Annotated in this window: 217 protein-coding genes, 5 tRNA genes, 2 pseudogenes and 2 other annotated features (2 of these 226 cut by a window edge); of the genes and pseudogenes, 165 read left to right on the top strand and 59 right to left on the bottom strand. The window is 44.9% G+C overall.

Annotated features, from left to right (window positions below):
• A protein-coding gene (gene dnaA, locus V5G21_RS09195; protein ID WP_035205670.1) for a chromosomal replication initiator protein DnaA crosses the window boundary here: on the bottom strand, window positions 1-984 show its 5' portion. Its footprint begins 372 nt before the window's first position; only the first 984 of its 1,356 coding nucleotides appear in the window; it begins with the start codon at window positions 982-984; its stop codon lies off the left edge, out of view.
• 530 nt (window positions 985-1,514) lie between these two features.
• Between dnaA and rpmH the strand changes: the two genes are divergently transcribed.
• From rpmH to V5G21_RS09140, 11 genes are all read left to right on the top strand, one after another.
• Window positions 1,515-1,652, top strand: coding sequence for a 50S ribosomal protein L34 (gene rpmH, locus V5G21_RS09190; RefSeq protein WP_011248954.1), 138 nt, complete (start codon window positions 1,515-1,517; stop codon window positions 1,650-1,652).
• Between the two features lie 64 nt (window positions 1,653-1,716).
• Window positions 1,717-2,085, top strand: a complete 369-nt coding sequence (gene rnpA, locus V5G21_RS09185; RefSeq protein WP_011248953.1) for a ribonuclease P protein component — start codon at window positions 1,717-1,719, stop codon at window positions 2,083-2,085.
• Window positions 2,086-2,109: 24 nt separating this feature from the next.
• Window positions 2,110-2,964, top strand: a complete 855-nt coding sequence (yidC, locus tag V5G21_RS09180) for a membrane protein insertase YidC (protein ID WP_011248952.1) — start codon at window positions 2,110-2,112, stop codon at window positions 2,962-2,964.
• Window positions 2,965-2,979: 15 nt separating this feature from the next.
• Window positions 2,980-3,615 (top strand): RNA-binding cell elongation regulator Jag/EloR, encoded by a 636-nt coding sequence (gene jag, locus V5G21_RS09175; protein ID WP_035205672.1) that lies wholly within the window; start codon window positions 2,980-2,982, stop codon window positions 3,613-3,615.
• Window positions 3,616-3,849: 234 nt separating this feature from the next.
• Window positions 3,850-5,226, top strand: a complete 1,377-nt coding sequence (gene mnmE, locus V5G21_RS09170; protein ID WP_011248950.1) for a tRNA uridine-5-carboxymethylaminomethyl(34) synthesis GTPase MnmE — start codon at window positions 3,850-3,852, stop codon at window positions 5,224-5,226.
• 61 nt (window positions 5,227-5,287) lie between these two features.
• Complete coding sequence (gene mnmG, locus V5G21_RS09165) at window positions 5,288-7,177, top strand: tRNA uridine-5-carboxymethylaminomethyl(34) synthesis enzyme MnmG (protein ID WP_035205674.1); 1,890 nt, start codon at window positions 5,288-5,290, stop codon at window positions 7,175-7,177.
• 10 nt (window positions 7,178-7,187) lie between these two features.
• Window positions 7,188-7,901, top strand: a complete 714-nt coding sequence (gene rsmG, locus V5G21_RS09160) for a 16S rRNA (guanine(527)-N(7))-methyltransferase RsmG (RefSeq protein ID WP_035205676.1) — start codon at window positions 7,188-7,190, stop codon at window positions 7,899-7,901.
• Between the two features lie 105 nt (window positions 7,902-8,006).
• On the top strand, window positions 8,007-8,858 hold the full coding sequence (noc, locus tag V5G21_RS09155) for a nucleoid occlusion protein (RefSeq protein WP_035205678.1): 852 nt from the start codon (window positions 8,007-8,009) through the stop codon (window positions 8,856-8,858).
• 184 nt (window positions 8,859-9,042) lie between these two features.
• The gene (locus tag V5G21_RS09150; protein WP_011248946.1) at window positions 9,043-9,804 is read left to right on the top strand and encodes a ParA family protein; all 762 of its coding nucleotides are present in this window, start codon (window positions 9,043-9,045) and stop codon (window positions 9,802-9,804) included.
• Window positions 9,797-10,666, top strand: coding sequence for a ParB/RepB/Spo0J family partition protein (locus V5G21_RS09145; protein WP_011248945.1), 870 nt, complete (start codon window positions 9,797-9,799; stop codon window positions 10,664-10,666). The genes V5G21_RS09150 and V5G21_RS09145 overlap by 8 nt, the downstream gene beginning before the upstream one ends.
• 42 nt (window positions 10,667-10,708) lie before the next feature.
• Entirely contained in the window at window positions 10,709-11,860 is a 1,152-nt protein-coding gene (locus V5G21_RS09140) for an aminotransferase class V-fold PLP-dependent enzyme (protein ID WP_095254688.1), read from the top strand.
• A 45-nt stretch (window positions 11,861-11,905) separates the two neighbouring features.
• Here the strand turns inward: V5G21_RS09140 and yyaC are convergent, their stop codons facing one another.
• Complete coding sequence (gene yyaC / locus V5G21_RS09135) at window positions 11,906-12,538, bottom strand: spore protease YyaC (RefSeq protein ID WP_095254687.1); 633 nt, start codon at window positions 12,536-12,538, stop codon at window positions 11,906-11,908.
• A gap of 85 nt (window positions 12,539-12,623) precedes the next feature.
• On the opposite strand from yyaC, the gene V5G21_RS09130 reads away from it, so the two are divergent.
• The 26 genes from V5G21_RS09130 (at window position 12,624) to V5G21_RS09005 (ending at window position 34,447) form a co-directional block, all read left to right on the top strand.
• Window positions 12,624-13,652 (top strand): membrane protein, encoded by a 1,029-nt coding sequence (locus V5G21_RS09130; protein ID WP_011248942.1) that lies wholly within the window; start codon window positions 12,624-12,626, stop codon window positions 13,650-13,652.
• A 105-nt stretch (window positions 13,653-13,757) separates the two neighbouring features.
• Entirely contained in the window at window positions 13,758-13,910 is a 153-nt protein-coding gene (locus V5G21_RS09125) for a DUF951 domain-containing protein (protein ID WP_249413801.1), read from the top strand.
• A 68-nt stretch (window positions 13,911-13,978) separates the two neighbouring features.
• The gene (gene ychF, locus V5G21_RS09120; protein ID WP_338465476.1) at window positions 13,979-15,085 is read left to right on the top strand and encodes a redox-regulated ATPase YchF; all 1,107 of its coding nucleotides are present in this window, start codon (window positions 13,979-13,981) and stop codon (window positions 15,083-15,085) included.
• 314 nt (window positions 15,086-15,399) lie between these two features.
• Window positions 15,400-15,687: a 30S ribosomal protein S6 gene (rpsF, locus tag V5G21_RS09115; RefSeq protein ID WP_011248940.1), complete on the top strand. Its 288-nt coding sequence runs from the start codon at window positions 15,400-15,402 to the stop codon at window positions 15,685-15,687.
• A 70-nt stretch (window positions 15,688-15,757) separates the two neighbouring features.
• Window positions 15,758-16,243: a single-stranded DNA-binding protein gene (ssb, locus tag V5G21_RS09110; protein WP_011248939.1), complete on the top strand. Its 486-nt coding sequence runs from the start codon at window positions 15,758-15,760 to the stop codon at window positions 16,241-16,243.
• A 38-nt stretch (window positions 16,244-16,281) separates the two neighbouring features.
• Entirely contained in the window at window positions 16,282-16,515 is a 234-nt protein-coding gene (gene rpsR, locus V5G21_RS09105) for a 30S ribosomal protein S18 (protein ID WP_011248938.1), read from the top strand.
• 204 nt (window positions 16,516-16,719) lie between these two features.
• The gene (locus V5G21_RS09100; protein ID WP_011248937.1) at window positions 16,720-17,622 is read left to right on the top strand and encodes a YybS family protein; all 903 of its coding nucleotides are present in this window, start codon (window positions 16,720-16,722) and stop codon (window positions 17,620-17,622) included.
• A gap of 29 nt (window positions 17,623-17,651) precedes the next feature.
• A complete protein-coding gene (locus V5G21_RS09095) occupies window positions 17,652-19,622 on the top strand; it encodes a DHH family phosphoesterase (protein ID WP_095317044.1) in 1,971 nt (656 codons plus the stop codon).
• On the top strand, window positions 19,619-20,062 hold the full coding sequence (gene rplI / locus V5G21_RS09090; RefSeq protein WP_063608865.1) for a 50S ribosomal protein L9: 444 nt from the start codon (window positions 19,619-19,621) through the stop codon (window positions 20,060-20,062). The genes V5G21_RS09095 and rplI overlap by 4 nt, the downstream gene beginning before the upstream one ends.
• Before the next feature lie 70 nt (window positions 20,063-20,132).
• Window positions 20,133-21,494, top strand: coding sequence for a replicative DNA helicase (gene dnaB / locus V5G21_RS09085; RefSeq protein ID WP_011248934.1), 1,362 nt, complete (start codon window positions 20,133-20,135; stop codon window positions 21,492-21,494).
• A gap of 147 nt (window positions 21,495-21,641) precedes the next feature.
• Window positions 21,642-22,928: an adenylosuccinate synthase gene (locus V5G21_RS09080; protein ID WP_011248933.1), complete on the top strand. Its 1,287-nt coding sequence runs from the start codon at window positions 21,642-21,644 to the stop codon at window positions 22,926-22,928.
• A gap of 189 nt (window positions 22,929-23,117) precedes the next feature.
• A tRNA-Lys gene (locus V5G21_RS09075) sits at window positions 23,118-23,193 on the top strand.
• A gap of 10 nt (window positions 23,194-23,203) precedes the next feature.
• Window positions 23,204-23,275 (top strand) — tRNA-Glu (locus V5G21_RS09070).
• 23 nt (window positions 23,276-23,298) lie between these two features.
• Window positions 23,299-23,375: transfer RNA gene (locus tag V5G21_RS09065), tRNA-Asp, on the top strand.
• A gap of 36 nt (window positions 23,376-23,411) precedes the next feature.
• Window positions 23,412-23,487 (top strand) — tRNA-Phe (locus V5G21_RS09060).
• 3 nt (window positions 23,488-23,490) lie between these two features.
• Window positions 23,491-23,563: transfer RNA gene (locus tag V5G21_RS09055), tRNA-Thr, on the top strand.
• 169 nt (window positions 23,564-23,732) lie between these two features.
• The gene (gene yycF, locus V5G21_RS09050) at window positions 23,733-24,443 is read left to right on the top strand and encodes a response regulator YycF (protein WP_011248932.1); all 711 of its coding nucleotides are present in this window, start codon (window positions 23,733-23,735) and stop codon (window positions 24,441-24,443) included.
• Entirely contained in the window at window positions 24,444-26,282 is a 1,839-nt protein-coding gene (gene walK, locus V5G21_RS09045) for a cell wall metabolism sensor histidine kinase WalK (protein ID WP_095254685.1), read from the top strand.
• Window positions 26,279-27,610, top strand: a complete 1,332-nt coding sequence (locus V5G21_RS09040) for a YycH family regulatory protein (RefSeq protein ID WP_063608866.1) — start codon at window positions 26,279-26,281, stop codon at window positions 27,608-27,610. Before walK ends, V5G21_RS09040 begins: the two co-directional genes overlap by 4 nt.
• Entirely contained in the window at window positions 27,607-28,503 is an 897-nt protein-coding gene (locus V5G21_RS09035) for a two-component system regulatory protein YycI (protein WP_011248929.1), read from the top strand. The genes V5G21_RS09040 and V5G21_RS09035 overlap by 4 nt, the downstream gene beginning before the upstream one ends.
• A 25-nt stretch (window positions 28,504-28,528) precedes the next feature.
• Complete coding sequence (locus V5G21_RS09030) at window positions 28,529-29,323, top strand: MBL fold metallo-hydrolase (RefSeq protein ID WP_063608867.1); 795 nt, start codon at window positions 28,529-28,531, stop codon at window positions 29,321-29,323.
• Between the two features lie 200 nt (window positions 29,324-29,523).
• Complete coding sequence (locus V5G21_RS09025) at window positions 29,524-30,744, top strand: S1C family serine protease (RefSeq protein WP_063608868.1); 1,221 nt, start codon at window positions 29,524-29,526, stop codon at window positions 30,742-30,744.
• Window positions 30,745-30,801: 57 nt separating this feature from the next.
• The gene (locus tag V5G21_RS09020; protein ID WP_338465520.1) at window positions 30,802-31,029 is read left to right on the top strand and encodes a CxxH/CxxC protein; all 228 of its coding nucleotides are present in this window, start codon (window positions 30,802-30,804) and stop codon (window positions 31,027-31,029) included.
• A gap of 77 nt (window positions 31,030-31,106) precedes the next feature.
• On the top strand, window positions 31,107-31,586 hold the full coding sequence (gene rlmH, locus V5G21_RS09015; RefSeq protein WP_063608869.1) for a 23S rRNA (pseudouridine(1915)-N(3))-methyltransferase RlmH: 480 nt from the start codon (window positions 31,107-31,109) through the stop codon (window positions 31,584-31,586).
• 109 nt (window positions 31,587-31,695) lie between these two features.
• Window positions 31,696-33,042, top strand: a complete 1,347-nt coding sequence (locus tag V5G21_RS09010; protein WP_251225755.1) for an SIR2 family protein — start codon at window positions 31,696-31,698, stop codon at window positions 33,040-33,042.
• Window positions 33,043-33,070: 28 nt separating this feature from the next.
• Complete coding sequence (locus V5G21_RS09005) at window positions 33,071-34,447, top strand: SIR2 family NAD-dependent protein deacylase (RefSeq protein ID WP_251225754.1); 1,377 nt, start codon at window positions 33,071-33,073, stop codon at window positions 34,445-34,447.
• Between the two features lie 881 nt (window positions 34,448-35,328).
• On the opposite strand, the gene V5G21_RS09000 is transcribed toward V5G21_RS09005, so the two are convergent.
• Window positions 35,329-36,036: a class I SAM-dependent methyltransferase gene (locus V5G21_RS09000; RefSeq protein ID WP_251225753.1), complete on the bottom strand. Its 708-nt coding sequence runs from the start codon at window positions 36,034-36,036 to the stop codon at window positions 35,329-35,331.
• Window positions 36,037-36,595: 559 nt separating this feature from the next.
• On the opposite strand from V5G21_RS09000, the gene V5G21_RS08995 reads away from it, so the two are divergent.
• From V5G21_RS08995 to V5G21_RS08945, 11 genes are all read left to right on the top strand, one after another.
• The gene (locus V5G21_RS08995; protein ID WP_251225752.1) at window positions 36,596-37,936 is read left to right on the top strand and encodes a four-carbon acid sugar kinase family protein; all 1,341 of its coding nucleotides are present in this window, start codon (window positions 36,596-36,598) and stop codon (window positions 37,934-37,936) included.
• A 21-nt stretch (window positions 37,937-37,957) separates the two neighbouring features.
• Window positions 37,958-38,578 (top strand): GntR family transcriptional regulator, encoded by a 621-nt coding sequence (locus tag V5G21_RS08990; protein ID WP_094424437.1) that lies wholly within the window; start codon window positions 37,958-37,960, stop codon window positions 38,576-38,578.
• Window positions 38,579-38,608: 30 nt separating this feature from the next.
• Window positions 38,609-39,643: a zinc-dependent alcohol dehydrogenase gene (locus V5G21_RS08985; RefSeq protein WP_095254676.1), complete on the top strand. Its 1,035-nt coding sequence runs from the start codon at window positions 38,609-38,611 to the stop codon at window positions 39,641-39,643.
• A gap of 3 nt (window positions 39,644-39,646) precedes the next feature.
• The gene (locus V5G21_RS08980) at window positions 39,647-40,636 is read left to right on the top strand and encodes a TRAP transporter substrate-binding protein (protein WP_095254675.1); all 990 of its coding nucleotides are present in this window, start codon (window positions 39,647-39,649) and stop codon (window positions 40,634-40,636) included.
• A gap of 4 nt (window positions 40,637-40,640) precedes the next feature.
• Window positions 40,641-41,147: a TRAP transporter small permease gene (locus V5G21_RS08975; RefSeq protein ID WP_011248912.1), complete on the top strand. Its 507-nt coding sequence runs from the start codon at window positions 40,641-40,643 to the stop codon at window positions 41,145-41,147.
• Window positions 41,144-42,418, top strand: a complete 1,275-nt coding sequence (locus V5G21_RS08970) for a TRAP transporter large permease (protein ID WP_073304360.1) — start codon at window positions 41,144-41,146, stop codon at window positions 42,416-42,418. The genes V5G21_RS08975 and V5G21_RS08970 overlap by 4 nt, the downstream gene beginning before the upstream one ends.
• Window positions 42,419-42,443: 25 nt before the next feature.
• On the top strand, window positions 42,444-43,100 hold the full coding sequence (locus V5G21_RS08965; RefSeq protein ID WP_095304206.1) for a class II aldolase/adducin family protein: 657 nt from the start codon (window positions 42,444-42,446) through the stop codon (window positions 43,098-43,100).
• A 176-nt stretch (window positions 43,101-43,276) separates the two neighbouring features.
• The gene (locus V5G21_RS08960; protein WP_073304362.1) at window positions 43,277-43,540 is read left to right on the top strand and encodes a YfzA family protein; all 264 of its coding nucleotides are present in this window, start codon (window positions 43,277-43,279) and stop codon (window positions 43,538-43,540) included.
• A gap of 122 nt (window positions 43,541-43,662) precedes the next feature.
• Window positions 43,663-44,511 carry an ABC transporter ATP-binding protein gene (locus V5G21_RS08955; protein ID WP_095254672.1) on the top strand — a complete coding sequence of 283 codons (849 nt, stop codon included), beginning with the start codon at window positions 43,663-43,665 and terminating at the stop codon, window positions 44,509-44,511.
• Window positions 44,508-45,167 carry an ABC-2 transporter permease gene (locus V5G21_RS08950; protein WP_011248902.1) on the top strand — a complete coding sequence of 220 codons (660 nt, stop codon included), beginning with the start codon at window positions 44,508-44,510 and terminating at the stop codon, window positions 45,165-45,167. The genes V5G21_RS08955 and V5G21_RS08950 overlap by 4 nt, the downstream gene beginning before the upstream one ends.
• A gap of 717 nt (window positions 45,168-45,884) precedes the next feature.
• Window positions 45,885-46,688, top strand: a complete 804-nt coding sequence (locus V5G21_RS08945; RefSeq protein WP_035205727.1) for a sulfite exporter TauE/SafE family protein — start codon at window positions 45,885-45,887, stop codon at window positions 46,686-46,688.
• 134 nt (window positions 46,689-46,822) lie between these two features.
• Here V5G21_RS08945 and V5G21_RS08940 read toward each other — a convergent pair whose 3' ends face one another.
• Complete coding sequence (locus tag V5G21_RS08940; RefSeq protein ID WP_035205729.1) at window positions 46,823-47,008, bottom strand: hypothetical protein; 186 nt, start codon at window positions 47,006-47,008, stop codon at window positions 46,823-46,825.
• A 520-nt stretch (window positions 47,009-47,528) separates the two neighbouring features.
• On the opposite strand from V5G21_RS08940, the gene V5G21_RS08935 reads away from it, so the two are divergent.
• The 5 genes from V5G21_RS08935 to V5G21_RS08915 are packed head-to-tail and all read left to right on the top strand — an operon-like array spanning window position 47,529 to window position 53,098.
• Entirely contained in the window at window positions 47,529-49,190 is a 1,662-nt protein-coding gene (locus V5G21_RS08935) for an ABC transporter substrate-binding protein (protein WP_011248900.1), read from the top strand.
• Between the two features lie 54 nt (window positions 49,191-49,244).
• Window positions 49,245-50,201, top strand: coding sequence for an ABC transporter permease (locus V5G21_RS08930; protein ID WP_011248899.1), 957 nt, complete (start codon window positions 49,245-49,247; stop codon window positions 50,199-50,201).
• 13 nt (window positions 50,202-50,214) lie between these two features.
• Entirely contained in the window at window positions 50,215-51,144 is a 930-nt protein-coding gene (gene opp4C / locus V5G21_RS08925) for an oligopeptide ABC transporter permease (protein ID WP_011248898.1), read from the top strand.
• Window positions 51,145-51,149: 5 nt separating this feature from the next.
• Window positions 51,150-52,130, top strand: a complete 981-nt coding sequence (locus V5G21_RS08920; RefSeq protein WP_011248897.1) for an ABC transporter ATP-binding protein — start codon at window positions 51,150-51,152, stop codon at window positions 52,128-52,130.
• Window positions 52,127-53,098 (top strand): ABC transporter ATP-binding protein, encoded by a 972-nt coding sequence (locus tag V5G21_RS08915; RefSeq protein WP_011248896.1) that lies wholly within the window; start codon window positions 52,127-52,129, stop codon window positions 53,096-53,098. Before V5G21_RS08920 ends, V5G21_RS08915 begins: the two co-directional genes overlap by 4 nt.
• 64 nt (window positions 53,099-53,162) lie before the next feature.
• Here V5G21_RS08915 and V5G21_RS08910 read toward each other — a convergent pair whose 3' ends face one another.
• The gene (locus tag V5G21_RS08910) at window positions 53,163-54,974 is read right to left on the bottom strand and encodes a hypothetical protein (RefSeq protein ID WP_011248895.1); all 1,812 of its coding nucleotides are present in this window, start codon (window positions 54,972-54,974) and stop codon (window positions 53,163-53,165) included.
• A complete protein-coding gene (locus V5G21_RS08905; RefSeq protein WP_050749008.1) occupies window positions 54,971-57,076 on the bottom strand; it encodes an efflux RND transporter permease subunit in 2,106 nt (701 codons plus the stop codon). The genes V5G21_RS08910 and V5G21_RS08905 overlap by 4 nt, the downstream gene beginning before the upstream one ends.
• A 108-nt stretch (window positions 57,077-57,184) precedes the next feature.
• Between V5G21_RS08905 and V5G21_RS08900 the strand changes: the two genes are divergently transcribed.
• The 4 genes from V5G21_RS08900 to V5G21_RS08885 all read left to right on the top strand — a co-directional run bounded on the left by V5G21_RS08900 (window position 57,185) and on the right by V5G21_RS08885 (window position 62,025).
• The gene (locus V5G21_RS08900; RefSeq protein ID WP_011248893.1) at window positions 57,185-57,766 is read left to right on the top strand and encodes a TetR/AcrR family transcriptional regulator; all 582 of its coding nucleotides are present in this window, start codon (window positions 57,185-57,187) and stop codon (window positions 57,764-57,766) included.
• Between the two features lie 161 nt (window positions 57,767-57,927).
• Window positions 57,928-59,721, top strand: a complete 1,794-nt coding sequence (locus tag V5G21_RS08895) for a sensor histidine kinase (RefSeq protein ID WP_011248892.1) — start codon at window positions 57,928-57,930, stop codon at window positions 59,719-59,721.
• Window positions 59,687-60,421 carry a LytR/AlgR family response regulator transcription factor gene (locus V5G21_RS08890; RefSeq protein WP_338465474.1) on the top strand — a complete coding sequence of 245 codons (735 nt, stop codon included), beginning with the start codon at window positions 59,687-59,689 and terminating at the stop codon, window positions 60,419-60,421. Before V5G21_RS08895 ends, V5G21_RS08890 begins: the two co-directional genes overlap by 35 nt.
• 146 nt (window positions 60,422-60,567) lie before the next feature.
• Entirely contained in the window at window positions 60,568-62,025 is a 1,458-nt protein-coding gene (locus tag V5G21_RS08885; RefSeq protein WP_095236954.1) for a carbon starvation CstA family protein, read from the top strand.
• A 76-nt stretch (window positions 62,026-62,101) separates the two neighbouring features.
• Here the strand turns inward: V5G21_RS08885 and V5G21_RS08880 are convergent, their stop codons facing one another.
• A complete protein-coding gene (locus tag V5G21_RS08880) occupies window positions 62,102-62,563 on the bottom strand; it encodes a hypothetical protein (RefSeq protein ID WP_251225751.1) in 462 nt (153 codons plus the stop codon).
• 283 nt (window positions 62,564-62,846) lie between these two features.
• Here V5G21_RS08880 and V5G21_RS08875 point away from each other — a divergent pair, with 283 nt between their 5' ends.
• Together V5G21_RS08875 and V5G21_RS08870 are read left to right on the top strand one after the other, a co-directional pair.
• Window positions 62,847-63,470, top strand: coding sequence for a CGNR zinc finger domain-containing protein (locus V5G21_RS08875; protein WP_251225750.1), 624 nt, complete (start codon window positions 62,847-62,849; stop codon window positions 63,468-63,470).
• Window positions 63,471-63,557: 87 nt separating this feature from the next.
• Window positions 63,558-63,986 carry a DUF1801 domain-containing protein gene (locus V5G21_RS08870; protein WP_011248887.1) on the top strand — a complete coding sequence of 143 codons (429 nt, stop codon included), beginning with the start codon at window positions 63,558-63,560 and terminating at the stop codon, window positions 63,984-63,986.
• A 105-nt stretch (window positions 63,987-64,091) separates the two neighbouring features.
• On the opposite strand, the gene V5G21_RS08865 is transcribed toward V5G21_RS08870, so the two are convergent.
• The 5 genes from V5G21_RS08865 to allD form a co-directional block, all read right to left on the bottom strand.
• Window positions 64,092-65,120, bottom strand: a complete 1,029-nt coding sequence (locus tag V5G21_RS08865) for a DUF4179 domain-containing protein (RefSeq protein WP_011248886.1) — start codon at window positions 65,118-65,120, stop codon at window positions 64,092-64,094.
• Window positions 65,104-65,643, bottom strand: coding sequence for a sigma-70 family RNA polymerase sigma factor (locus V5G21_RS08860; RefSeq protein ID WP_011248885.1), 540 nt, complete (start codon window positions 65,641-65,643; stop codon window positions 65,104-65,106). Before V5G21_RS08860 ends, V5G21_RS08865 begins: the two co-directional genes overlap by 17 nt.
• A 164-nt stretch (window positions 65,644-65,807) precedes the next feature.
• Window positions 65,808-66,308: a GNAT family N-acetyltransferase gene (locus tag V5G21_RS08855; RefSeq protein ID WP_011248884.1), complete on the bottom strand. Its 501-nt coding sequence runs from the start codon at window positions 66,306-66,308 to the stop codon at window positions 65,808-65,810.
• Between the two features lie 129 nt (window positions 66,309-66,437).
• Window positions 66,438-68,447, bottom strand: a complete 2,010-nt coding sequence (locus V5G21_RS08850; protein WP_011248883.1) for a methyl-accepting chemotaxis protein — start codon at window positions 68,445-68,447, stop codon at window positions 66,438-66,440.
• Between the two features lie 349 nt (window positions 68,448-68,796).
• Complete coding sequence (allD, locus tag V5G21_RS08845) at window positions 68,797-69,834, bottom strand: ureidoglycolate dehydrogenase (RefSeq protein ID WP_011248882.1); 1,038 nt, start codon at window positions 69,832-69,834, stop codon at window positions 68,797-68,799.
• Between the two features lie 109 nt (window positions 69,835-69,943).
• Here allD and V5G21_RS08840 point away from each other — a divergent pair, with 109 nt between their 5' ends.
• From V5G21_RS08840 to V5G21_RS08825, 4 genes are all read left to right on the top strand, one after another.
• Window positions 69,944-70,624, top strand: coding sequence for a GntR family transcriptional regulator (locus tag V5G21_RS08840; RefSeq protein WP_011248881.1), 681 nt, complete (start codon window positions 69,944-69,946; stop codon window positions 70,622-70,624).
• 124 nt (window positions 70,625-70,748) lie between these two features.
• Complete coding sequence (locus V5G21_RS08835) at window positions 70,749-71,759, top strand: TRAP transporter substrate-binding protein (RefSeq protein ID WP_011248880.1); 1,011 nt, start codon at window positions 70,749-70,751, stop codon at window positions 71,757-71,759.
• Complete coding sequence (locus tag V5G21_RS08830) at window positions 71,756-72,235, top strand: TRAP transporter small permease (RefSeq protein ID WP_011248879.1); 480 nt, start codon at window positions 71,756-71,758, stop codon at window positions 72,233-72,235. Before V5G21_RS08835 ends, V5G21_RS08830 begins: the two co-directional genes overlap by 4 nt.
• A complete protein-coding gene (locus tag V5G21_RS08825; RefSeq protein WP_035205744.1) occupies window positions 72,232-73,506 on the top strand; it encodes a TRAP transporter large permease in 1,275 nt (424 codons plus the stop codon). Before V5G21_RS08830 ends, V5G21_RS08825 begins: the two co-directional genes overlap by 4 nt.
• 79 nt (window positions 73,507-73,585) lie before the next feature.
• On the opposite strand, the gene V5G21_RS08820 is transcribed toward V5G21_RS08825, so the two are convergent.
• Window positions 73,586-74,677, bottom strand: coding sequence for a citrate synthase/methylcitrate synthase (locus V5G21_RS08820; RefSeq protein WP_011248877.1), 1,092 nt, complete (start codon window positions 74,675-74,677; stop codon window positions 73,586-73,588).
• Window positions 74,678-74,788: 111 nt separating this feature from the next.
• On the opposite strand from V5G21_RS08820, the gene V5G21_RS08815 reads away from it, so the two are divergent.
• The 8 genes from V5G21_RS08815 to lhgO all read left to right on the top strand — a co-directional run bounded on the left by V5G21_RS08815 (window position 74,789) and on the right by lhgO (window position 84,444).
• Window positions 74,789-75,664, top strand: a complete 876-nt coding sequence (locus V5G21_RS08815) for a LysR family transcriptional regulator (protein WP_011248876.1) — start codon at window positions 74,789-74,791, stop codon at window positions 75,662-75,664.
• A 164-nt stretch (window positions 75,665-75,828) separates the two neighbouring features.
• The gene (locus V5G21_RS08810; RefSeq protein ID WP_011248875.1) at window positions 75,829-76,818 is read left to right on the top strand and encodes a TAXI family TRAP transporter solute-binding subunit; all 990 of its coding nucleotides are present in this window, start codon (window positions 75,829-75,831) and stop codon (window positions 76,816-76,818) included.
• 50 nt (window positions 76,819-76,868) lie between these two features.
• Window positions 76,869-78,848 (top strand): TRAP transporter permease, encoded by a 1,980-nt coding sequence (locus V5G21_RS08805; RefSeq protein WP_011248874.1) that lies wholly within the window; start codon window positions 76,869-76,871, stop codon window positions 78,846-78,848.
• Between the two features lie 188 nt (window positions 78,849-79,036).
• Complete coding sequence (locus V5G21_RS08800) at window positions 79,037-79,747, top strand: FadR/GntR family transcriptional regulator (RefSeq protein ID WP_011248873.1); 711 nt, start codon at window positions 79,037-79,039, stop codon at window positions 79,745-79,747.
• An 86-nt stretch (window positions 79,748-79,833) separates the two neighbouring features.
• A complete protein-coding gene (locus tag V5G21_RS08795; RefSeq protein ID WP_011248872.1) occupies window positions 79,834-80,559 on the top strand; it encodes a FadR/GntR family transcriptional regulator in 726 nt (241 codons plus the stop codon).
• On the top strand, window positions 80,549-81,961 hold the full coding sequence (locus tag V5G21_RS08790; RefSeq protein ID WP_011248871.1) for an FAD-binding oxidoreductase: 1,413 nt from the start codon (window positions 80,549-80,551) through the stop codon (window positions 81,959-81,961). Before V5G21_RS08795 ends, V5G21_RS08790 begins: the two co-directional genes overlap by 11 nt.
• Window positions 81,954-83,261, top strand: coding sequence for a (Fe-S)-binding protein (locus V5G21_RS08785; protein ID WP_011248870.1), 1,308 nt, complete (start codon window positions 81,954-81,956; stop codon window positions 83,259-83,261). The genes V5G21_RS08790 and V5G21_RS08785 overlap by 8 nt, the downstream gene beginning before the upstream one ends.
• Entirely contained in the window at window positions 83,254-84,444 is a 1,191-nt protein-coding gene (gene lhgO / locus V5G21_RS08780) for an L-2-hydroxyglutarate oxidase (protein ID WP_011248869.1), read from the top strand. The genes V5G21_RS08785 and lhgO overlap by 8 nt, the downstream gene beginning before the upstream one ends.
• Window positions 84,445-84,501: 57 nt before the next feature.
• Here lhgO and V5G21_RS08775 read toward each other — a convergent pair whose 3' ends face one another.
• Entirely contained in the window at window positions 84,502-86,118 is a 1,617-nt protein-coding gene (locus tag V5G21_RS08775) for a PucR family transcriptional regulator (protein ID WP_338465473.1), read from the bottom strand.
• A gap of 397 nt (window positions 86,119-86,515) precedes the next feature.
• Here V5G21_RS08775 and codB point away from each other — a divergent pair, with 397 nt between their 5' ends.
• The 3 genes from codB to V5G21_RS08760 all read left to right on the top strand — a co-directional run bounded on the left by codB (window position 86,516) and on the right by V5G21_RS08760 (window position 89,553).
• Window positions 86,516-87,772, top strand: coding sequence for a cytosine permease (codB, locus tag V5G21_RS08770; protein WP_095254690.1), 1,257 nt, complete (start codon window positions 86,516-86,518; stop codon window positions 87,770-87,772).
• Window positions 87,772-89,034, top strand: a complete 1,263-nt coding sequence (locus V5G21_RS08765; protein ID WP_095254653.1) for a cytosine deaminase — start codon at window positions 87,772-87,774, stop codon at window positions 89,032-89,034. The genes codB and V5G21_RS08765 overlap by 1 nt, the downstream gene beginning before the upstream one ends.
• A 384-nt stretch (window positions 89,035-89,418) precedes the next feature.
• Complete coding sequence (locus V5G21_RS08760; RefSeq protein WP_257006649.1) at window positions 89,419-89,553, top strand: hypothetical protein; 135 nt, start codon at window positions 89,419-89,421, stop codon at window positions 89,551-89,553.
• 128 nt (window positions 89,554-89,681) lie between these two features.
• Here V5G21_RS08760 and V5G21_RS08755 read toward each other — a convergent pair whose 3' ends face one another.
• Window positions 89,682-91,451: a glycoside hydrolase family 13 protein gene (locus V5G21_RS08755; protein WP_073304396.1), complete on the bottom strand. Its 1,770-nt coding sequence runs from the start codon at window positions 91,449-91,451 to the stop codon at window positions 89,682-89,684.
• 293 nt (window positions 91,452-91,744) lie between these two features.
• Here V5G21_RS08755 and V5G21_RS08750 point away from each other — a divergent pair, with 293 nt between their 5' ends.
• From V5G21_RS08750 to V5G21_RS08685, 14 genes are all read left to right on the top strand, one after another.
• Window positions 91,745-93,034 (top strand): sugar ABC transporter substrate-binding protein, encoded by a 1,290-nt coding sequence (locus V5G21_RS08750; RefSeq protein WP_073304398.1) that lies wholly within the window; start codon window positions 91,745-91,747, stop codon window positions 93,032-93,034.
• A 59-nt stretch (window positions 93,035-93,093) separates the two neighbouring features.
• On the top strand, window positions 93,094-94,386 hold the full coding sequence (locus V5G21_RS08745; protein WP_011248863.1) for a carbohydrate ABC transporter permease: 1,293 nt from the start codon (window positions 93,094-93,096) through the stop codon (window positions 94,384-94,386).
• Window positions 94,386-95,228: a sugar ABC transporter permease gene (locus V5G21_RS08740; protein ID WP_011248862.1), complete on the top strand. Its 843-nt coding sequence runs from the start codon at window positions 94,386-94,388 to the stop codon at window positions 95,226-95,228. Before V5G21_RS08745 ends, V5G21_RS08740 begins: the two co-directional genes overlap by 1 nt.
• A gap of 143 nt (window positions 95,229-95,371) precedes the next feature.
• Window positions 95,372-96,409 carry a LacI family DNA-binding transcriptional regulator gene (locus tag V5G21_RS08735; RefSeq protein WP_035205769.1) on the top strand — a complete coding sequence of 346 codons (1,038 nt, stop codon included), beginning with the start codon at window positions 95,372-95,374 and terminating at the stop codon, window positions 96,407-96,409.
• Window positions 96,410-96,580: 171 nt separating this feature from the next.
• Entirely contained in the window at window positions 96,581-97,900 is a 1,320-nt protein-coding gene (locus V5G21_RS08730; RefSeq protein ID WP_011248860.1) for a short-chain fatty acid transporter, read from the top strand.
• Between the two features lie 41 nt (window positions 97,901-97,941).
• Entirely contained in the window at window positions 97,942-98,655 is a 714-nt protein-coding gene (locus V5G21_RS08725; RefSeq protein WP_011248859.1) for a CoA transferase subunit A, read from the top strand.
• Window positions 98,652-99,293, top strand: a complete 642-nt coding sequence (locus V5G21_RS08720; protein ID WP_011248858.1) for a 3-oxoacid CoA-transferase subunit B — start codon at window positions 98,652-98,654, stop codon at window positions 99,291-99,293. Before V5G21_RS08725 ends, V5G21_RS08720 begins: the two co-directional genes overlap by 4 nt.
• A gap of 137 nt (window positions 99,294-99,430) precedes the next feature.
• On the top strand, window positions 99,431-101,257 hold the full coding sequence (locus V5G21_RS08715) for a UbiD family decarboxylase (protein ID WP_011248857.1): 1,827 nt from the start codon (window positions 99,431-99,433) through the stop codon (window positions 101,255-101,257).
• Between the two features lie 154 nt (window positions 101,258-101,411).
• Complete coding sequence (locus V5G21_RS08710; protein WP_011248856.1) at window positions 101,412-102,389, top strand: ring-cleaving dioxygenase; 978 nt, start codon at window positions 101,412-101,414, stop codon at window positions 102,387-102,389.
• A 155-nt stretch (window positions 102,390-102,544) separates the two neighbouring features.
• Complete coding sequence (deoD, locus tag V5G21_RS08705; RefSeq protein WP_011248855.1) at window positions 102,545-103,255, top strand: purine-nucleoside phosphorylase; 711 nt, start codon at window positions 102,545-102,547, stop codon at window positions 103,253-103,255.
• A 147-nt stretch (window positions 103,256-103,402) separates the two neighbouring features.
• The gene (locus tag V5G21_RS08700) at window positions 103,403-104,590 is read left to right on the top strand and encodes a GTP-binding protein (RefSeq protein WP_011248854.1); all 1,188 of its coding nucleotides are present in this window, start codon (window positions 103,403-103,405) and stop codon (window positions 104,588-104,590) included.
• 42 nt (window positions 104,591-104,632) lie between these two features.
• Window positions 104,633-104,902, top strand: coding sequence for a 30S ribosomal protein S14 (gene rpsN, locus V5G21_RS08695; RefSeq protein ID WP_011248853.1), 270 nt, complete (start codon window positions 104,633-104,635; stop codon window positions 104,900-104,902).
• A 459-nt stretch (window positions 104,903-105,361) separates the two neighbouring features.
• Entirely contained in the window at window positions 105,362-107,299 is a 1,938-nt protein-coding gene (locus V5G21_RS08690) for an endonuclease MutS2 (protein ID WP_011248852.1), read from the top strand.
• A 102-nt stretch (window positions 107,300-107,401) separates the two neighbouring features.
• On the top strand, window positions 107,402-108,250 hold the full coding sequence (locus tag V5G21_RS08685; RefSeq protein WP_011248851.1) for a DegV family protein: 849 nt from the start codon (window positions 107,402-107,404) through the stop codon (window positions 108,248-108,250).
• Between the two features lie 46 nt (window positions 108,251-108,296).
• Here the strand turns inward: V5G21_RS08685 and V5G21_RS08680 are convergent, their stop codons facing one another.
• Window positions 108,297-108,902 (bottom strand): YdcF family protein, encoded by a 606-nt coding sequence (locus V5G21_RS08680; protein WP_011248850.1) that lies wholly within the window; start codon window positions 108,900-108,902, stop codon window positions 108,297-108,299.
• A gap of 341 nt (window positions 108,903-109,243) precedes the next feature.
• On the opposite strand from V5G21_RS08680, the gene V5G21_RS08675 reads away from it, so the two are divergent.
• The 4 genes from V5G21_RS08675 to V5G21_RS21430 are packed head-to-tail and all read left to right on the top strand — an operon-like array spanning window position 109,244 to window position 110,808.
• The gene (locus V5G21_RS08675) at window positions 109,244-109,477 is read left to right on the top strand and encodes a hypothetical protein (RefSeq protein ID WP_035205773.1); all 234 of its coding nucleotides are present in this window, start codon (window positions 109,244-109,246) and stop codon (window positions 109,475-109,477) included.
• Complete coding sequence (locus V5G21_RS08670; protein ID WP_011248849.1) at window positions 109,452-109,790, top strand: PadR family transcriptional regulator; 339 nt, start codon at window positions 109,452-109,454, stop codon at window positions 109,788-109,790. The genes V5G21_RS08675 and V5G21_RS08670 overlap by 26 nt, the downstream gene beginning before the upstream one ends.
• On the top strand, window positions 109,783-110,466 hold the full coding sequence (locus V5G21_RS08665; RefSeq protein ID WP_035205776.1) for a DUF1129 family protein: 684 nt from the start codon (window positions 109,783-109,785) through the stop codon (window positions 110,464-110,466). The genes V5G21_RS08670 and V5G21_RS08665 overlap by 8 nt, the downstream gene beginning before the upstream one ends.
• Before the next feature lie 36 nt (window positions 110,467-110,502).
• On the top strand, window positions 110,503-110,808 hold the full coding sequence (locus tag V5G21_RS21430; RefSeq protein WP_156323116.1) for a hypothetical protein: 306 nt from the start codon (window positions 110,503-110,505) through the stop codon (window positions 110,806-110,808).
• A gap of 70 nt (window positions 110,809-110,878) precedes the next feature.
• Here the strand turns inward: V5G21_RS21430 and V5G21_RS08655 are convergent, their stop codons facing one another.
• Entirely contained in the window at window positions 110,879-111,097 is a 219-nt protein-coding gene (locus V5G21_RS08655) for a hypothetical protein (protein WP_011248847.1), read from the bottom strand.
• Window positions 111,098-111,354: 257 nt separating this feature from the next.
• Window positions 111,355-111,513 (bottom strand): hypothetical protein, encoded by a 159-nt coding sequence (locus V5G21_RS08650; protein ID WP_167369564.1) that lies wholly within the window; start codon window positions 111,511-111,513, stop codon window positions 111,355-111,357.
• 351 nt (window positions 111,514-111,864) lie between these two features.
• Between V5G21_RS08650 and V5G21_RS08645 the strand changes: the two genes are divergently transcribed.
• From V5G21_RS08645 to V5G21_RS08620, 6 genes are all read left to right on the top strand, one after another.
• Window positions 111,865-113,010, top strand: a complete 1,146-nt coding sequence (locus tag V5G21_RS08645; RefSeq protein WP_011248846.1) for a CynX/NimT family MFS transporter — start codon at window positions 111,865-111,867, stop codon at window positions 113,008-113,010.
• Window positions 113,011-113,244: 234 nt separating this feature from the next.
• The gene (locus V5G21_RS08640) at window positions 113,245-114,234 is read left to right on the top strand and encodes a YncE family protein (protein ID WP_035205779.1); all 990 of its coding nucleotides are present in this window, start codon (window positions 113,245-113,247) and stop codon (window positions 114,232-114,234) included.
• Window positions 114,224-114,904: a response regulator transcription factor gene (locus V5G21_RS08635; protein ID WP_011248844.1), complete on the top strand. Its 681-nt coding sequence runs from the start codon at window positions 114,224-114,226 to the stop codon at window positions 114,902-114,904. The genes V5G21_RS08640 and V5G21_RS08635 overlap by 11 nt, the downstream gene beginning before the upstream one ends.
• On the top strand, window positions 114,901-116,319 hold the full coding sequence (locus tag V5G21_RS08630; protein ID WP_035205780.1) for a sensor histidine kinase: 1,419 nt from the start codon (window positions 114,901-114,903) through the stop codon (window positions 116,317-116,319). Before V5G21_RS08635 ends, V5G21_RS08630 begins: the two co-directional genes overlap by 4 nt.
• Complete coding sequence (locus V5G21_RS08625; protein ID WP_011248842.1) at window positions 116,316-116,744, top strand: FixH family protein; 429 nt, start codon at window positions 116,316-116,318, stop codon at window positions 116,742-116,744. The genes V5G21_RS08630 and V5G21_RS08625 overlap by 4 nt, the downstream gene beginning before the upstream one ends.
• A 96-nt stretch (window positions 116,745-116,840) precedes the next feature.
• Window positions 116,841-117,233, top strand: coding sequence for a DUF1259 domain-containing protein (locus V5G21_RS08620; RefSeq protein WP_011248841.1), 393 nt, complete (start codon window positions 116,841-116,843; stop codon window positions 117,231-117,233).
• Window positions 117,234-117,253: 20 nt separating this feature from the next.
• Here the strand turns inward: V5G21_RS08620 and V5G21_RS08615 are convergent, their stop codons facing one another.
• The 3 genes from V5G21_RS08615 to V5G21_RS08605 form a co-directional block, all read right to left on the bottom strand.
• Window positions 117,254-117,523, bottom strand: coding sequence for a 4a-hydroxytetrahydrobiopterin dehydratase (locus V5G21_RS08615; RefSeq protein WP_011248840.1), 270 nt, complete (start codon window positions 117,521-117,523; stop codon window positions 117,254-117,256).
• A gap of 63 nt (window positions 117,524-117,586) precedes the next feature.
• Entirely contained in the window at window positions 117,587-118,918 is a 1,332-nt protein-coding gene (locus tag V5G21_RS08610; RefSeq protein WP_011248839.1) for a sodium-dependent transporter, read from the bottom strand.
• A gap of 223 nt (window positions 118,919-119,141) precedes the next feature.
• Entirely contained in the window at window positions 119,142-119,924 is a 783-nt protein-coding gene (locus V5G21_RS08605; protein ID WP_011248838.1) for a class I SAM-dependent methyltransferase, read from the bottom strand.
• 253 nt (window positions 119,925-120,177) lie between these two features.
• Here V5G21_RS08605 and V5G21_RS08600 point away from each other — a divergent pair, with 253 nt between their 5' ends.
• The 6 genes from V5G21_RS08600 (at window position 120,178) to V5G21_RS08575 (ending at window position 125,807) form a co-directional block, all read left to right on the top strand.
• The gene (locus tag V5G21_RS08600) at window positions 120,178-120,741 is read left to right on the top strand and encodes a nucleotidyltransferase family protein (RefSeq protein WP_011248837.1); all 564 of its coding nucleotides are present in this window, start codon (window positions 120,178-120,180) and stop codon (window positions 120,739-120,741) included.
• Window positions 120,742-120,937: 196 nt separating this feature from the next.
• Entirely contained in the window at window positions 120,938-122,185 is a 1,248-nt protein-coding gene (locus V5G21_RS08595) for an MFS transporter (protein WP_035205925.1), read from the top strand.
• 111 nt (window positions 122,186-122,296) lie between these two features.
• Complete coding sequence (locus tag V5G21_RS08590) at window positions 122,297-122,761, top strand: SdpI family protein (protein ID WP_160162526.1); 465 nt, start codon at window positions 122,297-122,299, stop codon at window positions 122,759-122,761.
• A 254-nt stretch (window positions 122,762-123,015) separates the two neighbouring features.
• Complete coding sequence (gene brnQ, locus V5G21_RS08585) at window positions 123,016-124,323, top strand: branched-chain amino acid transport system II carrier protein (RefSeq protein WP_011248834.1); 1,308 nt, start codon at window positions 123,016-123,018, stop codon at window positions 124,321-124,323.
• Between the two features lie 96 nt (window positions 124,324-124,419).
• Window positions 124,420-124,734 carry a CHY zinc finger protein gene (locus V5G21_RS08580; RefSeq protein ID WP_011248833.1) on the top strand — a complete coding sequence of 105 codons (315 nt, stop codon included), beginning with the start codon at window positions 124,420-124,422 and terminating at the stop codon, window positions 124,732-124,734.
• A 140-nt stretch (window positions 124,735-124,874) separates the two neighbouring features.
• The gene (locus V5G21_RS08575; RefSeq protein WP_011248832.1) at window positions 124,875-125,807 is read left to right on the top strand and encodes a nucleoside hydrolase; all 933 of its coding nucleotides are present in this window, start codon (window positions 124,875-124,877) and stop codon (window positions 125,805-125,807) included.
• 156 nt (window positions 125,808-125,963) lie between these two features.
• Here the strand turns inward: V5G21_RS08575 and V5G21_RS08570 are convergent, their stop codons facing one another.
• Window positions 125,964-126,599 carry an NUDIX hydrolase gene (locus V5G21_RS08570; protein ID WP_035205785.1) on the bottom strand — a complete coding sequence of 212 codons (636 nt, stop codon included), beginning with the start codon at window positions 126,597-126,599 and terminating at the stop codon, window positions 125,964-125,966.
• A gap of 120 nt (window positions 126,600-126,719) precedes the next feature.
• On the opposite strand from V5G21_RS08570, the gene V5G21_RS08565 reads away from it, so the two are divergent.
• From V5G21_RS08565 to V5G21_RS08540, 6 genes are all read left to right on the top strand, one after another.
• On the top strand, window positions 126,720-128,330 hold the full coding sequence (locus V5G21_RS08565) for an ATP-binding protein (protein WP_011248830.1): 1,611 nt from the start codon (window positions 126,720-126,722) through the stop codon (window positions 128,328-128,330).
• Window positions 128,323-129,021, top strand: a complete 699-nt coding sequence (locus tag V5G21_RS08560) for a response regulator (RefSeq protein ID WP_035205788.1) — start codon at window positions 128,323-128,325, stop codon at window positions 129,019-129,021. The genes V5G21_RS08565 and V5G21_RS08560 overlap by 8 nt, the downstream gene beginning before the upstream one ends.
• 72 nt (window positions 129,022-129,093) lie before the next feature.
• Window positions 129,094-130,764 (top strand): SLC13 family permease, encoded by a 1,671-nt coding sequence (locus V5G21_RS08555; protein WP_011248828.1) that lies wholly within the window; start codon window positions 129,094-129,096, stop codon window positions 130,762-130,764.
• Between the two features lie 176 nt (window positions 130,765-130,940).
• The gene (locus tag V5G21_RS08550) at window positions 130,941-131,603 is read left to right on the top strand and encodes an ATP-binding cassette domain-containing protein (protein ID WP_035205792.1); all 663 of its coding nucleotides are present in this window, start codon (window positions 130,941-130,943) and stop codon (window positions 131,601-131,603) included.
• Entirely contained in the window at window positions 131,597-133,723 is a 2,127-nt protein-coding gene (locus tag V5G21_RS08545) for a hypothetical protein (protein ID WP_011248826.1), read from the top strand. The genes V5G21_RS08550 and V5G21_RS08545 overlap by 7 nt, the downstream gene beginning before the upstream one ends.
• Window positions 133,724-133,812: 89 nt before the next feature.
• Entirely contained in the window at window positions 133,813-134,418 is a 606-nt protein-coding gene (locus V5G21_RS08540; RefSeq protein WP_035205794.1) for a hypothetical protein, read from the top strand.
• 133 nt (window positions 134,419-134,551) lie between these two features.
• Here the strand turns inward: V5G21_RS08540 and V5G21_RS21425 are convergent.
• Window positions 134,552-136,638 (bottom strand): annotated as a pseudogene (locus V5G21_RS21425) (ATP-binding protein); the annotation flags it as partial.
• 765 nt (window positions 136,639-137,403) lie between these two features.
• On the opposite strand from V5G21_RS21425, the pseudogene V5G21_RS08520 reads away from it, so the two are divergent.
• Window positions 137,404-137,499: pseudogene (locus V5G21_RS08520) on the top strand (peptidoglycan-binding domain-containing protein); the annotation flags it as partial.
• Window positions 137,500-137,520: 21 nt separating this feature from the next.
• Window positions 137,521-137,877 carry a hypothetical protein gene (locus V5G21_RS08515; RefSeq protein ID WP_338465470.1) on the top strand — a complete coding sequence of 119 codons (357 nt, stop codon included), beginning with the start codon at window positions 137,521-137,523 and terminating at the stop codon, window positions 137,875-137,877.
• A gap of 201 nt (window positions 137,878-138,078) precedes the next feature.
• Here the strand turns inward: V5G21_RS08515 and ribD are convergent, their stop codons facing one another.
• The 8 genes from ribD to V5G21_RS08475 form a co-directional block, all read right to left on the bottom strand.
• A complete protein-coding gene (gene ribD, locus V5G21_RS08510; protein ID WP_422397419.1) occupies window positions 138,079-139,182 on the bottom strand; it encodes a bifunctional diaminohydroxyphosphoribosylaminopyrimidine deaminase/5-amino-6-(5-phosphoribosylamino)uracil reductase RibD in 1,104 nt (367 codons plus the stop codon).
• 114 nt (window positions 139,183-139,296) lie between these two features.
• Complete coding sequence (locus V5G21_RS08505; protein ID WP_338465468.1) at window positions 139,297-140,031, bottom strand: GNAT family N-acetyltransferase; 735 nt, start codon at window positions 140,029-140,031, stop codon at window positions 139,297-139,299.
• Window positions 140,032-140,133: 102 nt separating this feature from the next.
• Window positions 140,134-140,538: a hypothetical protein gene (locus V5G21_RS08500; protein ID WP_011248819.1), complete on the bottom strand. Its 405-nt coding sequence runs from the start codon at window positions 140,536-140,538 to the stop codon at window positions 140,134-140,136.
• Window positions 140,539-140,849: 311 nt separating this feature from the next.
• A complete protein-coding gene (locus tag V5G21_RS08495; protein WP_338465467.1) occupies window positions 140,850-141,236 on the bottom strand; it encodes a hypothetical protein in 387 nt (128 codons plus the stop codon).
• 12 nt (window positions 141,237-141,248) lie between these two features.
• The gene (locus tag V5G21_RS08490; protein WP_338465466.1) at window positions 141,249-142,892 is read right to left on the bottom strand and encodes a DUF6792 domain-containing protein; all 1,644 of its coding nucleotides are present in this window, start codon (window positions 142,890-142,892) and stop codon (window positions 141,249-141,251) included.
• A gap of 10 nt (window positions 142,893-142,902) precedes the next feature.
• Entirely contained in the window at window positions 142,903-143,565 is a 663-nt protein-coding gene (locus tag V5G21_RS08485; protein WP_035205797.1) for a hypothetical protein, read from the bottom strand.
• A 252-nt stretch (window positions 143,566-143,817) separates the two neighbouring features.
• On the bottom strand, window positions 143,818-144,489 hold the full coding sequence (locus tag V5G21_RS08480; protein WP_257008474.1) for a hypothetical protein: 672 nt from the start codon (window positions 144,487-144,489) through the stop codon (window positions 143,818-143,820).
• 250 nt (window positions 144,490-144,739) lie between these two features.
• Entirely contained in the window at window positions 144,740-145,408 is a 669-nt protein-coding gene (locus V5G21_RS08475; protein ID WP_338465465.1) for a hypothetical protein, read from the bottom strand.
• Window positions 145,409-145,897: 489 nt separating this feature from the next.
• Here V5G21_RS08475 and V5G21_RS08470 point away from each other — a divergent pair, with 489 nt between their 5' ends.
• Together V5G21_RS08470 and thrS are read left to right on the top strand one after the other, a co-directional pair.
• Window positions 145,898-146,311: an AraC family transcriptional regulator gene (locus V5G21_RS08470; RefSeq protein WP_338465518.1), complete on the top strand. Its 414-nt coding sequence runs from the start codon at window positions 145,898-145,900 to the stop codon at window positions 146,309-146,311.
• A gap of 249 nt (window positions 146,312-146,560) precedes the next feature.
• Window positions 146,561-146,784, top strand: a binding site (T-box leader).
• A 39-nt stretch (window positions 146,785-146,823) separates the two neighbouring features.
• Window positions 146,824-147,049: a binding site (T-box leader), on the top strand.
• Window positions 147,050-147,102: 53 nt separating this feature from the next.
• On the top strand, window positions 147,103-149,016 hold the full coding sequence (gene thrS / locus V5G21_RS08465) for a threonine--tRNA ligase (protein ID WP_011248812.1): 1,914 nt from the start codon (window positions 147,103-147,105) through the stop codon (window positions 149,014-149,016).
• A 160-nt stretch (window positions 149,017-149,176) separates the two neighbouring features.
• Here the strand turns inward: thrS and V5G21_RS08460 are convergent, their stop codons facing one another.
• On the bottom strand, window positions 149,177-149,758 hold the full coding sequence (locus tag V5G21_RS08460) for a GrpB family protein (RefSeq protein ID WP_041824210.1): 582 nt from the start codon (window positions 149,756-149,758) through the stop codon (window positions 149,177-149,179).
• Between the two features lie 299 nt (window positions 149,759-150,057).
• Here V5G21_RS08460 and V5G21_RS08455 point away from each other — a divergent pair, with 299 nt between their 5' ends.
• Window positions 150,058-150,984, top strand: coding sequence for a DUF2268 domain-containing protein (locus tag V5G21_RS08455; RefSeq protein WP_011248810.1), 927 nt, complete (start codon window positions 150,058-150,060; stop codon window positions 150,982-150,984).
• The gene (locus V5G21_RS08450) at window positions 150,959-151,732 is read left to right on the top strand and encodes a MerR family transcriptional regulator (RefSeq protein WP_011248809.1); all 774 of its coding nucleotides are present in this window, start codon (window positions 150,959-150,961) and stop codon (window positions 151,730-151,732) included. Before V5G21_RS08455 ends, V5G21_RS08450 begins: the two co-directional genes overlap by 26 nt.
• 902 nt (window positions 151,733-152,634) lie before the next feature.
• On the opposite strand, the gene V5G21_RS08445 is transcribed toward V5G21_RS08450, so the two are convergent.
• Together V5G21_RS08445 and V5G21_RS08440 are read right to left on the bottom strand one after the other, a co-directional pair.
• Window positions 152,635-153,546 (bottom strand): diacylglycerol/lipid kinase family protein, encoded by a 912-nt coding sequence (locus V5G21_RS08445; protein WP_011248808.1) that lies wholly within the window; start codon window positions 153,544-153,546, stop codon window positions 152,635-152,637.
• Window positions 153,547-153,642: 96 nt separating this feature from the next.
• Window positions 153,643-154,293, bottom strand: coding sequence for a DUF421 domain-containing protein (locus tag V5G21_RS08440; protein WP_011248807.1), 651 nt, complete (start codon window positions 154,291-154,293; stop codon window positions 153,643-153,645).
• A 119-nt stretch (window positions 154,294-154,412) separates the two neighbouring features.
• Between V5G21_RS08440 and V5G21_RS08435 the strand changes: the two genes are divergently transcribed.
• From V5G21_RS08435 to V5G21_RS08420, 4 genes are all read left to right on the top strand, one after another.
• On the top strand, window positions 154,413-155,033 hold the full coding sequence (locus V5G21_RS08435) for a flavin reductase family protein (protein WP_011248806.1): 621 nt from the start codon (window positions 154,413-154,415) through the stop codon (window positions 155,031-155,033).
• Between the two features lie 216 nt (window positions 155,034-155,249).
• Window positions 155,250-156,185 carry a UDP-N-acetylmuramate dehydrogenase gene (gene murB, locus V5G21_RS08430; protein WP_011248805.1) on the top strand — a complete coding sequence of 312 codons (936 nt, stop codon included), beginning with the start codon at window positions 155,250-155,252 and terminating at the stop codon, window positions 156,183-156,185.
• A gap of 165 nt (window positions 156,186-156,350) precedes the next feature.
• Complete coding sequence (locus tag V5G21_RS08425; protein ID WP_011248804.1) at window positions 156,351-158,069, top strand: ABC transporter ATP-binding protein; 1,719 nt, start codon at window positions 156,351-156,353, stop codon at window positions 158,067-158,069.
• An 89-nt stretch (window positions 158,070-158,158) separates the two neighbouring features.
• Window positions 158,159-159,781, top strand: a complete 1,623-nt coding sequence (locus V5G21_RS08420) for a catalase (RefSeq protein WP_338465463.1) — start codon at window positions 158,159-158,161, stop codon at window positions 159,779-159,781.
• A 58-nt stretch (window positions 159,782-159,839) separates the two neighbouring features.
• On the opposite strand, the gene V5G21_RS08415 is transcribed toward V5G21_RS08420, so the two are convergent.
• Window positions 159,840-160,388 carry a DinB family protein gene (locus tag V5G21_RS08415; RefSeq protein ID WP_011248802.1) on the bottom strand — a complete coding sequence of 183 codons (549 nt, stop codon included), beginning with the start codon at window positions 160,386-160,388 and terminating at the stop codon, window positions 159,840-159,842.
• 107 nt (window positions 160,389-160,495) lie between these two features.
• Window positions 160,496-161,704 carry an MFS transporter gene (locus tag V5G21_RS08410; RefSeq protein ID WP_257006643.1) on the bottom strand — a complete coding sequence of 403 codons (1,209 nt, stop codon included), beginning with the start codon at window positions 161,702-161,704 and terminating at the stop codon, window positions 160,496-160,498.
• Between the two features lie 156 nt (window positions 161,705-161,860).
• On the opposite strand from V5G21_RS08410, the gene V5G21_RS08405 reads away from it, so the two are divergent.
• Complete coding sequence (locus V5G21_RS08405; protein WP_011248800.1) at window positions 161,861-163,534, top strand: nicotinate phosphoribosyltransferase; 1,674 nt, start codon at window positions 161,861-161,863, stop codon at window positions 163,532-163,534.
• Window positions 163,535-163,735: 201 nt separating this feature from the next.
• A complete protein-coding gene (locus tag V5G21_RS08400; RefSeq protein ID WP_011248799.1) occupies window positions 163,736-165,709 on the top strand; it encodes a methyl-accepting chemotaxis protein in 1,974 nt (657 codons plus the stop codon).
• A 66-nt stretch (window positions 165,710-165,775) separates the two neighbouring features.
• Here the strand turns inward: V5G21_RS08400 and V5G21_RS08395 are convergent, their stop codons facing one another.
• Window positions 165,776-166,936, bottom strand: a complete 1,161-nt coding sequence (locus tag V5G21_RS08395; protein WP_011248798.1) for a GNAT family N-acetyltransferase — start codon at window positions 166,934-166,936, stop codon at window positions 165,776-165,778.
• A 122-nt stretch (window positions 166,937-167,058) separates the two neighbouring features.
• Between V5G21_RS08395 and V5G21_RS08390 the strand changes: the two genes are divergently transcribed.
• From V5G21_RS08390 to V5G21_RS08365, 6 genes are all read left to right on the top strand, one after another.
• Window positions 167,059-168,432: a dipeptidase gene (locus V5G21_RS08390; protein WP_011248797.1), complete on the top strand. Its 1,374-nt coding sequence runs from the start codon at window positions 167,059-167,061 to the stop codon at window positions 168,430-168,432.
• Between the two features lie 210 nt (window positions 168,433-168,642).
• Entirely contained in the window at window positions 168,643-169,440 is a 798-nt protein-coding gene (locus V5G21_RS08385) for a Cof-type HAD-IIB family hydrolase (RefSeq protein WP_011248796.1), read from the top strand.
• Between the two features lie 545 nt (window positions 169,441-169,985).
• Window positions 169,986-170,948 (top strand): metal ABC transporter solute-binding protein, Zn/Mn family, encoded by a 963-nt coding sequence (locus V5G21_RS08380; protein WP_035205826.1) that lies wholly within the window; start codon window positions 169,986-169,988, stop codon window positions 170,946-170,948.
• Window positions 170,949-171,000: 52 nt separating this feature from the next.
• Window positions 171,001-171,756 (top strand): metal ABC transporter ATP-binding protein, encoded by a 756-nt coding sequence (locus V5G21_RS08375; RefSeq protein ID WP_011248794.1) that lies wholly within the window; start codon window positions 171,001-171,003, stop codon window positions 171,754-171,756.
• Entirely contained in the window at window positions 171,734-172,666 is a 933-nt protein-coding gene (locus tag V5G21_RS08370; protein WP_011248793.1) for a metal ABC transporter permease, read from the top strand. Before V5G21_RS08375 ends, V5G21_RS08370 begins: the two co-directional genes overlap by 23 nt.
• Window positions 172,666-173,544, top strand: coding sequence for a metal ABC transporter permease (locus V5G21_RS08365; RefSeq protein WP_035205940.1), 879 nt, complete (start codon window positions 172,666-172,668; stop codon window positions 173,542-173,544). The genes V5G21_RS08370 and V5G21_RS08365 overlap by 1 nt, the downstream gene beginning before the upstream one ends.
• A 69-nt stretch (window positions 173,545-173,613) precedes the next feature.
• Here the strand turns inward: V5G21_RS08365 and V5G21_RS08360 are convergent, their stop codons facing one another.
• The 3 genes from V5G21_RS08360 to V5G21_RS08350 form a co-directional block, all read right to left on the bottom strand.
• Window positions 173,614-174,165 carry a YpiB family protein gene (locus V5G21_RS08360; RefSeq protein ID WP_011248791.1) on the bottom strand — a complete coding sequence of 184 codons (552 nt, stop codon included), beginning with the start codon at window positions 174,163-174,165 and terminating at the stop codon, window positions 173,614-173,616.
• Window positions 174,166-174,244: 79 nt separating this feature from the next.
• Entirely contained in the window at window positions 174,245-174,589 is a 345-nt protein-coding gene (locus tag V5G21_RS08355; protein ID WP_011248790.1) for a general stress protein, read from the bottom strand.
• A 67-nt stretch (window positions 174,590-174,656) separates the two neighbouring features.
• Window positions 174,657-174,941, bottom strand: a complete 285-nt coding sequence (locus V5G21_RS08350) for a DUF3817 domain-containing protein (protein WP_035205829.1) — start codon at window positions 174,939-174,941, stop codon at window positions 174,657-174,659.
• A gap of 270 nt (window positions 174,942-175,211) precedes the next feature.
• Here V5G21_RS08350 and V5G21_RS08345 point away from each other — a divergent pair, with 270 nt between their 5' ends.
• From V5G21_RS08345 to map, 5 genes are all read left to right on the top strand, one after another.
• A complete protein-coding gene (locus V5G21_RS08345; RefSeq protein ID WP_035205831.1) occupies window positions 175,212-176,414 on the top strand; it encodes a class I SAM-dependent rRNA methyltransferase in 1,203 nt (400 codons plus the stop codon).
• 4 nt (window positions 176,415-176,418) lie between these two features.
• Window positions 176,419-178,608, top strand: coding sequence for a DNA topoisomerase III (locus V5G21_RS08340; RefSeq protein WP_338465461.1), 2,190 nt, complete (start codon window positions 176,419-176,421; stop codon window positions 178,606-178,608).
• A 201-nt stretch (window positions 178,609-178,809) separates the two neighbouring features.
• A complete protein-coding gene (locus V5G21_RS08335; RefSeq protein ID WP_338465460.1) occupies window positions 178,810-180,150 on the top strand; it encodes an alkaline phosphatase in 1,341 nt (446 codons plus the stop codon).
• 385 nt (window positions 180,151-180,535) lie between these two features.
• The gene (locus tag V5G21_RS08330) at window positions 180,536-181,162 is read left to right on the top strand and encodes a YdbC family protein (protein ID WP_011248785.1); all 627 of its coding nucleotides are present in this window, start codon (window positions 180,536-180,538) and stop codon (window positions 181,160-181,162) included.
• Window positions 181,163-181,322: 160 nt separating this feature from the next.
• Window positions 181,323-182,066, top strand: coding sequence for a type I methionyl aminopeptidase (map, locus tag V5G21_RS08325; protein ID WP_011248784.1), 744 nt, complete (start codon window positions 181,323-181,325; stop codon window positions 182,064-182,066).
• Window positions 182,067-182,253: 187 nt separating this feature from the next.
• On the opposite strand, the gene V5G21_RS08320 is transcribed toward map, so the two are convergent.
• Both V5G21_RS08320 and V5G21_RS08315 read right to left on the bottom strand, forming a co-directional pair.
• A complete protein-coding gene (locus tag V5G21_RS08320; RefSeq protein WP_011248783.1) occupies window positions 182,254-183,711 on the bottom strand; it encodes a flotillin family protein in 1,458 nt (485 codons plus the stop codon).
• Between the two features lie 13 nt (window positions 183,712-183,724).
• The gene (locus V5G21_RS08315; RefSeq protein ID WP_011248782.1) at window positions 183,725-184,243 is read right to left on the bottom strand and encodes a hypothetical protein; all 519 of its coding nucleotides are present in this window, start codon (window positions 184,241-184,243) and stop codon (window positions 183,725-183,727) included.
• A 172-nt stretch (window positions 184,244-184,415) separates the two neighbouring features.
• Here V5G21_RS08315 and V5G21_RS08310 point away from each other — a divergent pair, with 172 nt between their 5' ends.
• On the top strand, window positions 184,416-184,784 hold the full coding sequence (locus V5G21_RS08310) for a hypothetical protein (protein ID WP_011248781.1): 369 nt from the start codon (window positions 184,416-184,418) through the stop codon (window positions 184,782-184,784).
• A gap of 51 nt (window positions 184,785-184,835) precedes the next feature.
• Here V5G21_RS08310 and V5G21_RS08305 read toward each other — a convergent pair whose 3' ends face one another.
• Complete coding sequence (locus V5G21_RS08305) at window positions 184,836-186,353, bottom strand: FAD-dependent oxidoreductase (protein WP_011248780.1); 1,518 nt, start codon at window positions 186,351-186,353, stop codon at window positions 184,836-184,838.
• 169 nt (window positions 186,354-186,522) lie between these two features.
• Here V5G21_RS08305 and V5G21_RS08300 point away from each other — a divergent pair, with 169 nt between their 5' ends.
• The 3 genes from V5G21_RS08300 to V5G21_RS08290 all read left to right on the top strand — a co-directional run bounded on the left by V5G21_RS08300 (window position 186,523) and on the right by V5G21_RS08290 (window position 189,189).
• A complete protein-coding gene (locus V5G21_RS08300; RefSeq protein ID WP_011248779.1) occupies window positions 186,523-186,936 on the top strand; it encodes a disulfide oxidoreductase in 414 nt (137 codons plus the stop codon).
• Window positions 186,937-186,951: 15 nt separating this feature from the next.
• The gene (locus V5G21_RS08295) at window positions 186,952-187,419 is read left to right on the top strand and encodes a thioredoxin family protein (protein ID WP_011248778.1); all 468 of its coding nucleotides are present in this window, start codon (window positions 186,952-186,954) and stop codon (window positions 187,417-187,419) included.
• Between the two features lie 288 nt (window positions 187,420-187,707).
• Window positions 187,708-189,189 (top strand): DEAD/DEAH box helicase, encoded by a 1,482-nt coding sequence (locus V5G21_RS08290; RefSeq protein WP_011248777.1) that lies wholly within the window; start codon window positions 187,708-187,710, stop codon window positions 189,187-189,189.
• A gap of 90 nt (window positions 189,190-189,279) precedes the next feature.
• Here the strand turns inward: V5G21_RS08290 and V5G21_RS08285 are convergent, their stop codons facing one another.
• Window positions 189,280-189,756 carry a GNAT family N-acetyltransferase gene (locus tag V5G21_RS08285; protein ID WP_011248776.1) on the bottom strand — a complete coding sequence of 159 codons (477 nt, stop codon included), beginning with the start codon at window positions 189,754-189,756 and terminating at the stop codon, window positions 189,280-189,282.
• 200 nt (window positions 189,757-189,956) lie between these two features.
• On the opposite strand from V5G21_RS08285, the gene V5G21_RS08280 reads away from it, so the two are divergent.
• Both V5G21_RS08280 and glnA read left to right on the top strand, forming a co-directional pair.
• The gene (locus tag V5G21_RS08280; protein ID WP_011248775.1) at window positions 189,957-190,430 is read left to right on the top strand and encodes a DUF4064 domain-containing protein; all 474 of its coding nucleotides are present in this window, start codon (window positions 189,957-189,959) and stop codon (window positions 190,428-190,430) included.
• A 149-nt stretch (window positions 190,431-190,579) separates the two neighbouring features.
• Window positions 190,580-191,938 (top strand): type I glutamate--ammonia ligase, encoded by a 1,359-nt coding sequence (gene glnA, locus V5G21_RS08275; RefSeq protein ID WP_011248774.1) that lies wholly within the window; start codon window positions 190,580-190,582, stop codon window positions 191,936-191,938.
• A gap of 175 nt (window positions 191,939-192,113) precedes the next feature.
• On the opposite strand, the gene V5G21_RS08270 is transcribed toward glnA, so the two are convergent.
• From V5G21_RS08270 to V5G21_RS08255, 4 genes are all read right to left on the bottom strand, one after another.
• Window positions 192,114-193,100: a fatty acid desaturase family protein gene (locus V5G21_RS08270; RefSeq protein WP_011248773.1), complete on the bottom strand. Its 987-nt coding sequence runs from the start codon at window positions 193,098-193,100 to the stop codon at window positions 192,114-192,116.
• A gap of 49 nt (window positions 193,101-193,149) precedes the next feature.
• Window positions 193,150-194,358 carry a trans-sulfuration enzyme family protein gene (locus tag V5G21_RS08265; RefSeq protein WP_011248772.1) on the bottom strand — a complete coding sequence of 403 codons (1,209 nt, stop codon included), beginning with the start codon at window positions 194,356-194,358 and terminating at the stop codon, window positions 193,150-193,152.
• Window positions 194,359-194,417: 59 nt separating this feature from the next.
• Complete coding sequence (locus V5G21_RS08260; RefSeq protein WP_011248771.1) at window positions 194,418-195,125, bottom strand: B3/B4 domain-containing protein; 708 nt, start codon at window positions 195,123-195,125, stop codon at window positions 194,418-194,420.
• A gap of 221 nt (window positions 195,126-195,346) precedes the next feature.
• Complete coding sequence (locus V5G21_RS08255) at window positions 195,347-196,822, bottom strand: PLP-dependent aminotransferase family protein (RefSeq protein WP_011248770.1); 1,476 nt, start codon at window positions 196,820-196,822, stop codon at window positions 195,347-195,349.
• A gap of 118 nt (window positions 196,823-196,940) precedes the next feature.
• Here V5G21_RS08255 and V5G21_RS08250 point away from each other — a divergent pair, with 118 nt between their 5' ends.
• The 3 genes from V5G21_RS08250 (at window position 196,941) to hutH (ending at window position 199,757) form a co-directional block, all read left to right on the top strand.
• The gene (locus tag V5G21_RS08250) at window positions 196,941-197,672 is read left to right on the top strand and encodes an AzlC family ABC transporter permease (RefSeq protein WP_011248769.1); all 732 of its coding nucleotides are present in this window, start codon (window positions 196,941-196,943) and stop codon (window positions 197,670-197,672) included.
• On the top strand, window positions 197,663-197,992 hold the full coding sequence (locus V5G21_RS08245) for an AzlD domain-containing protein (protein WP_011248768.1): 330 nt from the start codon (window positions 197,663-197,665) through the stop codon (window positions 197,990-197,992). Before V5G21_RS08250 ends, V5G21_RS08245 begins: the two co-directional genes overlap by 10 nt.
• Window positions 197,993-198,254: 262 nt before the next feature.
• Complete coding sequence (gene hutH / locus V5G21_RS08240; protein WP_011248767.1) at window positions 198,255-199,757, top strand: histidine ammonia-lyase; 1,503 nt, start codon at window positions 198,255-198,257, stop codon at window positions 199,755-199,757.
• Between the two features lie 217 nt (window positions 199,758-199,974).
• Here hutH and pdxK read toward each other — a convergent pair whose 3' ends face one another.
• A complete protein-coding gene (gene pdxK / locus V5G21_RS08235; RefSeq protein ID WP_011248766.1) occupies window positions 199,975-200,787 on the bottom strand; it encodes a pyridoxine/pyridoxal/pyridoxamine kinase in 813 nt (270 codons plus the stop codon).
• A gap of 192 nt (window positions 200,788-200,979) precedes the next feature.
• Here pdxK and V5G21_RS08230 point away from each other — a divergent pair, with 192 nt between their 5' ends.
• The 8 genes from V5G21_RS08230 to putP all read left to right on the top strand — a co-directional run bounded on the left by V5G21_RS08230 (window position 200,980) and on the right by putP (window position 209,415).
• A complete protein-coding gene (locus V5G21_RS08230) occupies window positions 200,980-202,335 on the top strand; it encodes a YjiH family protein (protein WP_041824203.1) in 1,356 nt (451 codons plus the stop codon).
• 121 nt (window positions 202,336-202,456) lie between these two features.
• Complete coding sequence (locus tag V5G21_RS08225) at window positions 202,457-203,155, top strand: uracil-DNA glycosylase (RefSeq protein ID WP_011248764.1); 699 nt, start codon at window positions 202,457-202,459, stop codon at window positions 203,153-203,155.
• Complete coding sequence (locus V5G21_RS08220) at window positions 203,145-204,185, top strand: AbrB family transcriptional regulator (protein ID WP_011248763.1); 1,041 nt, start codon at window positions 203,145-203,147, stop codon at window positions 204,183-204,185. The genes V5G21_RS08225 and V5G21_RS08220 overlap by 11 nt, the downstream gene beginning before the upstream one ends.
• A 239-nt stretch (window positions 204,186-204,424) precedes the next feature.
• On the top strand, window positions 204,425-205,675 hold the full coding sequence (locus tag V5G21_RS08215; RefSeq protein WP_041824893.1) for an ammonium transporter: 1,251 nt from the start codon (window positions 204,425-204,427) through the stop codon (window positions 205,673-205,675).
• A 1-nt stretch (window position 205,676) separates the two neighbouring features.
• Window positions 205,677-206,591 carry a DUF294 nucleotidyltransferase-like domain-containing protein gene (locus V5G21_RS08210; protein WP_095316432.1) on the top strand — a complete coding sequence of 305 codons (915 nt, stop codon included), beginning with the start codon at window positions 205,677-205,679 and terminating at the stop codon, window positions 206,589-206,591.
• Window positions 206,588-207,307: a 3'-5' exonuclease gene (locus V5G21_RS08205; RefSeq protein ID WP_050749004.1), complete on the top strand. Its 720-nt coding sequence runs from the start codon at window positions 206,588-206,590 to the stop codon at window positions 207,305-207,307. Before V5G21_RS08210 ends, V5G21_RS08205 begins: the two co-directional genes overlap by 4 nt.
• Window positions 207,308-207,567: 260 nt before the next feature.
• Complete coding sequence (locus V5G21_RS08200; RefSeq protein WP_011248759.1) at window positions 207,568-207,864, top strand: YwdI family protein; 297 nt, start codon at window positions 207,568-207,570, stop codon at window positions 207,862-207,864.
• A gap of 48 nt (window positions 207,865-207,912) precedes the next feature.
• The gene (gene putP, locus V5G21_RS08195) at window positions 207,913-209,415 is read left to right on the top strand and encodes a sodium/proline symporter PutP (protein ID WP_011248758.1); all 1,503 of its coding nucleotides are present in this window, start codon (window positions 207,913-207,915) and stop codon (window positions 209,413-209,415) included.
• Window positions 209,416-209,497: 82 nt separating this feature from the next.
• Here the strand turns inward: putP and V5G21_RS08190 are convergent, their stop codons facing one another.
• A complete protein-coding gene (locus V5G21_RS08190) occupies window positions 209,498-210,112 on the bottom strand; it encodes a GNAT family N-acetyltransferase (protein WP_212929897.1) in 615 nt (204 codons plus the stop codon).
• Window positions 210,113-210,238: 126 nt separating this feature from the next.
• Between V5G21_RS08190 and V5G21_RS08185 the strand changes: the two genes are divergently transcribed.
• Window positions 210,239-210,613, top strand: a complete 375-nt coding sequence (locus V5G21_RS08185; RefSeq protein ID WP_011248756.1) for a DUF423 domain-containing protein — start codon at window positions 210,239-210,241, stop codon at window positions 210,611-210,613.
• Between the two features lie 36 nt (window positions 210,614-210,649).
• Here V5G21_RS08185 and gerQ read toward each other — a convergent pair whose 3' ends face one another.
• Window positions 210,650-211,111, bottom strand: coding sequence for a spore coat protein GerQ (gene gerQ / locus V5G21_RS08180; protein ID WP_035205848.1), 462 nt, complete (start codon window positions 211,109-211,111; stop codon window positions 210,650-210,652).
• Between the two features lie 20 nt (window positions 211,112-211,131).
• Window positions 211,132-211,563, bottom strand: coding sequence for a cell wall hydrolase (locus V5G21_RS08175; RefSeq protein ID WP_011248754.1), 432 nt, complete (start codon window positions 211,561-211,563; stop codon window positions 211,132-211,134).
• 283 nt (window positions 211,564-211,846) lie between these two features.
• On the opposite strand from V5G21_RS08175, the gene V5G21_RS08170 reads away from it, so the two are divergent.
• The 7 genes from V5G21_RS08170 (at window position 211,847) to yidC (V5G21_RS08140) (ending at window position 217,168) form a co-directional block, all read left to right on the top strand.
• Complete coding sequence (locus V5G21_RS08170) at window positions 211,847-212,578, top strand: hypothetical protein (protein ID WP_011248753.1); 732 nt, start codon at window positions 211,847-211,849, stop codon at window positions 212,576-212,578.
• Complete coding sequence (locus tag V5G21_RS08165) at window positions 212,571-212,966, top strand: GntR family transcriptional regulator (protein WP_011248752.1); 396 nt, start codon at window positions 212,571-212,573, stop codon at window positions 212,964-212,966. The genes V5G21_RS08170 and V5G21_RS08165 overlap by 8 nt, the downstream gene beginning before the upstream one ends.
• Window positions 212,963-213,841, top strand: a complete 879-nt coding sequence (locus tag V5G21_RS08160) for an ABC transporter ATP-binding protein (protein WP_011248751.1) — start codon at window positions 212,963-212,965, stop codon at window positions 213,839-213,841. The genes V5G21_RS08165 and V5G21_RS08160 overlap by 4 nt, the downstream gene beginning before the upstream one ends.
• Window positions 213,831-214,733 (top strand): ABC transporter ATP-binding protein, encoded by a 903-nt coding sequence (locus tag V5G21_RS08155; RefSeq protein WP_011248750.1) that lies wholly within the window; start codon window positions 213,831-213,833, stop codon window positions 214,731-214,733. The genes V5G21_RS08160 and V5G21_RS08155 overlap by 11 nt, the downstream gene beginning before the upstream one ends.
• Entirely contained in the window at window positions 214,726-215,982 is a 1,257-nt protein-coding gene (locus tag V5G21_RS08150) for an ABC transporter permease (protein ID WP_011248749.1), read from the top strand. The genes V5G21_RS08155 and V5G21_RS08150 overlap by 8 nt, the downstream gene beginning before the upstream one ends.
• An 81-nt stretch (window positions 215,983-216,063) precedes the next feature.
• A complete protein-coding gene (locus tag V5G21_RS08145; protein WP_011248748.1) occupies window positions 216,064-216,345 on the top strand; it encodes a hypothetical protein in 282 nt (93 codons plus the stop codon).
• Between the two features lie 25 nt (window positions 216,346-216,370).
• Complete coding sequence (yidC, locus tag V5G21_RS08140) at window positions 216,371-217,168, top strand: membrane protein insertase YidC (RefSeq protein WP_011248747.1); 798 nt, start codon at window positions 216,371-216,373, stop codon at window positions 217,166-217,168.
• 71 nt (window positions 217,169-217,239) lie between these two features.
• Here yidC (V5G21_RS08140) and hemQ read toward each other — a convergent pair whose 3' ends face one another.
• Window positions 217,240-217,989: a hydrogen peroxide-dependent heme synthase gene (gene hemQ / locus V5G21_RS08135; RefSeq protein ID WP_011248746.1), complete on the bottom strand. Its 750-nt coding sequence runs from the start codon at window positions 217,987-217,989 to the stop codon at window positions 217,240-217,242.
• 173 nt (window positions 217,990-218,162) lie between these two features.
• Window positions 218,163-218,951 (bottom strand): enoyl-CoA hydratase/isomerase family protein, encoded by a 789-nt coding sequence (locus V5G21_RS08130; protein ID WP_257204953.1) that lies wholly within the window; start codon window positions 218,949-218,951, stop codon window positions 218,163-218,165.
• 182 nt (window positions 218,952-219,133) lie between these two features.
• Here V5G21_RS08130 and pta point away from each other — a divergent pair, with 182 nt between their 5' ends.
• Window positions 219,134-220,129 carry a phosphate acetyltransferase gene (gene pta / locus V5G21_RS08125; RefSeq protein ID WP_011248744.1) on the top strand — a complete coding sequence of 332 codons (996 nt, stop codon included), beginning with the start codon at window positions 219,134-219,136 and terminating at the stop codon, window positions 220,127-220,129.
• A 70-nt stretch (window positions 220,130-220,199) separates the two neighbouring features.
• On the opposite strand, the gene V5G21_RS08120 is transcribed toward pta, so the two are convergent.
• Window positions 220,200-221,024: a lipoate--protein ligase family protein gene (locus tag V5G21_RS08120; protein WP_011248743.1), complete on the bottom strand. Its 825-nt coding sequence runs from the start codon at window positions 221,022-221,024 to the stop codon at window positions 220,200-220,202.
• A gap of 311 nt (window positions 221,025-221,335) precedes the next feature.
• Between V5G21_RS08120 and V5G21_RS08115 the strand changes: the two genes are divergently transcribed.
• From V5G21_RS08115 to V5G21_RS08100, 4 genes are all read left to right on the top strand, one after another.
• Window positions 221,336-222,583, top strand: coding sequence for a dicarboxylate/amino acid:cation symporter (locus tag V5G21_RS08115; RefSeq protein ID WP_011248742.1), 1,248 nt, complete (start codon window positions 221,336-221,338; stop codon window positions 222,581-222,583).
• Window positions 222,584-222,699: 116 nt separating this feature from the next.
• Window positions 222,700-223,986 carry an HD domain-containing protein gene (locus tag V5G21_RS08110; protein ID WP_095254587.1) on the top strand — a complete coding sequence of 429 codons (1,287 nt, stop codon included), beginning with the start codon at window positions 222,700-222,702 and terminating at the stop codon, window positions 223,984-223,986.
• A gap of 15 nt (window positions 223,987-224,001) precedes the next feature.
• A complete protein-coding gene (locus tag V5G21_RS08105) occupies window positions 224,002-224,511 on the top strand; it encodes a YwgA family protein (protein WP_011248740.1) in 510 nt (169 codons plus the stop codon).
• Window positions 224,512-224,628: 117 nt separating this feature from the next.
• Window positions 224,629-224,820 (top strand): hypothetical protein, encoded by a 192-nt coding sequence (locus tag V5G21_RS08100; RefSeq protein WP_041824195.1) that lies wholly within the window; start codon window positions 224,629-224,631, stop codon window positions 224,818-224,820.
• A 155-nt stretch (window positions 224,821-224,975) separates the two neighbouring features.
• On the opposite strand, the gene V5G21_RS08095 is transcribed toward V5G21_RS08100, so the two are convergent.
• From V5G21_RS08095 to V5G21_RS08085, 3 genes are all read right to left on the bottom strand, one after another.
• Complete coding sequence (locus tag V5G21_RS08095; protein WP_011248739.1) at window positions 224,976-225,170, bottom strand: 2-hydroxymuconate tautomerase; 195 nt, start codon at window positions 225,168-225,170, stop codon at window positions 224,976-224,978.
• A gap of 61 nt (window positions 225,171-225,231) precedes the next feature.
• The gene (locus tag V5G21_RS08090; RefSeq protein WP_011248738.1) at window positions 225,232-225,915 is read right to left on the bottom strand and encodes a class D sortase; all 684 of its coding nucleotides are present in this window, start codon (window positions 225,913-225,915) and stop codon (window positions 225,232-225,234) included.
• Between the two features lie 2 nt (window positions 225,916-225,917).
• Entirely contained in the window at window positions 225,918-227,051 is a 1,134-nt protein-coding gene (locus tag V5G21_RS08085) for a processed acidic surface protein (protein WP_338465456.1), read from the bottom strand.
• Between the two features lie 275 nt (window positions 227,052-227,326).
• Between V5G21_RS08085 and V5G21_RS08080 the strand changes: the two genes are divergently transcribed.
• Window positions 227,327-227,884, top strand: a complete 558-nt coding sequence (locus V5G21_RS08080) for a YwhD family protein (RefSeq protein ID WP_035205874.1) — start codon at window positions 227,327-227,329, stop codon at window positions 227,882-227,884.
• 126 nt (window positions 227,885-228,010) lie between these two features.
• Here V5G21_RS08080 and pepF read toward each other — a convergent pair whose 3' ends face one another.
• A complete protein-coding gene (gene pepF, locus V5G21_RS08075; RefSeq protein WP_095236336.1) occupies window positions 228,011-229,798 on the bottom strand; it encodes an oligoendopeptidase F in 1,788 nt (595 codons plus the stop codon).
• A gap of 170 nt (window positions 229,799-229,968) precedes the next feature.
• On the opposite strand from pepF, the gene V5G21_RS08070 reads away from it, so the two are divergent.
• Window positions 229,969-230,686: the 5' portion of a GNAT family N-acetyltransferase gene (locus V5G21_RS08070; RefSeq protein WP_011248734.1), read on the top strand. The gene runs 107 nt beyond the window's last position; only the first 718 of its 825 coding nucleotides appear in the window; its start codon is at window positions 229,969-229,971; its stop codon lies beyond the right edge, outside the window.

The following is a 230,686-nucleotide window of genomic DNA, read 5'->3' as shown; positions in this document are numbered from 1 at the left end:
GGCAACAACACGGATGAGCGCACCTTCTAGCTCACGAATGTTTGTATCAATCTGATTGGCAATGTAAAGCATCACTTCATTAGGGATATCCAAGTTTTCTGCCTTCGCTTTTTTGCGCAAAATGGCAATGCGCGTTTCCAAATCAGGCGGCGTAATGTCGGTAATCAAGCCCCATTCAAAACGGGAGCGTAATCGGTCTTCCAAAGTCGGTATCTCTTTTGGAGGGCGGTCACTTGAAATGACGATCTGCTTTGATTCCTCATGCAATGCATTGAATGTATGAAAAAATTCTTCCTGTGTTTGGATTTTGCCGGCAATAAATTGGATGTCGTCAATGAGCAGTACATCGACATTGCGGTATTTGTTACGAAAATGGACAGCTTTGTTGTCTCGAATCGCGTTAATAAATTCATTTGTAAATTTTTCAGATGACAAATACACAACTTTCGCATTTGGGTTATGTTCCATTACATAATGGCCAATCGCATGCATTAAATGGGTTTTTCCTAGGCCGACTCCTCCATAGATAAACAGAGGGTTATAGGCTCTCGCAGGAGCTTCCGCAACGGCTAATGAAGCTGCATGGGCAAAGCGATTTCCAGAGCCAATGACAAATGTGTTAAACGTGTATTTATCGTTAAGCATCGTTTGCGACAGTGTCGTTTGGCCAGCTACATCTTTTTCTGGCGGGGTCTGAGGTGTTTGTTCAGGTAATGCTTCCTCTTCTTGGTTATGTTGAGGAATAACAAACTTTGGCGTCAATCGCGCACCTGTAAGCTGTTCAATAATGTCGGACGTCAGCCCTGAATAGTGGTCTTCAAGCCAGTCACGTGCAAACTCATTTGGCGCAGTGACAATGATTGTGTCGTTATTTTGGAGCGCATTCGCTTTTGTTGCTCTTAGCCACGTTTCATAGCTAGGTTTGCTTACTTTCTTTTTCATTTCTTCAAGCACTTTGTTCCACAGATCATCAATATTTTCCAAAAAAACCCCTCCCTTATTGCGACATAAATAAGCTGTACAACATTTGTACAACATCTAAAATCAACACGAATAATTATGCGTGCACTGCATAGTTGTGTATAATAATTATTATAGTAGAAAAGCGGAAATCCCCCTTATACAGTGCGTTGTGGATAAGAACGCCAACAGAAATAAAAAACCTGTCCACAACCTTACCCACAGGCTGTGGACAGGTTTTTTGATTAAGTCAATGTCCACGAAGGAAAACAACTTAATCATAGCAAAAATAACTAGATACCGCAATGGTTCTATGTACTTATCCACAAAACCCTGTATCTAGTGTTTTGTAGTTGTCCACAACACTAGATATGTGTAAAGGGTTGTCGATAACTTGTAGACAAGAAAAAATGGAGCTCGGATTTTATCCACAATTGTCGAAAAGAGGGAGAAGCAGTAGCCGATTGAACTATCTCTTGACAGAGGTAGTCTATTGTCTATATAATTTTTTAGAGTGTCTTACAGAGATACAATCCTCGAAGGAGGTGGAATAAATGGGAAAACCAACGTTCCAACCAAATAATCGCAAACGCAAAAAGAATCATGGCTTCCGTGCCCGCATGGCGACAAAAAACGGGCGTAAAGTGCTTGCGCGCCGCCGTCAAAAAGGAAGAAAAGTATTGTCTGCATAGACCACTGGCGCCAGTGGTCTTTTTCAAGTATGAGGAGCATTGCAGGCGAGAGGTCGTGGTCAGATTGAAAAAAGAGCAACGAATTAAAAAGAACCGAGAGTTTTCAGCGGTTTTTAAAAAAGGGAGTTCAATGGCGAATCGCCAGTTTGTTTTATACGTGTTGCCAAAAGAGGGACAAGACCGTTTACGGCTCGGCCTGTCCGTTTCAAAACGTGTCGGGAATGCCGTTTGTCGAAATCGGATCAAGCGCCTTGTCCGCGCCGCTTTTCATGAACTTGAAGGACAGCTTCGGCCAGACTGTGACTATGTAGTGATCGCGCGAAATCCAGCACGCGACCTTTCCTTTAAAGAAGTACGGAGCAGTTTGGAGCACGTTATGAAAAAAGCGAAAGTATTGGCTCCTTTATATGGAAATAGAAAGAAAGATAGCTGATTGGTGGGAGGATGTCCGAGTTTGATGAAAAAAACAGGCTGGCTACTTGTACTGGCGAGCATGCTGTTGTTTTTATCCGGCTGCTTTAGCGTCAATGAGCCCGTTACGGCTGAGAGCGAAGGGATATGGAATTCGTTTTTTGTGTATCCGTTATCACGGCTCATTATCCTAATTGCCGGCTGGGTCAGTAGTTATGGCTGGGCGATTATTGTTGTAACTGTTCTGTTTCGGATCGTGCTTTTGCCGTTAATGGTCAAGCAGACGAAGAGCATGAAAGCAATGCAGCAACTACAGCCCGAAATGCAAAAGCTCCGTCAAAAGTACAGTGCAAAAGATAAGAACACGCAAATGCAGCTAAATACAGAAATGCAGAAGTTGTTTTCTGAACATAAAGTGAACCCATTTGCCGGCTGTTTGCCTTTGCTTGTGCAAATGCCGATTTTCTTGGCGATTTACCACGCAATTATGCGGACGCCTAATTTTCAAGGGGAATCGTTTGCTTGGTTTGTACTAAACAATCCAGATCCTTATTTTATTTTACCTGTTTTGGCATGTATTTTAACGTTTATCCAGCAAAAAATGATGATGGTGCAAGACAATCCACAAATGAAAATTTTGTTGTATGCGATGCCGATTATGATTTTGGTGGTAGGTATTTTCCTTCCTGCAGCCGTCATTTTATACTGGGTTGTCGGAAATATTTTCATGATCATGCAAACATACTTTATTACCGGGCCAAATGCTGGCAAACGGGGCCTCGAAGCAACAGTGGAAACAGCCGCTGCTTCAAAAGCAAAAGGAAACCAAGGCAGCCAACGGAAAAATAACAAGAACAAGCCAAACAAGAAAAAGAAAAAGCCGAAGAAAAAACGCAAATAAGAAAGGGGATTAAAAGTGGCGCATACGTTCAAAGGTCGGACGGTGGAAGAAGCAGTTGCCAATGCAGTGCAGCATTTGGGTACTACGGAAGAACAGTTAGTCTATGAAGTCATCGAACAACCACAAAAAGGGTTTTTCGGTTTGTTTGGCGGAAAGCCAGCTGTGATTAAAGCTCATGTGCCGCCAAGATCTACAGACGTTGCCCGCTCCTTTCTTGAAGAAACCATTTCTTTAATGGGGTTAAAAGCTGAACTTTCGGTCGAGCAAGTAGGCAAAGAAGCGTTTTTTTCGTTGCATACAGAAGAAGAAAAAGACCAAGGTCGTTTGATTGGACGCAAAGGGCAGACGCTCGATTCATTAGAGTATTTAACGAATCTGGCGGCTTCCCATTCGCCTAGTACGGATTTCGTCAAAGTCCGGCTCGATGCCGGAGGCTACCGGCACAAACGGGAAGAAACGCTCAAGCAGCTCGCATTGCGGATCAGCCATAAGGCAAAAACGACAAAGGAACCGATTGTCCTTGAGCCAATGCCAGCTCGTGAACGTAAAGTCATTCATACGACGTTGGCAAACGATGCCGGCGTGCAGACCCATTCGCAAGGCGAAGGAGCAAAACGGCATGTTGTCGTTGAGCCGACGCAATTCGACTGAAACACGTTGTCAGACGAGGCGTGCAGGTGAAGGAAGAGGCGAATAGAACGGGTGTTCATGACATATGGCTGAGGCAAACGACGACGTATGCAAGCGATTGTCTACAGTTTGAAAGGGAAGCGCATGCTTCCTTTTTCTTGTTCCTAAAAATGCAGTCAACTTCAGGCGATAGCTTTTCGCGTTTTCCTGTGCTATTCTTATATGTTGAAGATATGCCTTAAGGAGGTGAAAACGATGGAAATGGATACAATTGCAGCAATATCGACGGCACTTGGAGAAGGGGCGATTGGGATTGTCCGGCTGAGCGGAGATCAAGCAATTGCGATTGGCGATAAGTTGTTTAAAGGGACAAAGCGTTTAGAAGATACGCCGAGTCACACAATTGTGTATGGCCATTTAATGGATGATGCTAGCGAGGAAGCGATTGAAGAAGCGATGGTCACGGTTATGAGAGCGCCGAGGACCTATACACGTGAAGACATTGTGGAAATCAATTGCCACGGCGGGCTTGTGTCTGTGAACCGTGTGCTTCAAGCTGTGCTGGCAAAGGGAGCTCGATTGGCTGAGCCGGGAGAATTCACAAAGCGCGCTTTTTTGAATGGCCGTATTGATTTGTCGCAAGCAGAAGGCGTCATCGACTTAATCCGTTCAAAAACGGATCGGGCCATGAATGTCGCATTGCGCCAAGTGGAAGGGCGTTTGTCCAAAAAAATTGGCAAGTTGCGTCAAGCCCTTTTAGAAACAATTGCTTCGATCGAGGTTAACATTGATTATCCAGAGTATGATGCGGAGACAATGACAGCTAAGCTTATAAACGAAAAAATGACCATTGTTTTAGCGGAAATTGAAGCGTTACTCGCGACTGCCAAACAAGGGAAAGTGTTACGGGAAGGGCTCGCCACTGCCATCATTGGCAGGCCAAATGTTGGCAAGTCCAGTTTGATGAACAGCCTCGTCCATGAAGCAAAAGCGATTGTGACCGATATACCTGGAACAACGAGAGATACGCTTGAAGAGTATGTCAATGTCCGCGGCGTTCCTCTTCGCCTTATTGATACAGCCGGTATTCGTGAAACGGAAGACATTGTCGAGCGAATTGGCGTTGAACGGTCTCGCCAAGCGCTCAAAGAAGCCGACTTAATTTTGCTTGTTTTAAACTATGCAGAAAAACTTTCAAAAGAGGATGAAGCTTTGTTCGAAGCGGTTAAAGGACTGGATGTGGTCGTGATCGTCAATAAAATCGACCAAACAGGGCGGATTGATATGGAGCGTGTCCGCCAACTAGCAGGAGAGAATCCAGTCGTGGCGACTTCCTTCCTCCAGGAAGAAGGAGTCGACCAATTAGAAGAAGCAATTAGTCGTTTGTTTTTTGCTGGTGGAGTGGAAGGCGCTGATTTGACGTATGTGTCAAACGCCCGTCATATTGGTTTACTAAACCAAGCAAAAGCCCATGCTGAAGAAGCGATTGCTGCAAGTTTAACCGATGTTCCTGTTGATTTGATTCAAATTGATGTGACACGGACGTGGGAATTATTAGGCGAAATTATTGGAGAAGATGTCCAAGATAGTTTAATTGACCAGTTGTTCTCGCAATTTTGTTTAGGAAAATAAACACATTTTTTTGTGTAGAAAGGAAGGTAGGCTGCTAGGCAATTTAGCAGCCGCAGCCGATATGAGTTACCAAGGTGGAACGTTTGACGTTATTGTCATCGGCGCAGGGCATGCGGGAGTAGAAGCTGGCCTTGCTGCTGCCAGAATGGGCGCCAACACGCTCATGTTGACATTGAATCTAGATGCAGTGGCTTTTATGCCGTGCAACCCTTCTGTTGGAGGGCCGGCTAAAGGCATTGTTGTCCGTGAAATTGATGCCCTTGGCGGAGAAATGGGGCGGAATATTGATAAAACCCATATTCAAATGAGAATGCTTAACACGGGGAAAGGCCCTGCTGTTCGAGCACTGCGGGCGCAAGCGGATAAATTCCGTTACCAACAAGAGATGAAACGGACGATTGAAGAGCAAGAAAATCTGCTTCTTCGCCAAGGAATGGTGGATCGTTTAATTATCGAAGACGGAGAGTGCCGCGGCGTTATTACGAATACAGGGGCACAATACCGAGCGAAAGCGGTTGTTGTTACCACAGGCACGTATTTGCGTGGGAAAATTATATTAGGAGAACTTTCTTACGAGTCTGGCCCGAACAATATGCAACCAAGCATTAAGTTGTCAGACCACTTGAAAGAGCTCGGTTTCGACCTGGTTCGTTTTAAAACAGGAACGCCTCCCCGTGTCCACGGGAATACGATTGATTACAAGAAAACAGAAATCCAGCCTGGCGATGACAAACCTCGCGCCTTTTCGTACGAGACGACCAAATTCATTACAGACCAGCTGCCGTGCTGGTTAACGTATACGAGCGAAAATACACATCAAATTATTTCTGCTAACCTTGGACGTTCCCCTATGTATTCCGGTATGATAGAAGGGACAGGACCAAGGTACTGCCCTTCGATTGAGGATAAAATTGTTCGTTTTAGCGATAAGCCAAGACATCAGATTTTCTTGGAGCCAGAAGGGCGCGATACAAGTGAAGTCTATGTACAAGGGTTGTCGACAAGTCTGCCAGAAGATGTCCAATTGTCGATGCTTAAAACGATTCCTGGCTTAGAAGAAGTCCGAATGATGCGGCCTGGCTATGCGATTGAATATGACGCGATCGTGCCAACACAACTATGGCCAACATTAGAAACGAAAAAAATTAGCGGTTTGTTTACGGCAGGGCAAATCAATGGAACATCTGGCTATGAAGAAGCAGCCGGGCAAGGGATTATGGCTGGCATTAATGCGGCCCAAAAGGCATTTGGCAAAGAAGGCGTGATCTTAGACCGTTCAGAGGCGTACATTGGCGTATTGATTGATGATCTTGTCACCAAAGGGACGAATGAACCGTACCGCTTGCTGACATCGCGGGCAGAGTTTCGCTTAATTCTTCGCCATGACAATGCTGATTTGCGTTTAACGGAAAAAGGCTACGAGTTGGGATTAATTTCTGAAGAACGCTATTCTCGCTTTAAAGCAAAACAAGAAGCGATTGAACAGGAAAAACAACGAATTTCTGCACTGGTTGTAAAACCGTCAGACGAAGTCAACCAACTACTTGAACGTTTAGGTTCAAGGCCGATGACGGAAGCGTTAAAAGCAACAGCAGTGTTAAAACGACCAGAAATGACTTACGACCATTTCCTGAAAATCATTCCGCGGCCAGACGTGGAGCTTGATGATGAGGTATATGAACAAGTTGAAATTCAAGTCAAATACGAAGGTTATATTGAGAAACAGTGGCAACAAATTGAACGTTTGAAAAAGATGGAACAAAAACGAATTCCTGAGGATCTTGATTATGATGCGATCCAAGGTATTGCGACAGAAGCGCGGCAAAAACTAAAACAAGTACGGCCTCTTTCAGTAGGCCAGGCTTCCCGTGTTTCTGGTGTAAATCCAGCGGATATTTCCATTTTGCTTGTATATCTCGAACAAGGGCGGCTGGCAAAAACATCATCGTAAGGAGGAGCAGATGGGCGAAGAATTTTTCTCCTCGTTATTAGCGGAACAAAAAATCGTCTTATCGTCCACTCAGCACGAGCAGTTCAAGCGCTATTTTGAACTGCTCGTTGAGTGGAACGAAAAGATGAATCTGACTGCTATTACCGAAAAAAAGGATGTATACTTAAAACATTTTTATGATTCAATCACGCCGAGTTTTTACTACCCGTTTACTGACCAAAAAATTGTTGATATCGGCGCTGGGGCTGGATTTCCAAGCTTGCCGCTTAAAATCCTTTATCCCGACTTGCAAATTTCGATTATTGATTCTTTAAATAAGCGGATTGGTTTTTTAACCCATTTGGCTAATGAGCTTGAATTAACAGGTGTTTCCTTTTACCATGACCGGGCGGAATTGGCCGGAAAAAGCAAGCATCACCGCGAAATTTATGATGTTGCAATTGCCAGGGCAGTCGCACGTATGTCCGTTTTAAGTGAACTATGTTTGCCTTTTGTGAAAGTAGGCGGCGATTTTATCGCCTTAAAAGGGGCTGGCAGCAATGAAGAAGTGGCTGAAGGGAAAAAAGCAATTGCTGTTCTAGGCGGAGAACTTTCTGCAAGCCATTCATTCCAATTGCCAATTGAACATAGCGAAAGGCAAATTGTGCAAATAAAAAAGGCGAAAGCAACGCCAAACAAGTATCCTCGTAAGCCTGGGGTGCCCAATAAGCAGCCAATCACGTGAATGTTCCACGTGAAACATATGTGAATTTCCAATGAGAAAAGGAATGCTGCGAATATATGTCGAATCAATTCAAATGGTTAAAAACAAAAGGTGGTGTCCGAGGCGATGAAGCAATCGTTTTCACGCCTATTTGGCTTAAATGATAAAAACGACGATGCTGAATTAACTGCAAACGAAGAGGTACAGCAGCTTGCTATTAAAGATATCGTGCCGAATCGCTTCCAGCCTAGAACTCTATTTGATGAAGACCGGATTGCCGAATTAGCGCAAACGATCAGGACGCATGGAGTCATACAGCCCATTGTCGTCCGTGTTCGCGATGATAAATACGAAATCATTGCAGGAGAGCGTAGGTGGCGTGCTGTTACTTCGTTGCAATGGGAAAAGATCCCTGCTATTGTCAAAGAATTTAATGATTCGCAAACAGCTTCGATTGCACTAATTGAAAATTTGCAGCGTGAAGGCTTAACTGCCATTGAAGAAGCTACCGCTTATGCAAAATTAATCGAAATCCATAACTTGACGCAGGAAAGTTTGGCGCAACGCCTTGGCAAAGGCCAATCAACGATTGCAAACAAACTTCGATTGCTTCATTTGCCACAAGCAGTCCAAGACGCTATTTTAAATAGAGACATTTCAGAGCGGCATGCTCGCGCGTTAATTGCTTTAAAAGATGCTGAAGCCCAAGAAGCCGTTTTAAAACAAATCATTGAAGAGCAGTTGAATGTGAAGCAGACGGAAGAACGAGTGAAAGCGTATTTTAAAACAGCGGAAGAAGAAGCGCCAAAAAAGAAAAAGCCGAAACGAAAATCTTATCCAAAAGACATGCGCATTGCCATGAATACGATTCGTCAATCAGTTGATATGGTGATGAAAAGCGGCTTAAAAGTCGATACCGATGAAGAAGACAATGAAGAATTTTACCAATTTACGATCCGCATTCCTAAGAAAAAATGATCTATCAGCTTTGATAGGTCTTTTTTTGTTGTTTTTTCCCTAAAATGGGTCTAATTCAGTTTCACAAACTACAAGAAAAAATGTATAGTAGAGTTAGACTATTAAAATCGCTCATTAAACACGTAAATTGTTTAGCAATAGGATTGTTTGATGTTTTGCAGGAAAGCAGGAAAGAGGTGCCCATGTGTCAAAAATCATCGCTATCGCAAATCAAAAAGGCGGTGTAGGGAAAACGACAACATCAGTCAATTTGGCTGCTTGTTTGGCTCACTTAGGAAAACGTGTGCTGCTCGTAGACATTGACCCGCAAGGCAATGCTACAAGTGGCGTTGGCATTGAAAAAGGCGACGTCGATGAATGTGTCTATGATTTGCTAATAGAGGATTTAGATGCACGCAAAGTTGTTAGGTCAACAGAAGTGAACAATCTTGACGTTATACCGGCTACAATTCAGTTGTCAGGGGCTGAAATCGAACTCGTACCGACCATTTCAAGGGAAGTACGTTTGAAAAAAGCATTGACGCCTTTGAAATCCCATTATGATTACATTTTTATTGATTGCCCTCCTTCACTTGGATTGTTAACCATTAATGCGTTAACGGCTTCAGATTCAGTGGTGATCCCTGTCCAATGTGAATATTATGCACTGGAAGGGCTTAGTCAACTGCTTAATACCGTTCGCCTCGTACAAAAACATTTAAATACGGACTTAGCGATCGAAGGCGTATTGTTGACGATGTTAGATGCGCGAACCAATTTAGGCATTCAAGTGATTGAAGAAGTGAAAAAATATTTTCGTGATAAAGTATTTGATACCATTATTCCGAGAACCATCCGGTTAGGAGAAGCGCCGAGCTATGGAAAACCAATTATCGTGTATGATGCCAAGTCGCGTGGTGCCGAAGTATACATAGACTTAGCGAAGGAAGTGGTTGCGAATGGCTAGAACGGCAGGAAAAAAGGGGTTGGGAAAAGGGCTACAAGCGTTCTTTCCAGAACAAGAAGACAAACAGGAAGAGCAAATTGTACAAGTTGATCTTGCAGACGTTAGGCCAAATCCGTACCAACCTAGAAAAACGTTTTCTGAAGAAGCATTAAAGGAATTGAGTAACTCGATTCGTGAACACGGAATTTTGCAGCCTGTTACTGTACGCAAAGCGATTAAAGGGTATGAAATTGTAATGGGCGAGCGGCGCGTAAAAGCGGCAAAACAAGCAGGATTAACACAAATTCCTGTCATTGTCCAGGAACTGGATGAAAATAAAATGATGGAAATTGCGTTAATCGAAAACTTGCAGCGTGAAGATTTGAATCCAATCGAGGAAGCCATTGCTTACGAGAAATTAATGGAACATACGAATAGCACGCAAGAGCAGTTAGCAAAGCGCCTTGGAAAAAGTAGGCCGCATATTGCCAACCATATGCGTTTGTTGCAATTGCCAAAAGTTGTTCAAGAGTTCATTTCCGTTGGCAAACTGACAATGGGCCATGGACGCGCGCTTTTAGGGCTGCAAGATAAGCAAAAACTTTCACAGCTGTTAGAAAAAGTGCTGCAAGACAAGCTTAGCGTGCGGGAAGTCGAACAACTCGTCCAGAGATTAAATGAACATGTTCCACGTGAAACAAAGCAAGTAAAAGTGAAGCTACCTCCGATTATTAAAGAACAGCAAGAGCGTTTAAGGGACACGCTTGGTACATCTGTACTCATTAAACCTGGAAAGAAAAAAGGCAAAATTGAAATTGACTATTTTTCCGAGGACGACTTGGAACGGATTTTATCGTTATTGGTTCATACAGAAAAGGAATGAAGCTGTCGGCTGCGATAGCTTCTTTTTTAAAGGAGTGGAATAATGCGGTATTTTGATCAAGCGGCAACGTCTTTTCCAATGGCAAAAGCAGTTGCTGACGCTGTTAGCGAAGCGATTCTAGCCTACGGTGCAAATCCAGGAAGAGGAGGCCATAAGTTAGCGAGGCAAGCTGCAGACACGCTTTTTCAAGCAAGAAAACGGTTGGCGGCTTTTTTTTGCGCGCCAGGCCCTGAGCATATTTGGTTTTATCCGAACGCCACATACGCGTTAAATCAAGCCATTCTTGGCTTCCCTTTACAGCAAGGGGATCGGGTAGTTAGCACCGCTTTTGAGCATAATTCGGTTTTGCGGCCGTTGCATATACTTGAAAAAGAGAAGCAGGCGACGATCGTTTATGCAAGCGGAAAAACAGGGGACGAGACAGCAGCAGCAGTCGTGGAAGCAATGACGCCAGGTACGCGCCTTGTTGTGATCAATCATGCGTCAAATGTCACAGGAGAAATCGTGCCTTTAAAACCCATTGCCACAAAAGCAAAAGAAATCGGCGCCGTCCTGCTTGTGGATGCCTCACAAACAGCTGGCAAAATTGCGATTGATATGGAACAAGACGGAATTGATTTGCTGGCATGTCCAGGACATAAAGGCTTATTAGGGCCACAAGGAACAGGCTTATTAGCAGCAGCAAGAGATGTTGGCTTGAAACCGCTCGTACACGGCGGCACGGGGCATTATTCCGAGCATCCAGAGCAGCCGGACAAATGGCCTGAGCGCTATGAAGCTGGCACGGCCAATACACCAGGAATTGCAGGTTTGCTTGCAGGTTTGCAAGAGCTTGAACGTCTAGGAGGAGTGGAAGCTGTTCATGCCCATGAAATGGAAGCAACACGGATCTTTTTAGAGGGAATTAGCAACCATGAGCATGTACATGTAGTCGGCTCTTTATCGCCGCAAGGAAGAGTAGCGGTTGTTTCGTTTGCAATTGACGGTGTGAGCAGCCAAGAAACGGCCATGATTTTAGATGAACATTATGATATGGCTGTACGAGCAGGCCTTCATTGCGCGCCGAAGCTGCACAACTGGTACAAGACTGCTGAAGATGGGCTCGTACGTGCCAGTTTTGGACCTTATACGAAGCAAGAGGATGTTTCTGCTCTTGTGGATGCGATTACAGACATTGCCGATGCGTTCCGCTAGGATGTTAGGCAATTGGCTATTCCGTATGGGCGCTTAACGATGGCGTTAAAGAGGCTCGGTTTTTGTTGGCAAAAAAGAATAGGCTTTTTTCGTTTTGGCAGTTTGCAGTGCGGTTAATTGTTGGTCAGCCGCAGCAACTGCCTTGCTTATTTTTTGAGCCATGCTCATGACCACATGCAGCCTTGTGCTTTGCAGCATATAAAAATCCATCAGCCCTCCGACATTGACAATGCCTGTTAAGCAAATATCGCCAATTTCAGGTAAGTTTTTGCCCATGGCTGCTCCAGGTTTGAGTGGTTCTGCGGACAATGTAATATAGCCAACGTTTGCAGTTTTGCCAAGGCATGCATCTAAGGCGACAACAAACGCATTAGGATGTGTTTTATAAATGGAGGCAAGCCGTTTTTCCATGTTGGCGGCATGGATCGGTTCTGCTAACGTCCCATGCACGTGGAATTGGTTTAAGTTTTGCCCTTCTAGTAAGTTTCCAACTAAAGGCCCTAACGAATCGCCAGTCGAACGGTCTGTGCCGATGCAAATAAGCAACAGGTCGCGATTGCCGCGGTGTTTGCAAAATTCAACAAGAGCGTGTGCGAGATCTTCCGTTAATGATGCTTCCTCGGCATGGCAGCGAAAGGTTGTTGGTCTTTTTTTAAAGGGCCATAGGTTTGTACTCATAAATGAAGCTCACCTCCCATAGTAGTAACAGTATAGTAGATTCTGCAAGAATCTATACATGACGGGGAAATTGAAGGTGACGAAAATGTGGGGAAACGGACTAAAATGGATGTTTTTAATTGTCGGGACGGTGATTGGCGCTGGCTATGCTTCTGGACGGGAACTGTGGGAATTTTTCGGGGCAGAAAGCGGACTGGCTATCGTATTGTTTGCGATTCTATTCACCATCAGCTGTGCGGTCATATTAACCATTGCCCAAAAAGAAAAGACAACCCATTATTTGCCGATACTTGAGAAGTTGCTTGGGCGGCGCTTAGCAAAAGCGTATGATTGGATGATTATTCTTTACTTGTTTTCAGTGACTGTTATTATGCTTGCAGGCGCAGGGGCAACACTCGAAGTATATAACATTCCTTTTTGGCTCGGCGTTGTCCTTAATGCGGCATTGGTGGTGTTCATGTTTGTAAAGGATATGACAGGAATGACTAAAATCAATGCATGTCTCATTCCAGTGCTCATTATTTGCTTAGTAGCGGTCTTACTAGTCTACCAATCATCAATCGGCTTTTCGTTCACATTTGACATCCATATGCAACATAATTGGCCAGCGGCCATGACCTTTACGTCGCTTAATATTTTGCCGATTGTCGCTGTTTTAAGTGCGGTAGGCAACCAAATCAAACATAAGGGTGAAATTTACATTGCCAGCATTGGCAGCGGGCTCTTGCTTGGGACGATTTCCTATTTGTACAATGAGTCATTGCTTTCGGTGGCTCAAGAGATCATTTTTTACGAGATTCCGCTGTTTGTGATCTTAAAACATTATCCGTCGATTATGGTTCTTGCCATTTCCTTATTATTGTGGCTAGCCATCTATACAACGGCAGCTTCAGGGGTTTTTGGGCTGATAGCGAGATTACGAACAAACGTACAAGGTGAGGCTTGGCTGATTGCATTGTTGCTTGTGGCTTGCATGGCGCCTATGACGATGTTTGGCTTCTCGACACTAATTTCGATATTGTACCCATTGTACGGCATTTTAAATTTGTTTATTCTTGCTTCACTCGTTCTTTACCCAATTGTCAAACATCCAGCAACGAAAAGCAAACAGTGACACTACAAACTCCTGCTTGGTTCATGTATAATACAAGCAGACGAGCTTGAGGAGGACGAAACGGTGGCAGCAGAAAAGGAATTTGCGTTAGGCGATGTGGTGGAAATGAAGAAACCACATCCTTGTGGGGAAAATCGATGGAAAATTATCCGCATGGGCATGGATGTCCGGATAAAATGCCTGGGTTGCCAACACAGCGTGATGCTACCACGCCGGGACTTTTCAAAAAAACTAAAAAAAGTATTAGGTTCCGAATAACAAGGGAGGGTTTGTACTCTACCTTGTTTTTGTGCGGGCCTGTACAAATAAAAAGGACGTGACAGGAAGTGGCTTTAACAACTGGAATAGTAGGGTTGCCAAACGTGGGAAAATCAACGCTGTTCAATGCGATTACCCAAGCGGGTGCAGAATCGGCCAATTACCCGTTTTGCACAATTGACCCAAATGTAGGGATTGTCGAAGTGCCTGACGTACGGTTGGAAAAATTAACCGAACTGGTCAAACCGAAAAAAACGGTGCCGACTGCGTTTGAATTTACAGATATAGCCGGAATTGTCGAAGGCGCCAGCAAAGGCGAGGGGCTTGGCAACCAGTTTTTGTCTCATATTCGTCAAGTAGATGCGATTTCCCATGTTGTCCGCTGCTTTGCTGATGAAAACATTACCCATGTTTCCGGTGGCGTCAATCCGTTGCGTGACATTGAAGTGATTAACTTGGAGTTGATTTTGGCGGATTTGGAATCAGTTGACAAACGGATTGGCCGTGTCGCGAAGCTGGCGAAAGCAAAAGACAAAGCGGCTGTTGCAGAATTGCCTGTGCTAGAAGCATTAAAAGAGGCGTTTGAAAATGAAAAGCCAGCACGAAGCATCGATTTTGATGACGACCAACTGAAAATTGTCAAACAGCTACATTTGCTGACAAGCAAACCTGTCCTGTATGTAGCCAATGTCGCTGAAGACGATTTGCTTGCTGGCGAAGACAATGACAATGACTACGTCAAACAAGTGAAAGCATTTGCGGAAGCGGAAAACAGCAATGTGATTGTCGTTTGCGCCAAAATTGAATCGGAAATTGCTGAGCTGGAAGGCGATGAAAAAGCGCTGTTTTTAGAAGAGCTCGGCATCCAAGAATCAGGGCTTGACCAATTAATCCGCGCGGCTTATTCTTTGCTAGGCTTGGAAACGTATTTTACAGCAGGAGAGCAGGAAGTCAGGGCTTGGACATACCGCCGGGGCACGAAAGCGCCACAAGCAGCTGGGATTATCCATACTGACTTTGAGCGCGGCTTTATCCGTGCTGAAGTTGTCGCCTATGACGATTTAATTGCCGCTGGCGGCATGGTTGCTGCAAAAGAGCGGGGCAAAGTTCGCCTTGAAGGAAAAGAATACATCGTCCAAGACGGAGATGTCATCCATTTTCGGTTTAATGTGTAAAAAGGAGGGGCTGCAGCCAACGTTGCAGCCTCTTGCTTTGTAGATTCATTTTGTCGAAAAAAAATGCAAGAAAAAACAAGGAATTTTAGTTGAGATAGCGTATATAGTTGGTAACCCCTTTGAAAGCCCCCTCATTTGCTCTTACATCCTTGATTCCCAATTATCGCGACAATTTGAACAAAAGGCAGGTGGTTGCTTCGATACTTCTTGAATAACGACTACTTTAATGGTATACTCGTTCAATGTGAGTGAATTGACTTTTGCTCCTTGCTCTGTGTAAACGGAGCCGCTTAGACCAAAAGGAGGTGACTGGAATGCGTAAGTATGAAATTATGTACATTATCGCTCCAAACCTAGAAGAATCAGCAAACAAGGAAATCATTGAGCGTTACAACAAAGTGCTCACTGACAACGGTGCTGAAATTCTAAAGGTGGACGAGATCGGTAAAAAACGCCTAGCTTATGAAATCAACGATTTCAAAGATGGTTTCTATGTATTGCTAAGTGTACAAGCAAATACGGAAGCGATTAACGAGTTTAACCGTTTGATTAAAATCAACGACAACGTTATCCGCGTTCTCGTAACAAAAGACGAACAGTAAGTCGAAATAGACGTATTTTAACGGGCCCAGGACGAATAAGGGACCATTTAAAAGGCTGGGAGGGATCGCATTGTTAAACCGTGTTGTTCTTGTCGGACGCTTAACGCGTGACCCTGAATTGCGATTCACGCCAAACGGTGTAGCTGTAGCCAATTTTACGCTTGCAGTCAACCGTCCGTTTTCAAACCAGCAAGGAGAACGAGAAGCTGACTTCATTAACTGTGTTGTCTGGCGCAAACCGGCTGAGAACGTCGCCAATTTCCTTAAAAAAGGGAGCCTTGCAGGAGTCGACGGCCGTGTGCAAACGCGAAGCTATGACAATAATGAAGGCAGGCGCGTTTTTGTAACGGAAATCGTTGCTGAAAGCGTCCAATTTCTCGAACCTCGCAACAGTCAAAACCAATCCTCTGGGAATAATCCTGGTTTTGATCAGTACGGCGCTGGCAACCAAGGTTCTGGCAACCAAACTGGTGGCAGCCGTTCTAATGGATATGATAACGACCCGTTCTCGAATGACGGTTCGATTGATATTTCCGACGATGATCTTCCATTTTAATGTTTAATTTTAATGTTTAAAGGAAAGGAGTGAAACATATGGCACGTCGTGGTCGTCCTAAACGGAGAAAAGTATGCTTTTTTACTGCCAATAAAATTACCCATATTGACTACAAAGATGTTGATTTGCTGAAACGTTTCATTTCCGAACGTGGAAAAATTCTTCCGCGCCGCGTAACTGGAACTTCTGCAAAGTACCAACGTAAGCTGACTGTAGCGATTAAACGCGCTCGCCAAGTAGCATTGCTACCTTACGTCAACGATGTAAACTAAAGATGGGATAAAGAGGGCGGACCGGGCCAAGCTAAGAAAAAGCTGGCTTGGTTGCCCTCTTTTCTTCTACTTACTGGCGAATCGAGAGGCTCGCCTTTTACTTTAAAGGTAATTACGCTAAAATAGATGGGAACTGTGTGTGAATGAGACGCGCTCGTTGAGCGTGTTAAATGAGGTGAGAATTTGGAACACAGGAACCAGCTGATGAAGGGCTTACTATGCGGTGTGATTTACATTGCATTGTTCATGATCTTTGCATTTAACATTCCGCTATTAAACATGGTTGCACTTGTCGCCATGCCGTTGCCAATTGTTTATTTTACGGCCATTTTTGGGCCAAGGCCGGGAATGGTGTTAACAGCGGCTGTTGGTTTGCTCGGAACAATAGCGACGTTAAACCCTTTGGCAGCATTTGCTTTTGCCGTCATTGGCTATGTGCTCGGCTATGCGCAGCATAAGCGCAGAAAAGGGGCTGAATTGTTGCTGGCAACGATTGTCGCGTCGTTTGTCTTTCTTTCGACTGCCTACATACTCCTTACAGCCGTCACGGATCTATCCGTGCTGCAATTTGTCCGGGAGTCCCTCCAAGAGACGCAACAGCTTTTGTCTGAATTAGGGATGGAATCCTACGATAAAGCATTTATAGAGGAATACGTTCAACTCATTGAATCGCTGATGACCTTTTTGTTGCTACTGATGGCTGCCGCGTATGCGTTTATGGTCTATGGAGCGGCGACCATGCTCTTTAAACGTGTGGACCTACCATATCATAAGCTGCCGAAGTTTCGCGAATGGGCCTTTCCACGTTTTTTCCTTTGGTTTTATTTTTCCCTATTGCTTCTGTCCTTTTTGCCGTTTGAGCCTGGTTCCTATATGGCGGCAGTCACGCAAACTGGCATAAATTTGGTCAGTGTATTGCTTATCATCCAAGGGGTGTCGCTTCTGTTTGTGTATTTGCAGGCAAAGCGGCTTGCAAAAGGGGTCTCTGTTTTCATTATCATCATGGTTGTCATCAGTCTTTTACTCGTGCCATTTTTGTTGTGGGCCATGAAAATGATTGGCGTACTGGATATGGTTTTAAGAATTCGCGACCGTATGAAACTGTAATTTTTGGATGACAGGTAGGAGATGACAATATGCCAAATTGGAAAAAGCAGTGGTGGCAACAGCTTCATGTCATCGCACTCTTTGTTATTGCCGTTGTATCCATTGCTGTTCTCGCTTACTATCGCTTAGAAGCCGGTGCCGTTGCTGGCATTGCTCTCATCGTATGGATCGGTTTATTTCACCAATCCCACAAGCGCAATGAACGGCAGTTGCACAAATATATTTCGACTTTATCATACCGTGTGAACAAGGCAGGGGAAGAAGCTGTTACCAAGCTGCCTGTAGGCATTGTCCTCTATAATGAGGATGAAGTGATCGAGTGGGTAAACCCGTTTGTTGATAAACGGTTTGGGACTGGGCTGATCGGCGAGCCCATTACCTGCATCCATGAAGAGCTTGGCGAATATGTAAGCAATGACGTTGCCAATGAAACGTTCCAAATGGAGTCCTCTTACTATTACATGACGTTTGAACGTGACGAGCGACTTATTTATATTGTGGATGTAACCGAGAAAGAACAAACGCAAAAAAAGTACCAACATATGCTGCCGGTCATCGCGCATATTTACTTAGACAACTACGATGAAGTCACACAAAGCATGGAAGATCAAGTTCGCAGCCGGCTGCTCGCCAAAGTGACCACAGCGTTGAACAACTGGGCGAGCGATTATGATATCTTTTTAAGAAGGACGTCCTCTGATCGGTTTTTGGCAGTGATGAACCATAAGACGCTATTGCTCTTAGAAGAGAACCGGTTTGAATTGCTTGATGATATCCGTGAACGGACAGCAAGGGAGAAAGTGCCCATTACGCTCAGCATTGGGGTCGGCACGGAAGAAACGTCATTAAAACAACTGGGCGCCTTGGCCCAGTCAAGCTTAGATCTAGCGCTTGGGCGCGGCGGCGACCAAGTGGCGATCAAAAAGAAAAATGGCCGCGTCCGCTTTTATGGCGGCAAGACCAACGCGATGGAAAAACGGACACGGGTACGCGCTCGCGTTATCTCCCATGCTTTGCGCGATTTTGTAAAAGAAAGCGAACGAGTGATTGTCATGGGTCACCAGCGTCCAGATATGGACGCGATTGGGGCAGCGATTGGCGTATTGAAAATTGCTGACTTAAATGACCGTGAAGGCTTTATTGTGCTCGATGTGGACGATATTAATCCGGATGTCCAGCGGTTATTGGAAGAAACGGAGAAACACGACCATTTGTGGAGCCAGTTTGTTTCGCCTGAAGAAGCATTGGATTTAGCTGATAAAGAGACGTTGCTCGTCATCGTCGATACACACAAGCCATCGATGGTCATTGAGCCGCGGCTATTGGAAATGATTGACCGCATCATTGTCATTGACCACCATCGCCGCAGCGAAGACTTTGTTGAAGATCCGGTGCTCGTTTATATGGAGCCGTATGCGTCATCTACGGCCGAGCTTGTGACCGAGTTGCTCGAGTACCAGCCGATGCAGTTTAAAATGGACCGGCTTGAAGCGACGGCGCTTCTCGCTGGCATCATTGTCGATACAAGAAGTTTTGCTGTCCGCACCGGGGCGAGAACATTCGATGCAGCCTCATTTTTGCGGGCCAACGGCGCCGATACGGCGCTCGTGCAAAAGCTATTAAAGGAAGACTTGGCGTCTTACGTAAAGCGTGCTAAGCTTGTAGAAAACGCCTATCTTTACCGAGAGGGCTATGCCATTGCTGTGGCCCCAGACGACCATGTTTACGATCAGCTCGTGATCGCCCAGGCTGCTGATACGTTGCTGACAATGAGCGGCGTGCTTGCCTCTTTTGTCGTTTGTCAGCTTGCTGATGGACGAATCGGCATTAGCGCTCGTTCACTTGGCGACGTAAATGTCCAAGTCATCATGGAAAAGCTCGGCGGTGGCGGCCATCTCTCAAATGCAGCGACGCAATTGCCTGACTTGACGCTGGAGGAAGGGAAACTCCAGCTCGAGAAGGCCATTGATGAAGTACGAGAAGGAGGAAGCGGAGCATGAAAGTCATTTTCACTGAAGATGTAAAAGGGAAAGGCAAAAAAGGCGAATTGAAAGACGTGTCAGAAGGCTATGCCCGCAACTATTTAATCCCTAAAAATTTAGCTGTGGCAGCTACGTCTGGAAATCTAAAAGACCTTGAGGCACAAGAAAAAAGCAAGCAAAAAAAGGCGGAAGCGGAACTTCAAAAAGCGAAAGCAATGAAAGAAGAGCTTGAAGCGCTCAAGATCGAGATTCCTGCTAAAGCTGGCGAAGGCGGCCGCCTGTTTGGGGCCGTATCGACAAAGCAAATTGCCGAGGCGCTTGGGAAACAAGGCAAGAAAGTCGATAAACGCAAAATCCAATTGGACGAACCGATTCGTTCTCTCGGCTATACGAAAGTACCGATTAAAATCCACCCAGAAGTGGTGGCAACGGCTACTGTCCACGTTGTAGAAGCATAGAAACAAAAGGAAGCTGGCTCTCGCTTTGGCCAGCTTCCTTTTAAGTCAGTTGTAAGGGGGGGAGAAATGGATGAGTGACCTTTTGACAGAGCGGACGCCGCCACAAAACATTGAAGCAGAGCAGGCCGTGTTAGGTGCGATTTTTCTCGCTGACCATGCGTTAACGACGGCGAGTGAGCGCCTCATGCCTGAAGATTTTTACCGAGCTAGCCACCAGCGGATTTACGAAGTGATGCTGGACCTCGGTGAAAAGGGGGAGCCTGTTGATTTAGTCACCGTCACCTCAGAGCTGCAAAACAGAGGGTGGCTGGATGATATTGGCGGCGTCGCTTATTTGGCCGATGTCGCCGAGTCTGTCCCTACTGCTGCCAATGTTGAGTATTACAGCCGCATCGTCGAAGAAAAATCGCTGTTACGGCGCCTCATCCGTGTGGCCACCAACATTGCAAAAGAAGGCTATGCGAGCGAGGATGAAGTCGATGCGATCCTCGACCAAGCAGAGAAAACGATTCTCGAAGTCGCACAGCGGAAAAATACAAGCAGCTTTGTCTCGATTAAAGATGTGCTGCTTGAAACGTATGACCAAATCGAAATGTTGCAGCAAACTCGTGGGGAAATTACGGGCATTGCGACTGGTTTTACGGAGCTAGATACAATGACTGCTGGATTCCAGCGCAACGATCTTATTATCGTCGCAGCCCGTCCGTCAGTAGGGAAAACCGCATTTGCCCTCAACATTGCCCAAAACGTTGCCACAAAAACCGATGAAACGGTTGCGATTTTCTCGCTGGAAATGGGAGCGAGCCAGCTCGTCACGCGGATGCTATGTGCAGAAGGGAACATCGATGCCCAGCGGATGCGGACAGGCGCCTTGGAGGAAGAGGATTGGCATAAACTATCGATGGCGATGGGGTCTTTGTCGAAAGCAGGCATTTACATCGATGACACCCCTGGCGTGAAAGTCGGCGAAATTCGTGCCAAATGCCGGCGCCTTAAGCAAGAAAAAGGGCTTGGCATGATTTTGATTGACTACTTGCAGCTCATTCAAGGGAACGGCCGCAGCGGTGAAAACCGCCAGCAAGAAGTATCGGAAATTTCGCGGACACTTAAAGCGATCGCCCGTGAACTAGAAGTGCCGGTTATTGCCCTGTCGCAATTGTCCCGGGGCGTCGAATCAAGGCAGGACAAGCGCCCAATGATGTCAGACATCCGGGAATCAGGCAGTATTGAACAAGATGCCGACATTGTCGCTTTTCTCTATCGGGATGACTACTATGATAAAGAAACCGAGAATAAAAATATTATCGAAATTATTATTGCCAAGCAGCGAAACGGCCCCGTTGGGACGGTAGAGCTAGCATTTGTAAAAGAATACAATAAGTTCGTTAATTTGGACCGGCGCCATGACGAGAACGACATGCCGCCAGGTTAACGGATAAAGCTCTCTAAAAGGAGAGCTTTTTCGTTTTTATACGAATGTTGGGGATTTTTAGCATGGAAATGTTCGTGTCTAATTGACGCCCCGTAGGCTGACCTGCTATACTTACAATGGTTTTTATAGAGAGCGGAGGTGCAAGCAATGTCTTCAGTCGTTGTTGTTGGAACACAGTGGGGCGATGAAGGAAAAGGAAAAATCACGGACTACTTATCAGAAAAAGCAGAAGTGGTTGCCCGCTACCAAGGTGGAAACAATGCTGGCCATACGATTGTGTTTGACGGTAAAAAATACAAACTTCATTTAATTCCTTCAGGGATTTTTTACAAAGACAAAATTTGTGTCATTGGCAACGGCATGGTAATTGATCCTAAGGCGCTTGTCGAAGAGCTTGCGTATTTGCATGACCACGGCGTCGATACGAGCAATTTGCGGATTTCAAACCGCGCCCATGTGATCTTGCCTTATCATATAAAACTTGATATTGTCGAAGAAGACCGAAAAGGCGCCAATAAAATTGGCACAACGAGAAAAGGCATCGGTCCTGCCTATATGGACAAAGCAGCGCGGATTGGCATTCGAATTGCCGATTTGCTTGAAAAAGACACGTTTGCTGCAAAAGTGGCAGCTGTTCTTGAAGAGAAAAACCGCCTGTTTGAAAAATACTATGAAACAGATGGCTTTTCAGCTGAAGAAATTGTTGAAGAGTATTTCCATTATGGCGAACAAATCGCGAAATATGTTGCCGATACATCCGTCGTTTTAAATGACGCTTTGGACGATGGCCGCCGTGTTTTATTTGAAGGCGCCCAAGGCGTGATGCTTGATATTGACCAAGGCACGTATCCATTCGTAACGTCTTCCAATCCGATCGCCGGAGGAGTGACAATCGGTTCTGGTGTCGGCCCATCAAAAATCCACCACGTTGTTGGTGTGTCAAAAGCATACACGACTCGCGTTGGCGATGGCCCGTTTCCGACCGAATTGGATGATGAAATTGGCGACCGTATCCGCAAAGTCGGAAATGAGTATGGAACGACAACAGGGCGCCCACGCCGCGTTGGCTGGTTTGATAGTGTCGTCGTCCGCCATGCTCGCCGAGTGAGTGGCATTACTGATTTATCCCTGAACTCGATTGATGTGCTTACAGGGCTTAAAACGCTAAAAATCTGCACGAGTTACCGCTATAAAGGCGAAGTGCTTGATGAGTTTCCAGCAAGCTTAAATGTTTTGGCAGAATGTGAGCCAATTTATGAAGAGCTTCCAGGATGGGAAGAAGACATTACAGGCGTAAAAACGTTGCATGAGCTGCCGGAAAATGCCCGTACGTATGTAGAACGGGTTTGCCAACTGACAGGGATTCCATTGACTGTCTTTTCCGTCGGCCCGGACCGTAGCCAAACGAACATGGTGCGCGGCGTTTTTGCCTAAATGGCAAGGGAAAATGCAGGGAAAGCGCCCCTGTATTTTCCCGCTTATCTTCCATTCAATCGCGCTAAAAAAACTTTTTAAAAAGTAGTTGCACACCTAGTTTTTATATGCTATTATAAATCTTGTCGCCAAGGGATTTGGGGACAAGCGGTTTGCTTTTTTTGCACCGCCTGCTCGGCTTTTTTAGAGGAGCCATTAGCTCAGTTGGTAGAGCATCTGACTTTTAATCAGAGGGTCGAAGGTTCGAGTCCTTCATGGCTCACCATGTTTACAGTGGCCCGTTGGTCAAGCGGTTAAGACACCGCCCTTTCACGGCGGTAACACGGGTTCGAATCCCGTACGGGTCACTTTTCATATAGATACATATCTTGGTCCGGTAGTTCAGTTGGTTAGAATGCCTGCCTGTCACGCAGGAGGTCGCGGGTTCGAGTCCCGTCCGGACCGCCATTTACATCTTGATAAAAAGTCGAAAGAAGCGAAAATGGCTCGGTAGCTCAGTTGGTAGAGCAACGGACTGAAAATCCGTGTGTCGGCGGTTCGATTCCGTCCCGAGCCACCATTTGCCGGTCTAGCTCAATTGGTAGAGCAACTGACTTGTAATCAGTAGGTTGGGGGTTCAAGTCCTCTGGCCGGCATAGCGGAAGAACTTTATGTGCGAATGCATATAAGGTTCTTTTTTTGCATTCTTCTTGGCTTGCCCGTTTGTGGTAAACTAAGAGATAGGGCAAAACAATTGCCCGGGAAAGAATGTTGTTATTTCTAAATGAAGGATCTTAGAACGACGACCAATCTAGGAGGATGAGGATGGACAAACATATTCTCGTGGTAGATGATGAAAAGTCGATTGCTGATATATTGAAATTTAACTTGGAGAAGGAAGGCTTTGATGTTACCTGTGCGTATGATGGGAACGAAGCATTAGAGCGCGTCAAGGAACGGAAGCCTGATTTAATGCTCCTTGATATTATGCTCCCTTATAAAGATGGCATGGAAGTTTGCCGTGAAGTAAGGAAGCAATACGATTTGCCGATTATCATGTTAACGGCAAAAGACTCGGAAATTGATAAAGTGCTTGGCCTTGAGCTTGGCGCTGATGACTATGTCATCAAGCCGTTTAGCACGCGGGAACTGTTGGCACGTGTAAAGGCAAACTTGCGGCGCCAACAAGTCGCTGCTGACGATGCGCCAACCACGCAAAAAGAAATTACAATTGGCGAGCTATCGATTCTTCCTGAAGCGTATCAGGTAAAAAAACGGGGCGAGCCAGTTGATTTAACGCACCGGGAATTTGAATTGATCCATTATCTCGGCAAGCATTTAGGCCAAGTAATGACGCGGGAGCATTTGCTGCAAGCGGTGTGGGGCTATGATTATTTTGGCGATGTGCGCACGGTAGACGTAACGGTGCGGCGCTTGCGTGAAAAAGTGGAAGACAACCCAAGCTATCCAAACTGGATTATGACGAGAAGGGGAGTCGGCTACTTCTTGTCGGCGCCAGAGGGCGAGCAACGGTAAATGGAACGCAATGTCGGGTTTTTTAAATCCATTCGCTTTAAACTGATCATTATTTATGTGCTGTTGATTGTATTGGCAATGCAAATTGTCAGTGTGTACTTTTCCCGGGAACTGGAAAGAAGTTTGCTGGAAAACTATGAAACACTGTTAAATGACCGCTTAAATGTGCTGTCTTTAAGTGTCGGCCAAGAATTGCAAGAAGACCCAGAAGAACGGGACCTTGATACGCTTGTACGCAACGCTTTTCCGCAAAACGATGAGAATACACGCAAAGGGAAAGCACAAGTGGTTGGCTATAATAGCGTCGTGCTGGCAAGCTCTTCCGACGAAGACGCCAACATCATTGACCAACAGACTGACCAAACGATTGTGAAGCGCGCCTTAACCGGGACGCCGACGTATGAATTCCAAGAGCGGATCAACCAAGAAGACCAAGAGCGCTACATTATTAAAGCACACCCCGTTCGTTCCAATGAAGATGGCACTGGCGAAATTCTCGGTGCTGTTTACATTGAAGCGTCAATTGAAGGGGTCAGCAAGCAAGCACAAGCGATCAACCGCATTTTTATATCGGCGACAGGCATTGCGATGGTGGTGACGTTCTTGGTGATCATACTACTGGCCCGAACGATCACGATGCCGATTCTTGACATGCGTCGTCAAGCGCTCCGCATGAGCCATGGCGATTTTTCGAGGCAAGTCCGTGTCTACAGTACCGATGAGTTAGGCCAACTTGCCACTGCATTTAACGAGCTGACGAATAGGCTCCATGACACGACGTTAATGAGGGACAGGGAGCAGAAGCGTTTGCGTTCGGTGTTGGCCCACATGACGGATGGCGTGATTGCGACAGACCAAAGCGGCTTGATTATATTAATGAACCGGCGAGCTGAAGAACTGTTAGGCATCCCGTTAAAGCATGTGCTGCGCAGGCCGATTATGAACGTGCTGCGCATGGAAGAGGAAGTGAGCATTTTTGAGCTCTACGAAAGGAACGAGCCATTGCTCCTTGACCTGAGCACAGGCGAAGAGCCGATTATGCTTGAAGTGAATTTTTCAGCGATTCAAGAAGATGAAGGCCCCTTTAATGGCTTGATTGCGGTCCTTCACGATGTAACCGAGAAAGAGAAAATTGAAAATGAACGGCGCGAATTTGTCGCCAATGTGTCACATGAATTGCGGACGCCGCTGACAACGATGAAAAGCTATCTAGAAGCGTTAGCAGACGGAGCGATGCAAGATGAGGACATTGCACCGCGCTTTTTAGAGGTAACGCAAAAGGAAACGGACCGGATGATCCGCCTTGTCAATGATTTGCTCCAGCTGTCCAAAATTGACTCAAACGATTACCGTCTCGACTTGCATTGGGTGGAGCTTGGTGCCTTTTTGCATAGCATTGTCGAACGGTTTGAAATGGTCGTCAAGGACAAAAACATTGATTTTCACCGCCATATTGCGAAACAGCCAACTTACGTCAAAATCGATACCGATAAAATGACTCAAGTGCTGGACAACATCTTATCGAATGCGATTAAATACTCTCCGTCTGGAGGCAATGTGACCATTACCCTCCTCCATCAAGGAAACAAAGCACGGATTAGTATTGCCGATGAAGGGTTAGGCATTCCAGCTGAGTCACAAGATAAGATTTTTGAGCGGTTCTATCGAGTGGACAAAGCTCGGGCGCGAAATGTTGGAGGGACAGGTCTCGGACTTGCGATTGCGAGCGAGTATGTCCACGCCCATGAAGGCGATATTTGGGTCCATAGTGAATACAATGAAGGCACGACCATTTATATCACGTTGCCTTACTCGACATTCAAAGGAGGAACAATGTGAGGTACGAACAGTTTAAAACTGTCGCGTTAATTGCCTTAATTGGTCTAAGTTTATTTTTCACGTACCAATTGTGGACGTTCCAACCAAATATCGAAGCATTAGAAGATAGCTCCAACGTGCAAACCGAAGAAATGTTTGGCACAGAACGGGACCCAGTCGAGCTGATTGCCCCTGAACAAATCGTGCTGCACAGCTCTGAAGGGACGTATGCACTCGTAAAAAATGGCTCTTCGTATTTTTCTCACGTAGTGGAGCAATTGTTTGCCGAAGGGCAACTGCAATCAATTAACCGCGACTATGAAGACATCTCCGCCGTAAGTGGAATTGAATTGATTTTTCCCGATGCAGTACCGAAAGAATTTGTACTGAAACAATTTGGGATCGAACAAGAAGATTTTCGCTTCAATTTAAATGCCATCGATCGGATGTTTGTCTATGTTAGCCCTTATGACGGCGGGGTCAATATTCAATTTGCCTCATTGGAAAATGAAAGCTTATTTACGGTTGGCTCTGCGATGGATCCTGATTTCCTTACTGATTTGCTCGAATCGGGGGAGGAAGCAGACCTCGAAGAGGCTGTGATCGTGAAGCAGAAGGATGATGACAACAAATTGCTGCAAAACCGGCTGTACGTCAGCACTGAACCGCAAAAAGTGAGAGAAAAGCAGTATGAGCTTGCCCGTCTAGACATAGGGCAAATCAACCAGCGTTTGTTCAGCGGCGCTTCTGATGTCCCCCGGCAAAACCAGCTGGATGGGCAAAATGTCTACACCGATGGGAGCCGGATTGTTACGATCGACCAACGGCTACAGTATTTAAGCTACAGCTATCCGTTTGCAGCAGACGGCATTGATACAAACAACCGCCACATTATTGAGACTGCGGCTGAATTTGTCAATTTAAACGGCGGCTGGACCGATGACTATAAGGCGATCAGTTGGGCGGCCAGGGAAAATAGCGAAACCGTTGATTTCCGGATGATGATTGACGGCATTCCTGTTTTTGGCCGCAGCAACAGCGACAACAAAGACAGGATGAAAATAACCGTCAGCCGCTCAGGCACACAAGTGATCCAATTCGAACGGCCACTCTTTCATTTAGTCGGGGCTCCGCTTCAAGACCCTGAAGTGGAAGTCCCGTCAGGAGAAGCAGCTGCAGAAGCGTTAAAGGCCGCAACGTCGGTCAACTGGGACGATGTCACGGACATCCGGCTTGGCTACAGGGCCGATATGGAGAACAACTCAAATGCCAATTTTGTGCCGACGTGGTATTATGAAAGCCAAAATACGTGGAAAAGAGTCCCGTTTGATGAGGAGTACAAACAATGAATTGGAGTCGGGCCAAATCCATTTTTATTGTCACGTTTTTGCTGTTAAACGTCTTTTTAGGCATACAGTTGCTGGACAAAATCCAACAAGTGCCTGATATTGAGCAATCAAGCGACATCGAAAAGCGGCTTGCCGATAACAACATCTCTCTCCCGTCGAAAGAAATCGACATTGCTGGCGCGAAAGGCGTTGTCCTTGAAGGAAGCTGGACAACCTTTTCAGAAGCAGAGCTAGACGGTCTTACAGGGCAGACGGCGACGTTGTCCCAATCACGGGAACTGATTAAAGCGGCTTTTGACGAACCGATTGACCTATCGGATATTCCTGGAAACGACAACAACAAAGCAGCGGAACAAACCGACTATGCCGCTTTTTTAGCACAGCATATTTTGCATGGGTATGACTATGTGTTTGCAAGGCGAGAAGGATCGTACCTTTATTTTAACCAGCTATATAACCAAAGCGAAACATTCGTTAACGAGGACGCCCCTCTCATTTTAGAACTCGATGAAGACGACAAGGTCATTGGCTACACACAGCGCCATTTCACCTTTGAGGAAAACCCAGATGAACGGAAAATGATTACGTACATGGAAGCTGTCGAAACGCTGCTAAACAACCATTTTATTAAAAGAAACAATAGCATTGTTGAAATTGATTTTGGCTATTATAGCCTAGCGGAACAAACGCCGCGTTTCTTTTCGCCTATGTGGGAAGTGACAGTGAAACGCAACAACGATGAGGAAGACGATGTACGCATTTATTTAGTGAATGCCATTTTAGGCGAACAACATCAGTGGTATCCTGATGAAAACCAAGCGATTGATGGAGAAACGCCTGAATTAGAAGAACCAAGTACAGACGAAATGAACGAAGCGGGCAGCACGCCTTAAAGTGTGGAAATGAGGGGGAAACTAGATGAGTATGCGGTTCAGCGTGCTGGCCAGTGGCAGTACGGGAAACGCGATGTATGTCGAAACGGCATCGCAGCGCCTTTTAATTGATGCCGGGCTAACCGGGAAAAAACTGGACGAGCTGTTCCAGAAAATTGACCGCAACCCAAAAGACATTGATGCGCTGCTTGTCACCCATGAACATAGCGACCATATTAAAGGAGTCGGCGTTTTTGCCAGAAAGCATCAAGTGCCGATCTATGCGAACGCAAAAACGTGGAAAGCGATGGAGAAACAGCTCGGGCAGTTGTCTCTTGACCAAAAGTTTGAGTTCGGCTTGGAGACAGTCAAGCAGTTTGGCGACATAGAAGTCGAGTCATTTGGCGTCTCCCACGATGCAGCTGAACCGATGTTTTTTGTCTTCCGCCACGAAGGCAAGAAACTCGTTTTAGCGACCGATATGGGCTATGTGAGCGAACGAATTAAAAAGACCGTTGCAGGCGCCGATACGTACGTGTTTGAGTCCAACCATGATATGAACATGCTCCGTGTCGGCCGCTACCCGTGGAACGTCAAACGTCGGATTTTAAGCGATTTAGGCCATGTGTCCAACGAAGATGCAGCAATGGCGTTGACCGATGTCGTCGAGGACAAACAAGCCAACATCTACTTAGCCCATTTAAGCCTCGACAACAATATGAAAGAATTAGCGCATATGACAGTCAAGCAAGTGTTAGAGCAAGAAGGGCATAAAGTCGGCGAAACGCTGCGTCTATACGATACGGACCCTTATCACCCTACCCCCCTCTCGATCGTTTAAAAAGGGGCGAAAGCGTAAATAAATAGAAAGAACCTACAGTATTCGTTTTTTTATCAAACTTCCGCAACAGTTATCGATAATTGTTAAACGAAGGTCAAAAATCGTTGAAATGCCCGCAAATGCCTAGACCATCAGGCGAACAGGGGTATAATAAAGATACATAGAACGAATACGACTGTTTAGAGGGAAGGGGTATAATCATGGGCTACTATGATGACCAGCAAGAAACGCGCTACCGTGAGCCAAATAAGAGCTCAAAAAAAGTGGCTGGTTTGTCCGCGTTTGGCGGCGCCATCATTGGCGGTGCGCTTGTGTTAATTGCTTCACCCATTATGTCGAGCCTCGGCCTTGGCATAGATGATTCAGCAAGTGAAAACAACAACGCCAACACAGAACCGAATACCGAGCAAAACGCCGAGAATGTTATTAACCTCGACGTCAATTCAGCGGTCACAGACGTTGTGAGCAAAGTGTCCGATGCAGTCGTCGGCGTCATTAACATGCAGCAAGCCAACATGTTCGGATCAAATGAAACAGGCGAAACAGGCACAGGGTCTGGCGTGGTTTATAAGAAAGAAGGCGACTCGGCATTCATTGTTACCAATAACCATGTCATTGAAGGCGCTTCGGAAATTGAAGTTGCTTTAACCGACGGCACTCGTGTTCCAGCAACACTTGTAGGCCACGATGAACTAACAGACTTAGCTGTCCTCGAAATCGATGGCGAAAATGTCACAACCGTAGCCGAGTTTGGCAATTCGGATGAATTAAGCGTCGGCGAACCAGCCATTGCGATAGGCAACCCACTTGGTCTTGAATTTGCCGGCAGCGTCACACAAGGCATTATTAGCGCGACAGAACGAAGCATCCCCGTCGACTTGAGCGGCAATGGCCAAATTGATTGGAATGCAGAAGTGCTGCAAACAGACGCAGCGATTAATCCCGGGAACAGCGGCGGCGCACTTATTAACATTAACGGCGAAGTCATCGGGATTAACTCGATGAAAATTTCCGGCGGTGCAGAAGGATTAGGCTTTGCGATCCCTTCTTCCATCGTGCAGCCAACCATTAGCGATTTAGAACAATATGGCGAAGTGCGGCGCCCGACACTCGGCATCACATTACGCTCGCTCAATGAACTGCCAAGTTCCGCTCTCCAAGGAACGTTGAACTTGCCTGAAGACGTAACAGAGGGAATCGTCATCGTCGGCGTCCAAAACGGCAGCGCTGCAGCCGATGCAGGCCTGCAAGAACGAGACGTCATCGTCGAAATTGACGGCAAAGCGATTGAAAACCCACAAGACTTGCGCAAACTCTTATACGCTGAACGCTCCATCGGCGACACCATTTCCGTCACACTTTACCGTGACGGCGACAAACAAACAATCGATGTCACCCTTGAAGAACAAAGCGACGTATAAACAAATCCACAGCTCCCGCGAACGACGCGCGCGAGCTGTTTTTTTGCTTTGTGGATTGTGCAAAAGAAGCACTCGCTGTGGATAGCCAAGCCATGCTATAATAGCAAACGACGAAAGAAAGGACGGATTCAATTGCTTTACGCCTGCACAGAACATATCGAACTAGCACTAGACGTCGCCGTAGACGAATGGGAAGTTGCACCAAAAATCGAAAAAACCACAACCGACAACGACGCCACATGCACCTACTGTGGAAACAAAGCCACATACACTGTGGCGAAATAATCAGATATACACACTGTTGATATGTGGATAAGTTATGTGGATAAACTGTTTGCATCTGAAAAAGGAGTTATACACAAGTGAATATCACGATTCTATCCGTCGGCAAACTAAAAGAAAAATACGTAAAACAAGGCATCGACGAATACAAAAAACGCCTAAGCGCCTACGCCAAGATCCAAGAAATCGAAGTCCCAGACGAAAAAGCACCCGAACACTTAAGCGCAGAAGACATGCGCCTCGTCAAGAAAAAAGAAGGCGAACGCCTCCTCGCCAAAATAAGCGCCGACAGCCACGTCATCGCCCTGGCAATCGAAGGCAACATGAAAACAAGCGAACAGCTCGCAAAGAATATTGAACAGCTCGGCACATATGGAAAAAGCAAAATCGCCTTCGTAATCGGCGGTTCATTAGGATTGTCTAACGACGTCTACGCCCGCGCAGACGAACTGCTGTCATTCTCAAAAATGACATTTCCTCATCAACTGATGAAGCTGGTGCTGTTTGAGCAACTTTATAGGAGTTTTCGGATTATGAGGGGGGAGCCGTATCATAAGTGAGGGGGTTATTGCCAAGACTTCTTTTTTATTATGGAAAGTAATAGAAAAAACGGTTATTATGAAAACATACTTATAAGTGTAAGATAATAGGAGGAGTTGAAGTATATAAATGACACAATACGTAGAAAAAATCTGCGAGTGCGTAATTTGTAAAAATAACCATGGATTTAGTCTTCCTAGTGATATTATTGAAGCAGTTAAAAATAGAAATCTAGTCGTTTTTGCCGGGGCAGGAGTAAGTACTGAATCTAGAAGTGTTTACAACTATACATTATATGAGGAAATAAGAGATTTATTAAATATAGACGAAAGTATAAATTTGTCATTTTCTGAATTAATGAGTCAATTTTGTAAGCAACCAAATGGACGGGCTAAACTCTTAAGAAAAATAAAAGATAGACTTGATTATGTAAGTTCTTTCCCTGAACTAGAAAGAAGAGCTTCGAATTTTCATAATGAACTTTCAACAATACATCAGATTACAGAAATAATTACTACGAACTGGGATGACTTGTTTGAAAGAAAATGCGGAGCTTTACCTATTATTACAATAGAAGATTTTGCATTTTGGAATAATCCAGGAAGAAAGGTTTTGAAAATCCATGGTTCGATAAGTAACTATGGGACAGTTATTGCAACTAAAGAAGATTATGATAAATGTTATCAATCTTTAAATAGTGGAATTATTGGAAGCTCGTTAAAGACTATGCTTGCTACAAAATGTGTTGTATTTATAGGGTATTCATTTGGAGATGAAGATTTTAATAAGATATATAACTCCCTAACAGAAGAAATGAAAGATTTCTTGCCACATGCCTATATAGTTACTCTAGATGAGAAAGCTGAAGAAAAATTTAGGGATATAAATATTACACCTATTATTACAGATGCAACATTTTTCATACAGGTATTAAAAGAACATTTAATTACTTTAGAATTAATAGTGCCTGATGAAAACTTTGGCAATATATATAATGTATTAGATGTAGTCCAAGAGGAGCATATTAGACTTTCTAACTCATTCAATATAAAAGAAAATCCTGAAATTATTTTAACTTTATGTTATCAAGATGGACTTATCCATTCGTTTGAAAGAATTTTAGCAATGAAGAAATCAGGCTATTATTCAAACCCTAAACAAGTAAGAAAAATTATACACAACTACGAAGTTATTAAACAACAAAAATATACTGATGGTGTATATCATGATGTGGCTTATATTGATGGATATATTAATGGATTAATATACTTTTTGTATAACGAGGAATTTGACTGGCCACCTTGTTATTATGTGTTTGGCTATGAGGAGGATATTTTTGATTTTAAAGAGTTTTTAGATTTAACAGTCAATTCAAGAACTATACATCCTGAATCTTATAAATATGCTATGAATATTGCCGATAAGACTCATAATAAAAATGGAGATACTGTATTTCATCACACACCATTTTTATAGAAAAATTTCATATGGAGGTTTTATAAAGGTGAGTGAAGTTATTTCTAGAGAGGTAGTCTTTGAGAAACTATTTAATGCATTTAACTATGGAAATTTAGGTATGTTTATTGGAGCAGGGTTTTCTAAGGCGGTAATTGGTAATGATTTTCAGCCAGCGCTAGGATGGTTCGAATTAATAAAAGAGACAAGTGAAAAATTTGAGATAGAAGTCCCGAATGATGATGAATTAGTGGGTGTTTCGTTACCTGAGTTAGCAACTTCTATTTGTAAAAGGTTAGCTATAAAGCGGAGTATTGATTATTTTGAAGCTAAGCGTCTATTTAAGAAAGAAATATGTAATTTATCTAACTGGCTCCCAAGTGAGAAGAGGACAATTGAATTTAGAGAAATCTTTAATATTTTTAATCCTTCATGGATAGTTACCACAAATTATGATTTAGTTCTTGAGACTATTCTTACAGGTAAGAGCAAGAGTCTTAGTCCAATGAATTATCTATCCGCTCCTAAAAATATTATTCCCATTTACCATCTACATGGGACTAGGTTAGATCCGGAATCTATTATTATTACACAGGAAGATTATATACCACTATTTAGACCTAATGAATATAGACAGGCTAAGTTAGCAATGACGATTAGAGAATCAACTACTCTGATATTGGGATACGGTTTAGGAGATGTTAATGTCTTATCTGCAGTTGATTGGTCTAAGAATATATATACAGAAGAAAATGAATACCCTTATGAAATAGTACAAGCTCTTTGGACTAGTACTCCTAAGGATGAAGCTTATAGAGATGAAAATGGTAATATTATCATTGAAATAAGCGATTTAATACAATTTTTAAATGATCTGATAGTTTATATTGTTAAAAAACAAAAAGAATATGACTCTAAACTTTCTCAATTAAATGAGCTAATAGGGAGCTTAGAAGGACAGCAAGAAGAATTCGTACAAGGTTTTATAGATAAAAGAGAAGTTAGATTAACTTTAATAAAGATAGCATCAAGGTTTGAACATCATATGATATCTCCATATATTCAGTTTTTGACCGTTTGTATTGATAAGGTATGGGAAAAGACTTCAGAAAATGGAGCATTTAATATGTACGATAAATATTTAAATATAATATTGGATTTGGTCATTAATTATGAATATAAGAAGATGTCACCAAGATTGTTTCAGATAATTGCTCAGTCATTAGATAGAGTGCTGTATTATGTCAGTTTTAGTTCAGCTAGAATGCTTGTAGGTGATAGCTTTTCTGCAACTCGTTCTTGGCATGCTAGAAAAACTGATATACCAGAGGAAATGGTATATCAGCTATACCAATATTCTAAACAGACCGTTCTCAGTAATTTAAATCGTAGAGTAAAAGAGTTAGTGGCTGAAGATGATAGATAACCATATTTTCACAGTAATAAAAGGCCCGTCTAATTTATTCTGATATACTTTGATTAGTGATTCCCAAGGAACGTGGAATATCGAATGGGTTCTGTAAATCATGGCACCAATGATATGCTTTTCCGGAAAACTAAACACATTGTCCGCTGAATCGTATACTTTTTCCCCTTGACGGTAACCGCACTGTCTAAAGTTAATGCAATTCCGCAGTAGGGGATTCCTTTTCCAAAATCTTCATTCAAAAAGCTAATGCTACTTATTTGTTCTTCTTTGTTGAATTCTTGTATGGTAAGCAGGTGAACTATTTGTACAAGAATTACATATCGAACCTCATTTGAATCTGTTAGCAACAAAGTAAAGCACCTGTTATATATTCGGGTGCTTTTGAAAAAAGAGGGATAGAAAAAATACCCTCGTCATTTATAATTTCATGTAGCCAGGAGGAATTGAACTAAAATGCGCATACCACCATATCGTTCACACATGCCCAATTTATTCAATAGACATAACCCAACCTACCTCTTTCGAAACTTGAACATCTCCAAACAAAGCATCGAGAATACAACCGAAGTAAGCACCAAGAAGGAAATAACCGCTCCTATCAAACTTTTTTCCACATACTTTGAAAGAAGATACAAAGTCATACTCGCCACAACAAAATAGATAACATATCGTAGGTATTTCATTAAGTTGTCTCAATCCCTTTTCTTCTGTCTACTCTCTCTCGCTGAACCGCTGCATACGGCTTTTGTGCGTCGGGATGTGAAGCCCGTAGGATAAAGTAGCACGGAGTCCACAAATCCGCAAACAGATGAAGGACAAACGATCATTGCCGTCCTTATAGCCAACAAGTGCACCTTGATCAGAACACTCATCCTCCATTACCGAGGCTTAACTCCCCCAAAAACAGCCAACTCCATCCATTTAAAATAACAATCTGCATGGTCAAAGCCGATTTGGCGAAGCCATTCAACCTGTGAATACACATTTTCAAGGATATTATCTGCTTTATCTGGACTATTATCGTACTCTTCCTGAACCTCACCGCGAGGCCTGTTGTTATACTCGGCCAGGTGGTCAACGAACAACGCATCATGCAGTTGTTCTAATTCAGCCGTAGCCGAGGCAGTATGCTCCACATTGACAAACACACCACCTGGCTTCAATGCATTAAAAATTTCGGCATACAGTTTCTTTTTTCGATCATGGGGCAAATGATGAATCGCATACCCGGATACAATGCAATCCATGGAGCCTGGCTCTGCAAAGGCTGAGATGTCATCCTCCAGATCAGCCTCCACAAAAGTACAGCGTTCCTGATGCTCTGCCATGTATTGAGCTGCATTGTGCAGCATTGGTTTGGAGTGATCGACTAAAATAGCTCTTGCCTCTGGAGAACTTTGCAGCAGCAGCTTGGCCAGAAAGCCATTGCCGCAGCCAAGGTCGAGCACTTGGACAGGTTTGCTCTGAAAGTAGGTGATCACCTGAAGCATCATTTTTGTCTGATCTGCACCGTAAGGAATGCCGCCACGTACTTGCTTCAAATAATGCTCTGTCACCTGATTTAGCTTCCATGAGGTTGTACTCACGCTATCTCCGCCTTTCCGTTCGTATTATGCAGTATCAAGAACCTTACCCGCAACTGTGTGGTAGTCCGTGACGCCGGCTACGTCGAAGTAGAAGTCCCTTTATCTACTCATTCTTTTTGGTCCAAAATTCAATAGCTGGAAAGGTGAACTTGATCAGCTGTATAAGCTGCTTTCTCCCCACCCAAGAAGTGACTTTGTCTAAACACTCCCAGCCTAAAAGCTCTTCACATCATTGAACTGCCTGGTCAAAATGCTCACGATCTACCATAATAAAGCCACCAACGATACATTCAAACTCGCTCCTTTAACTATCAAGCATAAAGGTTAGACCTAGTTTAATGTCAATAATAGATTTAAAATTTTTTCATTTATTTTTCGACTATTTAATTATCACGACAAAGCCTTTAGCGATGGTCCATCAACGTATTGAAGGCGTGGCAGTTTGTCTAATCACCTTACTCCCTCCCCAAATTTCCACATTGACAAATCCATAAACCACTGTTAAGCTCCAAATAGATTCAACTTAGATCTAAGTTAGATTCATGGTGGTGAAAAAAGAATGAATCGGTTGTTGTTAGGCTTTTATGGAGACGATTTCACAGGTTCGACGGATGCAATGGAAGCGCTTGATCAGTATGGGTTAAAGACGATTCTTTTTTTAAGGATACCGGATCAAGGAATGCTTAAGCGGTTTGAAAATGTTGATTGTATTGGCGTCGCGGGAACGGCGCGAGCGAAGGGGAAAGCGGGGATGAAGGAGGAGTTAGAGCCTGTTTTTTCTTTCTTGCGTGATCTCAATCCTTCTTTTGTCCATTATAAAGTGTGCTCGACGTTTGATTCGTCGCCTGAAACGGGGAGTATTGGGTTTGCGAGTGATTTGGCGAGACGCTATTTTGAGAAAGGCAGCTATCCTTTGCTAGTGGCGGCGCCGAACTTAGGTAGGTATACGGTGTTTGGGCATCATTTTGCCGCGTTTAAAGATGAAGTTTTCCGGTTGGATACACATCCGGTCATGTCTAGGCATCCTGTTACGCCAATGGATGAAGCGGATTTGGCGAAGCATTTGCAGAAGCAAACGAAGCAAAAAATTGCAAACGTCACCATTCTTGATTTGGAGGCAAAGTCTGCGTCGGAGATTGTGAAAGACGAAGAGCGGGAAGCAGGTCTTATCGTTTATGATGCGCTGAATCGTGCTCATATGGAGAAGGTTTCTGAAGTGCTATGGGAAAAAAGGGGCGAACGAGCTCAGTTTGTTGTCGGGTCTTCAGGTGTGGAGTATGCGCTTGGCGAGGCAATGAAGCGTGAAAAGCAAACTCAACCGACAGACAGACTGAAGAAGCCGAGTCAAGCGGAGCGGATTTTTGCTGTTTCGGGAAGCGTGTCAGATGTAACGAAAAGCCAGTTGCTTGCTGCTGAAGCTGCAGGGTTCCACGCTATTCAAATTCCTGTGGAGCTGTTTACAGATGAAGCGAAGGCAGAAGCGTTTTTAGCGGACGTTGCAGCGATGATTGCTGCGAAGCAAAAGGTGGTTATTTATACCGCTAAAGGGGCTGATGACCCGGTTATTGTGGAAACAAGGAAGCATTTGAGCGAAAGTGGTGTAGCGAAAGACGAGATCGGCATTTTTATCGGTGAAAAGCTCGGTGCGTGGACGAAATCGATTTTAGATCGTGTCGATGTCCGACGGGTGATTATTTCCGGCGGTGACACTTCTGGTTTTGTTATATCGAATCTCGACATTTATGGGTTGGAAGTATTGGATTCTGTTGCGCCAGGGGCTCCTTTATGTTTAGCATATTCTGAGAGCGAGAAATTTGATGGACTGGAAATCGCCTTAAAAAGCGGTCAGCTTGGCGGTGAGCATTTTTTTGAAAACGTTTATCGATCTGGCTCTAAATAAACTAAAGGAATGAACGTGGACATGTTATTGAAAGATGTTGCTTATGAAAAAATTAAAGAAAAAATTTTAGAAGAGCATTACGAACCTGGCCAGTTTTTATCGGAGCGAACGTTAATCGATGAGCTCGGCATGAGTAAAACGCCGATTAAAAATGCATTGGTGCGGCTTGAATCGGAAGGGTTTGTGACCGTTTCTTCTAAGCAAGGCATCATCGTTGTCGATATATCGATCGAACGGATCAATGATATTTACAATTTGCGGATTGCGTTAGAGACGTTTAATTGCCAGGAAATTTATAAGCGCATAACAGATGACCAAATTAACGAGTTAGAAGAGAATGTCGAAGCCACGAAAGAGGCTGCGGCTAATAAAGATGTGAAGGCATTTGCCACTTTGGATCATGAGTTTCATTTAGCGATAAGCGAGTTTGCTGGAAACAGTGAGATCACGAAAATTTTATTAAATTATCAGGATCATTTGCGGAGAATTACGCTTCGGCATTTACGGAAAGACCCTGATCGGGTCAAAAAATTTTATACGGAGCATGTCGACATTTTAAATGCATTGAAAACCAAAAATGACAACTGCTCTGATTTGATGAAAAAGCACTTGTACGAATCAAAGATGATGTATTTTCAATGATTGGTTGGTGCAATAAGGAGAGAAACGACGATGAAAGCTGTTTTTGTAGACGATGCAGAAAAAATTAACATCAAAGAAATCGACATACCGGTCGTGAAGGACAATGACGTGCTCATTAAAGTGGCCGTGGCCGGTATTTGTGGATCGGACATTCATACGTATAAAGGATTGCACCCGTTTCGAAAACCGCCTGTCGTCATTGGTCATGAAGTGGCTGGCGAAGTTGTGAGCGTTGGCCAAGCGGTAAAACGTGTTCAAGTTGGAGACCGGGTAACGGTTGAACCGCAAATTGGCACGGGAGAGAGCGAAGGCGTGATGACAGGCCAGGCGAACTTGTCCGATAAGCGTTTGGCCCCTGGAATGGGCGATTGGCTTGGGACAATGGCTGAATACTTCGTTTCTCCTGAGGCGCAAGTGATTAAGCTGCCCGATACGGTCAGCTATGAAAAAGGGGTGTTAGTTGAGCCGTTGGCGGTTGGTGTCCATGCTGCACGTAAAGGGGATATCCAACCAGGGGACCGTGTCGCGATTTTAGGTGCTGGACCGATTGGCTTGTTGACGCTTATAGCGGTAAAAGCGAAAGGCGCCTCACACGTTGTGGTGACCGATGTGTTAGACTACTCCCTTGATGTTGCCAAACAAATGGGGGCAACGGCCGCGATTAATATAAAGGGCAAGCCAGATTGGATTGAGGAAGCAAAAAGTCAAGTCGGCCGGTCATTCGATAAAGTGCTAATTACCGCTGGCGTGCCAGGCATCATTAATGATTCATTGAACTTATTAAAAAAAGGGGGACGTGCTGTAACGGTCGCGATGTTTCATGGCCAACAAGATTTTGATGTGGAACAACTACAGCAAAATGAAAAAGAAATTGTTGGCTGCATGACGTACAATCGTCCCGATACGGAAGAAGCGTTGGATATCATCGCCAAAGGCGCGCTTCCAGTTGAAAAAGTGATTTCTCATCAATTGTCTTACGAACAGGCTGGAAAGGGGTTTGAAATGGTCGATAAAAAGCAAGACAACTCTGTAAAAGTGATTGTTTCATTTGAACAGGAGGGCTAAAGGATGACAAGAAAACAGTGGTTATGGCCTGTTGCAGCTATCGCCCTTGTTTTAACTGGCTGCAACGTTGGACATGCAAATGAAGGCGAGCCGAAAAAGCTACGTCTTGGCCATATTCAAAGTGAGTCGAATGCGTGGCACAAAGGCTCACTCAAATTTGCCGAATTGGTGCATGAAAAAACAGGCGGCTCTGTCAAGGTAGAGGTTTATCCAAGCTCTACTCTTGGCGCCGACCGCGACTTGGTTGAAGGCATGCAAATTGGCTCTGTTGATTTTGCTTTAGTAGCTGGCGTAATGTCTAACTTTTATGAACCCTATTCGATCTTAGAGCTCCCTTATCTATTCGAAGATTTGGATCATTTAGAGCAATTTGTCTATGGAGAAGATGGTAAGCGATTGCAAGAAGAGACGTTAGAAGCAACAGGGGTAAGAGGGCTGGAGTTTTGGCTCCGTGGAGCACGGCAGCTAACAACCAATAAGCTTGTGGAGTCACCTGAAGACCTTCGCGGCGTAAAAATTCGTGTACCAAACATTGAGGCGTCTGTAGAAGGCTGGCAGGCAATGGGGGCAAGCCCGACACCGATGAACTTTGGTGAAGTGTATTCTTCTTTGCAGACAGGTGTGATTGACGCCCAAGAAAATCCAATTGAGTTCACCGCAAGTGCGAGAATTCATGAAGTCCAAGACTATCTTGTGATGACGGACCACGTTTTTGGTTATGTGCAACTATTAATGAGTGACAAAACGTACCAAGAGTTAACAGAGGACGAACAGCAAGCGGTCATGGAAGCGGCTGAAGAAGCGCGTATGTACCAAAATGAAATCGTTTCCGCGGAAGAAGAGAGCGCTTTGCAAATGATGCTCGATGAAGGTGTCGAGCAAATCGAAGTCGATCAAGAGCCGTTTCGTGAGTCTGTTCAACGTGTCAATGAGAGATTAGCTGATAAATACGGGAGAGAACTTTACGACACGATCCAAGGTATGAGGGAGTAACGCTATGAATACGTACATTCGAATCATTGATGGTATTAATAATGGGGTTAAGTCGATTGTATCTGTGATGTTGGCGATTTTAGCAGTGCTTGTTGTTTTACAAGTGATGACACGGTTTGTGATTAATGTGCCCCTTGCATGGACAGAGGAAATTGCTCGTTATTTAATGATTTATATTGTATTTCTAGGGTCCGGGCTAGCGATGCGCCATAATCAGCATATTGCCATCGATTTTTTGTTAGATGTCATTCCCCATAAAAACAAAGCGAGATTGCAAACGATTATTTTATCAATATGCGCTGTATTTTGCCTTGTTTTAGCTTACTACGGAGCCCAGTTAACGCTCATAGTTGTTGACCAGTCCACCCCGACGTTGCAATATTCAATGGCCTGGGCCTATGCAGCAATTCCCCTTGGTGCCCTATTAATGTTATTAAACATTGTCGCCTTGCTTTTGAAACCAAATAAGGTTGAAGACAGTGTAGACAGAATAGTTGGTGAGAACAAATGATCATCGTTTTACTTGTATCGTTACTCGTCCTCTTCTTTATCGGCGTGCCAGTAGCGATTGCGCTCGGTTTATCGACGAGTATGGCCATGATTGTAGCAGGCGATGTTCCTTTATTAACGCTTGCACAACGAGCGTTTGTGTCACTCGATTCGTTTCCGTTGCTAGCGATTCCATTATTTATTTTGGCTGGCGTCATCATGGAATACGGCGGCATCTCGCAACGGCTTATTAACCTCGCCAATGCCCTTACTGGCCATTTAACAGGAGGACTAGCCGTTGTTACGGTTGTGACAACAATGTTTTTTGCCGCTATATCAGGTTCAAGTGTCGCTGCGACTGCCGCTTTAGGGGCAATTTTAGTGCCTGCGATGATTAGCAGAGGGTACGAAAAAGAATTTTCAGGAGGCGTGCAAGCTGTATCAGGGACACTTGGCATTATTATGCCGCCGAGCATCCCATTGATTTTGTATGGCACAGCAGTCGGGGCATCGATTGGCGACTTGTTTATTGCTGGAATGGTCCCTGGCATCCTTATTGGCATTGGTCTAATTGTAACTGTTTATATAATTGCCAAAAAACGGAACTATGCAAAAGAAGACAAGAAAAGTGGAAAAGAAATTGGTACAGCGTTTGTAAAAGCGATTCCGGCACTGATTATGCCTGTAATCATTTTAGGCGGTATTTATACAGGTGTGTTTACGGCAACGGAGGCTGCCGGTGTAGCTGTTGCCTACGCCTTTATTGTAGGGGTGTTTGTCTATAGGGCGATCACGTTTACGAAAATCAAAATGATTTTGTCTCAAGCATCGGTAACAACGGCAACCATTATGCTTATTTTGGCGACAGCGGGCTTGTTTAGTTGGATTTTAACGATTGAGAATGTACCGCAGCAAGTGGCAAGCGTCATTACGTCGATTTCCGAAAATCCATGGGTATTTCTCGGTATCGTTGTTCTATTGCTCCTCCTCGTAGGCATGTTTATGGAAACAAATGCATCGATTATTATTTTGGCGCCGATTCTTGTGCCAGTGGCATCGGAATTAGGGATTGACCCTGTTCACTTCGGCATCGTCATGATTGTCACACTTGCCATCGGCATGGTCACGCCGCCACTTGGGCTCAATCTCTTTGTTGTATCAAAAATCGCCAACTTAAGGATGGATCGGTTAACGATTAGCCTCATTCCCTTTTACATCACTATATTGATCTGTCTATTGATTGTTACGTTTATTCCGTCTCTCACAATGACCGTTGTAGAGTGGATGAAATAATCAAAGTGAAAAAGGAGCGTTATATATGCAAAACGATTCGATTTTGCAAGACTTGCAAAAGACAGGCTTGTTTATGATGGAAAAAAACCTCGCTTGGGGAACAGCAGGGAATATTAGTGCAAAATGTGAAGATGGCTATTTAATTTCCGCTACTGGGACCTATTTAGGCGAATTAGAGGTAGAGGATTTTGCTTATTGCCAAGGAGGAGAGCATCTTGCTGGCAAAAAGCCTTCAAAGGAATATGTAATGCATGAAGGCATTTACGAACAGCGGCCAGAAATCGGGGCGGTTCTCCACTCATCCCCGTTTTATAGCACATTGATCGCCAACAGCGACCTTCATTTGCCATCGAACTACTTTGTCGAGTCGATGTATTACTTAGAGAGAATTGTGCGTATTCCTTACTATCAGCCAGGCAGTAAAGAGCTAGCCCAAGCCGTTAAAGAGAGAGCAAAGGAGGCAAATGTCTTTCTGCTAGAGAACCACGGCATTATCGTCTGCGATGTGAATCTGAAAGAAGCACGCACGGCGTTGCAAACGCTTGAATACACAGCGCGCATGCATATCACAGCATTAGAGAAAGGCATAACCATCAACGGTTTAAGTGACGATACAGTCCATCAGTTTCTTCATCACTCCGGCTATAAACCGGTAAGACAGTGGGGAGAAACCAAACAATAAATGTAAAACAGGTTGCAGGAAGCAGCCTGTTTTTTTGATGAACCTTAGTGTAAGAAGATACAAACCTATTCTTTAGGAACAAATTGAAGATTGAATTGAAATACAATTGACGCATTACATAAAAGCGATTACAATAAAGGGAAAATTATTCTAATATGTTTGAATAAGGGGATTTTATGCATATTTTCAGATCGATCATTGTCTTTATTACTTTTCAAGTTGTCTTTATTGTGGTTGATATTATTGGCTGGGAACCCAATCGTAACAGATTGTATGAACTAGTGATCGGATTTCCACCGATCCGATTTTTTGAAGAAACATTTGCCCCATACAAAATGCTGGAGTTCAATATTATGACAGCAGGATTTCTAATTGCTTTACTAGCAAGTATTATTTCCCAACTATGGTCACGTTCGTCAAAAGAAACTCACAACAAATGAAATCGCATGACAAACTTTAGCAGTACGCTTAAAAGTCTGTGATTTATGAATTAAAAATAAAATCTTGAAATGAGATGATTTACACCTCTGATAATAGGAATCTATACAAAAGGAGAATCACGATGTCAGTGCTCTTGAAAGTGGAAAACTTGAACAAATCTTATCCTGATTCTGCATTTGAGCTGCAAGACGTGTCTTTTTCGATACCGTATGGCTCGATTGTTGGGTTTATCGGCGACAATGGAGCTGGAAAATCGACAACGATGGGTGCGATCATCGGCAATTTACATCGAAACAGCGGTTCGATAGTGATGGAGGGACTAGAAATTGACGGTGATCATCTTGCTTTAAAAAAAGACGTAGGTGTGGTATTTGACACGATGAAGTTGCCTACTTCATTAACGATTCGTAAGTTAAGCAAAGTCTTGAAGCATATTTATAAGGAATGGGATCAGCGATTATTTAACGAGTACATAACGATGTTTTCATTGCCGGAAAATCAGAAAATCGGAAAATTTTCAAGAGGGATGTCGATGAAGTTATCGATGGCGGTTGCATTATCCCACAATCCCAAATTATTAATTTTAGATGAAGCGACGGCTGGGCTAGACCCCTCAGGGAGACACGATGTATTGGAGATTCTATCTAAATTCGTTAAAGACAAAACGCGCAGTGTCTTGCTGTCTTCCCACATCACGAGCGATATTGAAAAAATTGCCGATTACCTTATGTTCATTAAAAACGGGGAAATCATTTTAAACGTAAGCAAGGACAAATTACTAAATGACTTTGCCGTTATCGAATGCACGAAGGAAGAATTCGAAAAAGTAGAACCAGTCGCTTTTAGGAAGAAAAATGAGTTGTATGAAGTTTTCATTTCAGATCAGCAAGTAGATGCATCAACAATGAAGAGGAAGAAGTTTTCAATTGATGATATTACGCTTTTATTGATGAGAGGTGAAAGGAAATGAAAGGCCTGTTGCTTAATCAGTATTTTTCTGTCGAAAAGAGTTTTTGGATGTATCTTTTTGGCAGTATTTTGCTTGTCGGCGCTCTATTTATGGTAGGGAACACGAGAATAGAAAGGGTTGCCACTTTTGTACCGATTGTGTTTATGGTGTCTCCTGCTCTCGAAGTATTAAAACATGAATCAAGTTCAGGGTGGAATAAATTTGCTTTAACGCTTCCCCTTAAAAGAAGGCAAATTGTCCAAAGTCATTATCTCTTTTTTGTCTCATCGGTATTGATCGGACTTGTCATTACTATGCTTCTTTTTAGTCTAGTTGAATTAATGAAAGGGAACGTTCTAACGTCTTCTTCCGTGAATTCCATTATGAATGCAATAGGGATCGGGCTTATAATGGGCGCTGTCGCTTATCCATTAACATACATGCTCGGGACTGAGAAGTCGGATACCGTATTAATCACAGCCGTTTTTAGCTCAATTGGATTGTTATTATTAGGCGGTTTCATATTCGGTATCCTTCTAGAGACGATTCCGTTAACATTTCTGCAACAAGGCAATCCAGACGTTTTGTTTTCGTTGGGGTATTTAACGATGGGCATTGTGATTTATTTGGTCTCTTATTTTTGGGCCATTAAGATTTATAAACAAAAAGAATATTAGACGGCGTAACGCCTACGGGATTCAAAATCCCGTAGGCGTTAGGTTTGTTTAGACAGAATCGAGAGCCTACCTTAAAAAAAGGCTAAGTGCCACTGTGATTAGTGCTAGGAAGATATAAACAAGTCCTTTGCTTGTGTGATTTTGATGAATTTCTGTTATTCCTTTTATGGCAACTAATACAGCTAATACAACAACTACTGTGGTTATGACAAATGTAAACCCGCCTGTCAAATTGCTAATGATTAGAGCAGGAATAGAAAAAATCGCGAAAACGGCCCATATTATACGTTCTTTCGTCTCCAATTCAACCGCTCCTTTGGGAAGTAAAGATGTGTGCCCTACCTCTCTAATTACCATAGCGTTATTTGCTAAAACTCCTTATCTGCTAACATAAGGCCATAAGTGTATCGGTCCAATCATTCATTCTCGATACAGGCTTATCCTCTTCCCCGTTCACACTAGTAAAATACTCGATTATACGGCTTGTATGGATAGCAGTCATAAAGATCGCCTTATTAGCCATTTTTTAATTAGTAGACTTGATAACCGCTATCTAATGGAATTTCTAAAAAGTTGCTGCAACGGTTATGGATCTACGTTAATCTATTAGTGAGTCATTTCAACAATGGCTGTTCGCCAACGTCATTCCAGGGATTTGGAAGTGGCTTTTTTCTTTTATACTAGTATATAGACTTACTCGTGAAAGTAGGATGCGCAGTGCTTATTTCGGTCGTTCTTTACTCATTAATCGGGATTTTGATTGGCATACTTTCAAGTTTATTTGGCTTTGGGGGAGGGTTTGTCGTTGTCCCTGTCTTGGTTGCGTTCTTGCCTGACTCCATTCCGCCAGATTATTTGATGCATACGGCTGTTGGTACGTCTCTTGCTGTAATGATCATTAACTCGTTCAATTCAACATTCAACCATGCGAAAAAAGGCAATGTGAAGTGGGTTGTTTTTAAAGGGATGGTTTTCTATATTGCCATCGGTTCTTTAATAGGAGGAGTTAGTGCGGTCTATATCAACAGCGATATTCTAAAGTTTGCCTTTATCGGTTTATTGTTGTACGTCATTGTAAGCAATCTATTAAAGAAAACATTTACTATCCATGTGGAGGACCAAGATTTTCGGATGCCGAGCCGGAAATCAAGGGGGCCGGTAGGGGTTGGCATCGGGTTGATTTCAACGATGTTAGGTGTCGGCGGCAGTGTGATGACGATTCCTTATTTCAGAAAGCAAGGGATGCGGATGTTGAATGCGGTCGCCCTTGCGACGCCGCTCGGCTTGCCCATTGCGATTGTGGGGGCATTCACTTTTTTAGTCACAGGTTTGCAAATAGAGGACATGCCTGGCTCCACGCTTGGGTTTATCTTTATTCCGGCTCTGTGTGGATTTACACTCGGTGGGTTTATTGGCGTACCACTGGGGCGGTCGTGGGCGCAAAAAATCCCCGATGCCGTCTATTCCAAAGTGTATTTAATCTTGCTGGTCATTGTTGTCATCATGATGATGTTAGAATAAGCGTAAACGTGCCGCCTTTAAGAAAGGATTGATTCTTAAAGGCGGTTTGTCTATATATAAAGAATGGTAGGAGCATAAAGGGGGGAATAGGCGATACATAGGATGTTTTGCTTGAGCGCGGTTTCATTTATCGTCTAAATAACAAAAGCAATAATCACGACGACAATGACGGAAATCGGCACTATTAAAAAATAGAGCCATGTAAAGGTTTTTAAGCTTTTTTCGCTGCTGTAGGAAGAATCGGTCGATTTCATAGCGAATAACGATACAATTAAACCAATTAAACAAATCAATCCAATAATGATATAGAGCGCAATCATGTTGATCTCCTCGTTTCAGTAAACATTCCATAGTGGCTAACAATTTTACCGTACCATATTAAAGAACCGTTTGGAATAACACCGCTGTTTTTGTTTATGTAGAACGGCTTAAACCGATCTTCTCCTTTGGCCGCTTAGTCGTTTTAGCAAGCGTCCTCCTTCAATGATTATCACGCCATTCTCTAAAGGAAATGGTCCTATCCTCTTCTCCATCGGCATAAACATAGTTTTAAGGGGGATTCCTATCTCGGTTTTACAAGGTGATCGTTCGTGTTTACACGGTGAGAAGAAGGGTGCATGAAAATTTAATTGAATTTTCTTTTTATTAGTAAGGATGTTAAGGAAGAGTAATTCTTATAAAGTTGGGTTGACTTATAGGAATTATATGGTTTAATAAGACTTAGTTTATGTTGTAAAAAATTAATGGAGTTGTGAAGGAGGAGTTAGATTGGTTTTAAGACAAAAATGGCTCTACCCTGGTTTTCTTACAGTGGCATTGTTAGGCGCTTGCAATACGGAGATGGGCGCGGATGATTCAACCCGTTCTGTAGAGGAGAACGGCGAAAACGAAGAGGAACCAACGGTTGTAGAAGATGTAAAGGTAAAAGCGGCTGATCCATCCTCCTCACCTGCATTAGCAAGCAATCGAGGGAATACGGTTGTTGTTGGTTTACAGGAGCCTGGAGGCATCTTTACGCCTCATTTTAATACAAGTGGCTATGATGGAAATGTGCAAGCTGTCATGTTTCCGCCCCTTGTTGACATAAATGAAAAGGGGGAGCCATTCGGACGGCTTGCAGAGGATTGGGACATCTCGGAAGATGAATTAACGTATACATATTATTTACGGGATGACCTGAAATTTGATGACGGCTCTCCTCTTACTGCCAATGATGTAGCTTTTACGGTAACGCTTTTGTTTGATCCGGATTATCCAGGAACGACAGATTTGACAGAAACCAACTTGGTTGGCGGCCTCGATTATAAGGAAGGCGATGCTGACAGCATTGCGGGCATTCATGTAATTGACGATCAAACGATTGAATTTCAGCTAGAAGAACCAAATGCGCGAGCGTTGACTCTGCTTGGCGGCACTGTGCTTAGTGAAAACTATTACGGAGAGAAATACGAAAAAGGCGACTTGGATTATATGAGTGACTATCATTTAAAGCCACTTGGGGCAGGCCCTTTTAAATTTGAGGCGTACCATCCTGGAGAAGAGATTCGGTTCTCGGCCAATGAGCATTATTATAATGGCAAGCCAGAGGTCGATACATTTGTGTACCGAACGACGGAAGGGGATTCGCAACAGTTTTTCCAAACTGGGGAATTGGATTACAGCGGTTTTGTCGCTACGAAAGATAATTTTGAACTGCTGGAGTCAATGGAGTTTGCCAATATTGATCTGTATACTTCGTCGAATTACAGTTATATCGCCTTTAACCATGAGTCCGAGGTGTTTAAAGATCCGAATGTTCGGATTGCTTTTAATTTGGGGCTAGATCGGCAAGCGTACATTGACGCTCGGTTTCAAGGATACGCACAGCTAGCCAATGTCCCCGTGTCGCCTATTTCGTGGGCCTATACAGACGAAATCGAGGCGTTTCCATATGACCCTGAAGAAGCGAAGCGGCTTCTAGACGAGGCTGGATGGAAGGAAGGGCCTGACGGCATTAGAGAAAAAGACGGGCAGAAGTTAACCGTCTACTTCTTTACAACGGATGGCAGTGGCAGCAATGATATTTTTGTAACGCTCGCGCAAGAAAACTATAAAGACATTGGTGTCGATTTTCAAATTGAACAAATGGATTTTAATGCGTTGCTGGCACGTGTCGACAACGGCGATCATGATCTCGTGTCTTTCTCGACCACGATGCAGCCAGACCCGCATATCGGCGTGCAAGCCTTTCATTCAAGCCATACTGGCAATACATTTAAAGGGTACAAAAATGAGGAAGTCGATCGTTTAATTGAAGCCTCCGTAGCTGTAAGTGATCTTGATGCTAGGGCGGAAGCCTACCATGAGCTTTATGAAAAGTTAAAAGAAGATCCGCCAATCATTCTTCTCAATTACAACAAATCGCTTGCGGCAACCAATGCACGTGTAGAAGGATTTGAACCGAATGGGTTTCGAGGCATTAGCTTAAGTTTAGAAAACTTGCGGGTGGTGGACACACCTTAAAAAGAGGGGTGTCTATCCCCCTCTTTTTAACGTTTCTGACAAGGAGGGGTGGCATTGGGGAATTATTTTATCAAACGGCTATTGTACTTAATCCCAACGTTGATTGGGGCATCGATTTTGATCTTTTTTTTATACTCGATGATCCCTGGCAATTTTATTGACTCCGATCCAAATTTAACTGCTGAACGAAAAGCAGAGTTATATGCGCTGTATGGGTTTGACCAACCGACAATCGTTCGTTATTTTGTGTGGATTGGAAACCTGTTGAAAGGGGATCTAGGCTATTCGCTTCAATTCCAGCGCCCTGTCAGTGAGGTGCTTGGCCATTACATATGGAGCTCTTTTATCGTCGCCGGGGCGTCGCTCATTCTTACATGGGGCATCGCTTTAATGGTTGGCGTTGTTTCTGCGACCAAACAGTACTCTTTCTATGATGCGGCCGTTACTGTTCTTGTCTTTGCGGCGATGGCCACGCCGTCCTTTTTTCTCGGCTTGATTGTGATCAAAATTTTCGCAGTTGACTTTGGCTGGTTTCCTGCCGGTGGGATGACAACATCCGGTGTTGAGTACAGTGGATTTGCTTATATGAAAGACGTATTAGAACATATGATATTGCCGGTTCTTGTGCTCACGATGCTTGGAATTGGCGGGTTAACGCGGTACTTTCGCACCAATATGCTAGAGGTGATTAAGCAGGATTTCATTCGTACAGCCCGTGCGAAAGGGTTAAGAGAAAAAGTGGTTGTTTACAAACATGCATTAAGAAATGCGTTGCTTCCTGCGATCACATTGTTTGCGTTTGAGTTGCCAGCGCTTTTTAGCGGCGCCATTATTACAGAACAAATTTTCAACTGGCCAGGGATAGGGGCGATTTACATGCAAGCTTTTTCCGTCAGGGATTATCCGCTCTTAATGGGATTTACGATGTTTATCGCTGTCCTGACGGTGATTAGCAATTTAATCGCCGATTTGCTTTATGGAGTCGCCGATCCCCGCGTCCGTGTTAAGTAGGAAGGAGGACAGCATGGAACAGCAACCAAATATTCGCTCAGCGACTCCTTTTCCTACAGGCAGGGGCCAGAGGTCGTCGCTATGGAAAGAAGTGGGCAGGCGCTTTATTAAGAAGAAAATGGCGTTGTTTGGCTTAATAGTCCTAATCATTGTTTTTTTATTTAGCTTTGTCGGCCCGTTTTTTTCTCCTTATACGACAGTTGGGACGAATACGCAGGCGATTCATCAGGCCCCTAGCCTTTCTCATTGGGTAGGAACGGACCATTTAGGCCGCGATGTGCTGACGCGTTTAATGTTGGCTGGGCGCATTTCGCTGACAGTCGGGCTTGGCGCCATGGCACTGGCTGTGACGATTGGCGGTATTCTCGGGATTTTGGCTGGTTATTACAGAGGGATTGTCGATCAAATCATTATGAGACTAGCCGATGTGTTAATGACATTGCCTGGCTTGCCGTTGTTGTTTATTATGGCGGCTGTGATGTCGGAGTGGCGTGTGCCGGCGGAACAACGGCTCTATATCGTCATGGTCATGTTAAGCCTCGTAAATTGGCCAGGCTTGGCACGTCTCGTGCGAAGCCAAGTACTCAGCTTAAGGGAACGGGAATTCATGCAAGCGACAGACGCGCTAGGTTTAAGAGACAGACGGAAAGTGTTTAACCACTTGCTGCCGAATGTAGTGCCTTTATTAATCGTAACGGCGACGTTAAGTGTAGGCGGAGCGATCTTGAGTGAATCTGTGCTTAGTTTTTTCGGTTTAGGTGTAGTTCCACCTACGGCTTCATGGGGGAACATGATTAACACAGCGAATACGCTAATCGATTTTACAAACAGGCCTTGGCTTTGGGTTCCTCCTGGGTTAGCTATTTTCATCACAGTCATAGCTGTAAACCTCCTAGGCGACGGGCTTCGTGATGCGATTGATCCTAATATGAAAAGCAGGTGAGCGATATGGGTAAGCCAATACTGCAAGTAAGCAATTTGCGCACGTGTTTTCAAACAGACGAAGGCAGTGTAAAAGCCGTTGATGATATAAGTTTTTCAGTAAAGCAAGGAGAAACGGTTTGCCTTGTAGGTGAATCAGGCTGTGGGAAGAGTGTGACAGCGATGTCGATTATGGGATTGCTGCAAGGGCAAGCCTCTGTAACAGGGAGGATGGAGTTAGCTGGAAATGAATTAACAACGTTGTCTAAGGGCGAGATGAGGCGGTTGCGTGGCAACGAATTGGCCATGATCTTCCAAGAACCGATGACTTCGTTAAATCCTGTCTTGACGATTGGTGAACAAATGATTGAAGTTTTATTAGAACATAAACCGATCTCAAAGAAACAAGCGAGGATGAAGGCACTTGAACTCATTAAGCGAGTCGGGATTGGGCGAGAAGAGCAAGTGTTAAAATCGTATCCACATCAAATGAGCGGCGGCATGCTGCAACGAATCATGATTGCGATTGCCCTCGCTTGTGAGCCAAAAATGCTGATTGCCGATGAACCAACGACGGCACTCGATGTTACGATCCAAGCGCAAATTCTTGAATTGTTAAAACAACTGAAAGACAGTCAAGGGATGTCGATGTTGTTAATTACTCACGATTTAGGGGTTGTCGCGGAAGTTGCTGACTATGTCGTTGTGATGTATGCAGGTAAAATCATCGAACAAGGATCGGTGCACGAGATTTTCTTTAACCCGAAGCACCCTTATACGAAAGGGTTGCTCCAAGCAAAGCCTGTCATCGGGCAAAGGAAAAAGAAACTTTATACCATCCCAGGGCAAGTTCCGCCTTTAATTGATTTGAAACCGTCTTGCTACTTTGCTGATCGTTGCAGTCATTGCATGGACATATGCCTCGATCAAGCACCTTCCCTCATTAATGATGGCGATGAGGAAGGCCATCGCGTAGCTTGCTGGTTATACGAGAAGGTGGCGCAATGACAAACAAACCAGTCGTCATGGAAGTGAATCATTTAAAAAAGTACTATGAGACAAAAGCTTCTTTTTTTAATCGCCAATCAGAGCTCGTAAAAGCTGTCGATGATGTTAGTTTCGTCATACATGAAGGGGAAACGTTTGGTTTAGTCGGTGAATCAGGGAGCGGCAAGAGCACCATTGGGAAATCGATTCTTAACTTGCAGCCGTTATCTGCAGGGGAAGTCGTTTATCGGGGAAAAAATCTCCATCGTTTAAGCAAAGCAGAAATGAGAAAGGTAAGGCCCCGTATTCAGTTTGTGTTTCAAGATCCATTCAGTTCGTTAAATCCCCGTTTACGGATTGGCGATGCTTTAGCAGAACCGTTATTGGACCACGGCCTCGCGACGAAAAAAACGGTCAGGCAAAAAGTATTGGAAACGATGGAGCTTTGTGGGCTGCCGTCTTACCATGTGAATAAATTTCCACATGAATTTAGTGGCGGGCAACGCCAGCGGATTGGCATCGCCCGTGCAGTCATTATGGAGCCTGATTTTATTGTAGCCGATGAACCAGTTTCAGCATTAGACGTATCGATTCAAGCACAAATCATTAATTTGTTTAATGAGCTTCAAGAAAAGAAAAAGTTGGCCTTTTTATTCATCTCCCATGATTTAAGCGTTGTCGAACATTTATGTGCGCGTATTGGTGTGCTCTACTTAGGGACAATGATGGAGCTAGCCGACAGAGACCGGTTATACGAAAACCCATTGCATCCATACACAAAGGCATTGTTATCGGCTTTGCCTGTCCCTGACCCTACACACAAAAAAGAGAGAATTCTTTTAAAAGGCGACATCCCAAATCCAGCATCACCGCCAACTGGGTGCAAATTTCATACGAGGTGCCCTCTCGCAAAAGATCGTTGTCAGAAGGAAGTGCCCGCTTTTAGGGAAGCAGAGCAAGGGCATTTCGTTGCTTGCCATTTCGTTTAAATAGTGAACAAAGAAACACCGGCCAGCCCTTTTGTACATAAGGCTGGCCGGTGTTCGTTGTCTTTTAGTCCCCTAAGCCAAACAGCTGCAAAAAGCGTTGCCATAAGCTCACGTTTTCTTCGGTGTTGTCTTCTTCCGTTTGCGTTTCCTCCGGCAATGTTAGGCGCTCTGTTTGAAAGACGAATTGGACGTTTTCAATGACGTCGTTGTTTTCTGGCGAGACGAAGGAAACCGGTTCGAAATCGGATTTGTCATACTGGGAAAGCATGTCATCAATTTCGGCTTGCATTTGTTCTGGCACGTCTGCTGTTGCTTCCTCTAGCTCTTTTGCGCCATTGTGGATGTCCTCCATGCCAGATGACAACTCAGTCGACCCTTCTGCCGTTTCGCCAATGCCCTCGTGAATGTGGGCATACGAGTCGTTTAATTGGGAAACGCCGCCGGTATAGTCGGCCAACCCTTCGTGAAACTGGCTATATTGGCTGGCTACTTCGTCGATGCCTTCACTTAATTGGGCAAAGCCTTCGCCGATGTCAATCGTCCCCAACGCTTCCTGGAGCGAGCTGGCGAGCTCATCGATTCCAGCAGCGATGTCCTCTAAGCCCGCTTTGCTTTCTTCTAAAACAGGCTGGACGGCGTCAAGGCCTTCTTTTACAGCTGCATAGGTGCCTTTTATTTCTTGCCCCGCTTGATAGTAAGCAACTAATTGGGCGAGTGTGTCTGAGTTAGGGTTGCCTTCGTACAGCGTTTGGATGTCTTCTTCTGTTAAATCGCTCTCAGGGATGGACTCCACCGCTGCTTTCAAGGCGCCATAGGCTTCGCCGTAATGGGTGCTTAGCTCTTCTAAACCGGCCGCAGCTTCACTCATGCCTGCTGACAGTTCGTCAAAGGCGGCAAATAACGTGTCATCTAATGCAACATCTGCTTCTGGCGCGCTTGCTTCGCTTAAAGAGCTGCTCAGTTCATATAAACCGGCTTCAATCTCGCTCGAAGCTTGGACAAGCTCGTCGCCAGAAAGGGCTAATTCTTCGCTGCCCGCTTGGTAATCGCTTGAACCGTCCTCCAATTGGCTGAGGCCAACTGCAAGTTCATCCATCCCTTTCTTGATTTCGCCCATCCCTGTTGCCAGCTCGCCAATCGCGCCAGTCAACGTGCCCATTTCCTCTTCTAGTTCCCCTGTGTCAGGGGCTTCGACTGCCATAGAAGCGGGCAATGCCGATATTTCGATGCCAGTAAACTCAAATTGCTCGACATCAGCAGAGAGGTGGAAGGAGGCGCTTTCTTCAGGCATGACTGTAAAAGCTGCTTGTTTGTCTTTGCCTACATTGGCAATCGTGGCGTCTGGCGCTTCTATGTTGTGAAACACATCGCTTTGCAGGGGCACGGACAGTTGCAGCAAATAATTCTCAAAAAAGGTCGTGTCCGCTTTTTCGTTCTGTTTGACCTCGATGGCGATTTCAACCAATCCGCTTTCCCCGATCAACTCTTGCGGGTTGATGGATTGGCCGTCCAATGAGTAGGAAATGTCAAATGTCCAAGGCAGCTCCGTGTCGGCTGGCAAATTGCCTTGGTAATAAAACATGCCTGCAGGAGCAGTTACTTGCCAGCCATCCTCGGATTGCTCAATTGGGGACAAGTCGGTTAAGTTAATGACTTGTTCGTAAGCGCCAAAATCGCTGATGTCTCCTTCCGTAGCGACATCAAAGCCATTTACTACATAAATGTCCTTTAAGGAGCCGTTAGCAAGCAAGTTGGCGTAAACGACTTCGTCTTTGGCAGCCACTTCCCCGTGTCCGTTTGCCTCTGCTTGAAAAGAAATCGAAGGGATGCAGAGTACAGCGATCGTACACGCAGTTGCCATTTTTCGTAACGTCATAATGAGTCCTCCTCCTTGTAAAAGTTGGCCCGATGCGTTGTTTTCTCGATCAAGCGGTCGGCGATCAAAAGGAACGCCGGAAGGAATAATATGACCAATAGGAAGGCGAGGGCAGCCCCCCTGCCGAGCAATAATCCAATCGATGAGACAGTGGGATTGCTTGACGTAAACCATAAAATGAACCCAACACTTGATAAAATCGCCGCAGAAACAGCAATTGGAAACAATTTTTCATCAAGCGCCCGCTTCATTGCTGCAAAGGACGGCATCATCTGGCGGTGATGTTTATACGTTTCCATCAGCAAAATCGCATAATCGATCGTTGCGGCTAACTGGACGGTACTGACGATCAAATAGCCGACAAACACGAGTGGCTCGTTTGTAAAATAAGGCACCGACAGGTTGAGCCAGACAGCCGCCTGAATGGTGAGCAACAATATAATCGGTATCGAAATCGACCGGAACATAAACATAAGAACAACGGCAATCGTGGTGATCGTCACGATGTTAACGAGCTGGTTGTCTTTGCTGATTGTTTGTTTCATATCATACAGCGTCGCGCTTTCCCCTAATGTATAAAACGCATCGCCGTAATAGTTTTGCGCGATTTCACGTATCTGTTCCACGAGCGCAAATGGGAGATCCCCCTCGACGCCGGCAGATGTATAGACGGTAATGCGGCTGTAGTTTTCCGAATGGAAATCGCTCGTCAATTCATCATCGAGAAAATCAGAAGGGATCGCTGCCCCGACCATGTTGGCATAGGCAAGCACGGACTCGACAGAGGGAATCTGTTCCAACTCTTGGACAAGCTTTTCTTCTTTAGCGATGTCGTCATTAGGGACGAGCAAGACAATCGGCGTTGATTGCCCGAACGTTTCCTCGACTTGTTTCGCATCGGCGCCAGCGCGTGTCTGTTCAGGCAAGTCCCCAAGCCCATAAAGAAAGGTGGTGCTGCTTTGCGCCAAAAAACTTGGAACGAGCAGCAGGAGGACAAGGACGAGAGTGGGAATCCGCAGCTTAAGCAGCTTGGCCCCGCTGCCTTTGAAGCTCGGCACCAAGCTTCGATGCGTCGTTTTTTCGATCCATTTGTAACAAGTCAGCGTCAACGCAGGCAAAAACACGACGACTGATATAAAGCTGAACACAATTCCTTTGACGAGGTTAAACCCTAAATCGACGCCAATTCCAAAGTCCATTAGCATGAGCGACATGAATCCAAAAAATGTCGTTAAGGCACTGACAAAGATAACCGGAAACGATTTGCGCATCGCTTTTGCCATCGCTTCTTTCGGCGATTGATGTTGGTCCAGCTCGTCTGAAAAGGTATGTAAAAGGAATATGGCATAATCAAGGGAAACAGCGAGCTGTAAAATAGGCGCCACTGCTTGTGTCACGAATGAAACTTCCCCTAAAAAAATGTTCGTTCCTAAATTGATGAGGACGGAAACGCCGATCGCCGTTAGGAAAAACAATGGCTCGACCCATGACTTGGTCGATAACACCAAAATAATGATAATAATTGGAACGAGCAACGCTGCAGCATAGAGCGTCTCGGAACCAGTCATTTTCTGGGACGTAGCTGTGTTAACCGCTTCCCCTGTAACGGCGTTTTCTTCGCCAATCAATGAATAAATCGCATCTGTCGCCGCTACTTCGGCACCGCTGTCAATTGTTACCGAAAACAAGGCGTCACGGTCTTTGTAATATGTTTCAATTAAGCTTGTGTCCGCCATTTCGAGAGGAATCCGAATATCAAACACGTCATCGAGCCACGATACGTCGCTCACGCCATCAATGCTTGCTAGTTGCTCTTTATAACGAATCGCTTCTTGAATGGAGACGTCATGAATGAGCACGTTTGTATTCGGCATTGCTGAGCGAAACTCTTCCTCCATTAACGCCAAGCCTTCAGTGGAAGGAGCATCATCTGGCAAGTAATCAACCATATTGTAGTTGGTCGATACAAAAAATTGAGCTACCGCTGCGAAAAGGGCAGTGATGGCAAATAAAAGGATAATGCCTTTTTTATGCTTTATGATGGTATCGACGAACAAGCGCGTATCACCTCTTTTGTTGACAATCGTTTCAATGCATTTCATATTATAACGACACAGTGTTGGGCAAACAACACACAGTCGGTTATAATCTGTTGTGAATCCAACAGATTTCCCTTGTTTGTTGGCTAACGCAAAAAAGGTGGGAAGAAGATGTCTGAGAAGATCGACCGAAGAAAGAAATATACAAAAATGGTTTTGAAAGAAAGCTTGGTTGATTTGTTGAAAGAAAAACCAATTTCCTCTGTGACAGTCAAAGAGCTATGCGAGCTTGCTGATATTAACCGATCGACATTTTACAGCCACTATGCCGACCCGTATGACTTGCTTGCGACAATCAGTGAAGAAGTGATGCTCGATATGAACCATCATTTGAACGAGTATCATTGTGGCAAAGAAGAAGAAGCTTTGCATATGACAGAAAAGATTATGGAGTATATCGCCGACCGAAGCGATATTTGCCAAGTGCTGTTAAGTGGGCACGGCGATGTCACCTTTAAAAAGCGAATTATGGAGCTCGCAAAAACGCACATATTAGAAAAGTGGATCGACCAGTACAAATTGCGAGGAAAGCTCTCTCCTTATATCCCGTTAATGATTGTGAGCGGGGCAATTGACGCAATTGAAAGCTGGTTAGTTGGCGGCAAAAAAGAAAGCCCAGCAGAGATGGCCGTATTAATTTACCAATTTACAAACCATGGCTTAGGGGGGCTTCGGAAAGCGAGCCAAACGTAGCACCGCTTACTTGTCGGCGGGGCGAAGCCTGCCGGCTGTGTAGAAACGATTTCGTTTAATATATACAGCTCGATCGGAAGAGCTCTGTTCCTGTCCTGTTTTGCGCTTCGTTTCGGGCTACGTTAAGATAGGAAAAGCTCATGTTGAAATGAGGGGACGTTATGTTTGAACTATTGCTTTTAATGCTAGAGCGCCTTGGCCTCATTGTCATGCTTGCATTTATTGCGACGAGGATGCGCTTTTTCCGTGTCATGGTTAAATCGACTCGGTTAACGCGTAAGCAGACATGGACGGCGATTTTGTTTTTTGGCGCATTCGGCATTATTGGCACTTACTCTGGCGTCACTTTTCAAGCAGAATCCCTTGTGCTGCAGCGGATCACATTTGGCATTCAAGAAGATGCCGCGATTGCGAACTTCAGGGTGATTGGCGTTGTGTTAGCCGGACTGTTTGGCGGCTATAAAGTCGGTCTTAGCGCCGGGTTAATAGCAGGCGTCCATCGGATGTTGCTTGGCGGCTTCACGGCCTTCTCATGTGGGATCGCTACGATTGTCGCCGGCTTATTTGCTGCTTTTTACCGATCGAAAAATCCGAATGCGGTTAACCGGCCGCTGTCTATCTTTCTTCTCGGTGCATTGGCGGAAACCGTGCAAATGGGTTTAATTGCTTTGCTTGCAAATCCGACGGCTGCTGCGATTTCCCTTGTGCAAACGATCGGGTTGCCAATGATTGTGGCCAATGGGATTGGCTGTACGCTCTTTTTGCTCATTATCCAAAGCGTGACAAAAGAAGAACAGAAAGCAGGCGCTTTGCAAGCGCAAAAGAGCTTGCGCATTGCCGAACAAACACTGGCCCATTTTAAGCATGGGCTATCAAGCCATTCTGCTAAGGAAGTATGCGACATTTTATATAAAGAACTGAATGCCTGTGCGATTGCAATGACAAATCAGGATATGATTCTTGCCCATATTGGCGTTGCGGCTGACCACCATAAAACCAACATGAGCATTCAAACGAAATTAACGGCTGAAGTGATCGCAAAAAAGCAAATGATTATTGCTGGCGATGATGAAATCCACTGCAAAGAGCCGAATTGCCCACTTGGCGCAGCCGTCATCGCCCCTTTAATTATCCGGGCTGAAGTGGTAGGCACACTTAAATTTTATTTTCATTCAAAAAAAGAAATTACGGAATTAGAGACGGAAATGCTTTCTGGTTTAACCAATTTGCTTAGCAGCCAGCTAGAGTTGGCTGAAGCCGACCGGGCGTATCAACTTGCCAAAGAAGCAGAAATCAATGCGCTACAAGCGCAAATCAGCCCCCATTTTTTATTTAATACGTTAAATACAGTCATTTCCTTGATTCGGATCGAGCCAATGAAAGCAAGGACGATGCTCCATTCGTTAGCGCAATTTTTACGGCAAAATGTCTCGGCGACGACGACAAAGCTTCATTCTCTTGCAGAAGAGCTCCACCATATAAAGGCTTATTTATCGATTGAAGAAGTCCGCTTTGAAGGCCGGCTAACTGTCCAGTATAAGATTGATGAGCGGTTTTTGCATGTATCGATTCCGCCGCTAACGTTGCAGCCACTCGTTGAGAACGCGATGAAGCATGGTTTTAAAAATAAACGCTCTGATTGTGTGCTAATCATTTCTGTGCAAGAACAAGGGGAAGATGTCGTTCTTTCTGTTCAAGATAACGGGGCAGGGTTTGATCCTGACAAACTGAAAAAACTAGGAAATGAACTTCCTGCCACAGACAGCGGTACAGGCATTGGCCTCTACAACAGCAATAAACGATTGCAAATGATGTATGGCCCTGAAGCGTCATTGGCATTTTCAGCCCAGCCTGGTCGGGGAACACTCGTCCGTTTCCGAATTCCAAAATTGGCTAGAAAGGACAGGGAGCACCATGAACATGAAGAACAAACCGATTCGCACGCTGGTCGCTGACGATGAAAAGTATAGCCGTGAGGAATTGCTGTATTTGCTTGGTTTTTTTCCACAAATTGAAGTGGTAGGCGAAGCGGCGTCTGGCCACGAAACAGCAGCAAAAATGATGGACTTGCAACCGGACCTTTTGTTTTTAGATATTGAAATGCCGGAAATGGATGGAACAGAAATTGCAGCAATCGCCAAACAAATGAAGCAACCGCCATTCATTGTATTTGCGACAGCCTACCCGCAGTTTGCCGTAGAAGCCTTTCAGCTACAGGCAAAAGGCTATTTAATCAAGCCCATTGATGAAACACGGCTTGCCGAAACAATTGCCCAAGTGGAAGATATGCTGGCGCTCACAGCAGAACGGGAACGAACAAAGCCACCTGCAAAACTAGCCGTCGAGGGGGACGAGGCGATTCACTTTTTGGCACCAGAGTCGATCGCATACGCATACCGTGATGAGAAAAGCACCAAAGTCATCACAGCTACAGGCGCCTACGAAACACGGCTGACGTTAAAAGAACTGGAGACGCGGTTGGCTCCCTATTCGTTTTTTCGAGTCCACAAAAGCTATTTAGTAAACACTGCCTGTATTACAGAAATGAACGCCTGGTTCAATGGGGCTTACCAATTAAAGCTAAAAGGCATTGACGACCATATTCCAGTAAGCCGCAACTACGTGAAACCCCTTCGTTCGCAAATCGAACTTTAGGGCCAAGCTGCATCTTGGCTCTATTTTTTTGCATGTTAGGCCCTCTTTTTGGCGCCTTATGCCGGATTTTACACAAACACGCGCTTTTTTTGTACACTCAGCTTGTGAAACCGCATTCACGGTAGTCCGAAAAGGAGGACGATTGCATGTATACATTTTTGGGAGCGCTTGCACTATTAATAATTGGGTATTTCACTTACGGAAAATTTGTCGAAAAAGTGTTCCAGCCAAAGGCGGAAAGGACGACGCCTGCCTATACGAAACACGATGGCGTCGACTATTTGCCGATGGGCAAAAAGAAAAACGCATTGATTCAGTTGATTAGCATTGCTGGGGTAGGGCCGATTTTTGGGCCGATTATGGGTGCGCTTTACGGGCCTGTCGCCTTCATTTGGATCGTACTCGGCTGTATTTTTGCAGGTGCAGTCCATGACTATTTGACAGGGATGATTTCGATTCGAAATGGCGGCGCCCACTTGCCTGAGCTAGCGGGAAAGTTTCTAGGGAAAGCGATGAAACACGTGGTCAACGCATTCTCGATCTTGCTTTTGCTGCTCGTCGGTACCGTCTTTGTCGCCTCGCCAGCTGACTTGCTTTATGATCTGGTCAATGGTTCTGTGCCAGTTGTTGTCTTTGTTGTCCTCATCTTTTTCTATTTTCTATTGGCAACGATCCTGCCGATCAATAAAATCATTGGCAGCATTTATCCTTATATCGGTGCCTTGCTGCTGTTTAGCACGGTAGGAATTGGCTTGGCCCTTGTTTGGAACCAAGCGCCGATTCCAGAATTGTCCCTTGCCAATACCCATCCCGAGGGAGCGGCGATTTTTCCGTTGTTGTTCTTGACGATTTCTTGTGGGGCGCTATCTGGTTTCCACGCCACGCAATCGCCAATCATTTCGCGGACGACACAAAATGAAAGCCAAGGGCGCAACATTTTTTATGGGATGATGATTGCAGAAGGCATGATTGCGATGATTTGGGCAGCGGCAGCAATGAGTCTATTTGATGGCCCTGTCACGCTTAACGAATTAATTTCTACAATAGGCACAGGCGGCATCGTGTCTGAAATTTCTACAATGATGCTAGGCCCAATTGTTGGCACACTAGCGATTCTCGGCGTCATCATTTTGCCGATTACATCTGGCGATACCGCTTTTCGGAGTGCGCGAATGATTATTGCCGATTATATCAATGTGCCGCAAAAGAAAGTGATGAACCGCATTTGGATTGCCGCGCCATTGTTCATTACGTCTATCATTTTAACGACAGTAGACTTCACAATGCTGTGGCAGTACTTTAACTGGGCGAACCAATCCACCGCCGTCATCGCCCTTTGGATCGGCGCCATGTTCTTATACATTGCCCGCCGAAATTACTGGATTGCGATTTTTCCAGCCTGGTTTATGAGTGTGACGGCAGCGACCTATATCGTCAATGCGCCAATCGGCTTTAACTTGCCAATGCAAGCATCCGTTATCATCGGCGTAGGCTTTACCGTCCTTTTGACTGTTTTATTTTTTAAAGCAGCCCATAAACGCCGGAGCGAAAACCTCCCGATTGAAGAAGATATTTCCGAATGGGAAAACAAACAAAGCGCGTAACAGGAAAGCCTGCCTAATAACTGGGCGGGCTCTTTTTCTTGGTGTACCGATAACTAGGTAATACCAAACCTTCGTTCTACCCATTAACCACTTTTAACATTTGCCGAATCGCTCCTAGATGATAGGCGGAATGAGCGAGGGAAGCTACCATTTCATTGGCCTTTCGTTCATTCCATTCGGCATCGTCCATCAATTGCAAAAGTGTTACATATTCATTGCGCAAACCTGCTTGAATATGATTCCACTGCTGTTCATCTACTGAATGAATGGTCCAACTCTTGCCCCAATCCATTTCTGGTTGTTTTCCTTTTTTTAACGTTTCATTGGTTCCCCATAGATAGTAGCGAATGTGGTCCGTGTGTGCAGCCAATGTTGTTCCATAAACAGATCGGGAAGCTAGGTCGCTCGACGTCCCTCCCAGTACACCGAAAATTCCCGAATTCGGTTCAGCCTCTGTGAACCAACTTCCTTTTGCTTCCGGTCCTTCAAATGTTTCCTTTATTAATGTTTTAACCGAGTTTCTTACTATTTCGTTCATGTTTAGCCCTCCATAAATGTTTGTTGTCCATCCAATCAACTGCCAACGGAAAACCGACTATGGTCAGGTCAAAAAGTCGATTGGCAACACCTCTTTTCATGTTCTAACCATTTGCTTTTTCGAAGACGGGGAATATTTAACTCTTTACAAAGTGATATACATAACCCTCTATAATTACTTTGGTGGTTATATTATCGGTTAGTTGATTCTAACTGTCAACACCTTTTATAATGGTTATAAGAGAAATTTAAATGCTACTTACGGTATAACAAGGAGAAGTCATATGTCGGATATAAATAAAGATGGATACGAGCATGAGTTGCTTGGCGGACGTTTGTGTTTGGATTTTGTCAATACAGTAAGTTGGCACGATAGCAGTGAGAAATCAAGGGAGTTGCTGACGAGTTACGAAAGATTAGTGAACTGGAGTGTGCATGCCAATGTTCTTAAAAAACAACAAGCGCTTTCGCTACTAAAAAAAGCAGAAAATCAACCTTCTAAGGCGAAAGAAGTTCTCCAACAAGCGATTGAGCTGCGGGAATCGATGTACCACATTTTTAGTCTTGTATCGATCAATGAAATGCCAGATGCATGCGATCTTTCTATTTTGAATGAGGCTTTAGGCCATGCTTACGGAAGAATGCAAATAGTACCTAGTGGGACTACATTTTCATTGGAATTTTTAAACGGTGAAGACACATTAGATGGTATGCTTCCGCCGATTGTTAAGTCTGCTATAGACGTGCTGACTTCTGAAAAAGAACGGAGCAGGGTGAAAAAGTGTGAAGGGGATCCGTGTGGTTGGCTGTTTTTAGATACAAGCCGCAATCGCAGCAGACGTTGGTGTTCAATGGCAGACTGCGGCAATCGGGCCAAAGCAAAGCGATTTTATCATAATAAAAAATAACAACGCGTAACTGACTCCACAAAGGAGTGCATCCGTTTCCTAAATACCAGAAAACGAGCAACCTATCAACAAAAAGGGTGAAGGCAAATGAAGAAGGCTAAAACAATCGAAACCAATGCTAGCGTCGCTGAATTTATTGAACGTGTTGAAAGCCCATCGAAGCGGGAGGATGCATACAAGCTTCTTGCGATTTTTTCGGAAACGACAGGGTATGAAGCAAAGATGTGGGGGCCGAGCATTATTGGTTTTGGTTCATACCATTACGTGTACAAATCTGGGCATGAAGGGGATGCGCCACTCGTTGGTTTTTCACCGAGAAAAGCAAAAATCAGTTTGTATGTTGCTTGTGAGGAAACGAAAAAACAACAACTGCTTAAGAACTTCGGAAAACATACGGCTGGAAAATCGTGCGTGTATATTAATAAAGTGGCCGATATTGATATAGAAGTATTAAAGTCGCTAATTAAAGAAACAGTCCAATTTTTAAGAGCGACATATCCAGATGGCCAAAAGTAGTGAGGATTCGGTAAGTGGGCCCAATAAAGAACGTGGCAGCCCTACGCGCTGATCCATTGCGCGATAGACTGCCACATGGCCTCCAGTCTGATAGTTCCTAAAGGGCTATGGAATCTCGATTTCAAATGGTTCAAACGTAATATTGTAAGGTTCGATGGCGACTTCTTCGTGCTCTTCCATGTGTTCGCCTGTTTCTCCTATGCGGTCTGGCGTGATGAGGACTGGGGTGACAACCACTTTTTTGACCGATGGACTTAGCGGATCAAACATTTTCGTGCCTTGGACTGTCCAGACCCCATCTACAAAATCTCCACTAATATCGCCAGAATAAGAAGGAATCGTATTGCCATCTTGGTCAACAAGTTCAAATTCCAAATCGTAAATAGGCAAGGAAAGGTCTGTTGAATCGCCTTCCTGAGAAGCGGAATACGTTAAGCTTGTTGAGGTTTGGCTTAAAGACAACGACTCGACGTCAAGTTCGATTCCTTCCGATTGTTGACTAGCATGGACGGCAATTTGATTGCTATCAAGCTGGTCTACCGTTTCGGAAAAATAATACGTATCCCCGTTGCCATTCTCTAAAATGAGACCGAATTCAAATGAGTCAGAATCAACCTCTTCCGCCTCAATTTCATAAATGTGTTTTTGTTCAATCGCGCTAATTTGTTGTATTTCTTCCCTTGCTGAAAACCCTGAAGAAGGCTTGCCGTTTATGACGGGTTGTATGGTGAAATCGGAATCTTTTTCAGTAAGCGCTTCGTCCGATTTAACGGTAAATCCTAAGGAGATACGAGTTTGGTCATACAACAGCTCTTCTAATGTGACAGCTACTCCATGAATGGTCTGTGTTTCATCTAATCCCTTTGTCAATCCTTGTTCACTTGCTTGCTTAAGTCGCTCATCTTCTGAAACGCTAAAGACAGAGCCTATTACCGGAATTTGTGAAAGGCTATTGGCCAATGCAGGAGAAAAGTAAGCTGAGCCAAAAAGAAGCGCGATTGCAGCGGCTGAAGCGCCAAAGCTGTAAGCCCACGGTTTCCAACTTGCCTTTTTCGCTTTTTCTGCCTTCAAAATTCCTTGGCGAATGGCATGCTCGACTTCTTGTTTGATCTGTTTATCAAATGATGGTTCCATGCAAACGTTCGCTCCTCTCAAAATAGGCTTTCATCCGTTTTCTCCCTCGAAGCAGGTAGGATTTGATGGTTGATTGTGGTTTTTTCATAATCTCGGCGACTTCTTTGATAGGGAGGTCGTGGTAATAATGCAGAATAATGGCCGACTGGTATTTTTGATCGAGATCGAGAAGCGCGGCTGATAACGTTGAAGCATGTGCGGGTGCTTCTTGATGGCCTTCTAACTTTTTAAATAGGTCCGCGTCTTCAAAGGGGATCATTTTCTTTTGTTTTTGCAGCAGTTGGTAGCATTCACGAATGAGAATTTTTGTCACCCACGTCATGAAATATTGTGGATGGTTCAATTTGTGAATCGATAAGTATGCTTTGCAGCTAGCCTCTTGAATGGCATCAAGGGCATCATTATGTTGGTTGGTGTATTTCATGGCGGTATAGTAAAGCTTTTCATAATGAGCCATTAACAAAGATTCAAAAGCGGCTACGTTGCCGCTAATTGCTTTTCGTGCGAGCTCTTCGTCTGTCATAGGCCGTGCCTCCTTTCTACTACTTAGAGGGCGTTTTGTGATCAAAAGGTTGCACTTTCAAAAAAAATTTGTGTGACAGCTAGAAATAAGAGAGGGCCTACATGTTTTAACAAAGAAAAAGCACCAAGTCCAAGGATGAGACTTTGACTTGGTGCTTTTGCCTTTTAGTGATCAACAAGTTCTTTTTCCATAATAAAGTCATCCATGACATAGCCATTGCCGATGTCGGCTATTTGTGTGCGTACTTTTTGAAAGCCTTTTTTCTCGTAGACAGCGATGGAGTCCTTATTATGGCGGTTAACGGTCAGCCACATTTTTGTTAAACCGCGCTTTTGGCAGAGCGTTTCTAAAAAGGCAAATGCTTGGCTGGCATAGCCTTTTCCGCGGTGGCTTTTTTCGATGTAACATTTGCTAAGGAAGAGTTTCCCTTCTTCTTGCTTTGCGCCGATATAGCCTATTTTTTCGCCGTTAGCGATAAGAAAGTAATACTCGTATCCTTGCTTTTCGATTTGTTCAGTTATAGCTTGGACCGATTGAAATTTGTCTAGCATGTATGCAATTTGTTCATGTGAAATGATCGTTACATAATGTTGTTGCCAAATGTCTGCGCCTAAACGTGCTAACTCGCTAATATCGTTGCTTGTTTGTACTTGTTTGATGTCCACGATGATCGAACCATCCTTTGCGGAATAATGCTTGTATAGAGCTATATTACCTGATCTATTCCCTATTTGAAATAGACTTGTTTTGCCAAAAATGGCCCAGCGACATGGTTAAATCGCTGGGCTGCTTTTTTATTGCTGCTTGTCATCGATGTCAAACTGTTGCACTAACCCTTGGAGCTCTTCGGCAAATTGGGTTAAGTTTTCTACAGAAGCAGCGATTTCTTCCATTGAAGCAAGCTGTTCTTCTGTAAAGGCTGAAATGTTTTGGACGCTAGCGGACGACGTCTCTGAGATGGAAGCGAGATCGTCAAACGTGGCGACGAATGTTTCGCTTCCTTGGCCGATGCTGTTAATTAAGCTCGCGACTTCATGGACTTCCGCGGCCACGTTATCGACGAAAATTTTAATGTTGTGGAATGATTCGCCCGCAACGTTGACAACTTCAATCCCTTTTTCCACTTGTTCTTTGCTTGTTTCCATTTGTGCGACCGTTTGTTGGGCATCTACTTGTGTTAATTGGATCATTTCACTAATCTCAACCGTAGCGGCGGCTGACTGGTCTGCCAGTTTTTTAACTTCGTTGGCGACGACGGAAAAGCCGCGGCCATCTTCGCCAGCGCGGGCAGCTTCGATAGCAGCATTGAGCGCAAGCAAATTCGTTTGGTCAGCAATGCTTTTGATCGTATCGGCCACTTTGTTAATTTCGATTGAACGTTGCCCGAGCCCCTCTACTTTTTGTGATAAGTTTCCTACTGTTTCCCTAATCTGCGTCATTTGTGAAATACTTGTGTTAATCGCCTTGTTGCCGTTTTCTACGAACTGGGCTGCCTCTTGGGCTGTTTGTTGAACACCATCCGTTTTTTCGACTGCTTCGTTGATGGAACCAGCCATTTTTTTCGCAATTCCTGCACTCTCGTTTACGCTCACAGCCTGTTTATCGACTCCGGTGGCCACTTCTTGCATCGAATTGGCAATTTGTTCGGTGGCACGTGTGTTTTCTCCGGAGATGGCCATGACTTCTTCAGCAGAAGCAGACAATTGGTGGGATTTGTCTTGAATATGGGCAATCATGGTTGCCAGGGCATTGCGCATTTTTTCAAATGACTTGCCTAATCTGCCGATTTCATCGTTTTGGTTTTTATCGACTTTAAAAGTTACGGCCAAGTCCCCTTCACCCATTTTCTCGGCTGCTGTCGTGAGTCTCTGGATAGGGGAGACAATCGACCGTGTCAAAATGTAAACAAGGACGGCGCCGCCTAGTAAAGAAAGAAAAATGACGAATAAAGTCGTATTTAAAATTGGCGCTACTGCACGTTCAATCTCTGTTTCGTACATGGCGGAGACAATTTTCCAGCCTGTACGGTCATTCGTTGTATAATGAAGGTTGAGGTTTTCATCATCTGTTTCCGACTGGTAATCTAATTCGCCTTCTTCCGAGTCATGCAGCTGTAAGAAAAACTCACTCGCTTCGCTTCCTAACTCTTCATGTGGATGGGAAACATAAGCGTTATTCTGGTCAATAATAAACACGTATCCATTTTCACCGATGGAGATTGTCGATAGTAAATCGGTTATGGCGTCTAACTGCAAATTAAGGGCAGCGACGCCGTGTTCATCTGCTGTTGTTTTAGCGATTGTGACAACTGGTTCATTGGATGAATTGGAAATATAAGGGGCTGTGATAATCGTTTCCCCTGTTTGTTCCATCGCTTGCTGGTACCAAGGGCGTTCCCTTGGGTCATAGTCAGGAGGGTTCTGAAACGACGTCGGTTCGTTCATAAAATTTCCTGCTGTTGTCCCTACAAAGGTTTGCTCCACATGGGTTTTTGTTTCTTGAAACGTCTGCAACAAGGTGCGCTGCTCTTCTGTTTCTTCTTCTAAAAATGCTTCTGCGTCGCTTGCAAGGGCGACATATTCAATGTTTTCGATTTGCCCTTCTATAAATAAGTCGATTGTGCGATTAATGATTTGTAAACTTTCTTGATTTGCCTCGCTCATGCTCGAAATGATATTGCCCTTCGCACTTTGGTATGAGCTTATGCCAATAATGGCACTTGGAATGGCTAGCACAATGGCAAAGGCTGTAATGAGCTTTGCTTTTAAAGGCCAATGCTTAAGCGTCGTCCATTTGTTTTTCACTTTTTTTGCTCCCCTTCTATTGTTTTCCCCTTACGTTTAAAAATTCAACACTGTTATTATCGTCATCCGTTACCAATTTTTAAAGGGTTACAGCAGTTGCATATCGAAACAGATAACCTATTTTGGCGTGTTTAGAGCAAGTGAATTTTTATCGCATGGCTACAACAACATACTTCGTTTATGGGGATGGGACATAAGGAAATCGGGTAAATAGGCGCTGGCTATGGATAGGAGTCTTTTGTTTGCAGAGTTCGTGTTGTCCGAGGACTAAAGGAAAATAGACGTGGCATCTTCCTCTTTTAGATTCAAAAACTCCCCTAAGATAAACCTTAAGGGGAGGCGGAAATCGTTAAGAGTCTTGGCTTTTGGCACCGCTTTGCTGACTTTCAATAAATGTCCAAACGTCTTTAGGCAAAGGAATCCCTTCTTTTTGTCTAGTTTCATAGGTGTTCGCTTCTGGATCGCCTGGGGCAAGCACTTGTGAGAACCCGTCAGCTGGCGGCACTTGGCGGAGTTCGCGAACCATTTGGTCGATTTGTGTAGGAAAAGAAACAGCAGGGGCAAAAGCTTCTGTGTCAATCGCGATAAAGAAATGGCCTAAACGCCGGTACTGGTCATAATCGCCATACATTTTCGTAACGTGTGGACCGAACGCTGAGGCAGTCAATAACGCAGAAAAAATTTCAACAACCATGGCGAGCCCATATCCTTTGGCGCCGCCAAATGGCAATAAATATGCGACTTCATTCGGATTGGTTGTCGTTTTCCCCTCTTTGTCAACACCCCAGTTTGCGGGAATCGAGTTGCCACTTGCCTGGGCATTTAAAATTTTGCCGAATGCGGCTTCGCTTGTCGCAAAATCTAAAATAACCGGCTTTTCAGCCTCAGCAGGGAAGCCAAAAGCAATCGGGTTGGTGCCAAAGAAGGGCGCTTTCCCTCCAAAAGGGACAACGGCTTTGTCGGTTTGCGACATCGCGATCCCAATGACATTGCTGTGTGCGGCTTGTTGGACAAAGTAGGACAATGCGCCACAGTGGCTGCTGTTTTGTACAGCGACAGCGCCGATGCCGTTGTTTTTCGCAAGCTGGATGGCATGGTCCATCGCCTTTTTAGAAGCTGGGTGCCCGAGCCCATGGTCCGCGTCGTAAACAGCTGTTGACGGGGTTATTTGCTTGATCGCTGGCTGTGGGTTGGTCTTTAAGCCGCCAGCGGCAATTCGCTTTAAATAGTGTTCGACACGCATAACACCGTGTGAATCAACACCGCGCAAATTTGCATGGACAAGCACATCGGCGGCAATGTGGGCGTCTTCCTCGTTCACATTCGCGTTGATAAAGGCATTGGCAACCGCATATTGCAACTGTTTGGTTTGAATACGAATGGCCATAAAAACTCCTCCTTCATGAAAGCGTTTTACATTCTGCTGATTTCATACTACCATATTTGTATGGTAGTATGGTAGTGTATTAGTTGAAGAAGAAAGAGGAGGTGAATCCATGGATCGATTTGTCAGAAAGCGGTATTCGACAACCGATTTTGTCTATGAAACGATTAAAGAACAAATTATGACGCTCGTCCTTCCCCCGGGTTCCACGATTTCGGAAAAGGATATTGCGGAAGAACTGGAAGTAAGCCGGACGCCTGTACGTGAATCGTTTTTAAGGCTATCGGAAGATGATTTGCTCGATATTCGCCCACAACGTGGCTCGTTTGTGACAAAAATTGATCTTTCCCATGTGGAAGATGCTCGTTTTTTGCGGGAACACATGGAAGTAGCTACGATTCGGTTAGCCTGTGAAACAGTGACTGAAAAAGCATTGCTTTTATTAGAAGAAAATGTCGTTAAACAAAAACAGGCAAAAGAGCGTGAAGATGAAGAGGAACTGTTTGCATTAGACCGTGAATTTCATCGTCTCATTTCAGAGGGCACGGGGAAATTGCGCATTTGGGAAGTCGTACAAAAAATGAACACACACTTAAATAGAGCACTGAAGCTAAGCATTCATTCAAAACTAAATTGGCATTTATTGATCCAGCACCATGAGGGAATGGCGCAAGCGATACGCGCGAAACAAGCAGATGAAGCTGAAGCGCTTGTCCGTGACCACCTTAAATTAATTACGTATGACCAATACGAGCTAAAGGAAGCCTATCCAACTTATTTTGAAGAGGAATGACATATGAACAAACGTGGAGTCCGCTTGTGCTTGCTCGGTCTTTGAAAAAGGATTGGAGGCCGGGCAAGTCGGCACGCAATTCGTAGGAATGTCTGTTCAACAAGAGTAATGAGGAGGGACAACGGTGAAAAAAACAGTCGGCGTTCTTTTTGCAGCCTTGGCACTCGCCTTAAGCGGATGCACAACGACAGCAGTTAGCGGGGACGAAGGAGAAGTCACACGCTGGAAAATGACCCATATTTCCGACTCGAGCCATTTATGGCATAAGACCGCTGAGGAATTTGCCAGGCTTGTCGAAGAAAAAACGAATGGAAATGTCATCATCGATATTTATCCGAATAGTCAGCTAGGCAATGAAGTGGACAACATTAATTCGATCCGCTTTGGCGCGACCGATTTGACAATTACCGGCGAAACATTGGAAGTGTGGACGCCAAACGCTATTTTGTTAGCGGTTCCATATGCATTTGAAGACCAAGACCATATGGAGCGTGTGATTGAGGGCGAGATCGGTAAAAAGATTGAACAAGATATTCAGGAAGACATCGGTTTAACGCCATTGTTTTATATGCAACGGGCGCCACGGAACTTGACGTCAAATGTCCCGATTTCGACTCCAGAAGAATTGCGTGGGTTTAGCATGCGTGTGCCAAACGTGCCGCTGTTCCTTGACGCTTGGGCTGAAGCCGGGGCAAGCCCGCAAGTTATTAGTTTGAATGAAGTCTTTACTGGTTTACAGCAAGGTGTAATTGAAGGCCAAGAAAATCCAAATGATTTAATTGATAGCAATGGCTTTTATGAAGTCCAACAATATTTAAATTTGACGGAGCATGTCCGCTCCTGGATTTATGTCGTAGTCGGTACCGAGCAATTGAAAGCGTTGCCAGAAGACGAGCAGGCCGCTGTGTTGGAAGCGGCAGAGGAAGCGGAGGCGTATGCCCAGAGCTTATTGGAGGAAGAAACGGAATTGGTTTTGGAGCGCCTTTTATCGCGAGGGATGACATTGAATGAAGAAGTCGACCAAGACGCTTTCCGCGAGGCGATGTTGCCTGCTTTAAAACAAAACTTAGGAAAAGAACAGTATGAGCTTTATCTGCAAATGGTAGCAGAGGGAGAGGAAGGAGGCAGCGAATGAAGGCGATTTCGATTCTTGATAAGCTATTGGCTTGGGCAACATTATTGTTATTTACAGCCCTTCTTGCTGTAGTAGTGATTCAAATTTTGGGCCGTTACCTTCCGTACAACGCTATTTGGACAGAGGAATTATCGCGATACTTGTTTGTGTACGCCATTACGACCGCTGCTCCATTAGCATTGCGCAAGAACGAGTTTATCCGTGTCGATATGGTCTTAGCGCCATTAAAAGAAAAGACAAAACGCCTTTATGAAAGCATTATTTTAGGGCTTGTCTTTGCTTTTAGTGTCGTTTTGTTCGTCGAAGGGATTCGCTTTTATCAGCTCGGCCTTGATTTTATCGCGCCAACAATGGGTTTTTCGATGAGTTATGTGTATGCTGCTGTCCCTTTATTGGCATTTTTAATCATGGTGTATTCGCTTGTTTCGATTGTAGACCGGACGAGGCCGTTGGAAAAGGAGGGGAATGAAGAATGATGTCGTTATTATTAGTCGGGTTGTTCTTATTTTTTATTATGGCAGGGATTCCAATTGCGTTTAGCCTTGGCCTGTCTTCGTTGATTTATTTGCTTATCGCCGGCATTCCTTTGACGATCATTCCCCAAACGATGCTGTCCGGGATCAATTCATTTGTGTTGCTCGCCATTCCAGCCTTTATTCTTGCTGGAAATTTAATGAACGCAGGAGGAATCACCACAAGGATCATTGATTTTGCCAATGCCGTTGTTGGCCACATCCGCGGCGGGCTGGCGTTAACGAATGTCGCTTCTTCACTTGGGTTTGCGGGCATTTCAGGTACGGCATTGTCCGACACAGCCAGCATTGGCTCAGTAATGATTCCGGCGATGAAAAAGCAAGGGTATGGCGCCGGTTTTTCCGCTGCGGTTACGTCGATTTCCTCAACTGTTGGCCCGATGCTTCCGCCATCTTTGCCAATGATCATTATTGGTACTCTCGCCAGCGTCTCGATTGGCGATTTGTTTCTTGCTGGTGCTATTCCTGGCATTCTATTGGCGATCGGCTTTTTAGTCGTTACGTATATCATTTCTGTGAAGCGCGGTTATCCAAAGGGAGAACGGCAGCCGTTTAAAACAGTCGTCACGTCATTTTTTGGCGCCTTCTGGGCGTTGTTTATGGTCTTTATCATTTTATGGGGCATTCTTGGCGGCTATTTTACGCCAACAGAAGCAGCGGTCGTTTGTGTGCTGTACGCATTGGTCGTCGGCGGTTTTGTTTATCGCGAGCTTAACTTTAAAGAAGTGCCAGGGCTGCTTGTCAGCACACTGCGATCGACGTCTTCGATTTTGTTGCTTGTTGGTTTCGCCAATCTATTTGGCTGGATTTTGGTATCGGAAGGTGTGCCTGTATTAATCGCAAATGGGATTTTGTCGATTACAGAAAACCCGATTCTTGTCATTCTCCTTATCATTCTTTTATTGCTTGTGATCGGCATGTTTATGGAAACGATTGCAGCTCTTGTCATCTTATTCCCTGTCTTATTGCCTGTCGCTACAAGCGTCGGGATGGACCCTGTCCATTTTGGCGTAGTGATGGTATTGACATTGATGATTGGTTTGTCCACTCCGCCAGTAGGCGTCTGTTTGTTTGTGGCTTCTAGCTTTGCGAAAGTGCCAATCGGCAAAACGGTTAAAGAACTGGTGCCATACTTTGCAATTGCCATCGTCGTCTTGCTGGTTGTCGCCTATATTCCTCAACTATCTTTATTCTTGCCTAGTTTGTTTGAATGACCGAAACGGCTAAGACCCTGTGCCACTTGGTACAGGGTCTTCTACTTTTTAGCAATCACTTGCTACGTCGTTGTTTCCTTTAGTCCGGCTTTGGACCGCAGTACTGTTGTTGTGGCCTCATAATCCGGTTGTCTTGGCTTTGTTCGATGACATGGCTGCACCATCCGACGACGCGGCTTACACAAAATGTCGGTGTGAACCAATCGGGTTTAAGGCGAAGTGCTTCCATGATTGCAGCAGCGTAATATTCAACGTTCGCATGAAGCTGGCGGCCTGGCTTGTATTCCGCTAAAAGCTGCGTTGCTAGTTGCTCAATCGCCACTGCTTCGCTTAAAAATGTCTCTTGGTTATTGAGGCTTTTTAACACCTCACGCAATGCGTTGGCGCGAGGGTCGGTCGTTTTATAAACACGGTGGCCAAAGCCCATTAAACGCTCGCCGCGTTCGAGCTTTTCCCGCAGCAACGTTTCGCTGCTTGTGTCAGCCGTTTGGATATCACTGAACAGCTCAAGTACACCAGTGGGCGCGCCGCCGTGCAGCCTTCCTTTTAACGCGCCAAGCGCTCCACAAATAGCCGAACGAAGATCCGCTTCTGTAGAGGCGATCACCCGCGCCGCAAACGTTGACGCATTCATGCCGTGTTCCGCTGTCAATATTAAATAAGCGCTTAAAGCACGAATGTGGGCGGCATGTGGCTTTTCGCCAGTAAGCATATACAAGTAATTAGCAACGTGGTTGAGCGATGGGTCTGGTTCAATCGCGTCTTTGCCGCAGCTCCTATTGGCCCACGCAGCCACAATCGTTGGAACGATCGCGACTAAGCGCATCGCTTCTTGTTGTTGCGGGGGCCAACCTTCCTTGCCAGTGTAGCTAGAAATCAAAGTTCGTAATGCGTCCATCATACTAAGGTCTTTCGGCAAAGCAGCGAGCAGCTTTTTCAAATCGTCTGGCAAAGGACGCATCGTTTTCAAGGCAGTGGAAAAATCGTCTTTTTCTGCTTCCGTTGGCCTTTGTCCGTTTAACAGTAAGTAAGCAACGTCTTCAAAGTCAGCAGATTTCGCAAGTTCTTCTGCTTGATACCCTCGGTAAAGCAGTGTTCCTTGTTCGCCATCGATTGCACTAATCGTCGTTTCTGCGACGACGACATTCTCCAACCCTTTTGCATACAACATATTTCCATCCCCCCAAAATTCATTTTCTTTATCATAGCGCCATGGTAATCTAAATGAAATTAAATTATTTCTGCATTATTGATTAAGATATTTAATCAGTGGAGGGCGAAAATGAATATACACTGGATTGAAAGCTTTCTTGCCGCAGCCAAATATGAAAACTTCCGTAAAGCAGCTGCCTATTTATACGTTTCCCAACCGACTGTCACTGTCCATATTCACCAGCTTGAGAAAGCGCTAGGCGTGCCTTTGTTTAAACGGACTGGAAGGCAAGTCGTGTTGACTGCTTACGGCAAGTCGTACCTTCCTTATGCACGGAACATCTATGACGCATACCATGAAGGCGTTTCCTTTATCAGCAAAAAACGGCAAGGGTATGAAAGCACGCTAAAAATCGCTGTCTCGCCGTTGGTTGCTTCCAGTTATTTGCCTTACTGGGTCAAAGCATTTGTGAAAAAACAAGCAGCAACGGAAGTGGTAGTCGACGTGGTTGAGTCAGCCGCGATCGGCCAAATGGTGGAATCAGGGCGTGCCGATGTTGGCTTATCAAGAATGCCTGTTGAACAGACAGGGAGCGAGTGTGCGCGCCTGCAAACAGAAAAGCTCCTCTTTGTCGTTCCCCATGACGGCCGTGATGCCGAGAATGGCCCACCTATTCATTATGAAGAGGCGCTAGCTGAGATGGTGCTTTTAAGCGGCAACCATCCTGTCTATTGGGAAGATGTGTTGCTTGCGTGCAGGCGGATTGTGCCTGGCCTGAAGGAAATGCACGTTTCGCAAGTGCATGTCACAAAGCGGTTTATTGAGGAAGGTCTCGGCTGTTCCATATTGCCGGAATCAGCGGTGCGGCGGGAATTGGCAGAGGGCCGCATGCTAGAAGCAGAAACGGCTGGCCTCCCTTTGCCAACCGTTTCTACTTACATGGTGACAAAATCGCCTTCAGCCGAAGCAGAAGCATTTGTGAAGCTGGTCAAATCATTGGCTTAATGTTTGAAGTTTCTCGGTGAGAGATCCTTGACGGTTCAGGGTCTCTTATATTGATTTTTCGTAATGTTCTATTTATCGAAATGTCTTGAATTCAATTTGTAATGTTGTATACTTGTAATACAACTTATAAAAGCGCTTTCATTGTGAGGAGGAAAAACGAAGCCATGAAAAAGCGACTGTTATTGTTATTATTCGTATGTTCTTTCATTACGCTCGCTTCCTGTAACAACAAAGATTATCAGTATTTTTCAATTGCAACCGCTTCCACGGGTGGGACGTATTATCCAATTGGTGTGGGCATGGGGAATCTTTGGACGGAAGAACTAATGGACCAAGGGATCCGGGCAACGGGACAGTCTTCTGCCGGATCAGTCGAAAATATTGACTTGTTACAGAAGGGAGAAGCACAACTTGCGATTTTACAAGGATTAATTGGCGATCAAGCATTCAACGGAACAGGAATCTATGAAGGCCGGGCCTATGAAGACTTGCGTTCGATCACATTTCTTTGGCCGAATGTAGAACACTTTGTTTTGCAAAACAGCCAAATCGAAACGGGAACGATTGCCGATATTGAAGGGAAAAGCTTCTCTGTAGGGCCACAGGCAAGTGGAACAGAACAGTCAACGTTGGCGATTATGCGTGGTATTGACCTGACAACGGCTGACATTCAGCCAGAATACCTTGGCTACGATGATACCATTTCGGCGATGCGTGATGGACGATTACATGGAGGTTCTTTGCCGGCCGGTGTGCCTGTTACGGCGATTACAGATATGTATGCCAGTGGCGTGCGTGCCGATGTCCTTGATGTTTCCGATGAACAACTTGAATCGATTAATCAGTCTGCCAATGTGTTTTTTCGCTATATCATTCCTGCTGGCACCTATCCGAGAAAAGAGGAAGATATTCATACCATTGCACAGTCGAACTTTCTTGCCACGGATAAAGAGCAAGATGAAGAGATGGTTTACTTGTTAACGAAAACATTGTACGAAAACCTTGATTTTATGTATGAGGTTCATAGTTCAGCTCGGGAAATGTCATTAGATACCGCGTTAAATGGCGTGTCTGTCCCCCTTCATCCAGGTGCTTATAAGTATTATCAAGAACAAGGCGTCGACATCCCCGACGAATTACGGCCACCTGAATGATTGGTATCTAACCGAGCAAGATCATTTTCTTACATAAAGGAGGAGGTCATATGAGTGTGAAGCAGCCAAACGTGGATATAGACCAAAACAATGAAGAAGTCCAAGAGTCTGTTAGTATAGGCCGGGCCTTAAAAGGCAAACAGCAGAAAATCGTTGCCTTTACAGGCATTCTTTTATCGGGGTTTGCTGTTTATGTCAATAGTTTCATCAATATGCAGGAAATTTACCGCAACGTTCTCTTTCTTGCATTGCTTTTTGTTTTAGCGTTTTTGCTTTATCCAGCAACAAAAAAGGGAGCGAACAACCGGTTTACAACAGTCGATATCATCTTAACCATTGCTAGTATCGCTGGGTCTGTTTATATTTTGTTATTTTATACGACGATTCACGTGGACCGGATGTCGCAGGCGGTTACAATGGACTATATCTTTGCTGGGATCACCGTTGTTTTGCTGTTGGAGGCGGCAAGACGGACGCTCGGTCTCTTCATTCCGCTTTTAACGAGTTTAGCGATCATTTATGCGGTATTTGGTCCATACTTTCCAGGGATTTTTGGACACGCGGGGTTTTCCTTTGAGCGGCTCTTGTATCGAGTTTACATGACGACAGAAGGCATTTACGGGCTCACTCTTTCCATCGCATCTACGTATATTGTCATCTTCATTTTATTTGGAGCGTTTTTAAGTGTAAGTGGAGCGTCAAAGCTTTTTAACGATTTAGCGATTGCGATAGCAGGGCAACGGCGGGGAGGCCCTGCACAAGTTGCTGTTCTCTCTAGTGCTCTAACAGGCTCATTGAATGGAAGCGCAGTTGCCAATGTTGCGACAACAGGGGCATTTACAATTCCATTAATGAAACAAATTGGCTTAAAGCCAAGATATGCGGCAGCGGTTGAAGCGACCGCTTCCACAGGCGGGATGATGATGCCGCCGATTATGGGGGCTGCTGCCTTTATTATGGCCGGGTTTTTAGGTGTTTCCTATTCCGTTATTGTGTTAGCGGCAATTATTCCAACGTTTCTTTATTTCGTTGCCCTTGTGCTTGCAATTGACTTAGAAGCGAAAAAGCATGGCTTAAAAGGAATGAGCAAAGACTCGATTCCCCAAGTGTGGCAAGTAATGAAAGAGCGCGGTGTCTTGTTATTGCCGATTATCATTGTAATCTCGACATTGTTAATGGGCTATACACCACTATTCGCTGGTTTTGCTGGAATTATATCGGTCATTATTGCTAGTTGGCTTACAAAAGATAAAGAAACAAGAGTGACATTTGCAAAAATAGGGACTGCGTTTATTGACGGAGCGAAAAGTACGATTCAAGTAGGGATTGCGTGTGCGTCGATCGGAATTATTATTGCTGTTGTGACGATGTCTGGACTTGGTTCTGCGATTGCCTACAATGTTCTTTCGATTTCTAGTGGCATGCTTTGGGTTGCGCTTTTGCTCGTCATGATTACTTGCATTGTCTTGAGTATGGGGCTTCCATCGACTGCTCTTTACATCGTTGTTGCCGTAACCGCAGCTCCAGCATTAGTTGAAGCGGGGGTAAACCCAATTGCCGCTCATTTCTTTGTCTTCTGGTTTGGGGCCTTGTCCAACATAACTCCGCCTGTGGCTTTGGCGTCCTATACTGCTGCCGGCATTGCCAGAGCAGATGCAATGAAAACATCGTGGACGTCTGTGAGGCTAGCATTGCCCGGCTTTATTATTCCGTTTATGATTGCCTACAATCCGACGATGGTAATGCAGCCTGAAAGCGGGTCCGTGCAAGTCGTAGCAGTTGCCATCACCATTATTACCTCTGTCTTAGGTGTGTTTGCATTGGCCGTTGCACTCACAAACTATTTCTCGACAGATTTAGTCGTGTTGGAGCGCCTGTTGTTTTTTGCAAGTTCCCTTCTCCTTGTGAGTTCAGGATTGCTAACGAATGCCCTTGGCGTTTTCATCATGGCCGTCACGTTAACGTTACACATTCTTCGTGTCAAAAAGAAAAAAAGTGCAACAGAGAACCAGTTAGCCCAAGGTGGGTAAACAATGGAAAAGGTAAACAGCAAGAGAAAAGGTTGTTCGAGTCATAGCAAAACGTATCTCTCTCCGTTAAAATGAGCGTATACATCAGATGTGACAAGGTCTCTCAACTCTATGAGGGCCTTCAGAAAAGGGTGAACGAAGCTTGCAAGCTCCTTCCCCTTTTCAGCAAAAAGGAGAGTGTGTTGACGGTGCGTTTACCGATTGAGCGTAAAAAGGTGTCAAGCCAAGTACTAGAACAGCTAAAAGAAATGATTAAAAACGGTGAATTTCCGGCTCATAGTAAGCTCCCGTCTGAAATGGAGCTTGCAGAACTCTTTGGTGTCAGTCGTTCCCCCATCCGTGAGGCGTTAAGTGTTTTAGAAGCAAGCGGTTTAATCGAGTCAAAACAAGGTGGCGGCAGTTGGGTCAAAGAAGTTCAATTAACGAATTTGTTAGAGCAAGTGACATTGGATATAGTCGATATCGGCCAAGTCTATGATTTGCTCGAACTCCGAAGCATTATTGAAACAGAGGCAGCAGCGTTAGCGGCTGTTCGCTATCAAAAGCAAGATATTTTGGAATTAGAGCTTGCCCTTGCTCAATTTGCAAAAACAGTGGAGGATCGAGAGGTTGTCGGAGATGAAGCCGATTACATGTTCCATCGTGTCATTATAAAAGCTTCTTACAATCCGTTTTTAGAGCAAACGATGGCAAATGTATCAGAGCTGCTGCAGAAGGCATTGGCCTTTTCACTAAAAAAGAACCGCTTGCAACAAAAACGTGAAGAAGTGTACCGAGAACATTTAACGATTTTTAACGCCATTTATGAGCGCGATTCAGAGGCGGCAAGAAAAGCAATGAATACACACTTGCAAAACGTTCGCCGCAAACTAGGCGATAACCGGGTATTGCCTAATTGAGGGGGTAACTGCAAAGAAGAGCAGCCCTCTTCTTTTTTACAGTAGTGGACTGTCCACAGCCCAGTTGGACGATTAGGAGGAGAGGCATGAAAATTACGCCGATTCGTAAACGTAAACGTGTCTATCAGGAAATTATTGAGCAAATCAAAACCGCTGTCGCTACAGGCGAGGTACAACCTGGCGATAAGCTTCCATCTGAACGGGCACTATCAGAGATGTTATCCGTTTCCAGAACATCGGTGAAGGAAGCGTTAACCGTATTAAAAGCGTCAGGCGTGATTCACATTAAACCGGGAGTGGGCGCCTTCCTCGTTCAGGATAGCCCACAGCGATTGCAGGTTAAGTTGGCGGATTTATTACAGGAGAAAGAAACAGCGCTTGTCGAATTGATTGAGCTTCGTCAAGCGATTGAAGGGGATGCTGCCTATTATGCAGCAAAGCGAATCACAAGCAGGCAAAAGGAAAATTTACTAGCCGTATTTGAAAGGCTTGTGGCCATCGAAGAGCAAGGAACCGTCGCCGTGGAGGAAGATTACCAATTTCATTTAGCGATTATTGAAGCGGCAAACAACCCATTAATGCGTGATGTCATGAATTTAATTTCCGATAACATGCTTCGTGTCTTAGCTAAAAATCAAGAGGCGTCAGAAAGAAATGAACGCTTCCAAGGCGAAATTGCCGAGGAGCACCGCAACATTTACGAAGCGATCATAAACGGAAAACCACAGGAGGCAAGAAAAGCGATGTGGCAGCATTTTCAAGGGGTGAAGCAGCGTCACGTAAAAGAGAGGGGGAGCATGGTTGACGATTGAGCGTTTTTTAAAAGACATCAGACAAATAATAAAAGCAGAGAACCGGATTTTAACGGAAATTGCCGATCGCAGTAGTTATGGCTATGATGCGTCGTTCGGCTACCACTTACCTGATCTTGTGATCCAGCCAACTGCCGCTGAAGAAGTAGCTGCAGTCATGAAGTTAGCCAATCAGTACTTCATACCCGTCTATCCAAGGGGGCAAGGGACAAGTTTAAGCGGTGGCCCACTTCCAGTTAAAGGAGGGGTTGTGCTCGATTTATCCCAGTGGAACGACAAGCTGGAGATTGACAAAGAAGACATGGTGGCCATTGTTTCTCCTGGAGTGATCACAGCAAAAATCGATGCTGCCGCAAGGGAGATTGGTTTTATGTACCCGCCTGACCCAAGTAGTTCTCATGTATCAACCATTGGCGGAAATCTTGCTGAAAATGCAGGAGGGCCTAGAGGATTGAAGTATGGCGTCACGAAAGATTATGTTCTCGGCTTAGAAGTGGTAACACCAGAAGGAGAAATCATTCGTACAGGGGGAAGAACGGTTAAAAACGTGACCGGTTATGACTTAACAAAGCTCATTGTCGGTTCAGAAGGGACGCTTGGGATCATCACCGAAGCAACACTCCGCCTCGTTCCTAAACCACCAGCCAGCCAAACTGCCATGGCGCTTTTTGAAGACATGGTCGATTCAGGACGGGCGATTTCTAAAGTGTTAACGGCAGGCATTGTTCCCGCCAAAATGGAGCTGATGGACCAACTGTCCATCCAGGCAGTCGAGGCATACGAACCACGTGGTTTGCCAACCGATGTGGGGGCATTGTTGTTAATCGAGCTAGATGGGCACCCTGTATCGATCGCTGAAGAGATGACAAAAGTCAAGGAACTGTGCAAAAGCGTAGGAGCGAGAACGGTTCAAGTGGCAGAGAATGAAAAAGAAGCGGCGGAATTTTGGCAGGCGCGGAAGCTCGTTTCTCCAGCGATTGTTCGAGTGAAGCCAACGAAAATTTCCGAGGATGCCACCGTCCCCCGGAGTAAAATACCAGAAATGTTTCAGCGGTTGAAGGAAATTCGCGAAACGTATCAAATCGACCTTGTCGTGTTTGGCCATGCGGGCGATGGGAATTTACACCCGAATATCATTGCTGATGCTCGTGATCACGAGGAAATGGAACGAGTCGAAAAAGCAGTGGCTGACATTTTCACAGCAGCGGTCGAACTTGGGGGAACCCTTTCAGGCGAGCATGGGATTGGGACGATGAAAGCCCCATTCATGGAAATGGAACTAGGAAAAGCTGGACTAGACATGATGAAGCGGATCAAAACAAGCTGGGATCCGAACAACATCTTAAATCCAGGAAAGATATTCCCAGAGCCTGGACAAAGGTTGGTGTTGCGCCATGACTAAACCGGAACGACTGTTAGCCTATCAAGAGACATTTGACTGTGTGCAGTGCGGTTACTGCCTTCCATCCTGCCCAACGTACTTAAGCATGGAAAAGGAAACCCATTCCCCAAGGGGAAGAATTCATTTAGTGCAAATGGCGGCAGAGGGAAAGCTGCCGTTATCCGAGATTGAAGAGCCGATCGATCTTTGCCTCGGTTGCCGTGCCTGTGAAACAGTCTGTCCAACCAATGTACAGTATGGAAAAATACTTGATTCAGCAAAGGTTGCTTTAAAGGAAGAGCGGAAAACAACAGCCCCTTGGCATCAGAAAATGATGAAAAAAGCGATGTTTGAAACGGTGTTGCCAAATGACAGGGTCTTACATGCGATTGGAACGGGCCTTTCCCTCTACCAAAAAAGCGGAGTGGCCCGTATCGCTCGAAAAGCCAAGCTAACACGGATGTTGCCGAAGTCTCTTGCTGCATTCGAGGCAGTGACGCCAGCGGTTGCTTCTCGAAGGGAAAGGAAAAACCGTCTGGTCGATGCCAAATCGGAAGGCAACACAGCGCTTCGTGTTGGTTTTTTTAAAGGCTGTTTGATGGATACGATGTTCTACCACATTAATGATTTAACGATTCAGCTTCTCCAACGTGCTGGCTGTGAAGTCGTGGTAATTGAAGGGCAAACCTGTTGTGGCGCTTTGCAAAACCATAGCGGTGAAAGAGACGTGGCGAAGCGTTTGGCTAAGCAAAACATTGAGGCGTTTGAACAATACGACTGCGATTACATGGTGAACAGTATTGGCGGCTGTGGGGCCATGCTTGTAGAATACGATGACCTTTTAGCAGATGAGCCTGAATGGAGAGAACGGGCGTCTCGCTTTGCTGAAAAAAACGTCGACAGCAGTGTGATTTTTTCCCAGCTTCCACTTCCATTTGTAAAAAAATTGAACGGAGTCGCAACATACCAACCGTCCTGCCATATGGCAAATGTTCAAAAGCGCATAGAAGAACCGGTAAAGCTGCTTCAATCGATTCCAGGGATGACGTATGTGCCGATGAAGGAGAGCGAGCTTTGCTGCGGGTCGGCAGGGATCTATAATCTTGTTCATTATGAGCAGTCGATGAAGATTCTTGATCGGAAAATGGAAAACGCAAAAGCCGTTCAGCCTGAAATCATCGTAACGACAAACCCTGGCTGTCATTTGCAAATGAAGCTCGGTGTAGAGCGGGAAGGACGTTCGGAACATATAAAGGTGGTTCATTTAATTGAACTGTTAGCAGAAGCTTGTGATGTAGGGGGAGGCAAAAGAAATGTATGATTTTACCATCATTGGCGGTGGGATTGTCGGGTTAGCTGTCGGGCACGCCCTATTTGGCCGTTATCCAAAGGCAAGTGTATTAATCATTGAAAAAGAGCAGGAAGTCGCCGCTCATCAAACAGGGCATAATAGTGGTGTCATCCATTCAGGGATTTATTATAAGCCTGGCAGCTTTAAAGCGAAGTTTGCAAAAGCAGGTAACCAATCAATGACGGCCTTTTGCCAAAAACATGGCCTTAAAGTAGACATTTGCGGAAAGGTCATTGTCGCTACAAATAAGAAAGAGCTGCCACTGCTTGATCACCTCTACCAACGAGGGATTGACAATGGCCTCGATCTTCGAATGTTATCGAAGGAGGAATTACATGAGGCCGAACCGTATGTGAACGGCCTTGCCGCCATATCCGTACCCACAGCCGGAATCGTCAGTTACAAGGAGGTTGCCGATAAACTCGCTAGTTTAATCGCTGAAAAAGGTGGAGAAATTCAACTAAGTACGACGGTTGAGACTATTTCCGAGAGCAATGAAGGAGCTACGATTGAAACAGATAAAGGGACGTTTCAGACAAGCTACCTCATCAATTGTGCAGGCTTGCATAGTGACCGAATCGCCAAACTTGCAGGCTACCATGTGGACATGAAGATCGTTCCCTTCCGGGGAGAGTACTATAAGCTTAGGCCAGAAAAACGGCATCTTGTGAAAAATTTAATCTATCCCGTTCCTAATCCCGATTTTCCATTCCTTGGTGTCCATTTCACCCGGATGATTGACGGAGAAGTAGATGCTGGGCCAAATGCGGTTTTAAGCTTTAAGCGGGAAGGCTATAGGAAAACCGATATCGATTGGCAAGATGTAGCGGAGGTCATTCGCTACAAAGGCTTTTGGCAGTTAGCGACTAAATACTGGAAGGAAGGGACGGAAGAAATGATTCGTTCGTTCAGCAAAAAGAAATTTGTGGAAAACCTTCAGCATTTGATTCCTGATGTCACCGAGGCCGATCTTGTTCCAGGACCGAGCGGTGTTCGGGCTCAAGCATTAACGACAGACGGAAAGCTCGTTGATGACTTTCAATTAATCCGTGGCCGAAAAAGCCTGCATGTTTGCAACGCTCCGTCCCCTGCAGCTACTGCTTCCCTTGAAATCGGGAAAGCGATCGTAGAGAAGGTTTTCCAATATAAATGATTCTATTCAAGTCTCTCGTGAAACGCAGGAGCCGATGCTATTTATTGGCTCCTATGCTTATAGCAACGCTTTCTTTTCCTGCAACAATGGGCGAATCAAGAATGCAATACGCAAACGCAACGTTTCATCAGGCTTTTTTAAATCACAGCCAAGGAGTTCCTCACATTTTTTGATGCGGTAAATGACGGTGTTGCGATGGATCGCCATGACTTTTGCGGTTTCCGCCACTTGGCAATTATGATTGATATAGATGGACAGTGTGCGGGCTAGTTCCGCTTGGTCGGGAGATTCCGGTGTTGCTAAGGTTTGCAAGGCGGTTTGGCAAAAGGCAGTAAGCTTCTCAGACGGAATCAATTGCAGCATGTCAGCCAGCTCTTGGGCGCGGTGCGTTTTGATGAAGCTTTGCAAATGTTCTCGGTAGCCAGATTGAAGGGCAGCCGTTGCTTCCTTGTATAAGCTTGCCGCTTCACTTAAGCTGCCGAAGCTGGAGATGCCAAACGATACGCCAGAGCGGAAGAGTGCCTGTATGTCTTGTTGAACGGTGTCTACTTCAGCAAGCAACTTTGCTTCTTCGTTGCTTGAACGGTCACTTTCAATAACGACAACATACACATCATTCTTCCAAAACACATGACTAGTTGGATACCGTTCGCGAAACAGCCGTACAAGGAGGCTATACAGGTCTTCATGTTGCTCAAGCGCTTCTTCGTTAGTCAGCAACTCGCTAGTGTTATCTAAGTGGGCAGCAATGAATACATAGTCCTTGTTGACAGAGAAAGGATACGCTTCGTCGTGCTCTTTTTCGAGAGGGCGGCGCCCTTCGACTAAGTCGGAAAAAAAACTATTTTGGGCAAGCCGGGCTTGTTGCTCTGCTGCATGAAGCTTCATCAGTTCAAACGACAGAACGTTAGCTGCTTGTTCAATGGCAAGCGCAAACGGGCAATCGCTTTTTGACGCTGAGCCGAGCACAATTAAGTACCCTTTTCGTGCACAGGCGGTTCGAATCGGAAAGACAGCGCACGGATTCTCGTTCTCCTCCTGTAGGATGGATAGCTGCAACGTCGGCAGCTGTTTGCTTGGAATCAACTCCCGTAGGCGCCAGTATTTTTCAAAAAAGGAGTCATTCGTGACAGGATCGGAAGACGCGATCATGTCCAATTGGTCATTTAACAGCAATGCGGGCACATTGAGCATAGAGGCCAATTGTACGACAACAGATGTGCCATTTCCGCCTGACACAATCACATCGGCAAAGCGGCGGTGGATCTCCAACGCTTGATGGAGCTCTGTCGTCTGCCCTGTTAAAAGAAACTGCGTCAACTGATGGACGAATTCGCTAAAATGAATCGTATCCGGTAGTTCAAACAAAGGCAGTTGAAGGCGGTTGCATGCGTCGATAACAACGGCAGGGATCGCTTTCTCTAGTCGTTTAGTTTGCACCACCAGGCCTGCGCACTTTTGCTTTGATAGTTCCTGGACAAAGGCAACCAGGGAATACGGATGCCCCTTTTTAAAAGTAGCAGCAAGCAGCAATTGATGGGGTTCCATGTTAACACCTGGATCAAAGAAATGAATCATATTAGCTGAACGAAGCGGCTTATCGAGGCCACGTTTGCCTGCGAGCAGACGGGCCTTTGCAAAGGCAGGCAGTGCCAACAAGTCTTTCATTTGCATGTATATCACCTTATTAGAAATAGATGGTAGAGGCTATGTTAAGTATACGGTTCAGCGGCAGTTTGGAGGAAAAGTACGTAAAGAAATGTAACAGGAATTATGAAAATCGCTTGTTTCTGATCTCTCAAACATTCGATTCTATGGCCAACAATCTTGTTGAAACGAGGAAAAGTTAATAAATGGATTGTCAGAGAATCTGACAAAAACCATGGATCGTTTACGAACATGTGCTAATATACTCCTATTAAAAAATGAACACAGCCTTTCAGGGTTCCGCCATACATTGGGACAGGTCCGGGAAGGCGGCATCAATTGATGTTTGAACTGGGAGGAAAAGTCCGGTGAAGGCCATGACGTGGTCTTCATCGGACTTTTTTTAAGGATATGTTCAGCAGACATGGAGGGAAAATACGTGGCAGGAAAAATCGTCGAATCTGATTTCGAATGGCAGGCGGTTCCGCAAGAGCGGCGGCGTGGTTTTTGGCAAATGTTTGTGTTAATGGTAGGCTTCACATTTTTTTCGGCAAGTATGTTGGCGGGAGGCACGCTTGGGCAAGGCTTGTCTTTTAGTCGGTTTATCATTACTGTTTTAGTAGGCAATTTTATTCTTGGCGTATATACAGGGGCACTTGCCTACATCGCAGCAAAGACAGGGTTATCTACCCATTTGTTAACACGGTTTGCGTTTGGTGAAAAAGGCTCCTATTTGCCTTCCCTGCTTCTAAGCGTTACGCAAATTGGCTGGTTTGGCGTAGGGTTAATGATGCTTGCCGTGCCCGTGCAAAAAGTAACAGGTGTTGACTTATGGCTGCTTCTCCTTTTAGGCGGCGTCCTGATGACAGCAACTGCCTATTTAGGTGTAAAGGCATTGACGATGTTAAGCTTTATCGCCGTACCAGCGATCGCGGTATTAGGGACAATCTCTAGTTCCATTGCTGTCAATGATATGGGCGGTCCGGCTCAATTGTTTGCTTATCAGCCAACGGAAGGAATCGGCATCGCAGCTGCCTTATCGGTTTGTATTGGCTCCTTTATAAGTGGCGGCACGTTGACACCTGATTTTGCCCGTTATGGCTCAAACAAAAAAGTCGCGGTGTCGACGACAGTGATTGCCTTCTTTTTAGGCAACTCGTTAATGTTTTTGTTCGGTGCAGTTGGCGCAATATCCACTGGTTTTGCTGAAATTTCAGAAGTCATGTTTACACAAGGGCTGATTTGGCCGGCGATTTTTGCGCTCGGTTTAAACATTTGGACGACCAATGACAGCGCCTTGTATGCTTCAGGGCTAGGGCTTTCCAATGTCACGAAGTTTTCGAAGAAAAAGCTAGTCTTGGTTAATGGGTTAGTCGGCACGCTGCTTGCTTATTGGCTGTATACGAATTTTGTCAGCTGGCTAGATTTTTTAAATTTAACGTTGCCGCCAATAGGCGCGATTGTGCTAGTCGATTATTTTATAATCAAAAAAGGCACTTACGCTCCTTTCAAGCAAGCTTCGTTTAAAGCTGTGCGCGCAAATGCGTTAATTGCGTGGCTCATTGGCTTGGCAGGGGCGCTGTTTGTACCTGGCATCCAGCCCCTTAACGCCCTGATTTTTGCAGCACTCTCCTATATATGTTTGGAGAAAATTGTAAATAGAAAAGGAGAACAACTCTGATGATAATTAAACAGGCTGCTTTGCGCGGCAAAGATGGTTTATGGGATATTTGGCTGAAAGACGGAAAGATCGCTAAAATTGCTCAAAATATTGAAGCAGAAGGGGAACAAATCATCGAAGCAGATGGAAACCTAGTCATCCCCCCTTTTATTGAACCGCACATCCATTTAGACTCGACGCTAACGGCAGGAGATCCAAATTGGAATTTATCAGGTACGTTATTTGAAGGCATCCAGCGTTGGTCTGAACGCAAAGAAAAACTAACACACGAAGATGTCAAAGAACGGGCGACAAAAGCGCTCAAATGGCAAATTAGCCAAGGGATTCAACATGTGCGCACACATGTCGATACAACCGATCCACATTTGACGGCGCTCAAAGCACTCCTTGAAGTAAAGGAAGAAATGAAACCATTTGTTGATATCCAGCTGGTCGCTTTCCCACAAGAAGGCATTCTATCTTATCCGCAAGGGCAGGAGCTGCTGGAAGAAGCACTAAAACTGGGCGCCGATGTCGTTGGCGGGATTCCCCATTATGAATTTACAAGGGAAATGGGCGTAAAATCAGTTGAGGTTGCCTTTAAACTAGCCGACAAATATGACAAACTCCTTGATTTCCATTGCGATGAAACAGACGATGAGCAATCGCGTTTTATCGAAAATGTAGCGGCGCTTGCTTACCAAAGCGGAATGAAAGAGCGGGTAACGGCATCCCATACGACGGCGATGCATTCGTACAATGGCCCATATGTCAGCAAATTGCTTCGTGTTTGCCAGCTGGCTGAGCTCAATTTTATCGCCAACCCACTTGTCAATACGCACTTGCAAGGGCGGTTTGACCACCATCCTGTCCGCCGCGGCATCACGCGAGTCAAACAATTGCATGAGGCAGGGCTAAATGTTTGTTTCGGCCATGATGACATCTTTGACCCGTGGTATCCCCTTGGCACAGGCAACATGCTGCAAGTGCTATTTATGGGACTTCATGTAAGCCATCTAACGGGCTATGAGCAAATTAGCCAGTCCCTTGATTTCATTACCGAAAATAGCGCCAAAACGTTGCACATTACAGACGAATACGGCATTGAAGAAGGAAAGCCGGCAAACGTAATCCTTGTCGATGAAAAAGACGAGTTCAACTTGATCCGTCGCCAAGCGCCTGTGCTTGCCTCAATCAGAAACGGGAAGATCATCGCCAAGACCGCCCCGGCCCAAACGACTGTCCATTTGCATGAAGAAGAGCAAGTACGGTTTTCTTTGTGAGTCACATAGCGAGCTGTATCGTTAGTATGACAAAAACTTTATAATTGGTAAAAAGGGTTTATCATCCTCTGTGGAAAATATAGTAACGTCTTATAAAAGATGCTTTTGACTCAGATGAGTCTTTTATAAGGCGACTATATTTAGAGAAGAGTGACTGAATTGAGGGAATTGTTAGTATTATTGTGATGATCTTTGCTAGCAAGTAGATGCACTATGTTAATCTGACATTAAGTATATGTTGGAGCGGAGCAGTCATACACGTCTACGCGTGCTCAAGCTAGAGTTCATATGCAATGGAAACTTATTCACAGAGGGCTAGGTAGCACGTATGGCGCTGGAGAACTTGGTGTGTGGGGAAATCAAAAGAATCAGGAGGTTGGTTTGATGCAGACTAATAAACAAAGAGCATCTTTAAAAACGGGACAGAAAATTGTTTACTTTTTTGTTCTTCCTATTGTAGCCTTAGCCGTAGTCTTAGGTATTTTAGGAGCAGTCACTTTCAATTTATTTTTATTTTAAAGGAAAAAAGGCATGGCTTTCTCCGCTTGTTGACAGGGTTAAGACGGTCGACAGGCTTTTTTATATGTAGGAAGGGAGACTACGGCACGAATGGCATAACTCGTCATGAGCTATGCCATTCTGTTTTTTTACTTGTCTACTTGGCCGCGTTTGTTGGCGTCGACAGAATGAAGGAGCAAAAAGCACTCGCCTTCAACGTGGAGCTCTTCGCTTTGCAATGGGCTTTCGCAAATGACATCGACAAATGCAAGGCTCTTTAGTGAATCAGGGAGTTTGACCGTTGTTTTTTGTTTACTGCGGTTAACTGCAAATAAAAGAAGCTCTCCGCCAGCGGATGTGGAATACAACAGCACATCCTCAGTGCCAGAGTCATAAAATTTTAAGGTGTTATAGGTGCCCATTGCTTGGTGAGTTTTGCGGATCTTAATTAGTTTTTGCAGAAATTGGAATAGCTCCTGATCTTGTTGGTCTTCCTCCCACACCATGCACGCGCGGCAACCAGGGTCATTTTCTCCGGCCATGCCGATTTCATCCCCGTAATAAATACAAGGTGAGCCAGGAAAGGAAAACAGCAATAAGTAGGAAAGTTTGACTAATTTTTTGTTGCCCCCACTTACAGTTAAAATTCTTGGTGTGTCATGGCTGCCGAGCAAATTGAACTGGACTTCGTTCACCAATTTTGGGTAACTGTACAAATGTTTTGTGACTGCGTGTTGAAAAGTGGTTGCGCTTTTGCCGTGTTGGACAAAGTCAAAAATCGCGTCAGTGAGCGGGTAGTTCATGACCCCATCGAATTGGTCGCCTTGCAGCCAAGGGTAAGCGTTATGCCATATTTCACCGAGAATATACAAATCTGGTTTTAATGCTTTGACTCTGTTGCGAAACTCACGCCAGAAGGCATGGTCGACTTCATTGGCGACATCTAAACGCCAACCGTCAATGTCAAACTCCTTAATCCAATACGTAGCTACGTTCAATAAATAGTCCTTTACTGCTTCATTTGCTGTATTTAGTTTCGGCATTAAAGGCGTGAAGGCGAACGTATCGTAATTAGGTGGTTCCTCTGCTCGAACAGGAAATTGGCGGATATGAAACCAATCGCTATATTCTGATTCCTGCTGGTGTTTTAGTACATCTTGAAAAGGTGGAAAATACAGGCCTGCATGGTTGAAGACGGCATCAAGCATGACACGAATGCCGCGCTTATGGCATTCATCGACAAGCAGTTTAAGTGTCGTTTCATCTCCAAATTGGGGATCAACTTTTAAATAATCAATCGTATCGTATTTATGGTTGGAAAACGCTTTAAAGATTGGTGTTAAATAAATGCCGTTAATTCCTAGCTTCTGCAAATAATCAAGATGATCGACAATCCCTTGAAGGTCACCGCCGAAATAATTGGTGGCAGTCGGTGGTGCACTTCCCCAAGCCAATGTATTTTCAGGGTCACGAGAATGATCGCCATTGGCAAAACGTTCAGGAAAGATTTGATACCAGATCGTTTCTTTTACCCATTCAGGAGGTGTAAACAAATCGGCTTGATTCATAAAGGGAAAACAGAAATAATCGCTAATGTCTTTTGCGGGCGTATCACAAAACCCACTTTCTCCATAGTAAATCGTCTCATCTTTTGCCTTAATTTCGAACCCGTAACGAAGGCGATGGTAGGGCGGCTTCACTTCCACAAACCAATAATCATATTCTCCATCGGCCCCTGCTTGTGTCATTGTTTTTTTGGCAGTCACCCATTCGTTTCCCGCCCAATCGTAAGGATCTCCATAAATAAGCATGACCTCGTGAGCATCGTCTTTGCGCGTGCGCAGACGAATGTGGATCGTATCTTTGTCATAAGCGTAGGCATCTTCACTTTTCGGGCGATGGTAGATCGCTGCTTTCATTCAAAACAAGCTCCCTTCTTAACGAGAATCGTAAGCGTTTTCTTGATTGTTATTTTCAGCCTATGAGATGAAAGAGTGAAAGTCAAGAAAAAAGGCAAACGTTTGCAATTTAATTAAAATAAAGTGGTTGTTTTTGAAGAATGAACATAATATAATGGCGTTATAATTGAATTGTAACCGATTTCATTTCTGAACGTTTATTTGTGCAAACGATTTCACTATTGTTTGCATCCTTGCAAGGCAGAGCATCTGGCCTTGCAGAAAAAACAAAGACCTTTAAGGGGGAAAAACGAGTGAAAAAAGCGACATCTCTTTTATCGTCTGCCGTCTTCGTTGTGACGTTGAGTGGTTTGCTTACTGCGTGTGGTCCTGATCGCGATGAAGGAAATGGCTCTGCAAGTGAGGGCAGTGCAACACCTGTGAATGAGGAGCAAGACGGAGCGGCGCCAGAAAAGCCAGAAGTGTTAACGATGTGGGTCAACGATGAAGAAGTACAGTTAGATGCTTATGAACAAATCGTAGAAAAGTATGAAGAGGAGACTGGAATTTCCGTAGAGATCACACCGTTTAGTATGCTCGACCAATTGGAGTCACTTTCCTTAGATGCGGCGGCTGGCGGCGGTCCTGACCTTTTTTACCAACCGAACGATCGCCTAGGTGACATTTATTTGCAAGGATTAGCTGCTGAGCTTGATTTAACTTCAGAGCAATTAGAAGGCTATACAGAAGGAGCGATTCAAGCATTAAATTATGACGGGGTCCAGCTAGGAATACCGGCTGTCATTGAAACCTATGCTTTGTACTATAATACCGAGCTTGTTCCAGAGGCGCCTAAAACAATAGAAGAGCTAGAGCAAATTGCAGCAGATTTAACGAATGCCAGTGCGGATGAATATGGGTTTTTATTTGAAGGCACAAACTTTTATTACCTTTATCCGTTCATAGAAGCTTACGGAGGATACGTGTTCGACCAGAATAGTGAAGGCGTATATGACACATCCAACATTGGACTGGCAAATGAGGGAACGGCAGAAGGGGCGAATTTAATTCAATCTTGGTATGAAGCAGGCTACTTACCAGTAGGAATCACCGACGATATTATAAAAGGCTATTTCCGAGATGGGCAAGTAGGAGCAGTCATTTCAGGACCTTGGAATGTTTCTGAATTCTCAGAGGCGCTTGGCGACCAATTAGCCGTTGCGCCTCTCCCAACAATTGATGGAAAAAACCTGTCCTCGTATTCAGGGGTAAAAGGTTGGTTAGTGAATGAGTATAGCGAAAATCAATATTGGGCAACCGACTTAGCTCTATATATTACAAACCCAGAAAACTCCCTTACGTACTTTGAAGTAGCAGGGGAATTGCCTGCCCGTACAGACGTGGAGATCGATGATGAACTGCGGCAACCGTTTTTGCAGCAAGCAGAATATGCGGTACCAATGCCGAACATTCCAGCAATGTCATCAGTATGGGATCCAATGGGAGACGCATTTGAATTTATTTCTCAAGGTGAGGATCCACAGGAGGTTTTAGAAGAAGCAGTGCAACAAATTGCTGATAAGATTGCCCTTCAAGAAAATTAATTAAGTTGGATGGAGAGGTTGCTCTCCATCCACTTGATTTCGCAGAGGAGGAAGAAATCATGAAATTAGAAGTAAGGGAGAGGACGGCACGAAATCACCCAAAACGAGCACTCTGTTTGTCTATCATCCCTGGTTTGGGGCAACTGTATAATAGGCGTTATGGAAAAGGGTCGTTTTTTTTCATTCTCTTTGCTGCCTTTATCATCGTCTTTTATGACATCTTAAATATTGGTTATTGGGGGATCATAACATTAGGAACGTTAGAGAGGGTTGATGATTCGCGGATGCTGCTGGCTCAAGGGATCATTGCCCTTATTTTGACGGTTTTTGCTGTCGGCTTCTATTTGTTCAATTTGCGCGATGCGTATAAGGATGCAAAGCGAATTCAACAAGGCTGGCGAATTCCCTCGCTCCGTGAAAGCTTCCAGCAAGCATGGGACAAAGGCTTTCCATATTTGCTAGTCGGTCCAGGACTGGTCTTTTTAATTTTCACTGTCGTTTTTCCGCTTTTGTTTATGGTCGGGCTTGCTTTTACAAACTATACCCTTTACAATGCCCCGCCGCGAAATTTGCTTGATTGGGTAGGGTTTGAAAATTTCGTCCAGCTTGTCACTGTACCAATTTGGCGAGAAACGTTTTTTAGCGTCTTTTCGTGGACGTTAATTTGGACATTTGTCGCTACAACATGCCAAGTTGGGCTAGGCTTATTATTGGCAATTATGGTTAACGATCCGCGAATTAAGTTTAAAAAATTCATTCGTACGATCCTTATCCTCCCATGGGCTGTGCCCGCCTTTGTGACAATTTTAATTTTTTCAGCGATGTTTAACGACAATTTTGGTGCAATTAATCGCGACATTTTCATTCCTTTGTTTGGCCACGGCTTTCCTTGGCTGACCGATCCTTTTTGGGCACGTTTTGCGCTAATTATGATTCAAACATGGCTCGGCTTTCCGTTCGTATTTGCTTTGTTCACCGGTGTTCTGCAAAGCATTTCGAGCGATTGGTATGAAGCTGCGGATATGGACGGGGCCAACCGCTGGCAAAAATTTCGTCATATTACGCTGCCACATCTTTTATTTGCCACCGCGCCGCTTCTAATCATGCAATATACAGGAAACTTTAACAACTTCTCGATCATTTACTTATTTAACCAAGGGGGACCGCCGATTCGTGGGCAAAACGCTGGCGGCACCGATATTTTGATTTCATGGGTGTACAGTCTCACATTTGAGAACTCCCAGTACAGTATGGCTGCCGCGATTTCGATAATCATTGGTTTGATTGTAGCGGGCTTTGCTTTGCTCCAGTTTAGACGAAGCCGCTCATTTAAAGAGGAGGGGAGCATCTAATGAATAAAAAGCAAAAGTCAAGGCTAGAAGTGACTGCTATTTACCTGTTTTTGCTTATTATGGGCATCATCATTCTTTACCCTCTTCTGTGGACGATCGGGCTGTCGTTTAACCCTGGGACGAGTTTACATTCTTCGAAAATGATCCCAGAAACGATTTCGTTACGCCATTACGAATGGTTGTTCTTTGATCCACGCAGCAATTATGTGCAATGGTATAAAAACACGCTCATTGTCGCCAGTATTACGTCTTTATGTGCAACATTTCTTGTCGCCTTAACGGCATATGCCTTTTCCCGTTATCGCTTTGTTGGGCGGACACATGGGCTGTATGCGTTTTTATTATTGCAAATGTTTCCTGTCATGATGGCAATGGTTGCCCTGTATATTTTATTAAATACTGTCCAATTGCTTGATACACTTCTCGGGCTTATCCTTATCTATGTAGGAACCTCGATCCCGATGAACGCGTTTCTTGTGAAAGGTTATTTTGATACCATTCCCCGGGATTTGGATGAATCGGCGAAGTTAGACGGTGCTGGCCATTTTCGTATTTTCTTCACGATCATGCTTCCCCTTGCGAAGCCGATTTTAGCGGTCGTGGCGCTCTTTAATTTCATGTCTCCGTTCATGGACTTTATTTTGCCACGAATTATTTTACGGAGCCCGGAAAATTATACGCTCGCGTTAGGATTGTTCAATTTTGTCAGTGATCAATTTGCAAACAACTTTACACGCTTTGCTGCAGGTTCTGTACTCATTGCGGTGCCAATCGCCGCTGTGTTCTTATTTTTGCAGCGTTATTTGATTACAGGCTTGTCTTCTGGCGCGACGAAAGGATAAGGAAAGCGTATACCAAACATGTTGAGCAAGTTCTACAGTAGACAAATACGAGCCGTTCATTCAATATAAAGGCAGGGAGGGCTACTGCGCTATCGTGTAGTGCCCGCTCCTGCCGTGTTTTGTTAAGAAAAGGGGGAAAACGAGTGGGTGTTACGATCAAAGATGTTGCCAGAAAAGCAAATGTTGCCCCTTCTACCGTGTCAAGGGTAATCGCGAACAATCCAAAAATCAGCGCAAAGACAAAAGCGAAAGTCCAAGCGGTAATGGAAGAGTTAGGCTACTATCCAAATGTCAACGCCAGAAACCTTGTGAACAACCGCACAAATGTTGTCGGCATTATTATGCCAAGTGTTTCTTACGCACCGTTTCAAAATCCGTTTTTCCCGGAAGTGTTAAGAGGCATCACAGCACAAGCGAATGAGAAAAAATATGGTTTGTATTTATCGACTGCTCAAACCGATAAGGGTATTTTAGAAGAAGTTATTGAGATGTACTATTCACGCCGTGTCGATGGGATGATTTTGCTGTATTCAACCGTCTCTGACCCAATCATTGAATTTTTGCTCGACAAGGCCTTTCCTTTTGTCGTTGTTGGCCAACCGCCTGAGGCGTTGTCTGGCCAAGTTTCTTATGTAAACAATGACAATGTCAAAGCCGCAAAAATGGTGACCGAATATTTGTTGCTTTTAAAACATGAGCGAATTGCTTTTGTTGGCGGTCGCGAAGAAGCATATGTAACGCTAGACCGCAAGAAAGGGTATATAGAAGCGTTAGAGGAAGTAGGAATGACGCCAGATGACTCTTACATCGTCCACCATGATGAAATTTTTGAGGGCGGCGAACAAGCAGTTATTGAACTGATGTCACGAAAACATCCTCCTACAGCCATGATTGTAATGGATGACTTAATGGCATTGGGTGTACTGCGTATGTTATTTAACATGAATATTTCCGTGCCTAATGAGGTGTCTATTGTGAGCTTTAACAACGTACTAATGGCAGAGCTGGCGACACCGCCACTGACCACACTGGACATCCATATTCATGAACTAGGCTACCGGGCCGCTGACCTTTTGCAAAAACGAATAGCCGATCCTGAAGCCCCGGCGGAAAAGAGGATCATTAGCCACAAATTGATCCGCCGGGAAACAAGTGCTGTCTACTCGGGAGAACGACGGTAACTCCCGAGTGGCTAAAGTCCCCTATAGGAAAACATACATATATCCATCCTATTATTCGTATGAGGAATTCGCATTTTATAATAAGGAAATACAGATTGGTAACGCTTTCAAACAATATATGTTATAGTAAATGCATAGTATCGATCTTTCCGCGAAAGGAGGGCGCTATGCTTGTTTGCGGCCGTTACTAGGTGGTTTGACCGCATCGTGCAACGCTATTTGCCAGATGCCTTTTTGTTTGCGGGATTGTTAACCATTCTTGTTTTTCTATTGGGCGTGTTTGTTACAGATGCTTCGCCTGTACAAATGGTTGATTATTGGGGCTCTGGCTTTTGGGATTTGCTTTCCTTTACGATGCAAATGGCGCTCATTGTTGTAACCGGTTACATTTTGGCGAATACGCCGCTGTTTAAGCGCCTATTATCAACGTTGGCCGTATTAGCAAAAACGCCAGGCCAGGCAATTGTGCTTGTAACGTTTGTGGCCAGCATTGCTTGTCTGATCAATTATGGCTTTGGCCTCGTTGTCGGAGCGCTTTTTGCCAGGCACGTTGTTCGCCAAGTACCAAGCGTCGACTATCGTATACTGGTGGCGGCTGCCTACAGTGGTTTTCTTGTATGGCATGGGGGATTATCGGCGTCTATCCCTCTGACGATTGCAACAGAGGACCACTTTTTGGCGGATGTAATGGGGACGATTCCAATTGCCGATACATTGCTGTCTCCGGCCAACCTTTTTATTGTATGCGCTTTCTTAATTAGCTTGCCTGTCGTGAATTATTTCCTTCTCAAAACGTCGACTTCTTCTTACACAATTGATATGGCTCGATTTGCTGAAGAAAAACGTGAGGAAGCGGCGGCTGTTGCGGAAACGCCAGCGGAAAAGTTGGAGAATAGTCAATGGGTGTCACTTGCCATTGCTCTGCTTGGCTTAACGTATGTCGTACTGTATTTTATCGAAAACGGCCTTGACTTGAACATTAATATTGTCAATTTTACGTTTTTGTTTTTAGGCATTTTATGCCATCGTACGCCAAGGCGCTTTTTAACAGCAGTTGGCGAAGGCGTGAAAAACGCCGGAGGCATTATTATTCAATTCCCATTTTACGCCGGAATTATGGGGATGATGGTCGGCTCAGGGCTGTCTGAACAGCTTTCCCTTTGGTTTGTGTCGATTTCATCAGCAGAGACGTTCCCGCTATGGACGTTTCTTAGCGCAGGGTTACTAAACATGTTTATCCCTTCTGGAGGCGGACAATGGGCTGTTCAAGGGCCGATTATGGTGCCGGCAGCACTGGAACTCGGTGCGGATATGGCGAAAACAGCTATGGCTGTCGCTTGGGGAGACGCATGGACGAACATGATCCAACCATTTTGGGCGCTGCCATTATTAGCGATCGCAGGCTTAAAAGTCCGTGACATCATGGGCTTTTGTGTCATATTGCTTTTTTGGGCATTTGTGCCAATTGCCATTGGCCTGATGTTTTTTTAAACGTCAAGGTTGCATAAACATATTGCAGGGGAGGATGAACGATGAATAAAATCATTCCGACGACAGAGGAAGCAATGGCGTTTATCAAAGACGGTTCTACATTAGTAGTAGGCGGTTTCGGGTTATGCGGCATCCCTGAGCATTTAATCGCTGCCGTGAAAAACAGTGGCGCCTCTAATTTAACAGTTGTTAGCAACAATTGCGGCGTCGATGATTTTGGCCTCGGGCAGCTGCTTGAAAACAAACAAATTAGCAAAATGGTCGCCTCTTATGTAGGGGAAAACAAACGGTTTGAACAGCAATTTTTAAACGGCGAACTAGAAGTTGAACTCGTGCCCCAAGGGACGCTCGCTGAGCGGCTTCGAGCAGGTGGCGCTGGCATTCCCGCCTTTTATACAGCAACCGGTGTGGATACACCAGTCGCTGAAGGAAAAGAAGAGAAAACGTTTGACGGCAAGCGATATATTATGGAACGGGGCATTGTTGGCGACGTTGCTTTAGTAAAAGCGTGGAAAGCAGACCCATTTGGCAACCTCGTTTACCGGAAGACGTCACGCAACTTCAACCCGCTCGTAGCAGCTGCAGGAAAAGTAACGATTGTCGAGGTAGAGGAACTCGTCGACTTAGGCGAACTTGATCCAGACCAGATCCACACCCCAGGCATCTACGTGCAGCATATCTTTGTCGGTGATTCCTTTGAAAAACGGATTGAGCGCCGGACTGTGGCGACGGTAGAAGGAGGAAACGGACAATGAAGGAAACAAGAAAACGCATTTTGAACAGGGCGGCAAAAGAAGTAAAAGACGGGATGTGCGTCAATTTAGGCATTGGCATGCCAACACTTATCGCCAATATCATTCCAGATGACGTCCATGTCATGCTCCAGTCGGAAAATGGCTTGCTAGGCATAGGGGCTTATCCGACAGAGGAAGAAGTTGATCCTGACTTAATTAACGCCGGCAAAGAGACGGTAACCGCAAAGGTAGGCGCTTCTTACTTCGACAGTGCCGAATCGTTTGCCATGATCCGCGGCGGCCATATTGACTTGGCGATACTAGGCGGCATGGAAGTCGCCGAAAATGGCGACTTGGCCAATTGGATGATTCCAGGGAAAATGGTGAAAGGAATGGGCGGCGCCATGGACTTAGTGCAAGGCGCCAAAAAAACGGTCGTCATTATGGACCACACCAATAAATACGGCGAAACGAAAGTGAAAAACGCCTGTACATTGCCTCTAACCGGCAAAGGGGTTGTCGATTTGCTGATTACCGAGTTGGCCGTCTTTGAATTTAAGGATGGCACCATGACATTGACTGAATTGCAAGAAGGCGTATCGCTCGAAGAAGTCCAAGAAAAAACAGAAGCGTCTTTTCAAGTCGCATTAAAGGTGTAATAAGCAGGCGAAGCCAAAAGCTTCGCCATTTTTTCGCCTTATTCTCTCTGTTGACCTGTTTGTTCGTTTTGCCCATAATGGCAGTAAGAGACTGAAGAAAGGGAAGAAGCTTACATAGGTCTTCAAAGGTGGCGGTTATGTACGAGAACTTAGAAGAATGCATTCTTGATTTGGAAAAACATGGCCACCTCGTCCGCATTGAAGAAGAGGTGGACCCGTATTTGGAAATGGCAGCGATTCAAAGGCGGCTTTACCGTGAAGGCGGGCCTGCTGTGTTATTTGAACGGGTAAAAGGATCGAAATACAGGGCTGTGGCCAATTTATTCGGGACAATGGAACGGAGCAAGTTCTTGTTCCGTAAAAATTGGCACAAAGTCGAACAAGTCATCGCACTGCGCGATGACCCAATGAAAGCGGCCAAACGCCCCCTGCAACAGCTTGGCAACGGTTTATCCGCTTTAAAAGCGCTGCCAATGCGGAAACCTGGCCTCAATGGCTCACAACTGGAAGAGATTTCTCTTTCCGATATCCCTTTTGTCCATTCATGGCCGAATGATGGCGGCGCATTTGTTACACTTCCGCAAGTGTACAGCGAGGACCCAGATAAGCCAGGGTTGATGAACGCCAATTTAGGAATGTACCGTGTCCAATTAAATGGCAATGACTATGAGCCAAATAAAGAAGTTGGGCTCCATTATCAAATTCAGCGTGGCATTGGCGTCCATCAAGCAAAGGCGGCGAAGCGGGGCGAACCGCTAAAAGTCAGCATTTTCATTGGCGGTCCACCAGCGCACACATTGTCAGCAGTGATGCCACTTCCAGAAGGTTTAAGTGAAATGCTGTTTGCTGGATTGCTGGCTGGCCGCCGCTTCCGTTACGGCTATGTGGATGGCTATGCCGTTAGCCACGATGCCGACTTTGTCATTACAGGGGACATTTATCCAGACGAGACGAAGCCAGAAGGCCCGTTTGGCGACCATTTAGGTTATTATAGTTTGACGCATCCGTTTCCAGTAATGAAAGTCCATAAAGTTTATGCCCGTAAAAACGCCATTTATCCATTTACAGTTGTGGGCCGACCGCCGCAAGAGGATACGACATTTGGCGCATTGATCCATGAACTTACTGGAGACGCAGTCACACAGGAATTGCCTGGCGTTAAAGAAGTCCATGCGGTAGACGCAGCCGGTGTCCATCCACTTCTGTTTGCGATTGGCAGCGAGCGATATACGCCGTACCAAAAAGTGAAACAGCCGATGGAATTGTTGACGATGGCCAATGCGATTCTCGGCTTTGGCCAGCTTAGTTTAGCCAAGTATTTATTTATTACCGCAGAAGAGGACAAGCCGATTAGCACCCATGATGAAGCTGCTTTCCTCCAATATATTTTGGAACGAATTGATTTGCGTCGCGACATTCATTTTCAAACCAATACAACAATCGATACCCTTGATTATAGTGGAACAGGGTTAAATAGCGGAAGCAAAGTGGTGCTTGCTGCTTACGGTGAAAAGTTGCGTGAGCTGTGTACGGCCATCCCTTCGGAACTGAAAGAATGTGACAAGATTACGAAAGCGAGCTACGTAATGCCTGGCGTAGTCGCGATTGAAACGACCGCTTTTTCCAATTATGAGCAAGCTGAACAAGAATTAAACGAGTTAACTGCTGCGATCGCTAAGAAAAGCTCCTTGCCAAGCTGTCCGCTTCTAGTCTTATGTGACGACAGTGAGTTTGTGAGCGCATCGCTTGCCAACTTTTTATGGGTGACGTTTACTCGCAGCAACCCTTCTCATGACACGTATGGCATCAATTCGTTTATCGAGCATAAACATTGGGGCTGCGATGCGTTAATTATTGATGCGAGAATAAAAGGGCACCATGCGCCGCCGTTAGTAGAAGATGAAGCCGTTGAGCAGCGTGTCGATCGCTTTTTTCAAGCTGGCGGCCCTCTAGCCCATTCATAGTCATTAGAAAAGAGGTTGTCGCCAGTCGACAGCCGGAGGCCAGTTGAATTTACTCAACTGGCCTTTTTAATGCATTCATGAAAAGGTTGTTGACATTTATTTCGAATTTAATATAATTGAATTAGAGATAATTAACTGAAAGGGGCCATGCCCGATGAACAGTTTAAAAGGCATCCATCATGTAACCGCGATTACAAGCAGCGCCGAGAAAATTTATGAATTTTTTACGTATGTGTTAGGGATGCGCCTTGTTAAGAAGACGGTGAACCAAGACGATATTCAAACATACCATTTGTTTTTTGCAGATGATAAAGGCAGTGCCGGTACAGACATGACTTTTTTTGATTTCCCAGGTATTCCGAAAAGCTCGCCTGGAACAGATGAAATTTATCAAACATCGTTCCGCGTCCCAACCGATGAGGCGCTCTCTTATTGGGAAAAACGATTTGACCGTTTAGCCGTTAAACATACAGGCATTCAAACGCTTTTTGGCAAAAAGACGCTGGCATTCGTTGATTTCGACGAGCAACGCTACCAATTGATTTCAGATGAAAACAACCAAGGGATCGAATCTGGCACGCCATGGCAAAAAGGGCCGGTACCACTTGAATATGCGATTACTGGCTTAGGGCCTATCTTTATTAGAGTCGCCAACTTTGATTTCTTTAAACAAGTTTTGGAGCAGGCGCTTTTCTTTAAAGAAATCGCAACAGAAGGGTCGCTGCATTTGTTTGAAGTCGGAACAGGGGGAAATGGGGCGCAAGTCGTCGTGGAACATAATAACGTTCTTCCCCGGGCCCGCCAAGGGTATGGCGCTGTCCACCACGTCGCTTTTCGCGTCGAAGACCGAGTTGTGCTTGATCAGTGGACGGAACATATGGAGAAGCTTGGCTTCCATACTTCTGGTTATGTAGACCGCCATTTCTTTGAGTCTCTATATGCCCGCGTCTCCCCGCAAATTTTGTTTGAATTAGCAACGGATGGCCCTGGGTTTATGGGCGACGAACCGTATGAAACGCTAGGAGAAAAATTATCTTTGCCGCCATTTCTTGAAGAGAAGCGCGAGTACATCGAGAGTGTCGTTCGGCCGATTGACACAGTTAGAAGCGATAAAACGTTTAAAAAAGAGTAAAATAAACAAGGAATGGCTCTTCTCTTGAGCCATTCCTTGTTTGTTTGCAGTGCTCATTGCGTGAACGATTTGATTTTACTATTATGGAGAAAGAACGGCAGACTATACTGCTTTTGGAAGAATGTGTTTCTATAAAAGCTTAAAGGAGACTGGCAATGACAGAATTCAAACAAACCCCTCACATTAATGCAAAAGGAGAGATCGCGGAAACGGTCCTTCTTCCTGGAGACCCGCTCCGGGCCAAATTTATTGCCGAACGTTTTTTGACGGATGTCGTCCAATTTAATAGTGTCCGCAATATGTTTGGATTTACCGGTACTTACAATGGCAAGCGTATTTCTGTCATGGGAACGGGAATGGGAATGCCGAGCATGGGCATTTACTCGTATGAGCTCATTCATGTGTTCGGTGTTAAAAATTTGATCCGGGTTGGGTCCTGTGGCGCCCTTCAAGATGATTTGAACTTATATGACGTCATTTTAGGAATGGGGGCATCAACCAATTCCAACTATGTAAACCAATATCACTTGCCAGGTACATTCGCGCCACTTGCTTCTTATTCGTTACTCGAAAAAGCGAAAAAAGCGGCAGACGAAAAAGGCGTGCCTGTCCATGTCGGAAACATCCTTTCCAGCGACACATTCTATAATGCTGATGAAGACGCAGCAGGGAAATGGCGTGATATGGGAATTTTGGGGATTGAAATGGAAGCGGCGGCTTTGTATATGAATGCTGCCCAAGCCGGCGTTAATGCGCTTTGCATTTTGACGGTAAGCGACCACATATTTAAAGAGGAAGAAACAACAGCTGAAGAGCGGGAAACCTCGTTCACGAACATGATGGAAATTGCCCTAGAACTAGCCTAATTAAACTTAGCCCGAGAATCCATCTCGGGCTGTTTTATGCCTTTAAAACAGCCCTTACAGGAGTATATTGTCTGCAAGACAGTTGCGAAATGTCCGTTTGTCTGGTATAATTCGTAATCATTACGATTTAAGTGTAGGAGGCAGCAAATGAACGTACCTGTGACTGTGTTAAGCGGTTTTTTAGGAGCCGGGAAAACATCCGTGTTGAACCATGTGCTGAATAACAGAAAACAGCAGCAGCGAATTGCTGTGATTGTCAATGATATGAGTGAAGTCAACATTGATGCTGATTTAGTAGAGCGAGGGGGATTTTCTCGGTCAGAAGAAAAACTGGTGGAACTGTCCAACGGTTGCATTTGTTGCACATTGCGAGAAGATTTGCTCGTTGAAGTCAGGCGTCTAATCGAAAACGGGGACATCGATTATTTATTAATCGAATCAACAGGCATCTCAGAGCCGGTTCCAGTTGCCCAAACATTTACGTATGAAGATGAAGGGACAGGCATCGATTTAAAATCATTATGTACGCTTGATACGATGGTGACGGTCGTCGATGCATACCGCTTCTGGAAAGATTTTGATTCAGGCGAGACGTTGCTAGACCGCAATCAAGGCACAGACGAAACAGATGAACGCACGATCGTAGAGCTGCTTGTCGATCAAATCGAATTTTGTGATGTGCTGATCGTGAATAAGGTGGACTTGCTTCAGGAAGAAGAAGTGAAGAAACTTATTTCGTTTTTAAAACATTTACAGCCCCATGCAAAAATCATCCAAACGGTAAATGGGCAAGTAGATCCAAACGAAATTATGAACACAGGATTGTTTAATGAGGAACAAGCGATGGCTCATGAAACATGGGAAAAGGAATTGGAAAATGAACATGTTCCAGAAACCGATGAGTATGGCATCTCGTCTTTTGTGTTTAGAGATAGAAAGCCCTTTCATCCGCTGCGCTTTAAACAGTGGTGCGACCATTACCCTGACGAGGTGACACGGGCAAAGGGGACTGTTTGGGTAGCAAGCCGCAAAGAACTAGCACTCCAACTGTCACAGGCGGGTCCGCAAGCCGTTTTGCAGCCACTTGCGTATTGGATTGACAGTTTGCCTGCGGCCGAAAAAATCCATATGAAGCAAAATCATCCAGAAATCGCTAGCAAATGGGATGACCGTTTTGGTGACCGTATCAACGAAATTGTATTTATTGGCATCGACATGGATGAAGCACAAATTCATAAAGAGCTGCAAGCATGCCTGTTGACCGATGAGGAGCTTTCGCAAGATTGGAGCCAGTTTGTCGATCCGTTTCCGTGGGTGGTTTCACGCGCGAATTAAATCGTAATAATAATGATTTTCAATATTAAGGAGGCCAGAAAAATGGCGAAAAAAGCAAAAGTACAAAAGGAATTAAAACGGCAAGAACTTGTTGCCCAGTATGCTGAAAAGCGGAAAGAACTTAAAGAAAAAGGAGACTATGTTGCACTTGCAAAGCTGCCGCGGGATTCTGCCCCAAGCAGACTAACGAGAAGATGCCGGAAAACCGGCCGTCCACGCGGTGTTTTGCGCGACTTTGAATTGTCTCGGATTGCTTTTCGGGAACTAGCCCATAAAGGGCAAATTCCTGGTGTCAAAAAAGCAAGCTGGTAAAGAAGGCATTTGCTCTCCTACATTATGTAAACCCCAGGTCAGATTACGCCTGCTGTATGTATGGCAGGCGTGAGCTGTTTTTATGTTACACGTGGAACATCAATTGACATAACTGTTTTCTGGTGGTATGTTGAAGAAGTATTAAACCTTCATAGAGGGGGACGTTTTTATGTATCTGGTGGTTCTTAACTAAATCCGTAATTGGATAGCTGGAAAGCGCAAAAAACGCAGTAGTTGAGCGTTTATTTGACTTGCGCGTTTTCAGAACAGTTAAGAACACGTGATCATAGCTAAAAGGATGAATTTGCTATGGCGTAGTGTCATGGTTTTTTTGTGTTGTCAAAAAAACGATGACGACTTGCCATTCGTTTACCTTGCCGTCATGAGCGATTGTTCATGGCGGCTTTTTGTTGTTTTAGAAAGGTGCTAAAGGATCGAATACAAAAGGAGGAAATTGAAATGAACGAACAGACGCTTCACGCACTTGGTTTTTATGAACTGCTTGCTGATATCGCTGCTTATGCCCGCACAGAGACAGGCAAACAAGCAATTTTAGACATGCGTCCCCTTTATGAGCAAAACCGAATTGCCCAGCAATTGAATGAAACGAGAGAAGCAATGGCCATTGTGGCGAGGAGCAGCAGTGTGCCCATTCATTCAGCCAATGAACTAGAAAGTTATTTGCAACAAGCCCATAAAGGGCTCTATATTCGTGCCGATCAGCTTGCGCATGTCATCTCTTTTTTAGACCATTGCCGAAAATTAAAACGGTTCATGAAAGACAAACATGCGATTGCCCCGATTGTAAGTGCTTATGCGTTTTCAATTGGCGATCTTCATGCTTTGGAAGAGCGCCTAGGCGCGTGCATACGCCTTGGCCAAGTGGATGACCATGCTTCAAGTGATTTGGCTTACGTCCGTCGGCAACTGCAAATCATCCAAACAAAACTAAAAGACAAAGCCCAGCAACTTGTCAACAATAAGCGTTACGCGCCGTACTTGCAGGATAAAACGATTGTGGACAGAGGAGGGAAACTTGCTCTCGCTGTAAAAAAAGAGTTTCGCACCAAAGTGGAGGGCACGGTGATTGACCAATCGTCTTCAGGGGCGACACTCTTTATTGAGCCAACTGCTTTAGGCGACATTCAAGAGGAACGGGCACTGCTGCAAATTGCTGAGGAGGCAGAAGTAGAACGGATTTTATATGAGCTGACTGAAATGGTGCTCAACCATGAAACAGAGATTCATATCGCTATCGAAACGATGCACCATTATGATGTCCTATTTGCCAAAGCGAAGTATTGCGCTTCGATAGACGCTGCTGTTCCCACTTTAAATGAAGAATACAGGATTGACTTGCGCAACGCCCGCCATCCAAAACTTGGCAGCAAAGCTGTCCCCCTCTCTATAAAAGTGGATGAGCACGAACGGGCCCTTGTCATTACAGGGCCGAACACAGGGGGGAAGACGGTGACGCTTAAAACGGTTGGCTTGCTGACGTTAATGGCGCAAAGCGGTGTGCCAATTCCTGCTGAGCCAGAGAGTTCGATTGCGATTTTCCGCCAAGTGTTTGTTGACATTGGCGACGGGCAAAGCATTGCAGACAACTTGAGCACATTCAGTTCCAGAATGGTCAACATTATTTCTATTTTGCGCCAGGCGAATGACCAGTCGTTGATCCTCATTGATGAACTAGGTTCAGGCACAGACCCAGGCGAGGGGATGGCACTGGCAACGGTTATTTTAGAACAGCTTTTTCAAAAAGGGGCAACGTTGATGGCAACGACCCATTACAGCGAAATTAAACAATTTGCTACAAAGACGCCTGGATTTGTAAATGCAGCGATGGAATTTGACTTGGCTACCCTTGCGCCGACATACCGGTTAATTATTGGGGAAAGCGGCAAAAGCCAGGCATTTGATATTGCGATCAAACTAGGTTTGCATCCGAAGATGGTGGAACGGGCCCATATGCTCACTTATCAAACAGAACGTTCATACTCAGCAGCATTTAGCGATGAACAATTAAAGCAAGCAGCTTATCAGAAACAAATAGTGGCCAATAAATATGCTCGGGCGAGAAAGAAAGCGCCGCAAAAAGCAGACCAAGACAAGCTAGCTTCCTTTCGTCAAGGGGATGCGGTGACAGTAATGGCGACAGGCGAACACGCTATTGTTTATAAAGGGCCTGACAAAAATGGGAATTGTGTGGTCCAGCTAAAGGGAGAGAAACAGGTGCTGAACCATAAACGGCTAAAGCTAGCGATTCCAGCAACTGAGCTATATCCGCCTGATTATGATTTTGACATTTTGTTTAAAAGCAAAGAATACCGGGAAACGAAAAAACAATTAACGAAAAAACATGTAGACGGTTTGACGCTGGAAGAGGAAGACTAAGGGAGTCATTGCCCCTTCTGCTCCGCGTTTACACGAACAGCAGCAGTGTGTCATACTAAAAGCAAGGCCTATTTTTGAGAAGTCCTAGAAAGGGAGGTTTGGATGGCAAACATAAAAATTGTCACTGACTCTACTTGCGATATAGATAAACAAGAAATGGAACGGCTCGGCATCACAGTTGTCCCTCTTTCCATTGAAGTTGGCGGAAAAACGTATCGGGACGGCGTCGATATAACGAAAAAGGAATTTGCTACACTCCTTACCGCCGGCGGTGCCTTGCCGAAAAGCTCTCAGCCGCCTGTCGGCGTATTTATGGATGTGTATCAGCGTCTGCTTGAGGAAGGAGAAGAAGTGCAAGTCCTTTCTCTTCATATGACCGAGGCGTTGAGCGGCACCGTACAATCTGCACAAATGGCCGCAGCAGAAATGGACGGACGCGTCACAGTAGTAGATTCGCATTTCATCTCCACTGCCCTATCATTTCAAGTGAAGGAAGCAGCGGAAATGGCGGCTGCTGGGGAAACCATGGAGCGCATTTTAGCGGAAATTGAACAAATTCGTGCAAAGACGTCTTTATATATTGCTGTCGATACGCTTGAATACTTGGCGAAAGGCGGCCGGATCGGCAAAGGAAAAGCATTGCTAGGTTCGTTGCTCAAAATAAAACCAATTGCCGCTCTGAAAGAAGGCACGTATACACCTGTTGCGACTAAACGGACTTACAAACAAGTAGTCGATTTTTTCACAGAAAAATTCCATCTAGAGACGGCTGGCAAAAAAGTTGGCGCTGTCGGCATAGCCCATATTGAAGCCGAACAGCTTGGCAAAAAAATTGTAGATAGCCTAAAAAAGGTCCGTGCCGACCTGTCTGTATCTATTCTCGAGACCTCTCCGATTATTAGTACGCATACAGGGCCGGGGGCCATTGCATTAATGTACTATACACGTTAGCACTGGAAAAAAGCTTATGCGAACGCATAGGCTTTTTGTTGTTGGTTTAACGATATAGGGGAAATTCTTGAATAATGCCCTGTTGCACATATGAAATCAGTTTCCGAGCTTCTGTTTCTACCCGTTTTCTCCCAAAAGGAGAGAGATGCCAATTTTCAGCCGTTGTGGTTTTGTCGTCGACTGGACAAAGAGAGTATTCGATCCAACTTGGCATGTATGTCCGCATCATTAAATAGACTCGTGGCATATGGTAAGAAGCGGTAACAAGGAGCAGCCGTTTGATTCGGTGCAAGTCAATGGCCCGGTCGAGCACAAGCAAGGAAGCGAGCACGTTTTCTTTCGTGTGGAGCGAGCGGTCTTCCACAAGAATATCTTTGGCTGCAATGCCAAGTGACAATGCTTTTGCTTTCATCAATACGGCTTCTGGCGTTTTGGTCTCGTCCCAAGAGACACCGCCAGAAAACAATAGTTTCCTTGCCCGGCCCTGTTTATAAAGGTCAACCGCTTTAGGCACGCGGTACTCGACCGCTTTGCTGCTGCCAGGGACGAAAATGCAGTCACCGCTTTTGCCGTCATCTTTTTTGTAACCGTACAGAAGCGTTGTTAACTGCTCGTCAGTAAGGGTAGCCGGATCGAGTTGCGAGATTTTCATCATCCACCTCCAATAGATGAAGCCATGCAACTTGCTTTCTTTGTATTTATCTTTTATTATCCGTGGCAATGCCCGCTTTTTCAACTAAAGGCGAATGGCGATTTCCGTCGAAATGAATTTGGCGATGTTTTTACAAGATCAGCTAAGTTGTTTTAATATAAAAATATGCGAACGAGCTCGTTGGTGATTACGCGTTTCGATAAGGCAGTTTGTGGAGTTTGACGCATCCATTGAGAGGAATATGGATACCCGCGAATCGGCTTTGCAACGTAGATTGTATGTTTGTCTTTTCAAAGTATGCATAAAAAACCTCCAACCTAAGTTGGAGGCTAAAGGGGGAGTTGGGGAATACAGCTTTAGTATTCCCCAATTGCTCTATTTTATGCATCTTTTTCTATTTTTCTCTTAATAAATTTTTGGGCGGCTTTAAAAAAACGTTGACGAAACCGGCAAATGAGGATATAGTTAAACCAACTACTTTGCAATGCAAAGTAGTTGGTTTAACCCTTACTATCTTGCATAACAAAGTAGAGGGGGAAGGAGAAGAAAATGGCAATAAGAAGCCAGCTGCTTAAAGGGGTATTGCCAGCATGCATACTAGCAGTGATTGACAGTCAGCCCGTTTACGGGTACGAACTCGCGCAAAAACTAGAGGAAAGCGGCTTGCCAGAAATTAGCGACGGAACGATCTATCCGATTCTTTTGCGTCTACAAAAACAGAAGCTGGTTTACAGCGAAATGAGGCCATCTGAAAGCGGCGGCCCGAAACGCAAATATTATTTTTTGACAGCTGAAGGAAAAAACGAATTATGGCAAATGCGGGCGGAGTGGGGAGCAATTGCCAGCCCTGTGTCAACGATGTTAAAGGAGGACCCATCAAATGTTTAAAAACAATCAAAAGGAAATAAAGGCGTTAATTGAAGAAAACAACCGCTTGCGCCAGCAACTCACACCAGACAACTTAAAATTGTATGAAGATATGATGCTTTATATTCGCACAGACATGCGGCTTGCTGAGTATGAAAGTGAACAGATCTTGATGGAAATGCTGCATCATATTATAGACAGCCAAAAGGACGGAAAGACGGCGAAGGATGTATTTGGCGGCAACCCGAAAGATTACGCAGAAGAATTAATTGCAGAACTGCCACGAGAAAAGAAACGGAATGTTGCCCAATTTATCATTGCCCAAGTAGTGGTCCTGATCGGCATTGTTAGTTTAGTGGAAGGACTTGGAAAGTTGGTTTTGCCTTTATTTGGGCTAAAAACGCCTGGCGTTATAACAGGAAGTTTAATGGTTACGCTACTAATCGCCATTATCGGCACAGGCGTCGCTATCTATTGGATTTTTAAGCAAATACGGAAAGATCTCTTTACTGAAGGGAACAGCTCAAAGAGGCAATATATCAAAGTAGGCTTGATCGGTGCTGTTGCCTTTATTGCCCTAGTAAGCATTGTTTATCTGTTGCCAGATTGGGGCATCGCTCTTCCTTTTGCTTGGTGGACATATGTGCTAACCGGCGTGTTGTTGCTCGTGATTGGAAAACGTCTGCAAGCCGCTTAAAACCGGCAGAATAAGCTTCTCCGTTAAAGGGGCTTTATGGATGCTAAATTTGGAAATGTAGGAGGTATTCAATATGTCTACAGAGGTTCTTTCGATAGTAGCGATTTTTTCTATCGTGATATGGATAGCGGTATCCCAAGAGGCTGTAAAACCCTCGAAAACGATAAATTGGCGAAAAATGATAACATTACTATCAGCTGGATCATTATCCACACTCATTCTAGTCATCTCTCTTTTTCAACAGCTTCCATTGTAAATTGTTATATTGCAGCTGTACGAAAAGGGAGCTTCCCCAAGCTTTGGCCTTCTGGCTTTTGGGGAAGCTCTCTTTTTACTTGTTAGAGAATGATCTCATTTTATGCATTTTGCTTTAAAGCTATAATAAATCGCCTGGAAAATTGCGTCTTCTGGCTTACTTCAAATAAATCTGCAAAGAGACATTTTCATTCCCGTAAGACCATACGCTATTCTCGATTTTAAAATGATCGGCAAATGATTCAATCCACACTTGTTTAGCGTGTAGCAACGCTGTTAGTTGAGCGGAGTTAAGTGTTACTTCCTCTACTTGTTCGTTCTTTTGGAAAACAAATACGACTTTTACAAAGTCTCCTTGATTTGTTGCAACGCTCATTTTGCTTCCTCCTTTTATTTTATTCATTATAATCCCATACGGATGACGAGGAAGAAGGTTTCGCCGTTTGCGCTGACAATTGGCGTTTTTTCAATGAACATTAAAGACGGATGGCTAAGAAAAAAGGGAATGGAATGTTTCACAGCGTTAAAGGAGGAAATGATTAGCGAAGAAGAGCATTTACACAATAAAAAGTTGAGCGTTCGGGCATTAGCTAGCATAGGTAATAAAACACTGTTTTCATGCGAGTTCGTTATTTAACGGGCATTGTCATTATCGTTGGCGCCTTGCAAGCCCTTTTTCAAAAGATCATAGACGGCGCCTGAAAACGTCCTAATTTTATGTTGTTTTCGGTAGTCTTCGACAAGTTGGACTAGCTCTTTTGGAAATTTAATAAGTTTTGGAACACGGTTCATGATTATAACCTCTTTAAATTTGGGATACTACTAAATTCATAATGATTTGACGTCATTTTCCTAAAGAAAACGAATAGCAGGAAAGCAATAGAATCAACCAAGGGATTGATCGATTTTTAAGTGAATCATACTCCTGAAAGAAATTCGTGTCAACACCTTGTTGGCAATCCTCTCTCTTCTGTGCAAGTAATTTCTTGCCTATTTCCAGGAAAAACCAATCGAAAAGCTTGGGCTGAGCATATTTAACGCTAAAATGGTAAAGACAGTGTTATGATTATGTCGAATTAATGAAAAGAGCAAAACAATGCTTATAGGAAATCCTATTGTGTAATGTGTAAGGAGATGGGAAGTATGCGAACCATTTATTTCATTTTAGCGCTCATTTTAGCGTCACTTAATATGCGTCCTGCGATTACATCGGTTGCTCCGTTGCTAGATACGATTCAACAGCAACTAGGAATGAGTGGGCTGGCGTCAAGCTTGTTGACGACGCTACCTGTGTTGTGCATGGGTATCTTTGCCCCTTTTGCAGCGAAGATTAGTCAAAAGATTGGCTTGGAAAAAGCCATTTTTCTTTCTTTGTTGCTTTTAACGGCGGCCACTGCCGTGCGGGGGATCACAGGTTCAGTCATTGTCTTGATTGTAACAGCTTTTTTGGCGGGAATTGGCATCGGTATTGCTGGCCCGCTCTTGTCTGGCTTCATTAAACAGTATTTTCCGACGCGTCCGGGATTTGTTAGTATCTATTCCGTTTCGATGTCGTTAGGGGCAGGCATTGCCGCTGGGTTGTCAGTACCAATCTACAACAGCGCCGGTCAAAATTGGGGGTTCGCTCTTGCTAGTTGGGCCGTTCTTGGTGTTGCTGCTTTAACGTTTTGGATCAAATTGGCTCTACAAAAACGGACAGAAGTAACGGCAGCGAAAGCGAGGCTGCCATTAAAAAACAAACGGGCGATTTTAGTGACATTGTTTTTCGCGTTAATGTCTAGCATGTTCTATTCAGTAACCGCTTGGATTGCGCCAATTGTCCAAGACATGGGTTATAGCAAATCGACTGCTGCAGCGATGCTTACGGTGTTTACATTTATTCAAATCCCTACTTCGATGCTGTTGCCGACATTGGTTGCGAAATTTGGCCGCTTGACAACGGTGCTAGTCGCCTGCAGCATGCTCGAATTAGCTGGCATCGGCATTTTGTTAGCTGGACTCCACCCCCTCCCTGCTGCCCTTTTACTTGGCATTGGCGCCGGTGGGCTGTTCCCTCTCGCTTTAATGTTGCCGATTGTTGAAACAGATAGCCCGCAAGAAGCAAGTGCATGGTCTTCCATGAACCAAGGAGGAGGCTACATTCTTGCTGCGATCGGCCCCCTTGCGGTTGGTGCCATTTCCGATATGTTTGGCAGCTTTTACCCTGCCTTGCTTGTGATGGCGGGTGTTGTAGTAGCAATGGCAGCTGTACAGTTGCTCTTAAAAAAGCATGGCCGTGCGATTGAATAAGAGCCCTCATGATGCAACTAAAAAGACGAGAGCAGGGCATAAAAACCCGTACTGGAGAATCATGGCGTTGTGCGTTTACGCTCTATTTTTATCAGATTGGTTGGCAAGGCGCCCAGGAATAGGCGCCTTGCTTTTTTATTCCCCTCTGGTATCGTTGACATTGAGAAAAAGCATTCCCAGTTCTCACTTTCTTCACATTTATTCGCTATACTGGGGAAAAGGAGGCGAAAACTCGTGAACTGGAAGGCAGTGATGCTAGTGGCCTCGTTTTGTTTTTTGTTTGCCGGATGCGATCAGAAGGCGCTTCCGCTGCCTGATGGAAATGAACCATATGCGGTTGTCACCCATTTAAAAGAGCCTGCTCTTGCATTTCTAGAGAGCGGTCATAAACGACTAGTTAGGACCGAGAAAATAGACGAGCCTTGGAGTGAAATGGTCCCTATCGATTCCGGTCGCATGGTTGCTTTAGCCCAAACAGGGACAACGCTTTTGGCCATTGATACCAATAGCGGTGCCGTTGACGAACTTGCCCAGTTTGATGAAGCCCTGACTGCAGTGACAGCGCTTCCTGGCCGTGACGCTGTAGCGGTTGCTGATACGGAGAACCGTGAAGTCAAGTTGGTCAGTGTAGAACATGGCGATGTAATGGAGGCGTTTGCATTGGATGGTTCGCCATCAGAACTTTTGGCTGATGAAAGTGGACTGCTTTTTGTCCTTTGTGCAGACCAAAGCAACGTTTCTGTATTTGATTTGGAGACAATGGAACAAATAAATTCTTTTCCGGTCAGCGAACGTCCAGCAGGGCTTTTTTTTGATGGCGAATTGCTATGGACTGGAGGGCACGGCCCTACAGGCAACTTAAATAGCGCGATTCGCGGCTATGAAGTCGCATCAGGCGAGATGAAGGCTGAGGTTGAAGTTGGGTTGATGCCAATCGCCATCACAGGCAGTCGCGAGGAAAACGAACTTTATGTGGTTTCTCATGGCGACCACCACGTCTATAAAGTAAACCGTGCCACGCAAACAGTCGTTGCCAAAGCAGAAGTCGGGCAGAATCCTAATTATATTTATTTATTTGGAAACGAGTTGCTCGTAAGCAATTTTGACAGCGACACATTGTCCGTATTGCAGAAGGACCCTTTTGAGTTGACGGATGAGGTGTCTGTTGGCGCAGGGCCCTACGCGATTTCCGTTGCCCCAGGGAGGGAAGAAGATGGGAGCTAAAACAGTGCTAGTCGTTGACGATGAGCCTGAGCTGCTTGAGCTTGTAGTTACCTATTTGCGAAAAGAGTCTTACCGGGCGCTGACAGCTGATAATGGCGCCGACGCTCTTAAGCGGATTGAACAGGATGCGGTCGATTTGGTCATTCTTGATGTCATGATGGAAGGGATGGATGGCTTTCACGTTTGCGAGCGTATTCGGCAAAAGCATTCACTTCCTGTGATTATGCTGACAGCACGAGGCAATGAAGCTGATAAAGTCCGTGGCCTTAAAACCGGTGCCGATGACTACATGGTCAAGCCATTTAGCCCGAAGGAATTAATGGCCCGTGTCGAGGCAGCGTTGCGCCGCGCAAATATGGACAAAATCCGTGGCAGACGTCTCGTTTTTGGAGAACTTGAACTTGACCAAGACGGTCGTGCGGTAACCGTTGCTGGAAGCCTTATTAGCCTGACAAGACGGGAATACGAATTGTTGCTGTTTTTAGCTGAAAACGCGGGCCGGGCCTTTTCACGGGAGCATTTATTTGAGCGCGTATGGACCGATACGGCCGCTAGTTCGTTGCGGACGGTCGATACGCATATTAAAACGTTGCGCTTAAAGCTTAATGGGGCCGGACGTTTTATCGAAACCGTTTGGGGCGTCGGTTATAAATTCGGAGGAAGCGAATGAAGCCTTTATCCATTGGCGCAAAAATTTGGCTGGCCATTGGCACTGCTGCGTTGGCCTTTGTCGTCTCTGGTGGTTTTTTAATTGCGTTTTTGTATGAAAAGCTTTATGTAGACGAACAACTTGGCCAGTTTATGGAAGAAGGCAGCGCCCTTGTGTCTTTTTATGAAAAGGAAGGTTTGTCGGAAGAGCTGTATGAACGAGTGGAGTGGGCGAATGAGAGAAGCCGCGCTCAATTTTTACTGACAGATGATCCAATGGAATTGGCGAGCGGCGCCCCTTTTGCAGCCGATGAAGATGCACAACTGATCACATTTGAGGAACGGCAAAGTTTGCTGGACGGCGAGACAGTTGTAATTCGCCGCGAACATCCTCGTTTTCAACAAGAGTTGCTAGGGATTGCCCTTCCGTTAATCAGTGAAAATAAATTAGAAGGCGCGATTTTTATTTCGATGCCATTAGCTGTTGTTTATGAGGCGTTTGTTGATATCCAGTGGGCGCTTTATGCAGCAGTGTTGTTCGCTGCTTTCTTTGTCGTCATTTCAGGCAAGCGCATGACGAAACATATTGTAGAGCCGCTAAGGGAAATGAAAGCAAGTGCCAAAGAAATGGAAAATGGCCATTTTTCAAAGCGTGTCGCTATTGGAAAAAGCCATGATGAGCTCGCGGAACTGGCTCATTCTTTTAATGAGCTTGCCAAATCATTAGAGCAAGTAGATCGAGAGCGGAATGCATTTTTGGCCAATGTCGCCCACGAATTGAGAACGCCTTTAAGCTATATGATCGGCTATGCAGAGGGCATTCAAGAAGGTGTCATTGAAAGAAATAAAGGAATGGCCGTTATTGAAAAAGAGGCAAAGCGATTAGATCGCCTTGTCAATGATTTGCTTGATTTGGCCCAGCTAGAAGGCAGCGATTACCGTCTAGACAAAGAAGCACTTCCATTTGCAGAGCTTGCTCGAGAAGCGGTAGCTGCATTCGCTTGGCAAGCTGAACAAAAACACATCCAACTGGAACTTGAGTTAGACGAGGACAGCATTATTGATGCCGATTGGGACCGGATGCAGCAAGTGTTAACAAACTTGCTCGCAAATGCGATTGCTTATTCTCCGCCTTTTACAACGGTTACGGTACGGATCACTTCCAGCAACGGCTGGGCAGAAATGGTTGTTGAAGATGAAGGAGCTGGTATCCCTGAAGCAGACCTGTCGTCTGTACAAAAGCGTTTTTATCGTGTCAAGAAGGGCAGGAGCAGGCAGAATGGCGGTACGGGTCTGGGCCTAGCAATTGTGCAAGAGATTGTCGCCAAACATGGCGGCGACTTTCAGCTAGTGTCACAAGAAGGGAAAGGCACAAAAGCCATTATACGGATTAAAGAAATCGATGTTGGCGCTTTTAAGGAAGGAGAACAAAGATGAAGCAACGATGGTTAACAGCAACAGTACTTGGTGTCGTCGCATTAAGCGGTTGTTCTGAGAAAGAGGAAACGCCTTCACTGTCGGCGGAGGCAATTGAGGTTGCTTTTGAAATGGCAGAGGAACAGCTTGAACTTGAAAACATTGTTCTTGAGGCGAAAGTCATGCAAGGAGACGAGCCTGTTGATGATGCAGAGGAAGTCGTTTTTGAAGTCTGGCCTTATGACGATAGGGAGGAATCGGAATTTCATGAAGCAAGCTATGCTGAATCAGGTTTATACCAAGCTCCATTAGCGTTAGAAGAAGCAGGAATTTATATGGTACAAGTCCATGTGACGGCTCGGGGCATGCACGTCATGCCTACTCAGCCTTTATTTGCCGGAGAAATAAGCGAAAGCGAGATCGAACAGTTTGAGGAAGGAAACTAGGCTCCATTAAATGCTAGCCCTGGAGTGAAAGGGCAGTCCTTTTATGTTTCTACATATAAATAAAAAGGGACCTGACTTTGCGAAGGGGGAGTAACAATGGCAACGTTTTACTCAGTTTGTGAACAAGCGGGATTGGTATTTGGACAGAAATCGAAACGCAAAAATGGTGTCTGTTCAATTGAAATTCCAAGAAACTTGCATGCAACGATTCAAGGAAGGCCGACAAAAGCCAGCCTCCACATTGAAGTTACGTTTGAAGCATTAGACCAAAATGGCATGGCACTTAATTTAGCAGAACTCGTGCTTTTGCAGGAAGAAGTGCCGGTCGTCGTTCGGGGACTGGCGGAGCAAGGCGTCATTGTTAGCGCGATCCACAACCATTGGCTTTTTACCGATCCTGTGCTTATGTACGTGCACGCCCAATCAGTAGAAGCGCCGGTCTCTTTTTCACAAAAAATCAACAATGCGCTTCGCTATATTGCGATTTGACAGGCCAATGCCCGCCCCGCCTAGTTTTCGAAAAACTGGTTGCAGGCTTTGGCGGCGTCAATGTCCTTTTGTGTCAGTTTCCCCTCATCGACTGTTGTCCATTTAATCGAAACGGCAGTATGATCAATCGTGATGACAGGATGGTGCTGGGCGCCTTCTGAATAGGCAGCGACGTTCTGCACAAAATCAATTCCTTTTAAAAAATGATCAAATGTAAAAGTACGCCAAAGCGCTTCTCCCTCAACCGTCCAGCCAGGTAGCGCTTTGGCTGTTTTTTTAATTTGGCTCATTGACATCCTCCTCCTCCCCTTTATATACCTAAGGCCGACAGCTTGTTAAACATAAAAATTGTATTATAAGAAAAACTGGGCAATAAACACCAAAAGAATTGTAGCCGGCACGAGCGTACGCATTAGAAAAAGCCAAAATGGAGCTATACGGCCAACAGGCCCCGCTGCTAACTGAAATTGATGAAACAATAGGTCACGCTTGATTTTATAGCCAACGAATAAAGCAATAAGCAAACAACCGACGGGAAGCATGACATTCGAGACAAGCAAATCGGTCAGATCAAACACCGTTTTCTCTTGCCAAGCAAACCCGCTTAAAAGCCCTGCCGATAATGCAGAAGGAATCGCCGCGACAATGACGACAACACCGCTTCCCATCGCGACATTGCGACGGTTCCAGCCTTTGTTTTGGGTAAAGGCAGAAATAATAATTTCCAACAAACTTAAAGATGAGGTAATGGTCGCAAAGAAGAACAATAACAGAAACAAACTTAAAAACAAAGCGCCGAAAGGCATTTGTGCAAAAATCGCAGGCAGCGCAATAAATAACAGCCCTGGCCCAGAGGCTGGCTCAATGCCGTAGGCAAAGACAATTGGAAAAATCGCAAGACCAGCCAATAATGACACAAATACGTTCATTGCCGCCACATACGCAGCCGAGCCAGGCAAACTTTGCTTTTCTCCCAGGTAGGAACTGTATGTCACCATACAAGAGAAACCAACTGCCAGCGAGAAAAACGATTGCCCCAATGCTTCCAGCAAGCCTGGCGCGGTTATTTTTGAAAAGTCAGGCTGTAGGAAAAAACGGACGCCTTCCATCGCGCCTTCAAGGGAGAGGCCACGAAAAATAATAATAAGCAAAAACAAAAACAAAAGTGGCATTAAGTACTTGTTGGCCCGTTCGATCCCATTTTTAATGCCGAAAGACAACACGACGACATTCAGGAACACGAATAACACAAGACCGAGTATACTCGCCCAAGGGCTGGCGGTAATGCTGATAAACAATTGCTCGTAATCGCGCCCATCTACAAGGACAAAATTGCCGAACGACAACAACGCATAAAGCAAAATCCAGCCGCCCACGACCGCATAAAACGTCATCAGCAAAAAGCAGCCAACAACGCCAAAACGCCCAATCCAAGACCACGCTTTGCTGTTAACAAGCTTCGGGTAAGCCGATACCGCCTCGCGCTTTGCGCCGCGGCCAATGACAAACTCGGCAATAAGCAGCGGCAGGCCAATGAAAACGGTAAATAATATAAATAAGAGAAAGAATGCGCCTCCACCATTTGTCCCCGTCAAATAAGGAAAGCGCCAAAGAGCGCCAAGCCCAATTGCAGCGCCCGCGGAAGCGAGTATAAAACCGATTTTAGATGTCCACTGTTCACTCATACGATTGCTGGCTTTGCAGCAGTCACCTGCCTTATTATGTATTGTTTTCCACTTTACCACAGAAAAGCGAATTTGCCGAGAACCGATTTGAGACGAGTCGCATGATTAGGCCCGTCAATAGCAGAGTTGGCAACAACGAAAAGGATTTCGTAGAGATGCTAGACGTTGAAAGTACACTGGCTGTTTTTAAGAGTGGCCAACTTTTACAATTATCTCAGTATACTTATCGCTCAAGCTCCTTCCCGGCAATCCATAACGTCCAGCGATCCTTCTCAACGATCGGACCGTCCTGTTCGAGTGTGGTATCAATGACATGTACAAGTTCAGCCAATTCCGTATCTGAAAGCTGATGTAAAAGCGAGCGCCCTTTCCGTTTCGATAGATCAGCGAGAAGTTCCTGCTTGCTTTGATGGATCGCCCGTGTCTCCCATAGCGTTTCCTCACTTAAAAGGGAAAAGCCGCTAGAATGAAGGGCTTGGCGAATGTGGGCGCTAGAAAAGCGGCGCTTTGCTTCTATGTTCCTCAGGTGTGGGAAGGCAGAAAAGAAGTAGCCGCGCACATGCTCAGCGCTTCCGGGAAGAAAGCAATCGTCAGGCGTACGGTTTTGGATGATAAAAAGGCCGCCGTCGGCTAATGTCCGCCACGCTTCTTGAAAAAAAGGCTGCACGCTTGGCAAATGGTGAATGAGCGCTCTTGCCAAAAGCAAATCAATCGACCCGCTTGCGAGAGGAAGGTCCTCACAATCCCCTTTTTTAAGCGCAATCTGTTGAAAATCTCGACAGGCCGCTTTGGCATCAGCGAGCATTTGCGCGGACGAATCGATGCCGATGACATGGGGAATGCCGATCATTGCCAGCGCTCGTGTATAGATCCCTCCGCCACAGCCAATGTCAGCGGCCGTATCGATGTGTTTCCGCGACAGCTGGTTGGCAATAGTCGTAAGCCACTTTGAATCGGCGGTGCGGCCGCTATAGCTGTTTTGATTGCGCTTGTCATGAAAGTCCATAAGGAAAGCCTCCTTGCCTTTTTCTTTTAGCGTACAACAGCGGGTCGTGTGTAGATAGGACCGATTTTGAATAGGAGGCGATAAGAAAGTTTTTCTTTCAAGCTCAATAAATCGTTCCGAGAAACTTCTGGTAAAGGAAGGGATGGTTCAGTGCTTTGTAGAAAGGGTAGCAACAGGGGGCAAAAAACGCTCTCTTTGACTTATCTATCTAGCTCTTTTTGTAAACGTTGTTCCTGAGAGGGGTTCATTCAAAATGATACAGAATAAAGAGGATATCCTAAAGCTCATTCAAAGCGATAAAAAAATGATGCAGATCATTAAAACTACAAGTTCCCTTGATTTGCCTGATTGGTGGATATGTGCAGGATTTGTACGGTCAAAAATTTGGGATACGTTACACGGCTTTAATGATAGAACGGAGACACCAGATGTAGATGTTATTTATTTTGATAATACCAACATCGACGAGAATGTCGAAAAAGGATTAGAGAGCAATTTGAAACGTTTGATGCCTGGTATCCCTTGGTCTGTTAAAAATCAAGCTAGAATGCATGTCATGAATCATTTTCCGCCTTATACATCTTCAGAAGATGCGATTTCAAAGTTTCCAGAAACGGCAACTGCATTAGGCGTGACGTTAGACAAAGACAATCATTTGGTGCTTGCTTCTCCTTGTGGAATCGAAGATGTCCTCCATTTAGAATTAAAACCGACCCCATATTTTACTGAAACAAAAGAACGAGCGGCCATTTACAGAGAGCGGATGATGAAAAAGAACTGGAAGGCTATTTGGCATAAGCTTAAAGTCCACTATTAAATCAGCCAAGTTCGTCAGGTAATAAGCTTCATTTCTGAGTACTCTTTCTCCTTTTATTTTTGGCCAAAAAGACGTTTCCCCGAGGCTAGAAAACGAGTAACGGCCATAGTAGTGGCTTGCTTATCGCTCGGGCTACTGTTTTAAAACACTAAAGAGGTAGCAATCCGAGCTAGTAACGGTTTTGAAAGGAACGGATATGAGTAAGAAATCGGAAATTATACGAATATTAAAGGAAAACCGTAATTATAGACATTTACTGCTCACGACTACAATTAGTGGTCTTGCGACATGGGGAGCCTTTATTGCGATGCTAATGCTGTTGAGCGAGATCACGGAAACAGGTGTTCAACTTGGAGCGTTATGGGCGCTTAGCGGGATCGTTCCTTTGTTTATGAGTTTTGGTTTAGGCGGAATCATTGACCGCTTTCATACACGCACCGTTTTAATTGTTTCTGAATGGGTCCGTGCTCCTTTGCATGCCCTCTTTATTCTCGTTCCGTTTTTTGATGGGTGGCTCGCCTGGACGCTGTTTTTTATCGTTCGCTTTGTGATCGGAGTATTCAATTCATTAAACGCTGTCGCTCGGCAAACAATCATTCCCGAAATCATTAAAGGCGACGACTTAATTGTCGCAAATTCATTAAATTTCACATTAACGAGTACGATTCGGCTAATTGGAGCGGCTACTGGCGGTACGGTTATTACATTGATCGATCCCAATTATTTTTGGGTGCTAGCATCGATTGCTTTCGTGATCTCAGCAGTGCTTGTTTCCCGCCTTCAAGTTAAAAGGGAAAAAGTAAAACCGAAGGAACGCCATTTTATAAAAGAATTGAAAGTCGGTCTTACGATTGCGAAAAATAAAGTGTTTATCCGCTATGTACTATTATTTGCGCTAACCGGAGGGTTAATAATCGGTTCCTTTAACTTGATGTTACAGCAGATGGCCGTAATAACTTACGATATGCCGGCAATTGGATTAAGTCTGTTGTATATTGCAGAAGGGGCTACATCAGTTGCTTTAGGGATATGGATAGCGAACCGAAAATTTATGTTTGCGAAAATTCATACGTATGGATGGATTTACATATTGATGGGAGCTACATGGGCCCTGTTTGGTTTTACACAAACCATCCATCAAGGGATGTTTGTAATCTTCCTTTTTGCTGCCGTTGGCGGATTTGTCGTTCCTTTTGAACGAATGGTGATGCAGACACATGTAGAGGCAAATGCGAGAGGGCGAATTTTTGGATTATGGAACACGTGCAGCTTGCTTTCCATCAATATTGGTGCTCTTATAACTGGAATGGTGATTGACTACGTTGGCCTGGCCTATGTACCGCTCATCGTCGCTATATTCGAAATCATTTTAGGGATTGTCTTTTTCGTTCAATTTAAAGGGAGAACCACAGACGAGGCCAAAAAATTCGGAGAGGTAGGGTAGATAAGCGAAGCAGTCTAGGTTAGAAAGAACGGTAAGTGATTAGTAGAATTGATTCGAATTATGATAATTATGGGGGCGCTTATATTACATAGCATAGAAAGGTTGATGAACGTGAACCTACGCTGGGTGTTTGTGATTGTCTTAATCCTCTCTTTGCTGCATGGAGCGGTTTTACTTGATAATACAGGTAGAGTAGCCGACTTGGGTGTAACAATTTTGATGGTGATAAGTATCAGTTTAGGGATTATGACGGTCGTTCTTGGCTATTTTGGAACGAAGGCAAAACCAAACCTGGCGTTCGGGGTACGAACAAAATGGGCATTAAGCAATGACGAGGTATGGAAGCGCTCAAATTTATTAGGGGGGAAACTCCTGTTAATTGTGGGCTTTGCCTTTATTATTACCGCCTTTCCTGCACGTTACTATTTTCGTCACATGAAACATATACCACAGCCTTTGGAATCATGTTCGTGCTCCTTATTTTTGGCTGGGCCATTATCGCAATCTGGTACTCTTACCACGTCTATAAAGAAGTGGTTGGGGGCGGTGAAAACAAGGAAGATCGGTAAACAGTAGCGGAGGCAATATATTATTGCGATGAAAATAAAAAATGAGCTCTATCGAGTAGGTGGGAAATGCCCGAAAAGTGTTTTTAAAACCTATTTTTCAAGGATGTGTTTTTTTCATTTATGCAATGTAAACGCAGCCAACTGTTAGCTAGGAAAAGGTGGAAATAGACAGTGTAGAAAAGCTATGTTAGAATCATTTTTGCTGCCGTCAACTAGCGCAGTAATATGTCAGATAATTGCATTTTTCAGAAAGGGATTGTTATGGAGTCAACAGGAAGGATTTCAAACAAAGAAACATTTTTTATTGGTCTCATGCTATTTTCTCTTTTCTTCGGCGCAGGAAATTTAATTTTTCCGCCGGAATTGGGACTGAACGCTGGAGAGCATGCATGGCCAGCGATAATTGGATTTTTAATTTCAGGCGTAGGGCTACCGATTCTAGGCGTTCTCGCGATTACGTATATTGGCAGCTCTGATGCGGAAGGGCTAAGCAGGCGTGTTCATTCTAAATTTGCCGTAGCAATAACAACGTTGTCGTACTTGACAATTGGCCCGTTGTTTGCGGTGCCGCGGACAGGGACGGTTTCTTATGAAATGGCGATTGTGCCTTTTTTAAAAGATGGCGGAAGTTCCCTTTCCCTTTTAGTCTTTACATTGATTTATTTTGCGATCGTCTATGCGCTTGCCCTGAACCCAGGGAAATTTGTCGATCGCATCGGGAAAATTATCACGCCTTTTTTGCTGCTTGTCATTTTTATATTGCTTGCTGCGGCTGTGTTTGGCCCATTAGGAACCTATCAGGCTCCAACGGAAGCATATACGAATTATCCATTATTTAAAGGAATTACAGAAGGCTATTTGACGATGGACACGATTGCCTCCGTTGTGTTTGGTATCATTGTTGTTAAAGCGATTGAGGATAGAGGCGCTAAAGATCGGTTAATGATCCAAAAAACGGCATGGAAGGCAGGGCTTGTGGCTGGAATTTGTTTAGGCGTTGTTTACGCAGGCCTCGGTTATCTCGGTGCGACTAGCGCAACAGCGATTTCGGCACAAACGGGTCATGAAATCCTTGCTGCTGTTTCCAATGCGTATTTTGGCGTTTATGGCAATGTGATTCTAGGCCTTGCGATCTTGTTTGCTTGTATTCCAACAGCAACAGGTCTGATTTCCTCATGTGCCATTTATATTAATAGACGGTTTCCGCGTCTTTCTTATCCATTGCTTGTACTATTGTTTACGTTATTAAGCCTTGTCATTGCTAATTTTGGCTTGGAAAATGTGATTTCATTGTCAGTGCCAGTGCTTCATTTTATTTATCCGATTATTATGGTGCTTATTTTTCTTGCTTTTCTAGATAAGATGATTGGCGAAAGACGATCCATTTACCAATTTGCTGTCTTATTCACCGGAATTGTCAGCTTAAATGATGGCTTGTTAGCTGCAAACCCCGATTGGGGCTACCCCGGCTTTCTGGCGTTGCCGTTTGCCGAGCTTGGACTAGCTTGGGTGGTGCCTGCCTTGCTCGGGGCAGTCATTGGCTTTGTTGTTTCGTTGTTTCAAAAATAATCATCTACTTACAAACGACAAAGTATGCGAGCGCATGTTTACAATCTGGGGGCTGCGGTGAGCGCAGCCCTTTCTTATAACAAAGGAGTGAGCTGCTTGCCAACCATACAGGGGTTTCCAATTGACGATGAGACACGCTGTATTCATTACCAGCAAGAAATCGATGTTGTTGCGATCCAATTTGCTTGCTGTGGCCAATTTTATCCGTGTTATAAGTGTCATGCTGAGTCAGTGGGGCATGAGATTAAAACGTGGCCAAAGAGTGAGTTTGGCGCGAACGCGATTTACTGTGGCAAATGCCGAAAAACGATGGCGATTAGCGACTATCTTGAAAAAGGGGAATGTACCCATTGTGGCACACGCTTTAACCCCGGATGCGCTAGACACTACCATATTTATTTTGATGTGTGAACGCCCCGATGCTTTTGGCGATTGGCCCCTTTAATCAAGACTTTTTGAAACTGTTTATACATACATGAGATCCCATTTGTTTCCTCATAACCAGATCGTTTCCATCATAGGATATATGAAGAAAAAAACAGGAGGAAAGCATGACAAAAAAAGTGCTGATGTTTTGCGACCCTGGTATCGATGATTCATTGGCGATTATGTATGCACTTTCTGCCCCTTTTATTGAACTAATCGGGCTTGTCGTTAGTTACGGGAATGTCAGTAAGAAGCAAGCAGTTACAAACGCTGCGTATTTGCTCCATTTAGCGGGGCGGACAGACATCCCGCTTATATCTGGGGCAAGCATGCCAATTGTTGAGGAAAATTTAGTATACTATCCTAATATTCATGGAGAGAGCGGAATGGGTCCGATTCAATTGCCTGCCCATGACGAGATTCCAGTCCGGCCATTTGCGACTGTTCCTGAAATCATTGCCCGTTTTCAAGGAGAAGTGATCATTGTCGATACGGGAAGAATGACAGCGCTCGCAGCTGCTTTTGTCGGATTTGAGAAAGAAATGAAAGATGTCCATTCTTTTTATGTAATGGGAGGAGCCTTTTTTATTCCAGGAAACGCCACTCCACTAGCTGAAGCAAATGTTTACGGCGACCCCCACGCGGCACAGCTTGTTATAAGCCGTGCTACTCCGTTAACGCTTGCCCCCTTAAACGTCACCAACCAGGCGGTGCTACCAGCAATAGTAGTGGACAAGTGGGCAGAACAAGCAAAAAATCCATTTTCTCACGTTATACGGGCGATTTGCTCCCATTACATCGAGGCGCACCAGCAAATGATGCCTGGCAGCCTTGGGGCCCCTATTCATGATTTGGTGCCGCTGATGCTCATCCGGACACCGGAAATGGCTGGTTATATTGAACGTCCAATTGAAATTATTACATATGGCAAAGAACAAGGACTGACCTATGTTGATTTTCGTCCTGGGATGAGAAATGAAGGCCCTCGAATTGCCGTCACGCTTGATTACCCGCTGTTTTTGCGAACGTTCAAGGAAGGAGTGGGGTTATCTTCATAGCGCGGCTGTTAAGCTGATAAGGCGGCTTTTCCTCATTGGCTTCTATTTGTCGTGGATCGATGCCTTGCGAATCGAGTGAATGTTTCTTGTTGTCCTTTCTCCTTCCCATGATCTTCCGAGGCTCTTTTTTCCCTCTCAAGGCACAGCAAGCCTTATTTAGCGTGGTTTTTCATTTTTAAGCAATTGGTCGATTGAAATGGCTACTAGCTGGAGAAAACGTTGTTGGTGAGGAACAAGGTCATTCAATGTCATTCGCTCGCAATAAGGGCGGCGGATCTTGCCTTCTTCCACAAACCCGTCACTTTCGATCGCTTTGACCGTACCAAAACAGAGTTGATAAAAAGCGGAAAATGGCACGCGTACCATGCCGGCGACTTCTTCCTCTTGTAATCGAAATTGCTCAAACGGGATATGTTGCCGGTATACGTATGTAAAAGCGAACTCATAATCATAGATATCACGGTGTTTCGGCATACAGCGGAATTGACCGAGAAAGTCTAGGTCAGCAAAAGGGATGTCGATCCCTAATTCTTCTTTGACTTCGCGTATGCCGTCTTCGGCTGTTTCACCTTCGAGCAAATGGCCAGCTGCGGTAATATCAAACAAGCTAGGGAAATCTTTTTTGTGGGCGCTGCGTCGTTGCAAATAAATGTAAGGCTCCGTTTGAGAATCATCGACGATCCAACAATGGAATGTTTCGTGCCAAAGCCCCTTTTCATGGGCCGTTTTTCTTGTTGCTGTGCCGACTTTTTGTTTTGCTTGATTGTAGATGGCGAGTGTTTCTGTATCCATTTGCATGCTCCTTATAAGCGGTTTATGGTTAGTATAACACTTCCCATGAGGCCTTTTTTTGCTTTCATTTGCACAAAAGCTTGTTATCATAGTACTACTGTATGAAAAGGAGTGCCTGTCATGAAGGGGTATAAGCGGCTGCCGCTAAAAGGGCAGATTATGCTGTTTAGCGGTTTAATTGTACTCGTTTCGATTTTAATTTTGAGCGCCTTTGTGGCCAATAGCCAAGCGACTGGCGCACGAGACCATTTGGCGGAAAAGGTGCGCATTAGTGCAAGCCATATTGCCCATAGTGAGATGGCTAAGGCTGCTCTTGTGGCCGGAGAAACCAATGACGAGCTGAAAGCTTACGTAGAAACGGTTCGAGAAGAAAATGACCTCCAGTATATTGTTGTGATGGATAACGACCGTATTCGTTATACACATCCTGTAGCAGAACGAATCGGGCAAATGTTTGTTGGCGAAGACGCTGCTGATGTGTTTAACGGCCATCGCTACACATCCGAAGGGGAGGGGACGCTTGGGCCGTCGATGCGTGCTTTTGAACCTGTCTGGGACGAGGCAGGCAATCAGATTGGCGCTGTTTCTGTCGGCATTTCGACTGAGGCTATCGCCGCAGCGGTAAAGGATAGCCAATCAATGCTTTTATGGAGCGTGTTTTGCAGTTTGCTCATTGGCATTGTCGGTGCTTCGATGTTAGGGCAAAGCATTAAAAAAACGCTTAACGGGTTGGAGCCTGCGGAAATTGCTTTAGCTGTCGAGGAACGCAATTCAATGCTTGAAGCAGTCGATGAAGGCATTTTGGCGATCAACAACGATGGCGAAGTGCTCTTGGCCAATAATGCGGCGAAACAATTTTTGCGGCGTACCGGGTATCATGGAGAGTTTGATGGCGTGCCAATCGACCGTATTTGGCCTGAGCTTAAGCTACCAGAGGCGTTGACAGCAACAAGCGCATTCTCGAATGAGTCGATTAAGAAAGGCGATGTGGAAACAGTGGCAACCCGTGTGCCAATGTATGTAGCTGGAGAATGTGTTGGCGCCCTTGCGACTTTTAATGAACGGAGCCACTTGGATGACGTCATGAGGCGCCTTGCTGGCGCTGAAGTATATGCCCATAGTTTGCGGAGCGAAACACATGAGTTTATGAATAAACTCCATATCATCCATGCCATGGTAGAAACGGAGTCGTACGAAGAATTAACAAACTATATTGAACAATTATCTGAACGGTACCATAAACGGACAGCAAGTGCAGCGAGCCAAGTCGAACAGCTAGTAGAGGATGTCAGCATTGCCCACTATTTAGCCCAAAAAATTGGCTGGATTGAACAAATGGGCGTATCTGTGCAAGTGCAAAGCGGCACACCGTGGCCAAGCATGAATACGGCTCTCACAGACGTCTGGGTAACGGTCATTGGCAACACGTTTGACAATGCGTGGGAAGCGATGCAACACAAAGATGAAAAAAAACTGACGCTGACGCTTAAACAAGCAGGTGGAGTGCTCCGCTATGTGATTGAAGACAATGGCATCGGTTTTTCACCGACTAAACAGGAGGCGTCACAGCGTTCTACGAAAGGTGGCGACCGTGGTTACGGTCTTGCGAATATTAGAGAAAAATTGAAGCCGTTTCATGGCACGATCGACATTTTGTCGGAAAAAGGGGAAGGCACGATTGTCACGATCCATATTCCTTATGGAGAAAAAGGAGGGAACAGCAGTGATTAAAGTAGCGGTGATTGAAGATGATATCGATGTAGCAAGGTTTCACCGTCTTTTCTTAAGCAAAGTAGCCGGTTTTGAATTAATTGGAGAAGCCCACACGCTCGAACAAGGCGTTCACTTGATCCAAACACAAAAACCGGATCTGCTTTTGCTTGATGTGTTTGTCGGCCAGGAAAATGGCCTCGACGTATTAAAACGCATCCGCGCGGAAGACACGAATACCGATGTGATTCTGATTACATCTGCTAACGATGCAAAGACCGTGCAAACAGGTTCCCGATATGGCGTTGTCGATTATTTGATCAAGCCCTTTTCATTTGCCCGCTTTCAAGAAGCGTTAAACCGTTACCGTGCTAGCCAGCTAGACGCCAATGCATCTTTTACACAACAAGATGTGGACAGGCTGCTTCATAAAGGCGGGCAACGAAAAGTGTACGCGTTGCCTAAAGGCATTGCCAAGGAAACAGCTATCCGCGTACTGAGCTGCCTGATTGAAGCGGACGACTCGCTTGCGGCTGCAGAACTGGAAGCGCGCACGGAAATCTCCCATGTGTCGTTGCGTAAATACATGCGTTTCTTTGAAGAAGAACAGCTGGTTGAGAAAGAGCTCGTTTACCAAAGTTCCGGCAGGCCCTTACAAACGTATAAAGCAAGCCCAGAAGCAGCCTTGTTTTTAAAAGCTAGTTTCATTTAATTAAAAAAACTAGACGGATCCCCCTCTCTTATGGAAAAATAAGAAAACGCTTTCAGATTAGGGGTGATCATCATGAAACAAGCTTTATCAATCACATGGGACCGCTTATGGCAGCAACATACAAGAACCAAAAGCGCGCTTAATGTTTTTTCATATGCCCAAAAAGGGACCAGTGCATTAAAACGAGAAGCGGCTGAGCATGAGCAGGCAAAGCAAAACAGCGGAGGCCAGCCAGAGCCAAAAGAAAAAAAGCCTTATTCCCGCGCTCAGCTTGTCGGCCTTTTATTAGGTCCGCTCTTGTTTTTCCTTACGCTAATGTTCTTTCATCCAGAAGGGCTGCCAACAGAAGGGCGCCATGTGCTGGCGGTCACATTATGGATTGCCACATGGTGGATGACGGAAGCAATCCCGATTCCAGCGACATCGCTTCTGCCATTGATTTTACTGCCGATCACAGGGGCAATGGAAGGTTCTGCTGTTGCTTCGTCTTACGGAAATGACATTATCTTTTTATTCTTAGGTGGATTTTTTATCGCAACAGCAATGGAAAAATGGAATTTGCATAAACGCATTGCCCTCTTCATCATTGCCGTCATTGGTACGAGCACGCAGCGAATTTTGCTCGGCTTTATGGCAGCAACGGCGTTTTTGTCGATGTGGGTGTCAAACACAGCTGCTGTTATGATGATGGTGCCAATGGCACTTGCGATTACAGCGCAAGTCGCCGAAACACTAAAAGGGCAAAAAGAAGGGCGCGAGCTGCCTAAATTTGAGAAAGCAATGCTTTTTGGCGTCGGCTATGCTGGCACGATTGGTGGTTTTGCAACGTTAATTGGAACGCCGCCGACGATTATTTTTGCCGGCCAAGTGAGAGAGCTGTTTGGCATTGAAGTCTCGTTTGCTTCATGGATGCTGTTTGCCACGCCATTAATGCTTGTTGTTTTGCTATTTACATGGTTTTATTTAGGTAGAATTGCCTTTAAAACGAAAATCAAAGAGCTGCCAGGCGGGAAAGAAGTCATTCAATCCGAAAGAAGCAAGCTTGGCCGCATTTCTTACGAAGAAGGCATTGTCGCTGGCGTGTTTGCCTTTGCCGCCTTTATGTGGATCACTAAAGATTTCTTCTGGAGCGGCGATAACGCGATGATTTTCCAACTTCCAGGGATTTCAGATGGCATGGTCGCGATCATGGCAACCATGTTCTTGTTCTTAATTCCTGGAAAAGCAAGCGCTCGCATTCTTGATTGGGCCGATTCAAGAGACATTCCATGGGGCGTGTTGCTCTTGTTTGGCGGCGGTTTGGCGATTGCAGCTGGTTTCCAGTCAAGTGGTTTGTCGGTTTGGCTTGGCGAACAATTGACGGTGCTAGATGGCCTCCATATGTTGCTCATTATCGGTGGCGCCACGTTGCTTATTATGATGTTGACGGAAATCACATCGAACACGGCGACGGCGACAATGATCATGCCGATCGTCGCTTCGTTGGCAGTGGCGATCAATGTCCATCCATTTGCGTTGATGGCGCCATGTGCAATTGCGGCAAACTGTGCATTCATGCTGCCAGTCGGAACGCCGCCGAATGCGATTATTTTCGGTACAGGCAAGGTGAAAATTATTGAAATGGTCCGAGCTGGTTTTTGGCTCAATGTCTTCTCAACGATTCTCATCGTGCTCGCCGTCTATGCATTCTTGCCAATCGTATTTGACATCGATTTAAGCGTTTTTCCAGATAGCTTGAAGTAGTAGAAACAGCCCGCCTTCTTTTAGGAGGCGGGTTTTAGTTTGTGTAAAAAGCAACTAAGTATAGGCAAGCCCATGCGCTTAAATTATTTTTCTAATAGTAGTTCAATTGTTTAAAGTGAAACTAGGAAAACGGCTTTTTTCATGGCAAAATAGAGAAGTGGAGAGGAGGCCGCCAGTTGAAGCATATTGAGCTGGAGAAAGTGAAAGTTGGATTTGGACGGGGGAACAGACGCCGTCAAGTACTTAAAAACCTATCCTTGCGTGTGGGACGAGGCGAATGTTTGGCGATTTATGGCGGCCAAGGCGCAGGAAAGTCGACGCTGTTGGCAATCATTGCCGGCCTTTTAGAGCTAGACGAAGGAGAAGCAGTCGTAGGAACATACAACTTAACGAATTGCAGCACGGAAGAAAAAGCCCTCATGCGCCGTGAAGAAATGGGCGTCTATAGCGAGGAAGCACCATTGTTCGCTGAATTAACCGTACAAGAAAACATCGCTTTTTTAGCTGCGTTGCAACAAAAAAAGCGCAACAAAGTTTGGCTTAAAGAAGTTGCTGGCCATTTTGGCGTTGAGCCGTTATTGGCGTTTCCTACTAAAGAGTTGGGGCATTATGATTGTCAGGCAGTTCGCCTTGCCCGGGCGGCTGCTGGTGAGCCAGCTGTCTTTTTAGTAGATGCCCCAATTGACTTGGAGTTGTTCCAAAAACTTCAGCAATGGGCGAGAAAACGTCAGCAAACGATTTTATTTGCGACGAGTTCGTATGAAGAGGCACTGTGGGCTCCTCATATCGTGGAGCTGGATAATGGCGCTATTCGTGAATGGGGAGGCAACAAATGCTAATACATAGGCTTTGGAAAGTGATTTGGCTTAACATAAAGCATCATCAAACAACACTGCTTTTCCCATTGATGGGGGCGATGTTTGCATGTGCCGCTTTCATCTGTCTATTTTTAATGCTACAACAAATAAATGCCAATTATAAGCAAAACGAAGCATTGCAACTTGGCTATACATACGACTTTTCGATTAAGCAAGCTTCTCCAGAAACAATGGACCAAGTCGGTGCTTTGCCAGAAGTCCATGAAACGTGGAGGAGCATGACAACTACAGATTGGCAAACAGTTACTGGAGAAACGATAGAAATATTGATGTTTGATCAGCCAAAGTTTGTAGAATCGGGCCCTTATTATTTTACTAATCGTTCACCTGTTCAAAAGGGAGAAATTGCGCTAGAGCACGATTTTGTTTCCGTCCATTTTCCAGACATCCAATACGGAGACAAAGTTGAATTGATCGACAGCGACGGCAACAATCATTTCTACATCTTTGTCAGCCTGTTTTACGGGATGTCGGAAGAGGCGTTATTAGTTGGAGACATCGATGAAACTGCCGACATTTACATTCGGGCAAATACGGACGATAAGACTAAAGTAAGAAGTGATCTCGAAGCGCGTACTGGCAAGACCGTCCAGCAAAATATTGACACGCAATCCGGTTTATTTTACATCGAAGGGCTAACGGCTGCTTCTTTCCAACAACTACAATTTGCTGGCTATAGTTTGCTTATTGGCGCGGCAGCGATGTTTATTGCGTTTTGGCTCATAACGATGAAACGTTTAGGCTTAGCGCTTCGAACAGTGGCACGAACAGTTGTTTATTTAGGGCACTCTCCTAAAAGGCTAAATTGGCAATTGGTCGTTACGAGTGGTGTGCTAGCGGTCATTTTAGCTGTCTTCTCTACGCTTTTGGCGCTAACGGCATTCCATCTGTTTGGCTTTGCTTTAGCAGAAGACTTGGCGACGCGGTTATCACTTTATATAGGGGTTGCTCAATTGGCTTATATCCCGGTGTCCCTTCGCTTTACTTTGCTGGCAATGGCTCTTCTTCTACTTTTGGCCGTAGTGCTTGGAAGAAGCATGCTCATCGCTCGTGCGTTAGGTGATCCTAAACCAAACCGGCATATACCGTATCCAGCAAAAACAGGGTTTGTGGTAGTCGCTTTATCAGCAGCAATGGCTTTTCTTGCCATTTCACCTTATCAGCAACTGACCGAACAGATCGACAAGCTGCAGCAGGAACGGGAAGCGCTTTATGGTTGGACTGCTGAGGAAGAGCACATATGGCCGTTTGTCCACTTGCAAGCGCCTAAGAAGCAGGCTGACCAGTTTCTGGAACAGCTAAGCGCCGATGGTTTTTCGTTTGTGACGTTAACGAAACAAGGCAATTATCTGATTGCCGAGGAAAGCGAAACAAGTTATTCGGAAATCTATGTAGACTTGTTAGCCGTTCCAGATCAGCACTGGGAAATGGTTTTGTCGCTGCTGGACGTGACACCGTTGCTGTCAGTAGACGACATGAAGGCCAGCAATGGAGCCGTCATTATTGGCAGCGACCTAAGCCACGCGTATATGATTGATGAGACAGTCAAGTTAATGTCGTGGGAAGAGGAAACCGCCAATGGCGAGAGAACGTTAGCCGACGGGGGTGATTTTGATTTTCGTGTGATGGGCACAGCCAAAAAAGATTTTCAACGTTTAGGCAGTTATTCGTTCTTAATCCCTGCATCTTTAGCAGCTCAACTAGATGTAAAAATAGATACGTTTACGGAAGAGGAGATTGTGTATCCAATCAAAACCGAAGCAGCAAAAATCAGTGACCATTTGCGAGAAATGACTGCCTCTTATCCGTTCGCGAACGTCTATGATGAAGAGCCTTTTTGGGAAATGGCTACCGACAATCCTCCTGTTTCGACGTACTATTTCTTGATGATTGCCCTGTTTCCTTTTGTGTTGGCTTTATGCTGGGCACTTTTTCGTATAAACACTTCTTGGCAAATGCAATTATGGCTGCGGCTGCTAATTGTCGTGGTGCTGATTGGTGTCGGTGTAGGTGCAGGCTGGGGGGCAAGCCAACTGTTCCTATCATTTGGTTATACGAACATAACAGAATGGAGTGATTGATGCGCTTCTCTGTTTGCAGAGAGTGGAGAATATACCCAAATGATCCCTTAAAAAAACAAAAAACGAAGTTGGCAAAAGGAGATGTCCTTATGATAAAGAAACAAGCCGTTTTATTGCTATCTGCCCTGTTGGTAACAGCTTGCAGCCAAGCGGAGGCGAATGTGTTGGAGCCTAAACAACTTTCTGAAATCGAACAACGTTATTTGCAAGTCGGCAACAGCCATTCATTTGTGTATGATGTTTCTCGTTTCGAACCACCAGAGAAAACATTTTCATTTCAGCTCGATGTATATGAAAACGGCCAGTTCTCCAATGAATGGTCGCAAGAAATATATAGGATGAATGCAGACGAAGGCGAAACATTGTTTGCAGATTGGGAAGAAATGGTGATAACGATAGACAGCCCAAATTCTTATGAAAACGAAGACGAAACAGCGCTGTATGAAGCCGGCCTCGTCCTTTTCCAAGAAGGAGGCTCAATGAAAAGCAGGCAGCCGATCGAGTTGCCAAAATTGGAAGAAGGGGAGGTAGTAAGCATAGCAAGTGGGACGCTTGATTTTAACGAAAAAGGACAAAGCCTTGTCACGTTTTCTTGTGACGAGGAGGTGCCTAGTACAGCAAGCACTGAAGACGGGTTGGCGGAAACCATCGAAGCGTGTGAATACGTGTTTGTGTTCCGTTTAGAATGGGACTAGGCAGGAAGCGGAGCGTCACATTGACACAGTCTTGACCTTAGCGTACTGTTTTCATTTTGTTAATTCCCCTACAAAAAACAACTAATAAAAGCATGGCGGACCTTTACCGCCATGCTCGCTCGTATGGTGAAGTCTATTTTGACCGATTTCTGTGCTTTACATGAAACGATATCTTTGTTCCTTTGCCTTTTTCACTTTCAATTTGAAGCCCTGTGCCAAAGTGCCGTTTTAACCGCTGGTCTGTATTAATTAATCCAACCCCTGACCGGCTAGCGGCTTTTCTCTCTAAAATGCGTTGCTGTTGAACGTCGTCCATTCCGACTCCGTCATCTTCGACTGATACGACGGCATGCGTTTTATTGTTAGAAACTTGAATAAGGACCTTTCCGCCATGAGGGCGTTTCATAATGCCGTGCCTAATCGCATTTTCCACTAAAGGTTGAATGGAAAGAAACGGGACTTTTATGTCGCTGTCTTCTACTTGCCAATCAATTTCCAGCCTCTCTTCAAACCGGACTTTTTCAATGTAGAGATAGGAGCGCACCAGGCTAAGCTCTTCCTCAATGGGAACGAGTTCGTCCATATTTTGAAATTGGAATTTGGCGCGCAAAAAGTCGCTAAATTCCTGTAGCAAATCATGCATTTTATCGAGGGCGGTTTCACTTAAAGCGGCTACTGCATTTAAGGCATTGAACAAAAAGTGTGGTTGAATTTGTGCTTGCAGCCATGCCGCTTCCAACCGCAATTGTTCTTGAACCATTTGTTTGATCGTCGTTAGCGCCTCAATCCGTGCCCTTAATTCTAGCGCTTTGACTGGTTTTGTCACATAATCGTTGGCCCCGGCCAAGAAGCCAGTTTGAATATCTTTCGATTGGCTTCTAGATGTAAGGAGCAACACAGGAAGCTCAATCAGTGTGAACCGCTTACGAATCAATCGGGTTAGCTCGTAACCAGACAGCTGCGGCATCATCGTATCTGAGATAACGAGATCCCACTCCTGGGCATCTAACATAGCCAACGCCTCTTTGCCGCTTGTTACCATGGTTACATCATAATCTTCTGGTGATAGTATCCCTTCAAGTAATTGAAGATGGGCTGGATCGTCATCAACCATTAATATACGGGGGCGGGCATGGCTTAATTCGCTTAAGCTAGTTTGTGTCGTAGCTAACTGGGCTTCGACTTCTTTCATATAAAGTGGCTTCTTTTCTAGGGGTGGTACGACTGACGACGACTGCTCGAATGCGGGATCGACACTCTTGTCTTGCTCATTTCTCAATTCAGCTATTTTTAATGAAAGTGTAAATGTTGAGCCTTCTCCTACAGCAGAGGATACCTCTAATGTGCCTCCGTGAAGCTCAACTAATTGCTTACTTATACTTAACCCTAGTCCAAACCCTCCTTCAATCATGGTTTCGTTTGCATTTGCTTGCTCGTACGGACGAAAGAGGCGCTTAAGGATGTCCTCGTCCATACCAATTCCTGTATCGGAAATCACAATAAAAGCATTTTCGTTTTTCCGTAAAAGCTCGGACGGAAATAATTCCTTCGTCTGTATACTTGACTGCATTATGCAATAAATTGTAAACAATTTGAACGAGTCGACTTTCATCCGCGATGACGGGTGGAAAGTCTTTGGCGATTTGATTAACCATTTTAATACGCTTGACTTCTGTGCTGTATTGCAGCATGTCAAGGACTCCAGTGACAATAGGTTGAATCGATACCGCTTTTTTCTGTAGACGTAGGGATCCTTCTTGCAGGCTCATCATGTCAATCAAATCATTCAAACGCAATGTCAGCCGATGTCCGATCGACAAAACGGTTTCAAGCTCTTCAATGCTTCTTTCCTGTAACATATGCCGTTCTCTCTTTAAAACAGAGTGGGACATGTTAAGGATGCCATGGAGCGGATTCTTAAATTCCTCTGACATGTTTGCCAAAAATTGATCTCTGTGTTCATTCATTTTTGCAGTGTTGCCGCATGCTTTTATGTTCTAGTATGCATGTGAAGTCACCCTTAAACCAGACAGAGACAGCACTATCCATTAAATGAATTAAATCGAACGGAAAGTGCACATTGCCAAACCGCTTACCCGCATGAGTGTTCAAAGGAACTAGCCCAGCAGCACAAGATATAGAAGTCAGTAGTAAAAGAGGGCCCTTTCTATTATTGAAAATCTTTTTAACAATTAATATTGCCGTGCTCACTTTGGAAACAAGAACGAACAGGATAATATGTTTTCCTAGATAGGGCAAAGCCGCTTTTGGCAAATACCCTGCTCTGGCATCCAGTAAATCAGGATTGGCCCCTTCCACAACAGGAAGCCTCCTTTCCAGATTAGAAATATCCGATGCCGCATAAGCATCGCCTTGTTCGGCGAAAAACTTTTTTTGTCGCAAAATTTCGCCAATCTGTTTTTGCCTTCTCCACTTCCATTCATGACCATTTGTAAAGCAATTGTTGGCTGTTTGGTATATCTCAATAGCGAACGATCCTGGGAAAACGTAGCTGTTCTATTCATAAGAAATTCGGCAGCAATTCGCTTTTCCTGTTTGTCTAATGAAATAAAACCAATCTTCTCGGAACCGTTCTTGCTAAAAGCGTTTATTTATGAAAATAGCAATCTATTTTCAATTTAATTCGCTTCCAAAAACACGTCAAGGGTTCTGAAGAACGACACGACTAGTCGCCCGTTTTATTAATTAAAAATGGAATAAATGGTTAAATGACTCAATAAGTAGTCCTTAAGAGCTGATTCTTTAGTGTTGTTTTATTTGCGCTTATAAAATAATCGAATTTGTGCCTTTAATAACATAGATAATTGTACCTTTTTATTTTCTTATTTTTCCCATCTTCGTCCTGAGGAAACAGAAAATTTGTCATATGACACGGGGAATTTTCACTAAAAGGCTCTGTTGTTTGGCTATTTGATCACTAATAAGCCACAGGAAAATAGCGATACAGGAAGTTTAATTCGTTGAATTCAAAATCAATTAAATGAGCAGGATAGAGCTGATATTTCAATAGAAGTCGATGGATCGTTTGGCCCAGCTACAAAATCTGCTGTTGAGGCATTCCAAGAAGCAACAGAGCAACGAGTGGATGGAATTGCTGGACCTGTAACAATGAATTTGTTGGATTTTCAAGCCTATCAACCGATTGAAAGAGGAGAATTTGTTCAGTTTCTTGATAATGTAGGGCTCGATTTAGGAATTGAGGAGGTTTCAGATAAGAATTCTTTTCGGTCTGAACTTGAAGGTCACTCAGCAATTCAAGATGTTTTACCAGATGGAAATATCGAGGATTTGCAAGTTATGCAATATAATATGGGGGGAGAAACATTTTATTTGGCGAGTTTTTCCATAGAAAGTAGTTCAAGTGTATATGTACACGCTTCCTTTACAAGTGATCGCGATTTAGATGTTGTTGCTGTTGTTAATATGGAAGGTGATTGATGCTACTCTTACCACCTATGATGTTGATGGAGAGGTTAATGGAGTTTGCAAATGATTCATTTGATATTCAAAAGGAAATTTCTTAGGCTATATTAACGGTAGTGTGATTGATTTACCAAATTAAAGTGGCTAATACGGTGCCACTTTATACAATTGGCAGCGGCTAAAAGGTCTCTCCTAACCGCTGCGTAATTTGAACAGCTAGTTCGCCGCCTTATCTGAAACGACATAGGCAGTCAGTTTTACGTCTGGTCCGATTTGCATGGCTTCACTGAAAGCAAGCGGCAAGGCATCAGCCATTTTGTCAATGCCGCTTCCTTCTAAAAAGGTTGGCGCCAAGGCGCCGCCAATGAGCTTTGGCGCCACATAGACGATTAGTTTTTGCACAAGCTGGGCTTCAAGAAAAGCGGCATTCAACGTTCCCCCTGCTTCGAGAAGGGCAGAGGAAATCGACTCTCTGTACAAATACGCCATCATTTCCTTGAGATCGACTTTCGTTGTCCCGCTCGTTTGTACAAGGCGGACGCCAGCCTTTTCCAGCCGCTCCTGCTTCTCTGGCAAATGCCTCGGTTCCGCTGCCGTGAAAATCCATGTCGGGGCAAGGCCATCTGTCGTTACAATTGCATCGACAGGCGTGCGCAAATGGGAATCAACAATCACTCGGATCGGGTTGCGCCCATTGGCGATTCGCGCCGTCAACGAAGGGTTGTCCTTTAAAACAGTGTCAACGCCAACGATAATCGCTTGGTTTTCCGAACGCAGGCGGTGGACATCTTGGCGCGCCTCACTGGAAGTAATCCATTTGCTGTCGCCCGATTTTGCGGCAATCTTTCCATCGAGCGAGACAGCTGCTTTTAGCGTCACATATGGCATACGATTGACAATCGAGTAATTAAACACGTCATTTAACTGCACCGCTTCTTTTTCCAAGATGCCGGTTTGAACATGGACGCCGCCTTCTTCAAGGATACGAACGCCATTACCAGAGACCAAGGGATTTGGGTCAAGGGTAGCAATAATCACTTCCTTGACGCCGGCTTCCACTAACGCCACAGCGCACGGCCCTGTTCTCCCTGTATGGGAACAAGGCTCCAGCGTAACATAAGCGGTGCTGCCTTTCGCTTCAGAGCCAGCCATGCGCAACGCGTTTATTTCTGCATGGGCTTCCCCAGCTTTCAAATGGGCGCCCACGCCAATAATCCGTCCTTCTTTTACAAGCACGCAGCCGACAAGAGGATTTGGGTCTGTTTGCCCCTTCATTGCTTTAGCGTTGTCTAGTGCTAATCTCATATAACGTTCATGCATTCGATCAAATCCTTTCAACATAGAGGCCATTCTGCCCGGTGCGTGGAATAGGTAAAAAGAAACGAGGCACGTTTTGCCCGCGTACAAAGCTACATACAACAGATTCCCATTAAATCAAGCAATCGTAAAATTACTTCCATAGTAGGCTAAACCTAATTTACTTGCAACGCTTTGAGAGGAATGGTTTTCCGCTAACGTGCTATATAATGGCAAACAACCCAACTTCCGTACAGCGATCGCCCAGGCAGCAACAACGGCAGGCGCAAACCCATTTCCGCGATATTCCTTTAATGTTTCGATTCCCGCTTCATGCGCGAAATTGGTAATACGAACGCTTCGGCAGATGGAAACGGCTCTATTTTGATGGACAAGGGCAACGCAAGGCTGAGACACATCTAATTCTCGGATAAGCCACTCAAAGTCATGTGGCAACCAGTTAGCAGCATTTTCCCGGGTAAGGCTTTTGACTTGCAGTGAGGGAGTGACTTTTCTAGGGACAAAATAGCACGGTCCCATTGTATATTGTTGCCCATGAAGGAGAGCCATGTATTCTGCAAAGTACTTTGGCTTTGCGGGGAACTCGCTTATGGAAGGCTCTTCTAAAGATAACTCTTGTAAACGCGTAGCAGTCTTGTCTGCTACATCATAGCGAAATCGGCAAACGGCCTTACCGTCAATCGTTCGGCCTAAGAAAAATGCAGGAGCGGGAACGGTTGGCCCCAAGTTTTCGTTTATTGTCAACAGCCGTGAATGTTGATCGTGAACAAACAACGCTTCAACATGATACTCCATCAATTTGTTAGCAGTGTTTTCCCAGTTTGGTTCATACAAGTCGTTCAATTGGTTCATTGAAGATGAATCCTCTCTGTTTGACTGAATAAAAGCAAAAGGTAGGTCAATAAAACAGTGGGAATGCTTAATAGCTTCTATGATTCTGATACACAACAAATTTTACTCAGCCTCGTCTAGATGCAATAATTCCTTTATGCGCTCCGAGTCCTTTTCAGAGACTGAATAATACTGATCTTCTTCAATACCCCGACGAAAAGTAATAGTAGAATTATTGTCAAACCAAAGATAAACCAACATCACCATCGTCGAGTTATCCCCGTTATTTATGTGAATAACACTATCAGGATATCCCTCTGTAGAGGCCGGCTCTTCGCTAATAGCCGACTCATGAATAATGGCCTTAAACTCATTAATTGTGTCTGGGTCTTTGATTGTCTTCTCCTCGTTAAAAACGATTTGATCATCACTTTGGTAAGAACCGATTAACAACTCCTCACCATTTGAACACCCAGACATAGACATAAAAAATACTACTGCTAAAAGAGCGCTAATTTTCCAATGCATAACGACCCTCCTTTTATTAAAATAATACAATATTTTCATTTCATTTCTATAAAAAGGTTTGTCTTATTTATTATTCAGGTGAGTTGAAGGGGGGACTAGCGTTGTTGTTCCTCTTTCTTAATAGAGGTGATGTTCGCTTTTGGTAGGAGTAATAGGCCCTGTGGCTTCTTGCTTGCCTCTGTGAAGGAGCAGGGGCCAGTTTAGAAATGTAAGTAGGATAGGCTGCATGAAAAAGCAACTTGACGGGATGAGGCAGTAGCCTAAAGACAAAGTGAAAAGGAACAGCGCACATTTTTCTGCACCATTCCTTTTCACAAAAGGCCAGGCCCTCTATTTGACAAACGCTCAGTAAGCCGGTCCAGCGCGTCTTGGTCCATTTCTGTATGAATGTCGTACTTTTGTTTATGGTAATCAGCGACAGTGTTCCCTAACGTTGCGGTATGGAGGAAAATGGCATTGCGAACAAACAACCCTTTTGTTTGCTCAGAGGAAATCTGGAATTCGAGGCATTCCCTCAAACGATCCGCAAACTTGCCTTCTTGCCCTTCAAGGCAAGTTAACGCATGGGTGAGTTGGTCGGTGCCTGTCTCCATTTGTTCTTGGGCCCGGTTAGGCTGTCGCCGCACATCTTCTTCAAAGCCGCTTTGATTAAAAGGAAAGCGGTAGGTACCCACATTCGGATTTAGCCAATCAAACAACGATATTCCCCCTTACTTAATTGATTGAGCCAATGCTTCATCAGCCGCAAACAATCCACGCAAATTTTCTTTGTAGTCAAGCACCAATTGTTCTAGCTCGCGCATATCCAACTCATACATCTCAATGATTCCGTCGATTTGTTCAACCGCACTGGCGGGAACAGGATCAAACTCCTTGCGGAAAGTCACCCCTGTTGGCTTGCGGATGGCATCCTTGGAATACGTATGGCCTGCTTCTTGCAAAAACGCGCGCCAATTCGCTTCTTTGTTGCTCATCATGCCTTCGACCCGTTCCCGTTGTTCGAACATCCGTTCATGAAGTTCCATATTACGGTAGTGGTAAAGAAGGCCAAGAGCCTCGCGCTTTTGTTCCAGTGCCCCTTCCATGGCTTGCAACGCGTTAACAAGACTGTCTTCATCAACGAGAATGTGTGTACCTGTCCCAGGCTCAAGCCGGTACGTGACCGGTTGTTGGCCAGGCTGGTCATACAGTTCAATTAATGTCCCGATGCTATGCAAATCAAATTGCTCCTTGGCATTGATTACAGCAAGCACTTTTTCATAGACGGCTGTATTTTTTAAGGCCCATAACCCGCCGACGATATGGCCAAGCCCTACCTCCTCTTTCAGGCGTTCATTTACAGATTCAGGCATGTCTGAAAGCGCTGCCCACGGATTGTCTTTAGCTTTGCCGATTAATTCTGAAAGCTCGGCAACCGTCATTTCCTCGCCAATGATCGTGATAAATTGCAAAAGATGATTGATATTGGCGTTATAGGCAACCCGATCTAAATCTGCATTTATGCCAAGCCCTAGAGAAACAAACGTACCAAACATAGGGGGTCTGGAAAATACCTCTGTTAATCCAGGCCATGGCAGCCTTGGCGTCAGCACATCGGGAAACTCAGGCGTTTCCATATCTCCTAAGTAATGAATGCTTGCCCCTGGATAAAACGTATACGGAATCGATTGCGCGTAAAGAGGCTCCCCTTTCACGCGTGTATGGCTAATGGTGTTCGCTTCAGCGGCATAAAAGTCGCGAGCAAGAAGAACGAGCTCTTCTTCGGGTATGTCGGAGATGTCTAATACATCTGTGGCGCTTTCTAAGTAATCAACAAAATCACTGTCTAAAGAGGCGAGTTGTTTTAAGTTAACAGGCGCATCATTCAGACCGCGTACATCATCAAAGTTTTTTTCAATTAAAGCGACACTAACAATCAAATGGCCTCCGAGGGAATGGCCATCTCCATAGCGCTTAATACCGTTTGTATTTATGTTTGTTTCAACTTCTTCAATGAAATCAAGAGCATCCTCGATTTGCTCATCTGAAACACCTGCAACAACACCAAAAGCATCGTAAACGACATCTTCGGGTGCATCGAGATCAACTTCAGTACCACGAAAAATGTAGTAAACGTCGTTAATGTCTTTTTCTTCGTTGTAGTGGTGAATCGCAGCACTGTCAAAGCCAGACTCGTTGCCGATAGGGGAGTCAATATTTTCGCCACTGCTTTTATATATCGTAATGTCGTTGTAGTCGATGTCGGTAATGTTATAAGAATCCAACACCTTTTTAAGGGAGTCAATATCCAATGGCTTTCCACTTTCATACTGGAGAGCGGTAAGAGCATTGCGGGTATTATCCTCAAACGCCATTTAAATTCACCTACTTTCGGAAGCGAATGTTTTGAATAAGTGTATCAAAAAAGCGGCTTTCTTGGTCGTTGTTGATCTCACAGGCGACTCCATCTTTGCATGCGAGGCGGTAAGTAATGACAATAAATTCTTCAGTGTCATTGCTTTGCACTAAAGCAAAATAGCGATTGGCGAAATGGTCGTTCGGATCATACGTAACTCCCTTTTTATCTTTTAGTGTGAAATAGGAGGAGCCATAGTAAATGGTTACTTCATCTGTTTGAAGCTGTTCATACTGTTGTTCGTAACTAAGGTCCTCTAAAAGTCGATTTAGTTGTAGATGTGCTCTGTGCTCTGTCATATTGTCTCGGTATTTTAGTTGAATGTGCCCTCGAAACCCAGATTCATTCACATTCTTTTCATACATATTCAGAGACTCAAAATGGCGCTTGCTTTCGTATTGAACTGGGTCATCCGAAAGATAATACCCCGCGGGAAACCACATGGAAAAGTTGTTTTTTTCTGATTGAAAATAATGGAAGCCTTCGTCTATTTCGACCTCTGGGTCAAGAAAGCTACTCGTAAAATCATCTGTTAAGGCGATATCGTCTGAACCGTTGAGTGCGAACGCCATGGCGACCCCTCCTCCTAATGCAATCAAGACAACGATCGGAATCCAAATGCCTTTTTTCATCATCCATCCCACCTTCACTCTCACGCCACCTGGTGTTTAGTTTTATCATAGAAAAGACAAAGGGAAAATTCCACTAGTACCCGCAATAAATGGAAAAAAGGCGCTTTAGGCATAGTGAAATAGTCTTAATTTTTGAGCATATCGTTAAAGATAGAATCAAGGTTTAGAGGGGAAAAGCTACTGCAGGTGATAGGGAGTTTGTTTGGATTTAAACAGCAAAGGGAGGATGGTCTCAAGGCCATTTAAATTCACCTACTTTTGGAAGCGAATGCTTTGAATAAGTGTATTGAAAAAGCGGCTTTCTTGTTCATCGTTGATGGTACATGTTTCTTCTTCCTTGCAATATAACTCATAATCAACAACCATGAATTCTTTAAGGTCAGGGCTTTGAACCAACGCAAAATATTGATTAGCAGAGTGCGTTGCCGGATCGTAAGTCACGCCTCTTTTTCCTTCCAAAGTATAATAGGAAGAGCCGTAATAGATCGTTGCATTTTCTGTTTGAAGTTCTTCATACTGATCATTAAACCCTAATTCTTCTAGTAAAATTTGAAGTTGTATCTTAGCCTCATGTTCTGACACGTTATTCTCGTACGTGAGTTGAATGTACCCTGTATACCCTCTGTCCTTTGAAGTAGTAGTTTCTTCTTCATAGATATTGAGAAATTCAAAATGGTCTTTACTTTCATAACGGACGGGATCATCTTCAATGTAATACCCAGCAGGAAACCACATTGAAAAGTTGTTTTTTTCGGATTGAAAATAATGGAACCCGTCATCAGTTTCGACCTCCGTGTCAAGAAAGCTACTCGTAAAATCATCTGTTAAGGCAATATCGTCTGAACCGTTGAGTGCGAACGCCATGGCGACCCCTCCTCCTAATGCAATCAAGACAATGATCGGAATCCAAATGCCTTTTTTCATCATCCATCCCACCTTCACTCTCGCCATGAGGTGTTTAATTTTATCATAGAAAAGAAGAAGGAAAAGTTCCACTAGTATCCGCAATAAATGGAAAAACGGCGCTTTAGGTATAGTGAAATAGTCTTGATTTTTAAACGTGTTGTTAAAAATGGAGTCAAGGTTTAGGGGGAAAAGCTACTGCAGGTGATAGGGAAGTTTGTTTGGATTTAAACAGCAAAGGGAGGATGGTCTTAAGGCCATTTAAATTCACCTACTTTTGGAAGCGAATGCTTTGAATAAGTGTATTGAAAAAGCGGCTTTCTTGTTCATTGTTGATGGTACATGTTTCTTCTTCCTTGCAATATAACTCATAATCAACAACCATGAATTCTTTAAGGTCAGGGCTTTGAACCAACGCAAAATATTGATTAGCAGAGTGCGTTGCCGGATCGTAAGTTACGCCTCTTTTTCCTTCCAAGGTATAGTAGGAAGAGCCGTAATAGATCGTTGCAGTTTCTGTTTGAAGTTCTTCATACTGGTCATTAAACCCAAAGTCTTTTAGTAGAATTTGTAATTGTATCTCAGCATCATGTTCTATCATATTGCCACGGTACTTTAATTGAATAAATCCCCAGTACTCTTTTTCGTTAGAATGTGATTGATCTTCATGGATATTGAGAAATTCAAAATGGTCTTTACTTTTGTAACCAACAGGATCATCCTCAATATAATACCCCGCGGGAAACCACATGGAAAAGTTGTTTTTTTCGGATTGAAAATAATGGAACCCGTCATCAGTTTCGACCTCTGGGTCAAGAAAGCTACTCGTAAAATCATCTGTTAAGGCAATATCGTCTGAACCGTTGAGTGCGAACGCCATGGCGACCCCTCCTCCTAATGCAATCAAGACAACGATCGGAATCCAAATGCCTTTTTTCATCATCCATCCCACCTTCGCTCCCGCCATGTGGTGTTTAGTTTTATCATAGAAAAGACAAAGGGAAAATTCCACTAGTACCCGCAATAAATGGAAAAACGGCGCTTTAGGCATAGTGAAATAGTCTTCATTTTTAAACGTGTTGTTAAAAATGGAGTTAAGGTTTAGGGGGAAAGCAACTGAGTGTGATGGGGAAGTTTTGTGTCGCATTCTAACCGTGGATTGCGAAGGTTGGTCTCATGGCCCATCTCTTTTTCACCTCCTTTTTGAAGCGAATGTTTTGAATACGGTTCATTATTGTCCGTCATTATGGGCGGTGGTGAACTATCTCTTTTCCCTTTTCAACTAACGGCCTTTGTTTAGAGACTAATGGATTAATTAAACTAATATATCAGAAATAGTTTTAAAAAATAGCTTGAAAAATATTTTAAATCGGATTACTTTATCTAAGAAAGGAGAATTAAAATATGAAAAGAATTACCTGAATCCAGGATTGCTTATTTCCGAAATATTGGGGAGTATGGTGAAAAGCAAAACAAAAAATTAATGGAGAATTTTAAAAAGTGGGCAAAATTAAATGGTGTGTTTAATGATTCTATAATTTTAGGCATACCGCGAGATAACCCAGAGATTACTCCTAAAGAGGAGTGTCGTTATGATGTTTGCGTTGTTATAAATAAAGATTTTAATGTGACAAAACCAGCTCATATTGGAGAATTTTCTGGTGGGAAATACGCTGTTTTTTTGCTTGACCATACAAAAGAGGCAGTCAGTGAATTTTGGGGCAATATTTTTTCTGAGATCGAAAGAAATAATCTATCAATAAGAGAACAACCAATTATAGAAAGATATACTTCACAAATGATTGATAATCATTTGTGTGAAATATTAGTTCCTATACAGTAACGAAGCGGGGACATTCCTACTTTCTATTTAAAGGACGAAAAACTGATACACCTACTATGTATTTCAGATCTAACTGCAGAAACCACCAAAAGAAAATGACACAGATATGATGTTTAAACGTTATAACTTTAATATCCTATTAATTTTGAAATTTATTTAAATTGGATCTACAAAAAGCGAAAAGAAGGGTTGCGGTTAGGAGACATTTACTGTATCATGTAAAACAATTTAATGTTATCGTTTGATTTTTTAAAAGCACTGATAAGGACATGAGTTACTTTTTACGGTTTCCAGAGAGGGAAGGAGAGCTGAAATCTTCCTAACGCAGGAGAGTAACTTACCACCTTTGAGCTGTATTGGAGAATGAAGTACCCAATACCGTCTATGCTACGTTACAGCACCAGAGCCGTAAGTTCTCTTTTTACTTATGGGAAATTGGGTGGAACCACGGGTAGAACGCACTCGTCCCTTCTTGGGGGATGAGTGCGTTTTTGTGTTTTGACAATTACAAAGCAAGAGCGATGAAAAGGACAGGAATTATTTTTACGGTTTTCAGAGAGGGAAGGGTAAGCTGTGATCTTCCTAGCTTAGGAAAATAATTTACCACCTTTGAGCTGTATTGGGGAACTTAGTATCTAATACCGTTTATGCTACGTTACAGCACCAAAGCCATAAGTTTTTCTTTTTAGCTTATGGGAAATTGGGTGGAACCACGGGTAGAACGCACTCGTCCCTTCTTGAGGGATGGGTGTGTTTTTATTTTATTTACTTTAAAAGGAGTGTTTCTTGTTATGAGTGAACCATTAATAGCTATTGAATTTCCAGATGGAAAGAGCAAGCAATTTCCGCAAGGTGTAACACTGGCTGAACTTGCACAATCCATTAGTCCGAGTCTTTACAAAAAAACGATTGTTGGATGTATAAATGGTGTTCCTTCCGATTTAGCATGTCCAATCACAGAAAACGCTCATATTTCCTTATATGATGTCGCTTCAAAAGAAGGAATAGAAGTGCTTCGTCATTCAACAGCCCACTTATTGGCACATGCATTAAAGCGATTATACCCGGCTGTTCATTTAGGAGTGGGTCCTGTCATCGGAGATGGATTTTTTTATGACGTTGCGTTGGACCAACCGATTACCGTCGGTGATTTGCTAAGAATTGAACAGATGATGAAGCAAATCATTAAAGAGGACATGGAGATAACACGTAAGGAAGTTACGCGCGAAAAAGCTAAACAGTTGTTCAAACAGGACCCTTTAAAACTTGAGTTGCTTGAAGATATACCGCCAGATGAAACAGTGACTGTGTACGAACAAGGTGATTTTTATGATTTATGTCGTGGTCCTCATATACCTTCAACAGGCAAAATCAAGCATTTTAAGTTAACGAAAGTGTCTGGTGCATATTGGCGGGGCAATAGCGATAATCAAATGCTTCAACGTATTTACGGTGTTGCGTTTGCGACAAAAGATGAGTTACAAGATTATTTTGCCTTTCTAGAGGAAGCTGAAAAGAGAAATCACCGTAAGCTTGGAAAAGAGCTGGAATTGTTCATGTTCTCAGAAGAAGCTCCAGGAATGCCTTTCTATCTTGCCAATGGTCAAATTATCCGAAATGAGCTTGAATCTTTTTTGCGAAATCTTCAAGCCAAATACGACTATAAAGAAGTTCGCACGCCGATCATGATGAATCAACGGCTATGGGAACAATCTGGTCACTGGGATCATTACAAAGAGAATATGTATTTTACACAAGTGGATGAGCAACAATTTGCGCTAAAACCAATGAATTGTCCTGGCCATATGCTCATTTTTAAAAACGGGCTGCATTCGTACCGAGATTTACCAATTCGCATGGCAGAGTTTGGTCAAGTGCATCGTCATGAATTCAGTGGTGCCTTGAATGGTTTATTGCGTGTCCGTACATTTTGCCAAGATGATGCCCACATTTTCGTAACACCGCAACAAATTGAAGAGGAAATCACACTTGCATTAAAAATAATCGACCATGTCTACCAAGTATTTGGGTTTAAGTACGAAATTGAATTATCGACACGTCCAGATGATTTTATGGGGAGTGAACACCTTTGGGAGCAGGCTGAAACTGCTTTAGAGAATGTACTGCAAAAACTTAATTATGCTTATAAAGTCAATGAAGGCGATGGGGCGTTTTATGGTCCGAAAATTGATATTCACATAAAAGATGCCATTCAGCGCAGCCACCAATGCGCCACGGTTCAACTTGATTTCCAACTACCTGAAAAGTTTGATTTAACTTATATAGATAAACAAAACGAAAAAAAGCGTCCAGTTGTTATTCACCGAGCTGTATTTGGTTCAATTGACCGTTTTTTAGGAATTTTAATCGAACATTTTGCAGGTGCTTTTCCTGTTTGGCTTGCGCCGGTACAAGTACAAATTGTCCCGGTTTCCCACGTTCACTTAGACTATTGTTTAACGATACAATCAGAACTAAAACAAGTAGGGGTAAGGGTAAACATTGATGAAAGTGATGAAAAACTAGGTTACAAAATTAGAAAAGCACAAATGCAAAAAATCCCTTGCACGATCGTGCTAGGTGACAACGAATTAAAAGAAGAAACAGTCACGGTTAGACAGTATGGAAAACCGGAAACAGAGAGGGTTCCTTTTGAATATTTTAAAGAGAAACTTGTGCGACAGATTAAAGAACGGAGCATGTAATAAGAATTATTAAGACTCAGACCGCCACAGCATGTTAACAACCGTTCCTGCTATTAGCCTTTCAGGAGGGGATACCAGGCAATGGTGGGGTACAGCTAACGTGAAGCGGAATGTTAGCTGCACCCTTTGTGAAAGAAATGATATATCGAATTCAAGCGTTCTACTCAACCGAGTTTGCTCGCTCCATGATTTCCTGGACGATCCCGCTTTTCGCATCAGCATAATGTTGCACGTGGCGCCATTGACGTTGAGCAAGGTGGCGTTTGACGCTTGCGTACTTATCCCGGTCGGCATTGTTGCTTCGGAGCCAATCACGGAAACGCAACATTCTAGTGACTTCAGAAGCGCCTTCGCTGAATACATGCAGGTTGATGTCTGTGTCTGGCCCTTTGAACAAGCGATGTTCAAACCATTCAGGTTCCCGAATGCGTAGGGTGTAACCAGCTTTTTCTAAGTTTGGGACGTAAGTCGTCTCGTCAGCGGAATCGATCACAACTAGTAGGATATCAATGATGGGCTTGGCACAAAGGCCCGGAATCGAAGTTGAGCCAACATGTTCGAGTTGCAATACCTTGTTTCCGAGCACAGAACGAATTCGGCTAGCCTCTCGATCGAATTGATTAGGCCACTCTGGATCATACTCTAGAAGGGTAACGGGCGCGTTGTGGGGTTTACGCTCACCAACTGTGACCTTCTGAAGATCTTCATCACTTTTAGGTGGCGGGTTTGAATGACTCTGCATGGAGATCACTCCCTAATTATCTGTTCAGCATTTCATCTTACCATAACGGTTGAAAAGAAGTTAAGCGGTAATTCTCCGCCGTTGAAGGGGAAGAAAAGGTCCAGTTCGTAATAGCGGTAAAAAAGTCCGTACCATCTTTGGTTGTTAACGCGTGTTTGCAAAATAATCTGAGTGGTACAGTCGGAGCCAGCTGTATGAGTGGGTTTCGGTGTTTTCTTTAAAAATAAAAATGAAGGCTTGACTCTCACGTTACGTAATACTTCACACTTTGAATGATCAAAACGTAGAGGTGAAACGATATGAACATTCAAGCACTGCGCTCAGACCACATTTACCGCCAAGTTATGCAAGTTCCGCTAGCAGAGAAAACAGAGTTATACCGGGAAGAGATGCTGGCTCCGTTCATGAAAAAATGGGAGACTCAGCAGGTTCCGTATAAGGCTGCCGATCCAGGCGGTTTTGACGTGATGACAATCAATAATTTCATATTCCGTGCGCCAGAAGAGATGACGCCTGAGATTTCCGCGGAACTCGAACTTATATCATCCGATGCGTTCTGGCAGGAATGCGAAGCAGTCGTTGCCCGAAGCCTGGGCTTATTTACGGAAAACGGCGTGAAACTCAAGGTATCCGAGTACTTGTTCACCATTCTCCTGGGCAACCCGAAGAGCCAGTCTTTGTTGCTAAACGAGGGGTATAGCGGCGACGGTGGGATTCCCGGATACATTTTGTGCACATTGCTTCCAAATGCTTATACGCTGCCTCGCATGAAGCCCGCATTGGCGCATGAAGTCAATCATAACGTACGTTACCAGTATATCAAGTGGGACCACACTGTTACCCTAGGCGAGCTGATCGTTAGCGAAGGGTTGGCGGAAAATTTTGCAACACTTCTGTACGGGGAGGAGCTTCTCGGCCCTTGGGTGTCGAAGACAAGCGCTGAAACATTAAATCGCCAGATCAAACCTGTATTGAAGGAACAGCTGGATGTAACCGGGTTTGACCAAATTGCGCCGTATCTGTACGGCGACGAATTGGCAAAGCTCCAGAATTTCACACCAGTTGGCATGCCTTATAGCGCGGGTTATGCTTGCGGGTATTATTTAGTACAATACTATTTAAAGCAGACGGGAAAATCGATTGTCGAAGCGACCATCACCCCGGCGGCTCAAATCCTGGACGAAGTCAGGGGATACTGGAATGAAACAACGATTATTAGCGATTAAAGACATCGTGCACATTACCGGCATTACCACCAGAACCTTACATTATTATGACGAGATCGAGCTGTTGAAGCCCACGTTCGTCGCCGACAACGGCTATCGCTATTACGATCAGGAAAGCTTGGCTAAACTGCAGACGATTTTGTTCCTGAAGGAAATGGATGTGCCTCTGAAAGAGATTGCAGCCATCTTGAAGCTTCCGCTTGAGGAGCAACGCGAAGTATTAAAGCAGCACAACGATACGTTACGTTTGAAAAAACAGCGCTTAGAGCGAATCTCCGCGGCATTGGAGGAGTTTGTGGCTGGAAAGGATGTTTACCATCTTAGCATTTTCAATGATTCTGCGATTTTGCCCTTGCCAGAGCAATATGACCGAGAAGCGAGGTGGCGCTATGGCAAGACGGAGGCTTACCAATCCTTTGAGAAGAAGATGCAAGAACGGTCGTCCATCGAAAAAGAACGCCAGTGGCACCAGATGGAGGACGTGTTCCGAAAAATTGCCGCCTGCATGCATTTTCAGCCGGATGCGGTGGAAGTACAGCAACTCGTCGATGAGTGGCGGGGAATACTCGAGCAGTCAATGCCATGCGACGGGCACTTATTAATGTGCATCGCCAACACGTACCAAGCCGATGCCCGGTTCAAGCAATATTTTAATCCGTTCAGTGAGCAAGGAGATTTAGCAGCATTCATGCATGAGGCGGTTATGTATTATGTGCAGGGATTGGGTGAAAGTAAGAGAGAGAATTGAGATGTGGCGTTTTTTATGGAGAAGACAGATTGAATGAATTGAAAGTGTAGATCTTTTAAAGGCTGAATGGGGAATTCGGCCTTTTTTTGTCATGAAATTTGAAACGTTAGCCAGTTTGATTTAAAACATAGAAAATTAACATCATCCTTTTCAGAACGAACTTTGATTTTTAAGTAGTCCCTTAGGTCAAATAATTGATCCAAGGGACAGCTTTTATTTTCTTTGTCTTTTACTACTCATTAAAATGATAATACCCCCCATCATTAGACCAACAATAAAAAATAAAATACTCCAAGTGATTGAAAAAGAATCACCAAAATTGAGCACAATAGCTAATAATAAATAAGCTAAAAACATAGAAAATCCAGTTAACAAAATAAATCGGATATTCCTAGATACCAAGTTTATCTCCTCCTCTTTTAATACCATTTCCTAAAGCCTGCTTAGTAAAACGATATTTTCATCCAGCGAAGAAGATAATTTAAACGAAGATATTCAATAATAAACCGAGTAAACGGTAACATGCTTTATATTGTTATGTCATAGTTTGTTACAATTTACCCGAAAAATGTTTTCTAGAAGTTATTAAACAATGCTGCTTTTCTTATTATGGGAATTATGGTCAGTAGAATTTTCATTGTCATGTGTTCTTGGTTGACAAAGGTATCTAAAGAAACCAGTTCCATCTTCCGAGGGCTTCTAGAAGTAAAGCACCAATTTCTTGTTTGAAGTCTTCTCGATCTTGCTGCGCTAAAACTAATAGTATATAAAAAAGGTTTAGTATAATCCGCTCCTAAAACCTAGGCCGCAAACACGTTTGCGGCCTAGCCCATTTCGCTCCCAATGTCTTCTTTTTAACGCCAACGATCAAACAAACCGGTTTCCCTATCCTCATCGCATCCTCAGTCTTTTTCTTGTTGTTCTGTAGTAATAAAAGTAAGGGCCTGTTGATGAAGTGTATAGGAGACGGGTGTCTGTTCATTGATTTCGCCATCGCTGTCGACATCGAGCGTTTGGCGGCATGTGAGTGTAAATTGATCGAGTTCGAGTGCTTCGATCCCTTCTGCGTCGTTAAGCCAATTTTCATCGGTGAAAGCGTGGCTGTACATATTTTTTAAGAGCGTGAAGCCTGCCTCCTTGACAATAAACAGATGAAGTTTGCCGTCTGAAAGGGAGATGTCTTTTAAGAATAGGCCGATTGTGCCAATGTATTGGCCGTTCATCGCTAAGATCATAACGGCATCGCCGCTAGATGTTTCTCCTTTTGCTGTTGTGATCGTGTACGAAAATGGTTTTGGTTCTTTGATCGATCGAATTGCGCTAATGATATACCCAAGTTTTCCAAAACGTGCTTTTGTTTCTGCTTCTATTTCTTTTGAAGCCTCGACAATCATGCCTACTCCAGAAAAGTTGGCAAAGTAGCTGTCGTTTTGTTGGCCGATGTCAATCGCAACAGTTGTGCCGTTTACAATTGCTGTGAGGGCGTCGTCTACTGTAGGAATTTGCAAGCTTCGAGCCAAGTCATTGCACGTGCCAGCTGGCACAATTGCCACAGTTGGTTGGTTGTTTCCTGCCATCAACCCGTTGACGCATTCATGGACGGTGCCGTCGCCGCCCACGATGATCAATAGTTCGATGTCCTCAGGCAACTGTTTGCATCGTTGTTTTGCTTCGCCTGGCGCTTGCGTCTGGATCAATGTCAGCTCTATTACTTCAGGGGCAAGTGTTGCCAATGTTTGTTGCAGCAGTTCGTTGACGTCTCCTTGCCCTGCGTTCCTATTGTAGAGCAGAATGGCTTTTTCGTAACGGGGCATGCCATGTCCACCTTTCAGCTTAAGATCACTTTCCAATTGGAAAACGAAGGAATCGTTTTCCATGCTTTGTCATACATGTACCCGTTTTTAAGCATTTTAGTCTGTCGTTTCCCTGTTTTTCTTCTGGATGAAAAAGTTTCCTTGGAAACGACTGCAATAAAACACATGGCGAATGTCGTGAATGCCCTCTTCGCGCAATGCTTGGTGAACTTCTTCTTCGGGAATGTCGAGAATGTCTAAATGCTTATGTTGGAGAATGCCATCCATAATAAGCGGGAGTGAAAGGGAGCTGTGATCGTTTTTTTTAAACACCGACAATGAACCAGATGACTCTAACAGCGCCCAATCCACTTCTTGAATGTCGGCAATGTCTTTATCACGCAGCTGCATCATGATGTCATCGATGTTGTAGTTTTGTTTTAATAAATTTTCCTCGATAAAAACGCCATCTCGTATTAACAGTACCGGTTTGCCATCAACGACGTCGCGAAAACGCTGATTTTTGACTTGCAAATAGGAGAAAACACGGGACAACAAGATGAGCAGCGCAATCGGCGTAAGGCCGCGAATGAGGGGCATTTTTGTATCTTCAATTAAAATAACAGCTAGCTCTGCGACCATGATCGTAATAATAATATCAAGAACGCTAACTTCGCCGACGTCCTTTTTGCCTGTTAAGCGGAAAAAAAGCAGGACTGCAACAAACATAACGATCGTTCGTCCTGAGATGGAAACGAGCTCTTCCACTTTCTATCACCTCAGATTCAGTATTGGCGAAAGCGGACGAAGGTAAACGTGATCCTTTCTCTTGAACCATTCTACAAAAACAGGGACAATGAAAACAAAAGGCACATGGAGGAGATGTTATGCGTTTACTGCGAATGGATGAACTATCAGCAAGAGACCGCTACCGCTGGATGAGCGGGGCCATTGTGCCTCGCCCGATCGCGTTGGTCACGACGCTAACGGAAAAAGGAGGCGTGGTCAATGCCGCACCATTCAGCTTTTTTACGATGCTTGCTAGCGACCCGCCGCTTTTGTCCATTGCCGTAGGCAGGCGTGAGGGGCAAATGAAAGATACGGCGCGCAATGCGGTGGCCATGGAAGAAATGGTGATTCATGTCGTCAGTGAAAAAATCGTCAGCGATATGAATGAGACAGCAGCAACGCTTGCGCCAGATGAGAGTGAACTGGAACGGACGTCTTTTCATTTGACGGAAAGTGTTACGGTCTCCGTGCCGGCAATTAAGGAAGCCCGTATACGATTTGAGTGCAAGCTCGAATCCCACTTGCCGACCAAAAACGATGCGGGGGAGCTATCATTTGATTTGCTTATTGCTCGTGTCTTGGCTATGCATATTGCAGAGGACGTTATCGATCAAGAAGCGAATGGCATCGACATGGACGCTCTTCAACCTGTTGCCCGATTAGCGGGACCGAACTATGCAGGGCTAGGCGCACGTTATTCCCTGAAGCGGCCAAAATAGCTTCGTAAAAGTCTATGAAAGTAATGAAAAACAGATGAAAATGATGTATGGTCTGTTTTTTTTTGCGCAAATCCGTCATAATGAAGGAGCCGCGATCAGTGAAAGAGGAAATGCTTCCTAAAAATAACTGACGCACGACAAATGAGGATGGCGCATATATAGCTCATATAGGCGTCCGTCATTTTTTTGAAATGATTAGGTTAGAGGAAGATGATGATGAAACGATATATTGAAATATGCAAGCCTTTATGGACGTTATTGCCAGAAGGAACAATTCATGAAGATGAACGATTATGCAAACATACGTATACGCAAATGGGTGGCGCAGCCGATTTGTTTATTACGCCCCAATCGTATGAGGAAACGCAAACCGTTTTGAAATTTGCCCACGAACATCGGGTGCCTGTTACGTTGCTCGGCAATGGGTCGAATGTCATTGTAAAAGACGGGGGCATTCGTGGAATTACATTAAGTTTAAAAAAGCTCAATACGATCACATGCACAGGAGTGGAGTTAGTCGCGCAGACGGGAGCGACGATTATTGAAGCATCACGGAGAGCCCGTGATGCGGAGCTGACTGGGCTTGAGTTTGCTTGTGGCATTCCTGGCACGGTAGGTGGTGCGTTTTACATGAATGCTGGCGCTTATGGCGGACAGATTGCCGATGTGCTTGAGAGTGTATTGGTGTTAACGGAACAAGGGGAATTTAAAACGCTCTCGAAAGAAGAGTTTGATTTTGATTACCGTAAAAGTGTGTTTTCAGCCAAACGTTATATCGCCTTGGAGGGCACTTTCCGCCTGCAAAAAGGCGACATGGCGCAAATACAAGCGAAAATGGATGAGTTGACGATTGCGCGGGAAACGAAACAGCCACTCGAATACCCTTCATGCGGTAGCGTATTTAAGCGCCCGCCTGGCATGTTTGCCGGCAAGCTGATCCAAGACAGCGGCCTCCAAGGGACACGCATCGGTGGAGCTGAAGTGTCAAAAAAACATGCAGGCTTTATTGTGAATGTGGATAATGCGACTGCAACAGAGTATATGAGCCTTGTCCGCCATGTTCAGCAAACGGTAAAAGACAAGTTTGGCGTTGAGCTGGAAACGGAAGTGATTACAATTGGCGAAGACATCGAAGAACCTGTTAGCGATTAGTTAATAGGTTTTTCGGTGCTGCCCGTTGTGTTTGTTGATTTATAGAATCGTTAGGCTGCTAGATAGTGCCAAATGTATGAATGTTTATTTTGCAATTCAAAACGGTTCTTGGTTAAATAAAAGAGGGGGTTGCCGGCCTGTTAGATCAGAAAGAAGGTTGGAGCAATGATTAAACGTTTTTTTTCTTATTATGTACCGCATAAAAAGTTGTTTTTTATTGACTTTTTCAGCGCCATTGTCGTCGCTGTTTTAGATTTATTTTTTCCTATTGTCGTCCAATGGTTCATTAACACGCTTTTGCCACAACAAGAATGGGACAAGGTCGTCTGGGTATCAGGGGGGTTGTTACTCACCTATTTAATCAGCGCGTACTTGCAATACAATGTCAATTTTCTTGGGCATAAACTCGGAATTCACATTGAGACGGACATGCGCCAAGACTTGTTTGAAAGCATCCAGCGCCAATCGTTCCGTTATTTTGACAATACGAAAACAGGGCACATTATTAGCCGCATTACAAATGACCTGTTTGACATTGGCGAATTAGCGCACCATGGCCCAGAGGACTTATTTATTGCGTTAATGACGTTTGTAGGTGCTTTTGGCATTATGTTTTATGTGAACCCGACACTGGCTATTGTAGCGCTCGTATTTGTACCGTTCCTGATCGCCTTGATTACTTATACCAATATTAAAATGAATCAGGCATGGTCAAAAATGTATGCGGAAATTGGCGATGTCAATGCCCGTGTAGAGGACAGCGTTTCTGGCATGCGCGTTGTCCAATCGTTTACGAACGAAGCCCATGAAGTGGAAGAGTTCCGTAAAAATAACCGCCGTTACCAAAAGGCAAAAGTAGGCGGCTACAAAGTAATGGGCTATACATCTTCTGGCATCTTTTTAGCAACGCGGCTGATGATTTTATCTGTGCTCCTTGTCGGCGCATGGCTGCTTTATACCAATTCCCTTGATGTTGGCGAGTTTGTCCTCTTCATTCTCTATATCAACATTTTGTTTAAGCCGATTGAGAAAATTAGTGCGATTTTAGAGCTTTATCCAAAAGGGATGGCCGGCTTTAAACGTTTCACTGAAGTCCTTGATACAGAAGTAGATATTGAGGACAAGCCTGACGCTAAAGTGGCGCCTGTGCTCAATGGCGATATTGAATTCCACAATGTCACGTTCAGTTATGAAAACAATCGGCCGGTTCTTAATGATCTCAATCTCTTTATCCCGGCTGGAAAAACGGTCGCCTTCGTTGGTCCGTCTGGCGCTGGGAAAACCACGATTAGCTCGCTCATTCCGCGCTTTTACGATGTAGATAGTGGCGCTATTACCATTAATGGCATCAACATTTGCGACATGACGAAGAAGTCGCTGCGTTCGCAAATTGGCATTGTCCAACAAGATGTCTTTTTATTTAGCGGGACGCTGAAAGAAAACATCCGCTATGGCAAACTGGATGCAAGCGACGAAGACATTTACCGCGCCGCCAAGCTGGCGAATTTGGACGGGCTCATCGAATCGCTGCCAGAAGGCTATGAAACGCAAATCGGCCAGCGCGGCTTAAAGTTGTCTGGTGGACAGAAACAGCGGATTGCGATTGCGCGCACATTCTTAAAAAATCCGCCTATCTTGATTTTAGACGAGGCGACTTCTGCATTAGATACAGAAACAGAAGCGCTTATTCAAGAATCATTGCAAGAGTTGGCGGCAGACCGGACAACACTTGTTATCGCCCACCGACTAGCAACAATCCGCCATGCCGACCATATTGTCGTCGTGACGAAAGACGGCATTGCCGAGCAAGGCACTTACGAGGAGCTCGTCGCCAAAAATGGCGTATTTGCGACTCTAAACAATATCCAGTTGACACATGTGTAAGCAGAGGGAACAATCCCTCTGCTTTTTTGCATAGTTTTACGTCTACTGGAAAAGCTAGGCTGGAATAAAAGGAAGGAGTTGGCTAACCAATGGATGAATCAAAAAAGGCGCCTTCGTTTGGAACCAATGTAACAGGGCAAGGCGATGCGCTCGATCAGCGCAAAGCCGCAAATGAGAAAGACGATACATTGACCACCCGTCAAGGCCATCCCGTGAAAGACAATCAAAATGTACGCACTGTCGGCAACCGCGGGCCTATGACATTAGAGAATTATGATTTCTTGGAGAAAATTAGCCATTTCGACCGGGAGCGCATTCCGGAACGAGTTGTCCATGCCCGCGGTGCAGGAGCACACGGCTATTTTCAATCATATGGAAAAGTCGGAGATGAACCAATTTCCAAGTACACAAGAGCAAAAGTGTTTACAAACACGGAAGTGAAAACGCCTGTATTTGTCCGGTTTTCTTCTGTTATTCATGGCATCCATTCTCCCGAAACACTTCGTGATCCCCGGGGGTTTGCGGTGAAATTTTACACAGAAGACGGAAACTGGGACTTAGTCGGCAATAACTTGAAGATTTTCTTCATTCGCGATCCGCTAAAATTTCCGGATATGGTCCATGCGTTTAAACCGGATCCAGTAACGAACCGGCAAAGCATGGAACGGTTTTTCGATTTTGTCTCGCAAAGCCCAGAATCGACCCATATGATCACATTTGTGTTCTCGCCGTGGGGCATTCCGGCAAACTACCGGAATATGCAAGGATCGGGCGTCCATGCGTATAAATGGGTCAACGAGGAAGGGAAAGCGATGCTTGTCAAATACCATTGGGAGCCTGTACAAGGAATCAAAAACTTGACCCAAAAAGAAGCAGAGCAAATTCAAGGAAAAAACTTCAACCATGCAACGCAAGATTTGTATGAAGCAATTGAAAAAGGCGATTACCCTGAATGGGAACTTTATGTGCAATTGATGGAAGACGGCGAACATCCAGAGCTTGACTTTGATCCTCTTGACCCGACTAAGCTTTGGTATAAAGACCAGTTTCCTTGGCACAAAGTCGGCAAGATGGTGCTCAACAAAAACCCAGAAAATTATTTTGCGGAAGTGGAACAAGCCGCCTTTGGTACCGGCGTCCTTGTCGACGGCCTTGACTTTTCCGATGACAAACTGTTGCAAGGACGCACGTTCTCCTATTCAGACACGCAGCGTTACCGCGTTGGCCCGAACTATTTGCAACTGCCAATCAATGCCCCGAAAAAACGGGTAGCGACCAACCAACGAGACGGGCAAATGACGTACCATGTCGATAGTCCTCCTGGAATCAATCCACATGTTAACTATGAGCCATCTGTCCTTAACGGTTTAAAGGAAGCGGAAAAAGTCAACCCAGACCATACGCCGCACGTATCAGGCGAAGTGAAATATGAAGCGATCAGCCGCCCGAACAACTTTGGCCAAGCAGGGGAAACGTATCGCCGCTTTTCTGATTGGGAACGGGATGAGTTAATTGCCAATTTAGCCGATGCTCTGGCCGATGTCGATAAACGAATCCAAAAGCAAATGATCGAAAATGTAACAGAAGCGGACCGCGACTACGGCAAGCGTCTAGAAGAAGCAATCAAACGTGTTCAAGAAAGCGTAGACGACAAAGAAGGACATGCGGTCAAGGAAGCGGAACAAGAAGGAATGCCGTCTGATCCTTATTAATTTGAAGGAGAAAAACCGCGGGATAGTCGATCCCCGCGGTTTTTTGGTATGAGCTTGGTCAAACGAGCTTGTAATACTCCTTACAAAGTTGAAAATGGTGATTTTCGTGTATGCCAAGCAAATGTATGCTTTGTATGAGATTAGGATAATCGGCGATGGGGTCTGGATAGCGAATATGGCCAGCAATTTCGTCTTTTATTTGATCGACCATGTTCTGCAATTGTTTTGTTTCGGCATCTAAGCTTGTCACTAATTGAGCGAATGACGTGTTCTTTTGGATCTCTTTTGGCGGTATTAACATACTTGGTGCTTTCATGGGCTTGTGATGCTTTTTATGATATTGCTTGTATACGTCTTTACTATGCGTTTCATAAGGCTTGTTTTTCCTGATTGCGGCAATTGGCTTTGACAATGGCAAATACAGCTTATTTAGCTGTTTAAAACGTTTCACCATTAAAAACAAATGGTAAAACGTTTCTCCAAACGACCATTTATCTTCACAAGGTCTTTTCCATTCTTCCCCTTTAAAAGGCTCCATCGCCATCGACATTTCATGCCTTTGCTTGTAAAGTGTGTGAAAATGCTTTTCCATATAACTGCTCTTCATAGCGCCTCCTAGTAATGCTGTAATAGTACTTTCACCTTTGAACACCGGTTGAAGATCGCCTTATTAACGACCCTCAACCGGCTTTCTAAACAGCTTCCAGTTTTGCCCTAAGAGGCTTCGCCGCTTTTGCTCGTTTCGTTTTTAGCTCGACGCAAAAGTGGCATTGTAATTGCCAAAGCGAGAAGCGAGACGATTCCTGCCAATGTGAAAATATGAGCGATGCCTATATGTTCAGCCACAAAGCCTGCGCCGTACGGGCCAATAAAGATGCCAATTGCATAGACAGATTGGTAGAAGCCCATAACAGACGTTTTTAAGGAAGGCTGCGGGAGTGAAGCAATTTGCGAGAGCAACAGCGGCAATACTACGCCGATTGTCAAGCCAACAACGCCGTGCAACAGACTGATCGTTGCTAGTGTAGTAGCAAACGGCATACAGAAAAAAGTGAAGCAAGTGACAATGAGAGAGAGCGCAATCAACCGGATTTCATTGCGCTTTGAAACATTGAAAAAAGCAACTCCTAAAGATGCAGCAGCGTGTGGAATAAAGAAAGCTGCCATCAGCCAAATAAGCTGCCCCTCCCGAACGCCGTGGACATTTGCATAAACAGGCGTAAACCCAAAAATAGAAATAAACAACAGAGCGTGTGTAAATAATGATACAAACGTTAACGGCAGCAGATGTTTGATAGACAACACTGCCTTGACTTGTTTCCCTAAACGTTGAGAGCCGTGATTCTCGATTTCTTGCGGCACTTCCTTAATAAAGAGGGCAAATAAGAGTCCGGTTCCTGCCGCGACGATCCCTACCCAAAACGGAATGCTCCAGCCAAATTGTTCAACGAGAATGCCGGCTGTTACCATGCTGAGAAATTGCGGCATGACCGTCAAAAATTGCAATGTTCCCATTGCTCGGCCAGATTGGCCTGGATTAAAATAGTCGGCGTACATAATCGTTGCCATCACCCACATGGCAGCAGTAACGCCTGCTAGCAACCGTCCTGTCAAAACCCATGCAAACGAAGTGGACGATAGTAAAATGATTCCGCTTAGAATAGCGACTACAAAGCCGCCTACATAAAAATGCTTGCGCAAATGTCGCAATGAATCAAGCAAGACGCCAAGTGGAAAACGGAGCAACACTTGCGTAATGCCGTAACTGCCGAGAATAATCCCGATTGCCGCATACGTAAAGTGAATTTGTTCTAAATAAAGGCTAAAGATGGGCACATAGCTGTAAGTGCATAGCCAAAAACAGAAAACGGACGCCAAAAAGACGAGATGGTGTCTCCGTTTCAATGCAATAGACACAGGCATTCCTCCTTGCTTTCACCCATCATCTTACCATCTTTTGGCGTTTGTGTGGCTGTCCTTTTATTCAAAGAAGCTTGATTTGAAATAAGCACGTGACAGCGTTATACTGGCAATGACTACGGAATCAGAGAGGTTCCCGTGACAAAAGGAGAAGCACCGATGCCACAAGCGAAAACCATATTTGATTACATTAAGCCGACCGACTATCGTTTTGTACATATATGCAGGCGCTGTGACCAGCCGCAATTTTCAAATGAACGAGAGCCAGCGGAAGCATGCGTCCGCTGTGGAAATGACTCGTTCCACGTTGTTCCTTATTACAACCCAGATCAAGATTATGGTTTAGATGTTGACTATTATGCAATCACAATGATGTATGCGCTGTGGAAGGAAGGATTGCACAAAACGCAAGTTGTTTACGATGATTTTTATCGAAAAGCGCCGTTTGTAAAAGGCGTTGGCGATTTTAGCGGCGAGCTTGGCGGTTACGTTGCTTTCGGTGGCCTTGGTCACTTGATTGAAACGATAAACAACCTCCATTTTTCGGAGGCTGATCTTGACTATTTGCGTCAACAACCAGAAGGATTTGAAGAAGCGTTTCTTGAAGATTTGCGAAAATTGCGCTTTAGCGGTGATATGTATGCAGTCGAAGAAGGCAACCTTGTGTTCCCGAACACCCCCCTTATCCGCTTAGAAGCGCCGGTATGGGAGTGCATTTGGATTGAGGCGATGCTTTTAAACATTATCAACGCTGAGTCCCTTGTGTTGACGAAGGGATCACGTATTAAAACCATTGCCGGAAAAGACGGCTTGCTTGAAATGGGGAAACGACGGGCGCAAGGGCGGGATGCCAGTGTATATGGCGCCAAAATGGCATACATCGCAGGCTTCGATGCGACAAGCAACGTAAAGGCAGGCAAACAGTTTTCGATGCCGATTACTGGAACACAGGCCCATGTATATATTATGTTTCATCCATCAGAGTTAGAGGCGTTTCTCGCTTATGCCAACGTCTTCCCACAAAAGACCATTCCTCTGCTCGACACGACCGATACGTTAAACAGCGGTTTGCCTCATGCGATTACGACTGCACGCAAGCTGCAAGAAAAAGGTTTTGAGATGACGGCTGTCCGCCTTGATAGCGGCGACTTGGCGTATTTGTCGAAGAAAGTGCGCAAACGCCTCGACGAAGAAGGGCTTGAGCATGTTAAAATTGCTGCGACAAATGATTTGGACGAATACACCATCGCTTCTTTAAAACAGCAAGGAGCACAAATTGACATTTGGGGTGTAGGCACAAAGTTTATTACCGCTTACGACAACCCAGCCTTAGGAGGCGTCCATAAAATTGTGGCCCGACGGGCTCTACCACAAGAGTTGCGAGCGGGTATCTACAATGAGGATGACTGGATTCCGCTTATTAAAATATCCGAGAGCATCGAAAAAATTCTCAATCCAGGCCGCAAAAAAGTGTATCGTTTATTCGGCCCAGATGGAATGGCAAAAGGGGACTACATTTGCTTAGCCCATGAAAGCTTGGAGGGCCAATCAGAAATTGTCTTAAAACACCCAACCAATCCGTTGAAAGCGAAAAAAATCCGTGATTTTGAGGCAGTCGAGCTCCATAAGCAAATTTTTAAGCAAGGCAAATGCGTGTACGATGTCCCGACATTAGAAGAAGTGCGGGCTTACCATCAACGCCAAAAGAACACGTTTTGGGAAGAATATTTGCGCTTAGAAGTTCCGGAAGTGTATCCGGTTTCCCTTTCTGACGAACTAAGAAACATGAAAGAACGACTGATTGAAGAAAAACGGCAACATGATGATGGGTAACAACAGCAATCCGTTTTAGGTGAAGAGGGGAATATGCAAACATCTGAGAGTTGCGCCAAAGGCGCAGCTCTTTTTTAGCTTGCTTTTTAAGGGGGCAGCTGGCCAATTGCAGAAAAGATTGTCAAATTTTCTACAAATCTCTTTACTTTGCTTACGATTTTGCCGATGTAAAAGAAAAGGACGTAAAAGGCGAGGGAAGAGATGATCGGAAAAAAGACGCTTAACTTAAAATGGAAACTGTTTTTGGCTTTTGGCCTTTTTCTACTTATACCAAGCTTAGTCATCGGGTTGTTTTCTTATTCGAGTACAAGGGACAATGTCGAAGAAACAATGCTTGAGCAAGCAAGCCATACGACAGCCAATGTCCATGCATCGCTGCAACAATTTATGGAGCTGCAAACAGATAGCGTCCATTACGCGGGCCGTACAATCAATGTAAAGGAACTCTCAGATGAGCAGCTTGAGCAACGCCTTGTTGATTTAACGAACATTAACGAAAATATTTTAGAAGTCTACTTAGTTGGACAGACAGGCGAAGCGGTTGCCTATAACAGCTCAACTGGATTTGGCCCAGAAGAAGGCCTCCAAGAATCGTCGTGGTTTAAACAGGCGAATGCCAGGCAAGTCGAGGTGTCGATTAGCGAACCAATTTTGACAGTCGAAGGGGAAGAGGAGCACGTCGAAGTCATTATGGGCACGTTAACTGCTGACTCTACGAACGTTCTTGGTATTCGCATTAGCCTGAAAGAACTGACGGGTCAAGTCAATGCGGCAAAAATCGGCAGTACTGGCTATATGTATTTAGCCGACCAATTTGGGCGGATTGTCACACATCCGACTAGGGAAACAGGTGAATTTTTACCGGTTAACTTAATGCAGCAATTTGAAGATGAAAGCGGGCAATTCCAATCTGAGGAAGACGGCGTCGTACGGGAGCTGAATTACAACAAAATTAGCCCTACCGACTGGGTGTTAGTTGGGGCAATGTTGCCGAATGAGGCAAGCCAAACGGTTCAACCAATTTTGCAGACGATGCTAATTGTCATTGCAGCGACATTGGTGGTTGGGTGTGTCATCATTTACTTTGTCGTCCGGTCCGTCGTTGCGCCCCTTTCTGGATTGGCTAAAATGGCAAACGTGATCAAAAGTGGCAACTTAGGTGCGAAGTACGAAGGAAAGGCACTTGCCAATGACGAAATTGGTGCCCTTGCTGAGGCGTTTGACGATATGCGCAACTCACTTATTCTGACATTAAGCCATATTCAAGATAAAGCGACTTATTTGGCTTCTTCATCTGAAGAATTGCAAGCGAGCACCGAGCAAAATATGCAGGCAACGGAGCAAATCACACTCGCTGTCCAAGAGGTTTCTTCTGGGGTTGATGCCCAATCGTCCAGCATGGAACAGGGGCGGAAAGCAACCACTTCTGTGTCACAGGGCATCTCCGATATTGTTCTGTCTGCATCTAGCGTGCAAACAGCAGTTGACCAAGCGGCTGCAATGGTGGATAGTGGACAGAAAGGCGTGGAACGTAGCGTTTCGCAAATGAATGCCATTGATGCCCATGTGTCTGAACTTGCTGGCACAATTGAGTCGCTAGAACAGCAAGCGAAAACAATTGGCCAAGTGATTCGCTTAATTTCCGATATTTCCGAGCAAACGAACTTGCTCGCTTTAAACGCTTCGATTGAAGCAGCACGAGCTGGCGAGCATGGCCGCGGTTTCGCGGTCGTTGCCGATGAAGTCAGGAAGCTGGCAGAACAAACAAACGAAGCTGCCCAAAACGTGCAGGAGCAAATACGCGGCATACAAACAGGGACGATGAGTGCTGGAAAAGCGATGCAAGCAGGCAAAGGCGAAGTGGCAAAAGGGGTCGAAGTCATTCAAGATGCAGGTGATTCCTTTACAGCTATCCAGTCACATATGGATGAAGTCCGTCAAAAAATCAATCAAGTTACCAATGAAGCGAAACAAATGTCTATTCAAACGGAACAGTTTATGCTTTCGTACGACAATATTTCCCAGGCGGCTGAAACGACGTCTGCTCATGTTCAAAACGTGTCAGCAGCGACTGAAGAGCAGCTTGCCTCAATGGAAGAAATTTTAAGTTCGACCACCAACCTGTCGGCGTTGGCTGAAGAACTGGAAGAAATGATTCAGCGATTTAAATGGTAACGACAACAGGGGTTGCCCCAAAAGTGCTTTGCAGCGATCTTTTGGGACAACCCCTGCTTTTTAGTCTTAAAAGAAGTCGACAAGAGCTGGCTGTTCACCGGGAATAAGGCGGAAAAAATCTTGTAGTGCTTTTTCGTCGCCCTGAATGAAGCCGGCATGCTTGAAAAAAGTGGGGCGTTGATAGCCTAGCATGAGCGCCGTCAGTGTTTGGATGTCCGTTTCAAATACCGGTTCATCGCCACCAACAGTTGTCGGGTGTGCTTTTCCATTTTTAACCGAGAATGCAAACAACCGATCATTCCACTCTGCGACTGGGTCACTGATACGGAACACAAAGTCGCCTTGACCATCGGCAAGAAACGGGTAAGCTTGGAAAAACGGAGCGACATCAACAATGCGGGCCATAAAGTATGGAATCGTCTCAGCTTTTGTTTTTGCGTCTGGCAGAAAATACGACAAGCCTTCTGCTGCTGGCACCGTCAATTCAGCTGTGTCAGCCATGGAGTCGTGCTGGCCGATAAAGGCAAACAAAGCATTTAAGCCTTTTTGGTCGCCAAAGATTAGTTCTTCTGTTGTAAAATTCCGTTTTTGAATTGTATAGATCATATAGGCGCTCGGCTCTCCCGCCGCGTCTATGTACAAAACGGCTTTCTTTGCTTTATACGCTCCGTTTTGCAGATGGTCCCACCATTGTGGATCACGGACGAGCATCCCATGGCAGAGGCGCTTCTCGTAGACGGCACAGATTCTCGGATCAGATGGGTCGACCCGCTCTAACTTGCCATCAGCAATTGGCAAGGGCTTTGGCAGTTGCTTGGCATTTAGTGTATAGGTAGTTTTCTCACAAAGAATTTCCCAGCCGAATTTACGGTAAAAGCTCACCGAAAATGGCGCTAAATACGACAATAAGTGGCCTTCTGCGCGCATCGTTTGCAACGTGTGGCCAAGCAGTTGGCGCACATGGCCTTTGCGTCGTTGTTCAGGGTAGGAAGCAACGCCAGCAAGGCCACCCATTGGCATCGTTTTTCCGTGGATGTGGACAGCCAAAGGCAAAAGTGCTAGTTTTGAGAGGAGCTGGCCGTTCTCCGTGGCGCCGATGTTAATCGATCTGTCCCATGCTTTTTGGGCACGCTGTCGGTGGTCATCAGGGTTCTCAACTTGAAAAGCATAGCAGCTAAGCTGAAAAGCTTGCTCGAAATCTTTGTCAGTTAGTCTATGAATCGTCATAGTAAGCATCCCCCTAGGTTTTGCAGGCTATGTTAAGTTTAGCATGGCAGACGGAGAATGAAAGCGAAAAAATATGATACAATACGATGAAAAGAACTTAATCATAATGGGGTGTAGCGTGAATGGCAAGTTCAGTGATAGAACGGCTGCGTCAAGACCGCGCCGCGCATTTAGAAGAATTGAGTGCATTTTTAAAAATTCCAAGCATTAGCTCCATTTCCGAGCATAAGGAAGACATCCGTGCTGCAGCAGAATGGTTGAAGCAAGCGTTTCTTCAGGCAAAAATGGAGAAAGTGGAAATCATTGAAACGAAAAAGCATCCTATCGTTTATGCAGAGTGGCTTGATGCAGGGCCAGAGGCAAAAACGATATTGATTTATGGCCATTACGATGTTCAGCCAGTTGACCCTTTGCATTTATGGGAAACGGAACCGTTTGAGCCGACTGTTCGCGATGGCAAGCTTTATGCCCGTGGGGCTAGTGATGACAAGGGTCAAGTGTTCATGCATTTGAAAGCGGTGCAAACGATGCTTGAAGTAGAAGGGACGTTGCCGTTTAACGTCAAATTTTTAATTGAGGGCGAAGAAGAGATTGGTTCGCCTAATCTTGATGAATTTGTAGCGAACGAGAAAGAGCGTTTAGCTGCCGACGTGTTGCTTATTTCCGATACGACGATGCTTGAAGCAGGCAAACCGGCTATCTGTTCGGGGCTGCGTGGCATTGCTGCGTTAGAAATCCGCGTAAAAGGGGCAAAAGGCGACTTGCACTCTGGCCTGTATGGAGGCGCTGTACAAAATGCCTTGCATGCCCTTGTTCAATTGCTCGCTTCGATGCGCGATGAGAACGGAAAAATCACGATTGACGGCTTTTATGAAGGGATTGAAATCCCTTCTGCAGAAGAAATGGAAAGCATCAAGGCGTTAGGAAGCGGAGAAGAGGCGCTAAAAGAGGAGCTTGGTGTCAATGAACTGTTCGGAGAGAAAGGGTATACAGCCCGAGAGCGCACGTGGATTCGGCCGACGCTTGAATTAAACGGCGTCTATGGCGGTTTCCAAGGGGAAGGTGTCAAAACGGTGATTCCAGCGGAAGCAACCGCGAAAATCACATGCCGCTTAGTGCCGGGACAAGACCCAATTGACATATTGGAAAAAATCGAAGCCCATATTCAAGCGCATACGCCGCCTGGAGTGACAGTGACAACAGAACGTCATGATACAGGCAAGCCTTTTGTCGCTCCAGTGACAGACCCTGTATTTGCTGCATGTGCCCGTGCTTACGAGGAAGTCTACCAGACAGAAGTGGCGTACACGAGGATGGGTGGGTCCATTCCAGTAGTGGAGACATTTGATTCGCAACTTCATATTCCGATTGTCCTTATGGGATTCGGTTTGCCGAGCGAGAATTTCCATGCTCCAAATGAACATTTTCATCTCGAAAATTTTGATAAAGGGATGGAAACCATTGTCGCTTTTTGGAACCAATATGCAAATAGGTAAAGGAAAACGGATCGCCCTGTTCGTCGCCGGCCTGTCGACTACGTTTTGGACGCGTAACCAAAACGGTCGGGAGGCCTTTTCCTTTTATTCATCCATAATGGTGTAAGTTTGTAAAGTCAGCTCTAAGATTCGTTTGCATAGGCATCAAGCACGATTTATTTATAGTACACTAGATATAGAAAGCACTGTGAATGGAGGAGACATATTCGTATGGACCAACAAATAGGACCGCACATTCAGTTAATTGCCCTTGATATGGATGGGACACTGCTGGATGACAATCACGAAATTTCGGAAGGCAATCGTGAGGCGATTGCAGAAGCCCAGGAATTAGGTGTCCATGTTGTGTTGGCAACAGGCAGGACGTTAGCAAGTTGCGGGAAGTATGCCACATCGCTTGGGCTGAAGTCTTTCTTAGTGACCGCAAATGGCAGTGAAATTTATGACTGTGAAGGGAGTGTTTTTAATACGAGTTTGATGCCGCCAGAGGCGGTTGACCACATATACGAACTAACGGAGAAGCATGGCGTACATGTATGGGGCGCTTCAAGGAAATCGATATTCCGTGGCAAGTTGCCCGATGACAGGCATGGCCACGAGTGGCTAAAATTCGGGTTTGATACCGAAGATGATGAAGTGCGCAAAGCGATTATCGCTGAGCTCCAGCTGCGGGCCATCACAGAAATAACCAATTCAAGCCCAACCAATATCGAAATCAATGCCCTAGGCATTAACAAAGCGTTTGCGTTAAAGAAAGTATGCGACGACTTAGGCATTTCGTTGCAAAACGTCATGGCTGTTGGCGACAGTTTAAATGATATTGCTATGATTACTGAGGCAGGACTTGGAATCGCCATGGGCAATGCCCAGGAGGCTGTAAAGCGAAAAGCTGATTGGATTACAGCCACAAACACCAATGATGGCGTTGCCGCTGCTATTCAGCGCTGGGTCGTACTGCCGCAACAGAAGGAAAAGCGGAAAGCAGAGGAGAAATCAAGTTCCCATTAAACAACGATTGGGTGGCACCGAAGATCTCGATGTGACATATAAATAGGTTTTTGTCAGAGATAAGGAAAGCAGCGACTGTCTCTTGTCAGAACCAGTTTTAACTGGGAAACGAGCGAGATGTTCTTAAGAGGCGTTGTTCGTCCAGGTGCTGCAAAGCTTTTCGCATATTCGCTATGGCTTGGCATAGAGGAATTATTTATGGAGATAATGGATGGTTATAGAGTTGTCTAAGGCATTTATGAGTGGCCTTAAGACGGCTCTTTTTTTATTTAAGATGTGCCAGACTTGTGTATGTTGCTGCAGAAACCGTGTGAACTCTTTTTACTGGCAGGTATGATAACGCTGTACGAGACGCACGCTATGCAGAAGAACAGAAAAAGACGTCGGTTAGCTTGTTGCTTGTTGTGAATATTTTTTGTCTATGAGTCTTGACAAAGTTGGCATTGGTTATTAAAGTTGCATTAGAGAAACTTTATTGTGGACAGGAAAGTGTCCTGTATTTATGCATAAAGTAATGAATGGAGAATATATGGCTAAAGGGGGATATGTCATTGAATAAGAACATATGGGGAATAAGTTCAATAAGTGCAGCTGTTGTCTTGCTTGCTGCAACGGGGTGTTCAGATGGGGCAGGAGGAGAAGTCGAGCCAAGTGAGGACGACCCCATTCAAGTCGTCGCTACGATCGCCCAAATTGGCGAGCCATTAGAACGAATTGGCGGCGATTTTGTGGAAGTAAAAACGATTATGGGTCCTGGGGTAGACCCCCATTTATATGAGGCGTCGCAAAGTGATTTGCAAACGATTAGCAACGCCGATGTCATTTTTTATAATGGCCTTCATTTAGAAGCGCAAATGTCTGACGTATTTGCTAATGTGGATGTGCCGGCATTGGCGATTGGCGAAGAGGTGGCGGAAAGTGAATTGCTAGATGATGAAGAGGACGCTTCGGCGACAGACCCCCATATTTGGTTTGACGTAAACATGTGGCAACAGGCGATTGACGCGGCCGTTGAACAATTAAAAGAAATAGCGCCAAGCGAAGCCGATTATTTTGAACAAAACAAGCAAGATTATTTTGCCGAGCTAGATGAGCTATACACATTTTCGGTTGAGAAGTTAGGCGAAATTCCTGAAGAGCAGCGGATTTTAGTAACAGCCCATGATGCGTTCCAATATTTTGGGCGTATGAATAACATAGAAGTGGTCGGCTTGCAAGGTTTAAGCACAGAAGACGAGGTTGGCATTTCTGACATTCAATCAACGATTGATACAATTGTCGAAAAACAAGTGCCCGCTGTATTTGTTGAAAGCAGTGTCAATGATTCTTCGATACAGGCTGTGATTGAAGGCGCCGGAGAAGCTGGCGTTGACATTGAATTAGGAGGCACACTTTATTCTGATGCAATGGGAGAAGCAGGGACAGAGGAAGGCACATATATTGGGATGTACCGACACAATGTCGAAACCATTTATGATGCGCTTATGAATGGAGGCGGCCAAGACTAATTAAATGATGGCGGATTAGTGGCGGAGCGCACCAACAGGAGATGAACAGAACATGAATGTAATTGATGTCCGGCAGCTTAGCGCTGCTTACCGAAAAAATACGGTGTTGCAAAATGTCTCATTTGAAATCGCCCCAGGTACATTGACGGGCATTGTGGGGCCAAACGGAGCAGGAAAGTCGACGTTAATCAAAACGGTGCTCCAATTGCACCCTTACTTGTCAGGAGACGTAACTTTTTTCGGCGAACCCCTTAAAAAAGTAAAAACGCGGATTGGTTACGTTCCACAGCGAGGCTCAGTTGATTGGGACTTTCCGACAAACGCTCTAGATGTTGTGCTGATGGGTCTGTATGGCCGGATTGGCTGGCTGAAATGGCCGCAAAAAAAACATCGGGAACAAGCAATGCAAGCACTTGAAAAAGTCGGGATGACTGAGTACGCGAATCGGCAAATTAGCCAGCTGTCTGGCGGGCAGCAGCAACGTGTGTTTTTAGCGCGTGCCCTCGTTCAAGAGGCTGATCTCTATTTTATGGATGAGCCGCTTGCTGGAGTCGATGCTGCTACAGAGCGAGCAATCATGGCGATATTAAAAGAATTGCGTAAAGAGGGAAAAACGGTTCTTGTCGTTCACCATGATTTACAGACAGTCGCTGATTATTTTGATCACGTGCTTTTTCTAAACAAGACGGTTATTGCCCATGGGCCGACGGAAGAAGTGTATACCGCTACTAATATTGAAAAAACATATGGCGGCGCGATCCACTTCATGAAAGGGGATGGGCGCAATGTCAGTGCTATCATCCATTAACTTTCAATGGGTCCTCGTTAGTGCGGTTTTGCTCGGTGTCGCATCAGGCATGTTCGGCACGCTAGCTTACTGGAAAAAACAAAGCTTAATGAGCGATGCATTGTCTCACGCAGCGTTGCCAGGCGTTGTCATTGCCTTTATGATCATTCAGGAGAAACAATTGCTGTTTTTAATTGTCGGCGCCGCTTTAAGTGCTTTACTAGGCGCTTGGCTCATTTATGCGATCCGTTCTGCGACACGCATCAAGGAAGATGCGGCAATGGGCATTATTTTGTCCGTCTTTTTTGGCGGCGGGATTGTGTTGTTAACGATTGTTAACCGCACTGCTGGTGGCAATCAAAGCGGACTTGATACATTTATTTTTGGCCAGGCAGCGAGCATGGTGCGCCAAGATGTGTACACCATGGCGGCGCTGGCGGCAGCGGTGATCTTGCTGATTGTGATTGCCTTTAAAGAGTGGAAGCTCTATTTGTTTGATGCTGATTTTGCCAAGGGGCTGGGGCTGCCCGTACCTGTTATGAATGGGCTCTACGTGTTTGGCCTCGTTACGACGATTGTAATCGGCATACAAGCCGTCGGAGTGATTTTAATGGCTGCTCTTTTAATCATCCCTGCTGTTAGCGCCCGTTATTGGACCCATTCTTTTAAAGGGATGATGGTTCTCTCTGCTGTTTTTGGTGGTTTTTCTGGCGCGTTTGGTACGTTTATTAGCGCTCAAGGAGCGGGCTGGCCCACTGGCCCGTTCATTGTTCTTTCAGCAACAGCTTTTTTCCTCGTTTCCCTTGTATTTGGAAAAGAAAAAGGTTTGTTTACTGAACGAATCGAATTCAAAAAGCAGCAACGGGATGCACGGGCCCAACATGATGAGGAAGCAAAGCGGATTGCAGCAGAAGGGGGCGGGCAGCCATGATTTCGTATGAAGGGTGGATTCTCATAACCGGAGCCCTCGTTGGCATTACATGCGGCATCGTCGGCGCCTACTTAATTTTGCGGCGGATGGCGATGATGGCCGACGCGATCAGCCATACCGTTTTGCTTGGCATTGTTATCGCGTTTCTCATTACCCAAAGCTTAGAAGGCGTTCATATGCTCATTGGCGCGATTGGCGCAGGGATATTAACCACATTTCTCGTTCAATGGTTCCATTCCAAAGGGGTCGAACATGACGCTTCCATTGGCGTGGTGTTTACGTCGCTATTCGCTCTTGGCGTCATTTTAATATCAACCGCTGTAGGCAATGTCCACCTTGATATTAAGCATGCCTTAATGGGAGAAATCGCTTTTATTCCTTGGAATCGATTGACGCTCTTTGGCTTTGAGATCCCTGTGGCTACGGCCACGTTGCTGCTTGTGTTGGCGATCGTTTTGTTTTTTGTGCTCGCTTTCTACAAAGAATGGAAAATCACCTCTTTTGATCCAGCATTGGCCGTAAGCCTCGGTTTGCCGGTGATGTTGCTTCACTATCTATTTATGACGCTTGTCTCAATTACGACAGTTGCTTCGTTTGATGCCGTTGGGGCGATTATGGTTGTGGCTATGCTCATTACACCGGCTGCTTCTGCCTACTTATGGACCAACCGCTTATCGATCATGCTCGTTTTAAGTGCGGCCTTTGGTGCGTTGTCGGCTATTCTCGGCTATTATGTCGCCCTATGGCTAGATAGTTCGATTTCAGGGTCGATGGCGTTAATGACCGGTGCTGTGTTTCTTGTTAGTTTTATTTGTTCCCCATCGCATGGACTTGTCTCAAGATGGGTCCGGCCTGAGGAGACAACGAAAGCACAATAATAGAAGGAAGCCCAAGCCTTTTTGGACAATGAGGTCTGGGCTTTTTTGTGTTTTTAGGCGAAAAGCCTGTTAGGAGGGGCGTTGGTGGTTTTCCTGCAGTTGTCGGAGCTTCCGCGTCAATCGGGCAAACTCTTCATGATTGCGTTCATCGAGTGCTTTATCGATGGCTGCGCGGAGGCGATTGATTTGATTAGCTTCTGATACGTAGTCGAGAAACTGTTTCGTTTCCTGCTCATACATTTGAAATTGTTTATATGTTTTGTAAGGGCGGGATAGGGGTGTATCAAGCAACTGTCGATAAAGGTGGTTTAAATTCCTTCCATAAAAATGGACAATTAAATAAAAGGGAGCAGATGGGTTTGTGACAATGTCGTCCCACGCTTTTGCGACACTTTCTGTCTTTTTTGCTCCATAGTAGTACACAAATCCAGGCTCATCCGATTGAGTGCTGGCAACGATGAGCGTACGTGCCCTAGGAAGTCGTTTTTCAGTAAAATACAAATGTTGTAGCAAGTGGGGTGTTGATTTGATGTGGAGAAGCAAATCTCGTGCATCGCGATGCTTCAAATGGTGCTTGTTCAGAAACCATTCTAAAAATTGTTTTTTCAGTTGATCGCTCAAGGCACGCTCCTCCTTTTTCTGTTATGGGTATGTTTATGTAAAAAACCGCCCTCCATGCAGAGGACGGCCTTTTAAGGGCTTAAAAAGTAAACTGGGCGTCTTGATTGGTCACAGCGACAATCACTTTGCCTTGATCAAGACGTTCTTCCAATTGTTCAGCTTCATCTGCAGTAAAGCCAATTTCTTCAAATTTGGCCCGAAGCTCATCGCCCTTACTCCGGAACGTGTTTTTAAGTGCAGTGCCTAACCCAGTCTCAGCTGCACTGATTTTGTTAGCGTCGGCATTATCAGCCACACGCTCTGTCCGGTCGTCGTCGTGAGTGATGACATAAATGTCGTCTTCAGATACGTTCTTTGCTTTTAGGGCATTGACTGCTTGGACAACTTCTTCATCATTGAAAAACTCTTTATAAACAGGTTTCATATTGTATCGCCTCCCTGTTTTTTGCTTACCCCGCTCTTGAAATCTTAAAACGTAGGAGAGCAAAAATCTATAAAGCTGGAGGACGCTGTTGTTTTAAAATGCGGCTATCAAACACAAACGGACCGAATGGAATTACGGAGGCGATGCTTGCCAACAGCGCGGTTTTAAAAGACCAAGCGCGGCTGAAAAAATAGGATGCCACAAACAGCATATAAACAATAAACAAAACGCCATGTGCCATTCCGACAATGCTTACTGCTTCAGGAATATCAGCAAAATATTTAAGGGGCATTGCCACAAACAGCAATAGCAGCAACGAAATGCCTTCTATATAACTAATCCATTTGAACATACGTGCCCTCCTTACTCTTTCCTTTAGTATAACAGCAAGCTGGGCAGTGATGTAGCGTAGAACGAGAAAACATGCCATTTTTTGAAAAATGGTCAATTTTTAAGAGGAGGCGTTGTTCCGGTAGCAAGATTAGTGTCCGCCGAAAGGAAGAGCGCTTCCTTCCATTGACCGGCCTTAACGGAAGTCGACAAAACCAATCAGACAGAAGCCTTCCCTCTCAAACAGCTTATCGATTTTGTCTATGGTATACTACTTAAAAGAGGTGAGCAAATGAAAGCCTACGAGAAAACTGTTACGGTTAGTGATAAAGTAGCTGTTCGATTAAAAAAGGGACACCCCCTTTTCCATAAAGATGATTTTCACTTGCCTGCTGACGTCCGCGAGGGGACGATTCTTCGCGTTACAGATAGTGGCGGCCGTTTTTTGGTCCGTGGCTATTACGGAAAACAGAATGTCGGCCAAGGCTGGGTGCTTTCCACTAACAAAGATGAGTCCATTGACGTCCGCTTTTTTAAGGGGAAAATTGAAACAGCTTTAAACAAACGGGCTGGGCTTTTTGTCAATGAAGAGACAACCGCATTCCGTGTTTTAAATGGGGAAGGAGACGGAGTCGGCGGACTTACAATTGACTATTATGAAGGGTTTTTTTTGGTAACGTGGTACAGCAAAGGCATGTATTCATTTCGCAGCCAAGTTCTTGAGGCGCTTACTGCGTGTACGGCCTACAAAGGCATCTATGAGAAGAAACGTTTTGCTAGTGAAGGCCAATATGTCGAAGATGACGATTTCGTTTGTGGAGAGCGCGGTCAGTTCCCATTGCTTGTTAAAGAAAATGGCATGTATTTCGCTGTTTATTTAAATGACGGACCGATGACGGGTATTTTTCTCGATCAACGCCACGTAAGAAAACAGATTCGTGACCAATACGCGCCTGGAGCGCGAATGTTAAACCTTTTTTCCTATACGGGTGCTTTTTCTGTTGCCGCTGCGCTTGGCGGGGCAGCTAACACAACAAGCGTTGATCTTGCCAACAGGAGCCGTTCGAAAACAGAAGAACAATTTTTAATTAATGGCATTGCTGTTGAAGACCAGCACATTGTTGTTATGGACGCATTTCGCTATCTATCCTATGCTGAAAAAAATCGGCTTGAGTTTGATCTGGTAGTCCTTGATCCGCCTAGCTTTGCCCGTTCGAAAAAACGGACATTCAGCGCGGCAAAAGACTACACGCTTTTGTTGGAGAAGGCGCTATCGGTAACAGCGCCAAACGGTATTATTGTGGCCTCGACCAATGCGGCCAACGTTGAACGGAGGCGTTTTAAACAATTTGTAGACCAGGCATGCACAGCCAAAAACTGCAGCTATGAACTGCTTGAAGAACATCGGCTTCCAGAGGATTTTGCCACTTCGCCGGCCTATCCTCAAGGACAATACTTAAAAGTGCTCATCATCAGAATAACGGGCAAGGAGTGATTGAATGAAGAAAAAAGCAGTATTAGCCGAAAAGCCGTCTGTAGCCCGGGACATTGCCAGGGTTCTTGGATGCAATCAAAAAGGAAACGGTTATTTGGAAGGAAACGGCTATATTATCACATGGGCGCTTGGCCATTTAGTAACACACGCAGATCCTGAGCATTACGGCAAGCAGTATAAAACTTGGAAACTAGAAGAACTGCCGATGTTGCCAAAACGCCTTGAGCTTGTCGTGATCAAACAAACAGCGAAACAGTTCCATGCTGTTAAGCACGTATTAAACCGCCAAGATGTAGGAGAAGTTGTAATAGCAACTGATGCTGGACGCGAAGGGGAGCTCGTCGCCCGCTGGATTTTGGAGAAAGCCCATGTCAAAAAACCTGTAAAACGATTATGGATTTCGTCCGTTACGGATAAAGCCATTAAAGATGGATTTAAACAACTGAAAGACGGCAAACGCTACGAAACGTTATATGCCGCAGCAGCAGCAAGAGCCGAGGCAGATTGGTACGTCGGAATTAACGGAACAAGAGCATTGACGACGAAGCATAACGCCCAGCTGTCCTGCGGCCGTGTGCAGACGCCTACACTTGCCATTCTTGCCGACCGGGAGGAAGCAATCCGCAAGTTTGTGCCAAAACCGTACCACACCATTTCGGTCGAAACGAAAGACGGTGTTACATTCCGTTGGGCGGACAGGCGCTCAAAAGAGGAACGGATTTTTGACGACAAGCGGGCAAAAACGCTGCAAGAAAAGCTGCAGCAGTCTGCCATTGTCATTGATTCTGTCAACGCAAAAACGAAGCGGACGCCTCCACCGCCTCTTTACGACTTAACGGAATTGCAGCGCGAGGCAAACAAGCGCTTTGGCTATTCGGCTAAAGAAACGCTTGCTGCTTTGCAACGTTTGTATGAACAACATAAAGCGGTTACGTATCCGCGCACAGATTCACGCTATCTTTCTTCTGATCTTGTCGAAACGTTGAAAGAACGTCTCCACGCTGTTGATGTCCAGCCTTTCCGCAAAATGGTAGCTAACGCCAAAAAACAAGGGCTTGCCAATGCAAAACGGCAAATGGTCAACGATGCAAAAGTGTCAGACCACCATGCGCTCATTCCAACGGAACAACCTCAGAGCGCAAGCGCCATGAGCGACAAGGAAGCAAAGCTGTATCACTTGATTGTGCGCCGTTTTCTGGCAAACTTTTTCCCGCCAAGTGAGTCAGAGTTAACGTCAGTAGAAGCGACGGCAAACGGAGAGCTGCTTCGGGCCAAAGGCGAACGCCTTGTGTCTGCTGGCTGGCGTGGGCAGGAAACAGGTGAAGAAGACGAAGCGTTGGCCCGTTTGTTGCCAGCTATGAGCAAAGGCGATAAAAAGGCTGTTAAATGGGTAGGCATGACACAAGGCAAAACTAGCCCACCGCCACGTTTTAATGAGGGTACGTTATTAGCGGCAATGGAAAAACCTGCCCAGCATATGGAAGCGAAAGACGAGACAATTAAAAAGACGCTTGCACAAGCTGGGGGAATTGGGACAGTAGCGACGCGGGCCGATATTATTGAAAAGCTTTTCTCTAGCTTCTACATTGAAAAGAAAGGCAAAGATTTATATATCACTTCAAAAGGCAAACAGCTGCTTGAGCTTGTTCCGGCTGAATTGAAATCGCCAGCACTTACGGCAAAATGGGAGCAACGGCTCGAAAAGATCGTCCAAGGCAAAGAACAAAAACAAATGTTTATTGCAGAAATGAAAGAATACGCCAAAGCCGTTGTCGCCCAAGTAAAAGCCGACACCGCCACTTTCCGCCACGACAACAAAACAGGTGAAAAATGCCCTGAATGCGGCAAATTTCTCCTTGAAGTAAACGGCAAAAAAGGAAAAATGCGCGTATGCCAAGACCGGGAATGCGGTTATCGGAAAAACATTGCAATGACCACAAATGCACGCTGTCCAAAATGCAAAAAGAAACTAGAACTTCGCGGTGAAGGCGAAGGCCAAGTGTTTGCGTGTGTTTGCGGCCATCGCGAGAAAAAGGCGCAATTTGAACAACGACGTAAACAAAACAAACATAAAAACGTATCAAAACGAGAAGTGCAGAGCTATATGAAGAAGCAAAACAAGCAAGACCAGTTTGCGAATTCAGCGCTTGCCGACCAGCTTGCTAAGCTAGGCCTTAAAGGCGACGACTCGTGATTTGATAGGGCAATAAACCCGCATGCAGCCGAGAAAAGCATGTGGGTTTTGTTGTACTTCTATTTTTACATAGTTGAACCACTGCCTCGCCTCTCTTTAGCCAATCTTTACGAATGTTAACGGTTTATTTGCGGTTGCTTTACATCGGTTCTTTATACTTACAAATGGAGATCATTTTTACCCTAATGGGAGGCGAAAAGCATGAAACGTTCAAAGAAATTGGCAGTGGCAGGGCTGGTTGGGATCGTGTGTCTTGGAGCGACCTACACGGCGGCATTTGCATCAGACAGTGGGGAAGTAGGAGAAGAAGGCAATCAGCCTAGCAGTGGACAAGCCAAAAATGTCATCTTTTTAATTCCTGATGGCTTTTCGCAAGGCTATACAAACAATTACCGTTTATACAAGGAAGATGGCGAGCCTATTTGGGACGAACGCAACATGCTGCGCGCCTTCGTGCAAACGCACTCGGCAAATGCAGAAGTGACCGATTCCGCTGCAGCAGGCACAGCTTTAGCAACCGGGGAAAAAACGAATAATGGCATGATCGGCGTAACTCCTGCTGGACAAACATTGCCGACAATTCTCGACTCAGCGAAAGAAAACGGCAAGCGCACAGGACTTGTGGCTACATCAACGATTACACACGCGACGCCTGCCGCTTTTGCTGTTAGCGTAGAGTCACGGAACAGTTATACAGAAATCGCCTCACAAATGGTCGCAAACGATCATATCGATTTAATGCTTGGTGGTGGCCGGACAGAGTTTGTGCCTGAAGACCAAGGCGGTATTCGCGAAGATGGCGTCGATTTAATAAGCGAAGCAGAAGAAAAAGGGTTTGCATTTGTAGAGACAGCGCGGCAATTAGCGAACTGGAATGGTGAAGAAGACCGCTTGCTTGGCTTGTTTGCTGAAGAAGCACTGTCGCCGGCAGCTAATAAACGGACGGACGAGCCTAGTTTAGGGGAGATGACTGAAAAAGCAATTGAATTCTTGTCAAAAGAGGACAATGGGTTTTTCTTAATGGTAGAAGGCAGCCAAATTGACTGGGCTGGACACGCCAATGACGCCTATTACGCCATGACAGATACGGCCGCTTTTGAAGAAGCAGTCGAAGCAGCGGTCGATTTTGCCGATGAGAATGGCGAGACGCTTGTCGTCATGGTCGGCGATCATGATACAGGGGGGATGGCCGTTCACGCATCAGAAGAAGGGGATCCGTCTAAGCTTCATGGTGTCTCTGCTCTAGGGAGCGACATGGCTGCAGAAGTCGAACGGAATTATAGCAACTTAAAAGAAGTGTTTGAAACGTACACCAATTTTGAATGGACAGAAGAAGAATTGGATCAACTGAAAGAAAGCGACTCACTGGAATTAGCGATCAATACGGCCATCAGCGAAAAAGCAGGCGTAGCCTGGTCATCGTTAGATCATACAGGCATTGACGTGCCACTGTACGCTTACGGCGCCGGGGCAGAACGGTTTACCGGCACGATCGACAACACTGAAGTCCCGAAAATCATGAAAGCAGCGCTGGGGATTTAAACCAGTTGATTTTCAAGCCGGGAAAGAACGTCCTATAGTATAGAAAAAGGATTTAAGGAAGAAGGGGCCTTGTAGCTGCTTCTTCCTACAATGATTGTCTCTTCGTTGTTCATAAAAAAACCTAAAATGTTCTGGGGTTTATTTCTATCTCATGTTTATACATCGTGTTAAAAATAGATATAACTATCTTTCTCTGATCAAAATTCCCTCTCAAGTTTCGCCTCCTCGCTGGATCCATTTTCTCTTTCCTAAGTACACCGGTTCGTATAAATCGGGAGTACTGCCACTCTTACTGTAACGGATCCTTATGGCTTAGTTAAATAAGAGATTGTATAAAGGTACATCGTTCTTCTATAATCAGTAGAATGTATTGGAGGGATGATGGGTGTTTATTAAACACATTACATGTAAAGTGAAAAAAGAAAAGAAAGACGTTTTTTCTAATGGTCAAGCTAAATGGGGTTATCTAAAAGGATTGGAAGGCTTTGTAGGTCAAATTGGAGGGTGGAGTGATAAACAAGAAAATACTGCCTATATCTTTTCTTTATGGCAAGACAAGAAAGATTATCTACACTTTATGAAGAACGAACATGACAAGGTTGCGTTCCTTACTGGCCAGGAAGGAAGTATTTCTTCTATACATATAGAATTATTTGAGGAGAAATTTGGTATATGTGAAGGCAATATCAATGATTTTATTAATGGAAATTATATTCGTTTTGCCAACTGTGATGTTAGGGAAAATAGAATGGCTCACTTTGAAGAGATGCAAATAAAAGTTTGGAATAAAAACATGGCTCAAGAAGAAGGAATGCTAGGTGGTTATTTTGCTAAAAATACATTAAGTAAAAGATACCTCGTGTTAACAGGGTGGATTGATAAAAAGGCCCATACGAAGTATTTACAAAACACGTTTAATAGATTGATAAACGAAAGTGACGTAAATGCTGATGTATCGACTATGTATGGCGATCAATTTTTAGTAGAAAAATCTTGGCTGTTTATGAAATAGTTAAATATTCATATAGCAGCACCGCTGCAGCCAGTGTCTTGTTGCGATTGCTTTACGCCAGCCAAGGACCGATAAATACACTCTCAGAGGGACACAAGGCTTCTTTTCGAGTATACTGGAAGTAAATTTGAGTTGAAAGACAGATACTGGAGGTTAAAACGTGTCCATCGAATCAGAACACGATCTCATCGCTTTACAGAAGATTGGCCGTATCGTGGCAATGGCCCGTGAAGAGATGCTATCCTCTGTCCAGGCTGGAATTACAACGGCAGAGCTTGACGGCATCGGCAAAAGGGTGTTGGATGAGCATGGAGCTGTCTCCGCGCCTTATATTACCTACGGTTTTCCGGGAACAACGTGTATCTCTGTAAATGAGGTAGCTGCCCATGGCATCCCAGGCCCTCGGGTGCTGAAGGAAGGGGACGTCGTTAATATTGATGTGTCGGCGGAGCTGGGCGGGTATTATGCTGACACCGGGGCAACGACAGTGGTAGGATCTCGCTCGCCGCACAAGGAAAAGCTATGTCAGAGCTCGCTTCGTGCGCTGCACCAAGGGCTTAAGAAGGCTAAGGCGGGTGCGAGGATCAGCGGCATCGGACGGGCGATTCACAACGAAGCCCGCAAAGGTGGCTTCACCGTGATCCGTAATTTGGCCGGGCACGGCATTGGCCGCAAGTTGCATGAGATGCCAGACAGCATTTTGAATTATTATGATCCACGAGACAGCAGGTTGCTCACGAACGGGCTCGTGCTCGCAGTGGAAACTTTTGTATCGGATGGGGCGGAATTTGTAGACGAGGGCGCTGACGGTTGGGGGCTGCTGCTGCCAGAGCATCATTATGCTGCACAGTTTGAGCACACGATTGTCATTACCAAAGATAAGCCGCTTATTTTAACAGCGTAACGTTATTTTCGAGCTTAATCATTTGGAAAAACGGTTGTCCTTAAGAAAGGGCGGCTGTTTTTTTACGAAAAGGCCAATAAATTCTCATCACTAAAAAGCTTGCCGGGCATCTCGCGTCGGCAAGCTTTCGTGGTTGCTTTTTATGGTGCGTAAATCCCTAAAGCATTTAAACCAATGGAAGGAGTGTTTATTTCTTCGATAAATTTTCAACTAGCTCTTTTACGTCAATTCCGCTAGACGCTTTTAAGGACTCTTGCAAGCCAGCCATTAAGTCGGTCGCGTAGCCAGTTACTTTGTTAGCGCCGCTCCCTTGGCCGCCTGCGCCGGTATCGACAACGGTAATCTTATCGATGTTCGCGAGCGGTGCTGCTACTTCGCGAGCATAATCAGGGAGCATTTCGATTAACATGCTAAGTTTAGCGGCTTCTCCGTATTTTTCAAACGCTTCGGCAATTTTTTCTTTTGCTTCCGCTTCTGCCAGCCCTTTAAGACGAATGACTTCAGCTTCAGCTTCCCCACGTGCTCGTTCGGCTTCCGCTTCTGCCAGCCCGTCAACACGGACCCGCTCCGCTTCCGCTTTCGCCATTGCTTCAACACGGTATTTGTCTGCATCTGCTTCGGCAAGTTGTTTGCTTTTTTGCGCGGCAGCCGCTTGCTCGACGGAATAACGGTCGGCGTCTGCTTTTTTCTTGACTTCAGCGTCATACTGCCGTTCGCGGCGGGCAATTTCTCTTTCTTCAAGCTCGATTTGCTTTTGCCGCTCAATGATTTGAATTTGCATTTGCTGTTCCGTTACTTCCTGCTTTGAACGGGCTTCTTGCAAATGGTAGGCTTGGTCCGCTTGCGCTTTTGCCTGTTCTTGCTCGCTGCGGTACGCAGCTACTTTCAATTGGTTGTTCTTTTCCGCCTCAGCAATTTCAGTGGCACGTTCAATCTCGGAACGCTGCGCCTCCATATTGGCATTTGCCTGGCGAATGCGTGTTTCTTTATCGGCTTCAGCCGTGGCGATGTCTGCATCACGCTTCACTTGGGCGATGCGCGGTTTCCCGAGTGATTCTAAGTAGCCGTTGGTATCACGTAAATCTTTGATTGTAAATGATACAATGACAAGTCCCATTTTGGCCAGGTCTTGAGAAGCAACTTTTTGCACTTCTTGTGAAAACCGTTCGCGGTTTTTATAAATTTCTTCGACAGTCATCGAACCTAGAATGGAGCGAAGATGCCCTTCTAGTACTTCTTTTGCTTCTTGTTCCCGGTCATCCCGAGTTTTGCCGAGGAACTGTTCTGCCGCAGTCGCAATTTCGCCAATGGAGCCGCCAATTTTAATGATGGCGGTACCGTCGGCAATGACAGGCACGCCTTGTTCGGTATAAACTTCTGGTGTTTGTACGTCGAGTTTGCTCGACAAGAGTGAAAGTGGTTTTGCTTGCTGGAATACAGGCATGACAAAGGTTCCGCCGCCTCTGACAATTTTAATGCGGTTCCCAGCCTCATCCATGTTCACATTTTTGCCGCCAAGGTAGCTGCCTGTGACAATCAATGCTTCATCTGGGCCTGCTGTTCTGTAGCGAGTTACGAACACGCCGACAAGCACAGCAAGAATAACAAGGACAATTCCAATAATAATCATGATTTCTACTGCCATTATATACCTCCAATTAATCAAGTAATGGATCTGTCAATTCGGAGACGTAAGCGATATTGTTTTCGATTTTCATAATGACCGCCGTCGCCCCAGCGGAAATCGGTTTCCCGTCCATGCTTGTGGCCGTTTTGGCAATGGTGCCGCTGTCGAGGCGAACGACGATTTCGCCGAAGCCTTCCGCAGGGATCGAGAGAATGATTTCGCCGTATTCCCCTTCTAGATCTTCCTCGCTGTATGCCGTCGATTCCTCCGTATGCTGTAGCGGAGTTAAAATAAATAAGTTAAATAAAATGGCAAGCATAGAGGCGACGACTAGACTAATGCCTGCGCTAACCACGCTGGATAAGGGCGAAAACTTTTCCAGTAAGTACGCACTTGCACTAAAAAAACTGATGGCAGATAGCACAAATGCTGGTGAAAGCCAACTGTCAAAAATGGCAATACTATCAAAAACATCTGAAAGCAAGACATAAATGATCGTTACACCTCCGCTTACAAGCAAAACCGTCAGATACAGCGTATCTAGCTCCATGAGCTGCCCTCCTTTCTATTCTTTATTTATCATGATATACGAAGTTCTTTTGGAAAAGGTTTCAGTTTTAAATCAGTGAACCGCTCTCTAATAAAGCATAGTTCCTATACCTTGTTCATATACTGAAATGTATGTTTTCGGATTTATTCCCATGCGGGCAGGTGAGGGAACGATGCCAGAAATGGATGAGAAAGCAAGAGAAGAGGAAGCAAGGCGTTCAGAAGAAATGATCCAATTTGCTGAAGATCTGATTTACTACGCTGCGATTATCGGCGGAATTGCGACGGCGATGGACCTTGTTGGTTTAACAATAGCACGAGAGGAAGCGCGAAGAGCAGAGGCCGCAGCTGAGGAGGAAATGGATACGGCGTTTCCGCAACAGCCACCAGTCGGTTTTACTGAGTCTGGGATTCGGAGAGACGGCCAAAACGGCGGAGGAAACCCTTCTAGTATGCAAAAGAAAGTTGAAGATATGGAGCGTGAAATGAAACAATTGCAGTGGCAAATGAAGCGGATCGAAAGCATGCTCCATCGCCGCTAAAGGATGAAGAACGTAAAAAGCCATTTAAGGGAGGACTCCCTTAAATGGCTTCTATTCTTTTTTTCCAAGCGGTTTTTTGGCTGGCCCTTCAATGACATCGCCTGTATAAGAAAAACGTGAGCCATGGCATGGACAATCCCACGTATTGTCTGCGTGATTCCAATTTACTTCACAGCCCATGTGGGTACAGGTTGTATCGACGAGGTGGAGTGTCCCGTCTTTATCGCGATAGGCGCCTACTCGCTCGCCGTCTTTGTCAATTACGGCTCCCTCCCCAGCTTCAAGCTCCTCAACATGTTCAATATCCTGATGTAGTTTTCCGCGAAGCAAATGTTTAGCCACGTCTGCATTCTCTTTTAAAAAGGAACGAATGCTTGGGTCGGCATGGAACCGAGATGGCTTGAATAATTGGCTGTATAAGCTGTTGCCATCCACAATTAAATCGCACAAAACATGTGCGGCCACAGCTGAATTGGTCATGCCCCATTTCCTGAACCCAGTGGCAACAAGTACGTCCGGTTGGAGGGCGGACAATTGGCCAATATAAGGGAGCTTGTCAAGTGTAATCAAGTCTTGTGTGGCCCATTGATCTTCTTGTGTAAACCCTTCTAATGTCTCGGTGGCGAATTGTTTAACTGCCTCGTAATGTTTGAGCGCATTCATTCCTTGTCCTGCTTTATGCCCTTCTCCGCCAACCAAAATCATTTCTTCGCCGTTTATCGTAGCGCTGCGGAGAGAACGGCTTGTTTGGTCTACACTTAAATACATGCCGCCAGGCCAAGGTTTTGCGTATGTGCCAGCAACGACATAGGATCGGTCTGCCCGCAAGCGTGTCATGTACAAGCCGCCTCCATCTGCAAAGGGGAAGTGTGTTGCCGCGACCACTTTTTTAGCTGTTGCTTTCGCGCCGCCCCTCGTTTGAATGGCCGGGCGTTTATCATTGCCTTGAACGACTTTTTCACAAACAGTATTTTCGTAAATTAGGCCGCCTTTTTCGGTTATTTTTTGGCATAAGTAAGCCAAATATTGGAGCGGATGAAATCGTGCTTGACCTTTTAATCTCAGAGCTGCGCGGATTTCCAAATCAATAGGCAGCGACGTGAGCCACTCTCCTGGAATGCCGAGTTGTTTATAGGCTTCTAGTTCCCGCTTGAGTTTATGTTCCCCATGGTGGGTTGTTGCATAAAGGTAGTGGTCTTCATCTTGAAAATCACACTCGATGTTTTGGTTGTTGACGAGATTGCGCATCCAGCTTATCGCTTCGTCTTGCGCTTTGTAATAAAGCTTTGTTTGTTCTTTGCCAATATGGCTCAAAAATTCGTGGTAAATCACATCATGTTGGGCTGTGATCTTTGCGGTTGTGTGCCCAGTCGTGCCTCCGCCAATTTTAGTTGCATCAAGTACAGCGACCTTTTTGCCTGCTTCTGTTAGTAAATAAGCGGTCGTAATGCCAGTCAAACCGCCGCCAGCAATGGCGACATCCACTTCGATGTCCTCTTGTAAAGCGGGGAAGTTAGGAAAATCTACTTTTTGCCAAACAGACCCTAAATTTAATTGTTGTTCACTCATCTTTTCGTCCTCCATTTTCTTGTCTGTTATCACTATGGTCATGTTTCCCAGATTTTATGAGGAAAAAGGGCTATTTTTAGTTTTGCGAAATTCGCCATTTGCAACCTGGGCCTGTCTGAGCTACTCTTTAAGAAAAGAAATAGAAAGTGAGTTTGAGAAAGGAGACACTGTGAAAAAACAAGTTGAGAACGGGCTTTTATTTGCATGGGTGACAGCTTTAGTTGCAACGCTTGGCTCATTGTATTTCTCAGAAATTCGCCAGTTTGAACCTTGTGCTCTTTGCTGGTATCAACGAATTTTAATGTACCCGCTAGTTGTCCTTTTGGCGATAGGCATCATTCGCAAAGATTCAACTGCAGCGATTTATTCAGCTGTTCTTGCCGGCATTGGCTTCTGCATATCCGCTTATCATTATTCAATTCAGAAACTTCCCGTGCAAGAAGGCAATGTGTTAGGGTGCGGGGCTGTCCCATGTACAGGAGAATATATTAATTGGCTTGGCTTTATAACGATTCCTTTTCTTGCTGGAATTGCATTCTTAATGATTTTTTTAACAAGTATGTATATCATTCGAAACCGCTAGGAGTGAGACAGACGTATGAAGAAGTTACTGATTATTGGCGCAGGCGTACTAGCGTTGTTCATTGTTCTTATCATTATTCAAACCGTTAATAACAACAACCGTTTAGCAAATAACGACCTTTATGATAAAGATGACTTAAATGCGGCGACAATTGACCAGCTGAACGATGAAAATTACCAAAACATTATTATGCCTGATGCGTTGGCAGAAAAACTTGAAGCGGGAGAAGACGCAGTTGTTTACTTTTTCTCTCCTACTTGCCAGTATTGCAAGAAAGCGACGCCAAAACTAATGGATGTGGCAGGAGAAGAAGACATCTATATTGACCAATTCAATGTGCTAGAGTACGATGATTCTGCTTATGGCATTGAATATACGCCAACGCTTATTTATTTTGAAGACGGCAAAGAAGTTGACCGGATTGTCGGCGACCATACGAAAGACGAGTTCCGTACTTTTCTCGAAACGACAAAAGCGCAGTAGCATGTGATCAAATCGATCTTTTTGGGTGGCAATCGATCAAGCCGCCCTTCTTGTTGTCTTCTATTCGCTCTTGCATCCATATTCTGTTTATGGTATGATATTTCTTTGAGAACAACGGAGCGCCTTTTGTGCGATATGCGCTTAGCGATAGTGCGTCTATGTAAGAAAGCAATTGATCATAAGGCTGTCTCGATGTTGAAAGCGAGCCTAGCGACTGGCTTTTTGCATCCAGGCAGCCTTTTCTAAGTACGAAAGGCGTTCAATCTATATATAGGGAGTTTTTATCACTTGGCAAATTTTGAACAATTTGGCTTGGATGCTTCTGTCGTCCAAGCAGTAACGAATATCGGCTTTACGGAAGCCACGCCAATCCAACAAGAGACGATTGAGCTCGTACTCGCAGGCAAAGATGTGATTGGCCAAGCCCAGACAGGCACTGGCAAAACAGGTGCTTTTGGCATTCCATTAGTCAATCGCATTGACTCAAGCAATCCTCTTGTCCAAGGTCTTGTATTGGCGCCAACGAGGGAGCTAGCCAACCAAGTTGAGCAGGCATTGCGTCAATTTGGGCGTGTCAAAGGTGTACGCACAACCGTTGTATACGGCGGTGAAGACTTTGGCAAACAAATCCGCTCCTTGAAACAGCGCCCGCACATTATTGTTGCTACGCCAGGGCGTTTGCTTGACCATATGCGTCGTAAAACAATCCGCCTTGAATCGATTGAAACGGTCGTATTGGATGAAGCGGACGAAATGTTGAACATGGGTTTTATTGAGGACATTGAAACGATTTTGGCAGAGACACCTCAAGAAACACGGCAAACATTGCTTTTTTCAGCAACAATGCCAAAGCGGATGGAGTCACTAGCCAGCAAGTTTATGAAAAACCCAACACGGATAGCTGTGAAAGCAAAAGAAGTGACAATGGAAAACATTGCCCAGCAGTTTATTGAAGTCCATGAACGGGAAAAATTTGATGTGCTCTGCCGCCTAATTGATCTAGAGACGCCTGATCTTTCCATTGTGTTCGGACGGACTAAACGGCGCGTCGATGAGCTAGCGGAAGCTCTTATTAAACGAGGTTACCGGGCTGAAGGCTTGCATGGCGATTTAAACCAAGCGAAACGTAACAGCGTCTTGCGCAAATTTAAAGAAGGTTTAATCGATGTCCTCGTTGCTACCGACGTTGCAGCGCGTGGCCTTGATATTAGCGGCGTTACACACGTCTTTAACTTTGATTTGCCTCAAGATCCAGAAAGCTACGTCCATCGTATCGGTCGTACTGGACGAGCGGGCCGTTCTGGCATTGCGATTACGCTGGCAACAAAACCAGAACGTGAGCACGTCAAATTGATTGAAAGTGTCTCGAAAAGACGGATGACTCAGCGGCCGAAGCCGACATATGAGGAAGCGCTTGAAGGTCAAAAACAGTCAACTTTAAACGAACTTCGTGAATTGGCTGCAAAGGGCGAGCAAGACAGCTACCGAGTAGCAGCCAAAGAACTGCTCCAAGAAACAGATGCAGTCACGGCCTTGGCGGCGGCGTTGAAATTGCTGACAAAAGAGCCAGACCAAACGCCTGTGAAACTCACAAGCGAAGCGCCACTGCGTACGAAAAAGCGCCACGGAAATGGGGGCCGTGATGGCCGCCGTCATAATGATCGCGATCGTCGCCCTTGGGGGCAAAAACGGGGCCGCGACGGACGGCGCAGCGGTCATCAACGGAAGTGGGCTTCATCGAACGGCAAGGCAGGCAAGCGTTTATCGTAAGTGCATAAACGTCTATGAAAAGGTCAATCACGATGCATGCATTGTTGATGGGCCTTTCCTTTTGTTTAGGCAAATTGTCTATTCACACAATTAGCAAAACGAAAGGGGCCGCGCCCATTGCTCTTCGGTCCGTTCTTTATTTGACAACAGCCGGACTCTTGTTTCTGTTCGCTCAAATCCATTTCGCTGATAGAGCTTTCGTGCCGCTGTGAGTTCGCTATTTGTCCACAGAATCACGTTCTCATAACCTGCTTCTTTGCAAAAATCAATTGCTGTTTCCAGCAACTTCTGTCCGTAGCCACACCCTCTTGTAGAAGGGTCAAGGAGAAACAAACCGAGCTGTGCCGTGTCATCGTCCGCCTCTTTTATACTAATGGAGCCTTTTTGTTTGCCGTTGATCTCTAAAATCCAGATGTTTTCTCGAGGATTGGACCTGTCCATAAACCCCGTTACACTGTCAGCAATAAAATCACGAAACGATAAGTCATATTGAAATTCGTTGTGATACAACTTGTAATGTGATTGAATGATGTAATCTTTGTCCGCTGGTTTAAATGTCCGTATCATCGTACCCCTCTTTCTGTGAATGTTCTTTACTGTTAACATAGCACTAAAAATAGAACGAGACAAAAGGTTTCCCGTTGCTTCTTTCCAGATGGTCGATTATTATATTTTTGGCAAGGAACATGGTACGATAAGGATGAAACGAATAGACGAGGACATACGTAATACATATGTAATTAACTAAACATGAAAGGGTGTCAAACATGGTGAAACGAACTGGGGAACGTGTTCTTGGCATTATCGGCATAGTGTGTTTTATGCTCGGAACATTGTTTTTAGGAGGAGCTATGGCACTCCAAGGCCAAGGCTTCTATGAAGACTTTTTTATGGAAATGGCCAATGAAGATAGTGAGCTATGGGAAGGAGAAGAAAACCCGCCTATAGTTAGCCAAGAAGATGCTGCTGCGACTTCTGCGTTTTTTGAAGAACTCAATTTTGGAATGTACACACTTGCTTCCTTTATAGCAGGAGTTGCTGGGATTGTTGCGGTGGTCCTCGTTGGCAAAAAGCCCGTGGTTGCAAGCATATTGTTTTTAGGGTCTACACTTCTTTATGCGATTATGGCCCCTTTTACGCTTGCATTCATCATCCCATTCCTGCCAATGCTGTTGTATATTATTGCTGGAATTATGGCGCTTGTGCGCAAACCAAAACAGCCAGAGTTGACCGGACAGTAAAACCATCCAATTGGATGGTTTTGCCATTATTATCTGAATATTAGTGTGTCAGATAATCTGACAAATCGATTGCATAAAGGGGAGTGTCGTCATAAAGTAGAAAACAAGAAAAAGATGAACTGTTCATCTACTTTAGGGGAGTGTTAGAGATGACGACACAAGCGCCAACTCGTGAAAGCTTAATTGAGACGATCCGGGAAACGATTGAAAAGAAAAATGTCGAGCTGCTTCATATGCAGTTTGTTGATCTTGAAGGCATGCTCAAACATGTGACGATTACGGCAGAGCAATTGGATCAAGCTGTGAACGGCAAAACCATGTTTGACGGTTCTTCGATTACAGGTTTTACACCAATTAACCAATCAGACTTGTACTTGTCCCCCGACTTGACGACGTTTGCCGTTCTTCCTTGGACGGAAGAAGAAGGCTACTCAGAAGCACGTTTTTTATGCAGCGTGAAAAATCCTGATGGCTCTGATTTTGAGGGCGATCCACGGAACATTTTAAAAAAAACGGTTAAGCGTGCAGCCGACAAAGGCTACTCGATTAGCGTAGGCCCAGAGCTTGAGTTTTTCCTTTTCGACACGGATGAACATGGCGAACCGACGATGCGTACGCAAGACGCTGGTGGCTATTTTGAACCTTCTCCAAAAGACGACGGTGAAAAAGTGCGCCTCGCGATTTACAAAGCACTGCGGATGATGGGCTTCACGATTGAAGCTTCTCACCATGAAGTGGCAGTCGGCCAGCATGAAATTAATTTTAAATATTCGGATGCGTTAGGGTCTGCCGATGCAGCAACAACGTATAAATGGGTTGTAAAAACAGTTGCGAAACAATTTGGCCTCCACGCTACGTTCATGCCAAAACCACTTGGTGGAGCAAACGGAAACGGCATGCACGTCAATATGTCGTTGTTCGATATCGAAAAGCAAGAAAACAGTTTCTACAATGAAGACGATAAAAATGCGCTTTCCAAGACGGCCTATCACTTTATCGCGGGCTTGCTTGACAACGTCAAAGACTTTGTGGCAATAACGAATCCACTTGTTAACTCATACAAACGCCTCGTTCCAGGCTACGAAGCACCTTGTTACATCGCTTGGTCTGCTTCCAACCGTTCGGCGCTTGTCCGCATCCCGGCTACGCGGGGCCCTGGCACTCGTGTGGAAATCCGTTGTCCAGACCCGTCCGCCAACCCTTATCTTGCTTTTGCGGTTATCGCCTCTGCTGGATTGGACGGCGTTGAGAACGAAATCGAATGCCCTGCGTCTGTAGATGCTGATATTTTCAGCATGTCTTCCGCAGAAATTAAGGAGCGGGCGATTGAGAACTTGCCAACAAGCCTTGAAGATGCGATTAATCGTTTTGAAACAGGTGCTATTGGCCGCAAAACTCTTGGCGATCACGCGTTTGAAGAATACATTGAATTAAAACGCAGCGAATGGGATGACTTCCGTACGAGTGTGCATCCTTGGGAAGTTGCCTCTTACCAAAGCAAGTTTTAATTCGCCAATAGGGGAGCAATGGGCTCATTCCAAAACAATCCCGCACCACGCAAGCAGTGGTGCGGGATGTTTGTGTCCGCAATAATACCTTTTTCGTATGTCTATTGTCTGCTTGTCCAGCAAGGCTGTTAACGCGTAGGCGACCTGAGCCACTAACGTCCAATTCTCAGTACGCTTATTCTGCTTTTTTAGTTGGCCGATTTTCTCGGAAACGTAATCCGCAAATATCCTGAATGACACTATAGAAACCCGGTAAAAATGATTTAAAAAAACCGGTACAATGATGCGCTTCTCTATAGCTCTCATTCTCCATTAAGATCGTGTGCGCTTTTTTTAAACGATAATGGGGAACGGCTGGAAAGAGATGATGAACCAGATGATAATTGTCGTGATGAGGATGGAGAAAGAAACGTTGTATTGGGTTCCCAAACGTATTTCTGCTTGAATAAAGCTCATGTGTGTTTTTTAAACCTGAATGTTCAGCCATTTCCGCCCAGTAGCGTATAATTTGAAATGTGGTCAATAAAGGAATAAACCAAAATAGGAAAAGCTCTAACCAAAAATCAAACACCACACTTAATAGCACGATAACTGGCCAAAATAAAGACTTCGCGACTTTTTCAGAGATTGGTTCTTCTTTTGTCAAAATATTAACTTTAATGGTCCCGTAAATGTATTTAGGGACGTGGGTTAACGTTAACGGTTTTAAAACATGTCTAAGGATGAATGAGCGAATGTCGTCTTGTGGTTTATCTAACCCCATTAACGCATATCGTTTCGTATCTGGATCTTTTTGCTCATGCCATAAATGACGATGATGCAAATAATGGGATTGACAGTAGGCAGTAAACGAAGTAAACACCGGAAAAGCTACAAAAAAACAGGCAATCCATTTATTCATTATTCTATTCTTAAATAATTGAAAATGGCTAGCCTCATGCATAAGGTTGTCAAATGCCCTCATTCTACTTCCTATGATGGCTATAGATATTAAATACACCCACCACATAGGAAATATTTGAACTAACGCAATCGCTCCAATAATGACAAGCCAGTCAAAAGCAATCGTGAACAAATTCCGCCAGTTATCTCGTTCCTGGAGGGCTCTCACTCGATTTTTAATATCTTTTGAAAAAGTAGCTTTTTCCAATTTGTGTTCCATTCATTTTCCTCCTCTCACTGCCAATTTTCACATGCGTGTCGTCAATGCCTTATATTTTATCAAGCGCTTGGGATAAGTCGTCTCTTATATCTTCATATTCTTCAATTCCGACAGAAAACCTTATCATGCCATCTGTAATGCCGCCTTTTTCACGTTCTTCTCTCGGCAATAAATTATGCGTCATCGACGCTGGATGGGTAATGGTGCTCGCATACCCGCCTAAACTGACAGCCATCTTGTTTAGTTTCACGTTTGAAATCAAGCCAAGCCCGCCATCCATACCATCTTTAAGTTCAAAACAAATCATGCCACCGCCGCCAGTCATTTGTTTAGTAGCTAGTTTGTATTGAGGATGGCTTTCAGAAAATGGATAAAACACTTGTCTAATTTTCGGGTGTGTCTCTAGAAATTGAGCTAATTTCAACGCGTTTTCGTTATGCTTTTCCATCCTTAGCCCAAGAGTTCGAATACCTCTACATAGCAGCCACGCTCCAAAAGGGTCTAGGTGCGGACCATGGAAGGAATATTTATGGCGAACTTTATCGATCAACTCCGTTGAACCAGCACATACACCTGCTACAACATCAGAATGCCCACCTAAATATTTTGTGGCAGAATGGACAACGATATCCGCGCCGTGCTTCAACGGTTTTTGATTATAAGGTGTAGCAAATGTTGAATCGACTACAAAGACCGCATCGCTTTGTTCATGAACGAGCGTAGCTACTTTAGATATATCTACTAAACTTAGAGTTGGGTTGGCGGGGGTTTCAGCAAAAACTAACTTCGTATTCGGTTGAATCGCCTGTTTATAGTGATGGATGTCACTAGAGTCAATAAACGTGACATCAACAGATAACTGCTCTGCTAGAGACTCATGTAATATTTTCGTTTCAGAGTAACAGTTATGAACAGCGATAAAATGGTCTCCTGGATTTAAAAATGCATGTGTAATCATGGAGATAGCACCTAATCCAGAAGAAGCACAAAGCGCATCGTCCGCTTCTTCGAGGGCAGCAATCAAAGCTTCTAACTCACGTTCATTTCTGCTCCCCCACCTGCCATAAAATTCATCGGCCTTAATGTCTGCTGCCCGAACGGCGCCTTCGGAAGTAGTCGGGAATTCGAAAGCAGTGGACTGGCAAATAGGAGGACTTAAATGGCCTGATTTATTCCAATGATCCCCTCCATGTGTACAGGCTGTTTGAAATCCTAAACGATTTTTGCTTGTTTCGATTCCAGTAGCGATTGGTTTCATGATCTTTGCTCCTTTTCAACTTTGGGATAGTGTACATCACACAGGCCTAATAAACATTGTCATAGTTGGTACATCGGCTTTTGTTTATCCAAACTGAAAAAGTCGATTGCAACGTCATTTTTTGAGAAACGGCTTATTAATTTAGACAGATCGGTTAACGCCAATTCTGCTCTGTTATCGCCCCCTTGTATTTGGTCAACAAAAAAGACAACATTTTTGGTCTTGTTCGTAATTTGAGTATGATCCGCATCACGGTGGTTCCAATAGACACATAAGATTGATGTTGCATCTGAATAGGCAACTACTTTTTCATCTATTTGTATAGGTTTATCACCGCCTATAGGAAGCATTTCTTCGCCTTTTCTCCCATACCTTAAAGAAATACTCCCGGTAATGTTGTCTAGATCATATCCTCCCATACACAAACAATGCCTTAAAGATACAGCATTGTAGGCATCGACCAACTTATTAATACCGAATACCTTTTTTCCTTTAGACACTCTTTTATATAAACTTTCAAATGAACACAATACTTTGCTCGGTTTTACTCCCATTTCACTGTAAACAGATCTCCAGCTTTGGATTTCGCTCTTTGCTAATGGACTGTCTGTGTTTTCATGCTCATCTACGGTACGATTCAGATAACGTTCAAGCTCTTCCGATTGGTCTGCTGTTCTATCAATCCCTTTTACTACCAATCCGGAAATAGTCAAGCCAGGGTAGCTTGTGAGCACTTTATCGGAAATAGCAATCTCTAAGTTAGCCAACGCTTTGTCCTCCATTTTCAGTTAAGTTATTTTAGCTCAGGTAGACTATTACTAATTTATTAAAATGTCACATAGTTCTCTCTTCTATTATTCTAGTATTTGTTGGGTATAACAGTATAGTTTGATGTATAACAGTTAAACGTTCCTTTTTTGGCATGTTTGCTACTGGATACCCAGCAAAAATAGCCATTCAGTGACTGAAAGTCTACAGAATGACTTGGTTAAACAAGAGGCATGTTTGATTCTTCATTGCGTTCTTCAATAAAGGTCGTAAAAATTTTACAAAGTGTCTTGATGCCCGTTTCTAATAATTGATCATCTACAGCAGCAAAACACAGCCGCAGGTGATTCATGGCAGGTTCTTTAGGATAGCAAGCAGATCCAGGGAGAAAGGAGATACCAAATTTCTTTGCTTCAAACAGCATTTCATTGGTATCGACCCAAGGGGGCAGCGATATCCAAATATTGACTCCTCCTTTTGGGACAATCCACGTTACTTCCTTCGGGGCATATACAGTAAGAAGATCGATAACGCGATCCCTTCTTAATTTTAAAGCGATCCGCAGCTTTTTTATATGCTCTTTCATTCGATTCGAACGTAAAAAAGACAGCACCGCCTTTTGGTTTAATAGAGGAGTGCCTAAATCGGTAATAGTTTTGGCGGCTATGATTCTGTTCAAATTCGTACCAGAAGTAGCCATCACCCCAATTCGACACCCTGGAGACAGCGTTTTGCTTAATCCTTTCAAATAAATCACATGACCATACTCATCTAAGCTTTTTATTGGCAGCGGGGGTTTACTGTCAAAATAAATTTCACTCCAAGAATCGTCTTCAATTATAATAATCTCGTTCGATTGCGCAAAATCAAGCAGTAGTTGCCGTCGCTTTTTACTGAGCAATGTTCCAGTTGGATTTTGAAAAGAGGGGATTGTATAAATCACCTTTGGTTTATTTTTCAATGATGGTAGTAAATCCACTCTCATTCCGTTCTCGTCAACTGGAATCGATACAATCGATGCTCCTCTCCCTCTGAATACGTCAATTGCCGCCGAGTAAGTAGGAGTCTCGGTAACCACAACGTCTCCTGGGCCAACAAAACTACGGGCAACAATATCAATGCCTTGTTGCACCCCATTTGTAATGACGATATCGTCTGGTTCAATTGCTATCTTTAAATGTTTTAAATAAGCGGACATTTCTTTTCTTAGCGTAATGTCTCCTCGTCCTTCTCCATAAGTAGAAAGTATATATGGTTCCTCCGAAAGGATCTGTATTGTTTCTTTTATGAGGTAACGGTTCGGAAGTAAGTTGGGCCATATCTTAGAGGAGGAAAACTGGATTTTTTCTTTCCCTGTATTAAATTGCATGTACTGAGCACGTGGCAAGTAATCAGTAACGGTTAATTGCCAATCATAAGATAGCAGCTTTTTTTCGTTTTCCGTTTTGCTTGCCCCGCTACTTTTTCGGACAAAAGTCCCTTTTCCTTGGACTTTTTCGATCAACCCTTGTTTCTCTAAATGGTTATAAGCTTTGTTTGCAGTCATAAGACTTACTCCAGTTTGTTCTGCTAGTTTACGGACAGATGGTAACTTGCTTCCTTCTTCGAGCAAGTTGGAGCGAATCCGGTCAGCGATGTTCTCTTGAATTTGTTGGGCAATCGGTATGTCAGAATGCCGATTTATTTCTATTTTCAAAAAAACACCTCCATCTGTTATGTGTGTTTATTTACTGTTATACAGTCTTATTCTAAAATTAGTTTAAATGAATTGTAACATATAACAATTGACAGGTGGAGGAAGTGGAGAACAAAAAATGAAGGCGGAAACAAAAGACAATCCTTGGCAGTCTACAGAAAAAAAAGCAGCATTTATGGATGGCGTCTATGCGTGTGTACCTACATTGTTAGGTTATTTAAGCATTGGTTTTGCTGCGGGTGTCGTTGCAAAAACGGCAGGTTTAAGTGTACTTGAAATTACATTAATGTCGTTATTTCTCTATGCTGGTTCTGCACAATTTATTGCTGCAAGCATGATCGGGGCTTCCTTTTCAGTCATTGCCATTGCGATTACGATTTTCTTTATAAACATTCGCCATTTGTTAATGACTGCTGCTTTAGCACCTTATTTAAAGAATCTTTCTATCGGGAAGAATATATTGATTGGTGCACAAGTAACAGACGAAACATTTGGCGTAGCAGCAAACCGTTTACCAAGTATGAACGGAAACCGGTTTTATTGGATGCTCGGGCTAAATATAACAGCTTATATCAATTGGGTATTAGCAAATGTGCTAGGAGGCCTATTTGGTGAACTGGTCACGGATATAAGCGCATTAGGAATCAATTTTGCTTTGCCTGCCATGTTCGCGGGTTTGTTAGTATTGCAAATGATCAGTCGTTCGAAATATGCCATTGATTTAACTGTTGCCTTGCTTGCCATTGTGTTGGTGATTGGTGTTCATTACTTGATCCCAGGAAGCTGGTCGGTCATTATTGCTACGTTAATTGCGACGACTATCGGGATGGTGATAAAACAATGGAAATAAATTCGTATATTTTATTGGTCATTATAGCCACAGCACTTGTTACCTTTATCCCACGAGTCCTGCCATTAGTTGTACTGACTAGAATGGAGTTACCAGCGTGGTTATTAAAATGGCTTGATTACGTGCCTATAGCGATTATTGCTGCATTACTAGGTCAAGAAATCTTCATTAATCAAGAGGGGAATATTTCCTTTTCGTTGTATAATTTAAATATTTACGCCATTATACCGACTTTTTTAGTAGCGATCATTTCCCGTAGCTTATTAGCCACTGTTTTATCGGGGGTGTTCACCATGATGATCTTGCAATATCTTTTTTAGTCTGTCGACTTATGGTGAGGCTTTCAGTTACCATCCAAAGCACGCTATTTTCTACCATTGACAATTGGACCATGTAAGCATAAACTGTATCCTAATAGTCGGAACTTTTGGAGAGGATCTTATGGCGATGCCACAGAGGCTCAATTCCATACATCGCCTAGTCTGTCATGTAGGGCACAGAGGCTGCCGCTTTTTGAAATCACCGGATTTCAAAGCGGCAGCCTCTTTTTTGTGGCCTTTAGTCTAATAGAGGGGTGAAGATATGGTTATTTTAACAGGGCGTTCGTTGACGCTGGATGACATGGAAGCGATTTTGTACAAAGGAGTGAAGGTAGGCTTAAGCCAATCGTGCATTAACGAGATTGAAGCAAGCCGTCGGGCTGTTGAAAAGATCGTCCAAGACGGACGAACCGTATATGGCATCAATACGGGGTTTGGAAAGTTCAGTGACGTTCAAATTGCCGCTGCCGATACGGAGGAGCTTCAACGAAACTTAATTTTATCCCATGCATGTGGGGTAGGCGGTTATTTTTCCGATGAAATTTCCCAGGCAATGATGGTGCTGCGGGCTAATGCACTCGCAAAAGGGTTCTCCGGCGTCCGATTAGAAGTTGTGGAAATGCTGCTCGAGTTGATCAATAAAGATATTTATCCGTGTATTCCTTCACAAGGGTCGCTCGGGGCGAGCGGCGACTTGGCGCCATTATCCCATCTAGCCCTTGTGTTAATCGGAGAGGGAGAAGTCCGTTATCGCGGCGAGTGTATGAGTACTGCATCGTGCTTTGCTAAACTCGGTATTCAACCTCTTACGCTGCAAGCGAAAGAAGGGTTAGCCCTCATAAACGGCACACAAGCGATGACAGCCGTCGGGGTTGTCGCTTACTTAGAAGCAGAAAAATTGGCGTATCAAGGGGAGCAGATTGCTGCGGTGACGATGGAAGGGCTTCAGGGCATTATCGATGCTTTCGATCAAGCCGTTCATGTTGCTAGAGGCTACCAAGAACAAATAGACGTTGCTGCACGGATGCGGCATCTTTTGCAAGGGAGTAAATTAACGACCAAACAAGGGGAGAAACGGGTCCAAGATGCCTATTCCCTTCGCTGCATCCCCCAAGTTCACGGCGCCGTTTGGCAAGCGCTCGGCTATGTGAAGGATAAGTTGCTTATTGAAATGAATGCCGCGACAGACAATCCTCTTTTGTTTGATGAAGGGGAGAAAGTGATTTCTGGCGGTAACTTTCATGGCGAGCCGATTGCGTTTGCGATGGACTTTCTTTGCATTGCGATGGCGGAGCTTGGCAATATTGCAGAGCGGCGCGTCGAACGACTCGTCAATCCACAGCTGAATGATTTGCCGCCATTTTTAAGCCCGGCTCCTGGGCTCCAGTCAGGGGCGATGATCATGCAGTATGTTGCAGCCTCCCTTGTCTCAGAAAATAAAACGTTGGCGCATCCAGCAAGCGTTGACTCCATTCCATCCTCGGCCAATCAAGAAGACCATGTCAGCATGGGGACCATTGCCGCCCGCCATGCTTTGCAGATTGTCGAAAATGTACGCCGCATATGCGCAATTGAAGCGATTTGCGCGCTGCAAGCTGTTGAATATCGGGGCATAGCGGCGATGGCTCCAGCCACAAAAACCTTTTTTGTAGAGGCGCGCCGAGTTGTACCAACGATTACGGCTGACCGAGTATTTGCCAAAGATATTGAAGCGATGGCACAGTGGCTTCGCAATGGGGGAAAAGCAGCAGCAGTGCTTAGTTAAGAGGTGAAAAAAAGAAGCAGGGATGGAGCCCTGCTTCCAGACTGTAGCCAAACGCTCGCGTACGTCGTCGTTTGCCTCACTCATATGCTTGAAACTGTCGTATCATGCGCAAGAAAACCGCTGCTTATGAACCCACGTTCTATTTGCATCTTTCCTCGGCTGCACTCCTCGTCTGACAAGCGCTTTCTATCAGTCTGAATGATTTTGTTGAGACTGGTTAGTTTTGTTTTTCGTGGCGGTAGGCGCCGTGGGCAACGGAACCGACGTATTCGTTGAGTCTGCTGCCGTGCTTGATCGCGGCAGTGACAAAGTCTTTCGCTGTGTGGATCGCTTCCTCAACCGATTTGCCTTTTGCAAGCGTAGCAGTGATGGCTGCGGCAAACGTGCAGCCTGCTCCGTGCGTGTAGGTCGTATCGATTTCTGGATTTTCAAGCAATGTGAAAGACTGGCCGTCATACCAAACATCAACTGCTTGCGGGTGGTTAAGCTTGCTTCCTCCCTTAATGACAACATGGTCTGCGCCTAGTTGGTGAATCGTTTGCGCTGCACGTTTGACATCGTCGAGTGTTTCAATACGTTGCCCAGAAAGCTGCGTGGCTTCAAACAAGTTTGGCGTAACGACAAATGCTTTTGGTACGAGGACATCGCGCAGGCATGCATCCGTTTCTGGATTGAGCGCTTCATCTGCGCCTTTGCAAACCATCACTGGATCGACAACAACCTTGTTAACGCCATACTCTTCAATTTTGTTGGCAACAAGTTCAATGATTTCAATCGATCCAAGCATTCCTGTTTTAACCGCATCAGCGCCAATGCCTTTTAACACTGTGTCTATTTGTTTGCCGACGAGTTTGGCATCTTGGGGGAATACTTCATGGGCCCAGTTTTCAAACGGATTTTGTGCAACAATAGTCGTCAAGGCATTCATGCCATAAACGCCAAGTTCTTGAAATGTCTTCAAGTCCGCTTGAATGCCGGCACCACCGCTTGTATCTGAGCCAGCAATTGTTAATGCTTTATAACGTTCCATTTTTCTCTCTCCTTCCTTGTCCGTGCTTTCCATTATACTAAAGCATAGGCGTCCTTAAAAGCAGCGGCGCTTTTGGAAATGATTTCCCTTTACTGAGATAGACCTCCTGTAAAAAATGTAATAGCCTGGAGAGGGATAGTTGTGTATAATGATTCATGTTATCTTATTCTTATCCATTTCGGAGGTCCTTTTATGGGAACGAAAGTAAATGTAAAAAATACACTGCTGTTTGTACTGCCATCTCTGATTGGCATTGTGTTGTTTATGACTCCTTTTACGGTGGTCGAAGAAGGCGAAACGAGTGTCAAGCTGCCCGTAGCCCTTGCCGCTGATTGGCTAATGGCGCTTCTTACGGTAGACACGATTATTTTAATTACGGTCATAGCGATGGTCATTTCTGCGTTGTTATCGATTGTTTTTTCCGTGAAAAAGAGAGGCAACGAGATTAACACACTTTGGGAAGGCGTTTTCGCAACCACTCCTGGGTGGATCGTCATTCGTGTTGTCGGAGCTATTTTAGGAGTGATGGTGTACTTCCAAATCGGGCCCCAGTTCCTGATTTCCGGCGACACCGGCCAAGTATTGTTGAACGATCTATTGCCGTTTTTGTTTACCATCTTTTTATTTGCTGGCATGCTGTTGCCGCTTTTGCTTAACTTCGGTTTGATGGAGTTTGTCGGCTCGTTGTTGAAAAACTTAATGCGCCCGTTATTCCGCTTGCCTGGGCGTGCCTCGATAGACTGTATTGCTTCTTGGATTGGCGATGGAACAGTAGGCGTCATGCTCTCGAACCAACAGTACGAGTCTGGGAAGTATACACAAAGGGAAGCAGCAATTGTCGCTTCGGCATTCTCTGTTGTTTCGATTACCTTTAGCATTTATATTTTATCGCAACTAGGCATTAGCCATTTGTTTTGGCAGTTTTTCTTTACTTTGTTTGTTGCTGGTTTTCTTGCAGCGATTATCACACCGCGAATTCCGCCGCTTTCTCGGAAAAAAGACACGTATATTGATGGCTCTCCAGGAAAACGGGAGCCAAAAGTGAAAGGCGTCTGGAAGCACGGTTTTTATGAAGCGATCAGCAGGGCTGAAACGAGCGCCAAAAGTGGTGATAACGCAAAAAACGGTTTCAAAAATGTGTTGGACCTCTGGTTTGGTGTCTTGCCTGTCGTCATGACGATTGGAACGCTCGCAGCTGCAGTGGCAACCTACACGCCACTGTTTGAATGGCTGGCTGTGCCTTTTATTCCAGTCCTTGAATGGATGAACGTGCCCCAGGCTGCCGAGGCAAGCAAAACGATTTTAGTTGGCTTTGCAGATATGCTGTTGCCGACAGTCCTTGCAGAACCGTTTGGCATCACCAATGAATTTACACTGTTCGTGATCGGCACACTGTCTGTCTCGCAGCTCATTTATATGTCGGAAACAGGGGGCGTCTTAATCGCTTCCAAAATTCCTGTCAGCTTTTTCGATTGTGTGTTGCTCTTTTTAGTTCGCACGATCATTACATTGCCGATTATTGTGCTCATGGCCCATCTTCTGCTTTAAAACCACTCAAACGGCTCGTATGGCCAGCGGAACTTCTCCGCTGGTTTTTGCTGTTTGGCAACATTGGCCATTAACGTTATGATAGATACAGAGACAACTAGATGAAGAGGAGGAACTGAACATGCCTATTCTTCGTAACGATTGGAACGATGTGATTGGCGGCGAATTTCAAAAAACGTATTACTTAGAGCTGCGTGAATTCTTGAAACGAGAGTACAAAGAGCAGACGGTCTACCCCCATATGAATGATTTGTTTAATGCTTTCCACTATACGCCGTTTGAACAAGTGAAAGTCGTTATTCTTGGGCAAGACCCTTATCATGGCCCAAACCAAGCCCATGGATTAAGTTTTTCTGTTAAACCGGAAGTGGCTGTCCCGCCATCGCTCAAAAATATGTATAAAGAATTACAAGACGATTTGGGCGTTACGCCTGTAGACCATGGCTATTTACAGCCGTGGGCCGATCAAGGCGTGCTGTTGTTAAACACTGTGCTCAGCGTCCGTAAAAGGCAGCCAGGCTCCCATAAAGGCAAAGGCTGGGAACTGTTTACGAACGAAGTCATTCACGCTTTAAATAAACGGGAAGAACCAGTTGCATTTGTGCTGTGGGGAAGGCATGCCCAAGCGAAAAAAGAGGCGATTGATGCAACACGCCATTTGATTATCGAGTCGGCCCACCCGAGCCCTTTTTCTGCAAATCGAGGTTTCTTTGGCAGCCGCCCGTTCTCAAAAATCAACCATTGGCTGCAGGAACAGGGAAAAGCTCCGGTCGATTGGCAGCTGCCTATGAAAGCAGAGCTCTACTCTTATGGGAAGTAAACTCGTTTTTCTTGCTGTATCTTTTGCCGTTGGCTGGGTGGTACAAATGCTTGGCATGCCGGCAGGTTGGTTGCTTGGCGCTTTAGCAACGGGCATATTTTGGTCTTTTTTTGTCCAAAAGCTCATCTTTAAAAGCGAACTGTTCACTGTTTCACTTGCGTTAGTCGGCATTTCTATTGGGTTTATGGTCATTCCCGAGGAGCTATGGGCATACAGAATGTTGCTGCCCGCTTTTTTACTGACGTTGGCATTGACTCTTGCAGGGGGGATCTTACTTGGAAAAGGCTTTGAGAAGTGGGCGCATACGACAGGGAATACAGCATTCTTTTGCTGCCTGCCAGGGGGCGCCTCAGAAGTCATTGCTTTAAGCGAGCGTTACCACGCAGACCAACGCATTGTGGCGGCATTCCATACAACTAGAATTACGTTGTTTGTGCTCGTCGTTCCCCTTTTAGTCGGCCTCGCTACAGGAGGAGGCGTGTCGCTGCCAGTAGCAGTGACACAGCCATTTGCAGCAGATGCCTGGCTTGTTTTTCTCGCGTTGCTTGGTGCAGTGGTCATCTTTTGCTTAGCACGCTTTGTCACGTTTCCAGGAGCGCCGATGTTTTTAGCAATTGCCCTTGGCTTTGCCATCCACCAGCTGCTTGTGCCTGAATATAGCATGCCTAATATTGTTCTTGGTAGTGCTCAAGTGCTGATCGGCTCGTTGATTGGCATGCGCTTTGACCGGAAAACACTTAAGGAACTTAGCCGTATCGGTGCAGCAAGTGCAGCGGCGTTGGCGCTTTATGTTGTAATGAGCGTTGGGCTAGCGCTGATTTTTTTCGTGCTTACGCCGCTGCCGTTTTTTACAAGTTTGCTAGCGATTGTGCCAGCTGGGGCTGCGGAAATGGCTTCGACAGCAGCTCAGCTAGAACTAGACGCGACCGCAGTAGCAACACTGCAAATGCTGCGCGTGCTTGCCTTATTCATCGCTTTGCCGTTTCTGATCAAATTATTTGCTAAGAAGGAAAATCAACACGCTTCTTAACAAAGGAAAACCTCCGAAAACGTATGTTTTCGGAGGTTTTCAGCCTTAACGATCATTTCCAATTCGTCTTTACGCCTCAGTGAAGCTTTGTTTTATAGGTCTTCCGTAGCAGGAAATAATCCTATCTCCTACAAAAACAATGTTAGATATCCTGACATACTTATAGAACAATTCTGACATCAGATTATAATGACGATATAAAACAAGGGCTGGGGGGAGACGAATTGGAAACTGTACTTATGGATAATTTATGGCTAACCATTTCCGCAATATTAGTTCTTCTTATGCAAGGCGGTTTTATTTTGCTTGAGGCAGGCTCAACTCGGATGAAAAATGCCGGTCATATCGCAGGTAAAACGATTTTTACGGTCGGTATCGCTTCACTTGTCTTTTGGGCCGTTGGTTATGGCTTTATATATGGGGACGGCAATCCGTTTATTGGCATGGCTGATTTCTTTTTTGGCAACTATGCAGATGGTGTTGGTTCGGTTGACTTCTTCTTCCAACTTACGTTTGCAGCAATTGCGTTAACGATTGCCTTTGGTGGTTTTGCTGAACGGGGGAAGCTTGCCGCATACGCGATTTTCGCTGTATTGTTCTCTGCCTTTGTTTACCCGCTCGTCGCACACTGGATTTGGTCAGACCAAGGCTGGCTGGCTAATTTAGGAAAGCAAGATTTTGCCGGTTCCACAGTCGTTCACTTGACGGGTGCAATGGCCGCTTTAGCAGCTACATTGATGTTAAAGCCACGTCTTGGCAAGTATGACAAAAATGGCAAAGTCAATGACTTGTTTGGCCATAACCAAGTGTATACCGCCCTTGGCGTGTTGATTTTGTGGGTCGGTTGGTTTGGGTTTAACGCCGGTTCGACTGGCGGCGTCGCTGATGCGTTCTTTGGTTATGTAGCACTAAATACACAGCTTGCGGCTGGAGCCGGCACCATTGCAGCACTGTTTCTTGTTTGGGCACTTAATGGAAAGGCCGACGTGCCGACGACATTAAACGGAACGCTTGCAGGCCTCGTTGCCATCACTGCTTCTTGTGCATTCGTTGCGCCGTGGGCTGCAGTCCTTATTGGCGTCATTGGCGGATTGATTGTCGTCGTCAGCATGAATATGTTTGATAAACTTAAAATTGACGATCCTATTTTTGCCTTAAGCGTTCACGGTGTTGCTGGTGTATGGGGGACTCTATCAAACGGACTGTTTGCCACGCCTGAATTAGCAGAAATGAATGGCGGCCTGCCTGGATTGTTTTATGGCGGTGGTTTCGAACAGCTTGGCGTCCAACTATTAAGCGTCGTTGTTTGCGGTGTGTTTGCTTTTGTCGCTTCTTACGTATTGTTGTTCATAACAAAAGGGCTTCTCGGCGGAAACTTGCGCGTTACAGAGGAAGAAGAAATTCTAGGGCTCGATATGAGTGAGCACGGTTCTTACGGGTATCCTGAAACTGTCCAGTCTGAAAAAACGTCTACGCAAACAGGTTCTTAACATGAGCAAACCATTTGCCTATGCAAAAGAACTGCAGGCTTACCATGAACAAAAATTACATGCTGCTGTTTCGAATGCAGGAGAAGAAATAAAAAAGGAGCTGGGAGAATTCCCTGCTCCCTTTGCCTTTTTTGTTATGGGCAGCGCGGGGCGCAAGGAGCAAATTTATGACAGTGACCAAGACCACGGCATTGTTTTCAAAGGAGAAGATGATCGCCATTTGCCCTATTTTTTAACCTTTGGCGAAAGGATTGTGACACAGCTTGAAGCTGCCGGCTATGAACGTTGTGTTGGCGGCGTGATGGCCTCATGTGAACGGTGGTGCGGTTCAGCCGAAAAATGGTCTCAACAGCTGCAACATTGGCTCACAAAAGATACGTTTGAACATGTGCGCTATGTTCTCACATTTTTCGATGCCCGGACAATTCTAGGAGAACATGCCTTTGTTTTAGACTTGAAAAAACAATTGTTTACCCAAATGGAACGCTCTCCCCACTTAATGAAACGGTTTGCTGACAATACCGGAAGAATGCCGCAAGTCCGCAATTTATTTGGGCAGCTCCTTGTTGAACAGCGCGGTGAACACCAAGGGGCCTTAAATGTGAAAGAGCAGATTCTGTTTCCGTATGTCAACGGCATGCGCTTGCTCGCTCTTCAGCAGCGCATGATGGCTACGTCAACTTTAGAACGATTCGCGGCACTTCCGCCGGGAAGCGGTTTTGAGGAAGCTGAACGCTCTTTTGCCTCCTTATTTGAACAGCGGGCTTACTGGATTAAGCAGTTTTCTTCTTATAAATACATTATCCCTAGCCAATTGACAAAAGAAGAACGCAATGACTTGAAAACATGGGCAAAAGAAGGGCGCCGCCTTTATGAAACAATCCAGAAAATCGTTGAGGCAGGCGGAAGCAAATGATGAATAGCATGATGCAATTTATGCGGCAATTATCAAATCGCTTCGGGTTCGCCATGTCGGCAGCAGAAACGGGGAATGCCGCCCAAATGGCGCGTTTCCGCCGTTTTCAAAAGGAAGCCCAGCTCGATGTCCTCCACATTCCTTTTGCACAGCTCCCGATCGTTGTATTTGATTTAGAAACAAGCGGATTCCATCCAGACCAAGGCGATGGCATTCTATCGATAGGGGCTGTGAAAGTAACTGGAAATGAAGTTCACAACGATCATTTTTATGAGACGATTAAACCAAAACAGCCTCCATGTGAGGAGGTGCTGCGCCTGACCGGTTTGTCTTTGCAGGAGCTAGACCATTCTCCGCCAATTAATGACGTGTTGCTACGATTCTATGACTTTGCTGGCGCAGCCACACTTGTTGCACACCATGCCGCCCATGAGCGCAAGTTTATGCGCCATGCGACATGGCAAGAGCTAGGCCGTACGTTTACACATCGGCTCATCGATACAACGTTTTTAACAAATATAACCGCCGCCCACCAGCAGTTTCAAACACTTGATGAATGGTGCGATGCTTATGGGATAGCGATTAACCAACGCCACCATGCTTTAGCGGATGCACGTATGACGGCCAAGCTTTGGGCGAAACATATTACACTGGCAGAACACGCGGGCTATTATTGCCTCGGGGATATTTATAAAGAGCTTGCTCTAAGAAAATAAAGGGAGCAAGCTCTTTTTGGAGAATAAAAGAAGAAGAATGAGAATCGTTGCTGTTTCTAGCGAATTAGAGAGGTGACCTAGCTTAACCTGGAGAAATGAAAACGGACTCGTTTTTCGCCGTGAAAACACGATTTTCTTTAAGGCAATGCACCATGCTATGATGAATAAGTTGATTTCATCATGAGCGAACGTGGCGGTCTTTCCTTTTACAAGCCCCACGTTGCCGCATTCGTTTTTCCATGATGAGAAAGGAGGCGTTTATGCATATACACGCAGAAGATGTACTGTTGCAAATGGAACGGCAGATGGGGAGAATCGCGAAAGCCGTTAAAGACAATGACGGGGATGAATTAAAAGAAGCGGCTGCTGTGTTGGAGAGCTATTGCCAGTTGTTAAAAGGGCATCCTCTTGAGTCTAGGTTACAGCAAGAGAAAACAAAGCCGATTTCGTATCCATTGCCTGTTCAAAAGCGAGTTCCGGAAACGAAGGAACTTGGTTCCCCTTTGGCCGAAACGGAAGGTGAACAAGAGGAAAAGCGAAATTTACTTGATTTTTGATAAAGTCGCCCTCTTAAAAGAGGCTGCCTTTTAGTAGAAAGGATGTAGATGCTCATTCGTTATGAAATTATTGTTTCCGTTATAATTTATTTGCTGATTATGCTAGTGATTGGCTACTATGGCTATAAAAAAACAGTAAGCCATTCCGATTATACGCTCGGTGGCAGAGGTCTTTCGCCAACAGTTGCGGCGTTGAGCGCAGGCGCTTCTGATATGAGTGGTTGGTTAATGTTGGCTTTGCCTGGTTCGATGTATTTGACAGGCATTGGCGCCGGCTGGCTGGCATTTGGCTTAATTTTAGGCGCTTATTTAAACTGGGTTTTTCTTGCTCCAAGGTTGCGCACTTATACAGAAACGGCGAATGATTCGATTACCATTCCAGCCTTTCTAGAAAACCGATTTAATGACACATCCAAACTATTGCGCATGCTGTCAAGTTTGATCATCATTGGCTTTTTTACGCTCTATGTTTCGTCAGGCATGGTATCCGGTGGTGTCGTATTTGAGTCGGTGCTTGGAATAGAGTACCGGACAGGGCTTATGATTGTGGCAGGAGTGACGATTGCATACACGCTGTTTGGCGGTTTTTTAGCAGTGAGCTGGACAGACGTTGTCCAAGGCGGCGTCATGATGTTGGCGTTATTGCTTGTGCCAGCTTTTGCACTGGCTGAGGTTGGCGGGGTTTCAAGCACCTTTACGCAAATCCGCGACATCGATCCGCTTTTAATGGATATCTTCCGTGGCGTGTCGGTTATTGGCATTATAGGGTCTCTTGCTTGGGGGCTTGGTTATTTCGGGCAGCCCCATATCATTGTCCGGTTTATGGCGCTAAGGACGGCGAAAGAGGCAAAACCGGCGCGGCGCATTGGCATGACTTGGATGGTATTGTCTATTGTTGGCGCCATGTTTACTGGCCTTGTCGGTAGAGCTTATTTAACAGGGGAAGGGGTTTTCTTAGAGACAGCAGAAGCCTCGGAAACGGTCTTTGTTGTTATGGGCGATATGTTGTTTCACCCATATGTGATCGGCTTTATTTTTAGCGCCATTCTTGCTGCCGTAATGAGTACGATTTCCTCGCAATTGCTCGTCACATCCAGTTCACTGACCGAAGATATTTATAAGACGTTTTTAAAACGAAAACCGAGCGATCGTGAAATGGTCATGCTTGGACGCGGCGCGGTTTTAGTCGTTTCATTGGTCGCTTTAGCTTTATCTTGGCAACAAAACAGTACCATTCTAGAGCTTGTCAGTTATGCCTGGGCTGGATTTGGCGCTGCTTTTGGACCTGTGATGTTGATTGCTCTTTACTGGAAAGGGATGACGAAATGGGGAGCGCTTGCAGGTATGGGTGCTGGGGCGCTTGTCGTTGTCATTTGGGCCAATACGAACCTTTATGCATTTCTTGGCATGGATGAACGAGTTTATGAGTTGTTGCCTGGCTTTATTGTCGCTGCCCTTGTGATTTATGTTGTCAGCAAGCTGACAACCAATCCAAAACAAGTCCAAGAAGGGTTTGATGTGTTTAAGCAGCGGCTCGATGAAACCAAGTAATAGGACCGAGGCAAACGACGAATTATGCGATTGTTTGTCTACCGTCTGAGCCCCGCCTATGTTTTAGGCGGGGCTTAAACGTTTAACGGCCAGGAGGGCGCCACTCCACAAAAACGCCATAGTTCAACGATTCTTCGTCTTCTACATAACCGTTAAGCACATGGGTAGGAGTGAGCCCTTGCTTTATCATAAACGAAAGGACTTGGTCGCTGCGCTTGCCGTTTTTTACTTCGGAAACGTATTGTTCCGGTCCAATTTCTGTTGAAACGGCATGATAGCCAGGAATGCGGCAGACAGCGGCAAACCGTGTTAAACCGAGTTGGAGAACCGTCTGCTTGCGCGCTTCATAGAGTGCTGCGGCAACCCCTTTGCCACGGTAACGGGGACGGACACATAAGTCAATGCCATACAGTGTGTCTCCGTCAGGTTGGTGGGAAGCGCGGATGAGGCCGTTGTCGCTTATTTCTTCCCATGTATGAGAGCGGTCGGCGTTACGGACAAGAAGGGAAGTGGCCGAACCAGCGACTTCGCCATTGACTTCAGCAAGCAAAGCGCCTGCTGGGAAAATAGTTGCGTGTGCTTCGACTTGTTCTACGGTCCACCATAACTCTGAAGGAAACGGCGGCGGAAACGCTTCTTTTTGGATTTGCAGCAACGCTTCATAATCGGCTGCGCTATAGCGCCTAATCGCAATCACCAATCGTTCATCCTTTCTTCACGTTTCATTCAATTATACCATTTTCTGCATTGCGCATGGCGTGTTGCTAGTAAGGAACTATGCTATAGTGAAAGCATAAACGAAACAAGTGGAGGTGATGATAGCGTGGCAAAACTTTTTTTACTGTTGGGCGCACTGGCGATGGCACTTGGTGTAGCGATTGGCGCATTCGGCGCCCATGGGCTTGACGGAAAAATAAGTGAGCGGATGATGAGCAACTATCAGACTGGTGTTCACTACCACATGGTGCACGGGCTTGGCTTAATTGCAGCCGGCTTATTTGCTCTTAAACTAGGCAGCTCTGGGCTTGTGAATGGAGCAGGCTGGGCGTTTTTAGCCGGGATCGTCCTATTTTCAGGCAGCCTCTATGTCATGGCATTAACGGGAATCACAAAGCTAGGGGCGATTACGCCAATTGGCGGCGTTGCATTTATCGTCGGCTGGGTATTGCTAGGGTTGGCAGCAATGCGGCATTTATAACTAAGAACGGCTGAGCAACGCTCAGCCGTTCATTCTTTAACGAGGCGGGTATTGAGACAAGCCTGGTTCATATCCATACTGGTATGTATAGGCGATTGGCTCATCAAATGTAACGAAGTCGAGGTTGACCATTAACAGCAAGTAATGCTCGCCTGTCTCGGGGTTTCCAAGTACAATGTGGTCGCGCCCTGCCTCTTCAATCCTGCCGCGAAAGACTCGCGCATTCCATTCGCTATTGCCCTCAAATGTTTGATGGACGGTTACAAATTTGCCCCGGTTTAAACGCAAAATGTTTTCAATGAACGATTGTTCTAACGGCAACATGCCTCCTTGCCCAGCAGGCGGAGTTTGTTGTTGCTGCACAAAACCAGGCACTTGGTACCCTTGTGCTGAAAATTGCGGTTGTTGCACCATTTGTTGTTGCCCTTGCCCTTGGCCTCCATATTGGCCGTATCCTTGTTGCTGGCGATTGGCTTCATTCTCATCGTATGAATACATGTTTGCCACCCTTTCTATCCTTAAAATGTGCTAAACACTTCGGCGCACTCTGCTTCGAGCGGCTGGTAAAAACAGTGGTTTTTGAAACGCCCGGCATTCCATTGCCCCCACCATTGCGCCGGACAGGCGCCTTCAGGCCGGAAAAACCAGAGCGAAAAGCTGGCTGGGTGGGTTCTTTCCCCGTTTACGAGCCGCCGCGCCAAGCGCCGTTCCCGTTCTCGTGCCCTTTGATAAAAATAGCTTTTCTGAACCGCCTCAAATCCACCAGGGGATTGGAACGCCATTTGCGGAATTGTTCTTACATTTGAGAAATCAAGACAGTCGACGCGGACACGGTTGACCATCACATTTCCTGCCATCAGCATGCCTTCTTCGCCTTCACCTTCTGCCTCTGCTCTTATTAGACGGGCCAGCATATCAATATCATTGGTTGATGCTTGAATAACAGCCAATTTGACACCTCCACTTATGAATGCACGCAAGTTGGTGAACGGATCGATCTGCCAACAATAAGAAAAGCTTAAAAAACGGGGTTTATGCTTAAATCGAGTCGTTTTTAAAGATATGATCGGGCAAATAAGAATATGCCCTAGATAAGAGACTTCAGCTTATATCCATTTGAAAAACTAGAAGCGGAATAACGTGATTTACTTTTTTTACTTGCACAGAAAGAAAAGGTGTGTAATACTGTGTATGTAGATATAAACAGATGAACATTGAAAAGGACTGTTGCATATGGCGAATGCCTTCAAACTGCTGCTAGTCGAGTTCCGGAAAATGGGAATTGGCCGTTGGATCGGGATTGTGGCAACGGCTTTGCTATGGGGCGTCTTGTATAGCATGCTTGTTGTTGACATTGGGCCACGGATTGAAAATGGGATTATTGCCCCAGGCTTAGGCGTCGTATTGTTCGTGGTGTGGTTTTTCTTCCCCGTTTTTTTTGTGCGCGGGGAAGCTTATCGGATACGGGATCCATACGGCAAAGTGGCCGTGCCTGATATTTACGTGCTTTTGAAAATGATGCCGCTCAAAAATAGTGAAAAGGCGCTAAACCGGATGTTAAGCATGTCGGCTTTTATTTTAGTGGCTAACGCCTTTCTCAATGTATCGATTTTTGCCAGTGCTTTTTTAATCGGACATTCGCCCTTTTGGGGCGTAAAGGCGGCATTAGCTTGGCTACTCCTAACGTGGGTGAGCGGGCTTATATGGGTGGCATGTGAGCCTTACGCCCGGACATACCGCCATCGGGATTGGTTAGAATTTTTTGCTTGGATGGCCCCTGTCGTTATTGTTTTATCATTGGTTGGATGGCTCAGTGATTTATGGTTCTTCGGCATTGTTATTTATTTTTTACACCATACGCCGCAGGTGACGTTGGCAGTGCTGTTTGTGTTGCTTGTTATCCAGTTTTTCGTAACGTTCAAAGTGGTCTCATCCGCTTTTGAAAAGGTGGATTACTATGTCTGATCGGTTGCCGATTCAACTAGATGAGTCAAGCCGCACCCCCATTTACGATCAAATCGAAGCACAGCTGAAATCGTTGATTGTGAGCGGCCAACTTCCAGCTGGGACGGCATTGCCATCGATTCGGAAACTAGCCGCGTCACTGTCTTGCAGTGTGATTACGACGAGGCGGTCCTATCAAAACCTTGAGCAGAAAGGCTACATTAAAACGATCCAAGGGAAAGGAACGTTTGTGAGCGAAATGAGCATGCAAGACCAGTCGGAACAAAAACAAGAAGCCGTGCAAAAAGCGTTAGAGCAAGCTGCCGCAGTAGGGCGCAGCTATGGTTATAGCAAGGAAGAGCTGTCCAATTGGTTTGCTGCCGTTTTAGAAGGGGGGGAAGAAAGATGATCGTATGTACGGAGATCGAAAAGCGGGTGGACGCTCGTTTTTCAACGGGTCCGATTTCCTTTCAGGTTGAACGAGGAACCGTTACGGCTCTCGTAGGGAAAAATGGCTCAGGAAAAAGCACGATTTTACGGATGATATCTGGCATGGTACATCCCGATGCAGGGACAATCGAACGGTTTGGCCAACAAGTGGGAGAGAGGGAGTGGAAAAATCAGCTCGCCTTTATTCCACAAACAAGCAAATCGTTTGAAAAGTACACGCTTTCTCATTTAGCCGCCATATACCGGATTGGCTTTCAAACTTGGAACGAACAGCGGTTTTTGCAGCTTGTGGAGCAGTACCGTCTGCCGCTCAATAAACAAATAAGCCAATTTTCCGGGGGTATGCAGAGAGTCGCACTTGCCGTTTTAGCACTTTCCAGAAACTCTAAAGTGCTCATTATGGATGAGCCTTTTGCAGGCGTCGATATTGAATCACAAGAATGGCTCCGTAACGAATGGCTTCAGTACTTGGAAGAAGACCCAGAAAGGGCGATTGTCTTTTCGAGTCATGTGCCTGATGAAATTAAAGATTTAGCCGATTTTATTATTTGCGTGCAAGACGGCAAACAGACAGGCTACTATGAAAAAGACACGTTGCTGAGCAGTTGGGCTCGCTTTTGGGCGGTTGCCGATTTAAATGTTGTGCGAAACATGGCCGGGGTGCACTCCGTAATACAGAGAGGACCACAAATCGAAATCATTTCAAGTGACAATGGGCAAACAGAAGCAGCGATGCTTGCCGCCGGTTTCGAAATTACTATGAAGCAGCCGCTTAAAATGGCAGAGATCTTACGGTTGCTTATCCAAGAAAGGGAGATGGAAGATGACGCTTGAAATTAAGCAAGTGCGCAAACGGTTCAACCAACATGTTGCCGTCGACGGGATTTCCGTTAGCGTTGAAAAAGGCAATATGTTCGGGATGCTTGGCGCGAATGGAGCTGGAAAAACAACGACATTTCGAATGATTTTAGGATTGCTCGAGCCAACGGAAGGGTCGATTACTTGGGAAAACAAGCAACTTTCTTATAAAAATACCCATTTGATTGGCTACTTGCCTGAAGAACGGGGGCTGTACCCAAAACTTACTGTCCGCGATCAACTTACGTACTTAGGGAAATTAAAAGGAATGAAAGTGCAAGAAATCCACAAAGAGATCAAGCATTGGCTTGAACGGTTCCAAGTGGAAGAATATGAAACAAAGAAAGTGGAAGAACTGTCGAAAGGGAATCAACAAAAAATCCAATTTATTGCAGCAGTGCTCCATAAGCCAGAGCTGTTAATTTTAGATGAACCGTTTAGCGGCCTTGATCCAGTAAACTCCGACATGCTGAAAAATGCGGTCCGTTATTTACAGGAACTTGGCACGACAATTGTGTTTTCAAGCCATCAAATGCGCAATGTCGAGGAAATGTGTGAAGACATTATCATGCTAAAGCGTGGGAAAGCGGTACTGCAAGGCAGCCTGACTGATATTAAACGGGGCTACGGCATAAAAAGTGTCTCAATTCACGCTGATTATGATTTGTCGTTTTTAGCTTCTGATCCTCATGTAACTAATTTGACACCAATTAAAAACGGCGTCATCGCTCGGGTCGAAAATGAAGAAGCGGCAAAAGCTGTGTTCGCCCGCGTAGCCGAAAAAGGCTTTGTCCGCAAATTTGAAGTAGAAGAACCGAGCTTGCATGATATTTTCATTGACCAAGTGGGAGGCGGGGCGAATGAATAATTTTTGGACGATAGTCGGCCATACTGCGGGAAGCAGGCTAAAGGCAAAATCGTTTATCATTTCTACAGTGGTCATCATGGCGATTGTCATTATTGCCACAAACATTTCATCAATCATCTCTGCCTTTTCAGGCGATGAGGAAAATGAAGTCCAGCAAGTCGCCATTATCGATGAAACCGAAAACGCAGGGGACGTGGCAACGATACTTGCAACATCTCCTGAGGAATCGTTGTATTCATTTGCAGTCGTAGAAGATGCATCATTGAAAGCAACTCTCGAAAGCGCCCGAGACGGCGACTATGATTATGTCCTTCATTTAAGCGGATCGCAAAGTGAATTAGACGCCACACTCTATGGCGGGGGCGATGATTACGAAGCGGTAGCTGCGATTGAGCAGGAAGTGCAGCGCGTCAAAGAAGCCGTATTAACAAGTGCGCTTAATTTAAGCGAGTCTGACCTTGCCGCTATTTTTGAACCAATCTCCTTTGCACAGGAACCTTTGGAAGAAGGGGCTGCGATAGAGACGGAAGAATCGCAAATGCAAGCGTCCTTTACTGTCTTAGGCGTGACCTATGTGTTGTTTTTTATCATTGTTTCTTTTGGTGTGATGATAGCCACAGAGGTAGCCGTCGAAAAGTCCTCTCGTGTGATGGAACTGATTGTTTCTAGCGTCAATCCGGTCGTGCAAATGTTTGGCAAGCTAGTCGGCATTGGCCTTGTCGGCGTCGTCAATATGGTTGCGATTGTCGCTGCTTTAGCAATTGGCATGTTGATTGGCGGGAATGAGATTGGCGATCTTTTAAGCGGCGATTTGATTGACATGAGCTTGCTCGGTTACGCGTTTTTCTTAACGATTCTTGGCTATTTCTTGTTTGGCGGCATTGCGGCTACATTGGGCGCCCTCGTCAGCCGAACGGAAGACGTCAATTCATCGATACAGCCACTGACCTTTATCGCCATGGCTGGATTCTTTATCGTTTCATTTGGCTTAAGCACTCCAGATGCGCCATTTATTACGGTTGCCTCCTACATTCCATTTTTTACACCACAGCTTTTGACAATGCGTATTGGCATGGGCGTCATTGCTGGCTGGGAAATTGCGCTCTTGTTTGCGCTTTTAATAGCAAGTGTGGTCGCCGTCAATATTTTGGCTGCCCGTGTGTATAAAGGCGGGGTTTTGATGTATGGCAAAGTGTCGATGAAAGAAGGCATAAAGCAAGCGTTGGCTTTGTCGAAAAAGGAAAAGTAAGCGCGGCAAAGGTTTGTCCTGAAGATACGAGTATGGTAAGATGGAAATATTGTGAATCGAGGCAGAAAGGAGGCGGATGATGTGATTGACCTTATAATGGAGTTGCCGATGTTATGGGTCAGCGTAGCCCCTGTCATGGTTGTGGTTGCGATGGTTGCCTATGAAAATTTCAAGCTCCGTCGCATGCACATGCGGATGAAGCGTACAGTCCATGACACGGATAAGACAGGCTGTGTGGACATGACTCCAGTCCGCCCCTTGGCGCTGTGGGCGCGGCCAAAAATTCCTTATTTCCGCGACAAAGGCTGCCAAGACGATGATGGTCCTTACCCTTGTTGCATGCACCAACAGATAGCTGCATAGACAACAAAGGGAGGAAAAGAAAGAAATGAATAAAAAGAAAGTTATGCTTACGCTTAGCGTAGTAATGGTTGCTTTCGTTTTAGCAGCCTGTAACACGAATGAACCGATCACAGCTGAATCAACTGGTTTTTGGAACTCATTTTTCGTCTACCCGATGTCATTTTTGATTACCTTTTTTTCTGATTTGACAGGGGGACATTTTGGTTGGGGCATCATTATTGTGACGATTTTGATCCGTTTGCTGATTTTGCCCCTTGCATTAAAGTCGCAAAAGAGCACACGGGCGATGCAGGTGCTCCGTCCTGAAATGCAAGAAATTCAGGAGAAAATGAAAAAAGCACAAGGCAATCCAGAAAAACAACGGGAAGTACAAGCCGAGATGTTGAGTCTTTATCAAAAACATGGTGTGAATCCTGCTGCTGGCTGTTTGCCTGCACTTGTGCAAATTCCAATCGTAATGGCACTTTATTTTGCGATTATGCGGACCGAAGAAATTGGCGTGGGCCCGGCTAGCGCGTTCCTATGGTTTAACTTAGGCAGCCCTGACTATATTTTGCCTGTCATTGCCGGCATTACGACGTTTGTCCAGTTTAAAATGTCTATGAGCCAAATGCCAGCGAACCCATTGGGCGAAGGCATGCCGAATCCAATGAACATCATGCTTTACATTATGCCAGTTATGATCGTGATTGCTGGAATTACATTGCCATCTGCGCTTGCTCTTTATTGGGTAGTTGGTAACTTGTTTATGATTGTTCAAACGTACTTTATTATTGTCCGCCCTAATATGACAAAAGAAGAAGTGCAAAAAGACAAAGCGTAAGCAAACGGCTATGTAGGGAAAGCGTTTGTCTACAGTCTAAAAACAGCCTTGACGTGAGTCAAGGCTGTTTTTTAAATATGGAAATAAGCGGGAATCCGCTCTTTTTCAAGAATGTTGCCTACGTAAAAAGAGCCAAACTCGCCGTAACGGGCAGAAACTTCATCGAAACGCATTTCGTAAACAAGCTTCTTAAATTGCAGGACGTCGTCTGAAAAGAGGGTGACGCCCCATTCCCAATCGTCAAATCCGACAGAACCGGAAATGATTTGTTTCACAACGCCTGCGTAGCCGCGTCCGATCATGCCGTGACTGCGCATGAGGTTTTTACGCTCTTCCATCGGCAACATATACCAATTGTCGTTGCCTTCGCGGCGCTTGTCCATCGGGTAGAAACAGACATGCTTCCACCGCGGCAATTCTGGATATAAGCGTGAGCGCACATATGGGTTTTCATACGGATCTTCATCTGAATCACCAGCTAAATAATTGCTCAATTCTACAACGGAAACGTATGAATACGTTGGAATCATATAAGCGGCAAGCCCTGATTTGTTAAAGGCATTCTCAATCTCATTTAATTCTTCCATTGTCGGGCGCAGCAGCATAATCATGATGTCTGCTTTTTGACCGACAATCGAATAGAGGGCATGGCTGCCTTTTCCGGCTTTTTCCGTCCCTTCCCATTTCGACACAAGTGCTTCAAATTCATTGAGCATTTGTTCCCGTTCTGAGGCAGAAACGGTTTTCCAGGAATTCCAGTCAATTTTGCGAAAATCATGCAAGACGTACCAGCCGTCCAATGTTTTTGCAGCTTCATTCATTGTAGATGGACCTCCAGTATATTTATATTACCTCCACTATAACATAGATGGACGTTTTTTCACCCGCTGGAGCGAATCAAGCAAATCATCACCGGGCAAATGTGGCTGCAGGATGAAAGCTAAAAAAAGAAGTACATAAGGAACGATCCGCTGGCCAATAAGCCAGCGGATCGTTACCTTTTCGAGTCTTCCATGTTTAGGGCTTTTCCGTTTGCCGGTACTTTTAAGAAACGCTCAAGCGCCAAGCGGTGTTCACGAGAGGCTCCTGCTTCCCGCTGGGCCGTGACTTCCATTTCCAGTAGTTCCGCTAAGTGGTGGTCAAAACTTTCGCGGAAATTTTGTTTCATGAGCCGGTAAGCGGTAGAAGGCAATTGTTTACAGCGTTTAATATAAGGCGTGGCTTCGCCAATGCTATGGATAAGGCCCATTGCTTTTGCTTCATCGGCGTCGAACATTCCTTTAATTGCTAGTTCCAAGCTTTGCGGGTAGCCAATCAAACGCGGCAAAAAGTAGGATGCACCGGCATCAGGCACAAGCCCTATCTCTAAAAAGCCTAGCGCAAATCGTGCTTCTTTGCGGGCGACGCGAAAATCACAAGCAAGGGCAATGCTCAAACCAGCGCCTACGGCAGTGCCATTTATATCGGCGATAAGCGGCTTGCCAATGTGCACCATGAAAGCAATGAGGCGGTTATAGGTTTCCCGCAGCGCCTTTCCATAATTAAAATGCTCTTGTTCCGCTAAATCAATTGACTTTAAATCAGCACCTGAACAAAAAGCATCGCCACTGCCTGTTAGGACAATCACGGTCACGTCTTCCCGTTCATTTGCTTCCGAAAGCAGGTTGTACAACTGTTCGTGGCAAGCGTCATTTAATGCATTTTTGACTTCTGGCCTGTTAATCGTAATTGTGGCGACTTTGTCCTCGACTTGGAGTGTTATAAGTGGTTGATCCATCGACATTGCATCCTCCTTTATCCTTTTAGTATTCGACTGATAGGCTTGAAAACCCTTTCCTTATATGGAAGCGTAATCTAAATGAGGATTTTTAAAATTGACGCTTCAGCAAAGGAGGTTTCCTTTTTAAATAAAGAGGGGTATCCTAAATATAGAAGGAAATGATGACTTTTTAAGGAGGTTAAATCGTGGGCGATTTATTTGCTGACATTAAACGGCAAGTAGAGTCTCATAAGCCAAGTATCGTCTTGCCTGAAGGAACAGACGAACGGGTATTGCAAGCAGCGGCCAAACTTGCTGCCGATAACGTTGTAAAACCGATTGTCATAGGGGATAACGATGCGATTTTAGCGCTTGCTGATAAATTAAAGATTACACTAGAAGGAATAACGATTTACAATCCAGAGACATACCCTGGAATCGATGAAATGGTTGACGCCTTCGTTGCCCGGCGCAAAGGCAAAGAAACGGAGGAGTCTGCACGCAAGCTGTTACAAGATGTGAACTATTTTGGGACAATGCTTGTCTACATGGAAAAAGCCGACGGCCTTGTTAGCGGTGCTGCCCATTCTACGGGAGATACGGTCCGCCCAGCTTTACAGATTATTAAAACACAACCTGGGATTAAGCGCACGTCTGGCGTTTTTGTCATGGTCAAAGAAGACAAAAAATTTGTCTTTGGTGATTGCGCGATCAACATATCGCCAAATGAAGAAGAACTGGCGGAAATTGCTACTGCTACAGCGGATACCGCGAAGCTATTTGGTATTGAACCAAAAGTCGCGATGCTTAGTTTTTCAACGCTTGGTTCTGCTTCATCGCAAGAAACGAAAAAAGTGTCTGCTGCTACTAAAATTGCGCAAGAAAGCCGTCCTGACCTTATCATTGACGGTGAATTTCAATTTGACGCTGCTTTTGTTCCTGCAGTTGCCCAAAAGAAAGCGCCTGATTCCCCTTTAAAAGGAGAAGCTAACGTATTTATTTTTCCAAGCCTCGAATCAGGAAACCTTGGCTACAAAATTGCGCAACGCCTTGGCGGGTATGATGCGATTGGCCCAATTTTGCAAGGGTTAAACAAGCCAGTTAACGATCTGTCCCGTGGTTGTAATGTTGACGATGTATACAAACTAAGCTTAATAACAGGAATGCAAGCTATTACACAAAAAACAGGACAAGGAGTTTAAACGCTGCTTGGCCCTTTTGATGCAAAAAAAGCTTTGGAGTAAAACAATCCAAGGCCTTTTTTCTCCTTTTTTAGCGTAAACAACGATTGTGGCGGTCAATGACCCGTTCAAGCTGTGTTTCATACAGCAGCTCTTCTTCAGGTGAAAGAACCGCTGACTCTAATTGCCCGCCGCTTTCAAGAATAGCTGTTTTCGCCCGTCCAATAATGGTTTCGATCGAATAAGGTACGTTTGTCAGTTCAGACAAAGACGCCATCACTTCAGGTTTAATGTCAGGATAGGAAAACGCTGGTTTACTCGTTTGCACAGCTTTATTGTAAACAGAGCGGATAAATGCAGCTCTAGCGCTGCCGCTTCCTTGTACACAAAGGTATATTTGTACAGCAATACCGCCTCGAATCCTTCGCTGGGAAATGCCTGCAAATTTCTTGCCATCGATGCTCAAATCGTAACTTCCCGGACAGTAAGATCCAGCAATTTCTCCTGCTTCAATTTGTTCCTCTTTAAAAATCGCTTTAACAAGCGTTACCATTCGTTCGTAGCCTTCATCAATGGAAAAGGTTGCTTCCCCTGGAAACACAAGCGATAGATTTAATATGCCTGCATCTAAACAAACGGCTAATCCGCCGGAGTTGCGAACAACGGCACGATAGCCTTCTTGCTCAATAAATTCAATTGCTTCGCGGATAAAGGGAAGGCGTGTGTCTTGTGTACCGAGCACAATCGTGTTTTCGTGAACCCAAAAACGGATAAACGATTGCCCCGTTTTTCCTGCAAGCGTGCATAGTGTATCGTCAAAAGCAAATGAACGAAGCGCGCTTTCTTTCAAATATGTTTTGCTATTGTCCACTACTTTCCAATCGGTCGGGGGTAGTGGTTTGTCTACAGTTGCCATTTTCGAAATCCCTCCAACGTCTACTAGCCATTATACCAGATTTCATATCCACTAAGAAAAGGAAGTTGCGAAATATGTCGGAAGAAGGTATACTGAAAAAAGTTTTTGCTCCAGTATGAAGCGGTTTTCAAGGGCCATCATTATGGCTATGTTCTGAAAAATCATAACCCAAAAGCGGATGATTTATTTTTTTCTTTCTCAGGGAGAAAGGCGATATTACCGGTCAAAACCGACAATTTTTAATAAAATCGTTATTTTTTGTTCATGCTGGGGTACGTAAAGATTATAGTTGATGTGTTTGGGGGTATTTCATGAATAATTTGACAAAAAAGATCTTAATTGCCCTGGGCATCGGGGTGATTGTTGGGTTGGTATTGCCTACGATCCATCAAGGCACCTTTGAATGGCTAAACCAGTATGTGTTTGATCCTGTAGGAAGCGTCTTTTTAAATATGATTATGATGGTCGTTGTGCCCCTTGTGTTTTTCTCGCTTGTTGTCGGGGTTTCCGATTTAGGCGACCCGAAGCAACTTGGCCGTATGGGTGTCAAGACGATTATTTTCTTTATGGTCACTTCTGTTATTTCCTTAACGATTGCACTTGCTGCAGCTTCGGTTATCCAGCCAGGTGATCCTGGATTGCTTGGGGAAGACATAGCTGAAGAGTACGAGCCATCTGAAGCAGTGCCGATTATGGACACACTCGTTAACATCATTCCGAGCAATCCAGTGGCTTCCATGTCAGAAATGGAGATGCTGCAAATTATCGCGTTTGCGATTTTTGTCGGGATTGCAATGGCTGTGCTAGGAGATAAAGTGAGCACAGTAAAATCGTTTTTTAAGCAAGCAAACGACATTATGATGCAGATCGTTACGTTTGTAATGAAATTTGCTCCTTATGGAGCTTTTGCGTTAATTGCCTCCGCTCTCGGCGAGGCCGGATGGGCTGCTGTTGGATCATTGGCTTCTTATATGCTGACTGTTGCCGGTGTGCTGTTTTTCCATTTATTTGTTGTGTACGGGTTGATTGTTTATTTCCTAGGAAAAATGAGTCCGTTGAAGTTCTTTAAAGGTTTTATGCCCGCAATGACTATGGCGTTCAGTTTATCCAGTTCAAATGGCGTTCTGCCGCTGTCAATGAAATCCGCGCAAGAAAACTTAGGCGTCTCTAAACAAGTGTCTGGCTTTGTGCAGCCGCTTGGCGCCACCATCAACATGGATGGTACGGGGATCATGCAGGCTGTTGCAACCGTTTTTATTGCCCAAGTGTATGTCGTCGACTTGTCGCTGACTGACATGCTTATTATCGTCTTGACAGCGACACTAGCAAGCATTGGCACAGCAGGGGTTCCTGGTGTTGGCATGATTATGCTTGCGATGGTGCTTACTTCCGTCGGTTTGCCTACTGACGGCATAGCGCTTATTATTGGCGTCGACCGTATTCTTGATATGCTGCGCACTTCCGTCAATATTACCGGTGATGCTGTACTTGCAGTCATTGTCGACCGTGGAGAAAAGAAACGCGGTGCTATAGATGAGAATGTGACAGAAGTCTCCTAAAGATGCGATCACAATAATTAGTCTGAAAGAGCCAGCTAAAACTCGCTGGCTCTTTGTTTTTAAGAAAACGCCATTTATAATAAGGACAGGATAATCAATAGAAAGGGGGAGAAAGAATGTTTACGACCCTTCATGAAGAAAAAGTCTTCAAAGATCCGGTCCATCGCTATATTCATGTACGGGATGGGTTGATTTGGGAGTTGATTGGCACAAAAGAGTTTCAGCGATTGAGGCGAATTAGGCAACTGGGGACGACGTCATTCACTTTTCACGGCGCGGAGCATTCACGTTTCAACCACTCGCTTGGAGTGTATGAGATTACGCGGCGCATGACGGAGATTTTTTCTGGCAAGGCTGATTGGAATGAAGATGATAGGCTTCTTGCGTTGGCGGTTGCCCTTCTGCATGATATTGGCCATGGGCCTTTTTCCCATTCGTTTGAGAAAGTGTTTCACACAGACCATGAGGAGTGGACTAGGCGAATCATTTTAGGCGATACAGAAGTCAATCGGATTTTACGGAAAATGGATCGTTGTTTTCCTCAAGCTGTTGCCGATATAATTGAAAAAACGTCAACCAATAAATTAGTGTCTAGTATGATCTCAAGCCAAATTGATGCTGATCGGATGGATTATTTGTTGCGAGACGCCTATTACACAGGAGTCAGCTACGGCCAGTTTGACTTGGAGCGAATCTTGCGTGTCATGCGACCAAAAAATGATGAAGTCGTGATTAAAGCAAGTGGCATGCATGCTGTTGAAGATTATATTATGAGCCGATACCAAATGTATTGGCAAGTGTACTTCCACCCAGTGACGCGAAGCTCAGAAGTCATTCTCAGCAAAATTTTAATGCGCGTGAAAGATTTGCAAGAACGTGGCTATGACTTCAAGCAAAAACCGCTCCATTTTTTATCCTTGTTTGCAGGTGAGATTACGTTAGAGGATTATTTGCGTCTTGATGAATCGATTGTCCATTATTATTTTCAAAGTTGGCAGGAAGAAGATGACCCCATCTTGAAAGATTTGTGCAATCGTTTTTTAAATCGGCGCTTATTCCAGTACATCGAATTTCATCCGAACGAGCGGATGAAAGACTGGCCAAAACTTGAGGCTTTGTTTGCGAAAGCTGGGGTTGATCCAAGTTATTATCTTGTCATGGACTCGTCTTCTGATTTGCCTTACGATGTATATCGTCCAGGGGAGGAAGAGCGGTTGCCCATTCATTTATTAATGCCAGACGGTTCCCTAAAAGAGTTATCGACACACTCGGATGTTGTCGAAGCGATATCCGGGAAGAAACGAACCGATCATAAACTTTATTACCCAGCAGACGTATTAACGGATACACGTATCGATCAGAAAATCCGGGACAGCATTCAATCATTACTTACGACTACATAAAGGAGGAAGACTGCCGTGCTGCGTGACCATTTAAATGTTCTGACGCTGTTTGCGATGTCAGGTGAAATTGTCGGCAGAAAGAAATTGCAAAAGATGGTCTACATCGCAAAACAAATGGGCTATCCATTTAATGAGCGTTACCACTTTCACCGGTATGGCCCTTATTCGGACGAGCTGACAGTGCGATTAGAAGAGTTATGCAACCTTGGTTTTTTAATCGAGAGCGAAGAAGACAAAGGCCATTATTCACAATATCGCTATACGCTTTCGCCACAAGGGCAAGCGTTTTTAGAAATGTACCATCCCCCTGTTGTCGGCTACAAGGACTTGTGCCAATCGTTGAACAGCCAATCAGCTCGTTTCTTAGAGCTATTGTCTACCATCCTTTATTTTAGCGATTTAGAAGAAGGGGCAAGGCGTGAGAAAATACGTCAGCTCAAAAAAAAGCAAAATTATAGCGATGATGATTTTGATGAAGCCCATACATACTTGCAAAAACTGGCCCAAGTTGTAGCCAGTGCTTAAATAGAATCGCTCATAGATTTTACATGTTGTTTGACAAGGATTTTGTAGATATGGCGCCGGCTTAGCGCTACACTAGAAAAGTGAAAGGAATTCAAGGAAAGAAGGGTGGAACCACTCGTGCTCAGCTTTATTCTCATGCTCCTTTTATTTGCGGCTGGGATTCCGTTGCTTCTCATTTTGATACTCCATTATCCGTTGATCGGCGCTTGTGTAATCGCCTTTATTTCTATAAATTGGTTCATTGCCGCACGCCTCCACCGTAAACACGAGCGGATGCAGCATGCAGGCCATGACAAAAACGGACTGTAATCCGATGATACAGCCCGTCGGCCATGCGTCTTGATTGCATGGCTTTTTTCGTGTTGATTTTTAACAAAGCGATGGCCTTCTCTCAAAAGTATATGAGACTGCGCTTGTCTTCAATTGGAGACAAGCGCCTCAATTGTAGGAAAAGGCGCCCATTCTTATTGTTCGTGTTGATCGCTTGGCCGTTTTCCAGCAACTCCGTAGTCGTTTGGTTTCATTTCGCTAATGATGATGGAAACACGTTCTTTTGGTGCGCCTGTTGTTTCACTAACGGCATCTGTTACTTTTTCAACTAATGCGCGTTTTTGTTCATCTGTACGGCCTTCAAGCAGTTGAACGGTGACAATTGGCATAAAAAAGCCCCTTTCTTTTCGAGAATACATTCAGTATACCAAAAGAAAGGGGCTGTTTTGATCATTTAGGAAAAAGAGCGAGTGTTTCATAAACATCTTCATCGATTAAATCAGCGACAAGCACATAACGATCCGGGGCAGCGCCAATAAAATCGAATGGATAACAAGTGATCACCGTCAGCTGTGCTTCTTCCGTCGGAACAATGACGGTGCGGTCATCTTCATCGACGATCCGTACCGTATGCACCTTATACGTGTAGACGCCACTTCGTGTTTCGACAATGAGTTCATCCCCTTCGCCAACTTCTCCTAGTTTGCGGAACACGGTATCACGGTGTCCAGATAAAACGGAGTTGTCCTTTTCTCCAGGAAGAACACTGTCGGCAAAGTGGCCGACGCCTTTATCCAGTTCATCTTCATTTGTCCCGTGAATAATCGGAAGGGTCGCATCGATTTTTGGGATCGTTAATGTCCCCATTTCTTCGCCTATTTCTGGCTGCCAGCTGGCAACGTCCTGGAGATCGTTCTCGTAGGCCGGTATCGCTTCTGGTGCCTCCTCAACTGGGGCAGCGACCGTTTCCGTTTCACTGTGCGCCCCGATTTTATAGAGAAAGTAACCGTACGCCAGCTTAAAGCCTGTCGTTGTTGTCAACCAAAGTCCGAAAGCAATAAAGGCGGCGGCGACGAAAAGCAGAGCTGTTTTTTTGAAACGGCCCTGCTTTCCATTTGATTTACGAAGAGCCACTTTTAAGCGACCTTCTTCTCACGAAGGAGGCGGCGGAAGATAAGGACACCAGCAAGGGACATTCCGATGCCGATCAGCATATAAAGGGGATAGTTTGTCGCTGTTTTTGGCATTTTGGCACCATTTGCTGTTTTTGTCACTTTGCCGTTCTCATCACGTTCCGCTTTTTTGCCGCCGTCGTTATGATTGGCGTCGTTTCCAGCTTTTGCCGGAAGAGGAGCCTCATCTTTGCCAGGAAGCGCCGACTCCAATGATGGTTTTTTTGGCTTATCTTTTAGTCCTTTATCAATTTGAGTGACGTCATCAACGATTTTTTTGACAAAATGAGAATTGAACATTTCTGCGGTAATATAAAAATCGGCCAAGAATGATCCATCCGCATCGTATAGCTCGACCAATAAGTCGTACCCTTTAATCGCATTGCCGCTCATTAGCTCTTTATAGCTAATTGGCTTTGGATCTTCGCCAACCCGGTCAAGGTAATACTTTGGATGAAGGTCAAGAACAGATATTGCTTTTTCGCCAATAGCGAACAGTTCAGCAACATCGGCAGCCGACAGTTCGCGAATTGATTCAAAGCCGTCAAAGGCGTACGCACGTTGTTTCAAGTCATCGAGTTCGGCGGATAAGTTCGGATTGGTTTCCTGAATATACCAAAAATGCTCATAAAGTGCCCACTCTTCTTCATCACTTAAAGAAAACTCTGACAAAAATCCTGAGAAATCAGGGTAATATGGTTCGTTGCCCCATTCATCTTCTAATGTGATAATGACATGGACAACCATGTAAAACGTGTTGTAAAACAATAAGTCGCTTGGAGGCAGGCCGAGCCATTCTTCAAGAAGCTCGTCCAACTCTTGGCGAGTAAGGTCAAATTCAGCAGCGATTTCATTTACGCCGTCATCTGTTAGGCGTGGGCCGAGAAATTCAGCGAGCTCACTAACGTCGGCGAAATCATAAAAAGTCGTGCCATCCCACCAATACATCAAGTGTTCGGCTAAATCTTTTTCGCTGACGCCAACATCTTCTAAATAAGCTGTAAACTCCTCATTGTCAAATCCATGGGCAAGGCTGGCCGCTGGAGCGGAAAAAAGAAAGAGTAGAGTGAAAATTGCTGTAAATAACGACTTCTTCATTTTGTTCCTCCCATATTCAATTGTCATTTTTATCCGTGCATATGAATTATATAAACATGATCGCTTAATGTCACGACTTATTTTCATATTTTATAAAAATTTTATAATAGAGGCTGCTTTTGCCAAAAAACGACGAAATTCGCTTGTCTGTGTTGAAGAGGGCAACGGCGAGGAGGCCGCCACTTTTTCTCCAAAGGCAGAGAGGATGAATGGGCGTGGCGTTTTATGATACACTAGTGTTTAGCTAAAATGAAATTTGGGAGGGCCGATAAAACGTGGATTTGCTCAATAATGATAACTTAAAGAAAGCGAAGAAAAAGTCTTCCAGTTTTACGATATTAAGCAATGATTCAACAGACGGACACGGTGGTTATGGCGCTGGGGTCATCAATCTCGACAATGTGACGCCGCTATTTATTGATATTGAAGAGAAAGAAGCGTTTGTGGATATGGGTGCCCTCCATGCCCGCTCGGCAGTTGAGAAGCGTGTGAAATTTATCGCTGACGAAGAGGCGGTGCCAAAAGAAGGGCTAAAACGGTATTGGCTTGTGTGGGTCACAATCGACACCAAGGATAAAAAACCATACTATAGTGGAGTTGCAGCCTGTTACATGACAGTCAACAAGCAGGCGAAACGGGGATACAAGAGCATGCCGGAACATGTGAACCATATGGATAAATCGTTAAAAGGCAAATTGGTTGTCAGCCAAATGGATGATTCGTCACGCCAAGTGCTAAAGGCGTTTTTGAAAAACCATAATGAAGAAATGTGGAACCATTCTTCGCAGGAACTTCATGCCGCCCTTGAATCAAGCGAAAATGTGAACAACTAATGAACAAGTTGCCAAAAATCTTGTACTCTTTTTTCGCTTCGGCTACGCTAGAGACATGGATGAACATCCTGACGATAAGTACTAGGACAAAAAAGCAGCGGAAGGGCTCTCCTTCCGCTGCTTTTTTTATAGCTGTTTTAGTTCCTCAACGAGTGCAGAGAAGCGCGCCATCGCGGCTTGCACTGGCTCAGGCGTCGTTAAGTCGACACCTGCTTTTTTTAGCAGTTCGAGTGGCTCGTCGGAACTGCCGCTTTGCAAAAAGGTCATATAAGCGTCGAGTGCGCCTTCTTCACCGTCTAAAATGGCTGTGGCGATTTTGATTGCTGAAGCAAAGCCAGTCGCATACTGGTAAACGTAAAAAGCCCTGTAAAAATGGGGGATGCGCGACCAGCCGTATTTGACTTCGTCATCAAACACAATGTCTGGGCCATTGTAGGTACGGAACAACTGTTCATAAAGCTCATTTAAGCTCTCTGCATTAAGCGGTTCACCTGCTTCGGCTCGTTCGTGCGTTTGCTTTTCAAAATCAGCAAACATGACTTGTGTAAAAAAGGTTCCGCGGAATTGCTCAATAAAATGGTTCAGTAAATAGGCGCGCATTCTCTTGTCGCTTGTTTCTTTCAGCAAATAGTTAATTAGCAACACTTCATTCACCGTGGAAGCGACTTCAGCGACAAAAATTCGATAATTGGCCGTAATTTGTGGTTGGTATTTGCTGGAATAGTAGCTGTGCATGGCATGGCCCATTTCATGAACGAGTGTAAACAAGCTGTTTAAGTCATCATGGTGGTTGAGCAATACGAAAGGATGGACACCGTAGACGCCCATATTGTAAGCACCAGACCGTTTTCCTGGTGTTTCACGCACATCAATGTAACGCTTTTCCTTAAACTCTTTTAATTTGGCGATGTAATCGTCACCAAGAGGCTTTAGCGCTTTCAGCATCGTTTCATACGCTTCTTCATACGAAATTTCCGCTTTCACACCAGGAACAATTGGCGCATTCAAATCATATTGCCGCAATTCATCGAGGCCGAGCTTTTGTTTGCGGAGGCGCGCATATTCATGGAGCGGTTCAATATTCGCTTTAGCCGCATCAATCAATTGGTCATAGACGCTTTGCTCAATGTTGTCGGCAAATAAAGCTTTATGGAGAGCCGATTCGTATTGACGAACTTTCGCCAATGTGACATTTGTTTTGATTTCTGCTGACAGCGTCGTTGCAATCGTATTGTTTAATTCCACGTACGGCTTGTAGTAAGCTTTGTATGCTTCTTTCCGCTTGTTTCGGTCTTCGTCTTCGATGAGCTTTGAATACATGCCCCTTGTCAGTTGCACTTGCTGGCCATTGTCGTCTGTCACCACGCCAAACTGAATATCGGCATTGTTCAGCATATTGTATGTGTCGCCAGGGGCTTGAAAGGTTGCGCCTAATTGCGACAAAAGCTCTTCTTTTTCCTTTGTCAGCACATGTTTTTTAAAGCGAAATGACTTCCACAATTCATCCTCGAAATAGGCAAGTTTCTTTTCCGCAGAAATGTAAGCACGGAGCGTCTCTTCGCTTAAACTTAAAAGAAACGGCATGAAGAAGGAGGTGGATTCACTCACTTTTACGCTTAGTTGTGTCGCTTTGGCACTTAATTTTTGGGCATGGGCGTCCCGTGTGTCAATATCGGATAAAAACATCGTGTAGGCGAAAACTTTTCGCAACGTGAAGGAGAGCTTCTCTTGTGTTTCTAGGAAATCGAGCAAGCTTTTTGCGTCTTGAATCGCGCCATCAAATTGACTTAACGTGTCCGCTAGCTGATAGCACTCGTCTACATCGGCCTGCCACGCTTGTTCGTCCGCATAAAGGTCGGTTAAGTCCCATTTTTCATGTTCAGGTACATCTTTACGGGATTTGTATGTACTCAAGAAAATCACTCCTTGCATGTTTTTTCGTTCTAGTGTAGCACTTATCGCTGAAAATATGTTCGTTTCTGCTTTTTTGTATGAATTTTTGCTGGCGGTGGCAAAAATCGATTCATAAAAGTTATAAAAATAACGGTCACGTTCTATGTTATACTGAGGAAAAAGGCGGTGACATGATCATGCTCTCGTCAGAGCAAAAAAAAGCGATTCAAAGCCTTCAGGAAAAAGTGGAACAAGCTGACGGCATTAAGCTTAAATTAAATTGGGACCTCTTAGAAGGTGAGCGTTCCTTAAACGGCACGGAAGACTATTTTTATTATAATGAAAAAGGAGAGCTGCTTGGTTATTTAGCAGTTTATTTCTTTGGCAATAAAATGGAATGCTGCGGTATGGTCGATCCCGCTGCAAGAAGGCGCGGCATAGGTCGAATGCTTCTTGATCAAGCCGCCTCTGACTGGCAAGGAAAGACGAAACAATTTCTGTTGAATAGCCCGACTGATTCAGAAAGCGGCATCGCGTTTATGAAGGCAGTTGGAGCGGAGTACGCGTTTACGGAAAAGCAGCTCGTATGCCGAGAGGTTCCGATTCCTTACACGAAAAAAGGAATTCGCATCCGGCCGGCAGTATCAAACGATGAAGAGCGGATTTATGAACTTGATGCAGAAGGGTTCCATATGACAAAGGACGAAGCGAAGGCGCTTCATCATAATAACCCTACATGGGTTACATATATGATTGAAGAAGACAACCACCCAGTTGGCAAGCTCAGCATTAGCCGCCAAGATCAGGAAAGTTGGATATATGCTTTTGTTTTAACAAAAGAGAAGCGAGGACAAGGCATAGGCCGGGCAGCTCTGACTGATATTGTCCACCGTGAAGTCTCGAATGGCA

It is taken from the genome of Shouchella rhizosphaerae, assembly GCF_036700015.1.
GTDB lineage: Bacteria > Bacillota > Bacilli > Bacillales > Bacillaceae_D > Shouchella > Shouchella rhizosphaerae.
The sequence above is the reverse complement of the archived record's forward strand: the minus strand, read 5'-3'. Positions and strand labels throughout refer to the sequence as shown.

Coding starts and splice junctions, on each gene's coding strand:
- V5G21_RS08710 (WP_011248856.1), top strand. CDS start 101,412: ATGAACAGTTTAAAAGGCATCCATCATGTAACCGCGATTACAAGCAGC.
- V5G21_RS08905 (WP_050749008.1), bottom strand. CDS start 57,076: ATGAAATGCATTGAAACGATTGTCAACAAAAGAGGTGATACGCGCTTG.
- V5G21_RS09100 (WP_011248937.1), top strand. CDS start 16,720: ATGAAGGGCTTACTATGCGGTGTGATTTACATTGCATTGTTCATGATC.
- V5G21_RS08865 (WP_011248886.1), bottom strand. CDS start 65,120: ATGGAACCATCATTTGATAAACAGATCAAACAAGAAGTCGAGCATGCC.
- V5G21_RS08265 (WP_011248772.1), bottom strand. CDS start 194,358: ATGAAACCAATCGCTACTGGAATCGAAACAAGCAAAAATCGTTTAGGA.
- V5G21_RS08295 (WP_011248778.1), top strand. CDS start 186,952: ATGAAGAAGTTACTGATTATTGGCGCAGGCGTACTAGCGTTGTTCATT.
- V5G21_RS08085 (WP_338465456.1), bottom strand. CDS start 227,051: ATGAAGAAGTCGTTATTTACAGCAATTTTCACTCTACTCTTTCTTTTT.
- V5G21_RS08630 (WP_035205780.1), top strand. CDS start 114,901: ATGAAGCCTTTATCCATTGGCGCAAAAATTTGGCTGGCCATTGGCACT.
- V5G21_RS09145 (WP_011248945.1), top strand. CDS start 9,797: ATGGCTAGAACGGCAGGAAAAAAGGGGTTGGGAAAAGGGCTACAAGCG.
- V5G21_RS08740 (WP_011248862.1), top strand. CDS start 94,386: ATGAATAAAAAGCAAAAGTCAAGGCTAGAAGTGACTGCTATTTACCTG.
- V5G21_RS08505 (WP_338465468.1), bottom strand. CDS start 140,031: ATGAACCAATTGAACGACTTGTATGAACCAAACTGGGAAAACACTGCT.
- V5G21_RS08160 (WP_011248751.1), top strand. CDS start 212,963: ATGATCGTATGTACGGAGATCGAAAAGCGGGTGGACGCTCGTTTTTCA.
- V5G21_RS08875 (WP_251225750.1), top strand. CDS start 62,847: ATGTCGGATATAAATAAAGATGGATACGAGCATGAGTTGCTTGGCGGA.
- V5G21_RS08935 (WP_011248900.1), top strand. CDS start 47,529: ATGGGCGCGGATGATTCAACCCGTTCTGTAGAGGAGAACGGCGAAAAC.
- V5G21_RS08795 (WP_011248872.1), top strand. CDS start 79,834: ATGAAAATTACGCCGATTCGTAAACGTAAACGTGTCTATCAGGAAATT.
- V5G21_RS08270 (WP_011248773.1), bottom strand. CDS start 193,100: ATGGAACACAAATTGGAAAAAGCTACTTTTTCAAAAGATATTAAAAAT.
- V5G21_RS08445 (WP_011248808.1), bottom strand. CDS start 153,546: ATGCCCCGTTACGAAAAAGCCATTCTGCTCTACAATAGGAACGCAGGG.
- yycF (WP_011248932.1), top strand. CDS start 23,733: ATGGACAAACATATTCTCGTGGTAGATGATGAAAAGTCGATTGCTGAT.
- V5G21_RS08500 (WP_011248819.1), bottom strand. CDS start 140,538: ATGCATTGGAAAATTAGCGCTCTTTTAGCAGTAGTATTTTTTATGTCT.
- opp4C (WP_011248898.1), top strand. CDS start 50,215: ATGGAACAGCAACCAAATATTCGCTCAGCGACTCCTTTTCCTACAGGC.
- V5G21_RS08825 (WP_035205744.1), top strand. CDS start 72,232: ATGATGTCGTTATTATTAGTCGGGTTGTTCTTATTTTTTATTATGGCA.
- V5G21_RS08840 (WP_011248881.1), top strand. CDS start 69,944: ATGGATCGATTTGTCAGAAAGCGGTATTCGACAACCGATTTTGTCTAT.
- V5G21_RS08940 (WP_035205729.1), bottom strand. CDS start 47,008: ATGATTGCGCTCTATATCATTATTGGATTGATTTGTTTAATTGGTTTA.
- V5G21_RS08870 (WP_011248887.1), top strand. CDS start 63,558: ATGAAGAAGGCTAAAACAATCGAAACCAATGCTAGCGTCGCTGAATTT.
- V5G21_RS09025 (WP_063608868.1), top strand. CDS start 29,524: ATGGGCTACTATGATGACCAGCAAGAAACGCGCTACCGTGAGCCAAAT.
- V5G21_RS08665 (WP_035205776.1), top strand. CDS start 109,783: ATGTTTAAAAACAATCAAAAGGAAATAAAGGCGTTAATTGAAGAAAAC.
- V5G21_RS08970 (WP_073304360.1), top strand. CDS start 41,144: ATGATCATCGTTTTACTTGTATCGTTACTCGTCCTCTTCTTTATCGGC.
- V5G21_RS08215 (WP_041824893.1), top strand. CDS start 204,425: ATGGATAATTTATGGCTAACCATTTCCGCAATATTAGTTCTTCTTATG.
- V5G21_RS09130 (WP_011248942.1), top strand. CDS start 12,624: ATGTGGGGAAACGGACTAAAATGGATGTTTTTAATTGTCGGGACGGTG.
- V5G21_RS08210 (WP_095316432.1), top strand. CDS start 205,677: ATGAGCAAACCATTTGCCTATGCAAAAGAACTGCAGGCTTACCATGAA.
- V5G21_RS08280 (WP_011248775.1), top strand. CDS start 189,957: ATGGTGAAACGAACTGGGGAACGTGTTCTTGGCATTATCGGCATAGTG.
- V5G21_RS08095 (WP_011248739.1), bottom strand. CDS start 225,170: ATGCCAATTGTCACCGTTCAACTGCTTGAAGGCCGTACAGATGAACAA.
- dnaB (WP_011248934.1), top strand. CDS start 20,133: ATGAGTGACCTTTTGACAGAGCGGACGCCGCCACAAAACATTGAAGCA.
- V5G21_RS08245 (WP_011248768.1), top strand. CDS start 197,663: ATGGAAATAAATTCGTATATTTTATTGGTCATTATAGCCACAGCACTT.
- mnmE (WP_011248950.1), top strand. CDS start 3,850: ATGGAAATGGATACAATTGCAGCAATATCGACGGCACTTGGAGAAGGG.
- V5G21_RS08370 (WP_011248793.1), top strand. CDS start 171,734: ATGTCAGTGCTATCATCCATTAACTTTCAATGGGTCCTCGTTAGTGCG.
- V5G21_RS08570 (WP_035205785.1), bottom strand. CDS start 126,599: ATGGATACAGAAACACTCGCCATCTACAATCAAGCAAAACAAAAAGTC.
- V5G21_RS08230 (WP_041824203.1), top strand. CDS start 200,980: ATGGGAACGAAAGTAAATGTAAAAAATACACTGCTGTTTGTACTGCCA.
- V5G21_RS08320 (WP_011248783.1), bottom strand. CDS start 183,711: ATGGCAGTAGAAATCATGATTATTATTGGAATTGTCCTTGTTATTCTT.
- V5G21_RS08170 (WP_011248753.1), top strand. CDS start 211,847: ATGGCGAATGCCTTCAAACTGCTGCTAGTCGAGTTCCGGAAAATGGGA.
- noc (WP_035205678.1), top strand. CDS start 8,007: ATGAAGCAATCGTTTTCACGCCTATTTGGCTTAAATGATAAAAACGAC.
- yidC (WP_011248747.1), top strand. CDS start 216,371: ATGAATAAAAAGAAAGTTATGCTTACGCTTAGCGTAGTAATGGTTGCT.
- V5G21_RS09080 (WP_011248933.1), top strand. CDS start 21,642: ATGTCTTCAGTCGTTGTTGTTGGAACACAGTGGGGCGATGAAGGAAAA.
- lhgO (WP_011248869.1), top strand. CDS start 83,254: ATGTATGATTTTACCATCATTGGCGGTGGGATTGTCGGGTTAGCTGTC.
- V5G21_RS08595 (WP_035205925.1), top strand. CDS start 120,938: ATGAGTAAGAAATCGGAAATTATACGAATATTAAAGGAAAACCGTAAT.
- V5G21_RS08950 (WP_011248902.1), top strand. CDS start 44,508: ATGAAAGGCCTGTTGCTTAATCAGTATTTTTCTGTCGAAAAGAGTTTT.
- V5G21_RS08765 (WP_095254653.1), top strand. CDS start 87,772: ATGATAATTAAACAGGCTGCTTTGCGCGGCAAAGATGGTTTATGGGAT.
- V5G21_RS08335 (WP_338465460.1), top strand. CDS start 178,810: ATGAAACGTTCAAAGAAATTGGCAGTGGCAGGGCTGGTTGGGATCGTG.
- murB (WP_011248805.1), top strand. CDS start 155,250: ATGAAACGATATATTGAAATATGCAAGCCTTTATGGACGTTATTGCCA.
- V5G21_RS08395 (WP_011248798.1), bottom strand. CDS start 166,936: ATGACGATTCATAGACTAACTGACAAAGATTTCGAGCAAGCTTTTCAG.
- V5G21_RS09035 (WP_011248929.1), top strand. CDS start 27,607: ATGAATTGGAGTCGGGCCAAATCCATTTTTATTGTCACGTTTTTGCTG.
- V5G21_RS08980 (WP_095254675.1), top strand. CDS start 39,647: ATGACAAGAAAACAGTGGTTATGGCCTGTTGCAGCTATCGCCCTTGTT.
- V5G21_RS08435 (WP_011248806.1), top strand. CDS start 154,413: ATGCGTTTACTGCGAATGGATGAACTATCAGCAAGAGACCGCTACCGC.
- thrS (WP_011248812.1), top strand. CDS start 147,103: ATGAGTGAACCATTAATAGCTATTGAATTTCCAGATGGAAAGAGCAAG.
- V5G21_RS08310 (WP_011248781.1), top strand. CDS start 184,416: ATGCCAGAAATGGATGAGAAAGCAAGAGAAGAGGAAGCAAGGCGTTCA.
- V5G21_RS08345 (WP_035205831.1), top strand. CDS start 175,212: ATGAAAGCCTACGAGAAAACTGTTACGGTTAGTGATAAAGTAGCTGTT.
- V5G21_RS08420 (WP_338465463.1), top strand. CDS start 158,159: ATGGATGAATCAAAAAAGGCGCCTTCGTTTGGAACCAATGTAACAGGG.
- V5G21_RS08540 (WP_035205794.1), top strand. CDS start 133,813: ATGATAAAGAAACAAGCCGTTTTATTGCTATCTGCCCTGTTGGTAACA.
- V5G21_RS08760 (WP_257006649.1), top strand. CDS start 89,419: ATGCAGACTAATAAACAAAGAGCATCTTTAAAAACGGGACAGAAAATT.
- yidC (WP_011248952.1), top strand. CDS start 2,110: ATGAAAAAAACAGGCTGGCTACTTGTACTGGCGAGCATGCTGTTGTTT.
- V5G21_RS08885 (WP_095236954.1), top strand. CDS start 60,568: ATGTATACATTTTTGGGAGCGCTTGCACTATTAATAATTGGGTATTTC.
- V5G21_RS08390 (WP_011248797.1), top strand. CDS start 167,059: ATGGCAAGTTCAGTGATAGAACGGCTGCGTCAAGACCGCGCCGCGCAT.
- V5G21_RS08425 (WP_011248804.1), top strand. CDS start 156,351: ATGATTAAACGTTTTTTTTCTTATTATGTACCGCATAAAAAGTTGTTT.
- V5G21_RS08480 (WP_257008474.1), bottom strand. CDS start 144,489: ATGAAAAAAGGCATTTGGATTCCGATCATTGTCTTGATTGCATTAGGA.
- rplI (WP_063608865.1), top strand. CDS start 19,619: ATGAAAGTCATTTTCACTGAAGATGTAAAAGGGAAAGGCAAAAAAGGC.
- V5G21_RS08340 (WP_338465461.1), top strand. CDS start 176,419: ATGAAGAAAAAAGCAGTATTAGCCGAAAAGCCGTCTGTAGCCCGGGAC.
- V5G21_RS08830 (WP_011248879.1), top strand. CDS start 71,756: ATGAAGGCGATTTCGATTCTTGATAAGCTATTGGCTTGGGCAACATTA.
- V5G21_RS08670 (WP_011248849.1), top strand. CDS start 109,452: ATGGCAATAAGAAGCCAGCTGCTTAAAGGGGTATTGCCAGCATGCATA.
- codB (WP_095254690.1), top strand. CDS start 86,516: ATGGAGGGAAAATACGTGGCAGGAAAAATCGTCGAATCTGATTTCGAA.
- V5G21_RS08785 (WP_011248870.1), top strand. CDS start 81,954: ATGACTAAACCGGAACGACTGTTAGCCTATCAAGAGACATTTGACTGT.
- putP (WP_011248758.1), top strand. CDS start 207,913: ATGCTCATTCGTTATGAAATTATTGTTTCCGTTATAATTTATTTGCTG.
- V5G21_RS08715 (WP_011248857.1), top strand. CDS start 99,431: ATGTACGAGAACTTAGAAGAATGCATTCTTGATTTGGAAAAACATGGC.
- V5G21_RS08155 (WP_011248750.1), top strand. CDS start 213,831: ATGACGCTTGAAATTAAGCAAGTGCGCAAACGGTTCAACCAACATGTT.
- V5G21_RS08910 (WP_011248895.1), bottom strand. CDS start 54,974: ATGACGTTACGAAAAATGGCAACTGCGTGTACGATCGCTGTACTCTGC.
- V5G21_RS08645 (WP_011248846.1), top strand. CDS start 111,865: ATGCGAACCATTTATTTCATTTTAGCGCTCATTTTAGCGTCACTTAAT.
- V5G21_RS08680 (WP_011248850.1), bottom strand. CDS start 108,902: ATGAAAATCTCGCAACTCGATCCGGCTACCCTTACTGACGAGCAGTTA.
- V5G21_RS08225 (WP_011248764.1), top strand. CDS start 202,457: ATGCCTATTCTTCGTAACGATTGGAACGATGTGATTGGCGGCGAATTT.
- V5G21_RS08700 (WP_011248854.1), top strand. CDS start 103,403: ATGAACGTACCTGTGACTGTGTTAAGCGGTTTTTTAGGAGCCGGGAAA.
- V5G21_RS08625 (WP_011248842.1), top strand. CDS start 116,316: ATGAAGCAACGATGGTTAACAGCAACAGTACTTGGTGTCGTCGCATTA.
- V5G21_RS08975 (WP_011248912.1), top strand. CDS start 40,641: ATGAATACGTACATTCGAATCATTGATGGTATTAATAATGGGGTTAAG.
- mnmG (WP_035205674.1), top strand. CDS start 5,288: ATGAGTTACCAAGGTGGAACGTTTGACGTTATTGTCATCGGCGCAGGG.
- V5G21_RS08860 (WP_011248885.1), bottom strand. CDS start 65,643: ATGACAGACGAAGAGCTCGCACGAAAAGCAATTAGCGGCAACGTAGCC.
- V5G21_RS09030 (WP_063608867.1), top strand. CDS start 28,529: ATGAGTATGCGGTTCAGCGTGCTGGCCAGTGGCAGTACGGGAAACGCG.
- allD (WP_011248882.1), bottom strand. CDS start 69,834: ATGGCCATTCGTATTCAAACCAAACAGTTGCAATATGCGGTTGCCAAT.
- V5G21_RS08575 (WP_011248832.1), top strand. CDS start 124,875: ATGACAAAAAAAGTGCTGATGTTTTGCGACCCTGGTATCGATGATTCA.
- V5G21_RS08615 (WP_011248840.1), bottom strand. CDS start 117,523: ATGAGCCAAATTAAAAAAACAGCCAAAGCGCTACCTGGCTGGACGGTT.
- rpsF (WP_011248940.1), top strand. CDS start 15,400: ATGCGTAAGTATGAAATTATGTACATTATCGCTCCAAACCTAGAAGAA.
- V5G21_RS08220 (WP_011248763.1), top strand. CDS start 203,145: ATGGGAAGTAAACTCGTTTTTCTTGCTGTATCTTTTGCCGTTGGCTGG.
- V5G21_RS08165 (WP_011248752.1), top strand. CDS start 212,571: ATGTCTGATCGGTTGCCGATTCAACTAGATGAGTCAAGCCGCACCCCC.
- V5G21_RS08890 (WP_338465474.1), top strand. CDS start 59,687: ATGAAGAACAAACCGATTCGCACGCTGGTCGCTGACGATGAAAAGTAT.
- rpmH (WP_011248954.1), top strand. CDS start 1,515: ATGGGAAAACCAACGTTCCAACCAAATAATCGCAAACGCAAAAAGAAT.
- yyaC (WP_095254687.1), bottom strand. CDS start 12,538: ATGAGTACAAACCTATGGCCCTTTAAAAAAAGACCAACAACCTTTCGC.
- V5G21_RS08960 (WP_073304362.1), top strand. CDS start 43,277: ATGCATATTTTCAGATCGATCATTGTCTTTATTACTTTTCAAGTTGTC.
- V5G21_RS21430 (WP_156323116.1), top strand. CDS start 110,503: ATGGATGCTAAATTTGGAAATGTAGGAGGTATTCAATATGTCTACAGA.
- V5G21_RS08415 (WP_011248802.1), bottom strand. CDS start 160,388: ATGAAGAGCAGTTATATGGAAAAGCATTTTCACACACTTTACAAGCAA.
- V5G21_RS08120 (WP_011248743.1), bottom strand. CDS start 221,024: ATGGCAACTGTAGACAAACCACTACCCCCGACCGATTGGAAAGTAGTG.
- V5G21_RS08995 (WP_251225752.1), top strand. CDS start 36,596: ATGAATCGGTTGTTGTTAGGCTTTTATGGAGACGATTTCACAGGTTCG.
- rsmG (WP_035205676.1), top strand. CDS start 7,188: ATGGGCGAAGAATTTTTCTCCTCGTTATTAGCGGAACAAAAAATCGTC.
- V5G21_RS08400 (WP_011248799.1), top strand. CDS start 163,736: ATGATCGGAAAAAAGACGCTTAACTTAAAATGGAAACTGTTTTTGGCT.
- V5G21_RS08405 (WP_011248800.1), top strand. CDS start 161,861: ATGCCACAAGCGAAAACCATATTTGATTACATTAAGCCGACCGACTAT.
- V5G21_RS08965 (WP_095304206.1), top strand. CDS start 42,444: ATGCAAAACGATTCGATTTTGCAAGACTTGCAAAAGACAGGCTTGTTT.
- V5G21_RS08720 (WP_011248858.1), top strand. CDS start 98,652: ATGAAGGAAACAAGAAAACGCATTTTGAACAGGGCGGCAAAAGAAGTA.
- V5G21_RS09140 (WP_095254688.1), top strand. CDS start 10,709: ATGCGGTATTTTGATCAAGCGGCAACGTCTTTTCCAATGGCAAAAGCA.
- V5G21_RS08805 (WP_011248874.1), top strand. CDS start 76,869: ATGAGTGTGAAGCAGCCAAACGTGGATATAGACCAAAACAATGAAGAA.
- V5G21_RS08650 (WP_167369564.1), bottom strand. CDS start 111,513: ATGAACCGTGTTCCAAAACTTATTAAATTTCCAAAAGAGCTAGTCCAA.
- V5G21_RS09095 (WP_095317044.1), top strand. CDS start 17,652: ATGCCAAATTGGAAAAAGCAGTGGTGGCAACAGCTTCATGTCATCGCA.
- deoD (WP_011248855.1), top strand. CDS start 102,545: ATGACAGAATTCAAACAAACCCCTCACATTAATGCAAAAGGAGAGATC.
- V5G21_RS08410 (WP_257006643.1), bottom strand. CDS start 161,704: ATGCCTGTGTCTATTGCATTGAAACGGAGACACCATCTCGTCTTTTTG.
- V5G21_RS08810 (WP_011248875.1), top strand. CDS start 75,829: ATGAAAAAGCGACTGTTATTGTTATTATTCGTATGTTCTTTCATTACG.
- pdxK (WP_011248766.1), bottom strand. CDS start 200,787: ATGGAACGTTATAAAGCATTAACAATTGCTGGCTCAGATACAAGCGGT.
- brnQ (WP_011248834.1), top strand. CDS start 123,016: ATGGAGTCAACAGGAAGGATTTCAAACAAAGAAACATTTTTTATTGGT.
- V5G21_RS08150 (WP_011248749.1), top strand. CDS start 214,726: ATGAATAATTTTTGGACGATAGTCGGCCATACTGCGGGAAGCAGGCTA.
- V5G21_RS08485 (WP_035205797.1), bottom strand. CDS start 143,565: ATGAAAAAAGGCATTTGGATTCCGATCGTTGTCTTGATTGCATTAGGA.
- V5G21_RS08130 (WP_257204953.1), bottom strand. CDS start 218,951: ATGTCGATGGATCAACCACTTATAACACTCCAAGTCGAGGACAAAGTC.
- glnA (WP_011248774.1), top strand. CDS start 190,580: ATGACGACACAAGCGCCAACTCGTGAAAGCTTAATTGAGACGATCCGG.
- V5G21_RS08600 (WP_011248837.1), top strand. CDS start 120,178: ATGATACAGAATAAAGAGGATATCCTAAAGCTCATTCAAAGCGATAAA.
- V5G21_RS09125 (WP_249413801.1), top strand. CDS start 13,758: ATGAAGAAACCACATCCTTGTGGGGAAAATCGATGGAAAATTATCCGC.
- V5G21_RS08555 (WP_011248828.1), top strand. CDS start 129,094: ATGAAACAAGCTTTATCAATCACATGGGACCGCTTATGGCAGCAACAT.
- V5G21_RS08375 (WP_011248794.1), top strand. CDS start 171,001: ATGAATGTAATTGATGTCCGGCAGCTTAGCGCTGCTTACCGAAAAAAT.
- V5G21_RS08110 (WP_095254587.1), top strand. CDS start 222,700: ATGTTTACGACCCTTCATGAAGAAAAAGTCTTCAAAGATCCGGTCCAT.
- walK (WP_095254685.1), top strand. CDS start 24,444: ATGGAACGCAATGTCGGGTTTTTTAAATCCATTCGCTTTAAACTGATC.
- V5G21_RS08725 (WP_011248859.1), top strand. CDS start 97,942: ATGAATAAAATCATTCCGACGACAGAGGAAGCAATGGCGTTTATCAAA.
- V5G21_RS08880 (WP_251225751.1), bottom strand. CDS start 62,563: ATGAACGAAATAGTAAGAAACTCGGTTAAAACATTAATAAAGGAAACA.
- V5G21_RS08385 (WP_011248796.1), top strand. CDS start 168,643: ATGGACCAACAAATAGGACCGCACATTCAGTTAATTGCCCTTGATATG.
- V5G21_RS08285 (WP_011248776.1), bottom strand. CDS start 189,756: ATGATACGGACATTTAAACCAGCGGACAAAGATTACATCATTCAATCA.
- V5G21_RS08955 (WP_095254672.1), top strand. CDS start 43,663: ATGTCAGTGCTCTTGAAAGTGGAAAACTTGAACAAATCTTATCCTGAT.
- V5G21_RS08635 (WP_011248844.1), top strand. CDS start 114,224: ATGGGAGCTAAAACAGTGCTAGTCGTTGACGATGAGCCTGAGCTGCTT.
- V5G21_RS08565 (WP_011248830.1), top strand. CDS start 126,720: ATGAAGGGGTATAAGCGGCTGCCGCTAAAAGGGCAGATTATGCTGTTT.
- V5G21_RS08610 (WP_011248839.1), bottom strand. CDS start 118,918: ATGAGTGAACAGTGGACATCTAAAATCGGTTTTATACTCGCTTCCGCG.
- V5G21_RS08455 (WP_011248810.1), top strand. CDS start 150,058: ATGAACATTCAAGCACTGCGCTCAGACCACATTTACCGCCAAGTTATG.
- V5G21_RS08490 (WP_338465466.1), bottom strand. CDS start 142,892: ATGGCGTTTGAGGATAATACCCGCAATGCTCTTACCGCTCTCCAGTAT.
- V5G21_RS08690 (WP_011248852.1), top strand. CDS start 105,362: ATGAACGAACAGACGCTTCACGCACTTGGTTTTTATGAACTGCTTGCT.
- V5G21_RS08355 (WP_011248790.1), bottom strand. CDS start 174,589: ATGAAACCTGTTTATAAAGAGTTTTTCAATGATGAAGAAGTTGTCCAA.
- V5G21_RS08250 (WP_011248769.1), top strand. CDS start 196,941: ATGAAGGCGGAAACAAAAGACAATCCTTGGCAGTCTACAGAAAAAAAA.
- V5G21_RS08350 (WP_035205829.1), bottom strand. CDS start 174,941: ATGTTCAAATGGATTAGTTATATAGAAGGCATTTCGTTGCTGCTATTG.
- V5G21_RS08655 (WP_011248847.1), bottom strand. CDS start 111,097: ATGAGCGTTGCAACAAATCAAGGAGACTTTGTAAAAGTCGTATTTGTT.
- rpsN (WP_011248853.1), top strand. CDS start 104,633: ATGGCGAAAAAAGCAAAAGTACAAAAGGAATTAAAACGGCAAGAACTT.
- hemQ (WP_011248746.1), bottom strand. CDS start 217,989: ATGAATGAAGCTGCAAAAACATTGGACGGCTGGTACGTCTTGCATGAT.
- V5G21_RS08315 (WP_011248782.1), bottom strand. CDS start 184,243: ATGGAGCTAGATACGCTGTATCTGACGGTTTTGCTTGTAAGCGGAGGT.
- V5G21_RS08305 (WP_011248780.1), bottom strand. CDS start 186,353: ATGAGTGAACAACAATTAAATTTAGGGTCTGTTTGGCAAAAAGTAGAT.
- rpsR (WP_011248938.1), top strand. CDS start 16,282: ATGGCACGTCGTGGTCGTCCTAAACGGAGAAAAGTATGCTTTTTTACT.
- V5G21_RS08915 (WP_011248896.1), top strand. CDS start 52,127: ATGACAAACAAACCAGTCGTCATGGAAGTGAATCATTTAAAAAAGTAC.
- V5G21_RS08900 (WP_011248893.1), top strand. CDS start 57,185: ATGTCTGAGAAGATCGACCGAAGAAAGAAATATACAAAAATGGTTTTG.
- V5G21_RS08200 (WP_011248759.1), top strand. CDS start 207,568: ATGCATATACACGCAGAAGATGTACTGTTGCAAATGGAACGGCAGATG.
- gerQ (WP_035205848.1), bottom strand. CDS start 211,111: ATGTATTCATACGATGAGAATGAAGCCAATCGCCAGCAACAAGGATAC.
- V5G21_RS08115 (WP_011248742.1), top strand. CDS start 221,336: ATGAATAATTTGACAAAAAAGATCTTAATTGCCCTGGGCATCGGGGTG.
- hutH (WP_011248767.1), top strand. CDS start 198,255: ATGGTTATTTTAACAGGGCGTTCGTTGACGCTGGATGACATGGAAGCG.
- V5G21_RS08820 (WP_011248877.1), bottom strand. CDS start 74,677: ATGTTGTATGCAAAAGGGTTGGAGAATGTCGTCGTCGCAGAAACGACG.
- V5G21_RS08685 (WP_011248851.1), top strand. CDS start 107,402: ATGGCAAACATAAAAATTGTCACTGACTCTACTTGCGATATAGATAAA.
- V5G21_RS08380 (WP_035205826.1), top strand. CDS start 169,986: ATGTCATTGAATAAGAACATATGGGGAATAAGTTCAATAAGTGCAGCT.
- V5G21_RS08475 (WP_338465465.1), bottom strand. CDS start 145,408: ATGAAAAAAGGCATTTGGATTCCGATCGTTGTCTTGATTGCATTAGGA.
- V5G21_RS08815 (WP_011248876.1), top strand. CDS start 74,789: ATGAATATACACTGGATTGAAAGCTTTCTTGCCGCAGCCAAATATGAA.
- V5G21_RS08450 (WP_011248809.1), top strand. CDS start 150,959: ATGAAACAACGATTATTAGCGATTAAAGACATCGTGCACATTACCGGC.
- V5G21_RS08755 (WP_073304396.1), bottom strand. CDS start 91,451: ATGAAAGCAGCGATCTACCATCGCCCGAAAAGTGAAGATGCCTACGCT.
- V5G21_RS08990 (WP_094424437.1), top strand. CDS start 37,958: ATGTTATTGAAAGATGTTGCTTATGAAAAAATTAAAGAAAAAATTTTA.
- V5G21_RS08605 (WP_011248838.1), bottom strand. CDS start 119,924: ATGGACTTTCATGACAAGCGCAATCAAAACAGCTATAGCGGCCGCACC.
- V5G21_RS08545 (WP_011248826.1), top strand. CDS start 131,597: ATGCTAATACATAGGCTTTGGAAAGTGATTTGGCTTAACATAAAGCAT.
- V5G21_RS08745 (WP_011248863.1), top strand. CDS start 93,094: ATGAAATTAGAAGTAAGGGAGAGGACGGCACGAAATCACCCAAAACGA.
- V5G21_RS09010 (WP_251225755.1), top strand. CDS start 31,696: ATGACACAATACGTAGAAAAAATCTGCGAGTGCGTAATTTGTAAAAAT.
- V5G21_RS08920 (WP_011248897.1), top strand. CDS start 51,150: ATGGGTAAGCCAATACTGCAAGTAAGCAATTTGCGCACGTGTTTTCAA.
- V5G21_RS08460 (WP_041824210.1), bottom strand. CDS start 149,758: ATGCAGAGTCATTCAAACCCGCCACCTAAAAGTGATGAAGATCTTCAG.
- V5G21_RS08985 (WP_095254676.1), top strand. CDS start 38,609: ATGAAAGCTGTTTTTGTAGACGATGCAGAAAAAATTAACATCAAAGAA.
- V5G21_RS08775 (WP_338465473.1), bottom strand. CDS start 86,118: ATGCAAATGAAAGACTTGTTGGCACTGCCTGCCTTTGCAAAGGCCCGT.
- V5G21_RS08205 (WP_050749004.1), top strand. CDS start 206,588: ATGATGAATAGCATGATGCAATTTATGCGGCAATTATCAAATCGCTTC.
- V5G21_RS08620 (WP_011248841.1), top strand. CDS start 116,841: ATGGCAACGTTTTACTCAGTTTGTGAACAAGCGGGATTGGTATTTGGA.
- ribD (WP_422397419.1), bottom strand. CDS start 139,182: ATGCATGAACGTTATATGAGATTAGCACTAGACAACGCTAAAGCAATG.
- V5G21_RS08895 (WP_011248892.1), top strand. CDS start 57,928: ATGTTTGAACTATTGCTTTTAATGCTAGAGCGCCTTGGCCTCATTGTC.